At 63.8% G+C, this 230,686-nt stretch carries 195 protein-coding genes, 1 tRNA gene and 8 pseudogenes (2 of these 204 only partly in view); 92 read left to right on the top strand and 112 right to left on the bottom strand.

Annotation, left to right across the window (positions count from 1 at the left end; genetic code table 11):
• Positions 1-393, bottom strand: the 5' portion of a protein-coding gene (locus UC34_RS20005; RefSeq protein ID WP_044458466.1) for a nitrate reductase associated protein. The gene continues 84 nt to the left of window position 1, outside the view; 393 of the gene's 477 nt are visible here — the first part of the coding sequence; it begins with the start codon at positions 391-393; its stop codon lies beyond the left edge, outside the window.
• A gap of 936 nt (positions 394-1,329) precedes the next feature.
• Here UC34_RS20005 and UC34_RS19995 point away from each other — a divergent pair.
• A complete protein-coding gene (locus tag UC34_RS19995) occupies positions 1,330-2,223 on the top strand; it encodes a hypothetical protein (protein ID WP_157123246.1) in 894 nt (297 codons plus the stop codon).
• 197 nt (positions 2,224-2,420) lie between these two features.
• On the top strand, positions 2,421-3,314 hold the full coding sequence (locus tag UC34_RS19990; protein ID WP_044456914.1) for a DMT family transporter: 894 nt from the start codon (positions 2,421-2,423) through the stop codon (positions 3,312-3,314).
• 131 nt (positions 3,315-3,445) lie between these two features.
• Here UC34_RS19990 and UC34_RS19985 read toward each other — a convergent pair whose 3' ends face one another.
• The 6 genes from UC34_RS19985 to UC34_RS19960 form a co-directional block, all read right to left on the bottom strand.
• On the bottom strand, positions 3,446-4,273 hold the full coding sequence (locus UC34_RS19985; RefSeq protein WP_044458465.1) for a DUF4088 family protein: 828 nt from the start codon (positions 4,271-4,273) through the stop codon (positions 3,446-3,448).
• A 486-nt stretch (positions 4,274-4,759) separates the two neighbouring features.
• Entirely contained in the window at positions 4,760-5,749 is a 990-nt protein-coding gene (gene egtD, locus UC34_RS19980) for an L-histidine N(alpha)-methyltransferase (protein WP_044456913.1), read from the bottom strand.
• Positions 5,749-7,227, bottom strand: a complete 1,479-nt coding sequence (gene egtB, locus UC34_RS19975) for an ergothioneine biosynthesis protein EgtB (RefSeq protein ID WP_237165163.1) — start codon at positions 7,225-7,227, stop codon at positions 5,749-5,751. Before egtB ends, egtD begins: the two co-directional genes overlap by 1 nt.
• Positions 7,228-7,402: 175 nt before the next feature.
• A complete protein-coding gene (locus tag UC34_RS19970) occupies positions 7,403-7,927 on the bottom strand; it encodes a chromate transporter (RefSeq protein WP_044456912.1) in 525 nt (174 codons plus the stop codon).
• The gene (locus tag UC34_RS19965) at positions 7,924-8,613 is read right to left on the bottom strand and encodes a chromate transporter (RefSeq protein WP_237165162.1); all 690 of its coding nucleotides are present in this window, start codon (positions 8,611-8,613) and stop codon (positions 7,924-7,926) included. The genes UC34_RS19970 and UC34_RS19965 overlap by 4 nt, the downstream gene beginning before the upstream one ends.
• Entirely contained in the window at positions 8,610-8,819 is a 210-nt protein-coding gene (locus tag UC34_RS19960; RefSeq protein ID WP_044456911.1) for a hypothetical protein, read from the bottom strand. Before UC34_RS19960 ends, UC34_RS19965 begins: the two co-directional genes overlap by 4 nt.
• 92 nt (positions 8,820-8,911) lie before the next feature.
• Here UC34_RS19960 and UC34_RS19955 point away from each other — a divergent pair.
• Positions 8,912-8,996, top strand: a tRNA-Leu gene (locus UC34_RS19955).
• Positions 8,997-9,329: 333 nt separating this feature from the next.
• Here the strand turns inward: UC34_RS19955 and UC34_RS19950 are convergent.
• The 4 genes from UC34_RS19950 to UC34_RS25650 all read right to left on the bottom strand — a co-directional run bounded on the left by UC34_RS19950 (position 9,330) and on the right by UC34_RS25650 (position 11,667).
• Entirely contained in the window at positions 9,330-10,073 is a 744-nt protein-coding gene (locus tag UC34_RS19950; protein WP_044458462.1) for an SDR family oxidoreductase, read from the bottom strand.
• A gap of 31 nt (positions 10,074-10,104) precedes the next feature.
• Positions 10,105-10,773, bottom strand: coding sequence for a carboxymuconolactone decarboxylase family protein (locus UC34_RS19945; RefSeq protein ID WP_044456910.1), 669 nt, complete (start codon positions 10,771-10,773; stop codon positions 10,105-10,107).
• A 196-nt stretch (positions 10,774-10,969) separates the two neighbouring features.
• Positions 10,970-11,380 carry a (R)-mandelonitrile lyase gene (locus UC34_RS19940; protein ID WP_044456909.1) on the bottom strand — a complete coding sequence of 137 codons (411 nt, stop codon included), beginning with the start codon at positions 11,378-11,380 and terminating at the stop codon, positions 10,970-10,972.
• Positions 11,381-11,520: 140 nt separating this feature from the next.
• Positions 11,521-11,667 carry a cyclophilin-like fold protein gene (locus UC34_RS25650; protein WP_167370673.1) on the bottom strand — a complete coding sequence of 49 codons (147 nt, stop codon included), beginning with the start codon at positions 11,665-11,667 and terminating at the stop codon, positions 11,521-11,523.
• A gap of 194 nt (positions 11,668-11,861) precedes the next feature.
• Between UC34_RS25650 and UC34_RS19935 the strand changes: the two genes are divergently transcribed.
• From UC34_RS19935 to UC34_RS25920, 4 genes are all read left to right on the top strand, one after another.
• Positions 11,862-12,770 carry a LysR family transcriptional regulator gene (locus UC34_RS19935; RefSeq protein WP_044456908.1) on the top strand — a complete coding sequence of 303 codons (909 nt, stop codon included), beginning with the start codon at positions 11,862-11,864 and terminating at the stop codon, positions 12,768-12,770.
• Positions 12,771-13,263: 493 nt separating this feature from the next.
• Positions 13,264-14,238 (top strand): class I SAM-dependent methyltransferase, encoded by a 975-nt coding sequence (locus UC34_RS19930; RefSeq protein WP_157123245.1) that lies wholly within the window; start codon positions 13,264-13,266, stop codon positions 14,236-14,238.
• Between the two features lie 101 nt (positions 14,239-14,339).
• A complete protein-coding gene (locus UC34_RS26015; RefSeq protein ID WP_257786672.1) occupies positions 14,340-14,462 on the top strand; it encodes a hypothetical protein in 123 nt (40 codons plus the stop codon).
• Positions 14,459-14,755, top strand: coding sequence for a cation diffusion facilitator family transporter (locus UC34_RS25920; RefSeq protein ID WP_052811141.1), 297 nt, complete (start codon positions 14,459-14,461; stop codon positions 14,753-14,755). The genes UC34_RS26015 and UC34_RS25920 overlap by 4 nt, the downstream gene beginning before the upstream one ends.
• Before the next feature lie 18 nt (positions 14,756-14,773).
• Here the strand turns inward: UC34_RS25920 and UC34_RS19920 are convergent, their stop codons facing one another.
• Positions 14,774-16,177 (bottom strand): DUF1214 domain-containing protein, encoded by a 1,404-nt coding sequence (locus UC34_RS19920; protein ID WP_044458459.1) that lies wholly within the window; start codon positions 16,175-16,177, stop codon positions 14,774-14,776.
• Positions 16,178-16,703: 526 nt separating this feature from the next.
• On the opposite strand from UC34_RS19920, the gene UC34_RS19915 reads away from it, so the two are divergent.
• A complete protein-coding gene (locus UC34_RS19915; RefSeq protein WP_237165349.1) occupies positions 16,704-17,294 on the top strand; it encodes a superoxide dismutase in 591 nt (196 codons plus the stop codon).
• A 190-nt stretch (positions 17,295-17,484) separates the two neighbouring features.
• Complete coding sequence (locus UC34_RS19910; protein ID WP_044456907.1) at positions 17,485-18,312, top strand: HAD-IIB family hydrolase; 828 nt, start codon at positions 17,485-17,487, stop codon at positions 18,310-18,312.
• Here the strand turns inward: UC34_RS19910 and UC34_RS19905 are convergent.
• The 5 genes from UC34_RS19905 to UC34_RS19885 form a co-directional block, all read right to left on the bottom strand.
• On the bottom strand, positions 18,305-18,724 hold the full coding sequence (locus UC34_RS19905; RefSeq protein ID WP_084070841.1) for a c-type cytochrome: 420 nt from the start codon (positions 18,722-18,724) through the stop codon (positions 18,305-18,307). The two genes, UC34_RS19910 and UC34_RS19905, sit on opposite strands and share 8 nt — an antisense overlap.
• A gap of 236 nt (positions 18,725-18,960) precedes the next feature.
• On the bottom strand, positions 18,961-19,755 hold the full coding sequence (locus tag UC34_RS19900; RefSeq protein WP_044456906.1) for a transporter substrate-binding domain-containing protein: 795 nt from the start codon (positions 19,753-19,755) through the stop codon (positions 18,961-18,963).
• Between the two features lie 99 nt (positions 19,756-19,854).
• A complete protein-coding gene (locus tag UC34_RS19895) occupies positions 19,855-20,583 on the bottom strand; it encodes an amino acid ABC transporter ATP-binding protein (protein WP_044456905.1) in 729 nt (242 codons plus the stop codon).
• Positions 20,567-21,220: an amino acid ABC transporter permease gene (locus tag UC34_RS19890; RefSeq protein WP_044456904.1), complete on the bottom strand. Its 654-nt coding sequence runs from the start codon at positions 21,218-21,220 to the stop codon at positions 20,567-20,569. Before UC34_RS19890 ends, UC34_RS19895 begins: the two co-directional genes overlap by 17 nt.
• Complete coding sequence (locus tag UC34_RS19885) at positions 21,217-22,005, bottom strand: amino acid ABC transporter permease (RefSeq protein ID WP_044456903.1); 789 nt, start codon at positions 22,003-22,005, stop codon at positions 21,217-21,219. Before UC34_RS19885 ends, UC34_RS19890 begins: the two co-directional genes overlap by 4 nt.
• Positions 22,006-22,492: 487 nt before the next feature.
• Between UC34_RS19885 and UC34_RS19880 the strand changes: the two genes are divergently transcribed.
• The 6 genes from UC34_RS19880 (at position 22,493) to ubiA (ending at position 27,821) form a co-directional block, all read left to right on the top strand.
• Complete coding sequence (locus UC34_RS19880) at positions 22,493-22,954, top strand: Lrp/AsnC family transcriptional regulator (RefSeq protein ID WP_044456902.1); 462 nt, start codon at positions 22,493-22,495, stop codon at positions 22,952-22,954.
• Between the two features lie 295 nt (positions 22,955-23,249).
• Positions 23,250-23,873: an iron transporter gene (locus UC34_RS19875; protein ID WP_044456901.1), complete on the top strand. Its 624-nt coding sequence runs from the start codon at positions 23,250-23,252 to the stop codon at positions 23,871-23,873.
• A gap of 96 nt (positions 23,874-23,969) precedes the next feature.
• Positions 23,970-24,293 (top strand): cupredoxin domain-containing protein, encoded by a 324-nt coding sequence (locus UC34_RS19870; protein WP_044458456.1) that lies wholly within the window; start codon positions 23,970-23,972, stop codon positions 24,291-24,293.
• Between the two features lie 77 nt (positions 24,294-24,370).
• Positions 24,371-25,207, top strand: a complete 837-nt coding sequence (locus tag UC34_RS19865) for an FTR1 family iron permease (RefSeq protein WP_044456900.1) — start codon at positions 24,371-24,373, stop codon at positions 25,205-25,207.
• A gap of 222 nt (positions 25,208-25,429) precedes the next feature.
• Positions 25,430-26,824, top strand: a complete 1,395-nt coding sequence (locus UC34_RS19860) for a 4Fe-4S binding protein (protein ID WP_174556773.1) — start codon at positions 25,430-25,432, stop codon at positions 26,822-26,824.
• 130 nt (positions 26,825-26,954) lie between these two features.
• Positions 26,955-27,821: a 4-hydroxybenzoate octaprenyltransferase gene (gene ubiA, locus UC34_RS19855; RefSeq protein ID WP_044458454.1), complete on the top strand. Its 867-nt coding sequence runs from the start codon at positions 26,955-26,957 to the stop codon at positions 27,819-27,821.
• A gap of 93 nt (positions 27,822-27,914) precedes the next feature.
• On the opposite strand, the pseudogene UC34_RS19850 reads toward ubiA, so the two are convergent.
• The 7 genes and pseudogenes from UC34_RS19850 to UC34_RS19820 all read right to left on the bottom strand — a co-directional run.
• A pseudogene (locus UC34_RS19850) lies at positions 27,915-28,439 on the bottom strand (N-acetylmuramoyl-L-alanine amidase); the annotation flags it as partial.
• Between the two features lie 56 nt (positions 28,440-28,495).
• Entirely contained in the window at positions 28,496-30,082 is a 1,587-nt protein-coding gene (tnpC, locus tag UC34_RS19845; RefSeq protein ID WP_044453172.1) for an IS66 family transposase, read from the bottom strand.
• A gap of 58 nt (positions 30,083-30,140) precedes the next feature.
• Positions 30,141-30,488, bottom strand: coding sequence for an IS66 family insertion sequence element accessory protein TnpB (tnpB, locus tag UC34_RS19840; RefSeq protein ID WP_044453173.1), 348 nt, complete (start codon positions 30,486-30,488; stop codon positions 30,141-30,143).
• Positions 30,485-30,973 carry an IS66-like element accessory protein TnpA gene (tnpA, locus tag UC34_RS19835; RefSeq protein WP_084070255.1) on the bottom strand — a complete coding sequence of 163 codons (489 nt, stop codon included), beginning with the start codon at positions 30,971-30,973 and terminating at the stop codon, positions 30,485-30,487. The genes tnpB and tnpA overlap by 4 nt, the downstream gene beginning before the upstream one ends.
• The gene (locus UC34_RS19830; RefSeq protein ID WP_052811139.1) at positions 30,945-31,433 is read right to left on the bottom strand and encodes an N-acetylmuramoyl-L-alanine amidase; all 489 of its coding nucleotides are present in this window, start codon (positions 31,431-31,433) and stop codon (positions 30,945-30,947) included. The genes tnpA and UC34_RS19830 overlap by 29 nt, the downstream gene beginning before the upstream one ends.
• A gap of 186 nt (positions 31,434-31,619) precedes the next feature.
• The gene (proC, locus tag UC34_RS19825) at positions 31,620-32,432 is read right to left on the bottom strand and encodes a pyrroline-5-carboxylate reductase (protein WP_044456899.1); all 813 of its coding nucleotides are present in this window, start codon (positions 32,430-32,432) and stop codon (positions 31,620-31,622) included.
• Between the two features lie 134 nt (positions 32,433-32,566).
• The gene (locus UC34_RS19820) at positions 32,567-33,280 is read right to left on the bottom strand and encodes a YggS family pyridoxal phosphate-dependent enzyme (protein WP_044456898.1); all 714 of its coding nucleotides are present in this window, start codon (positions 33,278-33,280) and stop codon (positions 32,567-32,569) included.
• A 197-nt stretch (positions 33,281-33,477) separates the two neighbouring features.
• Here UC34_RS19820 and UC34_RS19815 point away from each other — a divergent pair, with 197 nt between their 5' ends.
• Positions 33,478-33,975 carry a glutathione peroxidase gene (locus UC34_RS19815; protein ID WP_044458452.1) on the top strand — a complete coding sequence of 166 codons (498 nt, stop codon included), beginning with the start codon at positions 33,478-33,480 and terminating at the stop codon, positions 33,973-33,975.
• Between the two features lie 2 nt (positions 33,976-33,977).
• Here the strand turns inward: UC34_RS19815 and UC34_RS19810 are convergent, their stop codons facing one another.
• Positions 33,978-34,355, bottom strand: a complete 378-nt coding sequence (locus UC34_RS19810; protein WP_044456897.1) for a hypothetical protein — start codon at positions 34,353-34,355, stop codon at positions 33,978-33,980.
• A gap of 224 nt (positions 34,356-34,579) precedes the next feature.
• Between UC34_RS19810 and UC34_RS19805 the strand changes: the two genes are divergently transcribed.
• Entirely contained in the window at positions 34,580-36,106 is a 1,527-nt protein-coding gene (locus UC34_RS19805; RefSeq protein ID WP_237165161.1) for an aminotransferase-like domain-containing protein, read from the top strand.
• A gap of 50 nt (positions 36,107-36,156) precedes the next feature.
• Here the strand turns inward: UC34_RS19805 and glcE are convergent, their stop codons facing one another.
• Genes glcE through UC34_RS19785 form a run of 4 tightly spaced genes read right to left on the bottom strand, consistent with a single transcriptional unit; the run spans position 36,157 to position 41,092 of the window.
• Positions 36,157-37,239: a glycolate oxidase subunit GlcE gene (gene glcE, locus UC34_RS19800; RefSeq protein ID WP_044456896.1), complete on the bottom strand. Its 1,083-nt coding sequence runs from the start codon at positions 37,237-37,239 to the stop codon at positions 36,157-36,159.
• Complete coding sequence (locus UC34_RS19795; RefSeq protein ID WP_044456895.1) at positions 37,239-38,108, bottom strand: ion transporter; 870 nt, start codon at positions 38,106-38,108, stop codon at positions 37,239-37,241. The genes glcE and UC34_RS19795 overlap by 1 nt, the downstream gene beginning before the upstream one ends.
• Before the next feature lies 1 nt (position 38,109).
• Positions 38,110-39,663, bottom strand: a complete 1,554-nt coding sequence (locus UC34_RS19790) for an FAD-linked oxidase C-terminal domain-containing protein (protein WP_044456894.1) — start codon at positions 39,661-39,663, stop codon at positions 38,110-38,112.
• A 7-nt stretch (positions 39,664-39,670) separates the two neighbouring features.
• A complete protein-coding gene (locus UC34_RS19785; protein WP_044456893.1) occupies positions 39,671-41,092 on the bottom strand; it encodes an FAD-binding oxidoreductase in 1,422 nt (473 codons plus the stop codon).
• A 307-nt stretch (positions 41,093-41,399) separates the two neighbouring features.
• On the opposite strand from UC34_RS19785, the gene UC34_RS19780 reads away from it, so the two are divergent.
• On the top strand, positions 41,400-41,963 hold the full coding sequence (locus UC34_RS19780) for a cob(I)yrinic acid a,c-diamide adenosyltransferase (RefSeq protein WP_044456892.1): 564 nt from the start codon (positions 41,400-41,402) through the stop codon (positions 41,961-41,963).
• 82 nt (positions 41,964-42,045) lie between these two features.
• Here the strand turns inward: UC34_RS19780 and aroG are convergent, their stop codons facing one another.
• The 4 genes from aroG to UC34_RS19760 all read right to left on the bottom strand — a co-directional run bounded on the left by aroG (position 42,046) and on the right by UC34_RS19760 (position 50,470).
• Entirely contained in the window at positions 42,046-43,119 is a 1,074-nt protein-coding gene (gene aroG, locus UC34_RS19775; protein ID WP_044456891.1) for a 3-deoxy-7-phosphoheptulonate synthase AroG, read from the bottom strand.
• Positions 43,120-43,588: 469 nt separating this feature from the next.
• Complete coding sequence (tldD, locus tag UC34_RS19770; protein WP_044456890.1) at positions 43,589-45,049, bottom strand: metalloprotease TldD; 1,461 nt, start codon at positions 45,047-45,049, stop codon at positions 43,589-43,591.
• A gap of 80 nt (positions 45,050-45,129) precedes the next feature.
• On the bottom strand, positions 45,130-45,987 hold the full coding sequence (locus UC34_RS19765; RefSeq protein WP_044456889.1) for a carbon-nitrogen hydrolase family protein: 858 nt from the start codon (positions 45,985-45,987) through the stop codon (positions 45,130-45,132).
• A gap of 55 nt (positions 45,988-46,042) precedes the next feature.
• The gene (locus UC34_RS19760) at positions 46,043-50,470 is read right to left on the bottom strand and encodes a YhdP family protein (RefSeq protein WP_044456888.1); all 4,428 of its coding nucleotides are present in this window, start codon (positions 50,468-50,470) and stop codon (positions 46,043-46,045) included.
• A gap of 228 nt (positions 50,471-50,698) precedes the next feature.
• Here UC34_RS19760 and glnE point away from each other — a divergent pair, with 228 nt between their 5' ends.
• The 4 genes and pseudogenes from glnE to UC34_RS19735 form a co-directional block, all read left to right on the top strand.
• The gene (glnE, locus tag UC34_RS19755) at positions 50,699-53,512 is read left to right on the top strand and encodes a bifunctional [glutamate--ammonia ligase]-adenylyl-L-tyrosine phosphorylase/[glutamate--ammonia-ligase] adenylyltransferase (protein WP_044458450.1); all 2,814 of its coding nucleotides are present in this window, start codon (positions 50,699-50,701) and stop codon (positions 53,510-53,512) included.
• Positions 53,513-53,622: 110 nt separating this feature from the next.
• Positions 53,623-54,090: pseudogene (locus tag UC34_RS19750) on the top strand (transposase); the annotation flags it as partial.
• Positions 54,091-54,169: 79 nt separating this feature from the next.
• Positions 54,170-55,314, top strand: a pseudogene (locus UC34_RS19740) (IS3 family transposase); the annotation flags it as partial.
• 170 nt (positions 55,315-55,484) lie between these two features.
• Positions 55,485-56,357: pseudogene (locus tag UC34_RS19735) on the top strand (IS3 family transposase); the annotation flags it as partial.
• A gap of 112 nt (positions 56,358-56,469) precedes the next feature.
• Here UC34_RS19735 and recN read toward each other — a convergent pair.
• Both recN and UC34_RS19725 read right to left on the bottom strand, forming a co-directional pair.
• The gene (gene recN / locus UC34_RS19730) at positions 56,470-58,134 is read right to left on the bottom strand and encodes a DNA repair protein RecN (protein ID WP_044456885.1); all 1,665 of its coding nucleotides are present in this window, start codon (positions 58,132-58,134) and stop codon (positions 56,470-56,472) included.
• A gap of 23 nt (positions 58,135-58,157) precedes the next feature.
• Complete coding sequence (locus UC34_RS19725; protein ID WP_084070839.1) at positions 58,158-59,108, bottom strand: NAD kinase; 951 nt, start codon at positions 59,106-59,108, stop codon at positions 58,158-58,160.
• Positions 59,109-59,183: 75 nt separating this feature from the next.
• On the opposite strand from UC34_RS19725, the gene hrcA reads away from it, so the two are divergent.
• The 4 genes and pseudogenes from hrcA (at position 59,184) to UC34_RS19705 (ending at position 64,852) form a co-directional block, all read left to right on the top strand.
• The gene (gene hrcA / locus UC34_RS19720; RefSeq protein ID WP_044456884.1) at positions 59,184-60,212 is read left to right on the top strand and encodes a heat-inducible transcriptional repressor HrcA; all 1,029 of its coding nucleotides are present in this window, start codon (positions 59,184-59,186) and stop codon (positions 60,210-60,212) included.
• A 246-nt stretch (positions 60,213-60,458) separates the two neighbouring features.
• Positions 60,459-63,134, top strand: coding sequence for a collagen-like protein (locus UC34_RS26030; RefSeq protein ID WP_052811138.1), 2,676 nt, complete (start codon positions 60,459-60,461; stop codon positions 63,132-63,134).
• A gap of 120 nt (positions 63,135-63,254) precedes the next feature.
• Positions 63,255-64,304: pseudogene (gene hemH / locus UC34_RS19710) on the top strand (ferrochelatase); the annotation flags it as partial.
• Positions 64,305-64,456: 152 nt separating this feature from the next.
• Positions 64,457-64,852, top strand: a complete 396-nt coding sequence (locus tag UC34_RS19705) for an RNA-binding S4 domain-containing protein (RefSeq protein ID WP_044458443.1) — start codon at positions 64,457-64,459, stop codon at positions 64,850-64,852.
• Between the two features lie 180 nt (positions 64,853-65,032).
• Here the strand turns inward: UC34_RS19705 and UC34_RS19700 are convergent, their stop codons facing one another.
• Positions 65,033-65,227 (bottom strand): hypothetical protein, encoded by a 195-nt coding sequence (locus tag UC34_RS19700; protein WP_335645748.1) that lies wholly within the window; start codon positions 65,225-65,227, stop codon positions 65,033-65,035.
• A 314-nt stretch (positions 65,228-65,541) separates the two neighbouring features.
• Here UC34_RS19700 and grpE point away from each other — a divergent pair, with 314 nt between their 5' ends.
• The 5 genes from grpE (at position 65,542) to UC34_RS19675 (ending at position 71,937) form a co-directional block, all read left to right on the top strand.
• Positions 65,542-66,087, top strand: coding sequence for a nucleotide exchange factor GrpE (grpE, locus tag UC34_RS19695; protein ID WP_044456883.1), 546 nt, complete (start codon positions 65,542-65,544; stop codon positions 66,085-66,087).
• A 172-nt stretch (positions 66,088-66,259) separates the two neighbouring features.
• A complete protein-coding gene (locus tag UC34_RS19690) occupies positions 66,260-66,697 on the top strand; it encodes a thioredoxin family protein (RefSeq protein ID WP_237165160.1) in 438 nt (145 codons plus the stop codon).
• Positions 66,698-66,793: 96 nt separating this feature from the next.
• Positions 66,794-68,728, top strand: a complete 1,935-nt coding sequence (gene dnaK, locus UC34_RS19685; RefSeq protein WP_044456882.1) for a molecular chaperone DnaK — start codon at positions 66,794-66,796, stop codon at positions 68,726-68,728.
• Between the two features lie 127 nt (positions 68,729-68,855).
• On the top strand, positions 68,856-69,998 hold the full coding sequence (dnaJ, locus tag UC34_RS19680) for a molecular chaperone DnaJ (RefSeq protein ID WP_044456881.1): 1,143 nt from the start codon (positions 68,856-68,858) through the stop codon (positions 69,996-69,998).
• Between the two features lie 4 nt (positions 69,999-70,002).
• Positions 70,003-71,937: a chorismate-binding protein gene (locus UC34_RS19675; RefSeq protein WP_044456880.1), complete on the top strand. Its 1,935-nt coding sequence runs from the start codon at positions 70,003-70,005 to the stop codon at positions 71,935-71,937.
• Between the two features lie 28 nt (positions 71,938-71,965).
• Here the strand turns inward: UC34_RS19675 and UC34_RS19670 are convergent, their stop codons facing one another.
• The 3 genes from UC34_RS19670 to UC34_RS19660 all read right to left on the bottom strand — a co-directional run bounded on the left by UC34_RS19670 (position 71,966) and on the right by UC34_RS19660 (position 74,832).
• Complete coding sequence (locus UC34_RS19670) at positions 71,966-72,994, bottom strand: ABC transporter substrate-binding protein (protein WP_044456879.1); 1,029 nt, start codon at positions 72,992-72,994, stop codon at positions 71,966-71,968.
• Between the two features lie 102 nt (positions 72,995-73,096).
• Positions 73,097-74,011, bottom strand: coding sequence for an ABC transporter permease (locus tag UC34_RS19665; RefSeq protein WP_418303950.1), 915 nt, complete (start codon positions 74,009-74,011; stop codon positions 73,097-73,099).
• A gap of 20 nt (positions 74,012-74,031) precedes the next feature.
• Positions 74,032-74,832 carry an ABC transporter ATP-binding protein gene (locus UC34_RS19660; protein WP_044456878.1) on the bottom strand — a complete coding sequence of 267 codons (801 nt, stop codon included), beginning with the start codon at positions 74,830-74,832 and terminating at the stop codon, positions 74,032-74,034.
• A 216-nt stretch (positions 74,833-75,048) separates the two neighbouring features.
• Here UC34_RS19660 and UC34_RS19655 point away from each other — a divergent pair, with 216 nt between their 5' ends.
• Positions 75,049-75,711, top strand: coding sequence for a response regulator transcription factor (locus tag UC34_RS19655; RefSeq protein WP_044456877.1), 663 nt, complete (start codon positions 75,049-75,051; stop codon positions 75,709-75,711).
• On the top strand, positions 75,708-77,072 hold the full coding sequence (locus tag UC34_RS19650; RefSeq protein WP_044456876.1) for a sensor histidine kinase: 1,365 nt from the start codon (positions 75,708-75,710) through the stop codon (positions 77,070-77,072). The genes UC34_RS19655 and UC34_RS19650 overlap by 4 nt, the downstream gene beginning before the upstream one ends.
• Positions 77,073-77,150: 78 nt before the next feature.
• Here UC34_RS19650 and panB read toward each other — a convergent pair whose 3' ends face one another.
• From panB to hda, 6 genes are all read right to left on the bottom strand, one after another.
• The gene (panB, locus tag UC34_RS19645) at positions 77,151-77,969 is read right to left on the bottom strand and encodes a 3-methyl-2-oxobutanoate hydroxymethyltransferase (RefSeq protein WP_044456875.1); all 819 of its coding nucleotides are present in this window, start codon (positions 77,967-77,969) and stop codon (positions 77,151-77,153) included.
• Positions 77,970-78,060: 91 nt separating this feature from the next.
• Positions 78,061-78,717, bottom strand: a complete 657-nt coding sequence (locus tag UC34_RS19640) for a deoxynucleoside kinase (protein ID WP_044456874.1) — start codon at positions 78,715-78,717, stop codon at positions 78,061-78,063.
• The gene (folK, locus tag UC34_RS19635) at positions 78,714-79,226 is read right to left on the bottom strand and encodes a 2-amino-4-hydroxy-6-hydroxymethyldihydropteridine diphosphokinase (RefSeq protein WP_044456873.1); all 513 of its coding nucleotides are present in this window, start codon (positions 79,224-79,226) and stop codon (positions 78,714-78,716) included. Before folK ends, UC34_RS19640 begins: the two co-directional genes overlap by 4 nt.
• Positions 79,226-80,770, bottom strand: coding sequence for a polynucleotide adenylyltransferase PcnB (pcnB, locus tag UC34_RS19630; RefSeq protein WP_044456872.1), 1,545 nt, complete (start codon positions 80,768-80,770; stop codon positions 79,226-79,228). The genes folK and pcnB overlap by 1 nt, the downstream gene beginning before the upstream one ends.
• A complete protein-coding gene (locus tag UC34_RS19625) occupies positions 80,767-81,447 on the bottom strand; it encodes a histidinol-phosphatase (RefSeq protein WP_044456871.1) in 681 nt (226 codons plus the stop codon). The genes pcnB and UC34_RS19625 overlap by 4 nt, the downstream gene beginning before the upstream one ends.
• 71 nt (positions 81,448-81,518) lie before the next feature.
• A complete protein-coding gene (gene hda / locus UC34_RS19620) occupies positions 81,519-82,256 on the bottom strand; it encodes a DnaA regulatory inactivator Hda (protein WP_044456870.1) in 738 nt (245 codons plus the stop codon).
• A 146-nt stretch (positions 82,257-82,402) separates the two neighbouring features.
• Here hda and purM point away from each other — a divergent pair, with 146 nt between their 5' ends.
• Positions 82,403-83,449, top strand: coding sequence for a phosphoribosylformylglycinamidine cyclo-ligase (gene purM, locus UC34_RS19615; protein WP_044456869.1), 1,047 nt, complete (start codon positions 82,403-82,405; stop codon positions 83,447-83,449).
• Between the two features lie 157 nt (positions 83,450-83,606).
• Here purM and UC34_RS19610 read toward each other — a convergent pair whose 3' ends face one another.
• From UC34_RS19610 to mutL, 9 genes are all read right to left on the bottom strand, one after another.
• Positions 83,607-84,521 carry a LysR substrate-binding domain-containing protein gene (locus UC34_RS19610; RefSeq protein ID WP_044456868.1) on the bottom strand — a complete coding sequence of 305 codons (915 nt, stop codon included), beginning with the start codon at positions 84,519-84,521 and terminating at the stop codon, positions 83,607-83,609.
• Positions 84,522-84,744: 223 nt separating this feature from the next.
• Positions 84,745-85,986, bottom strand: a complete 1,242-nt coding sequence (locus UC34_RS19605; protein WP_044456867.1) for a metal-dependent hydrolase family protein — start codon at positions 85,984-85,986, stop codon at positions 84,745-84,747.
• A gap of 23 nt (positions 85,987-86,009) precedes the next feature.
• Positions 86,010-87,209 carry a M24 family metallopeptidase gene (locus UC34_RS19600; RefSeq protein WP_044458439.1) on the bottom strand — a complete coding sequence of 400 codons (1,200 nt, stop codon included), beginning with the start codon at positions 87,207-87,209 and terminating at the stop codon, positions 86,010-86,012.
• Between the two features lie 87 nt (positions 87,210-87,296).
• Positions 87,297-88,220, bottom strand: a complete 924-nt coding sequence (locus UC34_RS19595) for an ABC transporter permease (RefSeq protein ID WP_237165158.1) — start codon at positions 88,218-88,220, stop codon at positions 87,297-87,299.
• A 35-nt stretch (positions 88,221-88,255) separates the two neighbouring features.
• Positions 88,256-89,320 (bottom strand): extracellular solute-binding protein, encoded by a 1,065-nt coding sequence (locus UC34_RS19590; RefSeq protein WP_044456866.1) that lies wholly within the window; start codon positions 89,318-89,320, stop codon positions 88,256-88,258.
• A gap of 116 nt (positions 89,321-89,436) precedes the next feature.
• On the bottom strand, positions 89,437-90,495 hold the full coding sequence (locus tag UC34_RS19585; protein ID WP_044456865.1) for an ABC transporter ATP-binding protein: 1,059 nt from the start codon (positions 90,493-90,495) through the stop codon (positions 89,437-89,439).
• A gap of 1 nt (position 90,496) precedes the next feature.
• The gene (locus tag UC34_RS19580; RefSeq protein WP_418303949.1) at positions 90,497-91,327 is read right to left on the bottom strand and encodes an ABC transporter permease; all 831 of its coding nucleotides are present in this window, start codon (positions 91,325-91,327) and stop codon (positions 90,497-90,499) included.
• Between the two features lie 338 nt (positions 91,328-91,665).
• A complete protein-coding gene (gene miaA / locus UC34_RS19575) occupies positions 91,666-92,613 on the bottom strand; it encodes a tRNA (adenosine(37)-N6)-dimethylallyltransferase MiaA (protein WP_044456864.1) in 948 nt (315 codons plus the stop codon).
• Between the two features lie 7 nt (positions 92,614-92,620).
• Positions 92,621-94,618, bottom strand: coding sequence for a DNA mismatch repair endonuclease MutL (gene mutL / locus UC34_RS19570; RefSeq protein WP_044458436.1), 1,998 nt, complete (start codon positions 94,616-94,618; stop codon positions 92,621-92,623).
• Positions 94,619-95,050: 432 nt separating this feature from the next.
• Here mutL and UC34_RS19565 point away from each other — a divergent pair, with 432 nt between their 5' ends.
• Positions 95,051-95,722, top strand: a complete 672-nt coding sequence (locus tag UC34_RS19565; protein WP_044456863.1) for a VTT domain-containing protein — start codon at positions 95,051-95,053, stop codon at positions 95,720-95,722.
• A 122-nt stretch (positions 95,723-95,844) separates the two neighbouring features.
• Positions 95,845-97,205 (top strand): IS3 family transposase gene (locus tag UC34_RS25480; protein WP_418303908.1). Its coding sequence is split into 2 segments (ribosomal slippage): positions 95,845-96,319 and positions 96,319-97,205, totalling 1,362 coding nucleotides; the frame shifts between segments, so codons are not numbered across the junction.
• A gap of 115 nt (positions 97,206-97,320) precedes the next feature.
• Here UC34_RS25480 and UC34_RS19550 read toward each other — a convergent pair.
• Positions 97,321-98,811 carry an N-acetylmuramoyl-L-alanine amidase gene (locus UC34_RS19550; RefSeq protein ID WP_044456862.1) on the bottom strand — a complete coding sequence of 497 codons (1,491 nt, stop codon included), beginning with the start codon at positions 98,809-98,811 and terminating at the stop codon, positions 97,321-97,323.
• A complete protein-coding gene (gene tsaE / locus UC34_RS19545) occupies positions 98,805-99,338 on the bottom strand; it encodes a tRNA (adenosine(37)-N6)-threonylcarbamoyltransferase complex ATPase subunit type 1 TsaE (protein ID WP_044456861.1) in 534 nt (177 codons plus the stop codon). The genes UC34_RS19550 and tsaE overlap by 7 nt, the downstream gene beginning before the upstream one ends.
• An 8-nt stretch (positions 99,339-99,346) precedes the next feature.
• On the opposite strand from tsaE, the gene queG reads away from it, so the two are divergent.
• Both queG and xerD read left to right on the top strand, forming a co-directional pair.
• Positions 99,347-100,615, top strand: a complete 1,269-nt coding sequence (gene queG, locus UC34_RS19540; RefSeq protein ID WP_084070836.1) for a tRNA epoxyqueuosine(34) reductase QueG — start codon at positions 99,347-99,349, stop codon at positions 100,613-100,615.
• Positions 100,564-101,514, top strand: a complete 951-nt coding sequence (xerD, locus tag UC34_RS19535) for a site-specific tyrosine recombinase XerD (protein ID WP_237165157.1) — start codon at positions 100,564-100,566, stop codon at positions 101,512-101,514. The genes queG and xerD overlap by 52 nt, the downstream gene beginning before the upstream one ends.
• A 24-nt stretch (positions 101,515-101,538) precedes the next feature.
• Here xerD and UC34_RS19530 read toward each other — a convergent pair whose 3' ends face one another.
• Positions 101,539-103,185: a class I adenylate-forming enzyme family protein gene (locus UC34_RS19530; RefSeq protein ID WP_084070834.1), complete on the bottom strand. Its 1,647-nt coding sequence runs from the start codon at positions 103,183-103,185 to the stop codon at positions 101,539-101,541.
• Positions 103,186-103,359: 174 nt separating this feature from the next.
• Between UC34_RS19530 and UC34_RS19525 the strand changes: the two genes are divergently transcribed.
• The 5 genes from UC34_RS19525 (at position 103,360) to UC34_RS19505 (ending at position 109,953) form a co-directional block, all read left to right on the top strand.
• Positions 103,360-103,848, top strand: coding sequence for an aminoacyl-tRNA deacylase (locus UC34_RS19525; RefSeq protein ID WP_044458433.1), 489 nt, complete (start codon positions 103,360-103,362; stop codon positions 103,846-103,848).
• Positions 103,849-104,170: 322 nt separating this feature from the next.
• Positions 104,171-105,064, top strand: a complete 894-nt coding sequence (locus tag UC34_RS19520) for a fimbrial protein TcfA (RefSeq protein ID WP_052811136.1) — start codon at positions 104,171-104,173, stop codon at positions 105,062-105,064.
• Positions 105,065-105,080: 16 nt separating this feature from the next.
• Entirely contained in the window at positions 105,081-105,635 is a 555-nt protein-coding gene (locus UC34_RS19515; protein ID WP_052811135.1) for a CS1 type fimbrial major subunit, read from the top strand.
• Positions 105,636-105,689: 54 nt separating this feature from the next.
• A complete protein-coding gene (locus UC34_RS19510; RefSeq protein WP_157123241.1) occupies positions 105,690-108,734 on the top strand; it encodes a TcfC E-set like domain-containing protein in 3,045 nt (1,014 codons plus the stop codon).
• Between the two features lie 52 nt (positions 108,735-108,786).
• Positions 108,787-109,953 (top strand): CfaE/CblD family pilus tip adhesin, encoded by a 1,167-nt coding sequence (locus UC34_RS19505; RefSeq protein ID WP_167370672.1) that lies wholly within the window; start codon positions 108,787-108,789, stop codon positions 109,951-109,953.
• Positions 109,954-109,996: 43 nt separating this feature from the next.
• On the opposite strand, the gene UC34_RS19500 is transcribed toward UC34_RS19505, so the two are convergent.
• Positions 109,997-110,638, bottom strand: a complete 642-nt coding sequence (locus tag UC34_RS19500; protein ID WP_044456857.1) for a LuxR C-terminal-related transcriptional regulator — start codon at positions 110,636-110,638, stop codon at positions 109,997-109,999.
• Positions 110,639-110,863: 225 nt separating this feature from the next.
• On the opposite strand from UC34_RS19500, the gene plsY reads away from it, so the two are divergent.
• Positions 110,864-111,466, top strand: coding sequence for a glycerol-3-phosphate 1-O-acyltransferase PlsY (gene plsY / locus UC34_RS19495; RefSeq protein ID WP_044456856.1), 603 nt, complete (start codon positions 110,864-110,866; stop codon positions 111,464-111,466).
• A gap of 155 nt (positions 111,467-111,621) precedes the next feature.
• Here the strand turns inward: plsY and UC34_RS19490 are convergent, their stop codons facing one another.
• Complete coding sequence (locus UC34_RS19490) at positions 111,622-112,107, bottom strand: YajQ family cyclic di-GMP-binding protein (protein ID WP_044456855.1); 486 nt, start codon at positions 112,105-112,107, stop codon at positions 111,622-111,624.
• A gap of 270 nt (positions 112,108-112,377) precedes the next feature.
• Between UC34_RS19490 and murB the strand changes: the two genes are divergently transcribed.
• Positions 112,378-113,403: a UDP-N-acetylmuramate dehydrogenase gene (murB, locus tag UC34_RS19485; protein ID WP_044456854.1), complete on the top strand. Its 1,026-nt coding sequence runs from the start codon at positions 112,378-112,380 to the stop codon at positions 113,401-113,403.
• Here the strand turns inward: murB and UC34_RS19480 are convergent.
• From UC34_RS19480 to argF, 3 genes are all read right to left on the bottom strand, one after another.
• Positions 113,393-114,748, bottom strand: a complete 1,356-nt coding sequence (locus UC34_RS19480) for a patatin-like phospholipase family protein (protein ID WP_157123240.1) — start codon at positions 114,746-114,748, stop codon at positions 113,393-113,395. The genes murB and UC34_RS19480 overlap by 11 nt on opposite strands.
• A gap of 87 nt (positions 114,749-114,835) precedes the next feature.
• Positions 114,836-115,159 (bottom strand): pyrimidine/purine nucleoside phosphorylase, encoded by a 324-nt coding sequence (ppnP, locus tag UC34_RS19475; protein ID WP_044456853.1) that lies wholly within the window; start codon positions 115,157-115,159, stop codon positions 114,836-114,838.
• A gap of 457 nt (positions 115,160-115,616) precedes the next feature.
• Positions 115,617-116,543: an ornithine carbamoyltransferase gene (gene argF, locus UC34_RS19470; RefSeq protein WP_044458429.1), complete on the bottom strand. Its 927-nt coding sequence runs from the start codon at positions 116,541-116,543 to the stop codon at positions 115,617-115,619.
• Between the two features lie 362 nt (positions 116,544-116,905).
• On the opposite strand from argF, the gene UC34_RS19465 reads away from it, so the two are divergent.
• Positions 116,906-117,220, top strand: coding sequence for a DUF3579 domain-containing protein (locus tag UC34_RS19465; RefSeq protein ID WP_039400937.1), 315 nt, complete (start codon positions 116,906-116,908; stop codon positions 117,218-117,220).
• Positions 117,221-117,559: 339 nt separating this feature from the next.
• Here the strand turns inward: UC34_RS19465 and rpsT are convergent, their stop codons facing one another.
• Entirely contained in the window at positions 117,560-117,832 is a 273-nt protein-coding gene (gene rpsT, locus UC34_RS19460; protein WP_039405217.1) for a 30S ribosomal protein S20, read from the bottom strand.
• A 175-nt stretch (positions 117,833-118,007) separates the two neighbouring features.
• Between rpsT and murJ the strand changes: the two are divergent.
• Both murJ and UC34_RS19450 read left to right on the top strand, forming a co-directional pair.
• Positions 118,008-119,576: pseudogene (gene murJ, locus UC34_RS19455) on the top strand (murein biosynthesis integral membrane protein MurJ); the annotation flags it as partial.
• 54 nt (positions 119,577-119,630) lie between these two features.
• Positions 119,631-120,497: a SirB1 family protein gene (locus tag UC34_RS19450; protein ID WP_044456851.1), complete on the top strand. Its 867-nt coding sequence runs from the start codon at positions 119,631-119,633 to the stop codon at positions 120,495-120,497.
• A 143-nt stretch (positions 120,498-120,640) separates the two neighbouring features.
• Here UC34_RS19450 and UC34_RS19445 read toward each other — a convergent pair whose 3' ends face one another.
• The 8 genes from UC34_RS19445 to UC34_RS19410 form a co-directional block, all read right to left on the bottom strand.
• Complete coding sequence (locus UC34_RS19445; RefSeq protein ID WP_044456850.1) at positions 120,641-121,135, bottom strand: Mpo1 family 2-hydroxy fatty acid dioxygenase; 495 nt, start codon at positions 121,133-121,135, stop codon at positions 120,641-120,643.
• Between the two features lie 212 nt (positions 121,136-121,347).
• Positions 121,348-122,106: a 3-hydroxyacyl-CoA dehydrogenase gene (locus tag UC34_RS19440; RefSeq protein ID WP_044456849.1), complete on the bottom strand. Its 759-nt coding sequence runs from the start codon at positions 122,104-122,106 to the stop codon at positions 121,348-121,350.
• Positions 122,107-122,287: 181 nt separating this feature from the next.
• A complete protein-coding gene (adk, locus tag UC34_RS19435; protein ID WP_044456848.1) occupies positions 122,288-122,953 on the bottom strand; it encodes an adenylate kinase in 666 nt (221 codons plus the stop codon).
• Positions 122,954-123,269: 316 nt separating this feature from the next.
• A complete protein-coding gene (gene kdsB, locus UC34_RS19430; protein ID WP_044456847.1) occupies positions 123,270-124,061 on the bottom strand; it encodes a 3-deoxy-manno-octulosonate cytidylyltransferase in 792 nt (263 codons plus the stop codon).
• Entirely contained in the window at positions 124,058-124,264 is a 207-nt protein-coding gene (locus UC34_RS19425) for a Trm112 family protein (RefSeq protein WP_044456846.1), read from the bottom strand. The genes kdsB and UC34_RS19425 overlap by 4 nt, the downstream gene beginning before the upstream one ends.
• Positions 124,245-125,315 carry a tetraacyldisaccharide 4'-kinase gene (gene lpxK / locus UC34_RS19420; RefSeq protein ID WP_084070828.1) on the bottom strand — a complete coding sequence of 357 codons (1,071 nt, stop codon included), beginning with the start codon at positions 125,313-125,315 and terminating at the stop codon, positions 124,245-124,247. The genes UC34_RS19425 and lpxK overlap by 20 nt, the downstream gene beginning before the upstream one ends.
• Entirely contained in the window at positions 125,312-125,758 is a 447-nt protein-coding gene (locus UC34_RS19415) for an ExbD/TolR family protein (RefSeq protein WP_044456845.1), read from the bottom strand. The genes lpxK and UC34_RS19415 overlap by 4 nt, the downstream gene beginning before the upstream one ends.
• Before the next feature lie 15 nt (positions 125,759-125,773).
• Positions 125,774-126,388 carry a MotA/TolQ/ExbB proton channel family protein gene (locus tag UC34_RS19410; protein ID WP_044456844.1) on the bottom strand — a complete coding sequence of 205 codons (615 nt, stop codon included), beginning with the start codon at positions 126,386-126,388 and terminating at the stop codon, positions 125,774-125,776.
• Positions 126,389-126,836: 448 nt separating this feature from the next.
• Here UC34_RS19410 and xseA point away from each other — a divergent pair, with 448 nt between their 5' ends.
• The 3 genes from xseA to UC34_RS19395 all read left to right on the top strand — a co-directional run bounded on the left by xseA (position 126,837) and on the right by UC34_RS19395 (position 130,015).
• Positions 126,837-128,210, top strand: coding sequence for an exodeoxyribonuclease VII large subunit (xseA, locus tag UC34_RS19405; protein WP_044456843.1), 1,374 nt, complete (start codon positions 126,837-126,839; stop codon positions 128,208-128,210).
• Between the two features lie 203 nt (positions 128,211-128,413).
• The gene (gene sodB, locus UC34_RS19400; protein ID WP_039367328.1) at positions 128,414-128,992 is read left to right on the top strand and encodes a superoxide dismutase [Fe]; all 579 of its coding nucleotides are present in this window, start codon (positions 128,414-128,416) and stop codon (positions 128,990-128,992) included.
• A gap of 246 nt (positions 128,993-129,238) precedes the next feature.
• Complete coding sequence (locus UC34_RS19395; protein WP_084070827.1) at positions 129,239-130,015, top strand: HD-GYP domain-containing protein; 777 nt, start codon at positions 129,239-129,241, stop codon at positions 130,013-130,015.
• A 99-nt stretch (positions 130,016-130,114) separates the two neighbouring features.
• Here UC34_RS19395 and UC34_RS19390 read toward each other — a convergent pair whose 3' ends face one another.
• The 4 genes from UC34_RS19390 to UC34_RS19375 all read right to left on the bottom strand — a co-directional run bounded on the left by UC34_RS19390 (position 130,115) and on the right by UC34_RS19375 (position 132,003).
• Positions 130,115-130,525, bottom strand: a complete 411-nt coding sequence (locus UC34_RS19390; RefSeq protein WP_044458426.1) for a DUF192 domain-containing protein — start codon at positions 130,523-130,525, stop codon at positions 130,115-130,117.
• Between the two features lie 260 nt (positions 130,526-130,785).
• Positions 130,786-130,989 carry a hypothetical protein gene (locus UC34_RS19385; protein ID WP_044456842.1) on the bottom strand — a complete coding sequence of 68 codons (204 nt, stop codon included), beginning with the start codon at positions 130,987-130,989 and terminating at the stop codon, positions 130,786-130,788.
• A gap of 127 nt (positions 130,990-131,116) precedes the next feature.
• Positions 131,117-131,359, bottom strand: coding sequence for a hypothetical protein (locus tag UC34_RS19380; RefSeq protein ID WP_044456841.1), 243 nt, complete (start codon positions 131,357-131,359; stop codon positions 131,117-131,119).
• Between the two features lie 53 nt (positions 131,360-131,412).
• On the bottom strand, positions 131,413-132,003 hold the full coding sequence (locus tag UC34_RS19375) for a pseudouridine synthase (protein WP_044456840.1): 591 nt from the start codon (positions 132,001-132,003) through the stop codon (positions 131,413-131,415).
• A 259-nt stretch (positions 132,004-132,262) separates the two neighbouring features.
• On the opposite strand from UC34_RS19375, the gene icd reads away from it, so the two are divergent.
• Positions 132,263-133,492, top strand: coding sequence for an NADP-dependent isocitrate dehydrogenase (gene icd / locus UC34_RS19370; protein ID WP_044456839.1), 1,230 nt, complete (start codon positions 132,263-132,265; stop codon positions 133,490-133,492).
• Between the two features lie 20 nt (positions 133,493-133,512).
• Here the strand turns inward: icd and UC34_RS19365 are convergent.
• The 3 genes from UC34_RS19365 to UC34_RS19350 form a co-directional block, all read right to left on the bottom strand.
• Positions 133,513-134,711 (bottom strand): IS3 family transposase gene (locus tag UC34_RS19365; protein ID WP_167370682.1). Its coding sequence is split into 2 segments (ribosomal slippage): positions 133,513-134,396 and positions 134,396-134,711, totalling 1,200 coding nucleotides; the frame shifts between segments, so codons are not numbered across the junction.
• Positions 134,712-135,051: 340 nt separating this feature from the next.
• Positions 135,052-135,480 (bottom strand): hypothetical protein, encoded by a 429-nt coding sequence (locus UC34_RS19355; RefSeq protein WP_044456838.1) that lies wholly within the window; start codon positions 135,478-135,480, stop codon positions 135,052-135,054.
• A 197-nt stretch (positions 135,481-135,677) separates the two neighbouring features.
• Positions 135,678-136,601 carry a LysR family transcriptional regulator gene (locus UC34_RS19350; RefSeq protein WP_044456837.1) on the bottom strand — a complete coding sequence of 308 codons (924 nt, stop codon included), beginning with the start codon at positions 136,599-136,601 and terminating at the stop codon, positions 135,678-135,680.
• 108 nt (positions 136,602-136,709) lie between these two features.
• On the opposite strand from UC34_RS19350, the gene UC34_RS19345 reads away from it, so the two are divergent.
• On the top strand, positions 136,710-137,453 hold the full coding sequence (locus UC34_RS19345) for an SDR family oxidoreductase (RefSeq protein WP_044456836.1): 744 nt from the start codon (positions 136,710-136,712) through the stop codon (positions 137,451-137,453).
• Positions 137,454-137,507: 54 nt separating this feature from the next.
• Here the strand turns inward: UC34_RS19345 and UC34_RS19340 are convergent, their stop codons facing one another.
• Entirely contained in the window at positions 137,508-138,446 is a 939-nt protein-coding gene (locus UC34_RS19340) for a LysR family transcriptional regulator (protein ID WP_044456835.1), read from the bottom strand.
• Positions 138,447-138,634: 188 nt separating this feature from the next.
• Here UC34_RS19340 and UC34_RS19335 point away from each other — a divergent pair, with 188 nt between their 5' ends.
• The 4 genes from UC34_RS19335 to UC34_RS19320 all read left to right on the top strand — a co-directional run bounded on the left by UC34_RS19335 (position 138,635) and on the right by UC34_RS19320 (position 141,917).
• Positions 138,635-139,690 (top strand): 2Fe-2S iron-sulfur cluster-binding protein, encoded by a 1,056-nt coding sequence (locus tag UC34_RS19335; RefSeq protein ID WP_044456834.1) that lies wholly within the window; start codon positions 138,635-138,637, stop codon positions 139,688-139,690.
• A gap of 163 nt (positions 139,691-139,853) precedes the next feature.
• Positions 139,854-141,077, top strand: a complete 1,224-nt coding sequence (locus tag UC34_RS19330) for an aromatic ring-hydroxylating dioxygenase subunit alpha (RefSeq protein WP_044458425.1) — start codon at positions 139,854-139,856, stop codon at positions 141,075-141,077.
• A gap of 21 nt (positions 141,078-141,098) precedes the next feature.
• Positions 141,099-141,572, top strand: a complete 474-nt coding sequence (locus tag UC34_RS19325; protein WP_044456833.1) for an aromatic-ring-hydroxylating dioxygenase subunit beta — start codon at positions 141,099-141,101, stop codon at positions 141,570-141,572.
• Between the two features lie 30 nt (positions 141,573-141,602).
• The gene (locus UC34_RS19320; protein ID WP_044456832.1) at positions 141,603-141,917 is read left to right on the top strand and encodes a non-heme iron oxygenase ferredoxin subunit; all 315 of its coding nucleotides are present in this window, start codon (positions 141,603-141,605) and stop codon (positions 141,915-141,917) included.
• 633 nt (positions 141,918-142,550) lie between these two features.
• Here UC34_RS19320 and cspD read toward each other — a convergent pair.
• On the bottom strand, positions 142,551-142,757 hold the full coding sequence (cspD, locus tag UC34_RS19315; protein WP_010807119.1) for a cold shock domain-containing protein CspD: 207 nt from the start codon (positions 142,755-142,757) through the stop codon (positions 142,551-142,553).
• 442 nt (positions 142,758-143,199) lie between these two features.
• Between cspD and clpS the strand changes: the two genes are divergently transcribed.
• Complete coding sequence (gene clpS, locus UC34_RS19310) at positions 143,200-143,514, top strand: ATP-dependent Clp protease adapter ClpS (protein WP_010807118.1); 315 nt, start codon at positions 143,200-143,202, stop codon at positions 143,512-143,514.
• Entirely contained in the window at positions 143,511-145,808 is a 2,298-nt protein-coding gene (gene clpA, locus UC34_RS19305) for an ATP-dependent Clp protease ATP-binding subunit ClpA (protein WP_044456831.1), read from the top strand. The genes clpS and clpA overlap by 4 nt, the downstream gene beginning before the upstream one ends.
• Positions 145,809-145,927: 119 nt before the next feature.
• On the opposite strand, the gene dut is transcribed toward clpA, so the two are convergent.
• From dut to UC34_RS19270, 7 genes are all read right to left on the bottom strand, one after another.
• Positions 145,928-146,374, bottom strand: a complete 447-nt coding sequence (gene dut, locus UC34_RS19300; protein ID WP_044456830.1) for a dUTP diphosphatase — start codon at positions 146,372-146,374, stop codon at positions 145,928-145,930.
• 73 nt (positions 146,375-146,447) lie between these two features.
• The gene (locus UC34_RS19295) at positions 146,448-147,479 is read right to left on the bottom strand and encodes an LLM class flavin-dependent oxidoreductase (RefSeq protein ID WP_044456829.1); all 1,032 of its coding nucleotides are present in this window, start codon (positions 147,477-147,479) and stop codon (positions 146,448-146,450) included.
• A 74-nt stretch (positions 147,480-147,553) separates the two neighbouring features.
• Entirely contained in the window at positions 147,554-148,774 is a 1,221-nt protein-coding gene (locus tag UC34_RS19290; RefSeq protein WP_072617511.1) for an MFS transporter, read from the bottom strand.
• Between the two features lie 273 nt (positions 148,775-149,047).
• Positions 149,048-150,259, bottom strand: a complete 1,212-nt coding sequence (gene coaBC / locus UC34_RS19285; protein ID WP_044456827.1) for a bifunctional phosphopantothenoylcysteine decarboxylase/phosphopantothenate--cysteine ligase CoaBC — start codon at positions 150,257-150,259, stop codon at positions 149,048-149,050.
• A 156-nt stretch (positions 150,260-150,415) separates the two neighbouring features.
• Positions 150,416-150,958 carry a signal peptidase II gene (gene lspA, locus UC34_RS19280; RefSeq protein WP_044456826.1) on the bottom strand — a complete coding sequence of 181 codons (543 nt, stop codon included), beginning with the start codon at positions 150,956-150,958 and terminating at the stop codon, positions 150,416-150,418.
• Positions 150,958-153,804 carry an isoleucine--tRNA ligase gene (gene ileS, locus UC34_RS19275; protein ID WP_044456825.1) on the bottom strand — a complete coding sequence of 949 codons (2,847 nt, stop codon included), beginning with the start codon at positions 153,802-153,804 and terminating at the stop codon, positions 150,958-150,960. Before ileS ends, lspA begins: the two co-directional genes overlap by 1 nt.
• Positions 153,805-153,982: 178 nt before the next feature.
• On the bottom strand, positions 153,983-154,975 hold the full coding sequence (locus tag UC34_RS19270; RefSeq protein WP_044456824.1) for a bifunctional riboflavin kinase/FAD synthetase: 993 nt from the start codon (positions 154,973-154,975) through the stop codon (positions 153,983-153,985).
• A gap of 213 nt (positions 154,976-155,188) precedes the next feature.
• On the opposite strand from UC34_RS19270, the gene purN reads away from it, so the two are divergent.
• The 6 genes from purN to nadC all read left to right on the top strand — a co-directional run bounded on the left by purN (position 155,189) and on the right by nadC (position 162,446).
• Positions 155,189-155,848, top strand: a complete 660-nt coding sequence (gene purN / locus UC34_RS19265; protein ID WP_044456823.1) for a phosphoribosylglycinamide formyltransferase — start codon at positions 155,189-155,191, stop codon at positions 155,846-155,848.
• 185 nt (positions 155,849-156,033) lie between these two features.
• On the top strand, positions 156,034-157,314 hold the full coding sequence (locus UC34_RS19260; RefSeq protein WP_044458424.1) for an RsmB/NOP family class I SAM-dependent RNA methyltransferase: 1,281 nt from the start codon (positions 156,034-156,036) through the stop codon (positions 157,312-157,314).
• 63 nt (positions 157,315-157,377) lie between these two features.
• Positions 157,378-158,799 (top strand): mechanosensitive ion channel family protein, encoded by a 1,422-nt coding sequence (locus UC34_RS19255; protein ID WP_063389852.1) that lies wholly within the window; start codon positions 157,378-157,380, stop codon positions 158,797-158,799.
• A 319-nt stretch (positions 158,800-159,118) separates the two neighbouring features.
• On the top strand, positions 159,119-160,315 hold the full coding sequence (locus UC34_RS19250) for a DesA family fatty acid desaturase (protein ID WP_044456822.1): 1,197 nt from the start codon (positions 159,119-159,121) through the stop codon (positions 160,313-160,315).
• A 95-nt stretch (positions 160,316-160,410) separates the two neighbouring features.
• Positions 160,411-161,544, top strand: coding sequence for a quinolinate synthase NadA (gene nadA / locus UC34_RS19245; RefSeq protein WP_044456821.1), 1,134 nt, complete (start codon positions 160,411-160,413; stop codon positions 161,542-161,544).
• Positions 161,545-161,558: 14 nt separating this feature from the next.
• The gene (nadC, locus tag UC34_RS19240; protein ID WP_044456820.1) at positions 161,559-162,446 is read left to right on the top strand and encodes a carboxylating nicotinate-nucleotide diphosphorylase; all 888 of its coding nucleotides are present in this window, start codon (positions 161,559-161,561) and stop codon (positions 162,444-162,446) included.
• 212 nt (positions 162,447-162,658) lie between these two features.
• Here the strand turns inward: nadC and nadB are convergent, their stop codons facing one another.
• The 4 genes from nadB to radC all read right to left on the bottom strand — a co-directional run bounded on the left by nadB (position 162,659) and on the right by radC (position 165,874).
• Positions 162,659-164,263: an L-aspartate oxidase gene (gene nadB, locus UC34_RS19235; protein ID WP_044456819.1), complete on the bottom strand. Its 1,605-nt coding sequence runs from the start codon at positions 164,261-164,263 to the stop codon at positions 162,659-162,661.
• 242 nt (positions 164,264-164,505) lie between these two features.
• On the bottom strand, positions 164,506-164,673 hold the full coding sequence (gene rpmG, locus UC34_RS19230; protein WP_010807102.1) for a 50S ribosomal protein L33: 168 nt from the start codon (positions 164,671-164,673) through the stop codon (positions 164,506-164,508).
• Positions 164,674-164,689: 16 nt separating this feature from the next.
• Positions 164,690-164,923: a 50S ribosomal protein L28 gene (rpmB, locus tag UC34_RS19225; protein WP_039400832.1), complete on the bottom strand. Its 234-nt coding sequence runs from the start codon at positions 164,921-164,923 to the stop codon at positions 164,690-164,692.
• A gap of 276 nt (positions 164,924-165,199) precedes the next feature.
• Positions 165,200-165,874: a RadC family protein gene (radC, locus tag UC34_RS19220; RefSeq protein WP_044458422.1), complete on the bottom strand. Its 675-nt coding sequence runs from the start codon at positions 165,872-165,874 to the stop codon at positions 165,200-165,202.
• A gap of 167 nt (positions 165,875-166,041) precedes the next feature.
• On the opposite strand from radC, the gene UC34_RS19215 reads away from it, so the two are divergent.
• The 7 genes from UC34_RS19215 to UC34_RS19185 all read left to right on the top strand — a co-directional run bounded on the left by UC34_RS19215 (position 166,042) and on the right by UC34_RS19185 (position 173,274).
• Positions 166,042-166,497, top strand: coding sequence for an FKBP-type peptidyl-prolyl cis-trans isomerase (locus UC34_RS19215; protein WP_044456818.1), 456 nt, complete (start codon positions 166,042-166,044; stop codon positions 166,495-166,497).
• 8 nt (positions 166,498-166,505) lie between these two features.
• Entirely contained in the window at positions 166,506-167,480 is a 975-nt protein-coding gene (ispH, locus tag UC34_RS19210) for a 4-hydroxy-3-methylbut-2-enyl diphosphate reductase (protein ID WP_044456817.1), read from the top strand.
• 764 nt (positions 167,481-168,244) lie between these two features.
• Positions 168,245-169,453 (top strand): branched-chain amino acid ABC transporter substrate-binding protein, encoded by a 1,209-nt coding sequence (locus UC34_RS19205; protein ID WP_044456816.1) that lies wholly within the window; start codon positions 168,245-168,247, stop codon positions 169,451-169,453.
• A gap of 210 nt (positions 169,454-169,663) precedes the next feature.
• The gene (locus UC34_RS19200) at positions 169,664-170,614 is read left to right on the top strand and encodes a branched-chain amino acid ABC transporter permease (protein ID WP_044456815.1); all 951 of its coding nucleotides are present in this window, start codon (positions 169,664-169,666) and stop codon (positions 170,612-170,614) included.
• 18 nt (positions 170,615-170,632) lie between these two features.
• A complete protein-coding gene (locus UC34_RS19195) occupies positions 170,633-171,766 on the top strand; it encodes an ABC transporter permease subunit (RefSeq protein ID WP_237165156.1) in 1,134 nt (377 codons plus the stop codon).
• Between the two features lie 21 nt (positions 171,767-171,787).
• On the top strand, positions 171,788-172,561 hold the full coding sequence (locus tag UC34_RS19190; RefSeq protein ID WP_044456814.1) for an ABC transporter ATP-binding protein: 774 nt from the start codon (positions 171,788-171,790) through the stop codon (positions 172,559-172,561).
• Positions 172,561-173,274, top strand: coding sequence for an ABC transporter ATP-binding protein (locus UC34_RS19185; RefSeq protein WP_044456813.1), 714 nt, complete (start codon positions 172,561-172,563; stop codon positions 173,272-173,274). The genes UC34_RS19190 and UC34_RS19185 overlap by 1 nt, the downstream gene beginning before the upstream one ends.
• 88 nt (positions 173,275-173,362) lie before the next feature.
• On the opposite strand, the gene UC34_RS19180 is transcribed toward UC34_RS19185, so the two are convergent.
• The 4 genes from UC34_RS19180 to UC34_RS19165 all read right to left on the bottom strand — a co-directional run bounded on the left by UC34_RS19180 (position 173,363) and on the right by UC34_RS19165 (position 177,085).
• Positions 173,363-173,872 carry a GNAT family acetyltransferase gene (locus UC34_RS19180; RefSeq protein WP_044456812.1) on the bottom strand — a complete coding sequence of 170 codons (510 nt, stop codon included), beginning with the start codon at positions 173,870-173,872 and terminating at the stop codon, positions 173,363-173,365.
• Positions 173,869-174,384 carry a GNAT family N-acetyltransferase gene (locus UC34_RS19175; protein WP_044456811.1) on the bottom strand — a complete coding sequence of 172 codons (516 nt, stop codon included), beginning with the start codon at positions 174,382-174,384 and terminating at the stop codon, positions 173,869-173,871. The genes UC34_RS19180 and UC34_RS19175 overlap by 4 nt, the downstream gene beginning before the upstream one ends.
• A gap of 96 nt (positions 174,385-174,480) precedes the next feature.
• Positions 174,481-175,740: an acetylornithine transaminase gene (locus UC34_RS19170; protein WP_072617510.1), complete on the bottom strand. Its 1,260-nt coding sequence runs from the start codon at positions 175,738-175,740 to the stop codon at positions 174,481-174,483.
• Between the two features lie 310 nt (positions 175,741-176,050).
• Positions 176,051-177,085: a CDP-6-deoxy-delta-3,4-glucoseen reductase gene (locus tag UC34_RS19165; protein WP_044458419.1), complete on the bottom strand. Its 1,035-nt coding sequence runs from the start codon at positions 177,083-177,085 to the stop codon at positions 176,051-176,053.
• Between the two features lie 15 nt (positions 177,086-177,100).
• Here UC34_RS19165 and UC34_RS19160 point away from each other — a divergent pair, with 15 nt between their 5' ends.
• The gene (locus UC34_RS19160) at positions 177,101-178,297 is read left to right on the top strand and encodes a Rossmann-fold NAD(P)-binding domain-containing protein (protein ID WP_237165155.1); all 1,197 of its coding nucleotides are present in this window, start codon (positions 177,101-177,103) and stop codon (positions 178,295-178,297) included.
• Between the two features lie 95 nt (positions 178,298-178,392).
• On the opposite strand, the pseudogene UC34_RS19155 reads toward UC34_RS19160, so the two are convergent.
• The 3 genes and pseudogenes from UC34_RS19155 to macA form a co-directional block, all read right to left on the bottom strand.
• A pseudogene (locus tag UC34_RS19155) lies at positions 178,393-179,739 on the bottom strand (efflux transporter outer membrane subunit); the annotation flags it as partial.
• A 220-nt stretch (positions 179,740-179,959) separates the two neighbouring features.
• The gene (locus UC34_RS19150) at positions 179,960-182,029 is read right to left on the bottom strand and encodes a MacB family efflux pump subunit (RefSeq protein WP_044456809.1); all 2,070 of its coding nucleotides are present in this window, start codon (positions 182,027-182,029) and stop codon (positions 179,960-179,962) included.
• On the bottom strand, positions 182,026-183,150 hold the full coding sequence (gene macA / locus UC34_RS19145) for a macrolide transporter subunit MacA (RefSeq protein WP_044456808.1): 1,125 nt from the start codon (positions 183,148-183,150) through the stop codon (positions 182,026-182,028). The genes UC34_RS19150 and macA overlap by 4 nt, the downstream gene beginning before the upstream one ends.
• Before the next feature lie 678 nt (positions 183,151-183,828).
• Here macA and UC34_RS19140 point away from each other — a divergent pair.
• The 3 genes from UC34_RS19140 to UC34_RS19130 are packed head-to-tail and all read left to right on the top strand — an operon-like array spanning position 183,829 to position 186,289.
• Positions 183,829-184,050, top strand: a complete 222-nt coding sequence (locus UC34_RS19140; RefSeq protein ID WP_044456807.1) for a hypothetical protein — start codon at positions 183,829-183,831, stop codon at positions 184,048-184,050.
• Between the two features lie 17 nt (positions 184,051-184,067).
• Positions 184,068-184,928, top strand: coding sequence for a response regulator (locus UC34_RS19135; protein ID WP_084070824.1), 861 nt, complete (start codon positions 184,068-184,070; stop codon positions 184,926-184,928).
• Positions 184,925-186,289, top strand: a complete 1,365-nt coding sequence (locus UC34_RS19130; protein ID WP_084070822.1) for an ATP-binding protein — start codon at positions 184,925-184,927, stop codon at positions 186,287-186,289. Before UC34_RS19135 ends, UC34_RS19130 begins: the two co-directional genes overlap by 4 nt.
• On the opposite strand, the gene ppk2 is transcribed toward UC34_RS19130, so the two are convergent.
• A complete protein-coding gene (ppk2, locus tag UC34_RS19125; protein WP_072617578.1) occupies positions 186,283-187,203 on the bottom strand; it encodes a polyphosphate kinase 2 in 921 nt (306 codons plus the stop codon). The genes UC34_RS19130 and ppk2 overlap by 7 nt on opposite strands.
• Positions 187,204-187,564: 361 nt before the next feature.
• Between ppk2 and UC34_RS19120 the strand changes: the two genes are divergently transcribed.
• Complete coding sequence (locus UC34_RS19120; RefSeq protein WP_044456806.1) at positions 187,565-188,581, top strand: transporter; 1,017 nt, start codon at positions 187,565-187,567, stop codon at positions 188,579-188,581.
• A gap of 10 nt (positions 188,582-188,591) precedes the next feature.
• On the opposite strand, the gene UC34_RS19115 is transcribed toward UC34_RS19120, so the two are convergent.
• Positions 188,592-189,866: an autotransporter strand-loop-strand O-heptosyltransferase gene (locus UC34_RS19115; protein WP_044456805.1), complete on the bottom strand. Its 1,275-nt coding sequence runs from the start codon at positions 189,864-189,866 to the stop codon at positions 188,592-188,594.
• Between the two features lie 138 nt (positions 189,867-190,004).
• Complete coding sequence (locus UC34_RS19110; RefSeq protein WP_044458414.1) at positions 190,005-190,967, bottom strand: LysR family transcriptional regulator; 963 nt, start codon at positions 190,965-190,967, stop codon at positions 190,005-190,007.
• A gap of 217 nt (positions 190,968-191,184) precedes the next feature.
• Between UC34_RS19110 and UC34_RS19105 the strand changes: the two genes are divergently transcribed.
• A complete protein-coding gene (locus tag UC34_RS19105) occupies positions 191,185-193,473 on the top strand; it encodes an NADP-dependent malic enzyme (RefSeq protein ID WP_044456804.1) in 2,289 nt (762 codons plus the stop codon).
• Positions 193,474-193,621: 148 nt separating this feature from the next.
• On the opposite strand, the pseudogene UC34_RS19100 reads toward UC34_RS19105, so the two are convergent.
• From UC34_RS19100 to UC34_RS19080, 5 genes and pseudogenes are all read right to left on the bottom strand, one after another.
• Positions 193,622-194,341, bottom strand: a pseudogene (locus UC34_RS19100) (amino acid ABC transporter permease); the annotation flags it as partial.
• Positions 194,342-194,369: 28 nt separating this feature from the next.
• The gene (locus tag UC34_RS19095) at positions 194,370-195,092 is read right to left on the bottom strand and encodes an amino acid ABC transporter permease (RefSeq protein WP_044458412.1); all 723 of its coding nucleotides are present in this window, start codon (positions 195,090-195,092) and stop codon (positions 194,370-194,372) included.
• Positions 195,093-195,202: 110 nt separating this feature from the next.
• Positions 195,203-195,961, bottom strand: a complete 759-nt coding sequence (locus UC34_RS19090) for an ABC transporter substrate-binding protein (protein ID WP_418303948.1) — start codon at positions 195,959-195,961, stop codon at positions 195,203-195,205.
• Between the two features lie 340 nt (positions 195,962-196,301).
• A complete protein-coding gene (locus UC34_RS19085; protein WP_044456802.1) occupies positions 196,302-196,682 on the bottom strand; it encodes a YXWGXW repeat-containing protein in 381 nt (126 codons plus the stop codon).
• A 228-nt stretch (positions 196,683-196,910) separates the two neighbouring features.
• A complete protein-coding gene (locus UC34_RS19080; protein ID WP_044456801.1) occupies positions 196,911-197,312 on the bottom strand; it encodes a tautomerase family protein in 402 nt (133 codons plus the stop codon).
• 132 nt (positions 197,313-197,444) lie between these two features.
• On the opposite strand from UC34_RS19080, the gene UC34_RS19075 reads away from it, so the two are divergent.
• Positions 197,445-198,350: a LysR family transcriptional regulator gene (locus UC34_RS19075; protein WP_044458411.1), complete on the top strand. Its 906-nt coding sequence runs from the start codon at positions 197,445-197,447 to the stop codon at positions 198,348-198,350.
• On the opposite strand, the gene UC34_RS19070 is transcribed toward UC34_RS19075, so the two are convergent.
• Positions 198,337-199,206: an MBL fold metallo-hydrolase gene (locus tag UC34_RS19070; RefSeq protein WP_044456800.1), complete on the bottom strand. Its 870-nt coding sequence runs from the start codon at positions 199,204-199,206 to the stop codon at positions 198,337-198,339. The genes UC34_RS19075 and UC34_RS19070 overlap by 14 nt on opposite strands.
• Before the next feature lie 133 nt (positions 199,207-199,339).
• Between UC34_RS19070 and UC34_RS19065 the strand changes: the two genes are divergently transcribed.
• The 3 genes from UC34_RS19065 to UC34_RS19055 are packed head-to-tail and all read left to right on the top strand — an operon-like array spanning position 199,340 to position 200,599.
• Positions 199,340-199,702, top strand: a complete 363-nt coding sequence (locus UC34_RS19065; protein WP_044458410.1) for an ArsR/SmtB family transcription factor — start codon at positions 199,340-199,342, stop codon at positions 199,700-199,702.
• 22 nt (positions 199,703-199,724) lie between these two features.
• The gene (locus tag UC34_RS19060) at positions 199,725-200,180 is read left to right on the top strand and encodes a YeeE/YedE family protein (protein WP_044456799.1); all 456 of its coding nucleotides are present in this window, start codon (positions 199,725-199,727) and stop codon (positions 200,178-200,180) included.
• Positions 200,177-200,599, top strand: a complete 423-nt coding sequence (locus UC34_RS19055; protein ID WP_044456798.1) for a YeeE/YedE family protein — start codon at positions 200,177-200,179, stop codon at positions 200,597-200,599. The genes UC34_RS19060 and UC34_RS19055 overlap by 4 nt, the downstream gene beginning before the upstream one ends.
• Positions 200,600-200,634: 35 nt before the next feature.
• Here the strand turns inward: UC34_RS19055 and UC34_RS19050 are convergent, their stop codons facing one another.
• Both UC34_RS19050 and UC34_RS19045 read right to left on the bottom strand, forming a co-directional pair.
• The gene (locus tag UC34_RS19050; protein WP_044458409.1) at positions 200,635-201,969 is read right to left on the bottom strand and encodes an MFS transporter; all 1,335 of its coding nucleotides are present in this window, start codon (positions 201,967-201,969) and stop codon (positions 200,635-200,637) included.
• 120 nt (positions 201,970-202,089) lie between these two features.
• Positions 202,090-202,689, bottom strand: a complete 600-nt coding sequence (locus tag UC34_RS19045; RefSeq protein ID WP_084070819.1) for a GNAT family N-acetyltransferase — start codon at positions 202,687-202,689, stop codon at positions 202,090-202,092.
• 809 nt (positions 202,690-203,498) lie between these two features.
• Between UC34_RS19045 and UC34_RS19035 the strand changes: the two genes are divergently transcribed.
• Positions 203,499-205,066, top strand: a protein-coding gene (locus tag UC34_RS19035; RefSeq protein WP_157123100.1) for an IS3 family transposase whose coding sequence is annotated in 2 segments (ribosomal slippage) — positions 203,499-203,937 and positions 203,937-205,066 — 1,569 coding nt in all. Because the reading frame shifts where the segments join, the coding sequence is not laid out codon by codon here.
• 279 nt (positions 205,067-205,345) lie between these two features.
• A complete protein-coding gene (locus tag UC34_RS19030) occupies positions 205,346-205,636 on the top strand; it encodes an H-NS histone family protein (protein ID WP_044456797.1) in 291 nt (96 codons plus the stop codon).
• A 320-nt stretch (positions 205,637-205,956) separates the two neighbouring features.
• Here UC34_RS19030 and UC34_RS19025 read toward each other — a convergent pair whose 3' ends face one another.
• Positions 205,957-207,231 carry an ATP-binding protein gene (locus UC34_RS19025; RefSeq protein ID WP_044456796.1) on the bottom strand — a complete coding sequence of 425 codons (1,275 nt, stop codon included), beginning with the start codon at positions 207,229-207,231 and terminating at the stop codon, positions 205,957-205,959.
• Positions 207,232-207,433: 202 nt separating this feature from the next.
• Entirely contained in the window at positions 207,434-208,153 is a 720-nt protein-coding gene (locus UC34_RS19020; RefSeq protein WP_084070817.1) for a response regulator, read from the bottom strand.
• A 624-nt stretch (positions 208,154-208,777) separates the two neighbouring features.
• Between UC34_RS19020 and UC34_RS19015 the strand changes: the two genes are divergently transcribed.
• From UC34_RS19015 to UC34_RS18995, 5 genes are all read left to right on the top strand, one after another.
• Positions 208,778-210,139, top strand: a complete 1,362-nt coding sequence (locus UC34_RS19015) for an MdtA/MuxA family multidrug efflux RND transporter periplasmic adaptor subunit (RefSeq protein WP_237165154.1) — start codon at positions 208,778-208,780, stop codon at positions 210,137-210,139.
• Between the two features lie 138 nt (positions 210,140-210,277).
• Positions 210,278-213,502, top strand: coding sequence for an MdtB/MuxB family multidrug efflux RND transporter permease subunit (locus UC34_RS19010; RefSeq protein ID WP_072617508.1), 3,225 nt, complete (start codon positions 210,278-210,280; stop codon positions 213,500-213,502).
• Positions 213,499-216,663: a multidrug efflux RND transporter permease subunit gene (locus tag UC34_RS19005; protein ID WP_044456794.1), complete on the top strand. Its 3,165-nt coding sequence runs from the start codon at positions 213,499-213,501 to the stop codon at positions 216,661-216,663. Before UC34_RS19010 ends, UC34_RS19005 begins: the two co-directional genes overlap by 4 nt.
• Positions 216,664-216,922: 259 nt before the next feature.
• Positions 216,923-218,428, top strand: a complete 1,506-nt coding sequence (locus UC34_RS19000) for an efflux transporter outer membrane subunit (protein WP_044458405.1) — start codon at positions 216,923-216,925, stop codon at positions 218,426-218,428.
• 422 nt (positions 218,429-218,850) lie between these two features.
• Entirely contained in the window at positions 218,851-219,489 is a 639-nt protein-coding gene (locus UC34_RS18995) for a response regulator (RefSeq protein ID WP_044456793.1), read from the top strand.
• Between the two features lie 31 nt (positions 219,490-219,520).
• On the opposite strand, the gene UC34_RS18990 is transcribed toward UC34_RS18995, so the two are convergent.
• Positions 219,521-221,743, bottom strand: a complete 2,223-nt coding sequence (locus UC34_RS18990) for an FUSC family protein (RefSeq protein WP_044456792.1) — start codon at positions 221,741-221,743, stop codon at positions 219,521-219,523.
• Between the two features lie 257 nt (positions 221,744-222,000).
• Here UC34_RS18990 and recC point away from each other — a divergent pair, with 257 nt between their 5' ends.
• The 3 genes in view from recC to recD are tightly spaced (each overlapping or abutting the next) and all read left to right on the top strand, a layout consistent with a single transcriptional unit that may run on beyond the window.
• Positions 222,001-225,444 (top strand): exodeoxyribonuclease V subunit gamma, encoded by a 3,444-nt coding sequence (recC, locus tag UC34_RS18985; protein ID WP_044456791.1) that lies wholly within the window; start codon positions 222,001-222,003, stop codon positions 225,442-225,444.
• Complete coding sequence (gene recB, locus UC34_RS18980) at positions 225,441-229,325, top strand: exodeoxyribonuclease V subunit beta (RefSeq protein WP_063389850.1); 3,885 nt, start codon at positions 225,441-225,443, stop codon at positions 229,323-229,325. The genes recC and recB overlap by 4 nt, the downstream gene beginning before the upstream one ends.
• Positions 229,322-230,686 carry the 5' portion of an exodeoxyribonuclease V subunit alpha gene (gene recD, locus UC34_RS18975; RefSeq protein ID WP_052811132.1) on the top strand. The gene runs 909 nt beyond the window's last position, so only the first 1,365 of its 2,274 coding nucleotides appear in the window; it begins with the start codon at positions 229,322-229,324; the stop codon falls past the right edge of the window. Before recB ends, recD begins: the two co-directional genes overlap by 4 nt.

Genomic DNA, 230,686 nt, shown 5'->3' with positions numbered 1-230,686 from the left:
CTTCGTCAGCACGTAGCGACGAAACGGCGTGAGGGCGCCCCAGTCGAGAACGTCCGGCGGCAGCAGGTCGGCCAGTTCACACTGTCTGAGCAGGCCCGGTGGCAGAGCGTTCACGTTCTGCCACGCGCTGGATGCCGCGTCGACACTGCGCTCGACGTCCTGCCCGAGGTGCGCGCGTGCGATTTCATCGAGACGCGCCGCAAAATCCTCATCTCCCGGCACACACGACGCAAGCGTCTCACGCGCTTCTTGCGGTAGGCGCTGCCAGTCCGCCAGCGACAGATGCAGGCCGTTGCGATCGAGATTGAAGCGGATGGCCATCGTGATGAACTTCAGGTTTTCACAGGCTTCGATCTCGAAAACAAAGATCGGCAGACGCTGATAAAGGTGCATGGCTGTCACTCCTTGTGTGGCGACGTATGGCGGCATGTGCGTGCGATCGATTGTACTCGTGCGACGCCATTTCCCGCGCATGCCGCGCCGCGGCATGGCGACGCAACGCCGTCGTGTCTGCGGGGGCGTGGTTCGCGTTTGCCGAGATGGGACATGTCTTTTCAAAATCGCCATTTGTTCTTGGGAAATTTCTCAAAATTTACGTGACTGTGGCTTGGGAAAACGTCCCATTTACGTGCCGCATGGCGACGCGGGAAGGCTGACGGCGCGTGCCTGAGCGGGAATTTCGGACGGTTCACATTCAATCTCATGTGAAAAGTCCTAGAGTTTCGTCCTCTTCCGCAGGCTGCCGGGATTTCCTAAGGTAGTCGTTCCGCCCCGCCGGTAGCGCTGCCGTCTTCTAGGTCTTTTGCAGTCGTTGCGTTGCTCGTCTTCGCGCGCCGACGGTTGTCTCCCCGGGCGGCATCGCTACCCGAGTCATTGCCCAGTCCATTCACTGCTGACAGGAGCCGACATGCCGTCTCATTCGTCCAACGCCTCGCCCATGCCTTTTCCGTTTCTTCCCGTCGTGATCGAATCTCCCACATCGCCACAGTCCTCCCGAACGTCCAAGGGGGCGCCCGCTTGCGGTTCGGCGTCATCGCCGGCGACGGCGGACATCGGGCAGACGTCGAGCCGGTCCGGGGACGGGCGCGCAAAGGCGCGTGCCGGTCGGCGCGGCACGATGAACGAGGCAGCTCAACCGCCGGGCATGGACGCGCAGGCGGGCATTGCGCTACGTGTCGAGGTGGTGCGCCGTGTATCGCCTGACGGTCTGACCGTGCTGGGCGGCATCGTCCGATGAGCGCCACGCCCAACGCGGCAATGCACGCATCGTCGCCATCGTCCTCGTCATCCTCGTCGTTGCATGAGGCGTCCGGAAACGCGGTGTGGGTGATGGCGTCTCCGCATGCGCAATGGACCTGTGCGGCGGACGCCGTGACCGTGTCGTCGCACGAGGTGTCCTGCACGCTGCACGGTGCGCCCGCCGACACCCGCGTGTGGCTCGAACGCATGCGCCAAGGCATGCTGCTCGCGCAAGCGCCGGTGCCCGGCACATGGCTGGCGACGCTCGTCGACGAGGCGCTGGTGCATGTGCTGCCAGCGACCCGTTGCGACGTCGTGCCCGCGTTCGGCCGGATTTGCGACGACTGGGTGCGGGGCATCTTCGCCGCGCCGTTCTGGACGCGTTTTCTCGCCGGCGAGTCGAGCGACATTCAGGTGCTGGCATTTCTCGCGCAGCTCTACCATCGCGCGGCGGGCGCGGATGTGCACAATCGCATCGCCGTCGAGCGCTGCACCGACGTCGCCCTGCGCCCCCTGTTGCTGCGCCAGTATCGCGAGCAACGCGGGCAATCGACGATGCTCGCTGCGGGGCTGCTGCGATGCGGGCCGGCGGCGCGCACATTTCTCGACAGCGGCGCTTTCGACGCGACGCATGCCCTCATCGACTTCATCATCGGGGCGGCGGGCGACATGCCCGCTTACGTTGGCTGTTGCGCGCTGTGTCAGGCGCCGGCGGCGGTGCGCGCGGCGAGCGAGATCGAGGCGCAGTTCGACGCGCTCGCGCAGCGCTATCCGTCCGCGGCGGACGGCTTCGCTGCCGTATGTGTGCATGCGAGACACGATGCGAGTGTTTGCGGTGGCACGGCGTTGCTGTCGCAGTGGGTGGAAGACGCGGGCGAGCCCGACGTGCCCTCGCGTTTGCGCATGCTGCGCGGGGCCTACGGCGTGGCGGCAGCCTATCGTGTGATGTTCGACGCGTTGTACCGGCTGGACGAGACGCTCTGACGTCGGCGACGACCTGCGCTGAACGGCGCTGAACGGCGCTGAACGGCGCATCGTCGAAACCCCGCTGCGGGGCGAGCGCGCGTGCGAGTGATGCCTTCTTAACGCTGGCCTGATGCCCCCGAATGGGGCATGTCGCTCGTATAATGGCGTCCCAACGGCGGGGGCGGTTGCGGCTTCGCGCCGTCCGCCCCCTGACCATGACAACCCAACTCGCCTACCTCGCCGCGCTCGGTGCCGCCCTTTGCTGGGCCTGCAGCGGCATGATCGCCATCACGCCTGTCCGTCAGGCAGGTTCGTTCCCTTTCAACTACGCCCGGATGTTGCTGGTCTTCGCGATGTTGCTGTTCGCACTCGCGGTGCTGCGCGGCTGGGCGGCGCTATCGCTCGAGCAGTGGCTGCGACTTACGGCATCGGGGTTGATCGGCATCCTCGTGGGCGACACGATTCTCTACACGTCGCTCGGCCGTCTCGGGCCGCGACGCAACTCCATCGTCTTTGCCACCAATGCGCCGATGACAGCCGTGCTCGGTTATGTCTGGCTGGGCGAAGCGCTGGGATGGCGCGCGGTCATCGGCGTTGCGCTGGTCACGGCAGGCGTGGCGCTGGCCATTGCGTTCGGCGGGCGCCGTGAGGACGCCCATCACTGGGAGTCGGTGCGTGGCGACGTGCGGGTCGGCGTTGCCATTGGACTGGCGGCGGCGCTATGTCACTCGGTCGGCACGCTGATCGCCAAGCCGGTCATGGCGGCAGGCGTGGATCCGGTGGGCGCGTCGGCGGTGCGTGTGGGGGTGTCGGCGTTGGGACTGACGATCATTGCGGCGCGGCGAGGGCGTGCCATCTTTTCGGCCTTCACGCCGGGAACGCTCGCGCTGACGGCAGTCTCCGGCTTCGTGGGCGTGGCGCTCGGCATGACGCTGCTGCTCTACGGGATGGGGCATGGCAACACCGGGGTCATCGCGACGCTCTCGGCCACCACGCCCGTGATGGTGTTGCCGCTGCTGTGGATCCGCACCCGGCAGCGACCGGCAGCCGGGGCGTGGCTGGGAGCGTTGGTCGCCAGTGCCGGTGTGGCCTTGATCTTCAACCGGTGATGTCGCGCGCACGGTGCGGACGGTGCAGTCGGTGCAATGCGCGCCGTGGCGTCGTGTTCGGCCAGCTTGTCTGATGTGCCTGGCGTTTTGCGCGTTCAGCCCGACCAGCCCGTTCAGCGCGTTTAGCGCGTTTAGCGCGCGATGGGCGTTTGCAGCGGTTCGGCGCTCTGGTGCGTGGCTTCGGTCGCGAGGGTCGGCACCTGGATTTCGGGGGCGGGCGAGGGGCGTGTCACGCTTGGCGTGAGCAGCCGTCGCAACCATGCGGCGAATCGCTCCAGGAGCCCGGGATCGTCGTTGAACAGCTCGGGGCGCAGCACGCCCAGATATTCCAGAATCTGCTCGGCTTCCTGGGTCCCGACCGAGCCGTAGATCACCGCCAGATCGAGCAGGGCGCGCAATTCACCGAGCTTTTCCCGCGCTTGCAGCGAGCGTGCGCTCTCCACGGCGCGTTTCGCCTCGAATACACGTTCGCGAAGCACCGAAGCGGTGCGCCATGCCGGTGTCTGCAACGTCGCCTCCAGCGTGCGCAGGTCCTGCGCCGACGTCACGATCTGCCCGGCAAGCGACTCCACGATGCGCTCCTCGCCCTTGGCTTCGCGCACGATGCCTTCCGCCCAGCGGCTGGCCTGACGCGACATGTCTTCACGCGACCATTCCGGACGCGAAACGAAATAGAACCCGTGCTGGCGTGCCTGATTCAGGATGATCGAGACGACATCCGGAAACTGCTTGTCGAACGTGCGTTTGGCCCACGCGTAGTGGCCGCCCGCGAGCAACTGGGCGACAGCGGCCTCAGTGAGCGGCACCGTGCTGTCGAGCAGACGGGCGCGAAGGAAGTCGTCGAACGGTGGCGGGGTGAAATGACGGTCGACGGCGGAGGAGATGCGCACGAAGGCATCGAAGTCCTTTTGCAGATCGGCCAGCGCGGAATCGGAAAGGGTGAGGGCGATGCGGCTCATCGGGGCGGTCCCCCGATCAACGACGTGACGAGAGCACGGGCGCGAGCGGGCGACGCGAGCCAGGTCGCGTCGGCCGGCGTGGCGTCCGAACGAGTGCATCGGACCACGGGCGCTGGCGCCCAGGCCCGTGCCACGTGCATCCCCATTGCGCGTGAAGTCATGTGCCGCGATACGTATAAACGGTGCGCTACGGTCATGGCCGGGCGCTGTGAGATGGTTCTGCGCCACACGGAATTCGAGATTCGCATTGCGGGCAGCATGAGTCTGCATGCCTCAACGGCAAAATGTCGTAAAAACTTTAGCGATCGCGACGCATTTTTCTTTCAATGCCCTTTCAGTGCCCTTTCAATGCCTTGCGGCGCCCGTCTCCGGATCGCCGCAAACAGCGCGAGAATGGCACCGGGCATCCGATGGCGCCCTCGCGACGATGTTTGTCAGGCTGGGCGGCGCGGCAGACCGCCCCGGGCGGAAGGTCTGCCGCGCCGATCAGTCGCCGGTGGGGCGCAGGAGATAGACGGCGAAACGCGCGCGGGCGTCCAGCCAGACACGTTCGATGTCCCAGCCAGCCGAGTGCGCCAGCGCACGGAATTCGGTCTTTCCGTACTTGTAGGAGTTCTCGGTATGGATCGATTCGCCGGCGGTGAAGCCAAAGCGCCGGCCCAGCACCGTGGCGGTAAAGGGCCGCTGTGCGACCAGATGCATCTCGATGCGGCTGGCAGCCGCGTTGAAGCGGGCTTCGTGGCGGAAGGCGTCCAGCGGCAGGTCACCGTCGAGCTCACGGTTGATGCGCACGAGCACGTTCAGATCGAACTGTGCCGTCACGCCACGCGCGTCGTCGTAGGCGGGCAGCAGCACGGCCGGGTCCTTGCAGGCATCGACGCCGACCACCATGCGGCGGCGCGGGCCGAGCATCTTGCCCACATGAGCGAGAAACGCAGCGGCCTGCGCGGGCGCAAAGTTGCCGATCGTCGAGCCGGGGAAAAAGCCCAGACGCGGGCCCTGCGTGTTCCGCAACTGCGGCGGCAGATGGAACGGACGAGTGAAATCGGCGCGTACCGGCAGCATGGGAATGCCGGGGCAGCGGCGAGCGAGCGCGGCAACGGCGTCGTCGAGAAAGTCGTCTGCGATGTCGACGGGCACGTAGGCGCGCGGCGTGACCAGCGCATCGAGCAGCAGGGGCGTCTTGCGGCTCGACCCGCTGCCGAATTCGACGACGACGGCATCCGGGCCGATGACGTCGGCGATCGCCGCCGCACATTCACCGAGCAGGGCCGTTTCGGTGCGTGTCTGGTAGTACTCGTCCAGGCCGGTGATGTCTTCGAAGAGTTCGCTGCCGCGCTGGTCGTAGAGCCAGACGCTGGGCAGCGACTTCGGGGTGTGGCTCAGGCCGGCAAGCACGTCGGTGGCAAAAGCGTTTTCCGGCAGCGACGGGCAAACGAAGGCCGTGCTTTGATTGGTTTGGGTAGCTTGCAACATCAGCGATCCTCCGCGAGCCTCAGGCCGCAGAATTGCCAGCGCTGATGGGGGTAGAAGAAGTTACGGTACGTGGTGCGCGCATGCCCCGGCGGCGTGGCGATGGATCCGCCGCGCAGCACGAACTGTCCGCACATGAATTTGCCGTTGTACTCGCCGACGGCCCCCGATGCCGTCCTGAATCCCGGATAGGCCACATAGGGACTTGCCGTCCACTGCCATACCGGACCAAAACGTTGCTCCATCGCGACTTGTCCGGGCGACGATGCGCTGTCCGACGCACGCGCGGCCACTTCCCATTCCTGTTCTGTCGGCAGGCGCTTGCCTGCCCAGCGAGCGAACGCGTCGGCTTCGAAATAGCTGACGTGCTGCACGGGCGCGTCGTCGTCGACCGGCTGCATGCCGGCCAGCGTCATCGCGTGCCATTCGCCGTTGTGCAGTTCCCAGTAAAGCGGATGCCCCCAGCCTTCGCGTTGCACCGTCGCCCAGCCATCCGAGAGCCAGAGCCCGGCCATGCGATATCCCCCATCTTCGATGAAGGCCCGCCACTCGGCGTTGGTCACCACACGCGACGCGATCGCGAAGGGACGCAGCAGCACGTCATGCGAAGGCGTCTCGCAATCGAAAGCGAATTGCCCGCCGGCGCTGCTCGTGTCGCCCGGGTGGCCGATACGGAATTGCCCGCCGTCGTGCTCGATCCATTGCCGTGGCGACGCTGCGTGGGGCATGGCGCGCGGTGAATGAGGTGAATGAGGTAAGCGATGGGCGGGCCGCAACGGGTTCTGGGCAAAGAGATGTAGCAGATCGGTGTGCATCAGTTCCTGATGCTGCTCTTCGTGATGCAGGCCCAGCGTGATGAGCGCGACGATCTCGGGCGCAACGTCGGCGTGCAGCAGATGCTCGTGCATGGCGGCGTCGACATGACGGCGGTAGGCCAGCACTTCGTCGAGCGTGGGGCGGGTGAGCAGGCCGCGTTGCGGGCGTGGGTGACGCGGGCCCGCTGCCTCGTAATACGAATTGAAGAGGTAGGCGAAGCGGGGATCGTAAGGGCGATAGCGTTTGCCGGGAGTCCCGGCCGCTGCGCCGGCTTCGCCGAGCAGAAACGTCTCGAAAAACCAGGTCGTGTGGGCGAGATGCCACTTGATCGGACTCGCGTCGGGCATGGACTGCACGGTGGCGTCGGCGTCCGAGAGGCCCTGGGCGAAGGCGACGGAGGCGGCGCGCACGGCGTCGAACCGGTCGGAGAGTGTGAGTTGCCGGGTAGCCGCCGAGCCGGCCGTCGGGGTAACGATGGGGGCAACAATGGGGACAACGACTGGCGCAAGGGCTGAGGGAACGACAGCCGCATCGGCCTGCCCGTCGACCTGCCCATGGACCGGGGCAGCGCTCGGCGGGCCGTCGCGGGCGATCTGCGAGCGGGTGGCGTTGGGAGAGGCGCCTGAGGGCGCCTCGGCTTGCGACGTACAACAGGGGACGGTCATGGGGACACACCGTGTTGTGAAACGTGCTGCCTATTGTAGACCCGTTGCCGGGGCGTCATGTACCCCCAGTTTGGGACCAGTATGTGACGGTTCGTAACGAAGATTGACGTAGTGGGTCGAGTTCTCCGCCCCGCCGGCCGGCGCGCCCGGGGTGCAGAGGTTTGGTCGGCGGTGGTTACATCAACGCGCCAGTGAGTCCGAGCGCACTGCCCGCGGCGATGAGCCACAGGGGATTCCATCGGGTGCGCAGCGTAACGACGACGGCCACCAGCGTGACGAGCCCGCGTGCGAGATTGATATCCACTTCACGCGCGATCAGGGCGCTGCTGGCGGCAAGCAGACCGACGGTAATGGGGGCGAGGCCGGCGCGTACCGCGCGCACCCATGGCGAGCGTTCGTGCCGGTCGACCCATCCGCCGACGAGATAGGCCAGCAGTGAACTAGGCGCGCACTTGGCGAGGGTGGCGGTGAGGGCGCCGGGCAAGCCTGCGGCCTGCAAGCCGATCAGGGTGACGGCCATGCCGTTCGGGCCGGGGGCGGCCTGCGCCAGCGAGAAGAAGGTGACGAATTGGGCATCGGTAATCCAATGGCGCGTTTCGACGGCGTAGCGATGAATGTCGGCGAGCGTGACATTGGTGCCGCCCACGGCGAGCAACGACCAGAGCGTGCCGTGCGCAAAGAGGTCGACGAGCGTGTTCATGGGGCGGCGCTCACGTCCTGGCTGTCCTGTTCGTTCTGTCGATGCCGCCGGGCGCGCCGGTGCGCCGTCAGAATCGCGCATGGGCCGAGCACGCCGAGCACGAGCAACAAGGGCAAGCCGAGCACGAAACTGCCGACGAATGTCGCGCCGGCCAAGGCGAGCGTCGTCCAATGGCGTTCCAGTCCGGCAAGCAAGCGCAGCGAGGTCGCGATGACGAGTCCGGTGGCGGCGGGCATCAGGCCGGAGAGCACGTGCTGAACGAGCGGGGTCTGTCCCCATCGGGCGTAGGCGAGCCCGATCAGGACGATGACGATGGTCGGGCAACAGTAGAGACCGGCGACGGCGGCGATTGCACCGCGCGGGCCACGGAAGCGGCGTCCGAGCACGGTGGCGATATTGGCGACGTTCGGCCCGGGCAGCAATTGTGCGAGCGGGAGCAATTCGGCAAATTCCCGATCGGTGAGCCATCGGCGCTGGTCGACGAGCATGCGCCGTGCCCAGGGCAAGACGCCGCCAAAGCCGGTGGCGCCGATGGCGCCAAAGGCGAGCGCCAGATCGCGGCAGGTAGGTGGTTCAGTGGATGGTTCGGAGCGGCGGGTAATGTGTGGAACGCGTGAATCCGTGAGCGATGCCTTGGGGGCGTCGACATTCGGGGCGCTCGCGGTATCGGCGGCAGGACGTGTCACGATTGTCCGTTGCCGGAGGGTGAGTGGCCGTGGATTTCGTGTTCCAGGCGCACGACCTCCTGAGCGACGAGTGCGATGGCGTTACGAATTTCCATGAGCGCGGTATAGAGAGCTTGCGCGTTCTGGGGGGAATTCATGGCGACGTCACGAGCGGCAGTTTCGATGGCGTCGAGCGACAGGGCGATGCGGTCGAGATTCTCCAGCATGGATCGATCTCCGTTGACGCGCACAGTGCGTGCATAGCCCCATGATACCGAACTGACGTATCCCGGTGGGGGATGTTAGAATGCGTGCCCTTGCCGGGGTGATGAAATTGGTAAACATAGCGGACTTAAAATCCGCCGCCTTCGGGCTTGCCGGTTCAAGTCCGGTCCCCGGTACCACTAAGGCTTCGCGCCACATCAAGACAGACACAGTCATCCCTGTTGTTTCAGGGGGGGTGTTGGATGTCCCGTTCCAGCATCTGTGCAATCGCGTAGTCGAAAGTCGCCTGAGAAGGCTATTCCTGCTTCTCAGTGCACCGGATTTGCACCGAAATTTGCACCCAAAAATTCGGCCGGCGATGTATGGAAGACATTGAAAGCGCGTAGCGCGTCCGGTTCATTCGGTGAAAGTCACCGGCGATGCAATCAGCGGTTTGAAAAAACCGCCAATGCCGCAATCAACGTGGCGCGCGCGGCACCGCTCTTCCGGTGCCGAGGCATCTCGTATCCCACCTACCAAGGCTGTTTCGCGGGGCCGACCGTGAACTCGTTGATCGTGGTGTCGTCGGGCTGATCGATCGCGAAGGCGACGACGCTGGCGATCCGATCCGGGGAAATGCCGTAGGTGTTGTAGAGGCCCTGCATTTGGTCAAGCGATTGCTCGTCGCTGATGGTCGACAGCAATTCAGTATTGATGGCCGCCGGGTAGATCGTCGCAGTGCGAATGTGGGTGCCTTCCAGGGCAGACTCGATGCGCAGCACTTCCATGAAGTCGCGCACGAACCATTTCGTGCCGCCATAGACGGCGCTGCCTGGATAGGCTTTGAGGCCCGCCACCGAAGAGGTGGCAATCACGTGGCCGGACTTCTGCGCAAGGAACTCGGGCAGCACTGCTGCCACCCCATTGAGCACGCCCTTGACGTTCACATCGACCATCTGGTGCCAATCGTCAGTCTTCAGCGCCGAAAGCGGCGAAGTCGGCATCAGGCCGGCATTGAGAAAAATAGCGTCCACGCGGCCAAACCTATCCTTGGCAAGTTTGACAATGGCGTCGTTGTGGGCCTGCTGCGTGACGTCCAATTCCTGATAGACGGCGTGGCCGCCTTGCTGCTCGATTTCATCGACGATCCGCTTCAGGTTGTCTGCACGACGCGCCCCAAGCACAACCTTGGCGCCTTTGCTGGCGAGCAGCTTGGCCGTCGCCTCACCTATTCCGGACGACGCACCGGTGATGATGATGACTTTGTCTTTGATCATGATGTTCTTTGCCTTGATTTGTTCGAGAGGACTACTGCTTGTCGGCATCGAGCATTCCGAGATGCCGATCCAGCGCATCGATGGCACGGCGGGACATGTCGGCATCCACGCGCGACGACAGCACCTGAGTTAGCTGACGCAACTGGCTGGCCGAGATGCCGACGTTCATGCTGATGCGCATGTGCGCCTGCAATTGCGACTCGGCGCCGGGCAGCGCCGAAAGCATGGCCACGGTTGCCAACTCCCGGCTTTGCCAGTCCAAGTTGTCGCGCTCGAAGATGTCGCCGAACAGGTGCGTGCGCAGGTATTCGTTTGCCGAGGGCGCGAAATCGAACAATGGTCCTTGTACCGTTCCGCCCGAGAGCCTGGTCTGGTTGGCCGTGCCTGCGGCCAGCAGTGCGTCGCCCGTGGGGATGGGACGGCTGGGTTCTCGGCCCGGCGCATCCTTGACGCCACGCTGTTTGCGCGCCTCCAGCACCTTCATCAATTCGCCGAGTGCATTAAGGCTGCGCGGGAAGCCTGCGTAGGCGTAGAGCTGCACCAGGATTTCACGGGCGTCGCTCACCGTCATGCCGGCATCCAACCCCTGGACTAGCGCAGCGTTCAGCTTGTCCATGTCGCCCGCTGCGGCAAAGGCCGCGATGGGCACGATGACTTGCTGGCGCGCATTCAAGGTTTCGGAGGTACTTGGTGTTGTCATTTGAGCTTGAGTCATGGGGTTGATGTCCATTTCGTTCGCTGCGTGCCCCAGTGTGGCGACCAGACTCAGGGCCACGGCCAATGCGCCACCATGACGCCAGATAAAGCGGGTCTTAGCGGGCGTTATCAATGCTGTCGCGCACAAAGCAAGTCGGAGCGCTGAGTGCATGGATTTCCTTTGTCGAAGCCGAAACGGCTCAGCCGCGCGGCGGGCCGGCAAGATATTGTTCGTCGGTGACGTGCTCCATCCAATCGACGTTCCTGCCGTCCAGCGCCTCCTGGATGGCGATGTGGGTCATCGCGGTGGTGGGCGTTGCACCGTGCCAGTGCTTGTGTCCAGGCGGGCACCAGATGACATCACCCGCACGGATTTCGACGATGGCTTCGCCATCGCACTGCGTCCAGCCGCAGCCGGCGGTGACGATCAGCGTCTGTCCCAGTGGATGGGTGTGCCATGCGGTGCGTGCGCCCGGCTCGAAGGTGACGGCCGCACATGACACGCGCGCCGGCGCCGGCGGGGCGTTCAGTGGGTCGATACGGACCGTGCCGGTGAACCATTCGGCGGACCCTTTCATGGAAGGTTGACATCCAGCGCGTTTGATTTCCATGGTGTGTTCCCTTTTCGTGCGTGAGTAAACGACGGCCTCGCGACGGCCTCGCGACGGCCTCGCGACGGCCTCGCGACGGCCTCGCGAAGTCCACGCGAAGGCCGCGCGTCAGCGACTTTCGACGCCTTCGATGCGAGCCTTCAGGGGACCGGCGCGATCTTTCGGTCGCGGCGTAATCCTCCAAGTCCAGCGTCAGCTGGCAGTAGCGCGAGAAAGTCGCGGGCAGCGGCGCTGTCCTCCAGCGTTGCGGAAAGCCTCTGTCCGTTGATCGCCAAACGAATGTTCATGGACGCAGTTCCTTCGTTGAATGTCGCCAAGCTTTGCGTGCACCACGGGTCCGGGCCTGTTTCGCACTCCTTCACGCTACCGATGAACCCGAAACCTCATCGGCGGCGGGTGACGATCCGTATGAACTGTATGGCGCTCTCAATTGGTTGAGAAGACCCCAAAAATGATATACGTTGGTGCAAAGGATTCACCAATGACAAAAGAGAACCTCAACGACCTGCGAGCCTTCGTGGCCGTTGCCCGCGAGCGCAGCTTCACCCGCGCGGCCGCCCAGCTCGGCCTGTCACGCTCGGCGCTGAGCCACGCGATGCTGGCATTGGAAGCCCGGCTGGGAGTGCGCCTGCTCACGCGCACCACCCGCAGCGTCTCCACCACCGAGGCCGGAGCGCGGCTGCTGGACGCTGTGGCGCCGCGGCTCGACGAGATCGAACTGGAATTGGGCTCGTTGACTGCACTGCGCGACAAACCGGCCGGCACGGTGCGCATCACGGCACACGACCACGCCATCACCACCGTGCTTTGGCCACGGCTGCTACCGCTGCTGCAGATGTACCCTGACGTACACGTCGAATTCAGCGTGGACTATGCGTTCACCGATATTGCGGCGCGCCGCTTCGACGCAGGCGTGCGCGTAGGGGATCGCGTGGACAAGGACATGATTGCTGTTCGCCTGGCGCCGGAATTACGCATGGCCGTGGCCGCGTCGCCGCGTTACCTCGCGGGAAAGCCGGTTCCCAAGACGCCCCACGACCTGACCGAGCATCGCTGCGTCAACCTGCGACTGCCTACGCACGGCGGCCTGTATGCCTGGGACTTCGAAAAGGATGGACAGTCCCTCAATGTGCGCGTGCGTGGCCAGACCACGTTCAACAATACCTTCCTGATGCTTCAGGCAGCGCTCGATGGAATGGGATTGGCGTTCGTGCCGCTAGATATCATGCAGCCGCATATCGAGGCAGGCCGGTTGATACCTGTGCTGCAAGACTGGTGGCCAATCTTCCCGGGCTATCACCTGTATTACGCCAATCGCAAGCAAATCGCGCCAGCGCTGGCCTTAGTGATCGAGGCATTGCGTTGGCGTGCCGACAGGCCCGCCAGATAAGACTATGTTTCGAGCAGCGGCCCGCAGGACGAATATGGAAACGTCACGGCGTCCGCTTCCGCTTCCGTTTCCGCTAACCGCGACTGTCCCTTGGGGGCGGAATCCGCCATCCGAGACCTCCAACTACCTTCGGTGAAAACTCTCACATCGGTGCACCAAACGTGCACCAAACGTGCACCAAACGTGCACCGATTGACGATATTTTATTGATGTAATTGGTTATCCGGGGGGAAGCTACTCGTCAATCTTTACACCGACCAACATGTTCGTCTGCCTTGATGGGACAAATCCTAATATCGGGTGGGCGGAGGTCGGTGTACTAAAGAGGGCTGTTACGATGGCCGTCCAAAAATGCAACGAACCGTTAAACATAAAGAACGTCTTCGCAAATCGGCTTTGAATGGATTGGCTATCATGCAATTTTTAAGGAGTACATGTATTTGCAGGCGCTTCAGACGCAATTTCATCACTAACATCGGATCCGGGGGAGATTTTGAGCGCTTATGAACATTACGTATGCCCGAATTGCGGGTGTCAGGCGTTTTCCGAGCATAAGACGCGCGCTGCCGAACACGCTGACGACGCCGATCTCAAATGCAATGCGTGCGAGCAAACGTATGCGGTGCTCAACGGAATTCCCCGTTTCGTGCCAAGGGATAATTACGCGACCTCTTTCGGATACCAGTGGAATATTCATCGCCGTTCACAGCTCGATAGCCACACAGGATTGCCAATCTCGCGGGATCGCGTTTTCGGTGTGACGAAGTGGCCTGAGCGGATGGAGGGACAGCGGGTGCTTGAGGCGGGTTCCGGCGCGGGGAGATTTACCGAGATCCTCGTGGGAACCGGAGCGTCTGTATTTTCCTTCGACTACTCGACAGCAGTCGATGCGAATGCGGCGAACAACGGGCATGCGCCAAATCTGAACTTGTTTCAGGGCGATATATTCAATATCCCGTTGGCAAGGGCGTCTTTCGACAAGGTGATGTGTCTGGGGGTGCTTCAGCACACACCGGATCCCGCAAAAGCTTTCGAGAGTCTTGCCGCCATGGTACGTCCGGGCGGCGAACTTGTTGTCGACGCTTATACGCGCAGCGTCGTTTCGGTGCTGCAATGGAAGTACCTCTTGCGCCCCATCACAATGCGCATGAGCCCGCAAACTCTCTACAAGGTCGTGGCGACGGCCACCCCGCCTTTGATTCCAGTCACCAGGCTGCTGCGAAGACTCGGGGGCCGTGCAGGCGCTCGTATCAGTCCGATCTGCGAGTATTCCCATCTTGGCCTGCCAGACGAGATTAACCGCGACTGGGCCATTCTCGACACGTTCGACATGTATTCACCCGCACACGATCATCCGCAGTCCATTGCCGACGTGTCGGGCTGGTTCTCGCGCGCCGGCTTTGTCGACATCGACGTCGGCTACGGGCCGAATGGTGTGATAGGGCGAGGGCGAAGATTGGAGGCTTGACCCTCGCGGGCGTTCGCCACCCGTCAGGATCAGAATCGTCTCAACTCGACGCGAGGTCCCCCGAATGCCCGACACGTCGCGCAACTCGCACGACGGTCCTTATGACCCCGATCATGATCGCGACGATCATCGGCACGGGCATGAGGGGCACCGACACGCGCGCCACGATCATGCCGGGCATGCCGGCCACAACCATGCAGGCCACAGCCACGCCAGAGGCGTGACCGATCAGCGGCGAATCGGCATCGCCTTCGTCCTGATTGCCGTCTTCATGGTCATCGAAATCGTCGGCGGCGTGCTCTCCGGGTCGCTGGCGCTGCTGGCGGACGCCGGGCATATGGTGAGCGATGCGGCCGCATTGGCTTTTAGCTGGATCGCCATCCACTACGGCAAGCGCCCTGCAACATTGCAACTGACGTACGGTTACAAGCGGCTCGAAGTGCTCGCCGCCTTCGTGAACGGCTGCGCGCAAGGCTGCGAAGCACAGACCTCTCCCACGAAGCCTCCTCACGCGTGATCACCGGCCGTACGCGATTCAATCGATCTTTTCGACGTCTGGCAATCGCCATTGCTTGTCGAAGAATGCCTTCTGGGGTTCGTAGAGCCGGAACAGCAGTTCGAATTTCCCGTGCGGATCGGTGGGGACCCAATTGGCTTGTTTGCCCTCGGGCGCTTTCGGGCCGAAGTAGATGTCGACCGAGCCGTCCGCATTTTTTGCGATACCCGTGGTCGTGGACGCCACGCTCGCTTTGGGCATGTTTCGGATCAGCGCATGCGTCTGCCGATCGTACGCCGTTGCCGACCAGTATTGCGCGACCGGGGCGTTGGGGGGCACGACCAGACGGTAGGTGCTGCGCCCATCGAAATCTTTGCCGTTCTTGTCCTTGGCGACCATCAGATAGAACTGCGCGGTTCCCAGCCGTTTGATGCCCGTAAAGCCCAGTGTGTATGTCACGCCGCGCCCGTCGACGGGATATTCGTCCGGGTTCCCGTAGCCGGTGGATACGGCTCTGGCGATTTCCGGCATCGCGGCGGGAAACCATCGGTATTCCGGCACCATCCGCTCAAAGCCCCGGTCGTAGCGCGCGGCCAGCTCCGCATGCGCTTGCCGCGCCGCCGCGTTGAGGATCTTCTCCGTTTTGGCATCGGGCTGATAAGGCTTCCCTTTGTGGATCCCCAATGTGCCGAGATGATCGATCATGACGCGATCGCGCTGAATCCAGGGCTCCTTCTGAACCACGTCGTTCAGGGTCTTGAAAAAACTCGCGTCGTAGCGGATCGTGGCGTCGAACAGCACGTCGTAGGCATCGGTGAAGCGCGTCGGAGGCGGGGCGCTCGCCTGCGACAGCGGATAGACCTTGATGCGTTTTCCGTACTCGACAGATTTAGCGACGTCGGCATCGTTGTGGCTTGCGAGGTTCGAGCGCATCAGCGTGAAGCCGCCATACGTGTCGGATCGTAATGCGATGTATCCCGGCGGCGGCGTGTCCTGGTAATCCGGCGGCAGAATCAGATATTTGCCGCCTTTGCCCTGATCCGCGCCCTGGGGGCCGGCGTCCTCCAGGGGCATTTGCCACGTGGTGACGATATTCACGGCGAGAGAGCCGCCGTCCGCTGGCGGAATTTCCACCACCAGCGGCCCGGACGCCTTCGTGTTCACGAAGGTCATGAAATAAATCGAATCGGGATTCGGCGTGAGGGTCTGGTTCTTCCAGTTCACCGGCTTCGACCAGTAGACGACCTCGTTCTCCCGGGCCGACGTGCTGCGCTGCATTGCCTGCAACATCAGCTCGGTATTGACTGCGGGCATGCCCCAGATAACGGCTTCCACGGCCCGTCGCTCGATCACCGCGTCGTTATCGACTTTTGGCGCGGCGGCCAACGCCAGGTGAGATGCGAGAAGTGAAAAGACGAACACCGCATTTAGATTTTTTCTCATCATGGGTTCCAATGAAGACCATTATTTACGTGAGGGCAATCCGGGTGATTCGCAGGTGCTTCAAGGTCTTGCGTCGATCCGGCGCAGATCGGGAGATGCCGGACGTCATAGCGCGTCGCGCGGTGAAAAAATGCTCGCTAAATCATTGGTGGTGAACGGGTTTTTGTCAACGGTTCGATTTTTGGTCCGAAGCGTCTCGCCCAACTGCCCGGCGTCGCATGTCGACACGTTGCCCATTGGCGGATTTTTTCGCACACGATGGAATAACTGCGGTCCGTGAATCGTTATGAGAACAAGCGGGGCCTTGAACGGGCCTTCTCTTCCTCCCAACAAAACGGAGATGATCATGCCTCAAACACATCTGTCTCGTCGTCAGATGCTCGCCAGCGGTTCGCTTGGCGCTGCTGCGCTCGTCATGTCGAACCTGAGTCTTGCCGCAACGACCTCGTCGAACAGCGCGACCCACGCCGGCAATCAACGAGACGAAGCAGCGCTTCTCGCATATCTCGGTGCGTCGCCGCAGTCGCTGCCCAAGCTTCCGTACGCGCAGGACGCGCTTGCGCCCGTTATCTCGGCTCGCACCGTCGATATTCACTACGGCAAGCACCATCAGGCTTACTTCACCAATCTGAAAAAGCTGCTGGCCGACACGCCGCTCGCCAACGCTACGCTAGAACAGATCATCCTCAAGTCCCATGGTCGCGAAGACATGGAAGACATCTTCAACAACGCGGCGCAGGCCTGGAATCACAACTTCTACTGGAAGTCGTTAAGCCCCGTGCCAACGAAGCCGGACGCGCGTCTGAGCGATGCGATCATCGCAAAATTCGGCTCGTTCGAGGCCCTGTCGAAGCAATTGGTGTCGGTCTCGGCGTCGCAATTCGGCAGCGGCTGGGGATGGCTCGTCGTCGATGACCGGCGCGACCTTGCCGTCGTGAAGACGGGCAACGCCGAGACGCCGTTCACGCGCAACGGACAATTGCCGCTGCTGACCGTCGACGTGTGGGAGCACGCGTACTACCTCGATTATCAGAATCGCCGTGCGGACTATCTCGCGCAAACGATTGCGAAGACATTGAACTGGACGTTTGCCTCGGAGAACTACGCGCGCATCTGAAGCGGTTGCGCGTGCGATGCCGAATGCCCGATCGCCCGGGACTCGGCATTTCGCGCAAGGCAAGGCTCGGGACGTGACGGCAGTGCCATGAGCGGCGCGTCACGTCACGTCATATACATATGCGTATTCTGACTAAGCGGCGGGCGGGTCGCACCGCATAATCGAACGCTGTCCGTGTATTTCGACCGCCATGCAAGCGCTCTCTCTCGCACCTCCCCATCAGTTCTCCGACGTCCGGTTCGTGTTGACGGACATGGACGAAACGCTCACCTATCGGGGACGTCTGCCCGCGCCGACGTATGACGCATTGGCGCGTCTCGAAGCGGCGGGGATTCGCGTCATTCCGGTGACCGCTGCGCCTGCCGGATGGTGCGACCAGATGGCCCGCATGTGGCCCGTCGACGGGGTGATTGCGGAGAACGGCGGGTTATTCCTGCGCAGAGGGCCGGACGGCCATCACGTCGAGCGGCATTTCTGGCATCCGCACGAGCGCCTCGACCAGACAGGCGCGCAGTTGCGCGCGATCGCACAGACGGTGAAGGAGACCTTGCCGCAGGCGGAGCATGCCGACGACCAGATCTTCCGATTGACGAGTCTGGCCTATCGTCGCAGCGACGAGGAATCGGATCAACGGATCCTCGACGTACTGACGCAGGCCGGGGCGAACGCCACCGTCAATAATCTCTGGGTGCTTGGCTGGATAGGCGGCTACGACAAGCTCTCGATGTCGTTGCGTATTCTCGACGACGTGTATGGCGTGGACGCCGATGCGGCGTCGGAATGGATCGCCTATTCGGGGGATTCGACCAACGATGCACCGATGTTCGGCTATTTCAAACACACCGCGGGTGTCAGCACGGTGGTCGATTATCTGCCGCAATTGCCGGTGCCGCCGCGCTGGGTGACGCGGGGGCCGGGGGGCGCGGGCTTTGTCGAATTCGCTAATGCGATTCTCGCGTCACGCAACCTTCACGGCACGCCGAGACGGCACGCCGCGCAAGCGGATCGACTCACTTGAATGTATGCAGATAGGCGATCAGGTCCGCGACCTTGCGTTCGTTGCCGATCCCCCAGAAGCGCATCTTCGTGCCGGGTACGGTATTGCCGGGATTCGCAATGAACGCAGCGAGCGTCTTGTCGTCCCACACCAGTCCGGACTGTTTCATGGCCGCCGAATACTCGAAGTCCTTCAGGCTGCCGGCACGACGCGTGGACAGGCCATTGAGTTGCGGGCCGAAGCCGGAAGCCGCCATCGGCCCGACGGCATGACACGACGCGCAGCGCGAGGCAAACAACGCCTTGCCGGCGTCGACATCGCCAGCGGCGAACGCCGGCGTGCATGTGCTGCATAGCGCCAGGGCGAGGACGCCGGCGCATGCGCGCGCGGCGGAGGAAAACGCAAAGGCAAAAAACGCGTAAGGAGCCGTCATTTGAGCATGGCGCACCCGTAGGCGCGTGGATCGTGCATAAGTGTCGCGCGGCGATTCGCTGGCAAGTCCATGACAGGACGTGGCAAGCACGCAGGAGGGCCGCGCCGGGGGCGAAAACAAGTCGCTAACTTACCCCTTTCCACGCAGGACTGCCAGTAAAGACGTCGAAAAAAAACCGTCCTTGCACTCAGGCAAGGACGGTCCCTTCGGATGTCGCCATCGGCCCGGCGATCGACTCATGCGCCCTTCGTCACGCTCTCCGGCAGATCGCGGCCATGATATTTCTTGTAGATCTCATTGAGCTTGCCATTCTTCAGGTTCGTCCTGACCCAGTTGTTGACCCAGTCCTTGAGTCCGGGCTGATTCTTGTTCAGCGCGATGCCCAGATCGAACTCCTTTTGCGCAAACTTCAGTTCGAGGTTCTTGCCCGGGGCGCGCTTTTGCATTTCGCCCAGATTCGACGGCGTGCTCGAGAAGATATCGACCTGCCCCGTGACCATCGACGTGATCAGCGTGGCGTCATCTTCATAGCGCACGATCTGTGCGCCTTTGGCGTTCGCGCTCGTGAGCGTGTCGTTCACGGTGGCGCGCGTGAGGCCGACACGCTTGCCGTCCAGATCCGCGTAGCTCTTGATGTTCATGCTCTTCGGCGCGCCCACGATGATCGAGATGACGGCGTAGGGAATCGAAAAGTCGACCACCTGCGCGCGTTCCGGCGTGATCGACAGGTCGGCCACCACGAGATCGGCACGGTTGGCTTGCAGCGTCGGCACGCGTGCGGCGTTCGTCACCGACACGATGTCGAGCTTCACGCCCAGATCCTTCGCGAGCAGCTCGGCCGTCTCGACGTCCGAGCCGACGGGCTTCAGGTTGGCGTCGGCATACGAATACAACGGTGTACCCATGGCAATCGCCACGCGGATCTTGCCCGCCTTCTTGATATCGTCGAGCTGGTCGGCAAGCGCGGCGTGCGCCATCGCGCCAAGCACAACGGCGGTGCAGGCCTGGGTGAGGAACGTCTTGAGTTTCATGCAGTGGTCTCCTTCGGATGTTTGTTGTCCTGCCATGCGATGGACTGGCGCGCCCCGCGCGAACGTCATGCCGCGTCGCGCACCCGCCGTCCTTTCGATTTACAGCCCGTTCGCAAGGAACGCACGCAATTCGGGCGTTTGCGGGTTGTCCAGCATGTCGCCTGGACCGACTTCCCATACCTTGCCCTGATGCATGTAGATGATCTGGTCGGCCACGCGTTTGGCGAACGCCATTTCGTGCGTCACGAGCAGCATCGTCATGCCGTCGGCCGCGAGATCTTCCATCACGCGCAGCACTTCGCCCGTGAGTTGCGGATCGAGTGCAGACGTCACTTCGTCGAACAACATGACCTTCGGCGACATGGCGAGCGAGCGGGCAATCGCTACGCGCTGCTGCTGACCGCCGGAGAGTTGCTCGGGATAGCTGTCCGCCTTGTCTGAGAGGCCCACCTGAGCGAGCACTCGTTTTGCGACGTCTTCGGCTTCGCTGCGCGCCATGCGCTTGACATGGCGCAACGCCAGCATGATGTTCTCGCGCACGCTCAGATGCGGGAACAGGTTGTAGCTCTGAAAGACGATGCCGACTTCACGGCGCAGTTGATGCAGGTCGATGGACGGATCTTCGACGCGCAGGCCGCACACCTCGATCGTGCCTTCGTCGATGGTCTCCAGACGGTCGATGCAACGCAAGGCGGTGCTTTTGCCCGAGCCGCTGGCACCGATGATGGCGACCATCTGACCCCGCTCCACTTCGAATGACACGCCCTTGAGCACGGGGTTGTCGCCGAAGCGCTTGTGAATCTCCCTGACCTTAACGATTGCCGACATTGAGCCTGTCCTCCAGTGATGCGCTCCAGCGCGAGAGCGGGTAGCACAGCACGAAATAAAACACCCCAACCAGCGAGAACACGAGGAAGGGCTGGAAAATCGAGTTGTTGATGATTTGTCCTGCGCGGGTCAGCTCGACGAAGCCGATGACCGACGCGAGCGACGTCATCTTGATGATCTGCACCAGAAAACCGATGGTCGGCGGCAGCGACAGACGCACCGCCTGTGGAATGATCACCAGACGCAGCGTCTGCCAGCGCGAGAATGACAGGCACTCCGCCGCTTCCCACTGCGCACGCGGCATGGCCTCTACGCACCCGCGCCAGATGTCGCCGAGATAGGCGCTGGTGTAGACCATCAGGGCAAGGGCTGCCGCCACGATTGACGGCAGTTCGAAGCCATACACCGACAGACCGAAGTAGACGATGAACAGGAGGATCAGCAGCGGAATGCCCTGGATCGCTTCGATGAAGATCTGGGTGGGCAGACGCAGCCAGCGTCGCGGTGAAATGCGGCCAAGCATCACCAGAAAGCCGCCGGCCATGCCGAGCACGAAGGCCAGAGCGGAGAGCACCAGCGTCCAGCCGATCGACTGGACCATGTAGGCCAGATACGTGAGCGAGAAATTGCCGATCATGAAGCGCTCCGTTGCGTGGCGTTGCCCGACGACGTGCCGGAGACGTCCGGGCGGCCGGCACGCGCCGCGGCGGCACGGCGGCGCGCGGCTTGTGCCGTCTGTGCGGCTGCGCGTCGTACGGTGCGGCGGCGCTTGAAGAAGTACTCTCCGGCAGCCCAGGCCACGAGTTTCACAAGCAACGAGAGCGCCAGATACAGGGCCGCGACGACGATGTAGGTCTCGAGCGAGCGGAAGGTGTCCGACTGTACGGTGTTGGCCACCGCGGTGAGTTCTTCTGCGGAAATTTGCGAAGCGATCGCCGAGGCCTGCATCATCAGAATGAACTGCGTGGTGAGCGACGGGTACACCTTCTCGATGGCGGGTTGCAGCATCACGTGCCAGGCGATGCGCCATTTCGAGAGGCCAAGACATTCTGCTGCCTCGATCTGACCGCGTGGCACCGATTCGAGGCCCGCGCGAATGATCTCGGCGGCGTAGGCGCCGATGTTGATCACCATGGCGAGCACCGACGCGGTAAATGTCGGCAAATGCACGCCTATGCTGGCAAGGCCGAAGTACAGCAGGAAGATCTGAACGAGGAACGGCGTGTTGCGCACCGATTCGATATAGATGCCGCAAAGACGCGACAGCAGGCGATGACGACTGCGCTTGGCAAATGCCACCAGCGTGCCGAGCGCCGTACCGATGACGACCGAGAAGACGGTCATCTTCAGGGTCAGCCATGCGCCTTCAAGGAAAACTGGCCAATAGGGCGCCAGTGGGGCGAAGTTCAACGAGAAATGCATGGCAAACGCCTGTCTCCGGTGACGTTCGGGGCCGACGCCCCAGACAGCAGCCTTCGGGGGCGGGAGACCCGTGGCAACTGCGGTGAGTCTTTCTTGTACGTCGTCATATAAGTGATGTGATTTTGCGCACCGGGCTTCCGCGTTGTCAATAGCGGGTCGTTGGGGGGATACCCTTGGCTATGGCCTTGATAATGCAAGGGTTAAAGCGCGCTTGCGAGCGTGCGTGAGGGGTGCCGCGTCGGGTGAACTGCCCTCAACGTCGGGTTGATGGTGACGCGGCTTCGCCCCTTGTCATCGTATCTCTTGTGCGCTCGGAAGCAGATGCAGTGACGGATACAGTGAGGGGCGGGGGACAATGACGACAACGGTGGCAGCGCCGGCCAAACCCCGTACGAGGCGGTGGAGCGGCCCTATAATTATTTGCGTTTGCCGACGGGGCCGATCACGCCATGATCGTGCCGACCTGCTTCGATACAAGACGACACAAATGACGCTCTCCGCGACCGCGCTCGACGAACTCGACCGTAACCTGCTGGCCCTGTTGCGAGTGAATGCCCGCGAGAGCACTGCAAATCTCGCACGAAGGCTGGGTGTTGCGCGCACCACCGTGGTCGCGCGTATTGGCCGGCTGGAGCAGGCCGGCGTCATCGCCGGATACACGGTCCGTCTCGGGCAGGATGCCGCCGGCGGCGGGCTGCAAGCCTGTGTCGGGATCAGCGTGCAACCGCGCTCGGGGCGCGACGTGCTGCGCCGCCTGAACAAGATGCCGGAAATCCATTTGCTGTGCTCCGTGAGCGGCGAGTTCGACTATGTGGCGTGGCTGCACGCGGCGTCGGCAGATCAACTCGATGCACTGCTGGACACCATCGGCGAAATCGACGGCGTGACGCGTACGACGACGTCAGTCGTGCTCGCTCGCAAGATCGACCGGGGCGGCGTACTTCCCTGATTCCTCCCTAATTCCCGCCTAAGCCCATGTGGTTATGGTGTGAGCCGTGACGTTGGGCCGCAGCGTCCGCAGGCCGGGTACCGGCCCGCGCAGTACGCGGTTTGGCGCCCGGGTAATTTTCCGTAACCGGCGCCTAAGAATGGCCGCACAACCCCGCCGGCATTCGCGCTACCCGTATCACTTCCCAAATTTCCTCGTCATCTCTTGACTCGGCAGGTTTGTCGGCCCTCGGCGTTAGTGCTAAACTTATTGAGAATTGTTTGCATTAACTTCTCGACAAAAATTTGGAGTGTGTATGCGCGTGAAATCCCTCGTGGCAGCGATGTTGCTCGCCGGTGCGGCCACCATGGCTCAGGCCGCCGAGTTTCCGATTGGCAAACCGCTGACCGAATCGGGCATGGAAATCAACACGGTGTACCTCCAGCCGATCACGATGGAACCGGTCGGCATGATGCGCGATGCCGCCAAGTCGGACATGCACCTGGAAGCCGACATTCACGCGGTCAAGAACAACCCGAACGGCTACGCCGAAGGCGACTGGATTCCGGGTCTTGAAATCACCTACAAGCTTCAGAAGATGAAAGACGGCAAGCCGGACGGCGTCCCCGTGCAAGGTCTGATGATGCCGATGGTGGCCAGCGACGGCCCGCACTACGGCGACAACGTGAAACTCAACGGAGTTGGCAAGTATCAACTGACGATGGTCGTCAACGCGCCGGGCACGCTCAAGGAGTTCGGCTGCGTGGTGGACAAGAATGCGAAGCCGATGGCCGGCGGCCACATGGATCACGGCGGTGCCGGTCCGTGGTGCTTCGGTCGACACATCGATAAGGAAACCGGCGTGGGTCCGTGGTTCAAGCCCATTACCAAGGTCGTCGATTTCACGTTCTCGGGTATCGGCAAGAAGGGCGGCTACTGAGCCGGGGTAATCTGATGCAGCGTTGGTCTGTCGACCAGCGCTGTTTTCGTTTGGAGCAGAAGGATGAATCAGCGCATCGCGCGCCTGCTGGCCACGATGACGGCCGTGGTGGTGACCTTGTTCGCACTGGGCGGCGCATCGCTTGCCCGTGCCGATGACTTGCCCACCTTCAGGCTGGAAATGAATAACGGCAAGCTCAACCCGGCGCGTATCGAAGTGCCGGCCGGCAAGCGCATCAAGATCGAGGTGCACAACACCGGAACGAATGCCGTCGAATTCGAAAGCCTGCAACTGCGCAAGGAAAAGGTGCTGGCGCCGGGCGCGCAGTCGTTTGTGGTGATCGCACCGCTGCAACCGGGCGAGTACAAGTTTTTCGATGACTTCCACCAGCAGGCGCAGGGCGTCATCGTCGCCAAGTAAGCCGGTCGAGGTTCGAGTCTTTCCAGTCACACCGCAGCACACGTAACGTAGCAGACGTAATACAAAGGAATCACGCGATGGGTCAGGTCATGTTCATCGTCTGGCGCGAAAGCGTCGAGGCATTGCTGGTCGTCGGCATTCTTCATGCCTGGCTGGCCAATCCGGATCACGGCGCCAAACGCGGTCTGCCCTACCTGTGGGCCGGTGTCGCGCTCGGTATTGCGGCGGCCATCGGGCTTGGCGCAGCGCTCGTCGGCTTCACCGAAGTGCTCTCGGGCGACGCGCAGGATTACTTCCAGACCGCGATGGTGCTCGTTGCCAGCGTGCTGATCGTGCAGATGGTGTTCTGGATGAAGCGCAATGGGCGAACGCTCAAGCGCGACATGGAATCGTCCTTGCAGAAGAACCACGATCAGGGCACCTGGTGGGGCGTGCTGGTGCTGGTGGCACTGGCGATTGCCCGCGAAGGCAGCGAGACGGCGATCTTCCTCTACGGTCTGGGCTTCGGGCAGGGCGGCAGCGTGCCGATGTCGATGTGGCTGGCCGTGGCGATCGGGTTCGTGCTCGCGCTCGTTACCTTCTGGCTGCTGCAACTCGGTGGAAAAATTTTTTCGTGGCGTCTGTTCTTCCGCGTCACCGAAATCATGTTGCTGTTCCTTGCGGCCGGTTTGCTGGAGTCGGGGCTGGATCGCCTGATCTCGCTGGAGCTTGTGCCCACACTGGTCGACCAACTGTGGGATACTTCCGCGATTCTCGATGACGCCAGCCCGTTTGGCAGCCTCGTGGCTACACTGACTGGCTACCGCGCGCATCCGTCCGGCATGAATCTGCTCGTGTACGTCGCCTACTGGCTGTTCATGTGGGCATTGCTCAAGCGGGCAGGCACCCCGGCCAAGCAAGTGAAACCTGCCTGAACGACGCGCGTAAAGGCACGCAACCAATACAGTCCGTGTGGCGCCTGGCGGTCTTCCCGCCTGGCGCCGCCAAGATGGATCGACCGGACACGCAGCATACGAGATCCGGCGGCAAGAGCAGGTCGTCCCCCGACGGCGTACCGCGCAGTAGCACGCCACACCGACGCAATACCGACGCAATACCGACGCCACACCGAAGCAATACCGACGCAAGAGCTGAGCATGAGCATCGCCATCACCGTCCCAAACCGACTGGCCCGACTGGGCCTCTGGATGCAACGCCACGGCAAACTGATCCGCGGCGTGCAGTGGGCCATCGTGCTGGTGTATGCGTTCCTCATCTGCGTGCCGGTGGTCATGCCGTTGCCCGACGAGACGGCGCACATCCTCAATAACCTCACCGTCTTCGCCCAGTTCACCTTCTGGGGGATCTGGTGGCCGTTTGTGCTCATCAGCATGGTGCTCATGGGACGCGTGTGGTGCGGCGTGCTCTGCCCGGAAGGCACGCTTTCCGAGTTTGCGAGCCGCCACGGCAAGGGCCGTGCCATTCCGCGCTGGATGCGCTGGGGCGGCTGGCCGTTCGTGGCCTTCGCCGGCACCACGCTGTACGGTCAGATGGTCAGCGTCTACCAATATCCGAAGGCGGTGCTGCTCGTGCTGGGCGGTTCGACCATCGGTGCGATGGTCATCGGCTACTTCTATGGACGCGACAAGCGCGTGTGGTGCAAGTATCTGTGCCCGGTCAATGGCGTGTTCTCGCTGCTCGCGCGTCTCGCGCCGTTCCATTTCAAGGTCAACGAAGAGGCCTGGCGGCAGTCGTACAACACCAAGGGGCACAAGATCATCCCGATCAATTGCGCGCCGCTCGTGCCGCTGCGCAATATGAAGGGCGGTGCGCAGTGCCACATGTGTGGCCGCTGCGCCGGGCATCGAGACGCCATTTCGCTCACCGGCCGCTCCCCCAGCGAAGAGATCGTGAAGTACGGCGCGACCGAGAACAACAGCCTGTGGGACAGCGTACTGGTCAACTTCGGCCTGCTCGGCGTGGCCATCGGCGCCTTCCACTGGACGGTCAATCCGTGGTTCGTTGCGACCAAGACGGCGCTGGCGACCTGGCTGATCGACCGCGACATCATGTGGCCGTTCGAGACGAACGCGCCGTGGTTCATCTTCACCAATTACCCCGAACAGAGCGACGTTTTCACCTGGCTCGACGGCGCCATGGTCGTGACTTACATCCTCGGCAACGGACTCGTGCTGGGACTGGCCTTCAGCCTCATTTTCGCGCTGGCGAACCGCGCGATGGGCCCGTGGCAGACCTCGCGGTTCAATCATCTCGTGCAGTCGCTCATTCCGATTGCGGGCGCCGGCGTGTTCATCGGCCTGTCGGCCACGACGGTCAGCCTGCTGCGCGCCGAGCATCTGCCCATCTACTGGGCGAACGACGTGCGTGCCGCGATCCTCGCCGTGACCACGCTGTGGAGTCTCTGGCTGGGATGGCGAGTCACAGGACGTCACGCGACGTCGCTGGTACGGCGTTTAGCCGGGATGGCCGGGATCGTGGCGGCGCTCGCGCTCGTGAACTGGCTCTGGTTGCTGATGTTCTGGATCTGGTAACGCCATCCGCGCGGGGCGCGGCGGGTGACATGTCGATTGGTGTGTCGATCGGTGTGTCGATTGGCGGGCACCAGACGCGTGGCCTACAATGTCGCCACGAATTCTCCTGCGCTTCTTCTGCGTGACGCCCATGTTGCTCGCTCAACGTCTTCCGCTGTACTTCCGCCTCGTTCGTCTGGATAAGCCGATCGGCACCGTGCTGCTGCTGTGGCCGACGCTTTCGGCGCTGTGGATTGCGTCGAACGGACACCCCGACCCGCTGCTGGTCGTGATCTTCACGCTCGGCACCTTCCTCATGCGCTCTGCGGGCTGCGCCATCAACGATTACGCCGACCGCGACTTCGACAAGTTCGTCAAGCGCACGAAGGAGCGTCCGATTACCTCGGGACGCATCCGCGCCTGGGAAGCGCTCGCCGTCGCCGCCACGCTCGCCATCGTCAGCTTTCTGTTGATTCTGCCGCTCAATGGCCTGACCAAGGGGTTGTCGATTCCGGCGCTGTTCGTCGCTGGCACGTATCCCTTCACCAAGCGCTTCTTCGCATTGCCACAGGCCTATCTCGGCGTGGCGTTCGGCTTCGGCATTCCGATGGCGTTCGCCGCCGTGCAGGATCAGGTGCCGGCGATCGCGTGGGTGTTACTGCTCTCGAACGTGTTCTGGTCGCTCGCTTACGACACCGAGTACGCCATGGTCGATCGCGACGACGACCTGAAGATCGGCATCAAGACGTCTGCCATCACGTTCGGGCGATTCGACGTGGCGGCGGTCATGCTGTGCTATGCCGGTGCGCTCGGCATTCAGGCGCTGGTCGGCGCCTACCTCGGCTTCGGCTGGCCGTTCTGGCTCGGCATGGCGGTCGCTGTGAGCTTCGCCATCTATCACTATTTCCTGATTCGCGGCCGTGAGCGCATGCCGTGCTTCGCGGCGTTCCGTCACAACAACTGGCTGGGCGCCGCCGTTTTCGCGGGCATCGCCGGACACTATCTGCTGACGGCGTAAGCGCGCCCGACGGGCGCGAAACCACAAAAGGCGGCGCATGATGCGCCGCTTTTTTGTTGCGCATGCGCAAGCGTCCATGGGCTAACAGGCCGGGCGTTGTGCGCCGAAGTATTTCTCCAGCAAGGCGTCGAGTACGGCAACCGTGAGGACATCGGGTACACCGTCGTACCGATGCGTCGGGCAAAAGTGCATTTGGAACGACTGGACGACATGCCGCGTCGCGTCATCCAACTCGCCGGATTGCGGTGTGTCGTAGCCATAAGCGAGCAGTTTCGCCTGCAGTGCCGCGATGTCGCCACGGTACGGCGCGTTCTCGGCAAAGCACGCGACCGTCGCCTCATTCGGCCACGCACCCAGTCCGCGCTCGTAGAGGCGCTTCCACGGAAAATGTGGCCCGGGATCGACCTTGCGTCCCGGGGCGATGTCGGCGTGACCGACCACGCGCGTCGACGCGATGCGATGGCGCTGCACGATGGCGGTGGCCAACTGGCATACGACGTCGATCTGCGCGTACGGGTACGCGTGCCATCGCCGTCCCGCCAAGGGCCGTTCCTTGTCGGTCGGTTCGAACCCGGGATTGACGATCGAGATACCTATCGACGAGGCATTCAACATTCGCGTAAGCGCTCGATGTGTACCGTAGATCGGGTTGTTGACGCGGCGGTAAATGGCGGTTAGCGAATGGGTTCGATCTTGGCGATGTCAGGCAGTTGCTGCGCCACGTTCCATGGCAGCAACTCGTCGATCCGATTGACCGGGTGATCGGCGATGCGCTCGAGCACGTAGGCGAGGTAGGCTTCGGGGTTGATGCCGTTCAAGCGTGCCGTGCCGATCAGGCTGTACATCGCCGCAGCACGCTCACCGCCCGAGTCGGCGCCGGCAAACAGATAATTGCGGCGGCCAATCGCCACGCCGCGCAGCGCACGCTCGGCAATCAGGTTATCGATCTCCGCCTGCCCGTCCTCGCAGTAATAGGCGAGCGCGGGCCAGCGGTTCAGGGAGTACTGAATCGCGCGGGTGGTGTCGGACTTCGCAGAGAGTGTTGGCAGCACTGATTCGTACCACTGCCGTAACGCTTCGAGCCGAGGTACAGCCTGTGCCTGTCGCACTTGCCGTCGCTCGTCCGGTGGTTTGCCCCGGATTTCGGCTTCTATGCGATATAGCTCGCCGATGCGGTGCAGAGCTTCTTCTGTAATGGCGTTGGGGCGTACCGCATGCAGGTCGTAGATCTTGCGTCGCGCGTGCGCCATGCACGCCGCTTCGCGGATGCTGTCGTTTTCATAAAGTGGCGCGTAACCGGCAAACGCATCGGCTTGCAGCACCCCGTTAAAGCTTGCCAGATGTCGCTGTGGGTGCTCGCCCCGTCGATCAGGCGTGTAAGCAAACCAAACGGCAGGTGCCTCATGGGAGCCGCACGGCCGGTCATCACGCACGTACACCCAGAGCCGTCCAGTCTTGGTGCTACCTCGCCCGGGCTCTAACACCGGCAATGGTGTGTCATCGCCGTGGACCTTGGTGCCGCCCAGCGCGTAGGCACGCACAGCATCCACCAGCGGATTTAACAACCAGCTCACGCGCCCCAGCCAATGCCCCATCTGCCCGGCCTCGAGTTCCACACCGTCACGGGCATAGATCGCCTGCTGGCGGTACAGCGGTTGGTGATCGAGGAATTTGCTGGTAATGATGTGCGCGAGCAGATGGGGGCCAGCCACGCCACGCTCAATCGGGCGACTCGGTGCCGGCTGCTGCACAATCGTGTCGCAGCACGCACAAGCGAGCTTGGGGCGGCGGTGGCGAATCACACGGAAGTGCGCTCGCACGTATTCGAGCTGCTCCGAGACGTCTTCTCCCAGCGGCTTGAGTTTGCCGCCACAGGCCGGGCAATCTTCGGCCTCGGGTAGGTAGACGCGCTCTTCACGCGCAAGGTGTTCTGGCAGCGCCTGGCGCTCGGATCGGACTTTTACTTGGGACTTAATCGGCGTGGCAGCCTCGGTGGCACCTTCGGCGGCTTGCAAGTCCTCCAGACGCAGCTCGAGTTGTTCGATCTGGCGTGCGAGCTTCTCGGATTTTCGTCCAAACTGCATGCGCTTGAGCTTGTCGATGAGCAGCTTCAAATGCGCAATCTCTTGCTCGCGCGATGTGAGGCGCGTTTGCAGCGCGGCGAGCTGTATTTCGCGCTCGTGCAAAACCTGCTGGCTAGCCAACACCAACGCCTTGAGGGCATCGATGTCGTCAGGCAGATTGGCGCGGGAGAAGCTCATGACGTAAGCCTATCGTCCAGTGCGCCCGCTGCCTATCGGATATCTCCCAAAAAATACGTTATCTCGCACTGCGTGGGCGAGCCGCGTCGATGGGCTCGCGCCAATCGAACCCTTCAAGCAAGAGTGAGAGCTGCGCAGTGGTGAGTGCCACGACACCACCATCGGCCCGTGGCCACGCGAAGCGACCTTTCTCCAGCCGCTTGGCCAGCAAGCACAATCCGCCATCGCTCCAGCACAGCGCTTTGAGCAAATCACCACGACGACCACGAAACAGGAAGATGTGCCCCGAGAACGGATCCTTATGCAGCACCGACTCGACCTTGGCAGCTAAACCATTGAAGCCGCAGCGCATATCTGTCACGCCAGCGGCGATCCACACACGCGTGTTCGAGGGCAACCCGATCATGTGCGTAGCTCCGAAATCAACTCGCGCAGTAACTCCAAACTCAGCGGACCATCGAAGCGCATTGTGCCGCCACGCATCACCAACTCGATCTTCCCCTCGTGCCTCGATGAACATCGTGAGGTCGGGACTGCTTGGTCTGCCGTCGGCGTGGCGATGCCAACGAGAGCCTTCGTGATCGTCACGGGAACAAACTCGGTCACCGAAGCCGCGGAACTCTGGCGAGTAACAAGCTCAGGTGTGACATCACCGTAAGCGCCAGCCAGATAATGCCGGCGCCATTTGAATAACAAGTTGGCGTTGATGCCTGCCTTGCGCGCTGTCAAAGCAACCGACGCACCTGGCCTTAACGTTGCCTCGACCGTCGCGCGCTTGAACTCCATTGGGAAATTCGCTCGTCGGTAAGGTACCGCTTCCACAGCCACACTCAAAACCTTGTCCACTTTTGTGCCCACCATTTCATTTGGTGGACGCAAAAGTACCCACATACTCTCCTCGCATCAAGACGGTACTCCTCGAGCCTTTACACATTCGCTCACCCTGCCATGCGCTCACGCCGGCGTGGTGCGCCAGTTGCGTTTCGGGCACGAGTTGGTAGACATGGAAGTGTCCGTCGCTGCGGGGCGTATCCGGCACGAGGTAATGCGCGCTGACGCTCCGCGCGACATTCGTCAGGATCTGGAGCGATTCGGCTAGCGAGACTTCGGTGTAATGCAGCACGAGTGTGCGGATGCGGCATTCCTGATTCGGCGAGCGTACCGACGTATCGATATCGAACTCGACGGATCGGGGCCCGGGCGACGCCGAGGCGGCGGGCGATGTCGTCGTGCTTGCCTGCGTGAGCGGGGGAGCCCCCAGCGCGACGCACAGGCCGGTGGCCCTGGCGAGAAAATCCCGGCGTTGGGACGTCGTGGCGTCGCCAACAGGCGTCTGTCGAACGTTACGCATCGGTCTTCTGTCACGTCGTTGGGACTCGGACAGCGTAGTCGTTGGTGAGCGTCGACGACTTGTGAGAATGGCTCACGCCGGACCCGCGCAGGCGGGGCCGGCATGATCGCGGGCATGCCGTTGCCGCGAACGATGGGCAATCGAGCGATTGCCCAGAGGACGATACGAAATGCTGCCCGAGGGCGATCAGGCGTCACCCAGTTCGTCGCCGAGTTCCTTGGCGCGGCTGTTGGCAGCCTTCACGCCGCGTACGATCGCGTCCTTGATCGCATCCTTTTCGAATGACGAGATGGCCGCGAAGGTCGTGCCGCCCTTGGACGTCACCCGGTCACGCAACACGCTGGCGGGTTCGGTCGAGTCTGCCGCGAGTTGCGAAGCGCCGGTAAACGTGGCGATGGCAAGCTGGCGTCCCTGCTCGGGCGTGAAACCCAGTTCCTGCGCCGCTTGTTCCAATGCCTCGATGAAGTAGAAGACGTAGGCGGGCCCGCTGCCCGAAATCGCCGTCACGGCATCGAGCTGGCTTTCCTTCTCGACCCAGACGATCTCGCCGGCGGCGCTCAGCACGTTTTCGGCACGCTTGCGCTGGTCGGAATCCACGCCCGAGAGCGCGATCAGACCGGTGATGCCCTTGCCGATCAAAGCGGGCGTATTCGGCATGCAGCGCACGATCTGGTTGTGGCCACCGAGCCAGCGCGCCAGATCGGAGGCGCGAATTCCTGCGGCGATGCTGATGACCAGTTGGCCGTTCAGATGCGGCTGGAGGGCTTGCGCGACATCCTTGAGGACCTGGGGTTTGACGGCGAGCACGAGCGTGTCGTAATCACGCAGCCGGTCATTGGGGGCGCTGGCGGTCTCGATGTTGTGTTGCCTGACGAGACCTTCGCGCGTCGATTCGTTGACGTCGATGGCGAGAATGTCGCGCGGGGCCGTGCCGCGCTTGACGAGTCCGCCGATCAAGGCGTTGGCCATGTTGCCGCCGCCGATGAATGCAATTCTCATAACCATCCTTTTGCGTTGCGTATGTCGTTACTCGTGACTCTGTTGCTGCTGCATGCAAGTGCTGGCGGCGGCGCGTGCCGACGATGCGCTGCCGATGTGCTGCTGGTGCGCCCGCCGCCTGCGGCACGTTGCGATCAGGCCCGGGAGCCGTAATCGCGTGCGCCGAAAATGGCGGTGCCGATGCGCACCATTGTCGCACCCTCGGCCACGGCCGCCTCCAGATCCCCGGACATGCCCATCGAAAGCGTATCGAGCATCAGGCCCTCGGCGCGCAGCGTGTCGAACAACACGCGAACCGCCCTGAAAGGGGCGCGCTGACGCGCCGGGTCGTCTTCCGGTTCGGGAATCGCCATCAACCCGCGCAGCGCCAGATTCGGCAGCGCCGCGATGGCACGGGCCACAGCAGGGACTTCCTCGGGCGTCACGCCGCTCTTGCTCGCTTCGCCGCTGATGTTGACCTGCAGGCACACCTGCAACGGCGGCATGTCCGTCGGACGCTGGGCGCTCAGCCGCTGCGCGATCTTCAGGCGATCGACAGAGTGCACCCAGTCGAAATGCTCTGCAACGGCCCGCGTCTTGTTACTTTGCAGCGGCCCGATGAAATGCCACTCCAGGGGCTGAGCGCCAGGCGTCTCGCCGGCCAGGGCGGCAATCTTGTCGAGGGCTTCCTGAACGTAATTCTCGCCGAATGCCCGTTGGCCAGCCGCGACGGCGTCGCGAACGGCCTGCACGCCGAACGTTTTCGACACGGCGAGCAGGCGCACGCTACCGGCCGGTCGCCCAGCGTCGGCAGTTGCGCGTGAAATCCGGGAAAGGACGTCGTCGAGGTTTGCTGCAATAGTCGACATAGAACGGGTTCGGCAGATTCAGACTGGGGGGCTGCGGTATTTGGCGCCGGTTCAGGCGCGTTGGGCAACGATTATAGCCGCGCTCGCGCCGGAGGTGCTACCCGGGAAAAAAGGAAGGTGCTACCCGCATGTCGAGCGCGTCGACGAGCATCGGTTGTGGCAGACTTCGCGGTGCCAACACCAACAGGGAGCCGGAGATGAGCGCAGGTTCGCAGCGCGTTTACGATTTTTCAGTCCAGACGCTGGCCGGCGAATCCGTCAGCCTGTCGCAGTACCGTGGCAAGGTACTGCTGATCGTCAACACGGCGAGCGAATGCGGATTCACGCCTCAGTATGCCGGTTTACAGACGCTTTACGAGCAACTGGGCCCACGGGGCTTCGAAGTGCTCGCGTTTCCGTGCAATCAGTTCGGCAAACAGGAGCCGGGAGACGCGCAGGCCATCCGCAGCTTTTGCGACTTGCGTTTTCACGTCACGTTTCCGATGTTTGCCAAGATCGACGTCAAGGGCCCGGACGCCGCGCCGCTCTACGCTTATCTCACGCAGGAGAAGCGCGGCGTGCTCGGTACGAAGGCGATCAAGTGGAACTTCACCAAGTTTCTGGTTGACGCTTCGGGCAACGTGGTGGCGCGGTATGCACCGACCGAGAAGCCCGAGGCGATTCGGGCGGATATCGAGAAACTGCTGCCCCGATAACGTCAAAGGCCGAAACGCCGACGCAGCATGCGCAACGGCCGAACGAAGCCGGCCAGCGTGTGAGCGGACGCCTGTGCGGGCGATCGGACCGGCACGCTCGGCATGCCGGTGTTTTCCCGCCACACGATGCGTGCGCCGGTCTCGCTCGTCAGCGTCATCCAGCCGGATGTCTGCACCACGTGAACCTGTCCTGCCGTGAGCGGCACGGTAGTGCGCCAGACACTCTCCGACAGCCAGTGCGAGGCGGGCGTGAGCACCGCACGGCCCGTCCCCACGTGAAGCACCGTGCCACGGCTCACGTACCCGTGGAACGACTGCCCGCGCATGAGCGTGAGGTCGGTGGACTGGGTAGGGAAAACGGGGGCGAGGGGCGTTGCCATGACGGACTCCGGGGCGTTGAACAGATGACGACAGCGTATCGACGGCCTGGGCGCCCCGGTAGGCACACAGTCACGCGGTTTGGCCCGTAACAGATGAGCGCAGGGCGTTCTGTTACGATGCCAAATCCTCAAATCTGTATCTGTTATGGTTGCGCGCAATGGCCGATCATCTGCGCATGGACGCCGTTAATCCCGAACCCCTGGTCGCTGACCGGACACCCTCCATGCCTTCGACGCACCTGACGTCGCCCACGCCGCCCACGCATCAGTCCGCATCGGCGCGTGCACCGGCGCCTGCCGTGGCCGAGGAGCGCACGCCGCTCTACCGCCAACTGGCGGACCACTACCGCCACGCCATCGAAGCCGGCACGCTCGAACCCGGCGCCCGCATGCCCAGCGTGCGGGCGCTCATGGAGCGGCACCAGGTCAGCTTGTCGACGGCGTTGCAGACGTGCCGTCACCTTGAAGCGCAGGGATTGCTCGAAGCGCGCCCGCGTTCGGGGTACTTCGTGCGTACGCCGGCGCGGGCGAGCCTCGTGCCCGTGGCCGAGCCACGTCCATGGGTGCCCGACCTGATGCAGTACGTGGGCATCAACCAGCGCGTGTCGTCCATTCTTGCCAGAGGCCTTCAGGCGGACGTCAAAGTCAACCTGGCGGTCGCGCATGGTTCGCCGTCGTTCTATCCGGTCAACGAACTGCGTCAGGCCACGATTCGTGCGCTGCGCGACAACCCGTTGCTCTACGGCACACCGCCGCCGGGCGGGGGCGACGCCCGTTTTCGCGCCGCGATCGCGCGGCGCGCGCTCGAAGCGCGCATGAATATCAATCCGGAAGAGATTGTCGTCACGCACGGTTGCATCGAGGCGATCAACCTCGCGCTACGGGCCGTGGCGGGTTCGGGCGACGTGGTCGCCGTCGAATCGCCGACGTATTACGCGCTGCTGCAGACGTTGGAGAGCATGGGGATTCGCGCGCTCGAGATCCCGACGAGTCCGCAAACCGGTATCTCGCTCGACGCGCTGGAACTCGCCAGCCAGACCTACGAAAACATCAAGGCGGTGATCGTGGTGCCGCATTTCCAGAATCCGCTCGGCTCGGTGATGCCGGATGCGCACAAGGCGCAGCTCGTGAAGTGGGCGGAGTCGCGCGGCATCGCGATCATCGAGGACGACACCTACTCCGCGCTGGGCGACGACGGCAACATTCCCGCCGCCATCCGGTCATGGGACACAACGGGCAACGTGATCCACTGTGCGTCGCTGCACAAGACGCTCGCGCCGGGTATGCGGCTGGGCTGGATTGCCGGGGGCAAGTGGCAGTGGCGCGTCGAGATGCTCAAGTACGCGCAAACGCGCCCGAACGAAGCCCTGGCGCAGATTGCGATGGGCGAGTTCATGGACTCGCCTCGCTTCGACCGGCACTTGCGCCACTTGCGCACGCAGTTGCGGGAGCACCGTGCGGCAATGGCCGAGGCGATCGCCACGTACTTCCCGGCAGGCACGCGTCTGACGCAACCGGCCGGCGGATTGAGCCTGTGGGTGGAGATGCCGGGCGGCGTGAGTTCCGAGCGCTTGTTCGACGCGGCGCTGGCCAAAGGTATCCGCGTCGCGCCGGGTAGCCTGTTTTCCAACTCGGCGCGCTACGACAATTTCCTGCGCATCAACGGCGGGCAACCGTTCACGCGCGAGGTCGACAAGGCGGTGCGCACGCTTGCGACCGAAGTCATCCGCCTGCTGGAGGCCCACGGTTGAGGGCAGGTCGCGCGCCGGCTACGTGAGGCTTGATTCGAAGACGGGCGCGCTCAGAACTCCGGATACATCCGTCCCGGATTGAAAATGCCGGCGGGATCGAACACCGACTTCAGATTCCGATGGATGCGCATGACCGGCGCGGGCAGCGGCGTGAAGACGCTCACGCCCGGCTCGCCGTAGCGGAACAACGTGGCGTGGCCACCGTCCTGGCGCGCTGCGGAGCGCACGATCTGCGCATCCGCATCGGTAATCCACCAGCGCTGTGCGCCGCCCCATTCGATGAGTTGCTTGCCCGGCAGTCGATGCGGTTCGGCCGTGGACGGCACCGCCAGACGCCACAACGCCTGCCCCGGTCCCGCGTCGGCAAAGAAGTTGTCGGTCTGCTCGCGGATCGCATGCCAGAACTTGGCCGCGTGAATGGCATCGACCAGTTCGCCGCCCATCTTCACGCGGGCCGCCTTGATCGCTGCCGACGCGCCCGCCAGACGAATCACCAGCAAGTCGCTGCGCCACGCACTGCCCGTAATCGGCAATGGCTGCCCACCCCATTCGTTGAGCTTGCGCACCGCATCGATGGCGTTCATCTCGAATTGCAGGGTGAGCTCGGCGAAGGGCTGCGGCAGCACTTTGAGCGACACCTCCAGAATGAGACCCAGCGTGCCGAGCGAGCCGGCGAGCATACGGGAGACATCGTAACCGGCGACGTTCTTCATCACCTGACCGCCGAAGTTCAGCACGTGCCCGCGACCGTCCATGAGTTTCGCGCCCAGCACGAAGTCGCGCACCGAGCCGACCGCGCTGCGACGCGGCCCGGCCAGGCCCGCCGCCACGGCGCCGCCAAGGGTGGCCCCGGGTCCGAAATAGGGCGGCTCGAACGGCAGTAATTGGTTGCGCTCGGCAAGGGCGGTTTCGATGTCGGCCAGCGGGGTGCCGCAACGCGCGGTAATGACGAGTTCGGCCGGATCGTAGGCGACGATGCCGCGGTAAGCGCGCGTATCGAGCACGTCGCCCACGCGTTGCTGTCCATACCATGCCTTGGTGCCGCCCCCGCGAAGCTGGAGCGGCGCACGACGCGCGGTGGCCTGTTCGATGACGGCGCGGAAATTCTCGAGGGTATCGTTCGTGTCGGTCATCAGCTCGGTTCGGGCGGCGGTGTCGTATCGGATTGGTAGGGCCCCAGTTCGCTGCCGCAGTGTTTGCAGAAGCGCGCGTCGGGGTCGTGTCCTTCAGTCTGGCATTGGCCGCAGGTGCGCGTGGTGATCGGCTTCTTGCGCATGGCCGAGTGAATCTCGGCGCCCATGATGCCCGTGGGTATGGCAATCACGCTATAGCCGAGCAGCATGACGAAGCCGGTAATTGCCTTGCCCAGTCCGGTCACGGGAACCACGTCGCCGTAGCCCGTCGTGGTGAGCGTGACGATCGCCCAGTAAATCCCGACCGGGATGCTGGTGAAGCCATGCTCCGGACCTTCGATGATGTGCATGAGCGTGCCGAAGATCACCACGATGATCGAGATGAACCCGAGAAACACAAGGATCTTGCGACGCGCGTTGTAAAGCGCAATGCTGAGAATTCCGGCTTCGTTCACATAGGCCGTGAGCTTGAGAATTCGGAACGCGCGCATCAGCCGCAACAGACGCACGTCGATCAGCCCGTGCAACTCGGGTACGAGGATCGCGAGATACGTCGGCAGAATGGCGAGCAGGTCGATCAGACCATAGAACGACAGCGCATAGCGCATCGGCCGATGGGCGCTGAGCAATCGCGCGATGTACTCGGCCGTGAACAGGAGCGTGAAGAACCACTCCAGAATGGCCATCGGGATGGGCATCGTCGCCTGCACCGCCGGTACGCTCGACACCACGACCGTGAGCACGGACAGCACGATGGCGATGAGCAGCGCGATATCGAATAGCCGACCCTCACGGGTATCGGCTTCGAAGATGATGATGTAAAGCCGCTGCCGCCAGTCATGCGGCAGCCATTCCGACAGCGGGCGCATGTCAGAACCTCGGTAGGTCGGGGTGCGGCAGCAGTCCGCCGCGCACGTGCAGCTTGCCGTACTCCGCGCAGCGCGCGCGTGTCGGAATGCCCTTGTCCGGATTGAGCAGCCCGACCGGATCGAACGCACGCTTCACCCCGAAGAACGCGTCGCGCTCTTCGGCGGAAAACTGGACGCACATCGAATTGATCTTCTCGATGCCCACACCGTGTTCGCCCGTGATCGTGCCGCCAAGTTCGACGCACGCTTCCAGAATGTCGCAACCGAATGCCTCGGCGCGATGCCATTCGTCCTGGTCGTTGCCGTTGAAAAGAATGAGCGGATGCATGTTCCCGTCTCCCGCATGAAAGACGTTAATACAGCGCAATCCGTATTGTTGTTCCAGGCCCTCGATGCGTTTGAGTAATGTCCCAATCGCACGGCGTGGAATGGTGCCGTCCATGCAGTAGTAGTCCGGCGAGATGCGCCCGGCGGCGGGAAACGCATTCTTGCGCCCGGACCAGAAGCGCAGGCGCTCCTCCTCGGTGCGGGAGATCTGCAAGCGTGTCGCGCCCGACGTGCGCAGCACATGCGAAATGCGCAGGACTTCCTCAGTGACTTCTTCGGGGGTGCCGTCGGACTCGCAGAGCAGGATCGCCGCCGCGTTCAGATCGTAGCCGGCGTGCACGAATTCCTCGACGGCCTGCGTGGCGGGTTTGTCCATCATCTCCAGCCCGGCCGGAATGATGCCTGCGGCGATGATCGCGGCGACGGCGTTGCCGCCCGTCTCGACGTCATCGAAACTGGCCATGATGACTTGCGCCGTCTGTGCCCGGGGCACCAGCTTGACGGTGATTTCGGTCACGACGCCGAACATACCCTCGCTGCCGATGAAAACGGAGAGCAAATCGAGGCCGGGCGCGTCCGGCCCGAGCGAGCCGAATTCGATGGCTTCGCCCGACATGGTGATGGCGCGCACGCGCAGCACGTTGTGCACCGTCAGCCCGTACTTCAGGCAATGCACGCCGCCGGAATTTTCCGCCACGTTGCCGCCGATGGTGCAGGCGATCTGGGACGAGGGGTCCGGCGCGTAATACAGCCCGTAAGGCGCTGCCGCCTCGGAGATCGCGAGATTGCGAACGCCCGGCTGCACGGTGGCCGTGCGGGCGTACGGATCCACTTCGATGATCTTCTTGAACTTGGCGAGCGAGAGCACCAGCCCGTCGGAGATCGGCATCGCACCGCCGGACAGGCTCGTACCTGCGCCTCGGGGCACGACCGGAATCCCAAGCTGATGACAGGCCTGCAAAATGCGCTGCACCTGCGATTCCGATTCCGGCAACACGACGGCGAGCGGCACGCGTCGATAGGCGGCAAGCCCGTCGCACTCATAGGGCGTGGTGTCTTCGCGGCGATGCAGAATGCAATGCGGCGGCAGAATGCGGCCGAGCGCTTCGAGCAACTGGCGCTGACGGGCGGCGAGCGCCCCGGCGTCGGTGCTGTCGTCGAGCGCGACGCCCGCCGGGACCGAGCCGGGCGGGTTGGACTGGCCTTGCGGCGTGAGCGGCGCGTTCATGCGGCGCTCAGCCCGCAGCACGCAACCGGAAAATCTTGCCCGGATTGAGCAGATTGTGGGGATCGAGCGATGTCTTGATCGCGCGCATGACATCGATGGCGTCCTCGCCATGTTCGGTCACGAGGAAGCCCATCTTGTGCAGGCCCACGCCATGTTCGCCCGTGCACGTGCCGCCCATGCGGATCGCGCGCTCCACGATGCGCTGATTCAGACGCTCGGCCTCTTCGACATCTTCCGGCTTGTCCGGATCGATCAGAATCGCGACGTGGAAGTTGCCGTCGCCGACGTGGCCCACGATTGGGCACGTGAGATAGGAGCCTTTCAGGTCCTCTTCCGTTTCGCCGACGCATTCGGCCAGACGCGAGATCGGCACGCATACGTCCGTCGTGACGGCGCGGCTGCCCGGCTGGAGTTGGAGCATGGCGAAGTAAGCGCTGTGACGCGCGCTCCACAGACGATTACGGTCTTCGGTGCGCGTGGCCCATTCGAAGCCCGTGCCGCCGTTTTCCTTCGCGAGTTCTTCGGTCGTTTGCGCCTGCTCCTTCACGCCGGCCTCGCTGCCGTGGAATTCGAAAAAGAGCGTTTGCGTCTCGGGCAGTTCCATCTTCGAATGCTTGTTGATGGCACGCACGGCGAGCGCGTCGACGAATTCGACCCGTGCCACCGGCACGCCCAGTTGAATCGTCTGAATGGTGCAGTTGACGGCGTCCGTCATGCTCGGGAACGAGCAGATCGCGGCTGATACGGCTTCCGGTTGCGGATACAGACGCACCGTCGCTTCGGTGATGATGCCAAGCGTGCCTTCGCTGCCGACGAACAGGCGCGTGAGGTCGTAGCCGGCAGACGACTTGCGCGCGCGCGTACCGGTATGGATCACCCGGCCATCGGCGAGCACCACCGTCAGGGCCAGCACGTTCTCGCGCATCGTGCCGTAGCGCACGGCGTTGGTGCCCGAGGCGCGCGTGGCGCACATGCCGCCAATGCTGGCGTCCGCACCCGGATCGATCGGGAAGAACAACCCGGTATCGCGCAGGGCTTCGTTCAGGGCCTTGCGGGAGATCCCCGGTTGCGTGGTGACGGTCAGGTCTTCGGCGTTGATCGAGACGATCTGGTTCATCTCGGACAGGTCGAGCGACAAGCCGCCCTCGACTGCCAGCAGATGGCCTTCGAGCGACGAACCGGCGCCGTAAGGAATGATGGGGACGTCGTACTTCGCACAGCGTTTGACGATCTCGGAGACCTCTTGCGTGCTGTGCGCGAATGCCACCGCGTCGGGCAGCATCGGATCGAAGGGAGACTCGTCACGGCCGTGGTGTTCGCGCAGTGCTTCCTTCGTGCTCACGCGCTCGCCCAGCAGGGCTTGCAACTCGGTGAGCAGGGCGTCGGGAAACGGACGCTTTGCGGCGAACGGCAGATGGGGGTGATTCACGGCTTTCTCCTTCGGGTCTCCGGGCCGCCGTTAGCCGGTAGGCGAGGGCGGACACCATATCGGGCGGGGTCTTGGGCGCGCGACGCGCTTCCTGACACCTCATGAGCGGGGATTTTACGCCGTGGCGGCGTTTTTCCCCACACTTTGCGTCATATCATACGGACTTGCCGTGTATCGACGCCATCGGAATTGCCTGAAAAATAAGCAATCGGTCGCTGTACGGTCCATTTCAATCAAAAAGGCAGACCGTGCGGCAGTCGACAGGCGTCGCCGGGTGAAATATGCCGCAAGGGGTAGGTGTCAGAAGATGGGTAATCGTTTGAGCAAGATCGTCACGCGTACCGGCGACGGCGGCAAAACCGGCTTGGGAGATGGCGCTCGCGTCGACAAGTTCAGCCTGCGCATCGTCGCCATCGGCGAGGTCGACGAGACCAATTCGCATATCGGCGTGCTGCTGTGCGAAGACTTGCCGCACGACGTGCGCAGCATGCTGATCGATATTCAGCATGACCTGTTCGATCTGGGCGGGGAGTTGAGCATGCCGCGTCACACGCTGCTGGGAGACGCCCACGTGGCGAAACTCGACGAGTGGCTGGCGCATTACAACGCCGACCTGCCGCGTCTGAAGGAATTCATTTTGCCGGGCGGCACCCGTGCGGCGGCGCAGGCGCATATCGTGCGAACCGTGGCGCGTCGCGCCGAGCGGGCGATGGTGGCCCTCGGCGCCGAGGAGACGGTGGCGCCGGCGCCGCGTCAGTACGTCAACCGTCTGTCCGATCTGATGTTCGTCCTGGCCCGCGTACTCAATCGCGCGGGCGGCGGGACCGACGTGCTGTGGCAACGCGACCGGGCCGACGGCGGGAATCCGTAATCTTTGGCAAGTCCGGCAAGCGCCGCAGGCGCACTTGCGATGGACTTCGGGCGGCCCCGCCATCGGGCCGCCCTGACGCCGATCAGTTGCCCGCGCCGCGAGCCACGCGACGTGCACGCACGGCTTCGGCCAGCGTGTCGAGTACCTTCAGACTGTCTTCCCAGTTGATGCAGGCATCGGTAATGCTCTGGCCGTAGGTCAGTTCCTTGCCCGGCACGTGATCCTGACGGCCCGCCACCAGATGCGATTCGACCATCACGCCGATGATACGGTCGTCGCCGCCGGCGATCTGACGGGCGATGTCCTCGCACACCGGGATCTGGTTCTCATGCTTCTTCTGGCTATTGGCATGGGAGGCGTCGATCATCACGCGCGCGGCCAGGCCGGACTTGGCGATGTCGTCGCAGGCGGTTTGCACGCTGGCGGCGTCGTAGTTGGGGGCCTTGCCGCCGCGCAGAATCAGGTGGCAGTCCTCGTTGCCCGCGGTCGACACGATCGCCGAGTGCCCGCCTTTGGTCACCGACAGGAAATGGTGCGGCTGCGAGGCGGCCTTGATGGCGTCCACGGCGATCTTCACATTGCCGTCGGTGCCGTTCTTGAAGCCGACCGGGCACGACAGGCCCGACGCCAGTTCCCGGTGCACCTGCGACTCGGTGGTGCGTGCGCCGATGGCGCCCCACGATACGAGATCGGCGATGTACTGCGGGCTGATCATGTCGAGGTATTCGGTGCCGGCGGGCAGGCCCATTTCGTTGATCTGCGCGAGCAGTTCGCGCGCCAGACGCAGGCCGTCGTTGATCTTGAAGCTGTTGTCCATGTGCGGGTCGTTGATCAGACCCTTCCAGCCCACGGTCGTGCGCGGCTTTTCGAAGTACACGCGCATGACGATTTCGAGTTCGCCCTTCAGGCGCTCGCGCTGTTCGACCAGCCGTGCGGCGTACTCCAGTGCGGCCTTCGGATCGTGGATCGAGCACGGCCCGATAATCACGACCAGACGGTCTTCCATGCCGTGCAGCACGCGGTGGATGGCGCCGCGCGAGCGATGGATGAGGTCGGCGCTCGCTTCCGAGCACGGGTATTCGCGGATCAGGTGCGCCGGGGGCGTCAGTTCTTTCAGTTCGCGAATACGGACATCATCGGTGTTGTGGGGAGGCATGGTTTTTCTCCTGGGCAGTTCGCACTGCGGTTCGTTTCTCGGGATTCGGGTCAAAAAAAAACCGCCAGACTCGCTGGCGGTTTTTCAGGATTCGTTCGGTGCTTACTGCTGCAACTGTCCCTCTCCATCCGCCAGCGGTGTGAGATACGCAAAAAAGTAAAAGTAAAACTGGCTGGCGATCATGAAGGATGTCTGGGACATGGCTTTGCCGGCGGATTGCCGTGCACAGAAACAACTTTATACGCCTAATCGAATGACGCTGCAACCGAGGTGACCGCTACAGGACGGAAAAACGCGCGGAATCTCCGCATTTCGATGCGCTGTTTTGCGTTGAAAAATCGCCTTTTCGAATTAACATGCGAAAACGCCCGGTTTGACCCGGGCGCCTTGCTATGCTTCGCGCATTTTTTGCGGTGCGCAATTTCGTCGCCGGCGACGCGCTTCCGTCCTCCGGAGCGACGGATTCCGCTCAGGCCGTGCCGCCGACCGTCATGTTTTCCATGCGCAGCGTCGGCTGACCGACGCCCACCGGTACGCTCTGGCCTTCCTTGCCGCACACGCCCACGCCCGAGTCGAGCGACATGTCGTTGCCGATCATCGTCACGTCCTTGAGCGATTCCGGGCCATTGCCGATCAGCGTGGCGCCCTTGACCGGATATGTGATCTTGCCGTCTTCGATCATGTAAGCCTCGGACATCGAGAACACGAACTTGCCGTTGGTGATGTCGACCTGACCGCCGCCGAAGTTCACCGCATACAGGCCGCGCTTGACCGACTTGATGATCTCCTCGGGATCCTTGTCGCCCCCGAGCATGTACGTGTTCGTCATGCGCGGCATGGGCAGGGCGGCGTACGATTCGCGTCGGCCGTTGCCGGTCACCGGCATCTTCATCAGGCGCGCGTTCAGGCTGTCCTGCATATAGCCCTTCAGAATGCCGTCTTCGATGAGGGTGGTGCACTGCGTCGCATTGCCCTCGTCGTCGATGTTCAGCGAACCGCGGCGGTTCGACAGCGTGCCGTCGTCCACCACGGTGACGCCCTTGGCTGCCACGCGCTCGCCCAGACGACCCGAGAAGGCCGACGAGCCCTTGCGGTTGAAGTCGCCTTCGAGCCCGTGGCCGACGGCCTCGTGCAGCAGCACGCCGGGCCAGCCCGGTCCGAGCACGACGGTCATCGCGCCGGCGGGGGCCGGGCGGGCGTCGAGCTTGACGATCGCGCCATCGACCGCTTCCTTGACGTATTTTTCGAGCAGATCGTCGGTGAAGTAACCGTAATCCAGGCGGGCGCCGCCGCCGCTGTTGCCGATTTCGCGGCGTCCGTTGGACTCGACGATGACGGTGACCGACACCCGCACGAGCGGACGCACGTCGGCGGCAATCACGCCATCGCTGCGCGCCACGAGCACGACGTCGTACTCGCCGGCCAGCCCGGCCATCACCTGCGACACGCGCGGATCGCGCGCGCGGGCGAGCTTTTCGATGCGCTCGAGCAGCGCAACCTTGCCGTTGGCATCGAGCGACGCGAGCGGGTCCGAGGGCAGGTACAGTCCGTGACCGCCGGCGCTCGCCAGCTTGGTGCCGACCTTCACGCGTCCGCGGCCGGCCGACGCAATGCTGCGCGTGGCGGCTGCGGCGTCCTTGAGCGCGATGTCGGAGATGTCGTCGGAGTAGGCGAATGCCGTGCGATCGCCCACGATGGCGCGCACACCCACGCCCTGATCGATCGAGAACGAGCCCGATTTGACGATGCCTTCCTCCAGACTCCACGCTTCGCTGCGCGTGTACTGGAAGTACAGGTCGGCGTAATCCACACGATGCGTGAAGATGTCGCCGAGGGCGCGTTGGAGATGGCTTTCGTCGAGGCCGTACGGCGTGAGCAGCAGCTCGCGGGCCGTGGCCAGGTTCTGGATGCCGGTGTCGATGATTTTCATGCGGTGTCAGGCCAAGGAAATGTATTCGGTAGATGAGGGCGAATCCGGCGAAATCAACTTCGCGCGATCGACATGAGGTATCAACCTTGCAGCACGCGATGCCGCCATGCGGGCAGACTCTGGCGCACGCCGGCGAGCCGGACCGGATCGATGTCGCCGAAGACCACGCCGGCGCCTTCCGCTTCACGCCGGGCGACGATGTCGCCCCATGGATCGATCAGCATGGAGTGCCCCCAGGTGCGCCGCCCGTTTTCGTGGTGTCCGCCTTGCGCAGATGCAAGCACGTAACACTGATTCTCGACGGCCCGCGCGCGCAGCAGCAATTCCCAGTGCGCGCGGCCCGTGGTGTAAGTAAAGGCGGCGGGTACGACCATGAGCGTACAGTCGCCCATGGCACGGTACAACTCGGGAAAACGCAGGTCGTAGCAGACCGACAGACCAACGCGTCCGAAGGGCGCTTCGAAGGTCCGCACCGCCTCGCCCGGGCAAATGGTGCGCGCCTCGTCGTAGGCCTCTTCGCCTTTGACGAAATTGAACAGATGAATCTTGTCGTAACGGGCAGCGGGCGCGCCGTCAGGCCCGAAGACCAGCGTCGTGTTGAGCACGCGCTCGGGCTCGGGGGCCGCCAGCGGCAGTGTCCCGCCGATCAGCCAGACACCGTGCCGGCGGGCCGTCTCGCTCAGGAAATCCTGAATCGGGCCATTGCCCGGCGTCTCCCGAAGGGCGAGCTTGTCGGTATCGCGTTGTCCCATGTAGCAGAAGTACTCGGGCAACAGCACCAGTTGCGCACCGGCCTGCGCCGCTTCGGCCACCAGACGGGCCGCTTCGCGCAGATTCCGCTCGACGTCCGGTGCGCTGACCATCTGGACAGCAGCCACGCGTACGGGCGTTTGCGCGGGAACGGGCGGTGCGGCTGGCTTCGTTTCGGAACTCGTCATGAAATAGCGGTTTTCGGGGCGATGATCGTTGCGGTAGCGATTTCCCGGTGTGCGCTCAGTGGCCGCGCATGCCGGTCGGCTGGACGTTGTTTTGCGCCTCCGGCCGGGCGTCCGGGGATGCGTTGATCTTACTCTTATTGCCGCTTCCCTGTCCGATGACCGGATTGTCCCAGGAGCCGGTGACGTGATAAGTCGTCGAGAGCGTGCGGGAGAGCTGGTCGCCCAGCGCCAACTGCGCGAAGAACGACCCGATACCCAGCGCCGGATTGATGATCGCCCAGGCGAGCGAGGCCGACGCCGCGTTGATCTTCGGCAGCACCAGCACATTGAGGTCCTGCGTCTCGCGCGCGAGGTCGGTGTGGCCGTCGATCTTGATGGTCGCGGCGTTGGCGTTGATCGTCAGGTCGCTGGTATTCGCCACACCACCCTGCATTGTCACGTTGCCGTCGATGCTGTCGAACGGCAGACCGCTGCCGAGCACGCTATTGAAGTCGAACGTCAGGATCTTGGCCAGGGTCTGCACCGACAGAATGCCCAGCAATTTGGCGAGGCCGGGGTCGGCCTTCAGGATCTGGCCGCGCTTGAGATCGATCGCGACGCGACCGCCCAGCGTCGGATAGTCGATGGCGTCGGGGCCTCCGCGCCATCCGAAACGGCCGGAGACCGTACCCGAGCCGTCCTTGAGCGTTTTGGGCAGACCGAGCCGGTCGAGCAGACCGCCCGCGTCCTTTACGTCGAGGTTGAAGTCCAGAACGGTGCGACGCGGGATGTCTTCGCCGCCTGCCGCCGCGGCCGCTGCCCTGCGGCGCGACGTGCGCCAGTTGCCCTTCACGTCCAATGTGGCGGCGCTGTTGCTCAGTTCCAGCTTGGTGAGCTGCCAGACCGGCACGCCGTCTTCCGTGTCGTTGTGGGCATTGAGTTGCAGGCGTCCCAATGGCTTGTCGCGCAGCACGAAGTCGTTGGCGACCAGATCGATGGCGGGGAATTCGTCGCTCGGCTCGTCGAGCACCTGCGTGAGCACATCGCTGCCGTGGTCTTCACGCGGAATCACCAGTTTGGCCAGGCGAGCGCGGATCGCCCCGGAAGGACTCTTGTCGTTCGGCGCCTGCCATTCGGCGAAACCGGAGACCAGTTCGGAGGCCAGGCTCACCTGCCAGTCGCGCTCGTTGCGCTGCGCGCCGACCACCAGTTCCGGCCACTGACGCGACAACAGACGCACTTGCTTCGCATGCAAGGCGAGGCGCGTGGGCAGATACGGGGTGATGGCGCCGAACTCGTCGCGGGCGGCGGCCGCCGTTGCGGCTGGCGCGGGCGGCGTGCCTTGCGTGCCGGGCGTCACGGCGTCGCTGCCGAGCGAGGCGATCACGTTTCGCCAGGCGTCCACGTCGAGGGTGTCGAACTGGGCGCTGGCCTGCACGCCCTCACGCGGCGCGGGCACGGGCTGGTTGATACCGATGCCGCCCCGCAGCACCTCCACGCGTGCGCCATTGCGTTGCTGGACGTAATTCGCCTGCACGCTGCCGATGGCGAAGTCGAGCGTATCGATGCGGCGCCCGCCCGTGGCTGGCGAGCCCGCCTGCGGACGCATCGTGAAGCGCGCCGGCAGCGACGTCTCCGCGCTCTTGCCGAGCGGGGCCGGCAAGTTCACGGCCAGTCCCGCCAGCGTCGACTGCACCGCCACATCCGTCATGCCCTGACGCACGGTCACCGTCGCGGTATACGGCGTGCTGCCGGTCATGCGCTTGGCCAGTTGCGCCAGCGTGGCGTTCTCCCGGTTCTCGCGCAATCCTTGCGCACTCATCTGTCCGTTGACGTTCAGCACGATCGTGCCGTCGTCGCGACTACCGCCCGAAGCGCGTACCTCGCCGCCGAGAAACGTGCCGCGCAGGTTCTCGAGCGAGATGCCGCGCTCGTTGAAGGCCAGTTCGCCATCGACCGCGCCGAAGGTCGGCAGCCCGTTGAGCAGGGTAATGTCGTTGCGCAGGAAGCGCGCGCGGCCGGTCACCTTCGAGCGCTCGGTATGCTCGAGCGGCATGGACAACTGCATGGCGAGTTGCGCCGTGCCATTCGCCTTCGTCTCGTCGGTGAAGTCGCCGATCCAGTGGCCTACCGGGCTGGCATTCAGATATTTGACGAAGTCCATCGCGGGACCGCGCGCGTCGCCCTTGAGCGTGAGTGTGGAGTCGTCCTGCCCGATGTCGTTGATGTCGCCCTGCACCTGCGTGAGCGTCACACCGTAGACCGAGCCGCTGTCGATGGCGATGTGCAGCTTGTCGGCGTCGAAACGCAGATTGCCCCGTACTTTCTCGAACGGCGGCCACACTTCCGTATGACCCGGACGCAACGGCGAAGGATTGAACGTCACGTCCGCCAGCGGAATATCGATACGGAATTTGCCGCCGCCCTTGCCGTAGGGAAAGTCTTCGAGATCGCCCTGCACGGCGAACGGCGCATTCTGCACGGTGCCCGCCATCAGCGCCCGCTGCAAATAATCGCGCACGCTCGCGCCGATATCCGTGGGCAGATAGCGCGGCACGGCATTGGCGTTGGCGCGAACGATCGTGCCCTTCAGATCGACGATACCGTTGCCCTTGCCGCCGTTTTGCCATGTGCCGCTGATGTCGCCCGTGAGTTCGGGATTTTGCAGGTGGACGGCGTCGAGGCGAACCTGCACGTTGGCAGGCGCGTCGCGTTGGGTCGCCGAATGAGAGACGCGCCACGACGTACGCGCCGTGAGCGTGTCGAGATCGATGCGCGGCTGGTCGAAGCGCCCGGGAAAGTCGAGTGTGGCGTTCTTCGCATTGAGCGAGAGGCTGCCGCGTGTCTGGTCCGCGTCGACATGGCCGCTCAGATTCACGAAGCCGGGGCGTCCCGCGTTGGGGGAATTCGGGCGCGCCTGCGCCGCCGGCGCCGGCTGGCTGTCGATGCCGAGATTCTCGAAATCGGCGACGACGCGATAGCGCTCGCGCTCGGGGGGCAGTTGCTTGATGCCCGGCAGGTCGCGCCAGTTGGTCGGGCCGTGGGGCCGGGGCGCCTGATAGGTGACGTTGAAGTTCGACACGCGCCCGCGCGGGCGGAAGCTGGCGAGCATGTCGCGCGTCTGCGGATCGATCGGCAGCGACGGCACGAGCGCCATGGCCGCACCGATGTCGAAGCGCTGACCGGCAACGGCCGCGTGCAGGCCGTGCCCGGCGCTGCCGGGCGTGAAGCTGCCGCTCAGCTCGGGCACATCGAGCGTGGGGCGGCCGGCGGCTTGCAAGCTCAGCTCGCGCGCCCGCAGTTTCCAGCCCGAACCGGCTGAGTCGGCGGAGTCGGCCGGTGCGCCGACACGGCTCAAGTCGATACGACCCTGCGTGGCGTCGAAAGTGAGGGGCGGCAAATCGTCGGCCAGTTGTACTGACGTGTCGGCCCCGGCCGCCCGCAGCGTGGCGCCTGTCACGATGCCGTTATCGAAGTCGACCCAGGCGCGTGCGGCGATGCGCCCGCGCGAATCCTTGCCCGGGAGCGCCACGTACCGCGCCAGTTCGGCCACGTCGAGGGTGCCGACGTCGCCGTAAATCTGCCCGCGCCAGCGCTTGACCTCACCCGGGCGTGCGAACAACGGATTGGTGAAGCGTGCCCGGATGTCCAGCGGCGCGACAATGCCGGGCGGCGGATTTGCCTGCATACCGAAGCGATGCTCGAAGCCACGATTGCGCAGCATGGCGTTGACTTCCGTGAGGACGACCTCCGGCACGTCGCGCGTGGCGTCGCGCCAGCGCACGGTGCCGTGGCGCACGACGATGCGCGCCTGACGCATGAGCCAGTCGGCGGCCTGCGTGTCGTCCGTCTTCGCGTTGCCCGACACCGGTATGCCCGCGACGAGGATCGAGCCGTCGGCGCGGCGCTCGACCGTCACGTCCGGTTCATGCAGCGTGAGATTCGACAGGCGCACGTCGAAGTGAATCAGGCTGGTCCACGAGAGCACGGCGTCGAGCCGGTGGAGCGTGAGGCTAGGCTCCACGGGCGGCGGCGCCCCCGGCGGGGCATAGCTCACTGGCGGATTGCCGGAACCGGCGGCGGCCGACGCGGAGGCAGGCTCGGGGGCGGCTGCGGCGCCGGAAGCCGTGGCCGCGTGGCGACGCAGGGGCGCCACCACGCGGGCAATCGTCGACGCCTTGGGAGGCGTGCCCTGCGCCGGTGGCGTAATGCGAACGTCTTCCAGCGTCAGATAGGGATGCCAGCCGCGCCAGTCGGCGTCGACTTTGCCGATCGTGACGGGCAACCCGATGGCGCGGGTGGCCGCCGCCTCGATTTGCGGGCGGTAGTCCGACACACGGGGAAGGATGACGTACCGGGTCGCGAGGATGACGGCGCCGAGTCCGAAGTAGACGATGACGACGAGCGCCAGCAGCCATTCCAGACCCAGGCGCAAGCCACGCGGCAGTGACGAGAACCAGGACCGGGTCGCAGTGGGCGAGGCGGGCGGCTTACGGTCGGTCATGCTGCGCGTCTACGAGGTAATGTGGTAGTTTCTGTGGCAAAGACTGTAACACAAGCCCAAGGCCGCCCGATGGCCCGGCCGTCGCAGAAACAGACATGTGATCCGGCGTCTCATCGCGCCCAGGTAAGCATGCGAAAGTCTCTTCATCCTTTGCTGACCGGAACCCCGCCAGTGAGTTCACCCGAAACCCCGATCGATATTCAGTCCTACTCGCGATATGCCGCGCGCATGCTCGCGAGCCGTCCGGCGCTGGCCGAGGCGCTGCCGACGCTCGCGGAGCACCCCGTCGACGCCCGCTGGCTCGCGCGTCGTTTCGAAGCCATTACCGGCACGCAGCTCTCGCCGCCCGAGCAGCCCTCCGGCGCCTGCGGTCTCGACGAGGCGGCGCTCACGCGGGCCTTGCGCGTGCTGCGCGTCGAGGCGTTGTGCACCGTCATGCAGCGCGATCTGGACGGGCGCGCCGAATTGTCCGAAGTGACCGAAGCCATGACGGCGCTTGCCGAATTCGCCGTTCAGGCGGGCATCGCGGTGCTTTCGCGCGAACTCGAAGCCATTCACGGTGTGCCGCGCAACGCGGAAGGGCAGCGCCAGACGCTGGGCGTAGTCGGGATGGGCAAGCTCGGCGGGCGCGAACTGAACGTGTCTTCCGACATCGATCTGATCTTCCTGTATGAGGACGATGGCGACACCACGGCGCCGGACGACGCCGATCCAGCCGCCGCCGGGCGGCTGCGCCTGCTCTCCAACCACGAATTCTTCACGAAGCTCGGCCGCAAGCTGATCGGCCTGATCTCCGAGCTCACACCGGACGGCTACGTGTTCCGGGTAGACATGCGCTTGCGCCCCAATGGCGATTCGGGGCCGCTCGTCTGCAGCCTGCCGATGCTCGAAGAGTATTTCTACGTGCAGGGCCGCGAGTGGGAGCGCTACGCGTGGATCAAGGGACGGCTGGTGTCCGAGCTCGCCAGTGAGCCGGGCAGACGCATCGAGCGGCTGCTGAGCTCGCTGGTTCAGCCGTTCGTGTTCCGCCGGTATCTGGACTATGGCGTGATTGGCGCGATTCGCGCGCTGCATGAGCAAATCCGGCATGAAGCCGAGCGCCGTGCGCGGGCCAAACCCGCGCGCATCAACGACATCAAGCTCGGGCGCGGCGGCATTCGCGAGGTGGAGTTCTCGGCGCAGGTCTTCCAGCTGATTCGCGGCGGGCAGGAGCCGGAATTACGCGTACGGCCGACGCTTGCCGTGCTGGGCGTGGCCGCCCGGCGAGGGTGGCTGGCGCAAAGCGTGGCCGAGGCGCTGGCGAACGCGTATGTCTTCCTGCGCAGGCTCGAACACCGGATTCAGTATCTGGAAGACGCGCAAACGCACATCCTGCCGGGCCCGGGCGACGACCGTCTCGCAGTGGCGCGCGCCATGGGCTTTCCGGATGAAGCGACGTTCATGACCGTGCTCGACGAGCACCGCGAGTTCGTCGCCGGTCAGTTCGATGAAATCTTCGCGGACAAGGCCAATGGCAGTGCAAACAAAGGCGGCGCAAACAAAGGCGGCAGCGGTGACTGCGAATGCCCGCCGGAGCTCTGGAGCGAATGTCTGGCCGACGAGGCGCAGACGGGCGATCTGGGCAATCAGCTCGCGCGCCTGGGCTTCTCCGACGCCGAAGGAGCGCTCGATCGCCTGCGTGCGGTCTGGACGTCGTCGCGCTACAAGGCGCTCGGCGAGATGAGTCGTCGGCGCTTCGACCAACTCGTGCAACGCGCGGTCGAAGGCGCGGCGGGCACGGGCGAGGCCGATGCCGTGCTCGCGCGCATGCTCGACCTGCTCTCGACCATCAGTCGTCGCAGTTCGTATCTGGCGTTGCTCACCGAGTACCCGCGTGCGCTGGAACGCGTGGTCAAGGTGCTGGCGGGCTCGCGCTGGGCGGCAGGCTATCTGATCAGCCATCCGCAATTGCTCGACGAACTGCTCGACGACGAGGCGCTGGCAGCACCCTTCGACTGGCCGTCGTTCAAGACGCAGTTGCTGCTGAGTCTCAATGCGGCGGGCGCGGCGGGCAACGTCGAAGTGCAGATGGACATTTTGCGGCGCGCGCATCACGCCGAAGTCTTCCGCATCCTGCTGCTCGACCTGCAAGGCACGTTGTCGGTGGAAGCCATCGGCGACCGGCTCTCCGAGCTGGCGGACATCATCGTCGATGTGACGATCTCCACGGTCTGGCCGCATGTGGCCACGCGGCATCGCGAAGTGCCCCGCTTCTCCGTCATTGCCTACGGCAAGCTCGGCGGCAAGGAGCTGGGCTATGCGTCCGACCTCGATCTCATCTTTCTTTACGACGATGACGACGACCGTGCGCCGGACGCCTACGCCGCGCTCGCCCGGCGTTTCGTCACGTGGCTGACCACGCACACGGGAGCCGGCATGTTGTTCGATGTCGATTTGCGCCTGCGACCCAACGGCTTGTCGGGTTTGCTGGTAACCAACATCGAGAGCTTCCGTCAGTACCAGTTCCGCGAGGGCAATGCGAATACGGCGTGGGTCTGGGAGCATCAGGCGCTCACGCGGGCGCGGTTTTGCGCGGGCGACGAAACCATCGGTGCGGCGTTCGAGAACATCCGTGCGCAGGTCCTGGCGACGCCGCGCGAGGCATTGCCGCTCGCGCAGGAAATCGTGGCCATGCGCCGCAAGGTGCTCGAAGGGCATCCGAACCCGTCGAAGCTCTTCGACCTCAAGCACGACCGCGGAGGCATGGTGGATATCGAGTTCACCGTGCAATATCTGGTGCTGTTGCACTCGGGGGCGCACCCGGCGCTGCTGCGCAATGCGGGCAACATCGCGTTGCTGCGCGAAGCGGCGCAGCTTGGGCTGATCGACGCGACGCTGGCCGACGCGGCAGCGGCGGCGTATCGGACCTATCGCAAGCGCCAGCACAAGTTGCGGCTCGACGGCGTGGAAGCGGCGCGCGTGCCCGCGGCCGACATCGAGGCCGAACGCGATGCGGTGATGGCGCTGTGGGATTCGGTGTTCGCCGAGGCTGGGCCGGTCTGAGGCACACCGATGCGCGGTGACGGCTTGTGTCGCCGAAAAACAAACGGGCGGTCGAAGTTTGAACTGACCCCCAAGAGTTGGACATAAATCCAACCCTTGGGGGTTTTTGCATGACGAAGTACGACGAGGCGTTCAAGCGCCGCGCAGTTCGTGAATATCTAGACGGTGGGCGTGGCAGCCGGCATGTAAGCCAGAAGTACGGTGTTGGTTGTACGGTGCTACGGCGTTGGGTGAATGCTTATCGGGAGCATGGCGACGCAGGGCTTCGCAAGAAGCACGAAACCTATAGTGCCGAGTTCAAGATGTCGGTGCTCCAGCACATGTGGCATCACGAGCTGTCGTACCAGCGCACATGCGCGGTGTTCGATTTACGCGAAGGCAATAGTGTCAGCCGTTGGGAGCGCCAGTATCATGAGGGTGGTTTCGAAGCTCTCAAGCCTCGCCGTAAAGGCCGGCCACCCAAGATGTCCCAACCCAAACAGCCACCCCAGCCGACGACGCCCGGCGACGAGCGTGCGCGTGAAGACCTGCTCAAAGAAATCGAATACCTGCGCGCGGAGGTGGCGTACCTAAAAAAGTTGGACGAACTGCTCCGGGCCAAGGTGAAGTTGACCCGTGAAAACGGACACCTATTCTTTTTGAAGAGGAGGTGTCGTCATGAGGAAGCATCGAACACCGTACCCGGCGGAGTTCCGGGCACAGATGGTGGCATTGGTGAAGGCAGGACGTACGCCTGAGGAGTTGGCGCGCGAGTTCGAACCGACAGCGCAAAGCATCATCAATTGGGTTGCGCAGGCTGATCGTGATTCCGGTGTGCGTCAGGACGGGCTTACCACGGCCGAGCGGCAGGAATTGACACGGCTGCGCCGTAAGGTGCGCCAACTCGAGGTGGAGCGCGACATACTCTCTCGAGCGGCTGCCTGGTTCGCTCGGGAGACGGATGCCGTACCGTCCAAAGGTACGGATTCATGAGGGCGAACCAGGCCCGCTGGCCCATTGCCACGATGGCGCGGTTGCTGCGAGTCTCCACCAGCGGCTACTACGCGTGGCTCATGCGAGAACCGTCCAGACGGACGTGCCGCGACGCGCAGTTGCTCGCGCGTATTCGCACGCTGCACGCCAGTTCGCGCGGCACTTATGGCGCGCCGCGTATCCATGCCCAGCTTAAACGTGAAGGCGAGCATGTCGGGCGCAAGCGGGTCGCGCGGCTCATGCGTCTGGCGGGCCTGTGCGGGGCCAGTCGCAGGCAATGGAAATGCACGACGCGTGCGCGCGCGGGAGCCCGGCGAGCTCCTGATCTGGTGCGTCGCCACTTCAGTGCCGCAGCGCCGAACGTGCTGTGGGTGGCAGACGCCACCTACATTCCAAGCGGCGAGGGATTTTTGTATCTGGCCGTCGTGCTTGATGTGTTCAGCCGGCGTATCGTAGGCTGGGCGATGTCCACTCACCTGTACACGGAATTGATGCTACGAGCGCTCGATATGGCGCTCGCACAACGTCGCGCTCGCGGGGTCATTCTGCATTCCGATCAGGGATGTCAATATACGTCGATTGCCTTCGGACGGCGCTGCAGTGAAGCGGGTGTACGCCCTTCGATGGGTACCGCCGGCGACTGTTATGACAACGCGATGTGTGAATCCTTCTTCGGCACACTCGAATCGGAACTGCTCATGCGTGAGCACTTCGATACTCACGAACAAGCCAGAGGTCGTCTATTTTGGTTCCTCGAAGGTTGGTACAACCCTCGCCGCCTACACAGCAGCCTCGGCTACCGTTCGCCGCTCGAGTTCGAAGCCGAGTACACGAAAAGCGAAATCATGTTCCCGTGTGGGTTCTATACGCACGCGCGGCGGCCCGTCTATCACGACCATGACGCCGCTCGGCATTGGACAGCCCGCGACTTACCGCTCAACGGAGGCTAAATCGCATATCGATTGCTACTGCAGATCCGTCCGTCAGAGCGGGGCAACTTCAAGGAGCAGACAGCGCCAAAGAAAAAGCGCAAGCGGTGAGCACATTGCGTGAGCGTCACCCGCTCGGGGCACTGTTAAAGATTGCTGGCTTAGCGCGTAGCACGTTCTATTACCAGATGACGGTGGCCAAGGCCGGAGATCGTCATAGCGTGCTCAAGGCGAAGATCGCGCAGGTCTTTGCGTACCACAAGGGTCGCTACGGCTACCGCCGCGTGACGGCCACGCTGCGCCAGAACGGTACTCTCGTGAATCACAAGACGGTGCAACGCTTGATGGCACTGCTGCGGCTCAAGTCGCTTGTGCGCCCTAAGAAGTACCGCTCCTATCGGGGAGAGGTCGGGCGTATCGCGCCTAATCTACTGGCTCGTCAGTTCGAGGCCAAACGACCCAACGAGAAATGGGTGACGGATGTCACGGAATTCAACGTTGACGGTAAGAAGCTATATTTGTCGCCGGTTTTAGATCTCTACAACGGCGAGATCGTAGCTTGGCAGACCAGTGAGCGGCCTGACTTTGCACTCATCCAAGGCATGCTGGACAAGGCCTTTGTGCGTTTGGCCGAGGGCCAAGCGCCAATGCTTCATTCCGATCAGGGCTGGGCTTATCAAATGCGGGCATATCGCGAACGGCTTGCCGCACGGGGCATGTCACAGAGCATGTCTCGCAAAGGCAATTGTCTGGATAATGCCGCCATGGAGAGCTTTTTCGGCACGCTCAAATCCGAGTGCTTTCGCCTGGCGCACTTTGACAGCGTTGATCAACTACGCCGAGCGATTGCCGAGTACATCCGTTATTACAACCACGATCGCATCAAGCTCAAGCTAAAAGGGCTGAGTCCTGTGCAGTACAGAACCCAGCCCTTAACCACATAACTTTCCCGTCCAACTTTACGGGGTCAGTTCAGTTTCGCCGCCCGTTTGTCGTTCGATGCCGACCGATTTTGCCGTCGCGTTTGCGGTGTCCGAGCGTTGTCTGGCCGAGCACTCAGAGCGCAAGCATTTCTCTCGCATGTTTGCGCGTCGTGGCGGTAATTTCCACGCCGCCAAGCATCCGCGCAATCTCTTCGACGCGCTCGGTGCGCCCAAGCGGTTCGATTTCACTCATGGTCGTATCGCCGTCGCTGCGCTTGCTCACGCGCAGATGCTGGTGGCCGAGGGCTGCGACCTGCGGCAAATGGGTCACGCACAGCACTTGACGGCCCTGACCCAGTTCACGCAGCAGACGACCGACGACTTCCGCCACGGCGCCACCGATGCCGGAATCGACTTCGTCGAAAATGAGCGTCGGCGTGAGGCTCGCGCTGCTGGCGATCACCTGCAGCGCGAGGCTGATGCGCGCGAGTTCGCCGCCCGAGGCGACCTTGGCGAGCGGGCGCGTCGGCACGCCCGGATGACCCGCAACAAGGAACTCCACCGTCTCCAGCCCGAACGACTGCGGCTCGGACGTCGGCGCGAGCGCGACTTCGAAGCGCCCGCCGGGCATCGAGAGATCCTGCATGGCGCGGGTGACTTCGCGCGAGAGCGACGCCGCCGCCCGGGCGCGCGCTTTCGACAACTCCTTGGCAAGCTTCAGATAGGTCGCGTGGGCAGCATCGGCGGCCGCCTGCATGGCGGCGCTGTCGGCCGAGGCCGTCAATTCCTCCAATTGCGCGCGACGCTGCGCCAGTTCCGCCGGCAATTGCTCCGGTGTGACCCGGAACTTGCGCGCCGCCGAATGCAGGGCGTCCAGACGCTGCTCGACCACGGCCAGACGCTCCGGATCGAGATCGATGCGTTGCGCGTAATGCGTGAGCGAGTGGACCGCCTCGCGAAGCTGGATCTCGGCCGGTTCCAGCGCGGCGAGCGTATCCGCCAGAGCGGCGTCGATCTCGGCAAGTTCGCGAATCTGGTGCACGACATGGCCCAGCGAGGGGACAACGGCGCCATCGGCCTCTGCCAGCACATCGAGCGCGCCCTGCACGCCGTTGATGAGGCTGGCGGCGTGCGAGAGCCGGCGGTGCTCGGCGCTCACTTCGTCCCATTCCCCTTCGTGCGGATTGAGCTTGTCGAGTTCGGACGTCTGCCATTCGAGACGCTCGCGCTCCAGCTGCAGTTCGCGATCACGCCCATGCGCTTCTTCGCAGCGCTTGACGAGACGTCGCCATTCCTTGTGAGCCGCGGCGGCGTCTGCCGCGAGCGCCGTTGCGCCCGCATGGGAATCGAGCAGGCGACGCTGCGCGTCGGGGCGCAACAGTTGCTGATGCGCATGCTGGCCGTGTATGTCGACGAGCATTTCGCCGAGTTCGCGCAACTGCGCGAGCGTGGCGGGCGTGCCGTTGATGAAGGCGCGCGAGCGTCCGCCGGCGTCGAGCACGCGACGCAGCAGGACGCCGCCGTGTTCTTCCAGGGTGAGGGCCTGCGCTTGCAGCCAGGCTTCGAGATCGGGACGCGCCTGGGCGTCCGCAGCGAACTCAGCCGTAATGTCGGCGCGCGTCTGCCCGTTGCGCACCATGCTGGTGTCGCCGCGCTCGCCCATCGCGAGCGCCAGCGCATCGATCAGAATCGATTTGCCCGCGCCGGTCTCCCCCGAGAACACGGTGAAGCCGGCGGAGAATTCCAGATCGAGACGATCGACGATCACGAAATCGCGAATCGAGAGACTGCGTAGCATGGGATGTCGGGTAAGGCGTGGAGTCAGTTCTGCGGCGTATCTTCGTCGGAGATATGCTCGTTCCAGTGCAACTTGCGGCGCAGCGTGGCGTAGTAGTTGTAGCCGACCGGATGCAGGAACGTCACCTGATGCGCCGAGCGGCTCACCAGAATCTTGTCGCCCTGACGCAGTTCGGCAAACGACTGCATGTCGAAGTTCGCGCCGACTTCGCGCCCGCCCGTGATGGTGATGACGATGTCGCTCGAATCCGGCAGTACGATCGGACGGTTCGACAATGCGTGCGGTGCGATCGGCACGAGCACCACGCCGCCCAGGCGCGGATGCAGAATCGGACCGCTGGCCGAGAGCGCGTATGCCGTCGAGCCCGTGGGCGTGGCGACGATCAGGCCATCCGAGCGCTGCTTGTACATGAAGCGACCGTCCACGTCGACGCGCAGCTCGACCATCCCCGAAATCCCGGAGCGGTTCACGACCACGTCGTTGAACGCGAGCGTATCGAAGAGCGTCTGGCCGTCGCGCTCGATGCGTGCGGACAGGAGCGTGCGCTGCTCGGCTTCGAAGTGACCTTCGAGCATGGCGGGCACGACCTGACGCATCTCGTCGAGCGGGATGTCGGTGATGAAGCCGACGCGGCCGTGGTTCACCCCGATGAGCGGCACGTTCGAGGCGGCGAGCTGACGTCCGACGCCGAGCATCGTGCCGTCGCCGCCCACCACGACGGCCACGTCCGCCTGAGTGGCGATCTCCTGAATGTCGAGCGTGCCGTACGGATCGGCGCCTGCGCCGATGTTGTGCGCAGTGTCACGCTCGAAGACGACGTGATGCCCGCGCTGCGCAATGCATGCCGCCAGCGTGAGCAACGGTTCGGCGACGCCGTCGGCATGGTACTTCCCGACGAGCGCCACGGTCTTGAAGGGGCTCCCAGTTTTCATGCCGCCATTACACCATAAGTCGATGACAGCAACCATCGGCATGCACGGCCTGCGGCGGTTCTCGCGTCGGGGTTTGACGCACGCCGCGTACCTACATTTCGCGTTACAATTTTTGCCATGCTAGATCAACGTGCGCAAACACTTCTCAAAACCCTGATCGAACGGTACATCGCCGATGGCCAGCCGGTCGGCTCGCGCACGCTTTCGCGTTATTCGGGACTCGACCTGTCCCCGGCCACAATCCGCAACGTCATGGCGGACCTCGAAGCGCTCGGTTTCGTAGCGAGCCCGCACACGTCGGCCGGACGCGTGCCGACGCCGCGCGCTTACCGCCTGTTCGTCGACACCATGCTCTCGGTGCGACCGCTCGACGAGGCCGCGCACCATCTGGCGTCCCAGGTGCAAACGAGTCTTCAGCCGGGCGGCCCGCAGCAACTGGTGGCGTCTGCCGCACAGGTGCTCTCGCATCTGTCGCAGTTTGCCGGGGTGGTACTTACGCCGCGTCGCAGTCAGACCTTCCGTCACATCGAATTCCTGCGGTTGTCCGATAAGCGCGTGCTGCTCATCATCGTCACGCCCGATGGCGACGTGCAGAACCGTATCATCCTGACGGAAAAGGATTATTCTCCGGCGCAGCTGGTCGAGGCCGCGAACTATCTGAACGCCAATTTCGGCGGCCACAGCTTCGACGACGTGCGCACTTACTTGCGCGGTGAGCTCGACGCCCTGCGCTCGGACATGAGTGCGCTGATGCAAGCGGCCGTACAGGCCGGCAGCGATGCGATGGCCGACACCACACGCGAGAGCGTTTTGATTTCGGGAGAGCGCAACCTGCTGGGCGTGGAGGATCTGTCGTCGAACATGGAGCGGCTGCGCAAGTTGTTCGACGTGTTTGAGTCCAAGACAGGTCTGCTGCAATTGCTCGACGTGTCGAGCCGGGCCTCCGGCGTGCAGATCTTCATCGGCGGCGAATCCAGCCTCGTTCCTATCGAGGAGATGACGGTAGTCACCGCGCCCTACGAAGTCGACGGCCAGATCGTGGGCACGCTCGGCGTGATCGGGCCGACGCGCATGGCCTACGAGCGCGTGATCCCCATCGTCGACATCACCGCCAAGTTGCTCTCCAACGCGCTCAGTCATCACTGAGTTACAAACTCGTAGCATTCCTTTACACGCCTTTACACGGCTTTACACGCGGTCACACACGACGGGCTTACGCTCGAAGTGTCACCCTGGCGTTCCTCGATGCGTTCATGGCTAGGGGTGGCAGGCGTGCTGGGGGCGTTGTGCAATGTTGCGTCGGACGCTCGCAGCGAGGATTCGGACAGAACCCCACAAGGTGGCGGATGCAAGCCACGCGCAGTGTGCCCGTTGAACGGGCCCGGAGTGTTTATGAGATCCCTGACTTCCTGGCGGACGATCGTTCGCTCTCTCGGCACCGGGCTGGCGCTGGGCGCACTCGGCATGCTCGGTGTTGTGGGGCTGCCCGCACTGGCGCAAGCGCAAAGCGCTGATCCGCCGGGACGCGTTGCGCGGCTTAGCGAGTTCGACGGCACGGTGACGTATGCCCCGGCGGGCACCAGCGACTGGCGCTATGCCAACCGCAACCGGCCGCTCACTACAGGCGACGCCGTCTGGGTCGACCGTAACAGTCGCGCAGAGATGCACGTGGGCGGCACCGCAGTGCGCATGGGGGCTTCGACCAGCCTCGCGCTGTCCGCTGTGACCGACCAGAATGTGCAACTGAACGTAACGCAGGGCACCGTGGGCGTGCGGCTGCGCAGCTTCGATCCGAATCAACCGTACGAGATCGACACGCCGAATCTGGCGTTCGTGCCCGCACAGGCCGGTGAATATCGCGTGGACGTGGATCCGAACGGCGTGACGACCGTGAGTGTCTGGCGCGGCGCGGGCACGGTCTATGGGCAAGGCGCGTCGGTGCCGCTGCAACAGGGGCAGCGCGTGGCGTTCGTCGGTCAGAACCTGACGCAGCAGCAGACCGGCCCGCTTGCGACCGATGTCTTCGATCAATGGACTCGCGAGCGTGACGCGCGGGAAGACGCTTCCGTTTCGGCGCGCTACGTGCCGCGCGACATGACGGGTTTCGAGAGTCTGGACGACTACGGCGCGTGGCAGGAGACGCCAACCTACGGCGCCGTATGGGTGCCGTCGAACGTGCCGTCCGGCTGGGCGCCTTACCGCACGGGGCACTGGGTCTGGGTCGATCCGTGGGGCTGGACCTGGGTGGACGACGCGCCGTGGGGCTTTGCGCCGTATCACTACGGTCGATGGGCCTATGTGGACGCGCGCTGGTGCTGGGTGCCGGGGCCGGTTGCGGTACGCCCGGTGTATGCCCCGGCGCTGGTCGGCTGGGTTGGCGGCAACAGCGGCGGGAATCAGTGGGGTGTGACGTTTGCCGCAGGCGGCGTCGGCCTCGCCTGGTTTGCGCTGGGGCCGCATGATCCCTACCGTCCCGCGTACCACGCGAGTTCGTCGTACGTCACGAATATCAACCGGTCGACGATCGTGCGCACGACCAACATCACTAATAACGTCAATAACGTCAACGTCAATAACGTCTATAGCAATCAGCACGTGCGCGGTGCGGTGTCGACGATGCCCGCGCAGGCGTTCGTGCAGGGACGTGCCGTAGGGGCGCCGGTTGCCTTGGCAGCACCGCGAGCCGGGCAGGGCTGGCGCGTGGGCAATACGCCGGGCGTGGCGCCCGTGCAGCAGAGCGTGATCGGCAACAGCCGTCCGGCGCCCTCCGTGCCACCGGTGGGCGTGTTCAACCGGCAAGTGCTGGCGACTCGGGCGCCGGTCCCCCGCAGCGTGGCGTCGCGTGAGTTGACGAGCAATCTACATGCGGTCCCGAACGCGGGGGGCGCGCCGCTGGCGCTTGGTCAGAATGGTCAGCAAGTCCGCAATCTGGGGCCGGGCGGTCAAGGGCAGGGCCGCATTGCGCCCATTGCACCGCGTGTCACCGTCGTCGGCACGCATGGGCCGGTGGGGGCACCGATCGGCGCGAACGGGGCGAGCCCTGCCCAACCGGCGCTCGGGCCGACGGGCGCGTTGGGCGCGACGCCCGCCCATGGCGGCCTGCCCGCAACGGGCGCCACCTCGCCGATGCATGGCGCACCGGGCGTGCCGGGCCAACCCGGGCTGCCGGGAACCCCGGGCCACACGGGCGTGCCGGGGCAGCCGGGGGTTCCGGGAGTGCCTGGCTCGCCGGGATATCCGGGCTACGCGACCTATCCTGGGCAGGGTTCGGGGCAGGGAAATTATCAGAATCGTCCGGGGCAACCGGCGGTGCCGTCCCAGCCCGTCCAGTCAGGTGTCCCGCATCCGCCGCAGCCGAATGGCGTGAATGGCACGTATGACCGCGGCATGCAAGGCGGCCCCGGTGGCCGTGGTGGTCAGGCCCAGCAAGGGGGGGCGGCGCAAGCCGTTCCTCAGCCTGGGCACGAGGCCGCACAGCGTGAGATGGAGAGCCGTCGCCAGTCGTCACAGCCGCAGCCGGTGCCCCAGCGGGCGCAGCCGAACGCCACCGAGCCGGAACGTCGGCCGCAGCAGTGGCAGTCGCAATCCCGTCAGGCGTCACAGCCACCCCAGCCGCCGCAGCAACCGATCCAGACGCAACCCATGCAACAACATCAGCAGCCACAGGCGGAGCGGGCACAACCGCGCGCAGAGTCGCAGCCCCAGCCGCAGCCTCAGCCGCAACGTCCGCAGCCACAGGCCGAGCGGCCACAGCCGCGTCCGGAACCGCCGCCTGCGCCGAGGCCGCAGGTCCAGCCGGAGCGTCCGCAGGCGCAGCCGCGTGCAGAGTCGCAACCTCAGCCGCAGCTGCAACGTCCGCAGCCACAGGCCGAGCGGCCACAGCCGCGTCCGGAGCCGCCGCCTGCGCCGAGGCCGCAGCCCCAGCCGGAGCGTCCGCAGGCGCAACCGCACCCGCAGTCGCCTCATCCGCAGGATCGCCCGCAACCGGCGCAACGCGAGAGCAAGCCGGAGGGCCGCGCCAGCGCCGAACATCGGTCGCCTCGCCCGGACGAACACCCGCACGGTTGAATGACCCGTTGAGCCTCCCCCGTGTCAGCGACGGACTCGCCGACGCGGGCCGCCCGGCGGCGGCGAGCATGGGTATGATGTCAGCCTGATTTGGCCCCTGTTTGCGGTAAAGTACGCTCCATGCGCTTCGATCCCGAACCTATTTCGCATGGCCAGTCCGGCAAGACCGCCGTACTGCTGATCAACCTCGGCACACCCGACGAGCCGCGTCCCGCGGCCGTGCGCCGATACTTGCGCGAGTTCCTGTCGGATCCGCGCGTCGTGGAGATCCCCTCGCTGGTGTGGCAACCGTTGTTGCGGTTGGTGATTCTGCCCTTCCGCTCGCGGGCCTCCGCCCAGAAGTACGCAACGATCTGGACGCGCGACGGCTCGCCGCTCAAGGTGAACACCGAACACCAGACCAATGCCCTGCGGGCGTTGTTGCACGCGAACGACTACGACGTCGTCGTCGACTACGCGATGCGCTACGGCAATCCCTCGATTCCGGAACGTATTCGTGCGTTGCGTCAGAGTGGCGTCGAGCGGATTCTCGTCCTGCCGCTTTATCCCCAGTATTCGAGCAGTACGACGGCCACGGCGAGCGACGCCGTGTTTCGTGTGCTCGGGCGCCTGCGCAACCAGCCGGACGTGCGCACGGTGCGCGACTATCACGATCATCCCGCGTATATCGACGCGCTGCGCCAGCAGGTCGAAGGCTATTGGCAGCAACATGGCCGCCCCGACTTTTCCGCCGGCGAGCGGTTGCTGTTGAGCTTTCACGGGGTGCCGCGCCGCACGCTCGATCTGGGCGATCCCTATCACGACCAGTGCGTGCGGACCGCACGGCTTCTCGCGGCGGCGCTCGGTCTTGACGAGACGACCTGCCGCCTCACGTTTCAGTCGCGTTTCGGCAAGGCCGAATGGCTGCAGCCGTACACGGCGCCGACGCTCGAAGAGTTGGGGCGAGGCGGCACGCCGCGCGTCGACGTCTTCTGCCCGGGCTTCACGTCGGACTGTCTCGAGACGCTCGAAGAAATCAATATGGAAGGCCGTCACGCGTATCTCTCGGCAGGCGGCAAGTCGTTCCACTTCATTCCGTGCCTGAACGGTGCGAGCGCCTGGATTACGGCGCTTGGCGAGATCGCGGCGCGGCATCTGCAAGGCTGGCCGGTGCTCTCGCCTCAGGGCGAGGCCGACGCCTCGGCAGCGGCGGTGGCGTCGACGCGTCAGCGTCAGGTCGCGGCCGTGGCGGCGTTCGAGGAAGCGAGCGCGGCAGCTGCCGCAGCCGCAGCCGCGCAGGCGCCTTTGCAAAATGAAGGTCAGCAGGGAGCCGGGGCGTGACGATCAAGGTCGACGATTCTCCGCACGCCGCCACGCGGATCGACAAATGGTTGTGGGCGGCGCGCTTTTTCAAGACGCGCTCGCTCGCCACGCAGGCGGTCGACCGGGGCCGTGTGCTTTGCAACGACGCCCGCGTCAAACCGGCGCGCGACGTGCGTCCTGGCGATCTGGTGTCCGTGGACAACGGCAGCACGCGCTGGGAAGTGCGAGTGAAGGCCATCGCCGAGGTACGCGGCTCCGCACCGGTGGCGCAGTCGCTCTACGAGGAGACGCCCGCGAGCATTCAGGCGCGGGCCGACGAGAGCGAGCGCCGGCGCCTGTTCCAGGAGCCGGCCGCCCAGATGCACGGACGGCCGACGAAGCGCGATCGCCGCCGCCTCGGCGGCGTTGGCGAGTAAGCGAGTGCCGGGTCACGGTCGGTGTTCATGGCTGGCTCATCCCGTTAGCCACCCCTTTCGTGCGCCCGAATGAACGCCGCCGCTGGCGAAACGCGCAGCGGCGGGCGAGGGGAGGGAGCGGAAATCAGCTCGGGGAACGGCACCGCGCACGACCCCTGGGGATCATGCACCCCGGGGCAATCAGCGCGTCGGGATGTCGGTGTTCGAACGCTTCGAATGCCCTGGCATGCCGGGCATTTCCACATAGTGATGCAGAACGGCCCGTACGCCACCGTACTCGGTGTCGCGCCGGGTCACTGCGCCGGACAAGCAGATTGTGATCGTTACCGTCGTCACCAACGCAAGGATGAAGACAACAGCCAGTGGCAGCTTCATGATGCGCTCCTTAAGAACACTACACCGGACGAGGGGTGTCCGGTGAGCGGCCGGGTCCGGGAACGAGGACATCGGATCGGGCACTGCCATCGACCGGACCGTAATTCATGTTAGGTCGCAGCAACGGCCGATACAATAGAGGACTCGTAACGCGTGTAACCGGATATTTTCCGGCACGCAGCACGCACCGATATGGCGCACGAAATGCCCGCCAGCTCTTGAAATCGGTGTGGACGCCCCTACTATCCAAAGGGATTTGAACCGGCGGCGCATCGTCGTGGTGCGCTGCAAGAACCTTTTGACGACTCAAGCTCATGACTGAACAGCAAAACACCCCCGATCAGCCGATTCCGTCCCAGGCCGAAACGGCCCCGACCGACGCTGCGGGCGCGAACGACGCGCTGCCCTCGGTCGAGGCGCAGCTTCAGGCCGCGCAGGCAGAAGCCGCCACCTTGCGCGACGAAGCACTGCGTGCCCGCGCCGAGATGGAAAACGTGCGTCGCCGTGCGGAAGACGAAGTGGCCAAGGCCCGTAAATTCGCCGTGGAGAGCTTCGCCGAGAACCTCCTGCCGGTCATCGACAGCCTGGAGGCTGCCGCGGCCGACAAGAGCGGCGACGTGGCCAAGCTGCAGGAAGGCGTTGCCCTGACCCTGCGTCAATTGGTCGCGGCGCTCGAGCGCAGCAAGGTGTCGGTCATCGACCCGGCCGGCGCGAAGTTCGACCCGCATCAACATCAGGCCATCTCGATGGTGCCGGCCGATCAGGAGCCGAATACCGTCGTCGCCGTGCTCCAAAAGGGTTATCTGATTGCCGATCGCGTGCTGCGCCCGGCACTCGTGACCGTGGCTGCGGCTAAGTAAGCGAGCCCGCAAACGCGATCTCGCGCCATGCGGCCACGCCGGGGTTCAGCACCATGACATCATGGGAAGCTTTGGGCTCCGAATGCGCGGGCGGCATGGCGGGCAAGGGCAGTCGGCGCCAAAGGCGGAATGACTGCCGGGCGAAGCCGGAGAACATCAGGGACTGACGATCATGGCAGGCGATCTTCCGGGCGTGACGGGCATGAAGGGCGTGGACGGGACCGCATTCGAAGCGTTTTCGATGCGTGAACTGAGCGCCGGGACGTTCGACGACGGATTGCGCGACGCGGGGGATGATCTCGCCGTCGTGTTTTTCTGGGGCGTCGACTGCTTCAACTGTGAAGTCGCCAAGAAAACCATGCTCGCGCACCGCGAGGCTATCGAGGCGCTGGGGCTGCGCTGGTTTCACGCCAACGTGTACGCCGATATGGCGCTCGCGCGCCGCTTTGCGCTGCATGGGGTGCCGACGTTTTTCTTCTTCCACGCAGGTAGGAAGCTGGGCCGGGCGACCGGCTGGCATGGCCTGCCCCAGTTCCGGCTGGCGGTGGCTGCCGCGCGCGACAAGATCGCGGCGGCGGGAGGCAAAACCGGACCGCAAGAAGGGTCTTGAAATGTTCCTGGCTGCACCCATATCTCGTGCAGATCAACGAATTGAACGGGCGACACGCCCTACGGAAAGACGCAAAGGACGCTAGGAGAAATTAATATGGGCAAAATCATCGGTATCGACTTGGGCACCACGAACTCGTGCGTGGCCGTCATGGAAGGCAATCAGGTCAAGATCATCGAAAACGCGGAAGGTGCTCGCACCACCCCGTCGATCATCGCCTACATGGACGATGGCGAGATTCTGGTCGGTGCGCCGGCCAAGCGCCAGGCCGTGACCAATCCGAAAAACACGCTGTATGCCGTCAAACGCCTGATCGGTCGTCGCTTCGAAGAGAAAGAAGTGCAGAAGGACATCTCGCTGATGCCCTACAAGATCGTCAAGGCCGATAACGGCGACGCCTGGGTGGAAGCGCGCGACCAGAAGCTGGCCCCGCCGCAAATTTCCGCCGAAGTGCTGCGCAAGATGAAGAAGACCGCCGAGGACTACCTGGGCGAGCCGGTCACGGAAGCCGTGATCACGGTGCCGGCCTACTTCAACGACAGCCAGCGCCAGGCCACCAAGGACGCAGGCCGCATCGCCGGTCTGGAAGTCAAGCGCATCATCAACGAGCCGACCGCAGCCGCACTGGCCTTCGGTCTGGACAAGAAGGAAGGCGGCGACCGCAAGATCGCGGTGTATGACCTGGGTGGCGGCACGTTCGACATCTCGATCATCGAAATCGCGGATGTGGACGGCGAACACCAGTTCGAAGTGCTCTCGACCAACGGCGACACGTTCCTGGGCGGCGAAGACTTCGACCAGCGCATCATCGACTACATCATTGCCGAGTTCAAGAAGGAACAAGGCGTCGATCTGTCGAAGGACGTGCTCGCGCTGCAACGCCTGAAGGAAGCTGCGGAAAAGGCCAAGATCGAACTGTCGTCGAGCCAGCAGACCGAAATCAACCTGCCGTACATCACGGCAGACGCCTCGGGGCCGAAGCACTTGAACCTGAAGATCACGCGCGCCAAGCTCGAAGCGCTGGTCGAAGACCTGATCGCGCGCACGATCGAACCGTGCCGCACCGCCATCAAGGATGCCGGCGTGAAGGTGAGCGACATCGACGACGTGATTCTGGTCGGCGGTATGACGCGTATGCCGAAGGTGCAGGAGAAGGTGAAGGAATTCTTCGGCAAGGAACCGCGCAAGGACGTGAACCCGGACGAAGCCGTGGCCGCTGGCGCCTCGATTCAGGGCTCGGTTCTCTCGGGCGACCGCAAGGACGTGCTGCTGCTCGACGTGACCCCGCTCTCGCTCGGTATCGAGACGCTGGGTGGCGTGATGACGAAGATGATCGCCAAGAACACCACGATCCCGACGAAGCACTCGCAAGTGTTCTCGACGGCGGACGACAACCAGCCGGCCGTGACGATCAAGGTGTTCCAGGGTGAGCGCGAGATGGCCGCCGGCAACAAGTCGCTGGGCGAGTTCAACCTCGAGGGCATTCCGCCCGCCGCCCGTGGCACGCCGCAGATCGAAGTGACCTTCGACATCGACGCGAACGGCATTCTGCACGTTGGCGCGAAGGACAAGGCAACCGGCAAGGAAAACAAGATCGTCATCAAGGCGAACTCGGGCCTGTCGGACGCCGAAATCGAGCAGATGGTGAAGGACGCCGAGCTCAACGCCGAAGAAGACAAGAAGGCGCGCGAGCTGGCCGACTCCCGTAACCAGGGCGACGCACTGGTGCACAGCACCCGCAAGGCGCTGACCGAGTATGGCGACAAGATCGAAGCTTCGGAGAAGGAAGCCATCGAATCGGCCATCACGGCACTGGAAGAGGCGCTGCGCGGTTCGGACAAGGCGGAAATCGATGCCAAGGTCGAAGCGCTGGGCACCGCCAGCCAGAAGCTCGGCGAGAAGATGTATGCCGATATGCAGGCGCAGGCAGGTGCTGCGGGTGCCGCTGGTGCTGCAGGCGCCGAGCAGGGCAAGCCGCATGACGACAACGTCGTCGACGCCGAAGTGAAGGAAGTCAACGACAAGAAGTAAAGCGTGCATGGCGCGCGGGGCACCGACCGGTGCTTCGCGTGTGGGCCGGGTATCGAGGTTCTCTGCGAGGGGAATATCGACCCGGCTTTTTGCCTGATGGCGACATGCGCCAACATTGGAAAGAGTTATGGCCAAACGTGATTACTACGAAGTCCTTGGCGTTGCCAAGAACGCGTCGGACGACGAGATCAAGAAGGCGTATCGCAAGCTGGCGATGAAGTACCACCCGGACCGCAATCCGGACAGCAAAGACGCCGAAGAGAAGTTCAAAGAGGTCAAGGAAGCCTACGAGATGCTCTCCGAGCCGGAGAAGCGCGCTGCGTACGACCAGTACGGTCACGCGGGCGTCGACCCGAGCATGGGCGGATTCGGCGGCGCAGGCGGTCAGGGCTTCGGCGGCTTCGCAGACGCGTTCGGCGACATCTTCGGCGACATCTTCGGTCAGGGCGGCCCGGGCGGTCGTGCCGGTCGTGGTGGCCCGCAGGTGTATCGCGGCGCGGACCTGCGCTACAACATGGAGATCACGCTCGAGCAAGCTGCGAACGGTTTCGACACGCAGATTCGCGTGCCGAGCTGGGAAGAGTGCGAGGTCTGTCACGGCAACGGCGCGAAGCCGGGCACCAAGCCCGAGACCTGCCCGACCTGTAACGGCGCGGGTTCGGTGCGCATGTCGCAGGGTTTCTTCAGCGTTCAGCAGACTTGCCCGAAGTGCCACGGCACCGGTTCGTACATTCCTGAGCCGTGCACCAACTGCCATGGTTCGGGCAAGCTCAAGAAGACCAAGACGCTGGAGATCAAGATTCCGGCGGGTATCGAAGACGGCATGCGCATTCGCTCGTCCGGCAACGGTGAGCCGGGTGTCAACGGCGGTCCGGCGGGCGACCTGTATGTGGAAATCCACATCAAGGCGCACAATGTGTTCGAGCGCGACGGCGACGATCTGCATTGCCAGATGCCGATTTCGTTTGCGACGGCGGCCCTCGGCGGCGACATCGACGCGCCGACGCTGCACGGCAAGGCAACCTTCGAAGTGCCGGAAGGCACGCAAACGGGCAAGACGTTCCGTCTGCGCGGCAAGGGCATCAAGGGCCTGCGGGCCAGCTATCCGGGCGATCTGTACGTTCACGTGCAGGTAGAAACGCCGGTCAAGCTGAGCGACGCCCAAAAGCAGATGCTGCGTGACTTCGATGCATCCCTGAAGGAGGGGGGTGCACGTCACAGCCCGCAATCGAAGGGCTGGTTCGACCGCGTGAAGCAGTTCTTCGAGTAATTCCATGCAAAGTGAAGCGCCGATGGCCGCCTTCGCGCTGTTGGACGACAGCGCGGATCCGGCCGGCGGGGCGCGTCTGTATACCGGGCTCGTGCGCGAGGTGACTTGCGACGAGCCCGGTGTGCTTTCCGACGCGCTTCGTGATGTAGAGGACGCCATCCGTGGCGGCCTGCATGCCGTATTGTTGGCCGACTATGAATTCGGTGTGCGCCTGAACGGCGTGCACACGGTGGCGACGCGTCGCGCGCCGGGTCAGTTCCGTGCGTTGCTGTTCGCCGACTTGCAGCGACTCGACGCCGTGCAAACCCAGGACTGGCTCGAACGTCAGACCGATCACGCTGAGCAGGCCGCGACCACTGAGCGCGCCGATCACGCCACCTCATCCGGTGTGGCGAGCGTGGCAGGGATCGGCGCGTTGCAAAGCGACGTGAGCGACGCCGCATTCGACGACGCCATCTGCCGTATCCACGAATGGCTCTCGCAAGGCGAATGCTATCAGATCAACTACACGTACCGGCTGCACTTCGACGCGTTCGGCTCGCCCATCGCGCTGTATCGACGCCTGCGCGCCCGTCAGCCCGTGCCTTATGGCGCGCTGGTAATGCTGCCGGGCGCCGCAGGTCTGCCAGGCCGCGCGATTCTCTCGCTCTCTCCCGAGTTGTTTCTGCGTCATTCGCGCGGGCAGGTCGAGGCGCGTCCGATGAAGGGCACCGCACCCGCGAGCGGCAACGCCTCCCTCGACGCGCAGCGTAGCGCCGATCTTGCGGCCGACGAGAAGAATCGCGCCGAGAATCTCATGATCGTCGATCTGCTTCGCAACGATCTCGGACGCCTCGCTACGCCCGGCTCCGTGAAAGTGCCGAAACTCTTCGAGGTCACACGTTTCGCGAGTGTGTTGCAGATGACGTCAACGGTCACGGCGACGTTGCCGGACGCCGTCACGTTCGTCGACGTGCTGCGCGCGTTGTTTCCTTGCGGCTCGATTACCGGTGCGCCGAAACATCGGACGATGCAGTTGATCGGCGAGCTGGAAACCTCACCGCGCGGCCTGTACACCGGCGCCATCGGCTGGCTCGATGCACGCAGCGATGCCCCGCACGCCCTGGGCGACTTCTGCCTGTCCGTCGCCATTCGTACACTCGAACTCGACTCGCCCGGCGTGAGTGGCATGAGTGCCCTGCGTCGCGGGCGGCTGGGTGTAGGTGCGGGCATCGTGCTGGACAGCAAAGCCGATGAAGAGCGAGACGAGTGTCGGCTCAAGGCGCGGTTCCTGAGCGCGCTCGATCCCGGCTTCGAACTCTTTGAGACGATGCAAGCGACCCGTGAGTCGGGCATTGCGCATCTCGACAGGCATCTCGCGCGTCTGCAAGCCTCGGCCCGTTACTTCGGCTTCACGTTCGACGAAGCGGCATTGCGCGCGCAACTCGCTGCCGTTGTTGCGACATTGGGCGGGGATGACATTCACCGTGTGCGGCTTGCACTGTCGCACAACGGAACGGTGGCATTGACGCATGCGGTGCTCACACCGCTGCCGGGCGGCAGCGTCACCGTACTGCTCGCCGACGCTGCAAGCCCGACCCGCGCCGACGATCTTTTCCTGCGACACAAAACCACGGTCCGCAGCCGTTACGACGCGGCGTGGAAAGCGGCGGAAGCGCAGGGGGCGTTCGACGTGCTGTTCTTCAATGAGCGCGGCGAGTTGACCGAGGGCGGGCGTAGCAGCGTCTTCGTCAAACGCTATGGCATCTGGACGACGCCGCCCTTGTCATGCGGCGTACTGCCCGGTGTGATGCGCAGCGTCATGCTCGACGATCCCGCCTGGGCTGCCGTGGAGGCCGTCGTGACGCGCGACGACTTGCTCTCGGCGCAAGCCATCGTCGTGGCGAACGCCCTGCGCGGTGCGTTGCCCGCAAAGATCGCAGGCACCGTCGTCGTCTGAGCGCGATGCCTTCGCTGCGCTAACTTCCTTAGCTGCCCTGACGCGTCGCCATCTGCGGCACGAACAGATCGCTCCACTTTGCCGGACGCGTCTTGATCGTGCCCGCACGTCCCATGAATTCGACGTACTGCATCAACCCGTTCGGCGTGGTGGTGAATTGCAGACCGGGGTCGGCGAGCATCTGCTCGATCTCGGCTTGCGGCAGGTTCATCTTCGACACGCGCAGGAAGGTCTGCGCCGCGCCCACATGGTCCTTGGCGATGTAGGTGGCCGCCTCTTCCTGTGCGGCCAGAATCGCCTGCACCAGCTTCGGGTTCTGAACGGTGAACTGCTTCGGTGCGAATACCACGTCGATGGTGATGTTGCCGAGCACGTCCGTCGAATTCAGCACGCGCTTGATGCGCGGGTCCTTCACCTCCTGATACGAGAACGGCGGCGAGGTGAAGTGCGCCGTGATTTCGGTCTTGCCCGAGAGCAGCGCGCTCACGGCTTCCGGATGACTCAGGCTGACCGTTTGCGGATCGAGCTTGGCGTAGTTCTCGATGCCGAACGTTTTGGCCACCGCCATTTGGAGCAGCACGGCAGATAGCGAGGTCTTGATGCCCGGGATGGCGATCTTGTCCTTCGGCGTGAAGTCCTTGAGCGACTTGATGTTCGGGTTGTTCGTGTTGAGCCAGAGCGGTCCGGTCGACAGCGCGGACAGTCCGATCACTTCCGAGCGCGGAATGCCGTGCGCCTTCGACCACAGCGTGACGAAGCCCGGTGCGCCGGTGCCGGCGACATCGAGATTGCCGGCGAGCATGGCGTCGTTGATGACGTTGCCGCCGTCGAGAATCGTCCACGTCGTCTTCACGTCACCGAGCCCCAGCGCCTTCGCGTGCTTCTCGATGAGGTGCTGATCGCGCATGACCATCAGCGGCAGATAGAGAATGCCGTAGCCGTGCGACAGGCGCACAGTGCTCGCCTGCGCATGCGCTACGTTACCCAAGGGGGAAAGCACCGTGGTGGCGGCGAGCGTCAGCGCACTGACCCAGCGGGCGAAATGGCGTCGATTCATGATGGGTTTGTCTCCGGTATCGTTGGAATTATTCATCAAGGCCCTAAGTAGCCTAAGGGGCCGTCAATCGGAACAGGCCGAAAATTCGGCCCGATTCAGGTATCAGTGCTGCATTCCCCAGCGATGCAACGTGCGCTTCTCGATGCGGGCAAACAGCAGGTTCTCGACCGCGAGCCCGATCAGAATCACGAAGAACAGCCCGGCGAAGACATTCGCCGTCTCGAGCGAGTTGCGGTTCTCGAAGATGTACCAGCCCAGACCGCCCGAGCCGGAGGACACGCCGAATACAAGCTCGGCGGCGATCAGCGTGCGCCACGCGAAGGCCCAGCCCACTTTCAGGCCGGTCAGAATGCTCGGAAACGCTGCCGGAATGAGCACGTGCTGCACGAGCGCGAAGCGCTTGAGCCCGTAGTTCTGCCCGACCATGCGCAGGGTTTTCGACACGCCGCGAAAGCCGCTGTGCGTGTTGAGCGCCACGGCCCACAGCACCGAGTGCACGAGCACGAAAATCACGCTGCCGTTGCCCAGGCCGAACCAGATGAGCGCGAGCGGCAGCAGCGCAATGGCCGGCAGCGGGTTGAACATGGCCGTCAGCGTTTCCAGCAGGTCGTTGCCGATCTTCGAACTGATGGCCACGGTCGTGAGCACCGCAGCCAGGACAATGCCGATGCCGTAGCCGATCAGCAACGTCTTGAGCGAGACTGCCGCGCGCAGCAGCAGCACGCCGCTCGACAAACCACCCGCAAAGGCGGCCACCGTATCGGTAAAGCTCGGGAACAGCAGGGCATTGTCGAGCCAGCGTCCGTAGATTTCCCAGACGATGGCGAGCACGGCGAGGATCACGGTCTTGCGCAGCCAGCTCAGGCGGTAGAGCGTTTCGAACGTGGAGAGCGGACGCTGGATCGACGATAGCTCGGCCTGCACCGGTTCGAGCACGAACTCGGGACGATAGACCGGCTCGATCGGGTGACTGGCGGCCTGACCGGTGGCGGACGGCGGCGTGGGTTGCGAAGGCATTGCGTTCATGGTCCTCATCCTCAATGCGCGGCGAACAGCAGTTGATCGATGCGCGTTTCGAGCTCGCTCTGATGCGCGGTGCCGAGTTGGTCGGGGGCGATGCTGTTGAGCTCGGCCTTGACCTGTCCGGGGTGGGGCGAGAGCAGCAGAATGCGCGTGCCGATCCGAATCGCCTCATCGATGCCGTGGGTGACGAACAACACGGTGAAGCGCGTGTCGTCCCACAGACGCAGCAGTTCGTCCTGCATCTTGCGGCGGGTAAGGGCGTCGAGCGCGGCGAACGGCTCGTCCATGAGCAGCACGTCCGGCTCCATGGCCATGCCGCGCGCTATCGACACGCGCTGCTTCATACCGCCGGAGAGCGTGTGTGGATAGCTGTCGATGAATTTGGCGAGGCCCACTTTCTCGATGTAGTGCGCGGCGCGCTCGGCGGCGTCGCGTCCCTTCAGACGGCCGCTCGCGATGAGCGCGAACTCCACGTTCTGACGCACCGTTTTCCACGGCAGTAACTGATCGAATTCCTGAAAGACCATCATGCGATCGGGGCCGGGCTCGGTGATTGTGCGGCCTTTCAGGCGAATCTCCCCATTGACGGGGGGCAGATAGCCGCCAATCGCCTTGAGCAACGTGGACTTGCCGCAACCCGACGGGCCGAGCAACACGAAACGGTCGCCCGGGTAGACGTTGAAGCTCACTTGCTGGGCGGCGGTGACGAGGTAGTCGTCGGTCTTGTATTGCAGCGTGACGCGGTCGATTTCGAGCAATGGCGGCACTGCGGGCGCGATGGCGCCGACAGCGCCCGCATGGGGGGCGTTGTGCATTGCATGTCTCCTGAAGGGTGCTTTTATAATCGGCTCGATACTAAGTAGCGAAGCTGTAGCGAACCTGACATACCGGGTGGCCAGAGCGCGGATTCAGGGGAAACACCGAGGCCGCCCACCGTGATTTCCGAGACAATCGCGGCGAGAAGCGGTCCCGCGCGCCGATCGGCCCAACGCTCAGGCGGCGGCCAGAAGAACGAAGGAGACGAAATACCCATGCGCATCATGTTGGTGGAAGACACCGCCGATGTCGCCGAAGCGATTGCCACCCAGTTGCGCAGGCTGGGTCATGCGCTCGATTGCGAGACCGACGGCGCAGTCGCGGCCACGCGTATCGGCGACGACTACGACCTGCTGATCCTCGACGTGATGCTGCCCCACGTCGACGGTTTCGAGTTGCTTCGCCGCGTGCGTGAGCGCGGGCTGTCCACACGCGTGCTGATGCTCACCGCGTGTGCGGAGATCGAAGAGCGCGTGCGTGCGCTCGATCTCGGGGCGGACGATTACCTCACCAAACCTTTCGATTTCCGCGAACTGGAGGCGCGCGTGAGAGCGCTCATGCGTCGTACCGGACAGGACGCCACGAACCGGCTCACTTGCGCCAATCTCACGCTCGATCGCAAGAGTCGCGGTGTCGAAGTGGACGGGCTGCCGATAGAGCTGACGCGTCGCGAGGTCACGTTGCTGGAGATCCTTGCGGCCCGGCCCGGGCGCATCTTCGGCAAGGACGAACTGATGGATCGCCTGTATGGCGACGAACCCGCGCCGAACGCCAACGCCATCGAGCAATACGTCGCACGTTTGCGCAAGAAGCTCGCCATGGCGCAATTCCAGATACGCACGTTGCGCGGTCTGGGCTATCAACTCGTGCTCTCATGATCGTTCCCGGCCGGTCGCTCTATCTACGCCTCGTCATTCGCATGGGCGTTGTCCTGGCGTTTGCGGTCGCGGCGGTGCTGCTCGGGATCTGGTTCTCGACGCGCGCAGCCGTCGATCGGGCCTACGACCGATGGCTGCTGGGCAGCGCGTTGCAGGTGGCGGAGAACACGTGGTACCAGAACGGCGAAGTGAACGTCGATGTGCCGCTCGCCGCGTTCTCGGCATTGGCGCCCGGCGATCAGATCTTCTACACCGTGCTCGACCCGAACGGGCGTTCCGTGGCGGGCGACTCGGAGTTTCGTCCGTCCATTCCCTGGGACAAGCTGGCCGACGGCCCCATCGTCGTCGACGGCGCCTACCAGGAGATGCCGATCCGCATCGCCATCGTCGGCCGACGCATGCCGGTGACGGCGGCTCACCCGTGGGCGGTCGTCGCGCTCGCGCACACGCAGAACGCCCGCGTACGCTTTACGCGGGGGCTCGCCGACAACACGTTGCTCATTACGATTGCCACTGCGGTGCTGACGTTGCTCGCGGCCCTGTGGACGCTGCGTCAGGCGCTCGCACCGCTCAAGCAAATCGAAGCGGCGATACGCGAGCGCGACTCGAACGACCTCGTTCCCCTGACGGTGACGGTGCCGGCCGAAACACTGGCGCTCGTCGGCGCCATCAACGATTTCATGCGACGGCTGGCGACCTCGCGCGCGTTGATGCGTCGGGTGATCGGCGACGCTGCGCATCAACTGCGAACCCCGGTGACCGCGCTCACGGCGCAAGTCGAGATGCTGAGCCAGACGCAGGACGAGCTTGCCCGTCAGACGCACATCGCGCGCATTCAGAAGCAGGCACGAGGATTGGGCGGACTGATTCATCAGTTGATCAACCACGCGATGGTGCAGCACCGGGCGGAGAGTGTTGCGCCGGCGCCGGTCGATCTGAACGCGTTGTTGCAGACGGCGATGCGCGAGACGCTGTCGTACGCCACGCGCGATATCGATGTCGCGCTGCACATGCCCGATGTGCCCTGCATGGTCCTTGGCGACGCGTTGAGTTTGCGCGAAGCCATCAAGAACGTGCTGGTGAATGCGCTGGCCTACGGCGCGCCGCACCGACTGCATGTCGACGTGACGCGCGTGGATGCGCAGTGGCGGCTTCGCTTCTTCGACGACGGCCCCGGCATTCCGGAAGCGGAATGGCAACGTGTGCGAACGCCGTTTTCCGCGCGTGCCGACGGACGCGAAGGGGCAAGTCTGGGCCTGGCGATGGTCGCCGATGTCATTCACGCGCACGGCGGACAGATGACGTTCGAGCGCGTGCAAGGCGAGGGGTTTGCGGTGGTGCTGACGCTTCCTGTCGCGTGAAAACAAAAAAAGCGGCGCATCGCTGCGCCGCCGTTCGTGTTGCCTTGCCGCACAGTGGCGTGCGGCCGGCGCCGAACCTCAGAAGCTATGCTCCAGCGTCGGGAACGTGCCATGCTTCACGGCTTGCACGTAGGCTTCGATGGCCGCCGCGATGCTCGGCTGACCGTCCATGAAGTTCTTGGAGAATTTGGGCGACTTGCCGGGAAATACGCCGAGCATGTCCTGCAACACCAGCACCTGACCGTCGCAGTCGACACCTGCGCCAATGCCGATGGTCGGCATCGTCGCCATTTCCGGCGTCACGCGCGCCGCCAGCGCAGCGGGAATCGCTTCGAACACGACGAGCTGTGCGCCCGCTGCTTGCAGCGCGCGGCAGTCTTCGAGCAACTTCGCCTGCCCGGCATCTTCGCGCGCCTGTACCTTGAAGCCGCCAAAGGCGTGCACCGACTGCGGTGTGAGGCCCACGTGGGCGCACACCGGAATGCTGCGCTCCACGAGAAACCGCACCGTCTCCGCGAGCCAGGCGCCGCCTTCGATCTTCACCATCTGCGCCCCCGCCTGCATGACGGCCACGGCGCTTTGATAAGCCTGCTCCTTCGTGCCATACGTGCCAAACGGCAGATCGGCCAGCACCAGCGCCTTTTCCACACTGCGTGCGACACATTCGGTGTGATAGCAGATGTCGCGCAAGGTCACGGGCAGGGTGGTGCGCTGACCCTGAATCACGTTGCCGAGCGAGTCGCCGATCAGAATGGCATCGACGCCCACGCGATCGAGCAGCGCGGCAAAACTCGCGTCATAGGCGGTGAGCATGGCGATCTTCTCGCCGCGCTCGCGCATCTGGGCAAGACCGGGAACGGTCACGGCCTTGCGGTTGGATTCTTGCAGGTAACTCATGTCAGCCTCGGTTCAGGAGGGTTCGGCAGGACAGATGCGGTGAGCGCGTCACGAGGAGCCATGAGGCGCCATCGCGCAGGACCGTCGGACGTCAGAGGCGAGCGCCCTTGACGAAGACTTCCTTGCGCCCGCGCATCTGGTCGATGCGTTCGACCAACAGGGCGAAGTCGCTGTCGTTGTGCGCCGGATCGAATTGTTCTGTATCGACTGTCAACACCGGCGCAGCGGCGTAATGATAGAAGAATTCACCGTAGATGTCGCACAGCGCGCGCAGATAGGTGTCCGGGATCTGCTGCTCCATCGGAATGGCGCGTTTCTGAATGCGGGAGAACAGCGTCTCGGGACTGGCTTGCAGGTGAATCACGAGATCCGGCGCGCGGTGGGGGCGCTCGATATGCGCGACAAGCTTGTGGTAAAGCGCCAGCTCGTCGTCAGCCAGCGTGAGTCGCGCGAACAACCCGTCCTTCTCTGGCAGGAAGTCGGTGAAGATCGGCTTGCCGTCGATTTCGCGTCGCGCAATTTCCGTCGCTTCATCGACACGTTGCAGACAGAACGACAACTGCGCCGGTAAGGCGTACCGCGCGCTGTCGCGATAGAAACGTTCGAGAAAGGGATTGAGCGCGGGTTGCTCGAGCATCAGATCGGCGCTGGCGGCGTCAGCCAGACGCTGTGCAAGCGATGTCTTGCCAACACCGATGGGACCTTCGATGGCGAGGTAGCGAAAACGCCCCAGCACGGGCGATCTCATGACGTGCAAACCCGCTTCGTGGGGCAGCAGCCGTATGCGACACGCTCGACGCGCTGATCGGCGACCTCGGGCAGCAGGGCGCTCACGCGTCCCACGCCGGGAATGTCGAGATCGGGCGCGATATCCGCGAGCGGGTACAGCACGAAGGCGCGCAAGGCCATGCGCGGATGCGGCACGATCAGATCGGGTTCGGCGATGCGCTCGTCGCCATACAGCAGCAGATCGAGGTCGAGCGTGCGTGGCGCATTCTTGTAGGGCCGTTCACGTCCGAAATGCAACTCGATCTTCAGGCACAGCGTGAGCAACTGACGGGCAGTCAGACTCGTCTCGACGGCGACAGCGCAGTTGAGATAGTCGTCGCCGCTCGACTCGATGGGCGCGGTGCGATACAGGTCGGACTTGGCCGTGATGGTGACGCCGATTTGCTGCGCCAGACAGACGATGGCGTCCTTAATCGCTTGGCGGGCGTCGCCGAGATTCGCGCCGAGCCCGATATAGGCAACAGTCATTAAGCACCTTCGGAACCATGCTGTCGCGATGATACCCGCTTGCCATGATTCTCGCTGGTAGCGTTCTCACGCGCGCCGCCACCCTCGCCAGCGGTGCTTCCGCCGTTTCCACTGCTTTCGTTGCCTTCGCCGCCACGCCCGCCGGACGGCTTGCGACGACGTCGACGGCGCTTCGCCGCCGGGGTCGAACCCGACGATCCGCTGCCCTGCGAGAGCAATTCGTCACGCTTGACCGAGTCGCCTTCGAGGAAGTCGGTCCACCACTGGCCGGCTTCGGCCGGGACTTCTCCCGACTCGCAGCGCAGCAGCAGGAAGTCGTACCCGGCGCGCAGACGCGGATGCTCCAGCAAGCGCAGCGGCGTGCGGCCGACGCGTTTGTCCAGACGGACCTGCAAGCCCCAGATTTCCTTCATGTCGGCGACGAAACGGCGCTGAATCGCCAGCTTGCCGGTTTGCGCGTCGAGCACGTCGTCCATTGCAAGATGCAAGGCGGGAATCGGATACTCACCGGCGCTCTGGTAGGCCTGCCACTTCTCGAGCACGAGATGCCACAGCAGTGCGGCGAACAGGAAGCCTGGCGAGACCGGCTTGCCCGCACGAATGCGCGCATCGGTGTTGGCCAGCGCGAGCGTGACGAATTTCTCGCCCAGCGGTTGCTCCAGCACCACATCGAGCAACGGCAGCAGACCGTGATGCAGGCCCTGCGAGCGCAGTTGCTGCACGCAGGCCCATGCGTGCCCCGAGAGCAACAGCTTGAGCATCTCGTCGAACAAACGCGCCGCAGGCACGTTGTCGATGAGCGGTGCGAGTTGCGGAATCGGTGCGGCGGTCGCGTCGTCGATCTTGAAGCCGAGCTTCGCGGCGAAGCGCACCACGCGCAGCATGCGTACCGGGTCTTCGCGATAGCGTGTGGCCGGGTCGCCAATCATGCGCAGCACGCGCTTCTGAATGTCTTCCCACCCGTGGTGGTAGTCGTGCACCGTCTGCGTGGCCGGGTCGTAATACATGGCGTTGACGGTGAAGTCTCGACGCGCGGCATCTTCGATCTGTTCGCCCCAGACGTTGTCGCGCAGCACGCGGCCCGATTCGTCGGTGACGTGCGTCTTGCGGTCGAGTTCTCCCTTTTTCGGACGACGCGCACCGATCTGCTCGCTGTCGACCGCATCGACTAGCGCTCGGAACGTAGAGGTCTCGATGATCTCCTGCCCGAACTGCACGTGAACGATCTGGAAGCGACGGCCGATGATGCGTGCGCGGCGGAACAGGCGCTGGACCTGCTCGGGCGTGGCGCTCGTCGCGACATCGAAGTCCTTGGGGGCAATGCCGAGCAACAGATCGCGCACGGCGCCGCCGACGATGAAGGCCTTGAACCCGGCCTGCTGCAACGTGTCGGTCACGCGCACGGCGTTCTTCGAGAGCAGGCTCGGATCGATGCCGTGCGTGGAGACGGGAATGACGACCGGTACGCCGGACGGCGGACTGCCTGCGCCGCCTTCGGCCTGAGTGTCTTTGCCGAGCAGCTTCTTGATGAGTTTGCGGATCACTGGAACAACTCGAGAATGGGCCAGCGACGCGCCAGCGCGATCTCGCGCAGCGCCTCATCAGGGTTCGTTGCCACCGGATGGTTCACCTTCTCCATCAGGGGGACGTCGTTGGCGGAATCGCTATAAAAGAAAGCGTGGTTGAAGTCGCCCCAGGTCTTGCCCAGGCTGGCGAGCCACGCTTCGGTGCGGGTGATCTTGCCTTCGCGGAAGCTCGGCGTGCCGACATACTCGCCGGTGTAGCGCGCGTTCGGGTCGCCGCCTGCGGTGGCCGGTTCGGTGCCGATCAGATGGTCGATGCCGAACGCCCTGGCGATCGGCCGGGTGACGAACGTGTTGGTCGCGGTCACGATGGCGCACAGGTCGCCGGCCTTGCGGTGCATGTCGAGCAGTTCGAGCGCTTCGGGGCGTACGTGCGGAAGAATCGACTCCTCCATGTACTGCGCGTGCCAGGCGTCGAGCTGGTCGCGCGGATAGCGCGCGAGCGGGGCGAGGCAAAAGCGCAGATAGGCCGGCATGTCGAGCCGGCCGGCACGGTAGTCCTGGTAGAAGGCCTCGTTGGCCTGCGCGTACGAGTCGCGCTCCACCGCGCCCTGGCGCACGAGGAAACGGCCCCACTCCTTGTCGCTGTCGGTCGGCAGCAGGGTGTGGTCGAGATCGAAGAGAGCTAAATTGGTCATTGCGCGAATTTTACCTGAAGCGAGGGGCCGTCTAATGTCGTTCGGTGATTGGGGTGTCGATGAGGCAAGTGTCAGTGGCCAGCCGATCGGTCACCGCTCGGTGATTTCCCATCCGGCGCGGCCGGATCGGTGTGCGTGAGCATCTGGCGTAGTAACGGCAGCGTTACCGCGCGCTTCTGTTCCATCGAGAAGCGGTCGAGCCGGTCGAGCAGCGCCATCAGGCTCGACATATCGCGCTCGAAGTGCGTGAGCAGATACGCCGGCACGTCCGCGGCCAGTTGCAGGCCACGCTCACGGGCGGCGTTTTGCAGGGCCTGCTTCTTACCATCGTCGTCCAATCCCACAATGTGAAAAACGAGGCCCCAGCCGAGGCGGGTGCGCAGGTCTTCGCGCAGCGGCATGTCGACCGGCGGCTGGGCGCCGGCGGCGACGAAGGCGCAGTGCGGACGGGCGCGGGTCTCGTTGAACAGGTTGAACGCGGCGATTTGCTGGGTGGGCGAGAGATTGTCGCTGTCGTCCACGCAATAGACGGTGCTGGCGTCGTCGAACGTGAAAGCGGCCAGCGGGCTATTCGGGCGCAAATACCGTGCGCTCGGCCCGATGGCGTGGCACAGCGCCTCCATCAGGTGGGTGCGGCCGGACCCGACAGCGCCCCAGAGGTAGATGCCGCGGTCGCGCGCCGTACCTGCCGACAATTCGGCGGGAAGGCCGGCAAGCGTCTGCGCCGCCTCGCGGTTGGGCCCGACAATGAAATTGTCGAACGTGGCGGGCGGCGGTGTGCCGAGGTCGAGATACAGTTGCTGAATCACGAACGAAGAAAGCCGGCCGAAGGCCGGCAGAGTACGGTTTACAGGGCACGCAGGCCATTGCCGGCGTCCGATATCCGGTTTGCGTGCCGAAAGGTCACGCGCATCGGGTAAAATCGCATTTTACCGAACCTTGATGCATTCCCGTCATGTCACACCCTAACGAAACTTCCGGCCTTTCCTATCGCGACGCTGGCGTCGACATCGAAGCAGGCGACGCATTGGTCGAAGCGATCAAGCCGTTTGCCAAGAAAACCCTGCGCGACGGCGTGCTGGGCGGCATTGGCGGCTTTGGCGCACTGTTCGAAGTGCCCAAGCGCTACAAGGAACCGGTGCTCGTTTCGGGGACCGACGGCGTGGGCACCAAGCTCAAGCTGGCCTTCACGCTGAATAAGCACGACACGGTTGGCCAGGATCTGGTCGCCATGAGCGTCAACGACATTCTGGTGCAGGGCGCCGAGCCGCTGTTCTTCCTCGACTACTTCGCCTGCGGCAAGCTGGACGTGGCGACGGCCGCGACCGTGGTCAAGGGCATTGCACAGGGTTGCGAGCTGGCCGGTTGCGCGCTGATCGGCGGTGAGACGGCGGAAATGCCGAGCATGTACCCGGACGGCGAGTACGATCTGGCCGGCTTCGCGGTCGGCGCCGTCGAAAAGCGCAAGATCATCGACGGCAAGTCGATTGTCCCCGGCGACGTGGTGCTGGGGCTGGCCTCGTCGGGGGCGCACTCGAACGGTTACTCGCTGGTGCGCAAGATCATCGAAGTCGCCAAGCCGGATCTGGACGCCGACTTCCATGGCCAGCCGCTGCGCGACGTGCTGATGGCCCCCACGCGTATCTACGTCAAGCCGTTGCTCGCGCTGATGGAAACGCTGACGGTCAAGGGTATGGCGCACATTACGGGCGGTGGCATCGTGGAGAACATTCCGCGCGTGCTGCAGGACCATCTGACGGCAGACATCAAGCAGAACGCCTGGACGCTGCCGCCGCTGTTCCAGTGGTTGCAGGAACACGGCAAGGTGGCCGACGCCGAAATGCACCGCGTGTTCAACTGCGGCATCGGCATGGCCGTGATCGTGTCGGCCGCTGACGCCGACGCGGCCGTGAAGCATCTCGAAGCATCGGGCGAGACGGTCTACCGTCTGGGCACGATCCGCGAGCGCGAGGAAGGCGAAGCACAGACGATCGTGTCGTAAGACACGCGCAGGCGAGGGCGCACGGCGTCCTCACGCTTCGCAGCAAGGGAATGCAAAAATGAGCCCGCCGGGAATTTCCGGCGGGCTTTTTTTCTGGCGACGAACGTGGGCGTTTGCGCGTGTCGCGAGGCGGGCGCGTGCCGATGTCGCGGCGCGATTACCGCTTCATTCGCGCCTCGACGGCGCTCAGTACCTCGCCGAGGGTCGTTTCCATGACGCGCACGAGATCGTCCTGCTGGGCGCTCGGCGCCGCCGCACGCGGCGTGATGCGCAGCGTATGGAACGGCATGGACGGTTCAAAGCGCCGCAACACGAGATCGGAGTCGAGAAAGTCGTAGGCAGACACCGGGTGCAGCAACCCGATGCCCACGTTCTCCTTGACCATCGTGCCGATGTTGATCGAGTAGCGCGCGGTGGCGACCACCTGCTGATGCAGATTGCCTTCGGCGAACAGTCGGTCCATCCCCCAGCGAATCATGTCGGTCGGCTCGTACGACAGAATCGGCTGATCCTTCAGGTCGGCCAGGCGCACGACCTTCTTGCGCGCCAGCGGGTGCCCGGCCGGTAGTGCGCAGATCGCGTCGAGCTTGGCGAACGAGACGGCGTCGGTCGCCGCCACGTCGATGGTGTCGGTGACGAGACCGAGCGTGAGCTGATGCGTGACCACCTGATCGCGAATCAGATCCGACGCGCCCGTGGTCAGCGCGAGTTGCACGTTCGGGTACAGCGCGCGATAGCTGGCCATCACGCGGGCGAAGAAGCCCAGACCGAACGAGACGACCGATCCCACACGAACGACCGCCTTGTCGGGGTTGCGCAGATTGAGGGCGAACTCCCGGATGTTATCGAGCCCGGCATAGCGGCGCTCGACTTCCTCGAACAGCGCAAATGCCTCGGCGGTGGGTTCGAGACGCCCGCGCGCGCGGTCGAACAGCGTGAGACGTGTCGAGCGTTCGAGATCGGCGACGAGACGGCTCACCGCGGATTGCGACGTGCCTAGCACCTGTGCCGCTTTGGTGGTCGTGCGCGTGAGCATCAGCGCCCGAAAGGCGTCGATGTGCCGGAAATCCATCGATTCTCCACGGAAGAGTTGGCGTGTGCGGCAAGCCTGTCATGCAGGGGGCGGACGCACGCACGGGAGCATCGATGTCCTGAACGCGCCGATACTGCCATGCACCGACGCCCCCCTCATCTCGATCCACCGATCCGCCGATGCCCCCGGTCCCCTCGCGCATCAACGCGCATCAACGCGCACCAACGCGCACCAACGCGCCGGGGCCCCTGCTGCGCCTGCCTTACAGCGCGAAAGCGTGGATTTTACCGCCCTTCATCACCATCGGAATCCGCTCGCCTTGTCCGAGCAGGCAGTCGAGCGAGGCAAGCGGATTGCCGTCGACGATCAGCACGTCGGCATGCGCGCCGGGCACGATTTCGCCCAGTTGCCCGGATTGTCCCAACACTTCGGCGCCGACGACCGTGGCGCTGCGCAGGATTTCCGCTGGCGAGAGCACTTCGGCGCGCAGGCGGAATTCGTCGCTCTGCAGGCGTTGTGACTCGCCGAGAAGGTCCGAGCCGTAACCCATCTTCACGCCCGCCTCCCGGAAGATTTCCAGCGAGCGCAGACCGGCGGCATGCACGTCGGCGATCTTGGCGACGCTGTCGTCCGGCAGGCCGAGCGACTTGCCTTCGTTGGCAAGCGCATCGTAGGTCACGAGCGTGGGTACTGCGTACGCCCCTTGTTCGGCCATGTAGCGCGCAGTCGGCGCATCGACGAGATTGCCGTGCTCGATGGTGCGAACGCCGCAACGCACGGCCCGCTCGATGGCGGCTGCCGTGTACGCATGCGCGAGCACATAGGTGCCGCGCGCGCGGGCTTCGGCAACGATGGCGCGGATCTCGTCTTCCGAGTAACCCCACGCCCCGACCGGATCGGTCGGCGATGCCACGCCGCCCGAGGCCATGATCTTGATCTGGTCCGCGCCCATTTGCAGTTCTTCGCGCACGGCGCGACGCACTTCGTCCACGCCATCCGCCACACGCGAGAGCGCCCCGACGCGCACGCAGCACGGACATGGCCCGTCGGTGCCGATGTAGTCCGTGCGGGCACGGCCGTCGCCGTGGCCGCCCGTCTGACTGATGGCGCGCCCCGAAACGAACAGCCGCGGCCCTTCCGCCAGTCCGCTGTCTACGGCGTGTTTGATCGCATGACCGGCGCCGCCCGCGTCGCGCACGGTCGTGAATCCGCGACGCAGCATGCCTTGCAGAATCGGCACCGACTTGAGCGTGACGAGCACGTTCGGCAAATGCGCCTGCGCCGAGAGGTTGAGTTGCGTCGCATGCACGTGCACGTGCAGATCGATGAGTCCGGGCATGACGGTGCGCCCGTGGGCGTCGATGTGTCGCGCGGACGGCGCATGAATCGGTTTATCGGAAACTTCCTTGATGCGGCCGCCTTCGATGAGCACGGCGTGGTCTTCGCGCAGTTCTCCCTTCACCGGGTCGAGCAATGCGCAGTTCGATAGCAGAATCGACTCCATGACTTCTCCTCCGAAATGTTGTTCTATTCGTCGATGGTGGCGTGCGCCAGCGTGCGCGGCGTATTCGTGAGCATCACCGGCGTATCGCCCGTGACGACCGAATCGTCGAGCCGGAAGCCGCCCAGGCCGTAGACGTAGATGCCCGGCTCGGCCGAATACACTTCGTTGGCGAGCAACGGGCGATGGTTGAACGCCATGTCGTCGGGATATTCGTGGCCGATGATCCCCATGCCATGGCCGGTGCGATGGCGGATGTACTCGCCGCATCCCGCTCTTTCGATCACGGCCTGTGCGGCTGCGTCGATGCCCGACACGGGTTTGCCGGTGACGGCGGCATTGACCGCCGCCTCGTTGGCTGCGCGGGCCACTTCGTAAAAGCGCGCCTGTTCGCTCGACGGCTTGCCGCAGAACCACGTGCGTTCATTTTCGATGACGAGGCCGTTCAGGCGCGGGATCACGATGTTGACCAGACCGTCGCCCTTGCCGATGCGCGCCCCGCACGATGCGCCATCGCCGTGCGGCGACGCCGACGCCGGGCCGGAGAGTGTCCAGCAGCGCATGACTTCGAGGTTCTCCCCGGGAAATCGCCTGGCCCCTTCGGTGACCATGAGCGCGGCCATGGCGTAGTCGAGTTCCTGAACCAGACGCCCGGGCCGGATGTTCTCGCGATAGCGATCCTGAACCCAGTCCGCCAGTTCCGCACCCGCGCGCATGATCGCGATTTCTTCCTCGTGCTTGACCCAGCGCAGGCTACGCATTTCAGGGAGCATCGGCACAAGTTTGGCGTCGGGCAGGAGTGCGCTCGCACGGGCGAGCGGGCCGCCGGCCGCATCGACGCCAATGCGTGACGCCGCAAGGCCTGCCGCCCGCAAGGTGTCTGCGATGAGCGCCGGTACTTCCGCGAGTAGCGGCTGGCGTTGCGTCACGCGCGGATGCTCGGCATACAGCGTCACCCGATCGAGATCGAGCCAGAGGTGGCGACGCTCGCGCGCCATCATGAGGTGATGCGTGGACAACTCGTTCATCACCGCGAACGGCTCGCCGTTGCGTGGCACGCAAACGGCAATGGGGCGCTCCCATGTCTGCACGTCGACGTGAAAGTTGGTGGTCCACTGGAAGAAGTCGGCGGCGGTGAAGACGAGCGCGTCGACGCGCGTTCGGTCCATCAGATCGTTCATCAGCGCGCGGCGGTACTGACGTGTGGCATCGGAGAGAGTCGGCATGCTGGCATCCTTGTCGGCAAACGCATTGCGGAATGTCGGAGCGCGCGCCGCCCGTGAGCGGCGCATCGGGGCGAATCGAGGCGGGCATCAGGTCATCATGGTCTTCGCGTAGCGACGTTGGATGACCCAGTGCGAGGCGATGGCGAGGGCGAACGTCACGACCATCGACACGATGGAGAGCACGGCGCCGAACGGCCAGTTGTTGGCCTTGGCGATCTGGTCGTAGATCGAGGGCGTCATCATCGTGATACCGGTGCCGCCCAGTAGCACGGGCGTGGCATAGGCGTTCATGCAGAGAATGAACACGAGCATGGTGCCTGCGGCAATGCCGGGGGCGGCCATCGGCAGAATTACGCGTGTGAGCGTTTGCCGGAAGGTTGCGCCGAGATTGCGCGCGGCCTCTTCGACCGAGAAGTCCATGCCTTCGAGCACGCTTTGCAGCGTGAGAATCATGTACGGCAACACGACCGCCGTGGTGCCGATCACGACGGCGAACGGCGTGTAGAGCAAACGCACCGGCTGGGGCACGATGCCCAGCGACACGAGCATCGCATTGACGAAGCCGGCGTTACCGAGCATCACCATCCAGCCGGCGGCGCGCACGACATTGCCCACGAGCAGCGGGAAGACGAGCAGCATCACGAGCAGGCTCTTGAAGCGGCTTTGCGTGCGCGCGAGCACATACGCGACCGGGAAGCCGAACACGAGCGCGAGCGCGGTGCACAACGAGGCGACCTTGATCGTCGTCCACAGCACGGAAAGATAGTAGGGGTCGGTGAAGAACTTGACGTAGTTCGCGCCGGTGAGCGCGGCCTGCATCATGTCGACGGGATCGAACCGGTTGAAGCTGTAACGCACCAGTTGCAATCCCGGCAACACGATCACCAGCAGCACGACGAGCGTGGCGGGCGCCGCGAGCGAGCCGCCGGTGAATGCACTGCGCACCGCGCGGGCGGTGGCGGCGCGGTGCGCCGACCCGGACGACGTGGCTTCGGTCAGCTGCGATGACATCGCGGGCTCCGGTGAGGGCGAAGTGTCTGCGACGCTCACAATCCCACCTTGAATTCCTTGTTCCAGAAGTCGAGCAGGGCGGGCTTGTCCGCCGTAAAGCGCGCGTAATCGAGCTTGACCATGCGCTCGAGTTCCGCACTCGTGAACCCCACGCTCTGTTGCAACGACGGCGGCAGATTGGCGTTCTTCACCGTCGGCGCATAGCCCATCGTCTCGGCAAAGCCGATCTGCGCACGTGGGTCGAGCATGGCGTTCAGGTAGTTGAAGCCGCACGGCTTGGACTGCGAATTCTTCGGCACGGCGGCTTCGAACGTGACCGGCACGGCGCCTTCCTTCGGCACCACGTAGTCGATGGGCACACCCGCCTTCTTCCATTGCAAGGCGCGCGCCTTCCACATGCACGTGAACCAGATGTCGCCGCTCTTGAGGGCGGAGGCCACCGCCTCGTTGGACGGATACACCTTGGGCTGTTGCGTTTTGCGAAGCTCGCGCAGGAATTGCACGCCACCCGCCATGTCGCCGTCCTTGTGACCTGCCGCGAGCGAGCTGCTCACCACGTTGAAGTTGTAGAGGATGTCGGAGAAGCCGACCTTGCCTTTGAGCTTCGGATCGAGCGCGGCGGTAAACGAATCGGGTTTCGTGCCGACCTTCTCGGGGTTGTAGACGATCACCATCGCGCTGAAGATGTGCGGAATCGAGTACGGACGGCGCAACGCGTCGAGCGTGTTCGCGAGATTCGGCACCAGCTTGGCGTCGACCGCCTCCAGAATGCCGGAGCGGTTGATGTCGTACATGTCGAGGTCGGCAAGGCAGGCCACGTCGAGCGAGCCGCGGCGCGAGGCTTTCTCCGCGCGCAGCTTCGTCATGCGCCCCACCTGATCGGCCGAGTCGTAAGTGACCTTGCCGCCAGCGGCCTCGATGATCGGTTTGCCGATGTTCTGTTCCAGCAGGTTCAGATAGTCGCCGCCCCAGGTGCCGACGACCACGTTCGGGCATGCCGCCGCCGCGTGGGCCGAGAGAGCGTCCAGCCCGAGCGTGGGGGCAATCACCAGACCGGAAGCGGTCTTCAGGAACGTGCGGCGGTTCAGAGCGTGCGTCATGTCGTCATCCTTCTAAACGTTGGCCCGGCAAGGCCAAGGCATGGGTCGAAGCGTGAATGAAGCGTGAATGAAGCGGGAGTGAAACGAATGCGTTTGCAGGGGCGGCGCGCGCGTGCTCACGCGTTGAAGAACAGGCAGTCGCGACTCGCGAAGCAGGCCTTGAGCGCGCTGCCCGGCGAGAAGCGACGCGCGTCGTCGCGCGCCGTGTTCGGCACGTGGGCGACCAGCATTTCGCCTTGGGCGCTCTTGAGGCGAAGCTCCAGCGTCGAGCCGAGATAGATCGTCTGGTCGACCGTGACGGGCACCGCCGTCTCGCCGGGTGTCGCGGCATCGGTCAGGCGCAGACGTTCCGGACGAATGCCCAGCGTCTTCGCGTCGGCCATCGCGGCGGCGCCCGCGAGCGCGAGACGCTCGCCTCTGGCGGTGACGAAATGCCCGTCCTGCATCTGTCCGGCAAGAAAATTCATCTTGCCGAGGAAGTTGGCCACGAACGGATTGGCCGGGCGCTCGTACAGGGCGTCGGCGGTGCCGATCTGCTGGACACATCCGTCGTGCATCACGGCGAGTCGGTCGGCGATCGCCAGGGCCTCTTCCTGATCGTGTGTGACGAAGATCGTCGTGAGTCCCAGGCGGCGCTGCAACGCGCGAATTTCTTCGCGGACTTCCGTGCGCAGCTTGGCGTCGAGATTCGAGAGCGGCTCGTCGAGCAGGAAGACGTCGGGACGAATCGCGAGCGCGCGTGCAATGGCCACACGCTGCTGCTGTCCGCCGGAAAGCTGGCGCGGGTAGCGATCGGCAAGCGCGGTGAGGCGCACCATGTCGAGCGCTTCACGAATGCGCGTGTCGCGCTCGGCGCTGGAGACGCGTCGCATCTCCAGCCCGAACGCCACGTTCTGCGCGACGGTCATGTGCGGGAAGAGGGCATAACGCTGGAACACCATGCCGGTGTTGCGGCGATGCGCGGGCAGGCGCGAGACTTCCTTGCCACCGATCCAGATCTCGCCGGCGCTCGGCTCGACGAAGCCCGCGACCATGCGCAGCGTGGTGGTCTTGCCGCAGCCGCTCGGCCCGAGAAAAGCGACGAGTTCGCCTTCGGCAATGTCCAGCGAGAAATCCGCGACGGCAGCGGCGTTGCCGTATTGCTTGCGCAGGTTACGCAGCGAGACGTTGGCCATGTCAGATCACCTGGCTAAGTTTGACGAAGCGATCGGTGATCAGCATGACGATGCCGAGCAATACGATCTGCGCGGCGGAGACCGCGGCAATCGTCGGATCGAGATTGAATTCGAGGTACTGCATGATGGCGATGGGCAGGGTCGTCTTGCCCGGTCCCACCAGCGGCAGCGTGAGTTCCAGATTCTCGAACGACACGATGAAGCTGAACAGCACGGCGGCGACGATGGCGGGACGCAGCATCGGCAGCGTTACGCGCCAGAGCGTGCGCCACGGGCCCGCACCGAGATTGCGTGCGGCCTCTTCGATGGCGCCGTCGATCTGCGCGAGGCTCGCGCCCACGAGCCGCATGGTCCACGGAATGGTCAGGCACACATGCGCGATCACCAGACCGCCGAACGTGCCGACGATATCGATGTCGAGCGCGTTCTCCGCACGCAGATAGAACAGGTAGGTGGCAATGCCGGCGACGATGCCCGGCACGACGAGCGGCAACAGCAGCACGTTGCCGAGCGTGCGCCGGCCCGGAAAGCGGTAACGGGCGAGGGCGAGCGACGCCGCGACACCGAGCACCACGCCGCCGATCGCAGCGCAGGCCGCGAGCTGGAGCGAGAGCAGGAATCCGTCGGCGAATGCCGCGTTACGCCAGGCGTTGACGTACCACGACAGCGTGTAGCCGCTCGGCGGGAACGTGATGATCGCGTCTTTGAAGAAACTCAGCCACACCACGAAGATCAGCGGGCTGAGCATGAACAGATAAATCAGCGCGATACCGGCGCGCACGAGCCATTTGCCAATCGGCACGCGCCGCGGGCCGCCCGTTGGCAACCGCATCGCGTTACCCGGCATCCCGCCTGCCACCCCACTCGGCTCCATCGAAGTCTGCGTCATTGGCACCCTTCCCGGTATCGTGGATTCGATGCAATTTTGCATTGATCGAAACGTTGATATGCAAATTAGCATATCAAAATCGACATGCAAACCGGAAAGCTGTCAGGGTTTGAACGGATGCGACGGGTGTTGAAGGGGGGCGGAATGACGCAGGCCGGACCACGAAAGCCCGGGCGCAGCGGCGCGAGACACGCTTCGCCGCGCGGGCGGCGGGATGGGGCGATGCGTGGGGCGATGCGTGGGGCAGGCGTGGTCCCGTGGCTCAGTCGGGTCTCGTTGGCTCAGGATTGCCAGAGCGCGCGCACGGTTGCCAGCACGCGCTGTGGGGCGTCCCGGGCCGTGCAGTCGACGACATGGCGCTCGGGCATCGAGCGCAACCAGGTGAGTTGTCGTTTGCACAGTTGGCGCGTGGCGAAGATGCCCTTTTCGCGCATGGTGTCGTAGTCCGTCTCGCCATCGAGGTATTCCCACACCTGACGGTATCCAACGCAGCGCATCGACGGCAGGCCAGGATCGAGATCGCCGCGCGCTCGCAGACGTTCGACTTCCTCGACGAAGCCTGCGGCGAGCATCTGATGGAATCGCTGCGCGATACGGGCGTGCAGGACCGAGCGGTCGCCCGGTTCCAGCGCAACGGGCACGAACGTATGTGGCGATGGCGTATCGGGCGTCTGCGCCTGCTCGGCCAGCCACTGCGACATCGGTTTGCCAGAGAGTTCGAACACTTCCAGTGCCCGTTGAATGCGCTGCGAGTCGTTCGGCGCGAGGCGCGCGGCCGTCACCGGATCGACGCTGGCGAGTCGCGCGTGCATGGCCGGCCAGCCGTCGCGCGCGGCGTCTTCGTCGAGTCTGGCGCGCACGTGCGCATCGGCAGACGGTAGCGGAGAGAGGCCTTGCGTGAGCGCCTTGTAGTACAGCATGGTGCCGCCAACGAGCAGCGGACGGTGTCCGCGTGCGGCGATCTCGTCGATGAGGCGCAGCGTGTCCTGGCGAAATTGCGCGGCGGAATAGGCGTCGCGCGGATCGATGATGTCGATCAGGTGGTGCGGCACGGCGGCGAGTTCTTCGGCGCTCGGTTTTGCCGTGCCGATATCCATTTCGCGATACACCAGCGCGGAATCGACGCTGATGATCTCCAGCGGGGTGTCGTGCGCGAGCGCCAGAGCGGCGGCAGTCTTGCCGGAGGCTGTCGGGCCCAGCAGACAAACGATCGGGGGAATTGCCTTCATGAACCGCTCAACGTCCGCGCATGAATAATTTATCGAGGTCGCCAAGCGTGAGTTGGTACCAGGTGGGACGTCCGTGATTGCACTGGTCGGCTCGCTCGGTGGCTTCCATCTGGCGCAGCAGGGCGTTCATTTCCTCGTGCGTCAGACGCCGGTTCGCGCGCACTGCAGTATGGCAGGCGAGCGTGCCGAGCAATTCGTGCTGACGCTCCGTGAGCACGCGCGAGCCGCCGTATTGGCGCAGATCGGCCAGCACGGCGCGCGCCAGCGCTTGCGCATCGGCCCCGTCGAGCAAGGCGGGAATCGCGCGCACGGCGAGCGTGGTGGGGGATATCGCGGCCAGATCGAAGCCCAGCGCCGTCAACGTTTCCTGATGTTCTTCCGCCGTGCCTATCTCGACCGGGTCGGCGAAGAACGTGACCGGAATGAGTAGCGGCTGGACGGGCACGCTGCGCTCGACCAGCGCTTGCTTGAAGCGCTCGTAGAGAATGCGCTCGTGCGCCGCGTGCATGTCGACGAGCACCAGACCGTAGGCGTTCTGGGCAAGGATGTAAATGCCGTGCAACTGGCCGAGGGCAAAGCCCAGCGGTTGTTCGAGCGACATGGCGTCGGCCGCGCCGGTGGCGTGGTTGGCATTGACATTGGCTGCGAAAGCGTCCGCCAGACCGCTGCCCGGCGTCTCACCGTTGGTGTCATGGTTACCGTAAGCCGGAGACGGCACATCGGTGACGCCGGGCTGTCCGTACGGCCGTGCCGCCGGCGGCGCCGCGCGCCCGAACAGATTGTCGTAGACCGACAGCGGTTGCGCCATGGGCAACGCGCCTTGCTGCGCACGCGAATTCCAGCTGCTGCCGCCCGGCGTGCCGAAGCCGCCGGAGGGACGTACGCCGCCGAAGCCGCCCGCTGCTCCGATCGTCCCCATCGTCCCTGCCATTCCCATCCCCCCCGGACCGGCGGCGAGTCCGCCACTTTCGGTCAGGTGCGCGGCGTGCGTTGCGCCGCCGCTGCCGGCCGCCCGCGCGAGCGCGCGCTGCACGGCGTGGAACACGAACTGGTGGACGCTGCGGGCGTCGCGAAAGCGCACTTCGATCTTCGACGGGTGAACGTTCACGTCCACCAACTGTGGCGGCAATTCGAAATACAGCACGTACGCCGGATAGCGGTCGCCGTGCAGCACGTCTTCATACGCCGCGCGCACGGCGTGTGTGAGCAGCTTGTCGCGCACGAAACGACCGTTCACGAAGAAATATTGCTGGTCGGCGCGGCCACGGCTCGCGGTCGGCAGGCCGACGAAGCCCGAAAGACGCAACTCGGCCGCGCCTTCGTCCAGCGCCAGATGGGCGTCGGCGAAATCGCTGCCCAGCACGCGTGCGACACGGGTGGCGGCGTCCGAGGCGTTCCAGTGCTCCACGGCACGGTTGTTGTGCAGGATCGAGAAACCGACATCCGGGCGCGCCAGTGCGCTGCGGCGAATGACGTCCATGCAATGACCGAACTCGGTTTGCTCGGTCTTCAGGAATTTGCGTCGCGCGGGAGTATTGAAATACAGGTCGCGCACGTCGACGGTCGTGCCCACCGGACCGGCGGCCGGGGTCAGTGCACCGGTGTTGCCGTCGATGGCGGTGGCATGTGGGGCGTCGATCTGACGGCTGGAAAGGGTGAGCTGTGCAACGGAGGCGATGGAGGCCAGCGCTTCACCCCGGAATCCGAGCGTGAGGACCGACTCCAGCTCGTCGAGCGTGCGGATCTTGCTCGTGGCGTGGCGCGTGAGCGCCAGCGGCAGTTGATCGGCGGACATGCCGCCGCCGTCGTCGGTAATGGCGATACGGCGCACGCCACCCTCTTCGAGCTTGATCTGAAGCGCGCGGGCACCGGCGTCCAGCGCATTTTCCAACAGTTCCTTGACCACGGAGGCGGGGCGTTCGACCACCTCGCCGGCGGCGATCTGACTGATCAGCTGGTCGGGCAGGACACGGATGGCGCGCGCGGGCGCGAGGCCCGCAGGCATTGGGCCGGGGCGGCGCTCGGCAGCTTCGGAGGGCGCGTTGCCGGGCACATCGACGGAGGCGATGGCCGGGTCTTGCGCGTCGGGGGCGGAGGTCGGGGTGGCGGACATGGGAACCATTATAAAGGGTGCCCTCAAAGACATAGGTTGAGCGCCGTTTCCGCTCGCCATGCCTGTTAAATAGCCATTTAACCCCCGCCCATTGCTTGCCCATTGCCCACCGATGGGCCTTTAATTGGCAACTAATTCCGGTGTGGGAAGCTCACGGCGAGTCCAGACCGGAAAAAAGTGACGATTTGGGACGCGCCCGGCCATTCCCGGCCACGGGTGTTACCGTCACGCAGACTTAACGACGCACGACAGTCGCGCTGGTATGATGCGACTCGTCGCGCGCCCGCAGGGACGGGCCAGCGTCCTTTATCTTGAGGAATCGACTTGGATACTTTGGTGCAATTGCTGGAGATGGTGCTCCACATCGATAAACATCTGGGGGTGTTCATCGATCAGTACGGAAACTGGGTGTATCTGTTCCTGTTCATGATCGTTTTCGTGGAAACAGGGCTGGTGCTTTTCCCGTTCCTTCCGGGCGATTCCCTGCTGTTCATCGGCGGCGCGTTTGCCGCCACCGGCGCCATGGATCCGTGGCTGCTCGGCGTGCTGCTCTTTATCGCGGCGGTGACGGGCAACACGCTCAATTACTGGATCGGCTCGAAGATCGGGCCGCGCGTGTACGAGAAGAACTGGCGTTTCCTCGATCGCGACGCCCTGCGCAAGACCCACGACTTCTACGAGCATCACGGTGGCAAGACCATCGTCATGGCGCGTTTCGTGCCGGTCGTGCGCACGTTCGCACCGTTCGTCGCCGGCGTCTCGGCCATGTCGTGGACGCGCTTCCAGCTCTACAACGTGCTGGGCGCGCTGATCTGGGTCGTATTGCTCGTGGGCGGCGGCTACCTGTTCGGCAACCTGCCGCTGGTCAAGCAGTATCTGAACATCATCGTGCTGGTCGGTATTTCGGCCGCCGTGGTGCCCATCGCCCTGGGCGCATTGTGGAAGCTGTTCACGCGCGGTCGTCGCCGTGGCGAACCGCAAGGGCAGGGCAAGTAAATCCGTTCGACTGGCTTCGACGGATCACTGCCGCCGAGGCCATGAAAAAATGGCGCGTCCCGATTCGATTCTGAACTGACCCCCAAGAGTTGGACATAAATCCAACCCTTGGGGGTTTTTGCATGACGAAGTACGACGAGGCGTTCAAGCGCCGTGCAGTTCGCGAATATCTAGACGGTGGGCGTGGCAGCCGGCATGTAAGCCAGAAGTACGGTGTTGGTTGTACGGTGCTACGGCGTTGGGTGAATGCTTATCGTGAGCATGGCGACGCAGGGCTTCGCAAGAAGCACGAAACCTATAGTGCCGAGTTCAAGATGTCGGTGCTCCAGCACATGTGGCATCACGAGCTGTCGTACCAGCGCACATGCGCGGTGTTCGATTTACGCGAAGGCAATAGTGTCAGCCGTTGGGAGCGCCAGTATCATGAGGGTGGTTTCGAAGCTCTCAAGCCTCGCCGTAAAGGCCGGCCACCCAAGATGTCCCAACCCAAACAGCCACCCCAGCCGACGACGCCCGGCGACGAGCGTGCGCGTGAAGACCTGCTCAAAGAAATCGAATACCTGCGCGCGGAGGTGGCGTACCTAAAAAAGTTGGACGAACTGCTCCGGGCCAAGGAGCAGACAGCGCCAAAGAAAAAGCGCAAGCGGTGAGCACATTGCGTGAGCGTCACCCGCTCGGGGCACTGTTAAAGATTGCTGGCTTAGCGCGTAGCACGTTCTATTACCAGATGACGGTGGCTAAGGCCGGAGATCGTCATAGCGAGCTCAAGGCGAAGATCGCGCAGGTCTTTGCGTACCACAAGGGTCGCTACGGCTACCGCCGCGTGACGGCCGCGCTGCGCCAGAACGGTACTCCCGTGAATCACAAGACGGTGCAACGCTTGATGGCACTACTGCGGCTCAAGTCGCTTGTGCGCCCTAAGAAGTACCGCTCCTATCGGGGAGAGATCGGGCGTATCGCGCCGAATCTACTGGCTCGTCAGTTCGAGGCCAAACGACCCAACGAGAAATGGGTGACGGATGTCACGGAATTCAACGTTGACGGTAAGAAGCTATATTTGTCCCCGGTTTTAGATCTCTACAACGGCGAGATCGTGGCTTGGCAGACCAGTGAGCGGCCTGATTTTGCACTCATCCAAGGCATGCTGGACAAGGCCTTTGTGCGTTTGGCCGAGGGCCAAGCGCCAATGCTTCATTCCGACCAGGGCTGGGCTTATCAAATGCGGGCATATCGCGAACGGCTTGCCGCACGGGGCATCTCACAGAGCATGTCTCGCAAAGGCAATTGTCTGGATAATGCCGCCATGGAGAGCTTTTTCGGCACGCTCAAATCCGAGTGCTTTCGCCTGGCGCACTTTGACAGCGTTGATCAACTACGCCGAGCGATTGCCGAGTACATCCGTTATTACAACCACGATCGCATCAAGCTCAAGCTAAAAGGGCTGAGTCCTGTGCAGTACAGAACCCAGCCCTTAACCACATAACTTTCCCGTCCAACTTTACGGGGTCAGTTCATTCGGGCGCGCCATTTTTCATTTGCGACTTGCTTGCAACGATATTACCGGCATGTAGCGCGCAAAGACGACGCAACGCGCCACGTCAGGCCGTACGGTTCTTCGCGATGGGCGGGTTCTTGGCGAAGTAGGCCTTGATGCCCTTGAGCAGCGCGTCGGCCAAGCGGTCCTGATACGCCGGATCGATCAGGTTGCGCTCTTCGTCCGGGTTACTGATGAAGGCGGTCTCGACCAGCACCGACGGGATGTCCGGCGCCTTGAGCACGGCGAACGACGCCTGTTCGACGTTCTTGCTGTGAAGGCGCGGCGCCACCGTGCCGATCTGTGAGAGCAGTGCGGTGCCGAACACCTTGCTATCGCGAATCTGGGCGGTCGTCGACATGTCGAGCAGCGCGTGGGCGACGGTCCGGTCGTTGGTCTTGATGTTGACGCCGCCGATCAGGTCGGAGGCGTTCTGCGTCTTCTCGAGAAGCCGCGCCGTGGCGCTCGTTGCCCCGCGCTCGGACAGGGCGAACACGGACGCCCCGTTGGCCGAAGGGGAGGTGAAGGCGTCGGCATGGATCGACATGAACAGGTCGGCGTCGACGCGGCGCGCCTTCTGCACACGCACGCCGAGCGGTACGAAGAAGTCCGCGTCGCGAGTCATCATGGCGCGCATGTTCGGCTCGGCGTCGATCTTCTGACGCAGGCGCTTGGCGATCTGCAACACCACGACCTTCTCGTATGTGCCGCGCCCGCCGATGGCGCCGGGGTCTTCCCCGCCATGGCCCGGGTCGAGCGCGATGGTGAGCAGGCGGGCGGTCTTCTGCGCGCGTGCAGGCGGCACGTAGTCGTCGGTGTCGTCCTTGTTCTCCTTGTCATTACGCTGGGCCAGCGGCGGCGTTTTGTCCGGTGCGGGCGTCGACGGCGTGGGGCCGGGGCGCGGCGGACGTCCGGCCTGGTCGCGCTGTGCGTACTTCTGGAAGAAGGCTTCGCTCTCCTCCGTGCTCGGCGTGCTGGCGCCGGCCGACGGTTGGGACGGATGCAGCGACTGCGACGACTGAGAGCTTTGCGCGAGCGCCTGAGCCTTGTTCGCGGTCTGCGCGAGCAGCTCCATGAGCGGATCGGGCTCGACGGCCGGGTACAGATCGAACACCGTGCGGTACTTGTAACCCGCCACCGGCGGCAGCGTGAACGACTGTGGCTTCACCCCGGCCTTGAGGTCGAAAACCATGCGCACGACGCCGGGTTTGAACTGCCCCACGCGCACTTGTGCGATCTGCGGGTCGTTCGGTTGAATTTTCGCGACGAGATCGCGCAGCGCGGGATTCAGATCCACTTCGTCGAGATCGATGACGAAGCGGTTCGGACTTTCCATCAACTGCTGCTGGAACTTGACCGGGTTGTCGGTCTCGAGCGTGACACGTGTGTAGTCCCTTGCCGGCCAGACACGCACGGCAACGATGGCGTTGGCGAAAGCGAGACGGGGGCCGGTGAGGGCCAGAATCAACGTCGATGCGCCGACGCGCAAGGCGCGGCGGCGGCCGGCATTGGGCGATGAGGCGTCGTCGGTACGGGCGAAGCGTTTGATCAGCATGAGTTCAGGCAAGCAAGACCGGCCGGCGTGTAGGCGCTCGTCGTGAGACGGCGACTATCGCCGACAGGTTCCAGCCAAAGGCGCAAATCGGGGGTGCCGAGGAGCCCTTCGGCTTTTTCCGGCCACTCGACCAGGCACAGGGCATCGCCCGCAAAATGCTCGCGAAAGCCCGTGTCATGCCATTCGGCCGGATCGGCAAAGCGGTACAGATCGAAATGATAGACCGGCAACGCGCCCTGTGGTGTGTCGATGTTGTAGGGTTCGCACAGCGCGTAGGTCGGGCTTTTGACGCGGCCCGTATGGCCCAGCGCGCGCAACAGCGCTCGCACGAAGGTCGTTTTGCCGGCCCCGAGGTCGCCCGAGAGTTGCACATGCAGCCCCGCGTGCGCGGCATCGGTGTGCGCCATGCGCGCCACGATGACACGCGCGAACGCCGCGGCGAAGGCCTCAGTGGCGGCTTCGTCCGGCAGCGCGAAGATGCGCTCGCCCAGCAAGGGCGGCGCCGAAGAGTCGGGCATGGCGGGCATTGCGTAAAATGGAGTCGATGAAAGCTTCCGTGATTTTCCCCGCTACCGCCGCACAAGTCGAGCCATCGACACCCCCGGAGACCCCGGAAGTGTCGTCCTCGCGCGACAAAGCGACGCCATCTGCCCTCGATTCCGGGGCACTGGCGACGCTTGCCGTGCAGATTCGTGGATGGGCGACCGAACTCGGCTTCGGCCATGTGGGCATCACGGACACCGATCTCTCGCACGCCGAAGCGGGCTTGCAGCAGTGGCTCGACGACGGATGTCACGGCGACATGGACTACATGGCGGCCCATGGCATGAAGCGCGCGCGTCCCGCCGAACTGGTGCCGGGCACGGTGCGCGTCATCAGCGCACGCATGAACTATCTCCCCAGCGATGTCGATCTCTCGCAATGGCGCGCGCATGAAGCCGCACGCGCCGCGCAACCGGCCGAGGCCGTCGTGTCGATCTATGCCCGGGGACGCGATTATCACAAGGTCATGCGCAACCGCTTGCAGCAGTTGGCCGATCGTATTGCGAAGGCCATCGGTCCCTTCGGTTATCGCGTATTCACCGACTCGGCGCCGGTGCTCGAAGTGGAACTCGCGCAGAAGGCGGGGCTGGGCTGGCGCGGCAAACATACCCTGCTGCTCTCGCGAGAGGCGGGGTCGCTGTTCTTCCTGGGCGAGATTTTCGTCGACGTGCCGCTGCCGCTCGATCGCGACGATCATGCCGATCATGAGAAAGCGGCCATGGCGCGCGGCGAGCACTGCGGACAATGCCGGCGTTGCCTGGACGTGTGCCCGACCGGTGCGATCACCGAACCGTTCCGCGTCGATGCGCGCCTGTGCGTGTCGTATCTGACGATCGAGCACAAGGGCGCGATCCCCGAACCGCTGCGCGCGAAGATGGGCAACCGGATTTACGGCTGCGACGACTGCCAGCTCCACTGTCCGTGGAACAAGTTTGCGCAAGCGTCGCCGCTGGCCGATTTCGCGCCCCGAAACAAGCTCGACGACGCGTCGCTGGTCGAACTGTTCGCCTGGAGCGAAACGGAATTCATGTCTCGGCTCGAGGGCAGCCCGATTCGCCGCATCGGCCATGAACGATGGCTGCGCAATCTGGCAGTCGGACTCGGCAACGCGTTGCGCGACACAGCCGATGCCCAGGCGCGCAAGCCGATGCGAGACGCGTTGCTCGCGCGCCGCGACCATGCGTCGGCGCTGGTGCGCGAACACGTGGCATGGGCGCTTGCACAGGAAGGCGCGCCCGAACAGAAAGGATCCCAGGTTTGACTCAATCCAGCGAACGCAGCGCCACCCTCATCGATCAGTTCTGCGACACCCTCTGGCTCGAAGACGGCCTGTCGCGAAACACGCTCGACGCCTATCGCCGCGACTTGCGTCTGCTCGCCGATTGGCTTGCCGAGTCGCAGGACATCGCGCTCGATGCCGTCGACGAGGCGGCGCTCACGGCGTATCTCGCATGGCGCCGGGAAAGTCTGGCGAGCAGTGTGAACCGGCGTCTGTCCGTCTTCAAACGTTTCTACCAATGGGCGCTGCGCGAGCACATCGTGCAGCGGGACCCTTGCCTGCGCATTGCGTCGGCCAAGCGCGCGCAGCGTCTGCCCTCGACCTTGTCGGAAGCGCAGGTCGAAGCGTTGCTCGCGGCGCCCGACGTCGCGCAACCGCTGGGGCTGCGCGACCGCGCCATGCTCGAATTGATGTACGCGAGCGGGCTGCGCGTGTCGGAGCTGGTCGCGCTCAAGACCATCGAAGTGGGCTTGAACGAAGGCGTGCTGCGCATCTTCGGCAAGGGGGCGAAGGAGCGTCTCGTGCCCTTCGGCGAGGAGGCCAACGGCTGGCTTGCCCGCTATCTCGACGAGAGTCGTCGCGTGCTGCTGAGCGGCCGGGCGTGCGACACGCTCTTCGTCACGCAGCGCGGCGAAGGCATGACCCGGCAGGCGTTCTGGTATCTGATCAAGCGCTACGCCTTGCAGGCCGATATTCGCGCGCCGCTCTCTCCGCATACGTTGCGGCACGCGTTCGCCACGCATCTGATCAACCATGGCGCGGACCTGCGCGTGGTGCAGTTGCTGCTCGGTCATGCCGACATCTCCACCACGCAGATCTACACGCACGTTGCGCGGGAACGTCTCAAGTCGCTGCACGCGCAGCATCACCCGCGCGGCTAAGACGCCCTTGGCAAGCGTCACGCGTCAGAGCAACGCTTTGAGTTTGTGCTTGAGCACCTTGCCGGTCGAGGCGGCGGGCAGGGCGTCGAGCACCTGGATCCGCGCCGGGCGCTTGTACGGCGCGAGCCGTTTTGCCGCCCATTGTGCGAGCGCCTCGACATCGATGCGATGCCCGGGGCGGGCTTCCACGAACGCGATCACCTGCTCGTTGCCCTCGCACGGACGGCCGAGCACGGCGGCCTGGAGCACATCGGGGTGGCTCGCCAGTGCCTGTTCCACTTCGATCGGGTAGACGTTGAAGCCGGAGTGGATGATGAGTTCGCGAGCGCGTCCCGCGAGAAATAGCGTGCCATCCTCCGCGCGGTGTGCGAGATCGCCGGTGCGCAGCCAGCCGTCCTCGGTGACGGTCGCGGCCGTGAGGTCCGGCGCGCGGTAATAGCCGAGCATGACGTTCGGGCCACGCACCCAGAGTTCGCCGACATCGCCGTCGGGCAGGTCGCGGCCGTCCGGCCCCACGATACGCACGGCGACGCCCGGTATGGCGGGACCGACCGCACAGTCGTCGCGCGGCGCATCGAGCAATGTCTGGGAGACGGTCGGGCTGCTCTCGGTCAGCCCGTAGCCGTTGTGGACCGGCAGCCCGTAGAACGCTTCCACGCGGGCCTTGAGCGCCGCGTCCAGCGGCGAGCCGCCCGAGTAGACGAAGCGCAGGCGAGGCGCGACAAGCGACCGGCCCTGCGTGGCGACATGCGCCATCAGACGGGCATGCATGGCAGGCACGCCCTGCAGGATCGTCAATCCGTCATGGGCGAGCGAGTCGAGCACGGCCTCCGGTGCGAAACGTGCCGCAAGCCGTAATGTCGCGCCCGCGTACAGCGTGCCAAGGCAGACCGACGTCAGCCCGTAGACATGCGAGATGGGCAGCACGCCATATGCGATGTCCTCAGGGCCAACACGTCGCAACGTGCTCGATACGGCGGCGACGAACATCAGATTGCGATGCGAAAGCCGCACCCCCTTGGGCGTGCCGGTGGTGCCCGTCGTATAGATCAGCGCCGCGCATTGGGCCGCCGGGTCCGTTTCCACCGGTTCGGCAACACGTTCGACGTCGATGTCGGACACCGCGATCGCCCCCAGCGCGAGGTCCGGCCACATGACCTTGGCAGCGTCGCCACGCGCGTGGGCGGCGGCATCGGGCGAGGCGTCGATGGTGTAGATCGCGCAGCGCGGCCCGGCGTGCTCGCGAATCATGCCGAGTTCCGAGGGCGAGAGCCGTGCGTTGCACAAGAGCGGCCATGCGTCGAGCGAGGCCACCGCGAGCAGCAGCACGACGTAGGCAATCCCGTTCTCGCCCACGATCATCACCCGGTCGCCTGCGCGCACGCCGTGCGCCCGCAAGCGCTCGGCGCCGGCCGCAATGGCCTGCGTCAACTCGCCGTAGGTCAGACGGCCGAAGTCGTCGATGAGCGCAACGCGATTGGGGGCTTGCGCCGCGATGCGCGCCGGCAATGTGTCGATGCGCGACGGCAGACCGGCGAGCCAGTGCCCGATGTCGCCGTGAAGACGATCGGCGGCGTCGGTCGCGTGGTTGCCGTTGACCGTGTCGGCAGTGTCCGCGGTGGCGGTCGCGAAGGGCGCAGGTGGAGCAGGTGGAGCGAGTGGGGCAGACATGGCGGCATTGTAATGCGCGATGAAGCGATTGCTTACAATCCGTATATTACGGAATTCGACGGCCTCCCGATCTGCCGTCGGCCACGCTTCGTTTTCACCTCGCCTGATGTGTCGCTGTACGGCTTCCCTACGGGTTCCGCACCGCTGCTGATGGCTTTTTGCGTCTTCTACGATATGAAATCCAAGGCGACTGCCGAGACCCCTGCCACCAAACAGCTTCGCGAAGCCAAGGTCGCGTTTCGGAATCATTTTTACGAGTATCAGGAGCACGGCGGTACGCGTGTCTCGTCGCAGGCGCTCCAGGTGCCGGAACATGCGGTCATCAAGACGCTGGTCATGGAGGACGAAGACGCGAATCCGCTGATCGTGCTGATGCACGGCGACCGTCAGGTGTCGACCAAAGCGCTGGCGCGTCAGGCCGGGCGCAAGCGCATCGAGCCATGCAAGCCGGAAGTCGCCAACCGGCACTCGGGCTTTCTGGTCGGGGGCACCAGTCCGTTCGGGACACGCAAGCGCATGCCGATCTACATGGAAGCGTCGATTCTCGAATTGCCCGAGATCTTCATCAACGGCGGGCGTCGCGGCTATCTGGTCTCGATGGCGCCGGCTGACATCGTGCGCGTGCTCGCGCCCGTGCTCGTGAACGTCGCGCTCGCCGACTGACGACGTCGCCGCCTCGGCGGCACTCCTGTGCCTCACCGCCACTCGTCTTTGCGCTGCCCGGCAGCATTGCGGCGCCGCTGGGATCGTCCTGCCATCGCGCTTGCGTAGCCTGCCATAGCCGTGCCTTAGCCCGCTATCGATAGCGTGGCTTCAAGGAAGCACTCATTTCCACACTATTGAGCGAAATCTGACTTGTCAGATTTCGCTCGTCTGTCTGCGTTTCTACGATGTCGCCATTGACTCAGGCGATGGCGATTCGTGCAGACGGGTTCGCTGCGCCACGGCGGGATCACGACCCGCGACAACGAACCGAGGAACGCAAATGAGCGACGTGAACCCGCGCGTCACCCGAGACCGGAAGATCATCCCCGCGTGGCGTCATGCCATCGTGGCAGGCGCGTTGGCGTGGGCGCCCGCACTGGCGAGCGCGAACGTCAGCATCTCGCCCATCGCGAGCGTGATCGCAGGCGACCAGCCGCCGGTGAGCGTCATCCGGATCACTTCGCAATCGCCCCATGCGCAGTACGTGGATGTGAGCGTGAGACGTATCGTCGATCCGGCAACGGACGCCGAGCACGAGGTGTCGGTCGAGTTCGCGCCCCACGGGCAGCCGCAGGCATCGGGCGGCCTTGGCAACGCGCTGGTGGCTTCGCCCGCGAAGTTCGTACTTGCGGCAGGCGCGACCCGGCTCGTGCGCGTGGTGGCGCTCGGACGCCCGCAGACCGAAGTTGCCTATCGGGTCTATTTCCGGCCGGTCATCGCGCCGGTGCAAGGTCAACCGAAAGACGCGCAGGACGCCATCTCCCCTGACGTGAACGTCAATTTCGTCTGGGGGGCACTCGTGCGTGTCGAGCCGCAGCGGGCGCTGCCCGGCCTCGCGCGTACGCCCATCGGCGACGCCGATCGTCTGAAGAACACCGGCAATGTCCGTGCGCATGTGACGTCCATGGGGCGTTGCGACGGTGACGCCGAACATGCGTGCGAGTGGCACGAGATCGGCCGTAGCGTCTATCCGGGGCTGACATATCCCATTCCCGAAGCACTGCGCAACCTGCCGGTGCGAGTTCGTTATCGGGTCGACGGCGCGGTAGACGAGCAGGTCGTCGACCTGACGCCCACGCCTGCCGCGTCGTCGGCCGATATCCAGGGGCCGCAGAGCCCTCCCCAGTCCGAAAGCGCCGGAGACCATGCTTTCCTCAACCCTCACATCCAATGAATCGAGGAGTTTCAAGATGCAGCCGAAGATGAAGATGAAGACGCTTGTGAAGCGGCCCGTGATGACGCTGAGGCGACTCGCCGCTGTCGCGGCCATCGCCTTGCCGACGGCCGCCGCCAATGCCGCTGAAGTCGTGATCGATCTGAGCGCCAATGTCGACCCGACGCTCTCGATACTGCAGGCAAACGGCGCGCCCATGCCGCAAAGCCTTGAGCTGGGTTACAACGCGTCGACAGGGGACATGGCCTCGCCAACCGTCCATACGCGTCTCTACACGAACGACATCACGCGTAGCGTGCAGGTCCGGCTGGGCGCGGTGCCCTCGCTTGTGCACGCGACCAACAACGCCGCGCCCGCCATTCCGCTGACGGTGAGGCTCGACGGCAAGACCCTCACGACGGCAGCGACCACGCTCACGGCCGCCGACGTCTGGACGGGCGCAGCGCAGGGCGAGTCGAAAACCATGCCGCTCTCGGTGACGGGCCGTGCGGCAGGCGCGAATCCGCCCGCTGCGGGGCGTTACGTTGGCCGGCTCGAAATGGTGATCGTGGCCGCCACCACGGCGTTGTAACGACGTAACACGCTCGGTGACGCCTTTGGAGGCGTCACCCGTTACGCGAAGCCATTGTCCCTGAGAGACGGCGGGCGCACCGGTGGGGTGCCTGCCGCAGTCACGCGTTCCATCATGCTGACGTTGCGCCATGTCTGTCTGATCTGCCTGCCCTGGTTCGTTGCCGGGCAGAGCGCCGTATGGGCCCGCACGATGCTGCCGGTGGCCGGTGTTCCTCCCGGCTTTGAAGACATCGCGCTCGGGCAGGTCGAGCACCTCGATATCCGATGGTTGGGCCGCTCGCTGGGCATATTCCCCGTGTTCGTCCGACCGGACGAGGTGCGTCTCGAAACGCCCGAAGCGGTAGTGCGCGCGATCAGCGCACGCATGGCGCTACGCGAGCGGCGGGCGTCATCACCGGTACCGGCATCGGCGTCCGCGCCGCAAGGAACGACGCACATGATGACCGAGGCGATGACCGAGGTGACGGCGGCGCGTGCGTCGGAAGCGGCAACGGTGACGACCCAACAGTTGATCGAAGCGCTTGCCAGACCGATGGCGCGAAATGGACACCTTGCGTGCCATGACGTCGGTGCCGGATGCCGGTACCTCGACACCGAGTCGGCGGAGGTCATCTTCGACGAAAGCAGCGGCGTGCTCGAACTCTTTCTCTCCAAGGCGTGGCTGCCATCGCAAGACATCGCCGGCCCGGCCTTCCACACGAATTCGCCCGGCAGCGAGAATGCCCTGATTCACACGCAGATCGTGAACGCCGCGACGTCCGATCGGTATCGCAATCTCACGGTGCTGGGCAACGGCGCGCTCGGCATCTCGCCCGCCAGCTATGCGGGCTTCACATGGTCGCTCGTGCATTCGCGTGACACCCATGCCAGCCCGCGCTTGACAGGCACACAGGGACGCATCGACAGCCTCTACTACCGGCACGATCTCGGCGCTGCGCATTACGTGCAGTCCGGCCGTATGGACCAGCGAAATCTGTCCAGCGCGCAAGGCGGCAGCTTCGGATTCACGCTGTTGCCGATGCATCGATTCGATGGCGCTCGCGTAGGCACCTCGCAGGCGTATCGCAACGAGGCAAATGCGACGCGGGGCTCGCCGCTCACGGTGCTGCTCGCGCGTGAAGCACGTGTCGACGTTTATCGCGGCAACGAACTTCTTGGCAGCGCCTATTTCTCCGCCGGGGTGCAGCCATTCGATACGCGCTATTTTCCTGAGGGCAGTTATCTCGTCTCACTGCGAATCTTCGAAGGCGACACGCTGGTTCGCACCGAGTCGGCGCCATTCACCAAGGTGGGAGGCGACGGGGCGGGGCAGGAGACGCAGTGGTTCGTGCAGGCCGGGCGCGCGGTGGACCGGCAGCATGACGTCGGCGTTCCCGACAACGTGCGCTCACCCGGGCTGACGATGCACTCGGGCGTGCGCACCAGCGTTGGTGCGGGGCTGACGATCACCAGCGGCATGGCGTGGTCGTCGTCGGCGCTCTACAACGAAACCCAGGCGGGCTGGCAGCACGCGTTCGCGCTAGGGCGCCTGGTCGCAAGCGCGGCGCTCCTGCTGGGCTCGGACGGCGCACGCGGCAACACGCAGTCCATATCGCTTGCCAACGGCGTCGGCCTCACCCTGTACCGCTATCAGATGCGTGACGCGAGTTGTCGTCGTTCGCCTGGTGCGAGTGAGATGGCGGCAAGTTTCGGATGTCATGAGCTCGTCAACGCCAGTTTGTCGGTGCCGCTCGGTCCATGGCAGGCCGTGGCCGGATATGGCGAGAGCCGGTCCTACGGTCGCAGGCGAGCCGCGCTCGACCATGGATACGACGATCCGTGGCTGAGCGGACGCGATGCGCAAGAGGGGGTGTCTCGCACGCTTCAGACGACGCTGAGCCGATCGTTCCGGTGGCGCCGGCTCGTGATTCACGCGCGGGGTGGCGCCTATCACCGACGGCACGCAGGCGTGGCGCTGCGCGACACCGGGGGATTCGTGAGTGTCGCGTTCAGCGTGCATCGCCCGGCCACGGGCGGACGCGGTATGTCGACGCATTCGAGCGCAAGTACGGAAGTTCGCATGGACGACATTGGCCGCGGCAGTGGAGGTGGCGGAGGAGGGAAAAACGGGGCGAGCGGCGCACGCACGGATTACGGCGTGTCGCATGCCATGACGTGGGACGACACCTCGCGCCGGGAGTTGTCGCTGAATCTGAACGCCAACGAGCGCGGCATGGGCACCGCGAACGTGCGGGGCGCCGTCGATGGCCGTCATGGCGATGTGCACGTTGCGCTCTCGCGCAGCCTGCTTCGCGCGGGCGAGGGCGGCGAGACGCGTGGCTCGTTCGTTGGCGCATACGCGTCCAGTCTTGTCGTCGCGCGCCAAGGCGTTCGCGTCGGACCGGCCATGCTTTCCGGAGAACCGCCTGCGGGGATTGCACTGGCCGTTGATTCACCCGTCGATGCTGCGCCGGGGGCGGGCGTTGAGGAGGCAGGCGACTCGGCACGTGCCGAGAGCGATGGTGGCGCGCACGGTGAGATCGCCGCCATGTTGCACGTCGACGGCCGCTCGCTGCCCGTTGCGTTCGGCTCGTGGGCGCTGACGCCGGTCGGCGGCTATCGGGCGCTCAAGGGCGAGATCTCGGAAGCGCGGCATGGCGCCGTCGATCACACCGTCGGGCTGATCCGCGGCGCGGGACAGTACGACGACTTCCTCACGCCGGGGCGTCTGAAAATCCATCGCGTGGCCGCAGGCCGCACGTACACCTATGTGGGACGCGCCGTCGGACCCGATGGACTTTCGATGGACAACGCGCGGGTGCTCAGTGCCGTCGCGCCCCCGCTCGATGCACAGGGCACGTTCATGATCGAGTCCCCCCATCGTCTCACGCATCTGTATCTGCTCTTCGACGCGCAGCCGATGCGATGCGATATCCGCGTGGCGCAGCGCCAGGACGTGGTTCATCTGACGGAGATCTCGCGTTGCGCTCACGTTGCACAGCATGCCTTGCCGGCGTCCCTGCTATCTCAAACACGTGTGCAGCGCCTGCTCGGCGAAGCGCACTCGCGCACGGGGCGACAGGTCACATTGCGGCAGTCCGATGCACGCACCTACTGACCGTGGAGATGCGGGAAGGGAAAGGGAAAAGGGGAGAAGGGACATGCCGGACATGACGGCCGTAGATGAGCGCCAGCGAGCCAGTGCGATGCGGCGCTTCGTTTTTGCGGGATGGGCGCTGGGTCTGGCGGCGTGGGGCGGCTCGCCCGCGCTCGCGCAGTCGGTGCCCAGGGATCACCACGAACGCGTGTCGCTGCGCTTCGACAGATCGGCGATTCCCGAACAATGGCAATTTCGTCCACAACTCGCCGCGCATTACACGCGAGGGCAGAGCCGGGGTTCACGAACGTCGTTCGTCTGCCGCTCGCCAGTCGATACGGCGCTGGGGGCGTGTGCGAGCGCGCCGGCCAACGTCACGGGACCGGCGCCCACGCCCGTGCTGCTTCGCTTCACCGAGTCCAGGTCCGGGCTTCAGGTAGACCTGAACGTGAGCGCCACAAAGGTCGTGACGGTCGCGGGCAGCACGTGTGCGCATGTGCGCACGGCCTTCCACTCCAACCGGAACTACGGCGTGTGTGGACGAGCGCCCTACGATGTCTCGCGCTACGTTCTCTCGATCGAGCGCTCGCAACTGCAGAAAATTCCGGTCGGTGGCGTATGGCGAGGGCATCTGACGTTCGATGTCAGGGAACTGGGGAGTGCGCTCGGCAGCGCGGTCCATCGTTACGACATCGAACTCAATGTGACGGACAGGCACAACGCACAAATCTATTTCCCGACGCTATCGAATACGTCGCCGCGCGTTGCACTCGATCTGCGAAAGCGTCCCGGGCCGGGCCACATGACGACCGTGTACGGCGGCCGGTCGGTGGACATGTGCTTTTATGACGGATTCGGCTCGAACTCCACCGGCGCCTTGCGCGTGCGTGTGCGCGATGGGCGCGACAATTTTCCTATCCGCCCGCCGGGCAACGGATTGCTCGTTCGGCGCGGGACGCTGGGGACGCTGCCCGAGGAGCGTATCGAATACCGCGTCGGCCTGGCGTACGCCGGTGCGCATCAGTGGCTGCGCGTGGGCGACACCGTCGGGAACGTGTTCGCACCGGTATCGGCGGCACCGATACGGATCGTGCGCTTGCCAGGCATTCCTGCGCCGGTGGCCTGCTCCCCGGGCACGCTCGTCTTCGAGGTCGTACCGTTCATCGAGAGTCACAAGGACGCGGGTGGCTACGAGGGGCCGCTACGCGTGGAGATGTTCGTCGATGCCGCGCTGATGTGAACCGGGGGAAATGCGCCGCCGGGTTCGCAACGGCGCGCTGCGCTCAGGCGCCTTCCACCAGCGCATTCTCGAGGGCGAACCGATACAACTGCGCGTCGCACTCCATGCCGAGTTTGCGCATGGCGTTGCGCTTTTGCGCGCTGACCGTCTGCTTCGTGCGATGAAGCTTCGCCGCGATGGCGCTCACCGACATCCCCGACACGTAGAGCCGCAATACCTGGGCTTCGCGTTGGCTCAGCAGCGTGACGCGCGACGCCGGCGAAACGTTCGTCGCGCGGGCAGCGGGTAGGCGACGCAACCCTTCGTATGCGGCGTGGATGGCACCGATGAGGTCCTCGATGTCGCGCGATTTGCACAGGGTGGTGGCGACGCCGAGGTCCACCAACTGGCGGGTCAGCAACGCGCTCGCGACGTCTTCCATCGCGGTGAGCACCAGAATGCGCAGGCCGGGGAACATGCGGCGCAACGAGGTGAGCATCAAGAGCCCGTCACCGTACGGCCCGCCGGGAATGGTGTGATCGGTCACGAGCACGTCGCACGGCGAGCGGCGCAACAGCTCGACCAAGCCCGGCGCATCGCGCGCTGTGCCGAGGACTTCCAGTGAGGGCCGCCTGCCAAGCTCGCATGCGAGTCCGGCAACGACGACGGGGTGATAGTCTGCGATGGCTACGCGGATCTTTGTCATTGTTCTGATCTGTCTCCTGACGCGAAATGCACAATGCATAACGCGCGTGCGAAAAAGACCTGCATCCGTCGACGAGGGTTCCTCGATCTGCGTTGTGTCGTGACACTTGGCGCAATTTCCCAAAAGCAGTGGACCCTATGCGCAACCCCGTGTTTGCCAGAATGGGGGCGAGCGTCGTCTCAAGTAAAATGGCGGCCATTACAAATTCCTCACTGCTGGAAGTTCATGGCCACACTGGTTTTTATCGTTCTCGCGTACCTGATCGGCTCAGTGCCGTTTGCGGTGATCGTCAGCCGCACGATGGGACTCGCAGACCCTCGCAGCTACGGCTCGGGAAATCCGGGGGCCACGAACGTGCTGCGCTCCGGCAACAAGAAAGCCGCCGTGCTCACGTTGATCGGCGACGCGCTCAAGGGCTGGCTCGCGGTCTATCTTGCGGAACGTTTCGCGCCCGCGTGGGGGGTGGGTGATCTGGGGCTGGCGGCCGTGGCGCTTGCCGTCTTCCTCGGACATCTGTATCCGGTATTCCTGCGCTTTGCCGGCGGCAAGGGGGTGGCCACCGCGGCCGGTGTGCTCTTCGCGATCAGCCCTGTGCTCGGTCTGGCGGTCATGGCCACCTGGCTCATCATCGCGATTTTCTTCCGGTATTCGTCGCTGGCCGCTTTGGTGGCGGCGGTATTCGCGCCGCTGTATTACGTCTTCATGTTCGGCTTCGGGCCGTATTCGCCGGCCGTGATCGTGATGGCGATGCTGCTGATCTACCGTCACCGCGCAAACATCGGCAAGCTCATGGCAGGCAAGGAGAGTCGCATTGGTCAGAAGAAGTGAGCGGAGCTGCGCCCGAGACAGCGGCCGTCGATAAAAAAACCCGCAGCAAGTCTGCGGGTTTTTTGTGCCCGTCTTCCAGTGAAGACGAACGACAGCGAAATGACAGCGAAACGACAGAGAAACGCGCGAATCGCCAGGATCGCGCGTCGTAACGTTCAGTCGCGGAAGTTGTTGAAGTCCAGCGGCGTGTCGGTGACGTCCTTGCGCAGCAGCGCCATCGCGCTTTGCAGGTCGTCGCGCTTGGCGCCGGACACCCGCACGCTATCGCCCTGAATGCTCGCCTGCACCTTCATCTTGCTGTCCTTGATGATGCGAACGATCTTCTTGGCGAGATCGCCCTCGACACCCTTCTTGACCTTGACGACCTGTTTGACCTTGTCGCCGCTGATCTTCTCGATCTTGCCGTAGTCGAGGAAACGCACGTCGACGTTGCGCTTGGCCATCTTGGAGATGAGCACCTGCGTGACCTGATCGAGCTTGAAGTTGTCGTCGGCGAAGAGCGTGATTTCCTGCTCCTTGTGCTCCACGCGCGAGTCCGATCCCTTGAAGTCGAAGCGCGTCGAGATTTCCTTGTTGGCCTGCTCGACGGCGTTCTTGACCTCAATCATGTTGGCTTCGCTAACCACGTCAAACGATGGCATCTGGCTCTCCTGAATTCCTGGGGGTTCGTGAAAGGCACGCGGGGCGTGCCGTGCGAGTTTGCCTGCAGTCGCCTGCCCGGTGCGGCCAGAACGCGCGTCTGGCGATCCGGCTGGCCGGTATAATGGCGCGCATCAATCTTTCGCCCGACATTGTAATTCAGCCGTCGGTCTTGCGTCCCCGTGTTCCGGTGTCCCTGCGCGCTTTCGGGACGTGCTGTGGAATGCTGCGCAAGCCCGGCACGACGGCACCCACCGGCCTGCACACACTTCATGCTTCAGTTGCAACGCGACGTCAGCCTGCGCGAATTCAATACCTTCGGTCTGCCTGCTACCGCCCGCTATGTCGTGACCATCGACAGCGAAGCGGCGCTCTCGGCGGCGCTCGCCATGCCCGAACTGGCCGGCCTGCCGCGCCTCGTGCTCGGCGGCGGCAGCAATATCGTGCTCACGCGCAACTTCGACGGCGTGGTGCTTCGCATGGCGATTCGCGGCCGCGAGCGGCTTGCCGACGTTCCTGCCGATCCGCAAGCGCGCTACGTGCGTGGCGGCGCCGGCGAGGTCTGGCACGACTTCGTCGACTGGACCCTGTCGCAGGACTGCCCCGGTCTGGAAAACCTTGCGTTGATCCCGGGCACGCTCGGGGCCGCGCCAATCCAGAACATCGGGGCGTACGGGCTCGAGCTCGCCGAGCGCTTCTTTGATGTGAGGGCGCTGGACACGACGTCCGGCGAGTTCGTCACCCTCTCGCGCGACGTTTGCGCTTTCGGCTATCGCGATTCGCTGTTCAAGCGCGAACCGGGACGCTACATCATCGTGTCCGTCACGCTTCGGCTGCCACAACCGTGGCAAGCGGTGACCGGATACGCGGACGTGTCGCGCACCCTGGCCGATGCGGGTATCTCGCAACCCGACGCACGGCAAATCTTCGACGCGGTTGTCGCTATCCGACGTCGCAAGTTGCCCGACCCGGCCGTGCTGGGCAATGCCGGGAGCTTCTTCAAGAACCCCGTCGTGGACGGCGCAACGTTCGCCGCATTGCGCGAGCGTTTCCCCGAAGCGGTCGGTTACGCGCAGCCGGACGGCACATGGAAGGTCGCGGCCGGCTGGTTGATCGATCAGTGCGGCTGGCGGGGCAAGTCGCTGGGGCGTGCCGGTGTGCATGAACGCCAGGCGCTGGTGCTCGTCAATCGAGGCGGTGCGAGCGGCGACGACATCGTGGCGCTCGCACGCGCCGTGCAGGCCAGTGTTCGGGACCGGTTCGGCATTTCACTCGAACCGGAACCGCTCATGATCTGATGGCGGTGGCGTCGGGCAAACGCTGAAGGTAATCGCGTTTCAGATCCACCGTTGAGCGCACGCCGACGTCGTCGAAATGGGCGGCGAGCCAGCGTGCTGCGGCGTCGCGCCCGCGGTCGCGCAAGGTTGTGAGGAAGTGCCAGTCCGTCACGAATTTCGTCGACGAGGACAAGTCGTACAGTTCCTTGTCGGCGCGAATCGAATGAATCAGCGGATACTTCAGGCGATCCCGGAACTCAGGCTTGAGCCATCCCTCGTCGATCAGCTTGTGAACGAACGAGATCGCACGGAATTCGCGCTGCAGCGAGGCGTTGAAGGTGATCTCGTTCACACGGTTCATGATCTGTCCCGGCAAGACCGGCTTCTCTGCACGCTCGATCGGGTTGATGTGCACGATCAGGATGTCGCTCGTCAGCGTCTCGTAATAGAACGGATAGAGGGCAGGGTTGCCGAGATAGCCGCCGTCCCAGTAAAAGTCCTCGTCGATCTTCACCGGTTTGAACAGCCAGGGCAGACAGGCGGACGCCATGGCCACATCGAGTGTGATTTCGTGCGTCCGGAAAATGCGGATGTTGCCGGTGCGGATATTGGTCGCGGAGACGAACAGATGTGTGGCGGTGCTCTCGCGCAGACGCTCGAAGTCGACCTGCGCTTCGAGCACGGTGCGCAGCGGATTGATTTCGGTCGGCGGCTGCGAGAACGGCATCATCCATTGCTGCATGCTCTGCATCCAGTCGTGCCAGATCGGGTATTCGGTCGGCCGTCCGTTCAGCCAGCTAAAGACCGTTTGCGCCCATGCGGTCGCCGAAGAGCCCGCCTGCGACACGCCCAGCCAAAAGCTGTGTAGCGCCTCGCGCGCCTTCTCGCGCGGGTCGACGCCCGGGCGGTCGAGCAGACCGTGGGCAAGCACCACGGCATTCATTGTGCCCGCCGAAGCGCCGCTGATGCCTTCGAACGTCAGGCGTCCGTCTTCGAGCAGTTTATCGAGGACACCCCACGCGTACGCGCCATGCGCGCCACCCCCTTGCAAGCCCAGGTCGATACCTTTGCGCTTTGCGTTGCCGCGTCTGGCGCCGGTGGATTTCGTGCGGTGGCGGGCGCGGGGGCTGTCTGGTGGGAGCAGGGGGACGTCAGTCGGGTCCAGATCGGTGCTGGTGTCCGTCGGGTCGGTGGCATCCGGGGCGTCCGGGGGCGGTGGCGCGCGAAGCGACGTGCCGGTCAGTTCGACGTCGGTCGTGGAGGCAGGCTTGGCGGAGGTTGCAAGTCCGTGGGAGGACTGGCTCTCGGCGGTGTCGGCAGCATTGTCGACGCCAGGATCGGCAGAATCGGAAGGCAGTCGCGACATAGTAGGAAGCGGCGCCAGGCCGCGCTGAACCGGCCGAGAGGGCGGCGGCGCGTCACCTTGCGCGCCGTCGCGATGCAGGCCGGACGATTAGCCGTAGTGGCAAACGTAATCGAGGGTTTCGACGACCTCGATATCGAACTTGCTGTTGCCCGGCACGGAGAACGTCTGACCGGCGGCATACTCCTGCCATTCGGTCTGTCCTGCCAGACGGATGCGGCAGCGGCCGCCGGTAACTTCCATGACTTCAGGCGCATCGGTACCGAACTGCAGCGTGGCCGGGAAAATCACACCCAGCGTCTTGCGCGTGCCGTCCGGGAACAGAACGGTGTGCGAGACGCACTTGCCGTCGAAATAGGTGTTGGCGCGCTTGATTACGGAAACGTTGTCGAACTGCGTTGCGTTTTGCGTCATGACCGAATGCTGTGTCGAATGCGAGCGAGAGTCGCGATGGTGAGTCGATATGCCTGCCCCCTTTCAAGGGGGAAGCGTGAATTCATGCTAGCACGTTTCGAACGTCTACCCGTCTGCAATTTGTGCAATGCACAACGAAATTGCCCCGTAATGGTGCAAATTGCGAATTGTTCTGATGGGTACGGCGAACTATGTCGTGCGGCAATGAAGCACCGCAAATCGCGTGGGCGACGGCGGCGCGTCAGGGATGATAGCGGAACGTTGATCGCGGCGGGGCGATGGGGGCGTTGCGCTCGTCAGGCGCATGAAGGGCGGGGGAGGCGGTTCCGGCGCGTGAGGCGCAGGGGGCAGGATGTTTAGCGGGAAAGGCACCCGGACGCGCCCCGACGCGCCCGGACGGCACGATGCGTCCGGGCGTAGGGAGCGTAAGGCTGTTTTCCCTGAGGACTAGCCTGGATCAAACCCGGCCGAGCATCAGGTACTCCATGAGTGCCTTCTGCACGTGCAAACGGTTCTCGGCTTCATCCCACACAACGCTCTGCGCGCCGTCGATCACCTCTGCCGAAACTTCCTCGCCACGATGGGCGGGCAGGCAGTGCATGAACAGGGCCTCCGGCTTGGCGCGCTGCATCAGGTCGGCGTTCACGCACCATTGGGCGAAAGCCGCCTTGCGTGCTTCGTTTTCCGCTTCGAAACCCATGCTCGTCCAGACGTCGGTCGACACGAGGTCGGCGCCTTCGCAGGCTTCGCGCGGGTCGTCGAACTCGCGCACGAACGGGCGGCTCGACTCGGAGACCATCGCCTGATCGAGGCGGTAACCTGGCGGCGTGGAGATGTTGAACTGGAACCCGAAGATCTCGGCGGCCTGAATCCACGTGTACGACATGTTGTTCGCGTCGCCGATCCACGTCACGGTCTTGCCCTTGATCGGACCACGATGCTCGTAGTACGTGAAGATGTCCGCCAGCACCTGGCACGGATGGTACTCGTTGGTCAGGCCGTTGATGACCGGTACGCGCGAATGCTGCGCGAAGCGCTCGATGATCTCCTGCCCAAAGGTGCGGATCATGATGATGTCGGTCATGCGCGAGATCACCTGCGCGGCGTCTTCGATCGGCTCGCCGCGACCGAGCTGCGTGTCGCGCGTGTTCAGGAACACGGCATGGCCGCCCAACTGGTGGATGCCCGCTTCGAACGACAGACGCGTACGGGTCGAGCTCTTCTCGAAGATCATCGCCAGCGTGCGGTCGTGCAGCGGGTGGTAAGTCTCGTAGTTCTTGAATTTCTTCTTGAGGATACGGGTGCGCTCGAGCACATAGTCATACTCGTCGAGCGTCAGATCCGAAAACTGAAGGTAATGCTTGATGGGTTTGGCGGTGGTCATTTGGATGTTCTGCTGGAGGCCGATACCGCGTGAATTCACCGCAGATTCGCTGGGAACTCGGACGCGTTCGGCACGACGAACAAGCCTTGAGGCCTGTCCCCCGGTCAGGCTCGTGAAGGTGTTCTGCCGGTTGCTGGCTTCAGGGGAACGGCCCCTAGTCTACCAAATCGTTTTGTCGTCACACGAAAAGCGTATTATCGAGCCCGCTGCTGCACAGCCGGAAACGACTGGCAAGACCGAAAAAAACACCCGCAGCAACGGTGGGGGACAGGTTCCAGTCTTATATAAGATATAATACTGGCTCTGTCGGCAACGCTACCCGCGTACGGCTGGCCAGATGTTTTTTGAGGTGATTGAGCGATATGACCGACCAGGTTTCCGCGCGCGAGTATTTCATTCAGGGGCTGACTCTGGATGGCAAGAAGTTTCGTCCGAGTGACTGGGCGGAGCGTCTGTGCGGCGCCGTGTCGTTCTGTGGCCGCAGCAATTCCGGCCCGAACGCATACATGCAGTACTCCCCCTACGTGCGTCCAACGATGGTGGGTGACGTCAAGTGTGTCGTCGTCGACGAGCGACTGCGCGATATCGAGCCGCGAATGTTCGATTTCGTGATGAGTTTCGCCCGGGATAACGGCTTGCAGATGACGGAAGCCTGCTTCGTTCCCGACGTCAAGTAATTCCCCCACGGCCGTTTTCGGCCAGACGTGAGTGCCGGGCCTTTGGCCCTGACTCACCGTCGATGCGTCACATCTGCGCCATTCGGCGCGCCGAGTTTCTTCCCCGTCTTCCCCGTCTTCCCCGTGTAACGTCTTCCTTGTCCTGGTGCCGGGCGATGCCGCGTGCTGCCGCTGTCAATGGCGTTTTGCGCTGTGTAACGTGCCTGCGGTGCCGAGGGCGGCGTTACGGGGCGATGTCGGACGCACAAAAGAAAAAAGCCCGCATAGAGCGGGCTTTTTAGTGTTCCGACCGTAGTCGGAACCGGCAAGCAACGGGTTTGCCTTGCAGCGTCAGCTGTCTTAGGCAGCAGCCGACATCGCCTTGATGGCGGCCGACAGGCGGCTCTTTTGGCGAGCAGCGGTGTTCTTGTGGACGATCTTCTTGTCAGCGATGATGTCGATCGTCTTTGCCGAAGCGCGCAGCACTTCCTTGGCAGCGGCTTGATCGCCAGCGGCGATGGCCTTGCGAACAGCCTTCACAGCCGTGCGCAGACGCGAACGCAGCGCCGAGTTGTGGGCGTTGATCTTAACGGTTTGACGCGCGCGCTTGCGTGCTTGTGCGGTATTTGCCATGTTCTGTGAATTCCTTGAATTGCTCCGCCTGATGCGGCTTCTATGCAGTTTGGCTCGGCTCCCTGGGAGACACGGTGGCCAGGAAGCAATCCATTGACTTCGAAACCGTCGATTATAGCCGAAGCGAAACGGAAATTGCAACTTCTTTGCTGCATGGGGGTGCGACGGGTGTGCGTATAATACGCGCAACATGAATTTGCTCAAAGCTCTCGCTACGGTCAGCGGTTTCACGATGCTCTCGCGCGTCACCGGCCTGATTCGTGAAATTCTTATCGCACGCATGTTCGGCGCCGGTCCCATGACCGACGCTTACAACGTGGCGTTCCGCATTCCCAATCTGCTGCGCCGGCTGTCCGCCGAAGGGGCGTTTTCGCAGGCATTCGTCCCAATTCTGGCCGAATTCAAGTCGCAGCGCAGTGCGGAAGAGACGAAAACGCTCGTCGATTCCGTCACTACCGTGTTGTTCTGGGCGTTGCTCTCCATCACGATTGCCGGCGTTCTGGGGGCGTCCGGGGTGGTCTATGCCGTGGCGACCGGGTTGTCGCGGGAAAACGGCACGTTCGATGCCGCCGTTTTCATGACGCGCGTCATGTTTCCCTACATCACGCTGATTTCGATCACGACCCTGGCGGCGGGTGTGCTCAATACGTGGCGTCAGTTCTCGATGCCTGCGTTTGCCCCGGTACTGCTCAACGTGAGCTCGATCGTGGCCTCGCTTTGGGTCGCGCCGCATCTGGAGACGCCGGTCTACGCATTGGCCTACGCTGTGATCGTCGGCGGGGTGCTGCAACTGGTGATCCAGCTCCCGGCGCTCGCGCGCATCGGCATGCTGCCGCGCATTTCCGTCAATATGGCGGCGGCGCTGCGCAATGCGGGAGTCAAGCGGGTGCTGGCAAAGATGGTGCCGGCCACGCTCGCGGTCTCCGTTGCGCAGATAAGCCTCATCATCAATACGAACATCGCCTCGCGACTGGCTCAGGGCAGCGTCTCGTGGCTCGCCTATGCCGATCGGCTGATGGAATTCCCGACGGCCTTGCTGGGCGTGGCGCTGGGCACGATCCTGCTGCCGAGCCTGTCACGGGCCAATGCTGACGGCGACACCGCCGAGTATTCTGCGCTGCTCGACTGGGGCCTGCGTCTGACGTTCCTGCTGGCCATGCCCAGCGCCGTGGGGCTGTTCGTCTATGCCGAGCCGCTCACGGCGACGCTGTATCAGTACGGTCGTTTCGATGCGACCGACGTCGCCATGACGGCGCACGCCCTCACGGCTTATGGCGTCGGCCTGGTCGGCCTGATTCTCATCAAGATTCTCGCGCCTGGCTTCTACGCGAAGCAGGACATCAAGACGCCGGTAAAGATTGCCATCGTGGTACTTGTGGCCACGCAACTCTCCAACATCCTCTTCGTGCGTTGGTTCGCTCATGCCGGATTGTCGTTGTCGATCGGCGTGGGGGCATGTATGAACGCGGCGCTGCTGTTCGCGGGCCTCTACAAGCGCGGCATCTACCGACCGGCTGCTGGCTGGCGACTCTTTTTCGTGCAATTGCTCGCGGCTTGCCTGATTCTGGCCGGCGTGCTGCTGTGGTTCACGCAAAGCTTCGACTGGGTGGCGCTGGGCGCGCGTCCGCTCGCGCGCATTGCCCTGCTTGGCGCGAGTCTGGTGCTATGCGCCGTGGTGTATTTCGGGGCATTATTCCTCATGGGTTTCAACTTCTCGTTCTTCCGCCGACGGACTCACTCGTGACCCCCCCGGGATCGCGAAGCGCTCAGGTGACGCGGCGGAATTCACGGATACCGCATGGCGAATCGAATTCTCGAGTATTTTGCTGCGCTGGTTGCCTCCGACGACGGTCTGCCGTTGACCGAAGCGGCTATTGCCATCGCACAGGACGTTTATCCCGATCTCGACGTGCAGGACACGCTGACCCAGATCGATGCGCTCGCCGCACGTCTGGCCAAGCGGCTGCCGCCGGATGCCGGGCCGTTGCAGAAGTTGCAACTGCTCGATCACTTCTTCTTCCGCGAACTCGGGTTCACGGTCAATCAGAACGATTACTACGATCCGGACAACAGCCATCTGCATGTCGTGCTGGATCGGCGCCGGGGCATTCCGATTTCGCTGGCCGTCCTGTGCATGGAGATCGGGCATCAGATCGGATTGCCGTTGCGCGGCTTGTCGTTCCCCGGACATTTCCTGCTCAGGCTCGCCGTGCCGGCGGGTGACGTCGTCATCGATCCGATTTCCGGCAATTCGCTCTCGCCCCAGCGCTTGCTCGAAATGGTCGAGCCGTATTTGAAGCACTATCGCGACGAGAGCGCCGAGCCGATTCAGGAACTGGCGCTGTGGGCCTTGCTGCATCCGTTTCTGGAGCCCGCGACGCCGCGCGAAATCCTGGCGCGGATGCTTCGCAACCTGCGTGCCATCTACACCCAAAACGAACGATGGGAGCGCTTGCTGGCGGTGCAGGAGCGCATGGTGCTCGTGCTGCCCGACCAGCCCGTGGAAAAGCGCGATCGCGGACTGGCGTATGCCCGTTTGGGGTTGGTGCGCCCCGCGCAGGACGATCTCGAGCTCTATCTGAGCAAGCGTCCCGAGGCGGAGGATGCCGATGCAATACGGCAGGTGCTCGACGACTTGAGCCGACGGCCCGGAGGCCACGGGTAAGCAGAACGCATACGCCATGCTTCACGGTTGTGACGCTGTTCCCCACGATGCGACAGCGCCATGAGAAACGCCAGCCTTTCTAACGGGCTGGCGTTTTTTTTCGAGCGTCGACCATGGACGGTCGATGCGCGCGTGCGAACCGGCTACGCCGACTGCATCGACAACTCCTGCACTTCTCGCTGAAGCCCGGGTTTGTAGCCGAAGTGGAAAAAGACCTCGGCCATCAGGAACATCGGGGCAATGAAGATCTGAAAGAGGTTGTCGAGCAGTGCCGGCTTGCGGCCCTCGAAATGATGGCCGACGAGTTGCACGATCCAGCCGCCGACGAACAACACCCCGAACGCGGCCAGCGCCCACGGCAGCGGCAGTTTCGCCAGCTGCTGCGTGACGGCGAGCATCACGGCGAAGAACGCGGTCATCGCCAGGGCGAGCGGAACGTCGAGCAGGAAGTAGTACATCAGCAGGACCAGCATGATGACATGCGTCGCGTTCAGTCCGCTGGGGCCAAGCGGCACCCACGAAAACGCTTGCATCACCGCCAGGATGATCATGGGAACGCCGAAGAAATGGGTCAGACGATTCTTGGGACTGCGGTGATAGCGCTGGTAGAACGACATCTGTTGCGCCAGTGATTTCATGCCAGCCTCCTGCCTCGGGGGACGACGGGGGGAACGCCTGGTTACCGGATCGAGATCATGAAAACCGGTGTCGTTGCCGGCCGCAAGGCGCGGTCGGCATTCCATTGTAGTCACACTCGGCGCGACGTTTTGCTGCGGTGCGGCAAACTGTCCGGGCGCTGCGTTGTCACCGCGTAGGCGCGCGCGTGAGCGCGTGTGAGTGGGTCCGAAGGCTATTTCGGCTGCATCCGGATCGCCCCGTCGAGACGAATGACTTCGCCGTTGAGCATCGGATTGCGCACGATCTGCTCCACGAGCATCGCGTATTCCGCGGGCCGACCCAATCGGGGCGGGAAGGGGACCATCTGGCCAAGCGAGGCCTGCACTTCGGCGGGCATGCCGAGCATCATGGGTGTCTCGAAAATGCCCGGCGCGATGGTCATGACGCGGATGCCGCTGCGCGACAAATCGCGAGCGACCGGCAGCGTCAGACTGGCGACGCCACCTTTCGATGCCGCATAAGCGGCCTGTCCCATCTGGCCGTCGAACGCGGCGACGGATGCCGTATTGACGATTACGCCGCGCTCGCCTTCGCCATTGGGCTCCGTCTGGCTCATGGCGCTGGCTGCGAGACGGATCATGTTGAAGGTGCCGATCAGATTGATCTGAATCACGCGGGAGAACGCGTCGAGCGGATGCGGGCCGTCGCGCCCCACGGTTTTGCTGCCAATGGCGATGCCCGCGCAATTCACCAGACCACGCGGCGTGCCGAGCGACTGCGCTGCGGCCACGGCGGCCTTGCCGTCGGTCTCTTGCGTCACGTCGCATTTGACGAACTTGCCGCCCAGCTTCTCGGCAAGTGTCCTGCCTTCATCGACGTTCACATCGGCGAGCACCACTTTCGCGCCGAGCCCGGCCAGCCAGCGCGCAGCCGCAGCGCCGAGCCCTGAGGCGCCACCGGTGATCAGAAACACATTGCCCTGAATTTCCATGCGTCATCCTCCTTCGGCAAAAAAGGCGGCCCAGTGTGAACTGGCCGCCTTTTCTTTGGCTTCATGACCGCGCGCCGTCACGCCTGCATCTGCATCGGCGCTCAACCACGTTTGGCGGCCCGGAATCGATGCATGCATCGTCTCAGTGACCGACAGCGCCGTGGGACGGCGAAAGACCGTCTTACTTCAACGCGTCGAACGCGCGTGCGCGAATGTCCTCGACGCTGCCCTGACCCGAGATCTTGCGATATTGGGGGGCGGGGACGATCGCGCCCGGGCTGCCATGCTTGGCCCAATCCGAATAATAGGCTACCAGCGGCTTGGTTTGCGATTCGTACACGGCGAGGCGCTTCTTGACGGTTTCTTCCTTGTCGTCGTCGCGCTGAACCAGCGGTTCGCCCGTGACGTCGTCAACGCCTTCGACCTTCGGCGGGTTGAACTTGACGTGATACGTACGACCCGACGCCGGGTGGGTGCGACGACCGCTCATGCGGGTGATGATTTCATCGAACGGCACATCGATTTCGAGCACGAAGTCGATGGCGACGCCGGCTTCCTTCATCGCTTCCGCTTGCGCAATGGTGCGCGGGAAACCGTCGAAGAGATAGCCGTTCTTGCAATCGTCTGCCGTGAGGCGCTCCTTGACCATGCCAATGATCACGGCGTCCGGCACCAGATCGCCCGCGTCCATGAAACGCTTGGCTTCGAGGCCGAGTTGGGTGCCTTCCTTGATCGCGGCGCGCAGCATATCGCCGGTCGAGATTTGCGGGATGCCGAATTTTTCTTTGATGAAAGTTGCTTGGGTGCCCTTGCCGGCCCCGGGTGCCCCCAACAAAATCAGACGCATCGATGACTCCTGAAAGTTTGTGATTTGTGAATGCTGTGCGTGCGGCAGGAGTTTGCGTCCCCGGTACTTCGCGGCGGTTGCGGGGCCGGTGACCGGGCAACTGCGCGGCGCGCAGACGACGCGCTCGGCAGGGCGCGACGCGCGCGACCGGGGGTCTGCTCGCGAGAATCAGAGCGATTATGCCACGACGTGCCCGCCCGGCGGCGTTTTGCAGACTTGTCGGTGTCGCGTCGTTGCGAATTCCGGGACGCGTTCGCCGTGCGGTTTGGACAGACCGAACCAGCCCCACGCGGCGAATCGCGTACGGTATTGACCCTCAGTTTTTCAGTAGGGCGCGCACACGTTCGAGATCCGCTGCCGTGTCGACACCGGGCAGTGGCGCATCGTCGGTCACGAGGACGGCGATTCGCTCTCCGTGCCAAAGCGCCCGCAACTGCTCCAGCGATTCGGCCGTCTCAATGGGCGCCTGCGGCAGATCCGGATAGCTGCGCAAAAACTTGGCGCGGTATGCGTACAAGCCGATGTGGCGGAAAATCGGTGTCGTGGCCGGGGGCAGTGTCGCGGCGTTCGCGATGCCGGCCGACCACGCGTCGCGCGCCCACGGAATGGGGGCGCGAGAGAAATAGAGGGCGCGGCTGTGGGCGTCGAGAACCACTTTGACGACATTGGGAGAGAAAATCTCCGCGTTGTCGGTAATCGGATGTGCTGCCGTCGACAACGCGCATTCGGGATGCTCGGCCAGATGTGCCGCAACCGCATGCACCAGGCGCGGATCGATCAGCGGCTCGTCGCCCTGCACATTCACGACGATGGTGTCGTCCGACCAGCCTTGCTGCACGGCGACTTCGGCCAGACGGTCGGTGCCGGTGGGGTGGTCGGCTCGCGTAAGGACGACATCGAAACCGTGCGCCGCGACGGCATCGACCACACTTTGGGCGTCCGTGGCAACGACAACCTGCCTGGCGCCAGACTCACGGGCGCGCTCGGCGACCCGCACGACCATCGGCTTGCCGCCGATGTCGGCGAGCGGCTTGTTGGGCAGACGTGTCGACGCCAGGCGCGCAGGCACCACGGCGACAAAATCGATGACGGCTTTCGATTGGCTCACGATGCGGGCTTGTCGTCGTTCAGCGGGACCGGGGTGCCTTCGACAGACTGACGCGCCTCATCGGCCAGCATGACCGGAATGCCGTCGCGGATCGGGTACGCGAGCTTGTCTGCATGGCAAATCAGCTCCTGCGCTTTCTTATCCAGCGCCAGCGGGCCCTTGCACAACGGGCAGACGAGAATCTCAAACAGTCGGTTGTCCACGCAATTTCTCCACTACCAGTGATACGAGGCGCGCATCGAGCGCCGCCTCGGCGGGTACGGCCCACACACGCGGGTCGGACCAGGAGACGCATTTTACTGCATCCTTTTCCGTGATCAGGATCGCGTCTGCTGCCACGCCGTCGAACGGATTCGTTGCAAAGTCGTAATGATCGGGCAATGCCAGCGTCTCGATTTGCAGCCCCGCCGCGCGTAACGCGGCGAAGAATCGTTCCGGTGCACCGATGCCCGCGGCGGCGAGCACGCGTCTGCCCGCGAAATGCGCCAACGGCCGGGTGAGCGAGGGCTGGCTAACGCACCACGCGTCGCCCAACGTGAGCGTGAGTCGCCACGTGTGGGGCCACTCCGGTAGGGTTCTGCCATAGGGATCGTTGATGAGATTGGCGTCTCTCGCGCGCGACAGCGGTTCGCGCAACGGACCGGCAGGCAGTAGAAAGCCGTTACCGCCCAGCCGGTGATCGAACACGGCAATCTCGACGTCCCGGGCCAGAGCGTAATGCTGAAGGCCGTCGTCGCACACGATGACGTCGCACGCCGGGTGCGCGGCAAGCAATGCCCGGCCACCTTCGACCCGCGACGGCCACACCCATACCGGCGCGCCAGTGCGTTTGGCGATCAGCAGCGGTTCGTCACCCGTGTCCTGCGGACGCGACGACACATCGACCTGTGTCGGTTGCGACAATTTCGCGCCGTAGCCGCGCGAGAGCACGCCGGGCGTGTAGCCGTGTTGACGCAGCGCGCCGACCAGCGCAATGACGGTTGGCGTCTTGCCAGTGCCGCCCACGGTGAGATTGCCCACGATGACGACGGGCACCGGCAGGCGAGTCGACCGCTTCCAGCCTCGGCGAAAACACCCGCGACGCCACGCAGCCATCGCAGCGAATGCCCACGAGAGCGGCCAAAGCGCCCAGGCGACCATGCCTCGACGTTGCCACTGCGCCGTGACCCAGTGGACCAGCGATCCGGACAGTCGCGGCACCAGCGCACGCGCGCGGGCGCCGCTCGCCTTGTCGGGGCGCGGGGAGACGCTCATCGGGTCGGTTGCGCCGACGTGGAGCGTGCCGCGAACGTCAGTCGCGACAAGCCCGCTTCACGCGCCGCTTCCATCACGTTGATGACCGACTGATGCGCGCTTTTGGCGTCCGCGTTGATGATGATGACCGGCGGCTCGGCGCCGTTGTTCGCGGGCCCGGCCGCCTGACGCAGTGCAGCCGTCAGGCTCGCGACGTCGCGTTGCGCAAGCGAATGGCGATCGATCGCGTAACCACCGTCGGCGCCCACGGAGACCACGATCTGGCGCGGCGGCACCACGGCTTTCTCGGCATCGGCCGTCGGCAGGTTGACCTTCAGCGCCGTGTATCGCGTGTAGGTCGTCGTGACCATCAGGAAGATCAGGATGACGAGCAGCACGTCGATCAGCGGAATCAGGTTGATCTCCGGCTCGTCGCGTGTGGAGAGACCTCGACGGAAATTCATCGTGTGTCTCTCGGGTCAGTGCCGCGGCAACGTGGCATCGAGAAAATGGACCGCTTGCGTTTCCAGTTCGACCAGGAACGCATCGACCCGCGTGCGGTAGTAGCGATAGAAGATCATCGCGGGAATCGCGATCATCAGACCGAAGCCCGTGTTGTAGAGCGCGACCGAAATGCCGTGGGCAAGTTGCGCCGGATCGGTGCCGGTAGCGTCTTGTGCCCCGAAGATCTCGATCATGCCGACGACCGTACCGAACAATCCCATTAGCGGCGCCACGGACGCAATGGTGCCCAGGGCCGGCAGGAACCGTTCCAGTTCATGGGCGACGGCGCGCCCCGTTTCTTCCAGCGCCTCCTTCGCCCCTTCGCGCGGGCCCTGTGGATTGTGGGCGACATAACGGACACCGGTTGCGAGCACCCGGCCGAGCATGGAGCCGCGCGAAAGCGCTTCCGTGGCGTCCTGCTTGGCGGTGCCGCGACGCGCGAGCGTGATCGCGTTTTCGAGCACGCCGCCCGGCAGCACGCGCGCACGGCGCAGCGACAGGGCGCGCTCGACGATCAGGGCGAGGGCGATGATGGAAGCGATGAGAAGTGGCCAGATGGGCCAGCCGGCGGCCTGGATGACGGCGAACAAAGACGACCTCTTGCTTGTTGCGGGGGATGGGCAAACGAGTCCGCACTGTAGCGTGCAGGGGGGGGATGGGCAAGCACCGTTTTCCACATCCACCGAGCACAAGGATGTGGACAACCTTTGGATACGTCGAGCAACTCTTTGACACAACGGAACTTTTTGGTTCGCGATTAAAAAATGGGCAATGAGCGGTTTCAGAAATGAACACCACCGCAAGCTCACAAATCCCAGGACTTTTCCATCAGCCTGTGGATAACTATGTGCACATGTCCCCAGCGGACGATATATCTCGGCGTCTGCCTCGAAATCACGGCTTCCGCCACGCGGGATGTCCTCTGCAAAGCCTGATAAATCAAGGGTTTGTCACTGTGGTGCAGGAAATACAAGGCGTCCGGGCGCGAAAACCCTTAAATTAGCGGTCCTGTGGACAGTTTTTCGTCAGCGCACACGCATGAACCTATCTTTCGACGACGCCCGGCCCACTGGTGGCGCGGATCGCGTACTCAGTGTTTCGGATTTGAACAAAGCCGTTGCGGGCGTATTGGAGCGCAGCTTTCCGCTGGCATGGGTCAGCGGCGAGATCTCCAACTTCACGCGTGCGGCCAGCGGTCACTGGTATTTCTCGATCAAGGACGCGCAGGCGCAGATGCGTTGCGTGATGTTCCGCGGCCGTGCGCAACATGCCGATTTCTCGCCCAAAGAAGGGGATCGGGTCGAAGTCCGTGCACTGCTCTCGATGTATGTCCCTCGCGGCGAAGTGCAGCTCAACGTCGAAGCGATCCGCCGCGCCGGTCAGGGCAATCTGTATGAAGCTTTCCTGCGTCTGAAAGAGACGCTGGCCGCGGCGGGCCTTTTCGACGCCGAGCGCAAGCGCCCCTTACCGCGATATGCGCGTCGGGTGGGGGTTGTCACCTCGTTGCAGGCTGCGGCGCTGCGAGACGTACTCACCACGCTGGCTCGCCGGGCGCCGCACATCTCGATCGTCGTCTATCCCGCACCGGTGCAGGGCGCCGACGCGGCAACCCGACTGGCGGCCGCGCTCGACACCGCCAACGCCCGCCGCGAAGTGGAAACGATCCTGCTTTGTCGCGGCGGCGGTTCCATCGAAGATCTCTGGGCGTTCAACGAGGAAGTGCTGGCCCGGGCGATTGCCCGCAGCGAACTGCCGGTGGTGTCCGGCGTCGGTCACGAAACCGATTTCACGATTGCCGACTTCGTGGCAGACGTGCGCGCGCCCACGCCCACGGCGGCTGCCGAACTGATCACGGCGGCGCGCGACGAGTGTCTGCGCGAAGTGGACCGGGAGCATCAGCGACTGACCCGCGCCATGCGCCGTGCGCTGGAGCTGCGCGCGCAGCAACTCGACAGCCTGTCGCGCGCTCTGGTTTCGCCTCGCGAGCGGCTGGCGCGTCAGCGCACGGCGCTCGCGCATCTTGCCGATCGTATGCGGCACGCCCTGGAGCGGCCGCTCGCGCAGCGTCGCAGCCGCTTCGAGATGCTGCGACTGCGACTCGCGCGAGCTGTGCCGGATGTCGCGTCGCAACATGAGCGTGTTGCCTTGCTCTCGCAGCGTCTGCAGACGGCAATGTCCCGCCGCGCGGAGCGCTCGACACAACGTCTGGCCGATGCCACCGCGCAACTGGAGCTGCTCAATCCCCGACGTACGCTACAACGCGGCTACGCCGCAGTGCTCGATGCGAAAGGGCAGCCGCTGCGCGACCCGCGAAAATTGCAGCGCGGTCAGCAGGTCACGATGCATCTGGCCGACGGCGCGGCGGATGTGGGCATTGGTGACGTTCAGGTCAGGCTTGACGATACTTTTTAGGCGCCCCCGGTTTGCCAAACCTGACGAATCGCAGGCATCGTGCGTCGATTAGCCGGGATCGGCAAACAATCGTCACATTTCTCGGGCAGATTGCGGGAAACCAAGTACCCATTGGGTTTGCGGGGTTTTCGCATCTGCCCTAGAATCGATGGCTCCGGATAACGCAAAATCGGGTTCCCCTCAGAGCACAAAGGACAATTGCCATGGAACACAAGCTCCCTGAACTGCCGTACGCCATCGATGCACTGGCGCCGACCATCTCCAAGGAAACGATGGAGTATCACTACGGCAAGCACCACCAAGCCTATGTGACCAACTTGAACAACCTGATCAAGGGCACCGAATTCGAAAACGCCAGCCTCGAAGACATCATCAAGAAGTCGTCGGGCGGCGTGTTCAACAACGCAGCGCAGGTGTGGAACCACACCTTCTTCTGGAACACGCTGTCGCCCAAGGGCGGCGGTGCGCCGACCGGCGATCTGGCCAAGGCCATCGACGCCAAGTTCGGTTCGTTCGACGCATTCAAGGAAACGTTCTCGAAGTCGGCCGTGGGTAACTTCGGTTCGGGCTGGACGTGGCTCGTGAAGAAGGCCGACGGTTCGGTCGACATCGTGAACACCAGCAACGCTGCCACGCCGCTGACCGGCGCCGACAAGCCGCTGATCACGATCGACGTGTGGGAACACGCGTACTACATCGACTACCGCAATGCCCGTCCGAAGTTCGTCGAGGCATTCTGGAATCTGGTCAACTGGGAATTCGCCGCGAAGAACTTCGCGTAATCGAAACGCCCGGAATTTGCCGGCCGATAGCGGTCGACTTCGGCAACCCGCCGCCGAAGGGTAACGTCAGGCGCCCGACCCGAGCGTCTGACGACACCGGCAAGACGAAAGCCCACTGCGTGCAGTGGGCTTTTCGTTTTTCAGCGGTCGCCGGATTGCGGGCATCTACGGCCGGCTTGATCCGTATCAACGTTCGCGCACGTGGGTCTCGTTAGAGTAAGCGCTTCAAACTCATCGGACACCGAAATGCCAGACCCTGCGCCACCGTGCTTTGCCGCCTCCGCGCGCTGCCTCGCGACCCATATCCCGAATACGGCGGATATGGCGAATCCGGCCAGTCTGGCGCATCTGGCGCAAACGTCGGCCACCTCTTGTGTCGAGCGCTCGCACAACGCCCCGCGTCGTGACTGGCTGGCGGACGCCCGCCTCATGCGCAGCCTGCCGCCCGCCGCTTGGACGCTCTTCCGTCTGGCCGAGACCAAGCGCGGCGGCACCGCGACGCATATGTGGCGAGTCGGCGCGCTCGCGTGGCGTTTCGCGCAGGCGCTGGGCATGTCGGGCATCGAGTCGCAGGCGCTCGGACTCGCCGCCGCCTTGCATGACACCGGCAAGCTCTGTATTCCGAATGCGATATTGGACAAGCCGGGCAAATTGTCGCCCGATGAAATGCAGATGATGCGCATGCATCCGCAACTGGGAGGCGACATGCTCGATGCGATCGGCGGTGCGGCGTGCGAGCTGGCCGCCACGGTGGCGCGTACCCATCACGAACGGTTCGATGGTCGTGGCTACCCGTACGGGCTGTCGGGCAATCGCATTCCGTTGGCGGGTCGCATTGTCGCGTTGGTCGACGTCTTCGACGCGCTCGCCAGTCATCGCCCCTATCGTGCGGCGCTGAGTCCCGCACAAATTGTGGCGGCGATGCTGGCCGAGCGCGGGCGTCACTTCGATCCATGGTTGCTCGACAGCTTTCTCGAGCACTCGCTGCTCGCTGCGCTCGAGATATCGAGCGGCGCGCACTAGGTTCGATCCGGTTTCGTCAGGTCAAATCGAGCACGGCCTGGGGCACCCCGACAGCGCGGCGCATACCTGCAATACCGGTTCGCGATACCCGGTGTCGAATCAGCGCGGCAGTCCCGAGATCTTCGCACCGGCCTTGATGTTCTTGCTCTTGAACCAGCCCTGATTCATTTCGAGTGCGTATCGAACCGCGGCACGCGGGCAGTGATTGTCTTCGGTCTGCGGCGCCATGTCTTCGATGTTGACGATCGTGCCGTCGTCCGCAAGAAATGCGATGGACAGCGGCAAATCGGTATTTTTCATCCAGAAGCAATGTCCGGCGCTTTGCTCGAACACGAACAGCATGCCGGCGTTGGCGGGCATGCTCTTGCGATACATCAGACCCTGTTCGCGGTCCTTCTCGTTTGCGGCGACTTCGGCCTTGATGAGATACATGCCGGCTGAGAGCTGAACCGTCGGGAATTCCCCGGGCTGCTTGATTTGCGCCCCCGCGCTGGCCGGGACAAAGGCCATGAAGGCGGCGATGCTGGTGAACGTGGCGCTGGCGGCGAGCGCGGCCAGCTGACGTGAAATCCGGATCACGAATGACTCCTGGGAAGGTCGGAGGAGCGACAGGGAGAGACGTCGGGGGGAGCGGCCGAAAGCCAATCGAAGCGTGCTGAACCCCCACGAAATCGCGGGTCATTGTAGCTGCCGGACGAAAAAAAAGCAGGTTGCGCGAGCAACCTGCTTTGTTACCGTCCGTTGCGCAGGCGGGCTGCGCGACGCGGTACTTACTTGCTGGCAGCGGCCGGAGCTTCAGCAGCAGAGGCCTTCTTTGCCGACTTCTTGGTCGACTTCTTGTGCGACTTCGACTTCTTGGCAGCCGGCTTGCTTGCAGCGGCCGGAGCAGCGGCGTCAGCGGCCGGAGCCGAAGCTTGGGCGAACACGCCAGTTGCGAACAGGCCAGCGACCAGGGCAGCGATCAGTTTTTTCATGAGATTCCTCTTTGGAGCTCGATGTTTGGGTGGTGTACTCGTTGACCCGCGAAGTGAGTCATCTCCTTTAACGTCCATTCAGGACATCGGTTGACACCTCACTCGCGGATTTTTGCGACAGCAAGTATTACGGCTTGTTACCGACCGGCGGCTGGCTAGCCTTCTTGCCGGATTTCTTGTGGTGATGCTTCTTTTGCTTGGTGGACTTCTTCGCCGGTGCGGCGTGATCGGCCGCCGGTGCCGCCGTAGCAGGCGCTGCCGCTGCAGGCGCCGCCGGAGCGACAGGCGCCGTTGCGGGCGCCGAAGATTGGGCCATCGCGGCACCGGACACGATCAGGCCGGCGGTCAGTGCGAGCAGCAGTTTGTTCATGACTTGGTTTCCTCGTTTCAGTTTGGTGGTGCGTATGTTGCGCACCTGTTCCCTCAACGAGGCGAGCGGCGACTGCGTTGACCGGAAAGTGTAAGTATTTGTTGCGGTAGTTCGCACCACTGCCCGGGGGCGAGGTTCAGCGAAAAGACGTCGACCGGACCGATGGCCACGCGCACGAGCCGAAGGGTCGGTGTGCCGATCGCAGCCGTCATGCGCCGCACCTGTCGGTTCTTGCCTTCGACGAGCCTGATCTCCAGCCAATGCGTTGGAATGCTGGCGCGATAGCGGATCGGCGGATGACGGTCCCAGAGCTGCGTCGGCTGCGCGATGACGCGCGCGTCGCAAGGCAGTGTGACGAAGTCGCCGAGGTCGAGCCCGGCGCGAAGCCGCGCGAGCGCCGCTTCGTCGTGTTCGCCCTCGACCTGCGCCCAATACGTTTTGGGCAGCTTTCGCTCCGGCTCCGCGATGCGCGCCTGAAGCCGTCCGTCGTCGGTGAGCAACAAGAGGCCCTCGCTGTCGGCATCGAGACGTCCCGCCGGATAGACGTCTGGCAGGTCGATGCATTCGGCAAGCGTGGGGCGTGTCGGATGTGGCGAAAACTGGCAGATGGTGCCGAAGGGCTTGTTGAGTGCGAGAAGTGTCATACCGGGCAGAGATTCTAGTCAGCGCCGACATGTTAATGCATAATCGAAAATGCTAGTCTTATGTCTTATATAAGACTTGTGTTGTGTCACACCATCTTCAGGCGCCTGTGACTACAATAGGGCTGCGCCATGCACAGCGGTAACGCCCCGGAGGCTCACGCTGCCTTGAGATCACTGACGCACGCACGCGATACCATCCACGCCACTCAGGTCACGTTATCCGGTGCCACCATCGGAGCCACACAATTGGAGCCCCACCATGTCGTATCAGCACATCAAGATCCCGGCCGGCGAGAAGATCACCGTCAATAAGGACTCCTCGCTGAACGTGCCGGACCATCCGATCATTCCGTACATTGAAGGCGACGGCACGGGCGTCGACATTACCCCGGTGATGCTCCGGGTCGTCGATGCCGCAGTGGAGAAAGCGTACGGCGGCAAGCGTAAGATCAGCTGGATGGAAATCTATGCCGGCGAGAAGTCGACGCGCGTCTACGGACCGGATGTCTGGTTGCCGGACGAAACGCTTCAGGTCTTGAAGGACTATGTGGTCTCGATCAAGGGGCCGCTCACGACACCGGTGGGCGGCGGTATCCGGTCGCTCAATGTGGCGCTGCGTCAGCAACTCGATCTGTATGTCTGTCTGCGCCCGGTGCAGTACTTCAAGGGCGTGCCCTCGCCGGTGCGTCAACCGGAGAAGATCAACATGGTGATCTTCCGGGAAAACTCGGAGGACATCTATGCCGGGATCGAATGGGAAGCCGAATCCGCTGGCGCGAAAAAGCTCATCGCATTCCTGCAAAACGAAATGGGGGTGAGCAAGATCCGTTTCCCGCAGACGTCGGGCATCGGTGTGAAGCCGGTCTCTCGCGAAGGCACGGAGCGTCTCGTGCGCAAGGCGATTCAGTATGCGATCGACAACAATCGCGATACGGTCACGCTCGTGCACAAGGGCAACATCATGAAGTTCACCGAAGGCGCGTTCCGCGACTGGGGGTACGAACTCGCGAAGAAGGAATTCGCGGCGACGGAGATCGACGGCGGACCCTGGTGCAAGGTGAAGCATCCGAAGACGGGTAAAGAGATCACCATCAAGGATTCGATCGCAGACGCCTTCCTTCAGCAAATTCTGTTGCGGCCGGCGGAGTACGACGTCATCGCCACGCTGAACCTGAATGGCGACTACATCTCGGACGCGCTTGCCGCGCAGGTCGGCGGCATCGGCATTGCGCCGGGCGCCAACCTTTCAGACTCGGTGGCCATGTTCGAAGCGACGCACGGCACTGCGCCGAAATACGCGGGCAAGGACTATGTGAATCCGGGCTCCGAGATTCTGTCGGCGGAGATGATGCTGCGTCACATGGGATGGACCGAAGCAGCGGATCTGATCATCGCGTCGATGGAAAAATCGATCCTCTCGAAGAAGGTGACATACGACTTCGCTCGCCTGATGGAAGGCGCCACGCAAGTGTTGGAGTTGCCCCTGTAACTCAGGACAGGCGGACACTGTTAGGTTGATGACACCGCATTACGCCTGAACTCGCGAGGCGAGCGGTATTTCAAGGCTTTGTGCGGGTGGCGCTCATTGTAGTGTTCAAACGCGATTGCCAGACGCGAGAGCGCTGTTGGTGCGTCAGGCTTGTCCATATAGGCGACGTAATCGTGCTTCATGGTCTTCACGAACGATTCGGCCATGCCATTGCTCTGCGGCGAACGGACCGGCGTGGTCAGCGGCTCAAGACCCAGTTCGCGAGCGAAGCTGCGCGTGCGGTAGTCGATGTAGGCCGAGCCGTTGTCCGTCAGCCATTCGATGGGGTGCGCGGCCTGCGTGGTGCCGAAGCGCTGTTCGACGGCGGCCAGCATCACGTCTCGCACCACATCACCGCTATGCCCGCCGGTCGTTGCGGCCCAGCTAATCGCCTCGCGGTCGCAGCAGTCCAACGCAAACGTCACGCGCAGCGGCGTACCATCGTCGCACCGGAACTCGAAGCCATCGGAGCACCAGCGGGTGTTGCTGCGCTCCACGGCAACGCGACCGTCATGCCGCCGCTTGTCTTGCCGCACGCCGGGGCGGCGCAGCAGCAACTGATGCTCCCGCATGACCCGATACACGCGCTTGACGTTGATGCACGGCGCACCGCTCTGCTCCCGACTGCGGCGCAGCAGCGCCCAGACACGCCGGTAGCCATAGGTAGGAAGGTGCGCCACATGGGCCTGAATCTCCTCGACCAGCCCGGCATCGTTGGTCACGCGGGCACGGCGACCATCGCGCCAGTCGGACGAGCGAGCTCGCTTGACCGCCACGGCAGAGCGCGCCACGCCGAGAACTTCGCAGACCGTCTTCATCGGTCGTCCCCCGGCAGCAAGGGCGAGCGCGCAATCAGGTTTTTTGACCGGCCCCATTCCACGGCTTCTTTCAGGATTTCGACCTCCAACGTCTTCTTCCCGAGTAGCCGTTGCAACTCCTTGATTTCCTTGATGGCGGCGGCTAGCTCAGATGCCGGTACAACGGTTTCACCCGCCTTCACCGCCGCCAGACTGCCTTCCTGGTATTGCTTGCGCCAGCCGAACACCTGGTTGGCATTGACGCCGTGCCGACGTGCAACGGCCGACACCGACGCTCCCGGCTCCAATGTTTCCTGCACGATGGCGATTTTTTCCTGCGCCGTGCGCCGACGACGGCGCTCCGGCTCGGTCAGAATTTCGATGCTTTCCACGTAATGACTAGGCTTACTGATAGGCACAAGACTATCCCTTATTTTAAGAGAGTCCTCGTGTCCTCAGATACGTGGGGCCGCTCCAAGTGTCATGCTCCGGATTCGGCGAGGTGATGATCGCAAATATGTGACGAAAGACGGGTATTGCCCAGCGCGCCGATGTCCTGGCGTCCCCCTGATCGTGCCTGGAACGACCCCGATATGGCGATGCTTGCCGGGGTTTTTCGCGGGCAACGCGCGTCAGGGGCGCGGCGTCACGTCGAACACCGCCGACTCGATTCGCCGCCCTGGATGAACGAACATCGGAACCTTGCGCAATCGCTGCGCCGCGCTAGCGTATGACAATCTTCGTCGTCACGCGATGCTCGCCGGTGGTGGGGGTGCGACTGCCGAACTCGCGGGGGAACCCGACGGTCCAGATGACTTCGTCCGTGCCCGGCACCGGACCGGCCTGGTACCAGACGATCATTCCCGAGAACTTCATTTGCTCGCAGCGCTGACCGATGGGCACCGTGTAAGTGATCCACTCCGGCGTGACTTCGCCCAGCCTCGGCTTCGAATCCAGTTCGAAGGTCGGTGTGCCGAGATCTCGGCACAATCCGTTGTAGTTGCTCTGCTCCCAGATCGATATCTTCTGACCGACGGCGGCTTCGAGCTCGAGGGTGTCCGGCGGGAATGGCGGACGCGCGCCTGCGGCGGCGGCGCCAATCACGCAAACGGCGAACACTGCGGCCCGCACAGTGGCTGCGGCGGTATCCATGGCGGATCTCCCACCCCCCTGTTCAACCGGCACAACGGCGTTCTCGCTCCCTGTTCCGCGCCGGTTACACGCTTTCATTACAGTGCACGGACGGGAACAACGCAAGGAGCGGAGTTCGCGTGGCCCGTGATTCCGCCAACTTCACTGGCGTCGGCAAGCCGCGGCGCTTTCCGGCTTCGACGCGTCGGCACGCCATCTCATCGCCAGTCGAAGCGAGCCGCGAGCCGCTGCTGCTCGAACGCTTGCGCCACATGGTCGACGAACACCCGGGTGCGTAGCGGCAACTGCTTCTTGTTCGGGTAGTAGATGAACACGCCGCCATATTCGTCGAACCAGTCCGGCAGTATGCGCACAATGTGTCCGTTAGCGAGCAACGGCGCCGCATGCGGCATGGGCAACAGCGCGACGCCATAGCCCAGCGCGACGGCGTGCGCCATCGCCTCCGGGTCGTCGAAGATCATGCGCGTGCGTGCCTCGACGTTGACCCGTTCACCGGTGGCATGGCACAGGTTCCAGGCGCGCAGGCGACCGGATACCCCGGAGCGCCGCATGATCGCATCGAGGCTCGCCAGATCGGAGGGGTGTTGGGGCATTTCCCGCCCCGCCATATAGGTGGCCGACGCGCACATCACGGCGTACGTCGGTGCGAGTCGGCGTGCAATCACGCCTTGCGTGAGTTCGATGCCGCCGCCGATCGCGGCGTCGAACCCTTCGCCCACGACATCCACGCTGCGGTTATCGAACCGCCAGTCCGGCACGATGTCCGGATATCGCGCCTGAAAGTCGCCGAGCATCGGCAGCAGATACTGCCGCCCGAACGAATGGGCCATGCTCACTTTCAACGTGCCGGACGGTGCGCCTTCGCGCTCTGCGGCCCGTGAGAAGGCGTCCGTCAAGGCGGCAAACGGCCCGTCCACGTCGAGCAGGAAACGCTCGCCGCCCGCCGTCAGCGTCAGGCTGCGCGTGCTGCGGTGAAACAGTCGCAACCCGAGCTGCGCTTCGAGACGCGCCACGTTCTTGCTGACCGCCGCCGGCGTGATCCCCAACCGGCGCGCGGCTGCCGAGAAGCTTCCGGCGCGCGCACTCAGCACGAACGACTCGATCAGATGTAGCGCATCCATGTGTTTCCTATTCCAATGGGTTGAAAGTGATGATCGACATTATGAGCTAGTTGCGATGCAATTCGCCGCCGATACTGTCTTCACTTCCTAACCCAGTGGAGCAAGATCATGGCAACGAACTTTCAAGGCAAGGTGGCATTCGTGACGGGCGGCTCGCGCGGTATCGGCGCTGCCATCGTGCAACGGTTTGCCGACGACGGCGCAGCGGTCGCCTTCACCTACAACGGATCGAAGGCGGCGGCGCAAACCCTCGTGGCGCGCATCCGAAACGCAGGGGGGCGTGCGCTCGCGCTGCAAGCCGACGTCGCCGACGCCCAGGCGCTCACGCGCGCGGTGGACGACGCGGCACGTGAATTCGGCAAGGTCGACATTCTGGTGAACAACGCAGGGGTGTTCTCGATGGGCAACATCGCCGAGCTTGAACTGCAAGAGTTCGAGCGCGTGCTCAACGTCAACGTGCGCGCCGTGTTCGTCGCGGCGAAGGCGGCGCTCGCGCACATGGGCGAGGGTGGCCGCATCATCAACATCGGTTCGTGCAATGCCGAGCGCGTGCCGTTCCCCGATTTCGCCACGTACGCCATGACCAAGTCGGCGCTGGTCGGTCTGGTCAAAGGCATGGCGCGTGACCTCGGGCCTCGCGGGATTACCGTCAACAATGTGCAGCCGGGACCGACGAACACCGACATGAACCCTGCCGCTGGCGAGTTCGCGCCCGCAATGCACGACCTCATGGCGATCAAGCGTCACGGCCGTCCGGAAGAAGTGGCAGGGATGGTGGCGTATCTCGCCAGCGAGGCGGCCGGTTTCGTCACGGGCGCCAGTCTGACGATCGACGGCGGCTTTAACGCATAACGTCGGCCGTCTGCGACCGAGGGGGACGTGCGCGCTACCTGCTCGCGCTACTCCCTACTCCGAAAACAAGTCGAACAGCAGCGCTCGCATCCATTGACTCCCCGGTTCGCGGTGATATCGCGCGTGCCAGAACAGATTGATCTGGACGTCGGGGAGATCGATCGGATGATCCACGTAACGCAGTCCAAAGTGGCGGGCGCTGCGTTGCGCGAACTTCTCCGTCACGGTCGCGATGAGATCGGTCGCATGAAGAATGTCGGCGAGCGCGACGAAATGCGGCACGCGTAGCCGTATGTTGCGTTGCACATGCGCGCGCGCCATGAAGTCGTCCACCTGCCCGTGCCCCGTGCCTGCGGCCACCACCATCACCTGCTCGGAACGCTCGAAGTCTTCGCGCGTCATTGGCGTTGCCGTCGGCTTGCGCGAGCCGGCGGACCGTGCCGTGCGATCGAGCGGATGCCCGGGACGAAACATGCACACGTACTTCTGGCGGAACAGCCGCCGCTGAAAAAACTCCGTCGTCAGGTCCGGCAGGTGGCCGATCGCCAGATCGACCTGTCCGGCCGCCATCTCTTCACGAAGGTTCACCGCCGTATTGCGTACGGTGCTGACCGTAATGCCCGGCGCGCGCTCGCCCAGCGCGTGCATCAGTTTCGGCAAGAAGTGCACTTCGCCGATATCCGTCATCGCGATCTGAAACGCGCGCTGGCTCGTCGCCGGATCGAACGCCAGTTCGCGATTGAACACGCCGTGCAATGCGTCGAGCGCAGCCGCCACCGGTTCGGCCAGTTCGATGGCCATCGGTGTGGGCAACATGCCCCGTGAGGTACGGATGAACAACTCGTCGTTGAACAGCGTGCGCAGGCGAGCAAGCGAGTTGCTGACCGCTGGTTGCGTAACGCCCAGCGTCTGCGCGACACGAGATACGCGTCTTGCGTTGTACAGATGCTGGAAGACCACCAGCAGATTCAAATCAACGGCGTGCAAGTCCATGACAAGTCCAGAGACGTGGGGGGGCATCGGTGCCCCGGGGCCCGACTTCGCAAAATCACTAGTTTTTATAGGTCATATAACCGAGATTCTATTGGTTTATATCGAGCGTTGCGCGATGCTTCTGGCAAACGGCGTCCTAACGCCACGCGCGACGCCCGGAGGGCGTCGCCAGAACGGAGACAATCCCCATGCAAGTTCACGTGCAGCCGCTCGGCGAGCGCTTCGACGTTGTGCCCGGCGACAACCTGCTCAAGGTCCTCACCGACCGTCGGATTCCCATCTCGTATAGCTGCCTGTCCGGGCGTTGCGGTACTTGCCGCTGCCGTGTCGTGTCGGGCGACGTGCGCGAAGCCGAAGGCGTCGAATACCGTCATCACGACGATGACGCGGCACAATCGACGTCGTGCGCCTTGGGCGGGGCGCAGCGTCAACGCTACGTGCTCGCCTGCCAGTCGAGCGTCCATGGCGACTGTGAAATTGCGTTGCCGGACGTGGACGAAGTCGTCGTGCATCCCGCCAAAATCCTCAAGGCGACGGTCATGGCCATCGAACCGCTGACGCACGACATCAAGCGCCTGGTACTCAAACCGGCCAAGCCGCTCAGCTTCTCCCCCGGCCAATACGCGACATTGCAATTCACCCCGGCGCATGTCCGTCCGTACTCGATGGCCGGACTCGACGCCGACGACACCCTCGAATTCCACATCCGCCGCGCGCCCGGCGGCGCTGTGACCGGTTACGTCGACGAGCAACTCAAAGTCGGCGACGCGGTGCGGGTGTCCGGGCCGTTGGGGACGTCGTATCTGCGCACGCGTCATGACGGGCCAATGCTGTGCGTTGCCGGCGGCACCGGACTGGCGCCGGTGCTTTCCATCGTGCGCGGCGCACTGGCGCGCGGCATGACGAATCCCATCGAGATTTACGTCGGCGCACGGTCCCCGGCAGACGTCTACGGCCTCGCGTGGCTGCGGGAACTGGCCTCACGCCACGACGGTATTCGCCTGCATGTCGTGACGACGCTCGACACACCGGGGCAGCCCACCGCGTCCGAACCGGCCTTTCGCAGCGGCCATGTCACCGAAGCGCTCGACGCGGACTTTGCTGCCGCGGATGCCCTTGCTGGCTGGCGTGCCTACCTGTGCGGCGCGCCGCCGATGGTCGAGGCCGCCACGCGCCTGCTGCGTGCGCGTGGCATCGACGGCGCGCACATCTACGCCGATGCGTTCTACGCCACGGCGGCTTGATCTGGCAGATCAGGCCGGGCGGCCGGATCAGACCGATCGGGCAATTTCGAAACGCCACCGCCTTGCCAGTCGGCCCCCACTTTTTCATCAGGAGACGATCGTGACCACAACACCGCAGACCGGCGTCGATCCGGCGCCATGCGCCGCCTTCGCGCCATCGGACATCTGGCCCACGGACGGTTCGAGCCGAATCCCGTTTCGGGTCTACACCGACGAGCAACTGCACCGGCGCGAACTGGAGCAGTGCTTCTATCGCAACCACTGGAATTACGTCGGTCTGGAGGCCGAGGTACCGAACCCGGGCGACTTCAAGCGTACGGTGATCGGGGAGCGCTCCGTCATCGTGACGCGCGACGCCACGGGCGAGATCAACGTGGTCGAAAACGTGTGCGCCCATCGCGGCATGAAATTCTGCCGCGAGAAACGCGGCAACCGTACGGATTTTCACTGTCCCTACCACCAGTGGAACTACGACCTCAAAGGCAACCTGCAAGGCGTGCCGTTTCGGCGCGGCGTGAAGCAGGACGGCAAGGTCAACGGCGGCATGCCGAAGGATTTCAAGCCGCAGGAGCATGGCCTGACCCGGCTCAAGGTGGCCACGCGCGGGGGCGTGATCTTCGCGTCGTTCGACCATGACGTCGAGTCGCTCGAGGACTTTCTCGGGCCGGACATCTGCGCCTATTTCGACCGGCTCTTCGACGGCCGCAAGCTCAAGCTGCTCGGTTACAACAAGCAGCGAATTCCGGGCAACTGGAAGCTGATGCAGGAAAACATCAAGGACCCGTACCACCCGGGATTGCTGCACACGTGGTTCGTCACTTTCGGCCTCTGGCGCGCGGACAACAAATCGCGGCTCGTGATGGACGCCCATGGTCGCCACGCGGCCATGGTGTCCACGCGAGGGCAGGGCGGTGGCGGCGAGGTGACCTCGGGCGTGTCGAGCTTCAAGGAGTCGATGTCGCTCAACGACATGCGGTTTCTCGACATCGTGCAGGAAGACTGGTGGAAGGGGCCCACAGCGGTCCTCATGACGCTCTTTCCCAGCGTCATCCTGCAACAGCAGGTCAACTCCGTGTCGACGCGTCATATCCAGCCACGCGGACACAATGCGTTCGACTTCGTCTGGACACATTTCGGCTTCGAGGACGACACCGAGGAAATGACGCAGCGGCGTCTGCGTCAGGCCAACCTGTTCGGCCCGGCAGGCTTTGTCTCGGCAGACGACGGGGAGGCCATCGAGTGCTCGCAGGAGGGCTTCGCGCAGAAGCCGTGGCATCGGGTGTTGGCCGAGCTGGGGGGCACCGGGGTGGAGAACACCGAACACATGGTGACGGAAACGCTGATTCGCGGCATGTACGCCTACTGGCGACGTGTGATGGGCGTCTGAGATCGCGAGGGAGACGATTCGATGGTGGATTTTGCAACGTTTCAGGCAGTGGTCGAACTCAATGCCGCCTACGCGGCGGCGCTCGACACGCAGGCGTGGGACGCCTGGCCCGAGTTTTTTCTGGACGAGTGCGTCTATCGCATTCAGCCGCGAGAGAATTTCGAGATGGGCTTACCTCTCGCCACACTCTCGTTCGAGAGCAAAGGCATGCTGCGTGACCGCATCTACGGCATTCGCGACACGCTTTTCCATGATCCGTACTACCAGCGGCACGTGATCGGTTTGCCGTCCATTCGGGCGGCCGATGACGACACGCTGCACGTTGAGGCGAATTACGCGGTGTTCCGAACAAAGCCGGACCAGTTGACGGACATTCTGTCGGTCGGCCGCTATGTGGACATCGTCAAGCGCACCGGCGACGGCTGGAAGTTTGCGTCGCGCCAATGCATTTTCGATAGCGAGATGATTCCCAACTCGCTTATCTACCCGATCTGACAGCATGGTAACGATCGACACGAGGACATCATGAGCGGCAACTGGATTGAGGCGGCGTCGCGCGACGCCATTCCCGAGGACGACGTCATCGGCGTGATCGTCGGCGGACGCGACATCGCGCTGTACGGCGTCGATGGCGAAGTGTTCGCCACGGACAACGTCTGCACCCATGGAAATGCGCGGCTGTGCGACGGGTTTCTGGACGGGCACGAGATCGAGTGTCCGCTGCATCAGGGCAAATTCGATGTCCGGACCGGCGCGGCCATGTGCGCGCCACTGACCGAAGCCGTCAGAACCTATCCCATCCGTATCGAAGCGCAAAAGGTGTTCGTGGATCTGGGATGAAGCCGACGCCGGGGCGTCGGCATCCGGCGCTTTAGGGGAATTTGTCCAAACGGGCCGCCCAATGGGTTTCCATTCGGCGGCCCGTGGCGTTTGTACGACAGCGTGGGCGTCAGGTGCACGACATGCGGTTCCGGCCGCCGTGGACGCCGCTGCGCGCCGACGCGCCCTTGGCGGACCCGACAAGCCACATGAATTGTTCGATGCAAAAAATTCAACGATGAAACGCACAAATTGCCGCAGGCAGGATGCGCGATGCGAATGACACGTGCCACGCTTTGGAAGACGTTAAAAGCTTATTCGTTTCGGGTACTTATCTCGCGGTATTTCCGGGATTGGCCGACCGGTCCGCTGCGTAGGATTACTTAGTCTATTAAGCTAATTGCGTAATTGATTTCCGCATCCATTTGCAGGCTGGGAGTATTTTAATAACTGAGTGGATTGTTGCGATGAATATAGTTTTATACGGTAATGGTCGCAGCTAAATACTGAAAACCTTCGTCGCCGGAGTGGAAAATTGCGCACCTTTTGCATGCAAAAGCGGATCCAAAACGGTGCGTCTTTTCACAAGCGTTGTTGCGTTGCAATAAAAAACCCGGCCGGAGCCGGGTTTTCAATGCGTCGAACGGCGCTACCTCAGGCGGCTGCCTGGATGTTCGAAGCCTGCTTGCCCTTCGGGCCTTGTACGACCTCGAACTGAACCTTCTGACCTTCCTTCAGGGTCTTGAAACCGTTCATCTGGATCGCCGAGAAGTGAGCGAACAGATCTTCGCCACCCTCATCCGGCGTGATGAAACCAAAACCCTTGGCGTCGTTAAACCATTTGACCGTACCGGTTGCCATACAAACTTCCCCTAAACAATTACGACTACTACATATCACCGCAACAACGAGCACATCTGAAAAACCCGCCGGCTGGCGGCGGCTTCTTAGGCTCACCCAGGCATCTTTTCTTTTAAATCACTTATAGAGGAAAAGCGCCACGTCGATTGTTTTCGCTAACTACCAACAGTGTCAAGCCCTTTTTTGAACGATAGAACTTACGCTCGATCAGGTTTTACCCTTATATCTGGGAGGGTATAAGTCGTGCGGAGACACGGGCTTGAAATTTGGGTTAAGCTGACTCATATGGGTGTGGCACCCCCGGTGGTCGGGGCTGCAGCGCCTTGCTGGACAACGCACGCGCTGAACGACGAGTGTTGGCATTCCGGTGGAGAACCGGACGGCAGGCGGCAATAGGAGCTCCGATTGCTTCCTGCACCCGGGAGTTGTTTAGAATCCACGTATGGCAACCTTACCGACAACGCATGACGACACCGTACAGGAGCGGCAAGAGCAACAGCTCAAGCCGCCGTCCATGTACAAGGTGGTACTGTTGAACGACGATTTCACCCCGATGGAATTCGTGGTGATGGTCATTCAGGAATATTTCAATAAGGACCGGGAATCTGCCACGCAGATCATGCTCAAGGTTCATCGCGAGGGCAGGGGAGTTTGTGGGGTCTTTACGCGCGACGTCGCGGCGACCAAAGTTGAGCAAGTTGTTAGCCATGCAAGGCAGTCCGGGCACCCGCTGCAGTGCGTGATGGAGGAAGCATGATTGCCCAGGAATTGGAAGTCAGCCTGCACATGGCGTTTATGGAAGCGCGCCAGGCGCGACACGAATTCATCACGGTAGAGCACCTGTTGCTCGCCTTGTTGGATAACCCGACCGCAGCCGAGGTATTGCGCGCCTGTGCGGCAAATCTCGACGATTTGCGCCAGAATCTGCGCAATTTCATCGCTGACAATACACCGACGGTGCCAGGCAGCGACGAGGTCGACACTCAGCCCACGCTCGGTTTTCAGCGCGTGATCCAGCGCGCCATCATGCACGTGCAGTCCACTTCCAACGGCAAGAAGGAAGTCACGGGCGCGAACGTGCTGGTCGCCATTTTCGGCGAGAAGGACTCCCACGCGGTCTACTACCTGCAGCAGCAGGGCGTGACGCGTCTGGACGTCGTCAATTTCATCTCCCACGGCATCACCAAGACCGGAGCGTCCGGCGAGTCGGCCAAGGCCGGCGAGGGCAGTGCCGAAGGGGAAGAGGGGGCGAACACCAAGGAAAGCCCGCTCGCGCAGTACACCCAGAACCTCAATCAGATGGCGCGCGACGGCAAGATCGATCCGCTCATCGGGCGCGAACCGGAAGTCGAGCGCGTGGTGCAGGTGCTGTGCCGCCGCCGCAAGAACAATCCGTTGCTCGTCGGCGAAGCCGGTGTGGGCAAGACGGCGATCGCCGAAGGCCTCGCCTGGCGCGTCACGCGTGGCGAAGTCCCCGAAATCCTGCAGGACGCGACGGTCTATTCGCTGGACATGGGGGCGCTACTGGCCGGTACCAAGTATCGCGGTGACTTCGAGCAGCGCCTGAAGGCGGTGCTCAAGGAACTCAAGGAGCGCAACAACGCGATCCTGTTCATCGACGAAATTCATACCCTGATCGGCGCGGGCGCCGCATCGGGCGGCACGCTCGACGCCTCGAACCTGCTCAAGCCGGCATTGTCGTCGGGGCAGCTCAAGTGCATCGGCGCGACGACGTTTACCGAATATCGCGGCATCTTCGAGAAGGACGCAGCGCTGTCGCGCCGTTTCCAGAAGATCGACGTGAACGAGCCCACCGTCGAGCAGACGGTGCAGATTCTGCGCGGTCTGAAGTCGCGTTTCGAAGAGCACCACGGCGTGAAGTATTCGTCGAGCGCGCTCTCGGCTGCGGCGGAACTGTCGGCGAAGTTCATCACCGATCGTCACCTGCCGGACAAGGCCATCGACGTGATCGATGAGGCTGGCGCCGCGCAGCGAATTCTGCCGAAGTCCAAGCAGAAGAAGACGATCGGCAAGGGTGAAATCGAGGAAATCGTCTCGAAGATCGCCCGGATTCCGGCACAAAGCGTGTCGGCGGACGATCGCGGCAAGTTGCAGACGCTCGATCGCGACCTCAAGAGCGTGGTGTTCGGGCAGGACCCGGCCATCGACGCCCTGTCGGCGGCGATCAAGATGTCGCGTGCCGGATTGGGCAAAACGGACAAGCCGATTGGCGCGTTCCTGTTCTCCGGCCCGACCGGTGTGGGCAAGACCGAAGTGGCCAAGCAACTCGCGTTCACGCTCGGCATCGAGCTGATTCGGTTCGACATGTCGGAGTACATGGAGCGCCATGCCGTGAGCCGCCTGATCGGGGCGCCGCCGGGCTACGTGGGTTTCGATCAGGGTGGTTTGCTCACCGAAGCTGTGACGAAGAAGCCGCATTGCGTGCTGTTGCTTGACGAAATCGAGAAGGCGCATCCGGACATCTTCAACGTGCTGCTCCAGGTGATGGATCACGGCACGCTGACGGACAACAACGGTCGCAAGGCAGACTTCCGTAACGTCATCATCATCATGACGACGAACGCGGGTGCCGAGACGATCAACCGCGCGAGCATCGGCTTTACGAACGAGCGTCAGGCCGGCGACGAGATGGCCGATATCAAGCGCATGTTCACGCCGGAATTCCGCAACCGTCTGGACGCGATCATCAGCTTCAAGCCGCTCGACGAGCAGATCATCCTGCGCGTGGTCGACAAGTTCCTCATCCAGCTCGAAGACCAGCTGCACGAGAAGAAGGTCGAAGTCGTCTTCACCGACAAGCTGCGCACGTATCTGTCGAAGAAGGGTTTCGATCCGCTCATGGGCGCGCGTCCGATGCAGCGTTTGATTCAGGACACGATCCGTCGTGCGCTGGCGGACGAACTGCTGTTCGGCCGTCTGACCAGCGGTGGCCGCGTGACCGTCGATCTGGACGAGCATGATCAGGTGCAACTGTCCTTCCCCGAGGACGGCAACACCAAGGCACAGCCGGAAGCCGCCGAAGTCGAGTAATCGTGACGGTATTGCCGGTATTGCCCTAAAGAGAAAGCGCCGCATTTGCGGCGCTTTTTCATTGCATCCCTGTGGGTCGTCGATAACGGGGCGGTGCCCCGCATTACCGCATTAACGTGTTACTGCTTGCCCGTGCTGCCGAAGCCGCCGGCGCCGCGATCGCTTTCCGGGAATTCGTCGACGATGTTGAACTCGGCCTGCACGACCGGCACGATCACCAACTGCGCCAGACGCTCGAACGGATTCAGAACGAACGGCTCATTGCCGCGATTCCACGTCGAGACCATCAATTGGCCCTGATAATCCGAGTCGATCAGGCCGACCAGATTGCCGAGCACGATGCCGTGCTTGTGGCCGAGACCCGAGCGCGGCAGGATCAGCGCGGCGTAGCCCGCATCCGCCAGATGGATGGCCAGACCCGTCGGCACAAGCACCGTCTGGCCCGGGGCGATGGTCATCGGGGCGTCCAGACAGGCGCGCAGGTCGAGGCCGGCGCTACCCGGGGTCGCATAGGCGGGCAACTGCGTACGAAGGCGTTCGTCGAGAATCTTGACGTCGAGTTTCATGGCGTGATGGCGTTGAATTAGGGCAAAAAAGTCGGTCGAGCCGGTCGCGGTGTTCGAGCAAGCCGAGGGGGACTCAATCCTCGGCGCGCAGCGAAAATGCCTGAGCGAGCAATTCGTGGGAGCGCAACCGGGCGCGGTAGCTGCCCGCCACTGTCAGCACGGTGATTTCGTCGGCCTCGAACTGCGCCTGCAATTCGAGCACGCGTTCGGTTACGCGCTCCGGGGTGCCGATGATACTACGCGGCTTTTCCCTCGCAATCACGGACAACTCCTTGTCGCGGTACTGAAGCTTGGCCTGCGCGCCTTGTTCGAGGCTCGGAATCGGTTCGTTCATGCCGTATGCCATCTGCACCCGCCGCAGGTCCACACCCGCTTCCAGGGCTTCGGCTTGCGCCTGCGTATCCGCGCAGATGACGAACAACGCGACCGAGCAATAGGGCTTGTCGAGCTGGCCCGGCGTGAAACGCTCACGATAGGCCTGCGTCACACGATGTCCGTAATGGGCATTGATGAAGTGTGCGAAGCAGTAGCGCAGACCCAGTTGCGCGGCGAGCAGCCCGCCGAATTCGCTCGATCCCAATACCCAAAGCTCGGGGCGCGTCTCGACGGCCGGTTGCAGCAACACGCCGCGATACGGATGATCGTCGGCCAACGTGCCGCCAAAAAGACCTGCCAGTTCAGCGACCTGCTGGGGAAAGTGTTCGCCCGCGTCGTACGGGCCTTTCGCGACAGCGCGTGCGGTGCGCATGTCGCCGCCCGGCGCGCGGCCGACACCCAGATCGATCCGGTTCGGAAACAGCGCTTCGAGCATCAGAAATTGCTCGGCGAGTTTGAAAGGGCTGTAGTACGGCAGCATGACACCGCCCGAGCCCACCCGCAGGCGCTTCGTCACGCTCGCAAGCCGCGCGATCATGACTTCGGGCGCCGGGTTGGCCACGCCGCGCAGCCCGTGGTGCTCTGCGCACCAGTAGCGTGTGTAGCCGAGGTCGTCGGCGGCTTGCGCCAGTTCCACGGTCGCGGCGATGGCGTCCGCCACGCTATGCCCGTGAATCACCGGCGTCTGATCGAGAATCGAGAGTTTGATTCGCTGCGTTGGTTGCACCATGCGTTTCCCGCTCCTTGTCGATCCCCTACGCTCGCCGCGCGGCTCGGGGGCATCGACGCATCGTCATGTATCGTTCAGTGGCCGCTGCCGGCGGAGGCGTCCACCGGCGCGGTACCCGAGCCTGCTTGCGGCAGGCGCGCAATCATCAGAATGGCCACAATGCCGCCGAGGGCGCCGCACAGAAAAATCGAGGCGTAGCCGAAGAAGTTGGCCACCAGCCCGGCCATTGGCCCGATCAGGCCCAAAGCGAGGTCGAAGAACGCGGAGTAGGCGGCCAGTGCCGCGCCACGGTTTTGCGCAGGGACCTGACGCAGCGCTTCCACACCAAGCGCCGGAAACACCAGCGAGAACCCCACGCCCGTCAGGCCGGCGCCGACCAGCGCCATGTGCGGATTGACCGCCCCCCACAAAAAAAATTGACCGATGGCGCTGAAAACCAGCGAGCACATGGCGACGCGGCGTCCGCCGAAACGATCGACCGCGTGCGAGAACAGTATGCGCATCGCGATGAACGTGCCGCTGTAGAGCGTGAGCGCAAACGCCGCGCCTGACCAGCCGTGGCTTGCGTAAAACAGCGTGATGAACGCAGCGATCACCGCATAGCCGATGCTGCCGAGTGTCATGGCAAGACCGGGTCGCCACACCAGACCGACCACCTTGAAGAACGACAGACGCGTGCCGCCCACGGGCGCCGCCGCAGGTAAGCGCAGCGCGATGGCGAATGCGATGGCCGGCAAGCCGACGTTGACGAGCGAAACGATGGTGAAGCCCGCCGCTTGCAGCAAGAACGCACCGAACGGCGCGCCAACCGCGAGCGCGGTGTACATCGACACGCCTTGCCACGAGATGGCCTTGCTGGCGTGCGTTGCGCCGAGCAGGCCGATGCCCCACGACATGCCGCCCGTGAGCAGCAGGCTTTCCCCGAAGCCCAGCACGACGCGTCCGGCGAGCAGCACGCCCAGCGCGAGCGCGGGCGTGGGGATGACCGATGCGACGAGATACAGCACGCCCGCAGCGGCACAGCCGAACAGGCCCGTGAGTACAGCGTGACGCGGGCCGCGCGTGTCTACAGTGCGCCCGGCGTATGAGCGCAGCAGCAGCGTGACGACCGACTGAATGCCGATGGTCACCCCGACGACGAACGAGCCGAAGCCGAGCGTTTCATGGACGTACACCGGCAGCACGGGCAGCGGCATGCCGATCGTCATGAAGCCAAAGAACATGATCCCGGCGAGCATGCTCAGGGTCCCGTAGACACTGACGGTCGGCCGCGCGGGGGAAGGAGGTTGCGTCATTTTGATGGTTTTCGAAGGCTCTGGCCCGAGGGCCGGTGGACCGACGGACGACAAGCCGAACGAGGTGAAAGCGTGCAAAGCGCGGAGCACGTGAAACGTATGGAACGTCCGGAGCGTTCGGAACATTCAGACCGTTCGGCTGCCCCGCCGCGCATCCCCCCAGTCTGTCAGCGTCGCCGGACAACGACAATGACAGACGGACTGCCTGTAGGGGTATTGCGGGTGTGTTCGGCGCAATTCGCGCAATCCGCGCAATCCGCGCAATCGGTGCGATCAAGCCGGCTTGCGCGACGGCAGGCGCGCGGCGATCTCGACAATCAGACTGCGCGCAAGCGACTGCTTGTCGGCGCGCGGCAGACGCTTCTGGCCCGCCGCATCGAACAGAATGACTTCGTTCTCGTCCTGACCGAACGTGGCGGGTCCGAGATTGCCCACGAGCAGCGGCACCTGTTTGCGCTGACGTTTTTGCGCACCATGCTTTTCCAGATCGCCCGACTCGGCCGCAAAGCCCACGCAGTACGGCGGGCTTGGCAGTTGCGCCACCGCGGCGAGAATGTCCGGGTTCTGGACGAATTCGAGCGTCGGTACATCCGCATCGCCCGTCTTCTTGATCTTGTCGTGCGCCACGTCCTTCACCCGCCAGTCGGCGACCGCCGCCACGGCGATGAAAATGTCGTTGCGCGCAACATCGGCCATGACGGCGTCGTACATCTGCTGCGCCGTCTGGACATTGCTGCGCGTCACTCCGTAGGGCGTCGCTAGCGAGGTCGGACCGGCAATGAGATGGACGTCCGCACCGGCCTGCGCCGCCGCGCGCGCGAGCGCGAAACCCATCTTGCCGCTCGACAGATTGGTCAGTCCGCGCACGGGGTCGATGGGCTCGAACGTGGGGCCGGCGGTAATGAGGACACGGCGTCCGGCCAGGCGCTTCGTCTGAAAGAACCCCGCGAGCGCTTCGTAGAGATCTTCCGGTTCGAGCATGCGACCATCGCCGATTTCACCGCATGCCTGATCGCCGCTGCCGGGCCCGAGTATCGTAACGCCGTCGCCGCGCAGCGTCGCGGCGTTGCGCTGCGTCGCCGGATTTGCCCACATCTGGCGGTTCATCGCGGGCGCGACGAGCAACGGACAGTCGCGCGCTACGCACAGCGTGGAGAGCAGATCGTCGGCCATGCCGTGCGCGAGCTTGGCGAGAAAATCGGTGGAGGTGGGCGCGACAAGGATGGCGTCGGCTTCGCGCGAGAGGTCGATGTGCGCCATGTTGTTGTCGATGCGGTTGTCCCACTGACTCGTGAAGACCGGGCGTCCCGAGAGTGCCTGCATCGTGAGCGGCGTGATGAATTGCGTGGCGGCTTCGGTCATGACGACCTGCACCGTCGCCCCGGCCTTGATGAGCAGCCGCGTGAGCTCGGCCGACTTGTAGCAGGCGATGCCGCCCGTCAGGCCGAGGACGATGGTCTTGCCAGCCAGTTCACCGCGTTCCATAGGAAAAAGCCTCCTCCAAAGTGCCGCGCGGCGCCTCCAGGGCGCCGCGACGGTGTTTGCTGCTCTCGTCGATTCGCCCGCGCGCCAGGCGTGAGCGAATCGTGCCGCTGAGCGTGTTGCCGATCTTTGCGCAGATCGTGATGCGGCAAGTCAGGGCTACTTGCCGCGCCGAACGCGTCGCAACTCGTCGATCACCAGCAGCACCGCGCCCACGCAAATGGCCGAGTCGGCCACGTTGAACGCCGGCCAGTGCCAGCCGCCGACGTGAAAGTCCAGAAAGTCGATCACGTGACCGTAGATCACCCGGTCGATCACATTCCCCAGGGCGCCGCCCAGAATCAGCGACAGCGACAGGCAGAACATCTTCTGGCCGTTGTGGCGCTTGAGCAGCCAGACGATGACCGTGGCCGCTACCACGCCGAGCAACGTGAAGAACCAGCGCTGCCAACCGCCGGCGGCCGCCAGAAAGCTGAACGCCGCGCCCTTGTTGTACACCAGCACGAGATTGAAGAACGACGTCAGCGGGCGGAATTCGCCGTACTGGAACGTCTTCAGAATCGTGAGCTTGGTGACCTGATCGAGCAGGATCGCAATGACCGCGATCCCCAGCCACGGCGCCAGTCCGAAAGTGCTGCCACTGCGGGCTGCCCCTGCCGAGGTACGCTTTGCGCCCGCGCGGGCGCCTGCCTTGCTTGCCATTATGCCGCGCTCCGGTGTTCGCCGCTGCCGAACAGATTCGACACACAACGGCCGCAAAGGGTCGGGTGAGCCGTGTCTGCGCCAACGTCCTCACGATAGTGCCAGCAGCGCTCGCACTTCTGATGCGTCGACGGGGTGACGACCACGCCTTCTTCGGCGTCCGAGGCGACCTGCGTGACCTTGGCGGCCGACGTGATCAGCACGAAGCGCAGATCGTCGCCAAGGCTGGCGAGCACATCGTACTTGCGGCCTGAGACACGCACATCGACTTCCGCTTGCAGCGACGAGCCGATCTGCTCGGCGGCGCGCGCTTCTTCGAGCGCCTTGGTGACGTCGCCGCGCACGGTGCGCAGCAGATGCCATTTCTCGAGCAGGCGCGTGCCTTGCGCCACTTCCGGATACGCGTAGTACGTTTCCGTGAAGATCGTGTCGTTGCCCGGTTGGAACACCTGCCAGGCTTCTTCCGCCGTGAACGAGAGGAACGGGGCCATCACCTTGAGCAGGCCGTGCGTGATGTGATAGAGCGCGTTCTGGGCCGCGCGGCGTGCCGGCGCATCGGGCGCGCTCGTGTACAGACGGTCCTTCAGAATGTCGAGGTAGAAACCGCCGAGGTCCTCCGAGCAGAACGTCTGGAGCTTGGACACGACCGGGTGGAACTCGTAGCGGTCGTAATGGCCGAGCACTTCGGTTTGCAGCGATTGCGCCAGCGCCACGGCGTAGCGGTCGATCTCGAGCCACTGGTCCGCCGCCATGGCGTGCTTCGCGTGATCGTAGTCGGCGAGGTTGGCGAGCAGGAAGCGCAGCGTATTGCGGATACGGCGGTAGCTCTCGACCACGCGCTTGAGGATTTCGTCCGAGATCGACAACTCGCCCGAATAGTCGGTCGACGCCACCCACAGGCGAATGATTTCGGCGCCCAGCTTGCCCGCGACTTCCTGCGGCACGATGGTGTTGCCGATCGACTTCGACATCTTGCGGCCCTGACCGTCAACCGTGAAGCCGTGCGTGAGCAGCGCCTTGTAGGGCGGGCGGCCATCAAGCATCGATGCGGTCAGCAGCGACGAGTGGAACCAGCCGCGGTGCTGGTCAGAGCCCTCCAGATACAGGTCCGCCGGGAAGCCGAGTTCGTGCGCGTGCGAGCCGCGCAGCACGTGCCAATGGGTGGTGCCCGAGTCGAACCACACGTCGAGCGTGTCGCGGTTCTTCACGTAATCCTTGGCTTCGTCGCCGAGCAGTTCGACCGGGTCGAGCGTCTGCCAGGCTTCGATGCCTTCGAGCTCCACGCGCTTGGCCACGGCTTCGAGCAGTTCCGGCGTGCGCGGGTGCAGGGCGCCGGTTTCCTTGTGGACGAAGAACGCCATCGGCACGCCCCATTGGCGCTGGCGCGAGAGCGTCCAGTCCGGGCGATGCGCGATCATGTTGTGCAGGCGTTGCTTGCCCCAGGACGGGAAGAACTCCGTGGCTTCGATACCGGCGAGCGCGATCTCGCGCAGCGTCTGGCCGTTGCCCGGCGCACCGTCGACCGGCTTCACGTCCATGCCGGCGAACCACTGGTTCGTCGCGCGATAGATGATCGGCGACTTGTGGCGCCAGCAGTGCATGTAGCTGTGCGTGTACTTGAACGAATGGAACAGCGAGCCTGCCTCGCGCAGCGCTTCGACGATCTGCGGGTTGGCGTCCCAGATCGACTGCCCGCCGAACAGCGGCAGGCTGTCCTGATAACGGCCGTCGCCCAGCACCGGCATGCGGATTTCCGAATCCGGCATGTCGTGCGCCTTGCACGACACGAAGTCCTCCACGCCGTAGGCCGGGGCCGAGTGGACAATACCGGTACCGGTATCGGTCGTCACGTAGTCGCCGAGGTAGACAGGGGACGTGCGGTCATATCCCCCGTTGGCGGCGGCCACCGCCGCGAGCGGGTGACGGAAGCGGAGCAGCGAGAGCGCTTCGCCCTGGGTGCGCGCGATGATCTCGCCGTGCAGGCCGTACGTCTTCAGGCACTCGTCGACGCGGTCTGTCGCGAGGATGAGCAGGCCGCGCTCGGTCGACACGAGGGCGTACTCCACTTCCGGATGCACGTTGAGCGCCTGGTTCGACGGGATCGTCCACGGGGTGGTCGTCCAGATGACGATGTAGCCGTCGTCGCGCGGCAGTTTCGACAGGCCAAAGGCCTTGGCGACCTTTTCCGGCTCGGCGAACGCGAAACCCACGTCGATGGCCAGATCGGTCTTGTCCTTGTACTCGACTTCCGCTTCGGCCAGTGCCGAGCCGCAGTCGAAACACCAGTTCACGGGCTTCAGCCCGCGATACACATAGCCGTTCTCCAGAATCTTCGCCAGCGCACGAAGCTCGTCGGCTTCGTTCGAGAAGTTCATGGTCTTGTACGGATTGTCCCAATCGCCGAGCACGCCGAGTCGCTCGAAGTCCGCCTTCTGGCGCTCGATCTGGACAGCGGCGTAGGCGCGCGCCTTTTCCTGCACTTCGCGCACCGGCAGGTGCTTGCCGAACTGCTTTTCGATCTGGATTTCGATGGGCATGCCGTGGCAGTCCCAGCCCGGCACGTAAGCGGCGTCGAAGCCCGCGAGGCTGCGTGCCTTGACGATCATGTCCTTGAGGATCTTGTTGACCGCGTGACCGATATGGATGTCGCCGTTCGCATACGGCGGGCCGTCATGCAGGATGAATTTCGGGCGACCCTTGCTGGCTTTGCGGATCTTGTCGTAGATCTTCTTTTCCTGCCATTGCCTGACCCACAGCGGCTCGCGCTTGGGCAGGTCGCCGCGCATCGGGAACGGCGTGTCCAGCAGGTTGACGGGATATTTGCTTGGGGCTTTCTTTTCGCTCATGGTGCAACGCTTCGAATTTGGAATGTCGGTGTGGGGCGCTCGCGCCGGTGACGTCGACTTGGGCCTCGGTGCCTGACGCACCTGACGTGTTCTGAGGCCGGCAATGCGACGCCCGGGCAGGTGCCAGAGGCGGCTGGCCGCGCGCGAGGCGCTTGGCGCCGACGCTCGCGGGCGAAGATCAACTAATTCGGTCGGTAGCCGAGGTGGCGAAGTCGCGTCGTGCGCTCGGGCTGTTGGCATCGAGCGCGTGGGCGAAATACGCGCGAGCCTCGCGCGTGTCCTGCGCGATGGCGGCTTCGAGCTCGGCCAGCCCGTCGAATTTCGCTTCGTCACGCAGCTTCTGCAAAAATTCCACGCGCACCAGCTTGCCGTAGCAATCGCCAACGAAGTCGAGCAGATGCACTTCCAGGAGCACGCGGCCGGAATCGTCCACGGTCGGGCGCAGGCCGAGGCTTGCCACGGCCGGCAGCGGTTTGTCCGCCAGGCCGTGCACCTGCACCACGAAAATGCCCGTCAGGGCAGGGTGCTTGTGGGCAATGCGCAGGTTGAGCGTCGGGAAGCCGAGTTTGCGGCCGAGCTTCATGCCATGCACGACGTGGCCGGTAATGGCGTACGGACGACCGAGCAGCGCATGGGCGCGCTCGAAGTTGCCCTCGGCAAGCGCGCTGCGCACTTCCGAGCTGGAAATGCGCACGCCGTCGTGCGCGATCGTCGGCATCTGTTCGACCACGAAGTCGAAGCGACGGCCGGCGTCACGCAGGTATTCGATGTCGCCCGCGCGCTTGGCGCCGAAGCGGAAGTCGTCGCCCACGAGCAGCCAGCGCGTGTGCAGGCCGTCGACGATGATGTGGCGCACAAAATCCTCGGGCGACTGGCCGGCGAAGTGGGCGTTAAAGTGCTCCACCACCAGGCGGTCGACGCCGTGCGCACGCAGCGCCTCGAACTTGTCGCGCAGGTTGGAGATGCGCGCGGGGGCCTTGTCGGGCGTGAAATATTCGCGGGGATGCGGCTCGAACGTCATCACGCATACCGGCAAGCCGCGCGCAGCCGCCGCCGCACGCACGCGCGCGAGCAGTGCCTGGTGGCCCAGATGCACGCCGTCGAAATTGCCGATCGTCAGCACACAGGGCGCTTTGCTTTGCGCGTTGGGTAGACCCCGGAAGACTCGCACGATAAGGAAGCGTCAGAACAGGACGTTGATATTGAGGAAACCGCGCGGCGTGGCGGGCAGGGCCCGGCGGCCTGTGCGGCGGGCGGGGCCGGCCGGCGCAGGACGGCCGATCCGACATTGCGGCGCCGCAGAACGTTGAATTATAAACGCTTCGGGGCCATCGCGGCGCGCATCGCGCTGTCTGGTGCGCCGCGCCAATGATAAAATCCGGCGATGAAGAACATTGTCATCCTGATTTCCGGGCGAGGCAGCAACATGCAAGCCATCGTCCGGGCCTGTACCGCAGAAGGCTGGCCGGCCCGCGTGGCCGCCGTTGTCGCCAATCGTCCCGAGGCCGAAGGCCTGGCGTTCGCCCAGGAAAACGGCATCACCACGGCTGTCGTTCCCAGCCGGGGCAAGACCCGTGAAGTTTTCGACGCAGAGCTCGCCGCCGAGATCGATCGCCATGCGCCGGATCTCGTCGTGCTCGCCGGATTCATGCGCATTCTTACGCCGGCGTTCACGGAACGCTACGCCGGTCGGCTCATCAATATTCATCCGTCGCTCCTGCCCGCGTTCCCGGGCTTGCAAACGCATGCCCGTGCGCTGGAAGCCGGCTGCAAGATCGTGGGTGCGACGGTGCATTTCGTGACCGCCGAGCTCGATCACGGCCCCTATGTCGTGCAAACGGCCATTCCCGTGCTGGCGGGCGACACGCCGGAGACACTGGCTGAGCGTATCCTGCCGCTCGAACACATCATCTATCCGCGCGCCGTGCGCTGGTTCGTGGAAGACCGACTGGCCGTGGCCGATGGCCGCGTGACGGTGACGCCACGTGCCGACGGCACTTCCGATTCGCAAGATTCGCAATGGCTTTTTGGTGAGGACGCATGAGCACCCGCCCGACCCAGCGCCGCGATGGCGCACATCAATCCGGTAACCGCTCCGGCGGCCGTTCTTCCGACACCCGTCACGGCGCCAAGGGCGGTAACGACCGTCATTACGTTCGCCCCGATCGCTACGACCGTTCGCGCAACGATCGCCGTCAGGACGCGCCGCCCGTCGTGGGGGGCGTCGGCATGCGCGGTGAGCGTCTGCCGCCCGCGCTGTTCGAACATACGCAGCGGCTGCTCGGCAGCGTGCTGACATTTACCGGTCCGGCCGACACGCTTGTGAGCACGTACTTCCGTGCCAACGACAAATTGGGGCACCGCGAGCGCGGTGTGCTTGCCGAGACGGTATTTGCCATCCTGCGTCGCAAACTCGAATTCGGCCAGCATGCCGTGAGCGGCACGGGGTCGCAGGAGCGTCGTCTGGCATTGCTCGGCCTCGCGTTCACGCGCGGTATCGCCTCGGTCGAACTGGTGGCGACGCCCGACGAGGCCGCCTGGCTCGAACACGTCGGTCAGATCGATCCGGCAAGCCTTTCGCCGCGAGTGCGCACTAACTTGCCGGAGTGGTTGTACGACCGTCTGGCTAAGCGTTTCGACGCGACCGAACTAGAATCTCTCGCCGCGGCGCTGAACCAGCCCGCGCCGCTGGACTGTCGCGTCAACCTGATCAAGGCCACCCGCGACGACGTGCTCGCCAAACTGCGCGAAGACGGTTTTTCGGCAGAGCCGACGCCGCTCGCCCCCAACGGCATTCGTTTGTCGGGCAAGCCGGCGCTGCAAAAGCACCCGTTGTTCATGTCCGGCGCCATCGAGGTGCAGGACGAAGGCAGCCAGTTGCTGTGCCAACTGGTCGCGCCGCGCCGAGGCGAGATGATCGTCGATTTCTGCGCGGGCGCCGGTGGCAAGACGCTCGCCATCGGTGCGCAGATGCGCTCGACCGGCCGGCTCTATGCTTTCGACGTGTCGGAAAAGCGGCTCGCGAAGCTCAAGCCGCGTCTGGCGCGCAGCGGCCTGTCCAACGTCTATCCGGTGATGATCGATAGCGAGAATGACAGCAAGATCAAGCGTCTCGCGGGCAAGATCGACCGTGTGCTGGTCGACGCGCCGTGCAGCGGCCTCGGCACATTGCGTCGCAACCCGGACCTGAAGTGGCGCCAGTCGCCGCAGTCTGTCGAGGAACTGACGCAGAAGCAGGCGTCGATTCTCGCGAGCGCGGCGCGTCTGGTGAAGCCGGGTGGCCGACTCGTGTACGCGACGTGCAGCTTGTTGACCGAAGAAAACAGCGCGATTGCCGAAGCGTTCGCTGCGGCGCATCCCGACTTCGTGCTGCTCCCGGCGAACGAACTGCTGGCGTCGCAGAAAATCGGTCTCGACACGGGTAAGTATCTCGAATTGCTGCCGCATCGCAACGCAACGGATGGGTTCTTTGCGGCCGTGTTCGAGCGTCGTCCGGTGGCCAAGGCCTGAGTGCCGGTGACTTGCCGCGTCAGCTAATATCGGCGAACGACAAGAACAGAGAGAAGAAGGGATATGGCGATGCAGGAAAGTCCGACTTTTGCGAGGCTGGTGCGGGACGTCGTTCGCGACTTCGGCGACCCGCAAATCGTCTGGCAGGTCGGCGCGCTCGTGGGCGCGCTTGCGCTCGCCTGGGTACTGCGTCGCTGGATGATCGCCCGGCTCGATCGCCATTTCGAGCGCGTTGCGCCGGCGCGCCGGGCCGGGTCGTCCAGCCTGCGTCGCTCGTTCTTTCCGATGTTCGGCTGGATGTGCGTCGCGCTCACGCGCGTGGCGTTGCAACAGTACACGCACGTCTCGCTGCTGATGCTCGCGGAAGTGCCGCTGTTCGGCACGGCGCTCATTTATCTGGCGTTCTACTTCGCACGTCGGCTGTTCGCCTCGTCGCCGCACGCCTCGGGGCTGCTCAAGGTCTTCGAGCGGGTTTTCACGACGCTGGCGTGGTTCTCGATGCTGGCCTACGTGCTCGGCATTCACGACGACATCCTCAAGTGGCTCGCCAGCGTGAAATTCGCCGTCGGCACGAGTCATCTGACGCTGCTCTCGATTCTGTCGGGCCTGCTCTGGGTCGGTGTGACGCTGGTGCTCGCGATGTGGGTCGGCTCGCTGATCGAAGACCGGATCATGCGAACGACCACGCTCGACGGCAACCTGAAAGTCGTGCTCTCGCGTCTGGTCAAGGGCCTGCTGACGCTGATCGCCGTGCTGGCCACGCTGTCGTTCGTCGGCATCGACATCACGGTGCTCGGTGTGTTCGGCGGGGCGCTCGGCGTCGGGTTGGGGTTCGGCCTGCAAAAGATCGCGTCCAACCTCGTGTCGGGCTTCATCATCCTGCTCGATCGCTCCGTGCGGATCGGCGACCTGATTACGGTGTCGACTTATCACGGCACCGTCTCGCAAATCAACACCCGGTATTCGGTCGTGCGCGGCCTGGACGGGGTCGAGGCGCTGGTGCCCAACGAGCAACTGGTCACGAATGTCGTCCAGAACCACTCCTTCACGGAGACGCGCGGGCGCGCCAAAGTCAACGTGCAGGTGGCATACAGCGCAGACGTCGAATTGGCGATGTCGTTGATGCTCAAGGCGGCGGAAGGCATTCCCCGCGTGCTTGCGGACCCGCCCCCGTCGGCGCTGCTGCTGAATTTCGGCGCAGATGGGATGGATCTGGAAATGGGCTTCTGGGTCCAGGACCCTGCTCAGGGGAGTGGGGCGATCCGTTCGACCATCAATTTGCGGATTTGGCGCACATTTCGCGAGCACGGTATTGAAATTCCGTATGCGCAGCGCGAAATACGTATCCTGAACGACTGGGCGGATGGCATTCCTGCACAAGCGCCCCAGTCGATCCAACATCCTGATTTATTGGAAGAATCTCCTGATTTGACGCCAAAAACGGCGTCTGCGCAGGCGAATGACGCCGAAAAGAAGGCCGGATAGACGTTTTTACCTAAGCGACGGGTTGACCTGCGACAAAATGCGTGGCTGCAAGGCTACACACGGGCACCGGCGGGTCGGGTAAAATGCGCCCCAAACCAAAAAAACCAGACGTTCACTGGCACGTTTTCCGCCCATATCGCCCCGGCATCAGCAACTTGCCGACCTCCAGCGAATCCAAGCGTCAAGCGAGCGCAAGAACGAGACTTGAACGAGACCTGACGCGACGGCCAACGAAGGCCGCTTCGGCCCGACAAGACAAGACACGGCGCTTGATGCTTTGCCGTGATGGCTACCGTATTGATTAGTTTGGAGTGATATTTTGCTGGACAGTCTCCTTGGATTTCTCTCGACCGGCCTGCTCGACTGGAGCGGCTGGAAGATCTTTTTCTTCACGCTGGCCGTCACCCATGTGACGATCGCCGCCGTGACGATTTATTTGCACCGTTGCCAGGCGCACCGAGCGCTCGACGTGCATCCGATCGTTGCCCATTTCTTCCGTCTCTGGCTGTGGATGACCACGGGCATGATCACGAGCGAATGGGCTGCCATCCACCGCAAGCACCACGCCAAGTGCGAAACGCCGGAAGACCCGCATAGTCCGCAAACGCGCGGCCTGTGGAAGGTGTTGGCCGAGGGCGCCGAACTCTATCGCGCCGAAGCCAAAAACGAAGAAACGCTGCGCAAGTTCAGCCATGGCACGCCGAACGACTGGATCGAGAACAACGTCTACAAGCGTTTCCCGATTCTCGGCATCAGCATGATGATGATCATCGACATCGCGCTGTTCGGCGCGATCGGTCTGACCGTGTGGGCCGTGCAGATGGTGTGGATTCCGTTCTGGGCCGCCGGCGTGGTCAACGGTCTGGGCCACTACTGGGGCTACCGTAACTTCAACTGTGCCGACGCGTCGACGAACCTGCTGCCGTGGGGCATCATCATCGGCGGCGAAGAACTGCACAACAACCATCACACGTACGCCACGTCGGCCAAGCTGTCGAACAAGTGGTACGAGTTCGACATCGGCTGGCTGTATATCCGTACGCTGTCGTTCGTGGGCCTGGCCAAGGTGAAGAAGATCGCGCCGACGCCGAAGCTAGCCAAGGTGAAGGCTGCGTGCGATGACGATACGTTGCAGGCCGTGCTCTCGAATCGTTACGAAGTGATGGCGCGTTACGCGAAGACCTTCAAGCGTGCTTACGGCGAAGAGCTGGCTCGCTTCAAGGAAAAGCGCCAACACGGTGAATATCAGCTGTTCCGCGGCGCGCGCAAGTGGCTGCATCATGACGAAGCCTCGCTGCAAGAGCCGCAGAAGCAGCAATTGGGCGAGATTTTCGCGCACAGCAGCGCCATGAAAACGTATTACGAACTGCGCAGCGAACTGGCAGGCATCTGGGAGCGCTCGAACGCTTCGCGCGAGCAATTGCTCAGCCAGTTGCAGAACTGGTGCCATCGCGCCGAACAGAGCGGCATTCACGCACTGCAGGAATTTGCGACGCGTCTGCGCCGCTATGCGTGAACGGGGTCAGCCAGAAATCTGTTTTTGACGCATAATCGAAACCCCGCCACGGCGGGGTTTTGTCATTCCCGGCCTATCCCACGGGCCACGCGAAAATGAATGCCTCACTCAAATCCGTAGAATTCGAGCGCCCCGCACCGAGCGGCGCCACGTGTGTTGCCCAAGCCTGGGCACGCGTCCCGGATGCGCCGTCGCAGGAGCAGCGAGCGGCGCTCAAGGCGAAGATCAAGCGTTTGCTCGTCGAGCAAAACGCCGTGCTCGTCGCCCACTACTATGTCGATTCCGATTTGCAGGACCTCGCCGAGGAGACCGGCGGCTGCGTGGCCGACTCGCTGGAAATGGCGCGATTCGGCCGGAATCACGCCGCGAAGACGCTGGTCGTTGCCGGCGTGCGCTTCATGGGCGAGACATCGAAGATTCTTAGTCCGGAAAAGCGCATCCTGATGCCCGATCTCGACGCGACCTGCTCGCTCGATCTGGGCTGTCCTGCCGATGAGTTTGCCGCGTTCTGCGACGCGCATCCGGATCGCACGGTCGTCGTCTATGCGAACACGAGTGCCGCCGTGAAGGCCCGTGCGGACTGGATGGTCACGTCGTCCATCGGACTCGAGATCGTGGCGCACCTGCACGCGCAGGGCAAAAAGATTCTGTGGGCGCCGGACCGTCATCTGGGCAGCTACGTTCAGAAGCAGACCGGGGCTGACATGTTGCTGTGGCAGGGCGCCTGCCTCGTGCACGACGAGTTCAAGGGTACCGAGCTCGAACTGCTGCGCCGGGAATATCCGAACGCCAAGGTTCTGGTGCACCCGGAGTCGCCGGCAGCGGTGGTCGAACTGGCCGACGTCGTGGGATCTACGTCGCAGATGATTGCGGCGGCGCAGAGCATGGACGCGACCGAATTCATCGTGGCGACCGACAACGGCATTCTGCACAAGATGCGCGCTGCGGCACCGGGCAAGCGCTTCATCGAAGCCCCGACGGCCGGCAACAGCGCCACGTGCAAGAGCTGCGCGCATTGCCCGTGGATGGCGATGAACAGCTTGCAGAATCTGGCCGACGTGCTGGAGTCCGGCGCCAATGAGATCCATGTCGATCCGGAGATTGGCCGCCGCGCCCATACCTGTATCGACCGTATGTTGACGTTCGCTGAAGCGCGCAAGCAAAACGTGCGCGCCAGCGGTGACTTTGCGCGCGACGGCGCGCTGTTTGCCGGTGTGGGTCCCGCATGATGACGCAATCGACAATGTTGAGTACCGACGAAGCGCTCTCCGCGGAGTTTGCGACGTTCGGCGAGCCGCTCGAGGCGGCGCTCACGCGTAACGTGCGTGATGCACTGGCGGAAGACATCGGGAGCGGCGACCTCACGGGGCTGCTTGTGCCGTCGGATGAAATGGCCCACGCCCGCATCATTGTGCGAGAGTCGGCGGTGCTGTGCGGCGTGCGCTGGTTCGAGCGTTGCATGCAAGGCGTGGATGCCTCAGTGCGTGTGCAGTGGCACTATCGCGAGGGCGATCGCATGACGCCCGGCGCTGCCGTCTGCGATATTCACGGCCCCGCGCGAGCGTTGCTCACGGGCGAGCGCACGTCGATGAACTTCCTTCAGTTGCTCTCGGGCGTCGCCACGGCGGTGCGCCGCTACGCGGATATCGTGGAAGGGACGAAGGCGCGCGTGCTCGATACGCGCAAGACTCTGCCGGGACTGCGTTTGGCACAAAAGTTTGCGGTGCGCGTGGGCGGTGGCGCGAATCAACGTCTTGCGCTCTACGACGGCATTCTCATCAAGGAAAACCACATCGCGGCGGCGGGCGGTATTCGCCAGGTGCTGGCCAACGCGGATCGTCTCGCCGATGGGGCGCCCGTGCAGATCGAAGTGGAGTCGCTCGAAGAGCTCGACACTGCGCTCGAATGCGGTGCGACGTCGATCCTGCTCGATAACTTCTCGCTGGAAATGATGCGCGAAGCGGCGCGCGTGGCGGATGGCCGTGCTGTGCTGGAGGCATCCGGCGGCATCAATCTTGAAACGCTGCGCGCGATTGCAGAGACGGGCGTCGACCGGATTTCCGTGGGCGGGTTGACCAAGGATGTGCGCGCCACGGACTTCTCGATGCGCATTCTGGGAACGGTGGGATAAACGTTGCTGCCTGCGCTGCTGCGCGCGAGGTGGACGTGAAAAGGCCGCAGGGGTCAACCTGCGGCCTTTTGCTTTCTGCGCTTCTATGGCTTCTGCGCCTTCCGCACCTTCTGCACCTCCCCCCGCCCTTGGTGATCGGGCGAGGCGTGACACGCCATGTGAGCAACGGATTCTTGGTTTCGCAGCGTGCTACCGGCCATCGCGGCGGTTTCTCAGCGCCGGCGTTGCGCCAATCGGGGCGAAAGCACCGTCGGCAGCGCCTTGGGCAGTGTGTCCGGAAAGTCGCGCGAAAAATGCAGGCCACGGCTCTCGCGTCGCGATAGCGCGCTATCGACGATCAGCGATGCAACGTCCACCAGATTGCGCAGTTCCAGCAGATCGCGGCTCACACGGAAATTCGCGTAGTACTCGGCGATCTCTTCGCGCAGCAGGGCAATGCGATGCTGCGCCCGTTCGAGTCGTTTGGTCGTGCGCACGATCCCGACGTAGTTCCACATCATGCGTCGCAATTCGTCCCAGTTGTGGGCGACGACAACTTCTTCGTCGGCATCGGAGACGCGACTCTCGTCCCAGGCGGGTACATCGGTAACGTCTGGACGTGTCGACTCGCCGCGCTGAATGTCTTGCGCTGTGGCTTTTCCGAGCACGATGCATTCCAGCAGCGAGTTGCTCGCCAGACGATTCGCGCCGTGCAATCCGGTATAGGTGGCTTCGCCGACGGCATACAGTCCTGGCAGATCCGTGCGGCCGTGCATGTCCGTGACGATCCCGCCGCACGTATAGTGCGCTGCGGGAACAACCGGGATCGGTTGCTTCGTAATGTCGATGCCGAGTTCAGCACAGCGCGCGAGAATCGTCGGGAAGTGCTCGCGCAGAAACTCTGGGCTTTGATGGCTGATATCGAGGTAGACGCAGTCGAGGCCGTGTTTCTTCATCTCGAAATCGATCGCGCGCGCGACGATATCGCGAGGCGCCAACTCGGCCCGGGGATCGTGTTGCAGCATGAAGCGGGTGCCGTCCGGCAATACGAGTCGTCCGCCTTCGCCGCGCACCGCCTCCGAAATCAGGAACGACTTGGCGTACGGATGGTAAAGGCACGTCGGATGGAACTGGATGAATTCCATATTCGCGATCCGGCAGCCGGCGCGCCAGGCCATGGCAATGCCGTCGCCTGTCGCGGTGTCGGGGTTCGTCGTATAGAGATAGACCTTGCCTGCGCCGCCGGTGGCAAGCACCGTGTGGCGCGCGGTCACTGCGTGCACTTCGCCCGTCCTCAGATCCTGTACGTAGAGTCCCTGGCAGTGACGGCCCGCCGTCGGCGCGGCGTCGGCACGGTCCGACGTGATCAGATCGACGGCAAAGTGATTTTCCAAAAGGGTGATGTTCGGATGCCGACGTACACGCTCGGTGAGCGTGGTGATCACGGCATGGCCGGTCGCGTCGGCTGCGTGAATGATGCGGCGATGGCTGTGACCGCCTTCGCGCGTCAGATGGAAGCCAAGCTCGGCTTCTGCATCGCGCGTGAAGGGAACGCCCTGGTCGATGAGCCATTCGATGGCTTCGCGGCTATGTTCGACGATGAATCGCGTGGCGGCCTCGTCGCACAGGCCGGCGCCGGCGATGAGCGTATCGGCGACGTGTTCGTCGACACTGTCGGTGGAATCCAGTACTGCGGCAATGCCGCCTTGCGCCCAGTCGCTCGCGCCTTCCGGCATGGGGCGTTTGGCGACCAGCGCCACGCGGCAGGTATTGGCCAGATGCAGGGCGACGGATTGACCGGCAAGCCCGCTGCCGACGATGACGACATCGAAATTCATGATACGCGTGGTGTCTGGGATCGACGCGATGACAAGGCGTGACCCGCGTTATGGGAGATGAGCCAGTATAGCGAGTCAATACGCGCCTGACACATGACCCTATGCGCACATCGGGGAAATTGTGCGTCACATGACTACGCATAGCGTAGCGCGACGATTTTCGGGACGCCCAAACGAAAATACCCCGCCAGAGGCGGGGTATCGAACGCAGTAGCAAGCTACCGCGATGAAACCTGTTGATCTTATTTGATCTTGGTTTCTTTGTACGGCACGTGCTTACGAGCCACCGGATCGAACTTGCTGATTTCCATCTTTTCCGGATGGGTACGCTTGTTCTTGGTGGTCGTGTAGAAATGACCCGTGCCTGCGGTCGATTCCAGCTTGATCTTGTCGCGAGCGCCTTTTGCCATGATGAGCTCCTAAAACTTAGATGGCGTTACGCGAACGCAGGTCCGCGAGAACGGCATCGATACCGACCTTATCGATCAGGCGCAGGCCAGCGTTCGAAAGGCGCAGGCGCACAAAACGGTTTTCGCTCTCAACCCAGAACCGGCGATTTTGCAAGTTCGGGAGGAAACGGCGCTTGGTTTTGTTATTGGCGTGGGAAACGTTGTTGCCGACCATCGGCGCTTTCCCGGTCACTTGACATACGCGTGCCATGAAGCACTCCTAACCCAGAATTCTGTGTAAAAAAAGGTGAGTCGAAAAGACAGACCGCGATAATACCACAAAAATCCCAGACAAATCAATCGCTTTCGTCGATGTAGGACGTAAGTCCCTGGCGGAACACGTCTGTCGGAGATTCGGGGAAGGGACGGATCATAGCGTAAACGGCGCTCGAATGCGAACCGCTTGCCAAATTTGTGGGCAAGGTGTTGTTCGGCGTCACATTTCGCGTCGTCGACGTTGCCCGCAAGCCCTTGCTACGTCCCAAAGTTACATGTGGCCACCCTCCGCCAGGGAGTACACGGTATCGCCGGCAACGATGAAATGATCGAGCAGCCGGACTTCCATCAGGGCCAGCCCGTCGCCCAACTGGCGCGTGAGCGCCAGGTCCGCCGCGCTGGGTGCCGGGATGCCGGACGGGTGATTGTGCGCGACGATCACTGCGGCCGCATGCACGTCGAGCGCGGCACGGACGATTTCGCGCGGGTAAGCGCAGGTCTGTGTCAGCGTTCCCTCGAACATGATGCGAGTGCCGATGAGGCGGTGCGCGGCGTCCAGAAACAGGCAGACGAAACGCTCGCGCGACATGTCCTGCAACGTGAGGCGCAAATAGTCGCGAACCCGGGCGGGGGAGTCGAGCATGCAGCCCGACTGCAGCCCTTCGCGCAGCATGCGGCGCGCGACTTCCAGCGACGCCTGAAACTGGAGGGCCTTGACCTGCCCCAGCCCGGGGAGCTGACGCAACGTCTCGAACGGCGTAGCCAGCAGGCGGGTCAGCGAGCCGCTGCGAGTGAGTAACTCGCGGCCTAGATCGACGGCGTTGCGCCCGTGCGAGCCGGTGCGTAACAAAATGGCGAGTAACTCGGCATCCGACAGGGCGCCCGGCCCATGGGCGAGCATCTTTTCGCGGGGGCGCTCGGCGGGCGGCCAGTGAGCGATGGACATGACGACTCCGGCGGCGGACACGGTCGCGCGCATGATCGCGGGTGTCGCCAATAACTCATACAGGGGAACAGCCGTCGACGGAAAAATTCGGGGCTGCGATGATGGGGAGCCGGACGCGCAACGCGTCGTCGCTTACAATAATAGCTTGACCTTGCTGTGAGACCCCCATGAGTTCTGTTGCAACCCCCGTGGTTCAAGACAATTCCTATCTGACGCTCCACTACCGGATCGGCGCGCCCGACGGCGCGGACATTGTCAACACTTTCGAAGGCACACCCGCGACGCTGCAACTGGGCGGCGGCCAGATGGCGCCGACGCTGGAGCAGGCGATGCTGGGCATGGCCGTGGGGGAGCGTCGCCGGATCGAGCTGGCGCCGGAGCAGGCGTTCGGCCCGCGCAATCCGGAGCTGCTGCAACGCGTCTCGATGAAGACGTTGCAGGAGAACAGCAACTTTGGCGAAGAATATAGCGTTGGCGATCTGGTTGAGTTCAACGCGCCGAGCGGTGGCCGTTATGCGGGCATCCTGCGCGAACTGGGCGACGGCTGGGCATTGTTCGACTTCAACCATCCGTTGGCGGGCCAGCCGATCGTGTTCGAAGTCCAGATTATCGGCATTCTGTAGGAATCGAAATGAGCGCCACCCAAGACGTAGCACCGATGCTGTCGGATGCAGAAATCCTGTTGGCACAGCCGCGCGGCTTTTGCGCGGGTGTCGACCGCGCGATCGAGATCGTCGAGCGCGCCCTGGCAATGTACGGTGCACCGATTTACGTGCGTCACGAAATCGTGCACAACGTGTATGTCGTCGAAAATCTGCGCAAGAAGGGCGCGATTTTCATCGAGGAGTTGTCGGACGTTCCGTCGGGCAACACGCTGATCTTCAGCGCCCACGGCGTGTCGCAAGCCGTGCGTGCCGAGGCCGAATCGCGCGGTCTGCGCATTTTCGACGCCACCTGTCCGCTCGTGACGAAGGTTCACGTCGAGGTCGCCAAGATGCGTGGACAGGGGCTCGAGATCATCATGATCGGCCACAAGGGTCACCCGGAAGTCGAAGGCACGATGGGCCAGTCGGGCGAGGGCATGTTCCTCGTGGAGACGATCGAAGACGTGCTCGCGTTGCAAGTAGCCGATGAAAGCAAGCTCGCCTACGTGACGCAAACGACGCTGTCTGTCGATGACGCCGCCGAAGTCATCAACGCGCTCAAGAAGCGTTTCCCGGAAATCACCGAGCCGAAGAAGCAGGACATCTGCTACGCCACGCAGAATCGCCAGGACGCCGTGAAATTCATGGCGCCGCAGTGCGACGTGGTGGTGGTGGTCGGTAGCCCCAACAGCTCCAACTCGAACCGTCTGCGCGAAGTCGCCGAAAAGATGGGCGTGCCCGCCTATATGGTGGACTCCCCCGATCAGCTCAAACCGGAGTGGTTCGACGGCAAGCGCCGCATCGGCGTGACCGCCGGAGCGTCGGCGCCCGAAGTGCTGGCGCAGTCGATCGTGTCGCGCTTGCGTGAGCTGGGCGTCAATCAGGTCAAGGTGCTCGATGGCGTGGAAGAGAACATCGCGTTCCCGCTGCCGAAGGGTCTCGCGCAGGTCGCGGCAGGCTGAGCGCCGCCGCGCTCGTCATTCAATAGTCGTACCACGGCCGGCGGGAACCCCGCATGGCCGACAAACCGGGTGCCGTCACGGACGCGCCCGGTTTTTTTTCGTCCGCTGTTTTGTCCCCCGCCGCGCGCGCGGCGCGCCGCCCCGTTGCATCGAAGTCGACGACGCATCATCACAGCCTGGGCGCTCCCACCCGGCGAGCTTCGCAGCCCGACTGCCGCAGGACCCTGCTGCCGTGGTCTCGTGAAACGGGGTGCGGTGTTTGCGCATTCGCGGCATCAGTTTTGCAAAACTTCCGCGCAGCCGACTTTCGTAGTTTAAACGTCTTGTCAGCCAAAACCGAATTACGGTATTCCAAATTCAACAGATATGGAATTGGCAAAAGTAAACGACGTCTGGTTTTCCGGAATCTAATTATTTATATACCTGTTTAATTAGAAAGAACCCTCCAAATTCAATGGGCATGCTAATTGCTTATTAGTTTGATACAGCATCCGGGCCCTCAAATGGTGCACCGGTTGCACCACGAAGCCGCCCGTTGAGCAGCGTGCGGGTGCGTAAAACCATTCACAATTTCGGGGTTGCGCTTTTGAAAAAATAGGGTTGCACAAGTCGGTATAAAACCTTAGTCCTCCATTATGGAAAACCCTGTGGCTGCGGGCGTCGCAGCCGCAAAGAATGGAGTTACAATGCGCGCGTTTCGCATACGAAACATCGATTTGGCGTTATTGGCGTTATTTAATCGCCGACAATCAGGAGATAATCACATGCAACTCAAGTTCGCGAAGGTACTGCCCGTAGTTGCCGCAGTGACGCTGTTGGCAGCATGCGGCCAGAAAGAAGAAAAGCAGGCCGCTTCGGGTGCGGCTTCTGCACCTGCCGCGACGACTGCCGCCAGCGGGGGCGGCGATGCGGTTGTCATTAAGATTGGTCACGTTGCACCGTTGACGGGCCAAATTGCTCACTTGGGCAAAGATAACGAAAATGGTGCACGCCTCGCCATCGAAGAAGCCAACAAGGCCGGTCTGACCATCGACGGCAAGCCGGTCAAACTGGAACTGGTCGCAGAAGACGATGCTGCCGACCCGAAGACCGCAACGCAGGTTGCCCAGAAGCTTGTCGACGAGAAGGTCGTCGCCGTGGTGGGCCACTTGAACTCGGGTACGACCATTCCGGCATCGAAGATTTATAGCGATGCGGGCATCGTGCAGATCTCGCCGTCGGCAACCAACCCGGCTTACACGCAGCAGGGCTTCAAGACGACTTATCGTGTGGTGGCAACGGACGCCCAGCAGGGTCCGGCACTCGCCAACTATGCGACCAAGTCGCTCAATGCCAAATCGGTCGCCATCGTCGATGACGCCACCGCCTACGGCAAGGGCCTGGCCGACGAGTTCGAGAAGACCGCCAAGGCCAACGGCCTGAAGGTGCTCTCGCACGACGCGACCAACGACAAGGCCACGGACTTCCGCGCCATTCTGACCAAGATCAAGGGTGAGAAGCCGGACATCATCATGTACGGCGGTATGGATGCCACCGGCGGCCCGTTCGCCAAGCAGTCGAAGGAACTGGGCATCGGCGCCAAGGTGCTGGCCGGCGACGGCGTGTGTACCGACAAGGTGGCCGAACTCGCTGGCGACGCCATCGACAACATCGTCTGCTCGGAAGCGGGTATGGCGCTGTCGAAGATGGAAGGCGGCGGCGATTTCTCGAAGCGTTACGAAGCCCGTTACAACCAGCCGATCCAGATCTACGCCCCGTTCACGTATGACGCCGTCAACGTGATCGTCGACGCCATGAAGCGCGCCAACTCGGCCGACCCGGCCAAGATCCTGGCCGCCATGCCGGCGACGGACTACAAGGGTGTGATTGGTCACATCGCCTTCGACAGCAAGGGCGACATGAAGGAGCCGGTGATTACGCTCTACAACTACAAGGACAAGAAGAAGAGCGTGCTCGACGTGGTGAAGATGTAACTCCCGGGCGCTCGCGCCATGAAACGGCACCGCAGCCTACCCGTTCGGTGCCGTATCGATATCTGCGGAAAGACGCCGTGCCTGCATGACGGGCACGGCCCTCCTCCTGACACAGGATTACGCCTCATAACCCGCAGTTCTCTCGACCCCCTCGCGCGCCTATCTGGCTAGCGTGTCGAGAGCCCGTTTCCGGGACAAGGAGTTTGCTTCATGGATATTTTTATCCAACAAATCTTGAACGGCCTCGTGCTTGGCAGCGTCTACGCGATCATTGCACTGGGCTATACGATGGTCTACGGCATTCTGGGCATCATCAACTTTGCCCACGCCGACGTGATGATGATTGGCGCGATGGTCGCGCTGTCCACCATCAACCTGCTCTTGAAGATCGCGCCGGACATGAACCCGGCGCTCATGCTGGCCATTGCCACGCTCGTGTGTATGCCCGTGTGTGCCATCGCCAACTTCGTGATCGAGCGCGTGGCTTACCGGCCTCTGCGCAACGCGCCGCGACTCGCGCCGCTGATCACCGCCATCGGCGTGTCGCTGCTCTTGCAGACGATCGCCATGCTGATCTGGTCGCGCAACCCCCTCTCGTTCCCGCAACTGCTGCCCACCGACGCGATGAACATCATCCCGCCGCGCGGCGATCATCCGGGCGCGGTCACCAACGGCACGGGCATCGTGATCGTGGTCGTGGCGTTCCTCGTGATGTTCGGCCTCACGCAGCTCGTGAACCGCACCAAGCTGGGGCGCGCGATGCGCGCCACGGCGGAAAACCGCAACGTCGCCGGTCTCATGGGCGTGAACCCGAACTTCGTGATCTCCGCGACGTTCGCTCTCGGCGGCGGCCTGGCCGCACTGGCCGGCGTCATGATGGCGTCGAACTACGGTAACGCGCACTTCTACATGGGCTTCATCCCCGGCATGAAGGCGTTCACCGCCGCCGTGCTCGGCGGGATCGGCAACCTGCAAGGGGCCATGGTCGGCGGCGTGCTGCTGGGCCTGATCGAAGCGCTGGGCGCGGGTTACATCGGCGATCTGACCGGTGGCGTGTTCGGCAGTAACTACCAGGACGTGTTCGCGTTCGTCGTACTGATCGTGGTGCTGGTGTTCCGTCCGAGCGGTCTGCTCGGCGAGCGCGTGGCAGATCGTGCTTAAGACGGGAGGATCGATATCATGAATCAACCCGTGCCAACCGCCAACGGCGCCACGCAAATTTCCGCGGCGGCCGCGACCCGCAAGGCCTATCGCGGCCTCGCATTCTTCCTGATCGCAGCGATCATCGCGCCGGTGCTCGTGGGCTACGCCGGCGGCAACTACTGGGTGCGCGTGCTCGACTTCGCGCTGCTCTACATCATGCTCGCGCTGGGCCTGAACATCGTGGTGGGCTTCGCCGGCCTGCTCGATCTGGGGTACATCGCGTTCTATGCCGTGGGCGCTTACGTCACCGCGTTCCTTAGCTCGCCTCACCTCACGTCGCAATTCGAGTGGATCGCCCATCTGTTCCCCGCCGGGCTGCATGTGCCCGTGTGGTTCACGATTCCGATCGGCGCCGCTGTGGCGGCCGTCTTCGGTATCTTGCTGGGGGCGCCGACGTTGCGTCTGCGCGGCGACTATCTGGCCATCGTGACGCTGGGCTTCGGCGAGATCATCCGCATCTTCATGAACAACCTGGACCGGCCGGTCAACATCACGAACGGCCCGAAGGGGATCACCGGCATTCAGCCCGCCTCGTTGTTCGGCTTCGATTTCTCGAAGGCGCACGAGTTCTTCGGGTTCAAGGTCAGCTCGGTGTACATGTACTACTACCTGTTCGTGTTCCTCGCCTTGCTCATTGCGTTCATCTGCGTACGCTTACAGCACTCGCGTATCGGACGCGCCTGGGTCGCCATCCGTGAAGACGAAATCGCCGCCAAGGCGATGGGCATCAACACGCGCAACATCAAGCTGCTCGCGTTCGCCATGGGCGCGTCGTTCGGCGGTGTGGCAGGCGGCATGTTCTCGGCGTTCCAGGGCTTCGTCTCGCCCGAGTCGTTCACCTTCTGGGAGTCGATCGTCGTGCTCTCGATGGTGGTGCTCGGCGGCATGGGCCATATTCCGGGTGTGATTCTGGGCGGTGTGCTGCTCTCGGCGTTCCCCGAGATCCTGCGCTCGACCATGGGCCCGTTGCAGATGAAGTTGTTCGGTAGCGTCATCGTCGATCCCGAAGTGATCCGGCAGTTGCTGTACGGTCTGGCCATGATTCTGATCATGCTGTACCGTCCGGCCGGCCTGTGGCCGTCGCCGCGTCCGGAAGAGCGGACTCTGTAAGCCGAGGGAGATGACCTGAATATGAGCGAACAAATTCTTCTGTCCGTCAAGGGCGTGAACAAGCGCTTCGGCGGTCTGCAGGCCCTCACCGATGTGGGCCTGGAGATCAAGCCGGGGCAGATTTACGGGCTGATCGGCCCGAACGGCGCCGGCAAGACCACGTTCTTCAACGTGATCACCGGTCTCTACACCCCGGACTCGGGCGAGTTCAAGCTCGACGGCGCGGCCTACAAGCCGACCGCCGTGCATGAAGTGGCGAAAGCCGGCATCGCACGCACGTTCCAGAACATTCGTCTGTTCGGCGGCATGACCGTCGTCGAGAACGTGATGGTGGGCCGTCACGTGCGCACGAAGATGGGCGTGATCGGCGCGATCGTCCGCTACCCGGGCGCAAAGGCCGAGGAGCGTGCCATTCGCGATCGTGCGATGGAACTGCTCGAATACGTGGGCGTGGCGAAGTACGCCAACTACACGGCCGCGAACCTCTCGTACGGCCACCAGCGCCGTCTGGAGATCGCGCGAGCGCTCGCGACCGACCCGAAGCTGCTGGCGCTGGACGAACCGGCCGCCGGCATGAACGCCACGGAGAAGGTCGAGCTGCGCGGTCTGCTCGACAAGATCCGCAGCGACGGCAAGACGATCCTGCTCATCGAGCACGACGTGAAGTTGGTGATGGGGTTGTGCAACCGCATGACGGTGCTCGATTACGGCAAGGTGATTGCCGAAGGTTTGCCGCAGGATGTGCAGAAAAATCCGGCGGTGATTGAAGCGTATCTGGGTTCGGGAGGCCATTGATGAGCGCAATGTTGACGATCAAGGGCCTGAAAGTCGCTTACGGCGGGATCAAGGCGGTCAAGGGCATCGACCTGAACATTCAGCCGGGCGAGCTGGTCACGCTCATCGGCGCGAACGGGGCGGGCAAGACGACCACGATGAAGGCGATCACGGGGCTGTTGCCGTGGGCCGATGGCGACATCGAGTATCTGGGCAAGTCGATTCGCGGAGTGAAGGCGTTCGATCTGCTCAAACAAGGACTGGCGATGGTGCCGGAAGGTCGCGGCATCTTCACGCGCATGACCATCCTCGAGAACATGCAGATGGGGGCGTATCTGCGCAGCGACAACGCGGGGATCAAGCAGGACGTCGACAAGATGTTCGGCATTTTCCCGCGCTTGAAGGAGCGCAAGGACCAGCTCGCCGGCACGCTCTCGGGCGGTGAGCAGCAGATGCTCGCCATGGCACGGGCGCTGATGAGCCAGCCCAAGCTGTTGCTGCTCGACGAGCCGTCGATGGGCCTCTCGCCGATCATGGTCGAGAAGATCTTCGAGGTGGTGCGTACGGTGTCGGCCGAAGGCGTGACGGTGCTGCTCGTGGAGCAGAACGCGCGTCTGGCGCTGCAAGCCGCGCATCGTGGCTACGTGATGGACAGTGGCCTCGTCACCATGACCGGCGACGCGAAGGACATGCTCGACGATCCGAAGGTGCGCGCAGCGTATCTCGGAGAGTGAGTTCGAACGCACGCCAGTGCGTCGATAGACGAGCAAGCCAGTCGTAAGCAAAGGGCGCCGGAAGTCAATTCCGGCGCCCTTTGTGCATTCAGGAGGGAGTGTCGAAGCGCCGACGCGCTCCGGCGTCATCCCCCCGCAACGCCACCGCTGCGAACGGCAACCGCTTGCCGAGGCTCACGACGTCGTCGGCGGCATAGCCGTGGGCGTTGTAGAACGCGAGCGCTTCGCGCGACTGCCTGAGCACCTGCAGATTGAGCTTGAGGCAACCGCGTTCGGACAGTGCGGCCTCCGCATGGCGCAGCAGCGCACTGGCCACGCCGCGACGGCGCAATGCCGACGTGACCGCGAGCGAGTAGACCCAGCCGCGATGCCCGTCGTATCCGGCCATCACCGTGCCCACGATCTTGCGTTCGCGCACCGCGACAAAGAACAGTCCGTCGTGCATGGCGACTTTGTTGGCAATCGAGCGACGCGGTTCGCGATGCGGCTTGTCTGCGCGGTTGTACTCCGGAAACGTTTCGCGCCAGAGCGCGATCACGGCTTCGGTATCCGATTCGTCGAAGGTGCGAATATGAATGTCGGCGGGCAGGCGAATCATGGTGCTTCCTGTGGGTTCGTGCGGCTCGTGGGGCTCGTGTAGATGTCGGGCCGATGGATTTGCATCATCTTGTTGACGGGGCCCAGCGGCTCGAACCCGTAGCGGGCGTAAAGACCGGCGGCATCGGTGGTCGCGAGCAGGAAACGGCGCAGCCCTTGCAGCGAAGGGTGTGCGAGCACGTTCTCGCACAGGCGCTTGCCGATGCCGAGTCCGCGCATCGACGGGTCGACGAAGACGTCCGCCAGATAGGCAAACGTGGCGCGGTCGGTGATCACGCGTGCGAAGCCGACCTGATGCGCCGCGCCGCCCTCGACCTGCATCGCATAGGCGCCGAAGCACAGCGAATGGCTGATGGCGCGCATGAGCGTGTTGCGCGGAATGTCCTGCGCCCAGTGCGTTTGCGTCGAGAGCGCGTGATGGATGAAACCGATATCGAGCCGCGCCGGATCGGATGAAATTTCGACGATGGCATCGGCGGGGGCGACCGGTTGCCCCGGATTCAGGTCGTTCATCGATGGGTTCTCCTTTGCTATGTCCGACGTGCTCGCCCCTGTGAAATCCGGGCGAGCATCGTCGTACGCTACGTGTTTGTCTGGGGACCTTGCGGACTAGGCGTATCTGGCGAGCAGCGTGTCGAGCATCGCGAGCATCTGATCGATTTCTTCCCGGCTCACGTTCAGGGCGGGCATGAAGCGCAACAGGTTCGGGCGCGCCGAATTGAGCAGCAATCCGTCCGGCGTCATGTCGCGGGCCGCTTCGACCAACTGCGGTCCGATGTCGCGACCGAGCAGCAATGCACGCAGCAGGCCCGCGCCGCGCTCGCCCTGGCCGCCGTAGCGCGACGACAGATGTTGCAAACCGGCACTCAGATAGTCGGCCTGCGCCCGTACGAATTCAAGGAAGCCCGGCGAGCTGACCGTGCGCATTACGGCAAGGCCGACCGCACACATCAACGGATTGCCGTTGTAGGTGCCGCCCTGATCGCCCGGCTGGAAGACGGCGAACTCGTCGCCGCAGAGCATGGCGGCGAGCGGCACACCTCCGCCAATGCCTTTGCCGAGCGTCATGATGTCGGGAACGATGCCGTTTTGCTGATGCGAGAACATCGTGCCCGTGCGTCCACAGCCCGTTTGCACTTCATCCACGATCATCAGGAGTCCATGCTTCTTGGTCAGCTCACGAAGCGCTTTCATGAACGCGTCCGTAGCGGGCACCACGCCGGCTTCGCCCTGAATCGGTTCGAGCATCACGGCAACGGTGTCCGGGCCGATGAGCGCTTCGACCGACGCGATATCGTTCATTTCGGCCTTCGGGAAACCCGGCACTTGCGGCGCGAAGATCGTGTCCCAGCCCGGCTTGCCGCTCGCGGACATCGTGGCGAGCGTACGACCATGGAAGGCGTTGTTGAAGGTGATGATCTCGTAACGTGCGCCCCCGGCCGGATTCGGGTGCAATTGCCCCCACTTGCGCGCGAGCTTGATGGCGCTTTCGTTGGCCTCGGCGCCGCTGTTGGCAAAGAAGACCTTGCCCAGACCCGAGAGTTTCGCGAGCAGGTCGGCCAGCTCGATCATCGGCACGTTGTAGTACGCCGGGCTTGGGTTGAGCAGCAAGGACCCTTGCGTGGCGAGGGCGTCGCGCATCACCGGATGACAGTGACCGAGGCTGTTGACGGCCCAGCCCTGAATGAAGTCGAGATATCGCTTGCCTTCGTGGTCGTACAGCCAGCCGCCCTTGCCGTGCGTGAACACGAGTTCGGGGCGCGTAGTGATGGGCAGCAAGGCTTGCGTGGGGTACTCGGCAAACTTGGCGTTGCGAGCGACCTTGGGCGCGTTGGACGGCTGTACGGCGGACGATGGGGCAAGCGACATGACGGTCTCCGAAGGGCGGTGTGAGAAGAGACGAGGAAATAAAAAAAGCCACGGGGGTTGCCCGTGGCTTCGCTGTGCTTGAGAACTTGCGTTGTTATCGCAGTCGATAGCGTGCCGCGCGGCATCCCGGTTGGGGCAGCGTACGGCGACGTCGGATCGAGGCGATGGCAATCAGGTTCATGTCGGCAAGCATAAGACGGTGACGCGGCCCTTGTCAAAGGGAATGCAGGGACTGTGGTTTGCATGCATCTTTTGCGCAGCGCCTGAACGTTCCCCCGGATAGCGCTCGCGTCACGGTGTCATGGCGGTGTTACGCCCCGCCGCCGGGGTTATCGGCTTCCGTCGTGAAGGCGTCTGCGAAGAACGCGTCTTCCGGCAACCGGTGATGGGCGACGAAATCGCGGCGAGCCGACTCGACCATGACCGGCGCACCACACGCGTAGACCTCGTAGCCCGACAGGTCCGGCAGATCCTCGGCCACGGCGCGGTGCACGAAGCCCGTGCGACCTTGCCACTGATCTTCGGGCGCCGCCTCCGAGAGCACCGGCACGAACTTGAAGCCGGGAATTTCGCGTGCCCATTGTTCGGCCAGATCGCGCAGGTAGATGTCCTTGAGCGCACGCGCGCCCCAGTAGAGCGTCATCGGTCGGTTCAGACCCTTATGCACCGCGTGCTCGACGATGGCCTTGATCGGGGCGAAACCGGTGCCCGAGGCCAGCAGCACGATCGGCTTGTCGGAATCTTCACGCAGGAAGAACGTGCCGAGCGGCCCTTCGAAGCGCAGGATTTCACGCGCCTTCATGTGGTTGAACACGTGGTCCGTGAACACGCCGCCGGGCATGTGACGCAGATGCAGTTCCAGGAAACCTTCCTCGTGCGGCGCGGTGGCCATGGAATAGCTGCGGCGGCGACCGTCCTTGAGGATGAACTCGATGTATTGCCCGGCGAGGTACTGGAAGCGTTCGTTGGCGGGCAGTTGCAGGCGCATCACGATGACGTCGTCGGCGCGGCGCTCCAGTGCGTTCACGCGGCACGGCAGACGCTTGACGGGAATGTCGCCGATGCCCTTGACCTCGCGCGACTCGATGACGAGATCGCCCTTGGTGTGCGCGCAGCAAAGCAGCGCGAAGCCGCGGGTTTCCTCGTCCTTTGAGAGGGCCGAGCTGGAGTGCGCCCCGTGTTCGACGGTGCCTTCGACCAGTTTGGCCTTGCATGACCCGCAACCGCCGTTCTTGCACCCGTAGGGCAGACCGATGCCCTGACGCAGCGCGGCGGAGAGCACGGCCTCGCCGTCTTCGACCTGGAACTCGCGCCCGCTCGGCACGAGGGTAACGTTGTAAGCCATACTACAATCCGAAAAATGAAAAAACCGTCCAAATCCTTCGGTCGTCCGCGCCTGTTGATCGTGGGCTGCGGCGACGTCGGCATGCGTGCCCTGCCGGCCCTCGTCGAACGCTTTCGCGTTTTCGCCGTGACCGCCAGCGACGCGCGTCATGCTGCCTTGCGTGCCGCAGGCGCGGTGCCCGTCGTTGCCAACCTCGACGACGCGAAGCGCCTGCATCGTATTGGCCGTCTGGCCCCGCGGGTGCTGCATCTGGCGCCGCCTGCGGCGGTCGATGGCAGTGGTAGCGAGGACTGGAGAACCCGCCGTTTGCGCGCGGCGCTCACCCGGCCATCCAAGCCCGGTATTGTACCCGAGGGGGGGCGGGCCGCCCTGTCACGGCTACCCGTCGCGCCCCGCCGGATTCTCGTTTATGCGAGCACCAGCGGGGTCTACGGCGACTGTGGCGGCGCGTATGTGGAGGAGACCCGCACGCCGTTGCCCCGTTCGCCGCGCGGCCAGCGCCGCGTCGATGCCGAACGCACGGTGCGCTCGCTCGGACGTGCGTCGTTCCACGCGCGCAGCGCGCGCCGATTACTGCACGCCGGCGCGTCGCGTGCGCGTACGCCGGGTGCGCTGGGGGCCTCTGGCACGCGCGCCTCGTGGCGCAGTCCTGAACATGCCCGCGCGCCATGGCGGGCCTCCATCGTGCGGATTCCGGGCATTTATGCCGCGCAGCGCCTGCCGTTGGCGCGTTTGCGCAAGGGCACGCCCGCGTTGCAGGCGTCGGACGACGTCTATACCAACCATATCCATGCCGACGACCTCGCAGCGATCCTGATTCGTGCGATGTGGCGCGGCAAGGCGCAGCGCATCGTGCATGCGAGCGACGACACCGACTGGCGCATGGGGGAGTACTTCGACCATGTCGCGGACGCCTTCGGGTTGCCGCGACCCCCGCGCATTTCGCGCGAGGAGGCGGCGCGTGTGCTGGAGCCGACACTGCTTTCCTTCATGTCCGAGTCGCGACGTCTGGCCAACACCCGGCTCAAGCACGAACTCCGCTATCGGCTGAAGTATCCTGATGTGGCTGCGTTGCTCGCCTCGCTGACCTCATTGACCTCATTGAATTCGCGTACACCGGGCGATCGGTCAGACATGGCCGACCCAGCGGGAGCGAGCGCTGCGCCCGCTGCAACGCCCGTGCCGAGCGTGTCATCGAACGGCACGGCGTGAGCCGTCGGGTTGCCAGCACCGTGGTTTCCCAATGTGCCGCCCAGCGCCTTGACGAGCGAGAGCGTCGCGTCGATCTGATCGAGCCGGGATTGCGCGGCGTTGCGACGTGCCTGACGTGCGAGCCGTTGCGTGTCGAGCCAGCTTTGCAAATCGATGTCGCCCGCGCGATATCGCGCACCTGAGAGCGTGGCGGCGTGTTGCGCGAGCGAGGCGGCGCTGGTGAGCGACGCGTATTGCGCGGTCGTACGCTCGCGCGTGGACAGCGCGTCCTCGACCTCCATCAGCGCGGTGAGCAGCGTGCTGCGAAAGGTGACGACGGACTGTTCGTAATCGTTGCGTGCCAGGGCCGTGGTAAAGCGCGCCGTCTGGATCTGGAGAAACGGCATGGCGATCGTGGCGGCCAGTGTGCCGACCGGATTGGCGAGCAGGCGCGTGAGCGAATCGCTGCTGGTCGCGGCAGTACCGGTCAGCGTGAGCGACGGGTAGAACGACAGACGCGCCGCATCGACATCGGCCAGACGGGCGCGCACGCGCGTCTCGGCGGCCGCCAGATCGGGACGCTGCGCGAGCAGCGATGCCGGCAGCCCGGGCGCCACTTCGGGTAATGGCACAGAGGCGAGCGACTCGCTTTCCACGAAGCGCGTCTGGGCGGGACGCCCCAACGCGTTCGCCAGCGCGTGCCGCGCGATATCGCGAAGCCGCTCCCACTGCGCGAGCGTCCCGGCCAGCGTGTCCCGGTCCTGCTGTGCCTGCACCGGATCGAGCGCCGAGACGGATCCTGCGCGCCGACGCGCTTCCACCAGCGCCACGACGCGGTCCGCCGCAGCGAGATCTTCCGTCGCGCTGCGAACGTTCTCGTTCAGAAACGCCACCCGCCAGTAGAGCGACGCCACCTGACTCGACAGCGTCAGTGCGGCAGCGCGCCGGTCCCATGCACTGGCGGCGGCCTGCCAGCTGGCGGCGTCGCGCTGCGCTCCCAGCTTGTTCCACAGGTCGACTTCGTAGCTGATGCCCAGGCTCGCCCCGGATGTCGTACGTGTTTGCCCATCGTAGGCGAGCGCGGCTTTTCCGCCGTCGAGCGCGCGCGACTTCGCCCCGGTGACGTTGCCTGCGAACTGCGGCCAGCGATTGGCGAGCGTCAGACCGGCCTGAAGCGCGTCGCGATCGGCCTGCAGTGCCTTGAGTGCGAGCGCAGGATTGCCTGCGAGGGCCTGCGAGATGAGCGTGTCGAGCTGCGGTTCGCGAAAGGCGCGCCACCAGGGTTGAAGCGTCGCCTCCTGTTCGGCGGCGACCGGCGCCTGCTGTGCGCCATCGATGGGCGTACGGAACTGCGCCGGAACGGGCAACGGCGCACGCGCATAGTCCGTGCGGGTCAGCGCACATCCCGAGAGCGCTAGGGCGGCGGCCACCGCGCTCAGTGACGGCGCATATCCGCGCAGCATGGCGCCGGCGAATTTCGCCAAATGGGGAATCCGCGGTACGAGAGGAATCGACGCAACGGGCGCAAGTCGAGGGCGGCGCGGGTCCTGGCCGTATCGTGAGAACGGTAGCAAACGGGTCATCGAATCTGTCAAAAAGACCCCCGCGCGCGACACCGAATCGCGCGCGGGGTGTAAATGCCATCCCGAGCCTGAGGGGGGCGCTGCGGGACGGCGGGGGCAATCATTCACGCGCCAATGCATCCACCGGATCGAGCCGTGCGGCGCTGCGCGCGGGCAGCCAGCCGCTGAGCATGCCGATCGCGCAGGCGCAGGCCACGGCAGCGGCGAACGTGTTGACTGAGAACACCACGGCCACTTGCGGTATGAGCGTCGACACCAGCCAGCCAATGGCGTACGACAGGGCGACACCGATCGCGCCGCCCATCAGACAAACGAGCACCGCTTCGATGAGGAACTGCCGGAGGATGTCCTGACGCCGTGCGCCGATGGCGCGTCGAATCCCGATTTCGCGAGTGCGTTCCGTGACCGACACCAGCATGATGTTCATCACGCCGATGCCACCGACCACGAGCGAGATCAGGGCGACGAACGAAAGCAGCAACGTGAGCATCTGGCTGGTGCGTGAGATGGACTTCACGATCGTGTCCATGTTGAACGTGAAGAAATCCTTCTGACCATGGGCGCGCGTGAGCACACGAACGATCCCTGCTTCGGCGGCTGCGGGGGGATGTCCGTCCAGAATGCGCACGGTGATCGATTCCAGATGCTGCTGGCCGGCGAGTCGGCTTGCGACGGTGGTCCATGGCACGTACACATTGAGTGTCCGGCTCACGAACATCGACGAACGGTCGCGCACCACGCCGATCACCCGCAGCGGCAGTGAACCGGCGAGCACGATCTTGCCGATCGGGTCGCCGCCGTTGGGCATCAGTTTTCGGAGCGTGTTCTCGCCGAGCAGCGCGACCTGCGCCTGACGCGCGACCTCGCTCGCATCGAAGCTTCGACCGCGCGCCAGTTTCAGACCGTTGGCGCGCATGAAATCGGCGCCTTCGCCGTGCACCTGCGCGTCGGTGTCGATGCGTCCGAAGCGCATGCGCGCCGTGCGCGGGCCGATTTGCGGCGTTACGCTGTCCGTGTAGGGTTGGGCGGCGAGCAGCGCGGCGTCGCGCGGCAAGAGCGTGCGGATTTCCGTCGCTTTGTCGTCGTTGAAATCCTTGCCGCGCAGTACCGTGATCGTGTTGGGTGCGATGTTGCCGATGTCGTCGAGCACGCGTCGCTTCGTGCCTTCGCCGATGGCCGAGAGCGACACCACCGACGTGATGCCGATGATGATGCCCAGCATCGTCAGACCCGTGCGAAGTCGATGCGAAGCCAGCGCGTGCCATGCCATCGCGAGACTCTCGGAGAACGTCGGCCAGCCCGTGATCCAGCGCGTGAGCCACGGGCGTTGTGAGGACGGTGACGGTTCACTCGCTCTCGATGACGAGTCGGACGAAGACGGCGAATCGCCCTCGATCCCATCGTCCCCTCCATCGCCTCCATTGTCCCCGTCACGCCGTCCGTCATCGGCAGGCGCTTCGACGGCACGTGGCGTTTCGTTGATGCGATCGCCCTTCACGCGCCCGTCGGCGATTTCGATGACCCGTTGCGCCCATGCGGCAACGCCCGGATCGTGCGTCACGAGAATGATCGTGTGTCCGCGCGTATGCAGCTCGCGCAGGATGTGCATCACCTCCCGCCCACTGCGGCTGTCGAGCGCGCCGGTCGGCTCGTCGGCGAGGATGATGTCCCCGCCGTTCATCAGCGCGCGGGCGATGCTCACGCGCTGTTGCTGCCCGCCGGACATCTGCGAAGGCCGATGCAGGCGATGCTTGCCGAGCCCCAGGCGTTCGAGCAATGCGGCCGAGCGCGACGCGCGATTCGACCGGGTGACACCGGCGTAGACCGCCGGGACTTCCACGTTTGCCTGTGCGGTGAGATGCCCCATCAGGTGATAGCGCTGGAAGATGAAGCCGAAGTACTCGCGACGCAGTTTTGCCAGTGCATCGTCGGACAGCGAGGCGACGTCCCGCCCGTCGATCTCGTAGCGTCCCTCGGTGGCACGGTCGAGACAGCCGAGCACGTTCATCAGGGTCGACTTGCCGGAGCCGGACGGTCCCATGATCGCGACCATCTCGCCGCGCCGGATTTCCAGATCGACGTTGCGAAGCACGGTCACTGCACCGACACCTTCGCCGAACGTTCGGGAGATGCCGCACAGGCGCAGGAGCGGCGCGGATGCGGACGTCACAGCAGCGTTCCTGTGTCGTTGGCGCCGTGCGGCGGCGCATCGGTCGGGTCGGCGGTCACGACACGATCGCCTTCGGACAGCCCGTCGAGCGCTTGCGCCGTGAGGCGGTTATCGAGCCCGACCTTGACCCAGCGCGCGTGCGCATGACCGCGCGCGTCGAGCACGCGAACGCGATAGCGGCCGTCGGCGCGCTTCTCGCCGAGGGCGACCGACGGAAAGGTGAGGGCGTTCGAAATCCGGGCGCTCACGATGGACACCTGCGCCGTCATGTCCGGGCGCAAGACACCATCTGGATTGGGCACATCGAAAAGTGCGTTGAAAAAGATCGCGTTGTTGATCTTTTCCGGCGACGGCTGAATCACGCGCAGCTTCGCGTCGTAGCGCTTCTCGGGGGCACCCAGAATCGTGAAATACACCGGCTGACCGGCACGAATGCGAACCACGTCGGCTTCCGAGACCTGCGCGCGGATCGTCATCATAGAGAGGTCGGCGACTTTCAGGATGGTCGGGATTTGATAGATCGCCGTCACCGTCTGCCCTTCCTGTGTGGTGATCGCGGTGACCGTGCCGTTGATCGGGGAAGTGATACGCGTGTAGGACAGATTCGTTCGTGCCTTGTCGACCTTCACCTTTTGCTGGCTGATCTGCGAGTCGAGCGAGGCGAGTTCGGCGGTGAGGGCTTCGGCTTCGGTGCGGGCCTTTTCGAGGTCGCGGGGCGAGGTCGCGTCATCGCGGGCCAACTGGCGTTGGCGTGCGAGTTCGCGCTCGGCCTGCGCCTGCCGAACGGACTTGGCGCGACGGTCGGCGGCGAGCGTGGTGAGCCCGGCGCTGGCTTCACGCAGGTCGTTTTCGCTGGACGTCGGATCGATCTCGGCGAGCAATTGGCCTTTCGACACGGTGTCCCCAAGCACCACCTTCAGGGAGCGAAGTTGCCCGTTTGCCTGAGAGCCGACTTCGACTTGCTTGATGGGTTGCAGCACGCCGGTCGCGAGCACGGCGTCTTCCAGATCGTTGCGCGAGACCTTGGCGAAGAGATAGGCGGGCGGCTTGGGATGGGCCCATTGCCACGCGGTGAGTCCGGTGAGCAAGACGACGGCGAGGACAACGGCAAGCGCGCCCATTTTTCGACGACGGGTGCAAAACAGCGGTCGAAGCAGGGGGCGAAGCAGAGGTCGAAGCAGGGAGGAGAAAAGCGTCATGGATCGGAAAGCGTGCCAAAGGCGGCGACATACGGGATTTGAAGCGATGCTAAACAAAGGGTCCGAGACAAACTGTTTTCAGTTGTTGGGACTTTGTGAACAGAGATGACGAGCGAGCGCGGCTTTGCGTCAGCGGGTGCGGGGCCGGCAAGGGCGCGCACAAATGTGGAGAGACCGACAGGTGCGGGGCGAGCGTGGCGTTCGGGCGTCCGGTATCTCGCAAGGCCTTGCGGCGTAAGGGCAAGCGGGGCAAGCGCGCGCCAGGCAGCGTGGGCGGGGAGCTAATGCCGGCGCTGCACAGTGTGAAGATTGCAGGGCGCGCGGGCGTTCACCGAGGCGAGCGAAGTGTCGGAGGTGAGACGCTCGCATCCGGTCGGTTGCGAGAAATTGGCTATAATTTCGCCCAATATCTCTCAACATCGAGGAAATCTCGATTCTCGAGCGCTTACGGCTGCCGCGATGTCGGTCGCGTATCCCGGCGAGCCTTACCAATCCTTTCTGAAATAAGGATTGGACGCCATTCTGTTGGATGCTTCGCTCAACGGTGCACTGGACGGGCGCGCAAACTGCGACGTATCTCGTCACAGAGGAGCACAAAGCATGGCCATCACTATTGGTTCGCCGCAGGCGGCGGCACATCGGGCCTGGCGCTTGCCGGGCCAGGGGGCGGCTTCCACGGTCGGCACGCACCGGGCGCAAACCGCAGCGGATCGATATTCCAACGCGCTGCGCTCGCTCTCGAGCACACCACAGGCACCCTCTGTGACGCAGGACGATGCCGTGAAACTGTCGCAAGGCGCGAGCGCACCGCGCGAAACGTAAATTACCGAGAAATCTTCATGAGTCTGCATGTTCTTCTGGTCGACGACGATCCTGTCGTTCGCGACCTGTTGCGCGAATTGCTGCACGCCAATGGCATGCAGGTCTCGGTGCTGCACAACGGCGCCTCGCTGATGCGTCGGCTCGAACTCGAACGTCCGTCCGTCATTTTGCTCGACATCATGATGCCCGAGCGCGATGGCCTGCGCGCGTTGCAGGATCTGCGCGGCGCGGGTGACGATATCCCCGTCATCATGTTGTCCGCGCGCGGCGGCCCGCTCGATCGTGCGCTGGGTCTGGAACTGGGGGCCGACGACTACCTTGCGAAGCCGTTCGATCCGCGAGAATTGCTCGCCCGCATCCACGCCGTGCTGCGTCGTCGCGGGCCTGTTGCCGCGAGTGCACCGGACGCACGCGCACCCTATCGCTTCGGTCCGTTCGAGCTCGACTATTCGTTGCGCACCCTCCAGCGCGACGGCGAGCGTCTGCCGCTTCGCGATACCGAATTCGCCATGCTCAAGGCGTTCACTCAGCATCCCATGCAGGTGCTGCCGCGTGTGAAGCTTCACGCCATGCTTTATGGCGACGGCATTACGTTTCGCGACCGCAGTCTGGACGTCCCGGTGTGGCGCCTGCGTCGCCTCATCGAGACCGATCCGTCCGAGCCGCGCTACATCCAGACGATCCGTGGCAAGGGGTACGTGTTCGTGCCGGGCGGCGAAGTCGCCGAGGGCGCGACGTCCGACGCGCGCGAGCGCACCGGCAGTCTGGGGGGCGGCGAGGGCAGCGAAGCGGGAGCGCACGACGATGACCTGTCGCTCGCGACGACCGTCTCGGCAGGCAAACGCCCTGCGCGCGGCTGGCGGGAGACGGCTGCGTGAATGTCCGTTGGCTGCTGCGCGACACGCTGTTCGCGCGCCTGGCATGGCTGGGTATTGCCGTCTTGCTGGTGATGCACCTCGTGTGGAGCGCGCTGGTGTTCTATCAGCGACCCCGTCAGCAAGTCGACGGCTTCGCGCGGGGGCTGCTCGTTGCCATCCAGAGCGTGGATCAACGCGCCGTCGACCCCGGCAGTCTCGCGCCGCCTCACGGCCTGCGGCGAGTACCCATCTCGAAGACCCCGACGTTCGCCGGAGAAGCCGACGACGAGCGGGCGACGCGTCTGCGCCAGGAACTGCTCTCGCGTCTGCCTGAAGGCACGCAACTGCATATCGTCAACGAACGCAAGCGCGGCAACATCTGGGTGCTGCTGCCACGGCGCGACGAGTGGATCGTTATCGGGCTGGACTTGCCGCCCGTGCCGCCGTTCGTGCGCGAGACGCTGGGCATTCTCATCGGCGCCGTGCTGCTTGCGCTGCTCGTTGCGTGGCAGATGCAGCGACCCATCGCAAGGCTGGCGCACGCCGCACGCGTCATCGCGCGAGGACGCCGCCCGGCCCTGCTGCCCGAGCAGGGACCGCATGAACTGCGAGACCTCACGCAAGCCTTCAACGACATGGCCAAGCGTCTGGCCGAGGCGCAGGACAATCAGGCGATCATGCTCGCGGGCATCGCTCACGACCTCAAGTCGCCGCTCACGCGGCTGCGCCTGCGTGCCGACCTGATCGACAGCGACGACTCGCGCGATGGCTTCGTGCGCGATATTGCGTCCATCGATCACATCGTCCAGCAGTTCCTCGCTTACGCCCGCGATGAAGCCGATACCAGTCCGCTGGTCAACGTCGACGAATTCCTCCGGGAGCAATTCCCGGCGGACGAAGTCGAGGAAGAGACCGCGGTGGTTGGGGCGCCCGCGCGCGCTACGGCACGCACCGACGTGCAAGACGTGCAAGATGACGCGTCACTCTTCGTCAGTCATCTGCGTGCGGGGCCTGCCTTCATGCTGCCGCGCACGTTGCTCGACCGGGTCATGTCCAACCTCGTGGACAACGCCCTCGAACATGGCGAGCCGACCGTGCGACTGGCGACGTGGCGCGACGGCGACACGGGTTGCATCGAAGTGAGCGACTGCGGCAAAGGCATTCCGGACGATCAGGTGGCGCTGGCGATGCGGCCTTTCGTGCGGCTCGACGCGTCGCGCGGCGGCGAGGGTCATTGCGGGCTGGGCCTGTCGCTGGTGGTGCGGCTGGTCGAGGGCCAGGGCGGGGCGGTGCGGCTGGACAAATCGTCAGGCGGCGGGTTGCGTGTCACGCTGACGTTGCCGATATCCCCGGCGAACGAGTTCGCCGGGGCGGCTCAGTAAATCTCCGGCACGATGATCTCCGGCGGCACGGGGTGACGCATGTAGTCCTCGCTGCGCGCGCGCTCGGGCAGCACGACCTGTGAGCGCTCCACGTCGTGATACGGCACTTGCTGGAGCAGGTGATGAATGCAGTTCAGTCGCGCGCGCTTTTTGTCGTCGGCCTGCACCACCCACCACGGCGCTTCCGGAATGTGCGTGCGTTCGAGCATGACTTCCTTGGCAACGGTGTACTTCTCCCAGCGGGTACGGCTCTCAAGATCCATCGGGCTCAGCTTCCACTGCTTGAGCGGATCCTGGATCCGGGCAAGAAAGCGCGCTTCCTGTTCTTCGTCCGAAATCGAGAACCAGTACTTCACGATCTGGATGCCGCTGCGCACGAGCATCTTCTCGAATTCCGGCACGGAGCGGAAGAACTCCTCGTATTCGTCCTGCGTGCAAAAGCCCATCACGTGCTCGACACCGGCACGGTTGTACCAACTGCGGTCGAACAGCACGATCTCGCCGGCGGCGGGCAGATGCTGGACATAGCGCTGGAAATACCATTGCGTGCGCTCGCGATCGTTCGGGGCGGGCAGCGCCGCGACGCGGCACACGCGAGGATTCAGACGTTGCGTGATGCGCTTGATCGCGCCGCCCTTGCCGGCGGCGTCGCGGCCTTCGAAGATCACCACCAGACGGTGACGACTGCGAATGACCCAGTCCTGCAACTTGACGAGTTCGCCCTGCAGGCGGAACAACTCCCGGAAATAGTGCAGACGGTCGTCGCGCGCCTGTGCGCTCAGATCGTTGAGCCCCGGCAGGCGAAGATCGTCGATCTCCATCTCGATCTCTTCGTCGTAGCTGTCGATCAGGTCATCCTGGAGGCGACGCGTGAGCATCGCGTCGTGGTCGGCGTCGGAATCGAATTTGGTCATGGCGACGATCTCTCTTACGGCCAGAAAACACGAGTAGGCCCAAAGGCACAAGAGGCACGCCATAGGCCCAACGCCTGGGCCGACACGGCGACCCGGCAACTGGACGAATGGCGCCCCGAAGGTGTGAGCTCCAGTATGCGACGATTTTATGACACCAGCATGGCGTTGACGAACGCCGCGTATCGGAGTTCCCGGCAGCGCCCCGCTGCACGGCGCGTCGCCAGCCATGCCGGCCGCTCCGGCCGGGCGCGATTGCGCCCACCCTGTCACAAAAACGACATGTGACATTGTCATGATGGCAAGTCCCACCGAGCCACGGTGCGAATCTCGTCATCGTCTCCCGTTCGCCCGGATTGCGCGCATGTTCGCCGACCTAGTTCACAACGCTTATGGCTGCGATCAGGCTGGCCTGATCTACGGCTACCGCTTTACCGACGGCGAAGCGCCGCAACCGGTCGATTCGGGCGAAGCGCTCGCGTGGCTCATGAAAGGCGAGCGGGCCGAGGGCTTTCTCTGGCTGCATTTCAACTTCGCGCACGCCGCGTGCGAGAAGTGGCTCAAGGCGCAGATGCGTCTGCCCGACGAGTTCTACGAAAGCCTGGGCGAGGGCTCGCGCTCCACGCGCATCGAGCATTCCGACGACTGGCTCCTGGCCGTTATCAACGACGTCATCTTCGCGTTCGACATCGCGCAATCCGAGATTTCGACGCTGCGCGTTGCTGCCAACGCGCGTCTGCTCGTCACAGGCCGCGTGAAACCGCTTCGCTCGATCGACAAATTACGCGCGTCCGTCAAACGGGGCGACGCCTTTCGCACGCCGCTTGCACTGCTCGTTCATCTGCTGCGCGATCAGGCCGATGTCCTCGAACGTATCGTGCGCGAGACCAGCCTCCGTGTGGATATCGTCGAAGACCGCCTGTTGCAACAACGCATCGAAAGCAATCGCGCCGATCTGGGGTCGTTGCGTCGCGTGCTGGTGCGCCTGCAACGGCTGCTCGCCCCCGAACCGGCGGCGCTCTTTCGACTGCTGAGTCGCCCGCCGGTGTGGGGGCACGCGGAGGATGTGCAGGAATTCCGTCAGGCGACGGAAGAATTCGCGGTGGTGCTCAACGACCTTTCGGCGTTGCTCGAACGGATCAAGCTGCTTCAGGAAGAAATCGCGGCGATGGTCAGCGAACGCACGGAGCGCACGATTTACACGCTCACCGTCGTGACCGTGCTCGCCTTGCCGATCAACATCGTGGCCGGGTTCTTCGGGATGAACGTGGGCGGCATTCCGCTTGCCGATCACCCGCATGGCTTCTGGGTACTCGTGGCCATCGTCGCCACGGGCACGGCGGCCGCCGGTTGGTGGGCATTCCGGCGGCGACCCGATTGAACGCCGCACCTCACGCGCACGGCATCGCCTCATTCACCCCCGGAATCCGATCCACGGCCGCCAGCACCGCTTCCGGTGTGATTTCGCGCGTGCATTCGAAGGCGCGTTGTGTGCCTTTGTGTCTCGGACAGAAGTGGAAGTCGTCGTGGTTGTAGCGAATCGCCGGATCGTGCCAGCAGCCCGTGCACACGTCGGTGTTGATGACGCGGTAGGGTGTCGCAAATTCGTTGTGCGGCAGCGTGAAGCCGGAGATGAGGACCGTTGGCGTGCCCATGGTCCAGGCGAGCCATGACAGACCGCTCGACAAGCCGATGAAGGCGCTGGCGTGCATCAGCCAGCGGGCACGTTCGGTCAGCGGCAGATCGCCCGTCGCGTCGATGGCGCCTTCCGGGATCGATTGCCAGAAGTCGTGCTTGCCGTTGCGTGGCTTCTGGTCGATGCACACTACCTGCAAGCCCCGCTCGCGCAAGCCTGTCACAACGGCATCCCAGCCGCCCGGCCGGTTCCAGTACTTGCACTGCGCCGTGCTCTGTACCGCGATACAGACGTAGGGATCTGGCATCGGGCGAGATACGTCCGGCAGCGCCGTCTTCGCTGTCGACTCGGCATCGTCGACACCGAGTATGTGGGCTGCCGTGCGATGCAGACCCGTCTCGCGAAAGTCACGGGGCTGTTGTGTCAGGTCCTTGTCGTCGAAGAACAGGCCGACGTTGTACGTCGCGTAGTACTTGCGCCGCTCCACCTTGTCCTGTGAGAGGAATTCGACGTGCGGATAGGCGTCGCGGAACAATGCCGCCACCGCCGGGGTGACCACGCATGCCAGCCGGCACCCGTGCACGTCGGCAAAACGCAGCGCATACGGCAGCCAGCCCAGTACGTCCCCCAGTGCGGCCAGCGGGAACTGAACGAGCACGTCCTGATCGCGCAGATCGAAACGGTGCTCGAAGACCACCACGTCGTTGAGCCAGATCGTGATACCGCAAGGCGTGTAGTACTTGGTCGGGCTGCGCACCACGCCGGAGGACAGGGCGACGTCGGCGAGGGGGCGGTCGTCGCGCAGATCGCTGATGCGCACGCGCCACGGCAACGGCTGACCGAAGTCGGGAATGACCACGCGCGCACCGTCGTTGAAATCGAAGCGCAACCCCGCCGGACCGACTTGTGTCGGCAGCAGCGCGGGCGCCAGAAAGATCTGATGAGGGGACGGCGCAAATGGCGCCACCGGCGGTAAGGTGCCAGCAGACGGCGTGTGCGTTTCGGAAGGGGGCGAGACAGCGTCGTTCATGGACGACACCTTACGACGGACGTGCCTCGGCCAATTGCATGGGAAGCGAGCCGAAAAGGCCGTATTTCGCGAAATTCACCGGTTTTGACGCCAAATGACCTTTCCGCACCTTTCCGAACGTGTTCGTGCGCTGGTGAGTCAGGATGTCCCCGTCATCGTGCGGTACTGGGTGCGCAACGCTTCCGTGAAGAGCCGGTGTGTCTCGCGCGGGTTTTCACGACGTGTGAACATCGCAACGGGCGGCAGCGTCCAGGTGAGCGACCACGGCACGATGGCGACGCCTGCGATCCGAACCAGTTCTTCGGCAATGTCGGCGGGTAGCAACGACACCGCGCGCTCGCTGCTGGCCAGTAACTCCCCGGTCAGGCGCGACGAAAAGCTCTCTACCACGGGCACCGGCGGGACCACCCCGGCATGCAGGAACAGATCGGAGAGCTGGTCGCGCATTGGCGTGTTCGGTGCGCCCATCACCCAGTCGAGTTCCGCCAGTTGTGCCCACACTGGCGCGCTTCGCCCGAGTCGCGCCGCCAGACGACGGCTCGCGACCACGCGCGGCATCTGGTGGTGCAGCACTTCGAACTGCACCTGCGTGAGATCGACGTTTGCCGCCGCGCGGGCGATCACCACGTCGAGCGTGTGATCCCGAAGCTGGGCCATCAGCGATTCGCTGGTGCCTTCGTGCAGGGTGACGGTCAGGCGTTGAGGAATCCGGGCGAGCGTCTGCTGGATGGCCGCGGCCAGCGTCGTGCCGGAAACGTACGGAATCACGCCGACCTGCAAGCGCGCCGCATGGCCTGCCATCACGGCTTCGATATCGCGGGTCAGGTGGTCCAGATCGTGCACCATAGCCTGGGCCCGAGCCAGCACCACGTCGCCCAGCGGCGTGGGCGTCATGCCGCGCGGCGTGCGGTCGAACAGGGGGCCGCCGAGCATGCTTTCCAGCTCGGCCAGCGCGCTCGTGACGGCCGGCTGGCTTGTCGCCATGTGCTCCGCCACCCGCGTGAGCGAGCCGTGCTGCTGAATCTGCAGCAACAGCACAAGATGCTTCATCTTGAGCCGCGTCGTCAGCCGCCGGATCACTTCTCCCGTATCGAAAGGCACCGCCGCCATCTGTCCCCAATCCTCTGAAACCCCCGATGCTCGGGGCTTATAACGAAAACATGATGCCCCCATAGTAATTCAGAATCGCCCCCCGCTGGCGGCTCCCTAGAATGGCCTCACCTCTGATCGCCACAGGCGGTAGCCGTCGCCAGAACGGTTCGCGGCGCTTGCCAGAGTCGAGATATCAGCCGAGACATCCAACGAGGACGACATTGCCATGAGCAACAGCAACGATCACCAGGCCGCCCTGGAATATCACCAGTTCCCGACTCCGGGCAAGATCTCCGTGACGGCCAGCAAGCCGCTGGTGACGCAACGCGATCTCGCGCTGGCCTACACCCCGGGTGTCGCCATCCCGTGCCAGGAAATCGCCGCCGACCCGTCGGCGTCGTTCAAGTACACCGGTCGTGGCAATCTCGTCGGCGTGATCACCAACGGCTCGGCCGTGCTGGGGCTGGGCAACATCGGCGCGCTCGCCTCCAAGCCGGTCATGGAAGGCAAGGCCGTCCTGTTCAAGAAATTCGCCGGGATCGACGTCTTCGACATCGAAATTACCGAGAGCGACCCGGACAAGCTGGTCGACATCATCGCCAGCCTGGAAGCGACCTTCGGCGGCATCAACCTCGAAGACATCAAGGCGCCGGAGTGCTTCACCGTCGAGCGCAAGTTGCGCGAGCGCATGAAGATCCCCGTCTTCCATGACGATCAGCATGGCACCGCCATCACGGTCAGCGCCGCGTTCATCAACGGTCTGAAGGTGGTCGGCAAGGACATTCGCGAAGTGAAGGTCGTGACCTCGGGCGCCGGTGCGGCGGCCCTCGCGTGCCTCGATCTGATGATCGACCTCGGCCTGCCCATCGAGAACATCTGGGCGACGGACATCGACGGTGTCGTGTACGAAGGCCGTGCGGCCAGCATGGATCCGGACAAGGCCCGTTTCGCGCAGAAGACCGACAAGCGCACGCTCGCCGAAGTGATCGACGGTGCGGACGTGTTCATTGGCCTGTCGGCGGGCGGTGTACTCAAGCCCGAGATGCTCAAGACGATGGCCGCGCGCCCGCTGATTCTGGCGCTTGCCAACCCGACGCCGGAAATCTTTCCGGACGACGCGCGCGCCGTGCGTGAAGACGCCGTGCTCGCCACTGGCCGCTCGGACTTCCCGAATCAGGTCAACAACGTCCTGTGCTTCCCTTACATCTTCCGCGGTGCGCTCGACGTGGGCGCCACCACGATCACGCGCAACATGGAAATCGCCGCCGTGCACGCGATTGCCGGTCTGGCGCAGGAGGAAGTGAACGATTCCGTGGCGAACGCCTATGGCGCGTACGACCTGTCGTTCGGGCCGGAATACCTGATTCCGAAGCCGTTCGACTCGCGCCTGATCGTGCGCATTGCGCCGGCCGTGGCGCGTGCCGCCATGGAAGACGGTGTGGCCACGCGCCCGATCGCCGACTTCGACGCCTATGCCGACCAGTTGCAGCAGTTCGTGTATCACTCGGGCGCATTCATGAAGCCGATCTTCTCCGCGGCGAAGCAGTTCGTTCGCGATGGCGGCAAGTCGCGCATCGTGTTTGCCGAAGGCGAGGAAGAGCGTGTGTTGCGCGCGGTGCAGGTCATCGTCGACGAGAAGCTGGCGCGTCCGATTCTCGTGGGCCGCCCGGAAGTGCTGCTCGCCCGCATCGAAAAGTTCGGCCTGCGCCTGCGTCTGGGCGAAGACGTGGAAGTCACCAACCCGTACTACGACGAACGTTTCCATCAGTACTGGACCAGCTACTGGGAACTGCGCTGCCGCGACGGCATCACGAAGGAAATGGCGCGAGTGGAAATGCGTCGCCGTCTCACGCTGATCGGCGCGATGATGGTCCGTCTGGGCGACGCCGACGGCATGATCTGCGGCACCGTGGGCGCGTACCACGATCACCTGCGATTCGTCGATGAAGTCATCGGCAAGCAGCCGGGCGCGAACACTTACGCTGCGATGAACATCCTGCTGCTCGACAAGCGCACCGTGGCGCTCGTCGACACGCACGTCAACGACGATCCGAGCGCCGAGCAGATCACCGAGTTCACACTGGCGGCTGCCAGGCAGATGTCGCGTCTGAACCTCAACCCGAAGGTTGCGTTGCTCTCGCGCTCGAACTTCGGCTCGGGCAGTGCGGCGTCGGGCACGAAGATGCGTCGTGTGCTGGACATGGTGACGGCGCAGGCGCCGGACCTCGAGATCGACGGTGAAATGCACGGCGACTGCGCGCTCGACGAAGCGCTGCGCAGCCGCATCCTGCCGCATTCGAAACTCAAGGGCGCGGCCAACCTGCTGGTGTGCCCGAACGTCGACGCCGGCAACATCGCCTACAACCTGCTCAAGACGGGCGCCGGCAGTAACGTGGCGGTCGGTCCGTTCCTGCTGGGCGTGGGCGCACCGGTCAACGTGCTGACATCGAGCTCGACGGTGCGACGCATCATCAACATGACGGCGCTCACCGTCATCCAGGCCAATCGCGACTGAAGTCCACCCGGCGCTGGTGCTCCGGGAGGTTTTCCGGGGTGCGACGCCGGTCGCGATGCGCCAGACGACGCACGCGCCGCAGGTAACCGGCGGCGCTCGTAAGCCTCGGCGAGTCAGGCGGCAGCATCGACGCGATGCGCTGCCAGGCCCGCCGGGGCTTCGTCGTTTTGTCTTCCGGATCTTTTGCCTCCGGGCGTAGCGGCTTGCCCAGCAGGGGCGTGCAAAGCCATTCGAGCGCGCCGCACATCACGAAATAGATCAGCGCCACGAACGCGAACACTTCGGCGGGATAGACCATCAGCCGGCTATTGACCTGCGTGGCGAGAAACGACAGCTCGGCCACGCCGACGATGTAGGCGAGCGAGGTGTCTTTCACCAGCGAAATCCACTGATTGATGAACGACGGCGTCATGATGCGCAGCGCCTGCGGCAATACGACGTGGCGCAGCGCCTGGCCCCGCGTGAGCCCAAGCGACATTCCCGCTTGCCACTGCGCCGTGCCCACGCCGCGAATCCCGGCGTAGACCGTATGCGAGAGATACGCGCCGCCGATTAGCGCGAGGGCGCAGGCGACGGTAGCCAGTCCGGGGACGTCGACACCGAACAGAATCGGCAGCAGGAAGTACGTCCAGAAGATCAGCATCAGAACAGGTATCGCCCGAAAGAAGCCGATCACGAAGGTCAGCCCCCATCGCAGCGGACCGCCCAGCATGGCCAGCGCAATGCCGCCTGCGAGCCCCAGCACGCCGGACACGATCGCACTCACCGTGGCGAGCACGAGGGTGAGCGCGGCGCCCGAGAGCGGTCCGTCGGGAAAGTTGCCCCACAGCAGGTAAGGCAGGTTGTCGAGTACGGCGGAAAAGTTCATGGGCAACGAGAGGGGTCGGCGCGCGAGATCAGCGCGAAGGCGCGGCGGCGTGGCGATGCGTCGTGGCCATGCTCACGGCTTCGATCAGGGCGATGGCGCCAATGTAGAGCAGCGTGGCGACGCCAAACGCCTGAAACGTCTTGAACGTCTCCGTCTCCACTTGCCGCGAGGCATAGGAGAGTTCCGCCAGCCCGATGGCCATGGTCAGAGACGAATTCTTCACCACGTTCATGTACTGACCGAAGAGGGGCGGCATGGCGATACGCACGGCTTGCGGCAACACCACATGGCGGAAGATGGCAAAGCGGCTCAGGCCGAGCGCGGCCGCCGCGTGTGTTTGCCCCGCAGGCACGCCACGCAGACCGGCGCGAATTTCTTCGCCGATGAACGCGGTCGTGTAGATCGTCAAACCGACGAAACCGGCAAGGGTTTCCAGCGTCGGCCAGCGGATGTCGAACAGCACCACGTGCCAGACGTGCGTTTGCGACAACCATTGCACGGCACTCGCCGGCAACAGGGCAGCCACGCCGAAATACCAGAAGAAGAGTTGCACGAGCAGCGGGGTGTTGCGCATGAGCGCGACGAAGGTGGCGGCCAGGCGCGCGAACAGGGGGCGGTCCGAATTGCGTGCGACGGCGAGCACGAAGCCGAGCAATGTCGCAGCGGCGCTCGCTGCAACCGCGAGCGCGAGCGTGACGCCGAAGCCGCTCAGCAGCCAGCCGAGATACTTCGGGGCGAGCCAGTCGATCATGACGAAAATTCCCATGCAGAACGTCAAACGCCGGGCACGCATGGGGCTCTCATCCCATGCGCCCCGGCCATGGCCGACGGGCAAGCGTCAGGCGTTGGACGAAAGCCCGCTCAGGCCTTGTCGCCGATCTTGAACAGGCGCGGCAACGGCTGCGGCGACTTCGGGCCGAACCAGCGGTCGTAGATGTTGGCGGCGGTGCCGTCCTTTTCCAGATCGCGCAGCGTGTCGTTGACGAAAGCCGTCAGACGCGGCTCGCCCTTGGGCACGCCGACCCCCATGTAGTCGTTCGAGATCGTGAAGGCGGGGATTTCGTAGTTCTGCTTGTCCGGCACGTTGGCGAGCAGACCGACGAGCTTCGGACCGTCTTGCGTGATCGCCTGCACGGTGCCCGTGCGCAATGCCGCGAATGCGAAGGGCGTGTCGTCGAATGCCACGATGGTGGCCTTCGGGAATTTCTCGCGCAGCGTGATTTCGTTGGTCGTGCCCTTGTCGGCGCCGATACGCAGCGTGTTGATCTGGTCGGGCGAGGACAGCGTGCCCTTCTTCGCCAGGAACTGCTGGCCCGACGAGAAGTAAGGAATGCTGAAGTCGACTTGCTTGGCGCGCTCGTCCGTAATGGTGAAGTTGGCCAGTACGAGATCGACCTTCTTCGACGTGAGGAACGGGATGCGATTGGCCGGATTCGTCGGTTGCAGCTCAAGCTTCACGCCGAGCTTGTCGGCAAGGGCCTTGGCGTAGTCGACATCGAGACCGACGATCTTGTGCGACTTCGCGTCCACATAGCCGAAAGGCGGATTGCTGTCGAATGTCGCGACGCGCAGCACACCGGCTTTTTTGATGTCGTCGAGCTTGTCGGCGTGGGCGGCCATCGGCGCGAGGGCGGCGATGGAGAGCAGGGCGGCGGCGAGGGAAGAAACAGCGAAGCGAGCGCGTGGTGAGTGAGTCTTGTTATGCATGGCCTGTTGGGCTCCGTTTTCGTTGATCCGTATGTGTCCCGAAGTCGTCGACACTTGAGCGGACAGACGTCGACGGGGACACTGGCTGCGGGTAGCAGCGAGCGGATAACAACGATAACGGTGCGAACGCGTATGCCCAACCAACCGATTTTTCTTAGCAAAACGCCGGTGCAGATAAGCACCGGCGTTTCGGGAGGGTATGACGGGTTCGCGCTCGCACGCCGCCTAAGGCGCGCGTCAGGTGGCGAGACGTTTACCCGTGATAGCGGTCATGGTCATGGTCATGGTCGTGATCGTGGCCGCGATTGTCATGATGATCCGGGCCGCCGCGATCCCATCCGCCGCGGTTCAGTTCCCAGCCGTGCGGGCCCTGATGCCAGGCCGGTGCGCGATAGGCGTAGCCCGGACGTGCGCGCTCCCAGTGGCCGTCGCGCCACGCATGGCGATGACCGTCCCAATCCCAGTAGCCCGGGGCCCAGACATAGCCCGCACGCGGCGGCGGGACCGGCTCGTAACGCGGCGCAGGCGGCGCGCCAATGCTGATCGATACGCCCACCTGGGCATGGGCGGGCGCCACGGCAACGCCGCCGAGCGTGGCAGCGACAAGTGCGATGGTCAGTGTCAGTTTTTTCATGTTCGCCCCCTTGGAAAGCAAAGTGTTGGTACGCCTTCATCGTACGAGGGGACGCGTCGGTGACGAAGCTAATAGTCGTAAGAAAGTGTTGAAAGTGTTTCGATGCATGCCGCCAGAGTTCGCAGGAATAAAGGATCTGGCGACACTGGCAGGCGAACTCGGGATTGCCAGTGTCGCCGTCACGGCATGCGCGGCGCGATCCACGCTGGTCAGGATTTTTACGAACGATCAAAGCGCCGGTGCGCGCTGGTGCCGATACTCCTGCGTGCGTCCACCGTAGCCATAGGCGGCGGCACGCGCGTCGATCACGTGGATGTACGAGCACTCGTGAACGTTGCCGAGAATCCCGGAGAGCGTCTCGAATACCTGCGCGATGAAACGCGCCTTTTCGGCTTTCGTGTTGGTCTCGTCCGTCACGCTGATGTCCAGATGGAAAGCGTTCTTGCCCTGTTCGGAGAGCGGTGCGCCACCGATGAACCAGCGCTCGTGAGGAATGTAGTCCACGGTCACGGCGATCACCTCCGGGGCCTTGTGCAGGGTGTCGACCGTCAATTGCGATACGGCGCGAACGGCCTGACGGGAGAGCGTGTCATCGGGCGTGCCCGAGAGTTGCAGAACGATGTGCGGCATGGTGGAAACTCCAGAGAAAAGACCGTCGTTGGGGTGTCGAGGAAGACAACGACTCCAGTCTAGGGAGTGATTTGACATCGGAAAAGCGGGAATATACGATTTCATCCATCGGTTTTGTTAATGGATATCGTCATGGCTCCCGGATTCGACTTCGATCAGTTGCGAACCTTCGTTGCGGTGGCGGAGGCGGGAAGTCTCTCGGCCGCCGCCCCGCGTGTGTTCTTGTCGCAGTCCTCGGTGAGCGAGCAGATGAGGAAGCTCGAAGAGCGCGTTGGCGTGACCTTGTTCACGCGCGGCAAGCAGGGCGTGTCGACAACACCGGCCGGCGAGCGCCTGCTCGGACACGCGCGGCAATTGATCGCCCAGTCGGAACATGCCTGGCACGACGTGCGTGGGTTTTCGCTGGCGGGAGAACTACGACTTGCGATCACCGACTACTTTCGCCCGGGAGACGTGGCCCGCATGTTGCGTCACCTGGGGGTGGCGTATCCGTCATTGCGTATCCACGTGACGATTCTCAAGAGCGGCGTGATCGAGAGCGGCTACGAGACGGGCGATTTCGACATCGGGTTGTCGATGCGGGTGCTCGGCAAATCGCTTGGGCGCGACGCCGTGGCCGGTACGCGCACGCTGGGGCGCGAGTCGCTCGACTGGGTTGCGGCGCCGGACTTCGTGCTTGAAGCGAACGCGTCGCTGCCGTTGCTGGTGCTGCCGGACACCTGTGCGCTGCATCGCTTCACCACGCAATGGCTCGACGAGCAGCACGTGCCTTACACGATTGCGCATGTGGCGTCGGGCGTGGCCGGATTGCAGCTCGCGCTGAATGCCGGGCTCGGGGTGGCGTGTCTGAACGCATCGGCGGCGGGGCCGTCGCTGGCGCGCATCGAATCGCTGATGCCTGGCCGCCGCTTGCCGCCGCTGCCGCAGGCCGAATTCCATCTACTGCCTGCGCGTCGCGGCGAGCCGGCGTGGGTCACGCAGGCGCGCGACGCGCTGGCGGAACAACTGAGCGCGCCCGCAGGCGTTACAGCGCGTTGAGCGGAATCTTCAGATAGCGCGTGCCGTTCGCTTCCGGCGGGGGCATGTCGCCTGCCCGGATGTTGACTTGCACGGCGGGCAGGATCAGCGTCGGCATGTCGAGCGTACGGTCGCGCGCTTCGCGCATGGCGACGAAGGCGTCTTCGTCGATGCCGTCATGCACGTGGATGTTCGCACGGCGTTGCTCGCCCACGGTGGTCTGCCAGGTGGCGGCGCGCCCGGCGGGCGGGTAATCGTGACACATGAAAAGGCGTGTCGACGCCGGCAGCGACAGCAAACGACGAATCGAACGGAACAGGGTGTGTGCGTTGCCGCCGGGGAAGTCGCAGCGCGCGGTGCCCACATCCGGCATGAAGAGCGTGTCGCCGACGAAGACCGCGTCGCCCACGCGATACGCCATGTCGGCGGGCGTGTGGCCGGGCACGAAGAGCGCCTCGGCCTGCAACGCGCCAATGGCGAAAGTCTCCCCGTCCTCGAACAGATGGTCGAACTGCGACCCGTCGGGCGGCACGTCGGCGCCAAGATGAAACAGCTTCTTGAAGACGTGCTGCACGTCGCGGATATGGGCGCCGATGGCGATGCGCCCGCCGACGCGTTCCTTGAGCCAGCGCGCCGACGACAAGTGGTCGGCGTGTGCGTGCGTCTCGAGAATCCAGTCGACGGTGAGCTTTTGTGCGGCGACGAAGGCGAGGACTCGCTCGGCGGAGCCGGTGTGCGTGCGCCCGGCCTTCGGGTCGTAATCAAGTACCGGATCGATGATGGCCGCGCGTCCGCCCGGCGCATCGAAAACGACATACGTCACCGTGGAAGTCGCGGTGTCGAAGAAGGCTTCGATGTGTGCTGGCGTGGCTGACATGACCGGCTCCTGCAAAAGTTTATCGATTCATATATTATAAATCAGTAAAGTGTCAGCGATATGCGTGACATTTCGCAAAGGGGCGCGGCATCTCGTCACGTCTCGCAGCTTTCTGATTCGCATCGATCCTGCCATGCCACGAGCCACTGCGCTATCCCCTGTGCGCGCCGCTGCGCCGCACGACACTGTCGCGCCGCTGGACATTGCACGTCTGCGCAGCGCCGCGCGGGACGCAAGCGCATTGCTGCGCGCCCTCGCCAACGAAGACCGTTTGCTGATTCTGTGTCAGCTCACGCAGGGCGAACTGTCCGTCGGCGAACTGGAGGCGCAACTCGATATCCGTCAACCGACGCTTTCTCAGCAGCTCGCCGTGCTGCGCAGCGAGGCCCTGGTCACGACGCGACGCGACGGCAAACGTATTTATTACGCCGTGGCCGATGGCGCGGTGCTCGCCGTTCTGGCCTGTCTCTACGAACAATTCTGTCCGAAATCCTGATGGCGTCACGGAGGCCGCTGCGATGACACTCGATACCCTGAATTTCACGCCCTGGGCGTCGCTCGCGGGCGGCGTACTGATCGGCCTGGCGGCCGTCTGGCTGATGTTGTCCTCGGGGCGCATCGCCGGTATTTCCGGTATCGCCGGCGGGTTGTTGCGCCCGCGAGCGGGCGACGTGGGCTGGCGCGTGGCGTTCATCGTGGGGCTGATGGTTGCGCCGTGGGTGTACCGCGCCGTGACCGTCGTGCCCGAAGCGCAGGTCGACGCCAGCACGACGATGCTCATCGTGGCGGGCGGACTCGTCGGCTTCGGCACGCGCCTCGGATCGGGATGCACGAGCGGCCACGGCGTATGCGGCCTGTCGCGATTGTCGTGGCGCTCGCTCGTCGCCACGCTCTGCTTCATGGCGACGGGCTTTCTGACGGTCTATGTCGTGCGCCACGTGCTGGGCATCGCCGGCGTCGGAGGTGCGGTATGAGGAAGCTCGTTTTCGCTTGGGTCGGCGGGCTCGTCTTCGGCGTGGGACTGATTCTCGCGGGGATGGCGAATCCGGCCAAAGTGCTCGGGTTTCTCGATGTGACGGGCAAATGGGACCCGTCACTCGCGTTCGTCATGGGCGGGGCGATCGCCGTCGGCCTCATCGGGTTTCGATTGGCACGCTCGCAAGCGCTGGCGTGGACGGGCGAGCCGCGCGTCTGGCCAGCGGCGCGCACCGTGGACAAGCGGCTGGTGATCGGGGCGTTGCTGTTCGGCGTGGGCTGGGGGATCGCCGGTATTTGCCCCGGCCCGGCGCTGGTATTGCTCGGCGCTGGCTCGGGCAAGGCGCTGTGGTTCGTGGTGGCCATGGTCGTCGGCATGGCCATTCATGCCGTCGCCACCCGGTCGGACGCCAGGTAGCAAACCCGACATGCGCTTGCCGGACGAACGCCTGCTCAGTGTCGGCGCGCCAGTTCCGTGCCCGCGTCGGCGGGCAATTGTCGCGTCACGGGAATCGAGAGCAGCGAGAACAGGCCGATGACCAGAAAGGCCGGAAGGAAGTCGCTCGCGACCAACTGGTTGTGGCCGGCCAGCCGGCTGCTTGCCTGCAAGACCATTCCCGAAATTGTCACGCCCAGTCCCAACGACAATTGCTGCACGACGCTCGCGAGACTGGTCGCGCGACTCGCGTCTTCGCTGGCAATGTCCGCATACACGATCGAGTTCAGGCAGGTGAATTGCAGCGACGGGAAGAATCCGCCGAAGGCCACGACGGCGAGCATCACGATCACGGGCGTGTCGTGCGTGAAGAGACCGTAAGAAGCGAGCGCCAGCCCCGCCAGCGCGGCATTGACGATCAGCACGCGTCGGAAACCGAATCGCGTCAGCACGCGCTGCGCAATCGCCCTCATGAAAATCGCGCCGAACGCCGACGCACAGGTAATCATGCCGGACGCGAAAGGGTCCATATGCAGGCCTTCCTGCAACGCCAGCGGCAGCAGGAAGGGCACGGCGCCCAGACCGATACGAAAGAGCGAGCCGCCGACGACGCTCGCATGGAACGTCGGAATGCGCATGAGCCGGAAGTCGAGCAACGGCGCCTCCACCCGGTTGGCATGCCGCCAGTAGGCGTAGAGAAACACCCCGCCCAGCACGCACATGGCGATCACAACAGTGTCGCTGACCTGATGCTCGCCGACCATCGCCAGGCCGAGCATGAGCAGACCGCTGCCGAGCGCGGAGAGCACGAAGCCGCGCGTGTCGAGACGTCCCGCGTCGCCACCGCGTTCGTTGTCGATGTATTTGCCTGCGAGGTAGATGCCGAGCAGGCTCACCGGAATGTTGATGAAAAAGATCCAGCGCCAGTGAAGGTAGGCGGTGATGGCGCCGCCCAGCGGCGGACCGATGACCGGCCCGAGCAGTGCCGGCATCGTCAGGTACCCGATCGCCTTGACCAGTTCGTGTTTGGGCACGGCACGAAAGATGACGAGGCGTCCCACGGGAACCATCATGGCGCCGCCTACGCCTTGCAGAAAGCGCGCGAAGACGAACGTCGGCAACGAAAACGACACGGCGCACAGAATCGAGCCGACCATGAAAATGGCGATGGCCGTTCGAAAGACGTTGCGTGCCCCGAACCGGTCGGAGACCCATCCGCAGATGGGAATGAAGATGCCGAGGCCCACCACATAGGCGGTCAGCGCCATTTTCAGTGAAATCGGATCCTGATGCAGGTCGCGTGCCATGGCGGGCAGCGATGTGGTGATCACCGTAGCGTCAATGTTCTCCATGAACAAGGCGCAGGCGATGATGAGGGGGATGATGACGGCGCGCGACACGATTGGGGGGGACGGCTGGCGCAAAGATCCGGATTCTCCCACGTTTTAAGCGGGCGCTTCAATCGCTGCGGTTCAGCGCACCAGATCAGCGGCATCGAGCCGGTAGAGCACGTGCCGCCGCAAGCGATGGCCGGGCGGAACCAGCGGGTGGAGGAAGTCTTCGTCCGGGCAGTGGCGCATGCCGATGCGCTGCATCACCGCACGGGAGCGAACGTTGCCCGGGACCGTAAAGGACACGAGATCGTCCAGGTTCAGCGTATCGAAGGCATACCGCGCAGCGGCCGCGGCGGCTTCCGTCGCGTATCCCCTGGACCACCACGCCCGCGCCAGTCGCCAGCCGATCTCGACCGCGGGCGCAAACGGCGCATCAAATCCCACGCGCATCAGGCCGACAAAGCCGGCGAACGGCGTGACCCCCGGGATTTCGAGGGCCCACGGACCATAACCGTGGGTCTCGATGTGCTGCGCCAGACGTCGCGCCACGGCGTCGCTTTGCGTCCGGTCGAGCGTCGTAGGGAAATGCCGCATGACCTCGCGATCGGCATTGAGGGCGGCGAACAGCGGCAAATCGTCCGTTCGCCACTGGCGCAGAATCGTGCGCTCGGTGGCAATCGACGGGGCCTCGGTATCGAAAGGCGAGGGCGAGACGGACGTTGTTGTCGATGTCGTCATGCGTTCAAATCCATAGGGAATCAACTCTAATTCCGATCGATAATCGGGTTTTTCGGCAAATCAGCGAAAGCTTAATTAGGCCGAAAAACTCTGATGTATCACGCCAAAAGCCTTGCCGCACGGCGTCTTGGCACGAATTGACATGCCAGCGCATTCGCTCATCTTACGAAAACTTCCTGAATTCGTGAAAACAGATTGGCGTACGAGTTTGACGTATACGTCAACGTATTTCGGAAGCGTCCCCATGTGCGGATTTATTTCTGACACGACTTCCGCTCGTCCCCGAAAAAATGGCCTGCCGAAGATATCTTTGTGCCGCGCTCACCCGGAACGCAATAGTGCACGATAGCGTTCAGTGGGACGAACGCGCAGGGCATGACATCGGCATCCTCGTGTCAATTGACGAAATCCGAGGAATCTTCCAACTAAAACTGCCACTTACCTTATCCGTAAATTGCGGCGTCCTCGCAAGCATTGTCCGAATGATTACAGTGGTTCGGATAACAGAATGATCGGAATGCAATTAAATATTTGTGATCGTATATTCTGACGCCTCGAATCCTGCGTGAAGTCGGCCTGTCTGAATGTCCGTCTGTGAGGCGAGGAAAGCTTTCCGCGTCTTGCACCATGAAGCGTGAACTAATAACGCCGCGTGGACTCCCCCCCGAGGCAGAATAGTTGTCGCCCCGATAGAACTTGGATCTTCGACCGATTCAAGTTTCGTAGATGTAGGAGGAAGGCCGGCGCCGTAGGCGGCGGCCTTCCTCCTGCGGTTTCCCACAGCAAGGGGGTGATGATGAGAGAACAAGTTGGCTCGATACGGACAAGAATTTAAGGACAGAGCGGTAGCTCGGTTGCTGCCGCCGGAGAGCGCCCCGCTGGAGGTGGTGGCGCGTGAGACCGGGGTGAGCACAAGTACGCTGGAGCGCTGGCGCAGTGAGGAGTTGGCCGGGCCCGCACGCGAGCGCAACTGGACGGCCGCGGCGCGCCTGGAAGCGGTGATTGCCACGGCAGCCATGGACGAGGCTGCCCGCGGTGGCTGGTGTCGCGAACACGGCGTGTACCCGCAGGAACTACAGCAATGGCGCGACAGCGCAACGCAAGCACTTGCCGGGCCTGCGCAGAAGCGCGCCAGTCCCCAGCAGACCAAGGACGACCGTCGTCGCATCAAAGAGCTCGAGCGAGAACTGCGCCGCAAGGAAAAAGCTCTGGCTGAGGCAGCAGCTCTGCTGGTGCTATCAAAAAAAGTCGAGGCGATCTTCAACAAAAACAGAAGCGAGGACGAATGATCGGGCTCGAAGATCGCCAGACCCTGGCCCACGACATCGAAGCCGCTCAACAGGCCGGCGCGCGGCTGGAGCAGGCCTGCGAGATCGCTGGCATCGACGAGCGCAGCCTGCAGCGCTGGAAGGCCAGCCAAGGGCTCGTATCGGGTGATGGAAGGTCCAACGCGGTGCGGCTGACACCGGCCCATGCGCTGACGCCAGCAGAGCGCGAGCAGATCCTGCAAGTGGCCAACGAGCCGCGCTTTGCCGACATGCCGCCGGCGCGCATCGTCCCGATGCTGGCCGACGAAGGTGTGTATCTGGCCAGCGAATCGAGCTTCCAGCGTGTGCTGCGCGAGCATGGGCAGAACCAGCACCGAGGCCGCGCCAAGTCCCCGCGCAAGAGTCGCCCGCCGACCACGCACATAGCCACTGCGCCGCGCCAGCTGTGGTGTTGGGACATGACGTACTTGCCGGCCGAAATCGTCGGGCGCTGGTTCTACCTGTACCTGATTCTCGACGTGTACAGCCGCAAGATCGTGGGCTTCGAGGTTCACGACACCGACGACTCCGATCACGCCGCACATCTGGTCAAGCGCACGGCGCTGGCCGAAAGCATCCATGCCATGACAGCCAAGCCGGTACTGCACGGCGACAACGGTTCGACCCTCAAGGCCACGACCGTGCTGGCAATGTTGAATTGGCTGGGCGTCAAGCCATCGTACTCGCGCCCGCGAGTGAGCGACGATAACGCCTTCGTCGAAAGCCTGTTTCGCACGGCAAAGTACCGCCCGGAGTTCCCGGACAAGGGGTTCGCCAGCCTCGACGAGGCTCGCGCCTGGGCTTCGAGCTTCGTGCACTGGTATAACCACGATCACCGGCACAGCGGCATCCAATACGTCAGCCCTGCGCAGCGTCATGCGGGGCAAGACGTCGCGATCCTCGCCGCTCGCCACGAGGTATATCTCCAGGCCCGTGAACGCAATCCCCGGCGCTGGTCGGGCAGCACACGGAACTGGGAACCGATCGGTGCGGTGACCCTGAACCCCGAACGCGACTCCGTCGTAAAAACGCATTCGGAATCCCTCCAAATGCAGTCATTGGCCGCATGATCGAGGCGACAACTACCTTGACTCGCGCCGACTCCTGATCAAGTAGCGGCGGAAATCGGCTTCTCGGGCGGACGATATTCGCTGGATTATCGCCGTAGCGCATGTGGCGGTAATCCGTATTGATGCCCTGTTTGTGTGCATTGTCTGAAGTGTCTCTCGGACAATTCAATGCGATTTGTGCGTCCTCAGACTCATTTGCCGGAAATGCGGTTTTCAAATTATTAAAACTCGTGCTATTTTAAGTGGCGATCCATTTTTAACAATGTAAGGACACGCCAGATGGCAAGCTATAAGGAACTGGTCGCGCAACGCGACAAAATCGAAAAGCAGATCGAAGAGGCCCGTGCCCGTGAAGTGGCCGAGGTCATTGCCGCCGTCAAGCAGAAGATCCAGGAATATGATCTCACTGCGAAGGATCTGGGTCTTGCCACGTCGGACGGCCGCCGCCGCGCCGTTCGTGCGCAAATCGCTCCGAAATACATGAACCCGGCTACCGGCGAAACGTGGTCGGGCCGTGGCCGCGCGCCGAAGTGGGTCGGGAAGAACAAAGAGAAATTCCTGATCAAGTAATCCGCCGGCGTAAGCCGGACTGGCATTGCCGGTCACATGCCAGGGTGGCTGGGGAGCAAAGGTCGCTGTGTCTCACTCGCACAGCACCTTGCCGTCTCCATCGTGTCCCTGAGAGCAGTAAAGCGCAGCCCAGTAGTCGCATTGCCCCCCAACCCGGATCGCCTGGCTGTGGCTTGATGTGATGCAGTGCCGTAAAAGATAAAACCCGCCGTTCGTTCATCGACGGCGGGTTTTTTCATTGGGTGGGAATTGCGCCGGACGTACGCATTTACCGTTGTGAGAACGGCGTCTGGCTTCTGGCGTCTGACCGGGGCGAGGCGTTATTCCGCCCCGGGATCGTCCGGCGGGAACATCAGCGTGACTTGCAAACCGCCCGAGGGACGGTTCGCAAACGACACTCGGCCGCCGAGTTGCTGGGTGAGCTTGTCGACGATGGCGAGTCCCAGGCCGCAATGCGCGTTACCGCCACGCGCCGGATCCAGGCGTACGAAGGGGCGCACCACACGGTTGATGTCCTCATTGGGAATGCCGGGACCACTGTCTTCAATCACGAGGCGCCAGCCCCCCGCGTCTTGCGAAGTACGGATCGCGAGCGGTGCGCGTCCGTAAGTCACTGCGTTATCGAGCAGATTGTTCACGATGCGTTCGAGATAAGTCTGACGCAGCTTGAAACCCGGTCCCGCCTGGAGATCGAGCTCGACCGCGTAGCCCTGATCGAGGAACGGCGCGGCAAGCGCCGGGAGCCGGGCCTCAACGGGCGACGCAGCGCTATCGAGTTCCACGCCGCGCGCGAAGAGCAGGAACTGATCGACGATACGGGTCATCGATTCGGCATCGCGGGTGATGCCTTCGCTCATCTGCACGTCGTCGAGCATCTCCGCGCGCAGTCGCAGGCGCGCGAGCGGTGTCTTCAGGTCATGTGCAATGCCGGCGAGCATCGTATTGCGTTCGCGGTCGGTCTGCACGATGTCCTGGCTCATGCGATTGAAACGCTCGGTCAGCTGGCGCAGCTCCAGTGGTCCGCGCTCCTTGACCTGCGTTCGAACGCGATGGGTCGCCAATTGCTCTGCGGCGGCGGCCATGTCGCGTACCGGGCGTTGCAACTGCCACGCGGCGAAGAGCGCGAAGATGACGGTGATACCGAGCACGGCCGCCAGTCCGGGCAGGATCGTGGCGGTTCCCGGCGGGTTGCGCACGGACAGGATTGGCGTGGCGATCCAGTAGTCGCGGTCCGGCAGCCGGGCCCAGATACGCGGTGGCGGCGTGTGCTCCACACGCAATTGCGTGCCGGCAGGCAGGCGGCGGGCGAGTTCCGTCGTCAGGCGTGCGCTCTTGTTGGCGGGCTCGAACACGTCGCCATGCGCGAGCGAGACGGGCACCACCTGCACGAGATCGGGCAGTGTGAGGTTCGAATTGCCCTCATGGACCTCCGATGCAGCCTTGATGATGAAGGCCATCTGCTCGGCGGCGTTCTGCACGCGCGTGTCGTCGTGATCGCTGCGAAGGATCGTGAGATAGGAGAAGTGGCTGATGACCAGCGCGGCGATGATCAGCAGGGCGAGCCGGCCGAACAGCGTATCGAAACGGCCTTTCATAGAGGGCTCCGCGACCGGGCCGCCGGTGCCGTCGCTACCGTAGGCAACGCATGCGCCGGCGGGGCGAATGAAAACGATATCGGCTGCATGCCGGAGTCCTCGCCAGACCGGGAAGTGGCGTCGCCGAGCGAAACGATGGCAACGCCGTACCTAGTGTCGGTGCGGCACGTCGGGCACGTGTCGAATGCGGATGGCCGACGCATCAACCGGCAGCCATGTCGGCGCGTTGGCCGTCCGGAACGAAGATGTAACCGCGTCCACGCACGGTCTGGATGAAGCGCGGGCTCTGCGCGTCTTCGTCGAGCAGACGGCGCAGGCGCCAGATCTGCACGTCGATGCCGCGGTCGTTGACGTCGCTGTCCGCGCCGTACAGCAATTCGATGATGCGTTCGCGCGAAAGTACCTGCATGGCATGGTTCACGAGCAGACGCAGCAATCCGTACTCACCGTCCGAGAGCGTGAGCAACTGCGCGTCGCGCGTGAGCGTGCGGCTGCGGAAGTCGAGCATGAACGGCCCGAACGCGTAGTTTTCGCGCTGTTCCGGCACGGCCGCGTCCGGGGTCTTGCGACGACGCAGCACGGCGTTGATACGGGCGAGCAGCTCACGCGGGCTGAAGGGCTTGCCAAGGTAATCGTCGGCGCCGATTTCCAGCCCCACGATACGATCGATCTCGTCACTGCGCGCGGTCAGCAGAATGACCGGCACGTCGTCATTTCGCGCGCGCAGGTCGCGCAGCGCGGTCAGCCCGTCGATCTTGGGCATCATGAGATCGAGCACGATCAGGGCGGGGCGCTCCCGCTCGAGGCGCGCAGCCAGCCCTTCGCCATCGTGCATCACCGCCACGGAGAAGCCGTGGCGGCTCAAATACTCGCGCAGCAGGTCACGCAGATCGGGATCGTCGTCGACAACAAGAATCTTCATATTCGTTCGGACAGGTTGTGTCGTCATGATAGTGGCCTCCCTGCACAGCTTTGCACGTGTTTTGTTTCCGGAAATTACAGTCTTGGTCGCCTGTAACGATGCGTAATAATAGAGCGAGCTTCGATGACGCATGAATTTCGCGGGCGTCGCGTAAAGTTCGTTCTCTTAATCAGACTTCCCGATTCACCGTTTTCCGGAAGTCGATTCCTACCCAGCTGCACGTCTCATGTCACGAGAACGCTGCGGCGAGGCAAATCACGGCAAGGCGTGCTCGTGCATGGTAAGGCGCGGTAAGGCTCGGTAAGGATCGGTAAGGCTCGGTCGGGCGATGCGAAGCCCGCCACAGCGGCCAATCGCACCTGAATCGAGAACCTTTCGCCGATGCGGCGGGTCTTTCTGCTGCATCGGATCTTTCCGAGCGCCGGCACAGAGAAAGCACTTGTAACAAGCCATCGCATCAACCTGTTGCAAGCGTCTGCTATGCTGATCAGCCAATGAAGTGTGCGTCGTCGTCCGGGCGTTTCCGACGTTTCGGGCGATTTGCCGCGACGCAGCAATCCGATAAAAAAGAACGTCGTCCGGATTGGACGAATCCGCCAACTACTCCGCTGTTACGAGGAAGTCATGACCGAGCACGGTCCCCACGGTTCCGATAAACCGAACGGTTCTGAGCGTTCGCCTGCCCCGCAGGCGCCGCCAACACCCGCGGTTTCGTCATCCCCCGCGCCGTCGCGCACGCGCCGCTGGCTCGTGCCGGGGGTGATCGGACTGATCGTCGTGCTCATCGCCGGGGGTGTCTACTACCGCCTGCATTCGCAAAATGCCAGCGGCCAGGCGCAGACCGGCGGTCGTCGCGGTGGACCGCCCGGCGGCATGGCCGGCGCGGGGGCGCCGGCGACCCCGGTGACTGCCGTCGTTGCGAAAACGGGCGATCTGCCGGTGTTCCTCAACGGGCTAGGTACCGTCACGCCGACACGAAGCGTCACCGTGCATTCGCGGGTGGACGGCCAACTGATGAAGGTGCATTTCAAGGAAGGCGACCTCGTCAAAGCCGGGCAGTTGCTCGCCGAGATCGATCCGCGACCGTTCCAGGTGCAGGTCACCCAGATGGAAGGCCAGCTGGCGCGCGATCAGGCGCTGCTCAAGAACGCGCAGCTCGACCTCGCCCGATACGAAACGCTGCTCAAGCAGGATTCGATCGCGACACAAACGGTCGACACCCAGCGGGCCCTCGTCAAGCAGTACGAAGGGACCGTCAAGTCGGATCAGGGGCAACTCGATAACGCCCGACTGCAATTGACATATGCGAGTGTGAGTGCGCCAGTCTCGGGCCTTGCGGGCCTGCGTCAGGTGGATCCGGGCAACATCATCCATGCGTCGGACACCAACGGCATCGTCATCATCAACGAAGTCACGCCGATCACGGTCGTCTACACGATTCCGGAAGACAATCTGCCGAAGGTCGTCACACGCACGCGCGCTGGTGAAGCGCTGCCCGTCGAGGCCTTCGACCGCGCCGGCAAGATCCGGCTGGCGCAAGGCAAGCTTGCATCCATCGATAACCAGATCGATACCACGACGGGCACGGTAAAGCTCAAGGCCGAGTTCGCCAACGCGGACGGCATGCTTTTCCCGAATCAGTTCGTCAACGTGAAGATGCTGGTGGACACGCTCAAGGGCGCGACACTCATTCCAAGCGCGGCCGTGCAGCGCGGCACGCAAGGCAGCTTCGTCTACACCGTGCAGGCAGACCAGACGGTCAAGCTCAAGACGGTGAAGCTCGGTCCGACCGACGGCACCCATACGGCGGTGGAGTCGGGCATCGAGCCGGGCGAGAAGCTGGTGATCGACGGCATGGACAAGTTGCGCGACGGCGCAAAGGTCGAAGTGATTACGCCCGAGAGCCGCGCGGCGGCCGTAGCGCCGCGTGAACCGGGCGAGAAGCGTAGCGGCAATGGCGGCGCACATCGCCGTCAGGGTCAGTAAGGGACAAAAGGGGGTAGGGAGGCAACGGGGCGCACGCGCAGACCGTCGCTTCCTGGCCTCGCTCCCCCATGGTTCCGCTCAGATTCCGCTCGAGCTTCGCTCATGCCACCAAAAAAGAGACGCCCTTCAACGTAGCCAATGAATCCGTCCCGCCAGTTTATTCTCCGACCGGTCGCCACATCGCTGCTGATGCTGGCGATCCTGCTTGCCGGTTTCGTCGCCTACCGGCTGTTGCCACTCTCGGCGCTGCCGGAAGTCGACTATCCGACCATTCAGGTGGTCACGCTCTATCCGGGCGCCAGTCCGGATGTGATGACCTCGTCGGTCACCGCACCGCTGGAGCGTCAGTTCGGTCAGATGCCGGGGCTCAACCAGATGTCGTCGACGAGTTCGGGCGGCGCGTCGGTCATTACGTTGCAGTTCTCGCTCGACCTCGGGCTCGATGTCGCCGAACAGGAAGTGCAGGCAGCTATCAATAGCGCCAGCAATCTGCTGCCGAGCGATTTGCCCATGCCGCCGATCTATAACAAGGTCAACCCGGCGGACACACCGATTCTCACGCTGGCGATCATGTCCAAAACCATGCCCCTGCCGAAGTTGCAGGATCTGGTGGACACGCGTGTGGCGCAGAAGATCTCGCAATTGCCGGGCATCGGTCTGGTGAGCATTTCCGGCGGGCAGCGTCCGGCCGTGCGCATCCAGGTCAATCCCCGTGCGATCACGTCATACGGATTGAATATCGAAGATGTGCGCACGTCGATCGCGGCGGCGAACGTCAATCAGGCGAAGGGGAGTTTCGACGGGCCGCTGCGCGCCTCGACCATCGACGCCAACGATCAATTGGCGTCGGCCGACGAATACCGCAATCTGGTCATCGCTTACAAGAATGGTGGCCCGATCCGGCTGTCGGACATTGCGGATGTCATCGATGGCGCCGAAAACACCAAGCTCGCCGCGTGGGCCGATACCACGCCGGCGATCGTGGTGAATGTGCAGCGTCAGCCCGGTGCGAACGTGATCGAGACCGTCAACAAGGTCAAGGCGCTGTTGCCGCAGTTGCAGGCGGCGCTGCCGGGCAGCATCGACATGCAGTTGCTCACCGATCGCACCACGACGATTCGCGCGTCGGTCTCCGACGTGCAGTTCGAGCTGATTCTTGCCGTCGCGCTCGTGGTGATGGTCATCTTCCTGTTCCTGCGTAACGTTTCGGCGACCATCATTCCCAGTGTCGCGGTGCCGCTCTCGCTGATCGGCACCTTCGGCGTGATGTATCTCGCCGGATTCTCGATCAATAACCTCACGCTCATGGCGCTGACCATTGCGACCGGCTTCGTGGTCGATGACGCCATTGTGATGATCGAGAACATCGCCCGCTACATGGAGCAGGGAGAGAAACCGTTGCAGGCCGCGCTCAAGGGCGCGGAACAGATCGGCTTCACCATCATTTCCCTGACCTTCTCGCTGATCGCGGTGCTGATTCCGCTGCTGTTCATGGGCGATGTCGTGGGGCGCCTGTTCCGCGAATTCGCGATCACGCTCGCGGTGTCGATCCTCATCTCCGCCGTCGTCTCCCTCACGCTTACCCCGATGATGTGCGCGAAACTGTTGCGCCACGTGCCGGAAGAGAAGCAGGGCAAGTTCTATCGCAAGACCGGCGCGATGTTCGACCGCATCATTGCGAAGTATGGCGAGTGGCTCACGTGGGTGCTCGACCGGCAGCGGGCGACGTTGCTCGTCGCGCTCGGCACCCTGGTGCTCACGGTGCTGCTCTACCTGTGGGTGCCGAAGGGCTTCTTTCCGGTGCAGGACACCGGCGTGATTCAGGGGATTTCCGAGGCGCCCCAGTCGATCTCGTTCGCGGCCATGGGCGAGCGGCAGCAGGCGCTCGTGGCGGCCGTCCTCAAGGACCCGGCGGTCCAGTCGGTGTCGTCGTTCATCGGGGTGGACGGCGTGAACGCTACGCTCAATAGCGGGCGGTTGCTCATCAACCTCAAGGACAAGGCCACGCGCGGCGTCGACGCCTCCGAGGTCATTCGCAGAATTCAGCCCGAGGTGGCGAAGGTGCCGGGGATCGCACTCTATATGCAGCCGGTGCAGGATCTGACGATCGAGGACCGGATCAGTCGCACGCAGTATCAGTTCACGTTGCAGGACCCCAGTCTGGATACGCTGGGCGTCTGGGTGCCGAAGCTCGTCGAGAAGTTGCAGCACGTGCCGCAACTGGCTGACGTCACGAGCGATCTGCAGGTCAACGGACTGCAGGCGTACGTTGACATCGACCGCGATACGGCGAGCCGTCTGGGGGTGACGCCGGCGTCGGTCGACCAGACGCTGTACAGCGCTTTCGGTCAGCGCCTGATCTCGACGATCTACACGCAAGCGTCGCAGTACCGGGTGGTGCTGGAGGTGGCCAACGATTACCAGCGCGGGCCGGACGCGCTCAAGGGGATTTACGTCGCCTCCTCGTCAGGGGTGCAGGTGCCGCTCACGTCGTTTGCCAGGATCGTGGAAAAACCCACGCCGCTCGCGATCAACCATCAGGCGCAATTCCCTGCGGCCACGATCTCGTTCAATCTGGCCAAGGGGGCGTCGCTTGGCGAGGCGGTCAAGGCGATCACCGAGGCCGAGCAATCCATCGGGTTGCCGATAAGCACGCAGACGACGTTCCAGGGCGCGGCGCAGGCGTTCCAGGCATCGCTTTCGAACACGTTGTGGCTGATTCTCGCCGCGGTCGTGACGATGTACATCGTGCTGGGCGTGCTCTACGAGAGCTACATTCATCCGATTACGATTCTGTCGACATTGCCGTCGGCCGGGGTGGGGGCCTTGCTCGCGCTCATGGTCTCGGGCAACGACATCAGCGTCATTGCGATCATCGGCATCATCTTGCTGATCGGCATCGTGAAGAAGAACGCCATCATGATGATCGACTTCGCGCTCGAAGCGGAGCGCGAGCACGGTATGGCGCCGCGTGAGGCGATCTATCAGGCGTGCCTGCTGCGCTTTCGTCCGATTCTCATGACGACGATGGCCGCGGTGCTGGGGGCGCTGCCGCTCATGCTCGGCTCGGGCGTCGGCTCCGAGTTGCGTCAGCCGCTCGGTATTACGATGGTCGGCGGTCTGATGGTCAGTCAGGTGTTGACGCTCTTTACTACGCCAGTCATTTACCTCTGGTTCGACCGCTGGGCGTTGCGCGCGCGCGCATGGCGCGAGCGTCGCTTCGGGCCGTCGGAGGATACGTCGCAGGGCGGTCACGACGATCGTGGGGGGCCCGGTGGTCCCGCGGGTCCTGGAAATGCTGGCGGTCCCGGCGGCGGTAGCGGTCCTGCGGGCGCCATCACTACGGACGGTCCGGCGCGATGAACCTGTCGGCTGTCTTCATCAGGCGCTCGGTCGCGACCGTCCTGCTCACCATCGGGGTGACGCTGGCGGGCATCGTCGCCTTCGGGCTGCTGCCCGTCTCGCCGCTGCCTCAGGTCGACTTCCCGACGATCTCCGTTTCGGCGTCGCTGCCCGGCGCAAGCCCGGAGACCATGGCTGCCAGTGTGGCGACGCCGCTGGAGCGCTCGCTCGGGCGCATTGCGGGCGTCACGGAAATGACGTCGAACAGCTCGCTGGGCTCGACCCGCATCACGCTGCAATTCGATCTCTCTCGCGACATCAACGGTGCGGCGCGCGACGTGCAGGCGGCGATCAATGCCGCGCGCAGCCTGTTGCCCACGGGACTGCCGAGCAATCCGACCTATCGCAAAGTGAACCCGGCCAGCGCGCCGGTGATGATCATCGCGCTCACGTCCGAGAGCATGACCCGCGGGCAGATGTACGACGCAGCGTCCACGATCCTCGCGCAAAAAATTTCGCAACTCGAAGGCGTGGGCGATGTGACGGTTGGCGGCAGCTCGTTGCCGGCGGTGCGCGTCGAGCTCAACCCGACGGCGCTCAACAAGTACCAGATTCCGCTCGAGACCGTTCGCACGGCAATTCAGGCCGTCAACGCGAACCGACCGAAGGGCGCGCTCGAAGACGGGGATCGCCGCTGGCAGATTCTTGCCAACGATCAGGCCAAGACGGCCAAGGAGTACCTGCCCGTCATCGTGAGCTATCAGGACGGTCGCCCGGTGCGACTCTCGGATATCGCGGATGTTGTCGACTCGGTGCAGGATCTGCGCAATGCCGGATCGGCGAACGGCAAGCCGTCGGTGCTGCTGATCATCACGACGCAGCCGGGGGCGAACATCATTCAGACGGTCGACGGTATCAACAGGATTTTGCCGAACCTGCGTGCCTCGATTCCGGCGGCGATCAACCTCGATGTCGTCATGGATCGCACGCCGACGATCCGGGCCTCGCTCAAGGAAGTCGAACGCACGTTGCTGATCTCGATCGGACTCGTGATCATGGTCGTCTTCATCTTCCTGCGTAACTGGCGGGCGACATTGATCCCGACCGTGGCGGTGCCGGTCTCGCTGATCGGCACGTTCGGCATCATGTATCTCTGCGGCTTCAGTCTCGATAACCTGTCGCTCATGGCGCTGACCATCGCGACCGGCTTCGTGGTGGACGATGCCATCGTCGTGCTCGAGAACATCTCGCGGCACGTCGAAGAAGGTCTCAGTCCGTTCGCGGCGGCGCTCAAGGGCACGCGCGAAGTCGGTTTCACCGTGTTGTCGATGAGCATTTCGCTGGTGGCGGTGTTTATTCCGCTGCTGCTCATGGGCGGGATCGTCGGGCGGCTGTTTCGCGAGTTCGCCGTCACGCTGTCAGCGGCGATCATGGTGTCGCTGGTCGTCTCCCTCACGACGACACCGATGATGTGCGCGCGCCTGCTCAAGGGCAAGGCGGCGCCGGGCGTGCCTGTGGAGGCCGCACCGCTCGCCCCGGAACCCCCGAAGCGAGCGTCGGTGTGGACACGCATGGGAGACTGGATCGAGCGCATGTTCGCGGCAATGCTGCGCGAGTACGAGCGCTCGCTTGCGTGGGCGCTGCGGCATGGGCCGCTCATGCTGCTGATTCTGCTTGCCACGATCTGCCTGAACGTATGGCTCTATATGGTGGTGCCGAAAGGCTTCTTCCCGCAGCAGGACACGGGGCGGATGATCGGTTTCATTCAGGCCGACCAGGCGATCTCGTTCCAGGCGATGGAGAAGAAGCTCGCGGACTTCATCAAGATCGTGCAGGCCGACCCCGATGTCGCGACGGTCACGGGCTTCACCGGCGGTTCGAACCGCAACGGCGGCTCGATGTTCGTCACGCTCAAGCCATTGGGACAGCGCAAGCTCTCCGCGGATCAGGTCATTGCACGGTTGCGCGGCAAGCTGGCCAAGGAGCCTGGCGCGATGCTCTATCTGCAATCGGTGCAGGATATTCGCGTGGGGGGGCGCTCGAGCAATGCGCAGTATCAATACACGTTGCAGGCGGATGACCTCCAGCAGTTGCGCGAGTGGGAGCCGAAGATGCGCAATGCGATTTCGCGTCTGCCGAATCTCGCCGACGTGAACACGGATCAACAGGACAAGGGGTTGCAGACGACGCTGGATATCGACCGCGATCAGGCGTCGCGTCTCGGATTGACGATGAGCCAGATCGATAATGTGCTTAACGATGCGTTCGGTCAGCGTCAGGTCTCGACCATCTACAACCCGCTCAACCAGTACAAGGTCGTGATGGAGGTCGCACCGCGGTGGTGGCAAAGTCCCGAGTCGCTCAAGGACATTTATGTGGTGACGTCGGCGGGGGCGCAGGTGCCGCTCTCGGCGTTCGCGCGATATCGGCCCACCAATACGGCGCTCGGGGTCTCGCATCAGGGACAGTTTGCCGCGAGCACGATCTCGTTCAATCTGCCGGCGGGCGTGTCGCTTTCGCAGGCACAGGCGTCGATCCGGGACGCGGTGGATCGTCTGGGCATGCCGACGTCGGTGCAGGGCAGTTTTCAGGGCACGGCGCAGGCGTTCCAGTCGGCGCTCTCATCTCAGCCGATGCTTATCCTGACGGCGCTGCTGACGGTGTACATCGTGCTGGGGGTGCTCTACGAAAGCTACATTCATCCGCTGACGATTTTGTCGACGCTGCCATCGGCGGGCGTGGGGGCATTGCTAGCGCTGCTGCTTTTCAATACGGAGTTCAGCATCATTGCGCTCATCGGCGTGATTTTGCTGATCGGTATCGTGAAGAAGAACGCGATCATGATGATCGACTTCGCGCTGGATGCGGAGCGGCGTCAGAACCTGCCGCCGCGTGAAGCGATATTTCAGGCGTGCGTGTTGCGTTTTCGCCCGATCATGATGACGACGATGGCTGCCATGCTCGGCGCGATTCCGCTCGCACTCGGTACTGGCGATGGCGCGGAACTGCGTCAGCCATTGGGCATTTCGATTGTGGGCGGACTGCTCGTGAGTCAGGTGCTCACGCTCTATACGACCCCAGTGGTGTATCTGTATCTCGATCGTTTGCGTCTGCGTTGGGCGCGTTGGCGTGCGCGCGGCCGTCGCGGCCACAGCGACGTCGGGGAGGTCGGCCATGGTTGATCTGCTTCGTCATGCGACGCGAGATCGTGGTGGCGACGCGCGTTTATCGTCGCTATCGTTCGATGTGACCGATGTGACCGATGGGTCCGCTGTGAACGATTTGGCCGTTGCGTCGGTCTCGTCCGCGCGCTCTGCGTCTTCCGAAATCTCTGTCGCGGCCGATGGGCCGATGTGTGCCATGTCTCGTAATCTCGTTCGTCAAGTCCCCCGTCCTCGTTCACAAGCGGCAACGGCGCAGCGGAAGGCGAGGGGCATCGCGATGTCGTCGCGTATGCGCCGCTCGGCGACGTATTTCGCGGCGAGCGCGGTACTCTGGCTCGCCGGGTGTGCGCTGGGTCCCGACTATGTACGGCCTGACATCGACACACCCGCAGCGTTCAAGGAGACCGGCGACTGGAAGCTCGCCGAGCCGAGCGATGCACTTGCCAAGGGCGACTGGTGGGCGATTTATCAGGACCCGGTGCTCTCGGCGCTGATGCATCAGGTCGACATCAACAACCAGAATGTCAAAGTCGCCGAGGCCAACTACCGGCAGGCGCTGGCTGTCGCCTCGCAGGCCCGTGCGGCTTTTTTCCCGACCATCGGCGCCGATGCCGGCGTGACGCGCAGCAGCTCGCGCGTGAGCAATACGGCGATCAGCGGTTCGGGGGTCGGCGGTATCTCGAACAGCTATAGTCTGTCGGGTACCGCGAGTTGGGAACTGGACATTTGGGGAAGCGTTCGCCGTTCCGTCGAGGCAGGCAATGCGAGCGCCGAAGCCAGTGCCGCAGATCTCGCCAACGCGCGCCTGTCGGCGCAGGCATTGCTTGCACAGAACTACTTCGATCTGAGGGTGACGGACGAGCAAAAGGCGTTGCTCGATCGCACCGTTGCGGCGTACGAGCAGACGCTCAGGCTGACGCAAAATCAATATGCCGTGGGCGTGGCGCAACGCTCCGACGTGATTCAGGCGCAAACGCAGTTGCAGCAAGCTCAGGCGGCGGCGCTCGACATTGAAGTCACGCGTGCGCAGCTGGAACATGCGATAGCGTTGCTTGTGGGCAAGGCGCCCGCCGCCTTTTCCCTCACGCCGTCACCGTTGCGTGCCGCGTTGCCGCCGGTGCCGGTGAGCCTGCCGTCGCAACTGCTTGAGCGTCGTCCGGACATTGCATCGGCCGAGCGTTCGGTGGTGGCGGCAAACGCGAAGATTGGCGTGGCGAAAGCGGCGTTCTTCCCCACGCTTTCGCTCTCGGCGACCGGCGGGTTCCAGAGCAACAGCTTTGCCGACTGGCTGACGCTGCCGAGCCGCTTCTGGTCGGTGGGTCCGGCGTTGGCGGCCACGCTCTTCGACGGTGGCTTGCGACGTGCGCAGACGGACGCGGCCATCGCAGCGTACGACGCACAGGTCGCGACTTACCGCCAGACGGTGCTCGCCGCGTTCCAGGCGGTCGAAGACAATCTGGCCGCGCTCAACTACCTTGGGCGTGAGGCCGCTGTGCAGAATCAGGCCGTGCAATCGTCGCGCGAGGCCGCGCAACTGATCCTGAATCAGTACAAGGCAGGGACTGTCGGTTTCCAAAACGTGCTGACGGCGCAAGCGACCGCGTACACCACGGAACGTACGGCTTTAACCATCCTCGGTCGCCAGTTCACGGCGAATGTGCTGCTCGTGACCGCACTCGGCGGTGGCTGGCACGGCTTGCCGCCCGAGGGCGCCGCGGCGAGCGGCGGCGCGAGCGCTACGCCGGATGCGGTAAAGGCATCCACTGCCGCAGCGCAGGAGTAGCTACGCATTTTTCGAGGCTCATGGCGAGCCGCTCACCAAATCCAGCATCGGTGTTTAAGGGAATTCCGACTTTCGTGATCGGAACGCCCGAAACCGGTGCTGCGAATCTTTCGAACGCCAGTAACGCGAGTAGCACAAACCTTGCCGATGCGCGTCTGTGCAATTTCACCTCTGCGCGAGTCCCGTCAAGTCGTTGGAGGCAGTACCCGCTCTATCGGGCAGCATGCGGGCTTCGCGCCGGTTGACCACAACGCGTTGCAAGCCGGACCTCGCACTCCGACTATGTGACGTTTCCCACTCGGTCGTCGTGATCCCTTTTTGCCAGAATGGACCCACTTCGCAGTGACGGCCGGCGTGAAGCGGCGCGCGTGTGGCGCGGCGCGGCGGCGGCCTGCCAACGACCCATAGAAAAGGGGACAAGGATGACGATCAATGTCGTGGTCGCAGATGACCATCCGATTGTGCGCTTTGGCATACGGCGTCTGCTCGAAGAGCGGGAAATGATCCATCTGGTCGGGGAGGCCGGCAACTCGTCGGAACTGGTGAACCTGCTGGCCAAGGCGCCTTGCGATATTCTCGTGACCGACTTTTCCATGCCCGGAGGCAACTTCAAGGACGGGCTTTTTCTCATCGGCTACGTTCGCCGGTATTTCCCTCACATCAAGATCATCGTGGTGACGATGCTGGAGAACCTTGCGATTCTGCGCGGCATGCTCAAGCTCGGCGTCCACTCGATTCTCTCCAAGCTCGACGAGCAAAGCTCGATTGCCGACATCGTGTGTGTCGTTGCGGACGGTAGCCGCTACATTCCCGCCGGGCTGGCAACGCGGTTGCACGACGCCGTGGTCGACGACACGGACATCGACGCGTCGAAGCTCTCGGGGCGTGAGGTGGAAGTGGTGCGGTTGTTCGTCTCGGGCCTGACCATCAGCGAAATCGCGTTCCAACTGAGCCGCAGCGTCAAAACCGTCAGTTCGCAAAAGACGAACGCCATGCGCAAGCTCGGCCTGGATCGCGATGTCGATCTCTACCACTACGCCACGCGCTCGGGTATCACCTGATCGGCGAGCGAGCGCGCCTGCCGCAGGCGAGTCAGGCGGGCAAACGGATGGCCCGCATGTCGCGCAGAATCAATTCACCCGCGCGCAGCATCTGCTTGAGTTGATGTACGACCTGCTTGATTTCCTGGATGTGGGCGTCGGCGACATCGGGCTGCTGCTCCTGCGCCACTACCAGCGCATCCAGCCGACGCGTGTAGTCGCGCATGGCCTCGGTGGCGGCCTGCGCGTCCGTCGGCACGGACGCCGCCGGGGCCGCAACCGCCTGCGACAGCAGATCGCTGATGGCCGCCACGACCTGCCCCAATTCTCCACTCCTGTCCGCCGCGATCTGACGCGGCAGCACATCGGACATCCCGGTGATGTACGACGCCATCACATGGTTCTGTACCAGCAAGTCGTTGAGTTCCGCCACCGCGACCTGCTTCGACTTCGGTTCGAGCATCATCCGCTTGAAGGCGGCGCCGAAATTCCCGAATGCAATGTGCATGTCCTTGCGCGCCATGCGATAGGCAAGGTTATCGCGCTTGCCATCGAGGCCGGCGCATGCCTCCAGGTACGTGCGGGTCGACTGGACGGCATTGCGGATCAGCGGTCCCATCAGCCGGTATTCCCAATACGGGAACAGATACGAACACGCCAGCGCGATGGCCGAACCGATCAGCGTATCGATGGCGCGCTCGCCGATCACCGAAAGCGAGCCGGGAAGAAGGAAGTGGAAGAGCAGCAGCACGTAAGACGACATGAAGACGACCGACAGCCCGTAATTGAACAGCGACAGGCTGTTGCCCATGATCATGCAAAAGAACATGAGCGCGAGCAGGATCCAGGCTTTGTGGACGAACGAGAGGATCACCAGCACGCTCACGCAGCCAATGAGCGTGCCGGTCAGTCGCTGCGCGTTCTTCTGTTTGGTCAGACTGAACCCGGGCTTCAGAATCACGATGATCGTGAGCAGTACCCAGTAGCTGTGGTCCTGCCCGGCCAGCAGCGACCAGTTCTCGCAAACGAGCAGGCCGGCCGTGATCGCGATCGTCACCCGCAATGCGTGACGGAAGCTGGGCGACGAGAAAGTCAGATTTTTCCAGAGCAATTTCGGAGAGAAGCTCTGCCGCGAGGTGAATCGAATCAGCGCCTGATCGATCTGCATCTCGGTGGCGTTGCCGGCCGTGCTCACGTCCGTGTTGCGATGCATGCGCTCGACGATGCGCGTCGTACTCCACACACGACGGAAGGTGCTCGCGAGTGCCTGATAGGCTTCCGGCGAGCGTTGCTGGAGCGACTGCTTGCGCATGAGTTCGATTTCGTACTCGATGGCCCGGAACTCGGCACGCCAGCTACGCTGAGCCCGCGACGGTTCATTCGTGGCGATGGCATAACCGATCGCATCCACCTCGATCGCGATCTTGCGGATCATGTCGCGGAAAAACACCAGGACGTCGTTATTGGCAAACTCGCGACGCAACATCGGGTAATCGGTATGCACGGAGACCACCGTCTCGTGCAGGTCGACGATGTTGATGAACAGATTGAACAGCATCGTGCGACGCGGTTCGAGCGCGCCGATACGCAGGCGAGGCAGGTTGCGCAGAATGATCTCGCGCGCTGCCTGCTGCTTCTCCACGACATTGACCTGCGCGGCGATCAGACGCCGGTAGCAGTCGTCGATATCCGTTGACGTATCGTAGAAGGCCGCCTTGGCTTCCAGATATTCCGAGGTCACGAAAAAGCACTCGGCCAGGGTCTGCTGTTCGATGCGAAACCACCAGATTCGGCACACGAACAGACTGAAGTAGGTGTACCAGAGACCGCCAGCGAGCACGGCGCCTGCATCGAGTACGGCCTGATGGCGCGTGAGGTCGGCCTCGACGTTGAGCACCATCATCATCAGACAGGCAAAGCTCACGAGCGACGCGCGAAAGCCATAGACCACGAGCATGGACAGGCCGAACGTCAGAATCAGCGTGGTGATCCACAGTTGCCACGGCTGTGCGGCCGTCGCCATGCCGGTAATGAGCACGGTCAGGGCGCCCAGCAGCGTGCAACTGAGCAACTCGGTGTGCTTGTGGCGCAGCGGCCCGTTGATGTCGACCACGCTGGCGCAAAGCGCGCCGGAGGCGACCTCGATGCCGAGCAGGTGCTGGTCCATCCCCCAGAACAGGACGAGTGCGGGCAGGATGACGCCGACTGCCTGCCGGGTGCCGCTGAAAAAGTAATGGCTATATAGGAACTTCTTGATATCGGTTTGATAGTCCATGCGTCGGGTGCGAGGGTTCCGCAGCAAAGCTGGCCGCGCGATGGGGTGGTGCGCGGCGCAGTGAGAGTCTAGCCGAAGCCCCGCGTGCCGCGAAGTGGGGATACCGCCGGTGACAGGCGGGCTACCCGGGCGAGAGGGTGTTGGAAGCGCCACTGGCCGTGACCGATAGCGGGGCAGGCTTTCGGATCTGTCCGATGGGCTTTGGGAAGGGGCATTTGTTATGCTTGCGAACAGACTCGCTAAGCCGCCACGCCCGCATGCTCCAACTATTCTTCTCCAACCGGTTCACCACGCTCGAAGCTGCCCTGCTCCGTGATATCGCGCAGGCGCCCGGGGCGTCGTCGGGACCGGTCGACCCCTTCGAGATAGAAACCATTGTCGTGCCAAGTGTGGCCGTGCGTCGTCGACTGGAACTGGACTATGCGGATGTCTTCGGCGTGTGCGCAAACGTCCGTCTGACCTATCTCGCCCAGTGGCTATGGGACATGGCGGGGAAACTGGTGACGGTGCCGGAAAGCTCGCCGTTTGCGCCGGACCGGCTGGTCTGGCCGCTGTACCAGTGTCTGGCGAAACCGTGGGTGGAGGCCTCACCGCGTCTGGCCGGCTACCTCGCGGGCGCGGACGACGTCATGCGCTTCGAGTTGGCCGACCGTCTCGCCCATATCTACGATCAATATCTGACGTACCGGCCGGACTGGCTGGAGCGCTGGCAGTCCGGCGAGACCATTGCGCCCGGGGCGGCGACAAGCTGGGGCGACGTCCAGCGTGCCGATGAGGCGTGGCAAAGCGCGTTGTGGCGGCAGGTCCTCGCGCATCTGGAGATTCGTGAGCGCCACCCGACGTTGCGTGCCATCGACAGGATCGAGCAACTGACCCCCGACACGATACCCGTGGGCTGGCCGTCTCGCGTCTCGGTGTTTGCGCTGTCGTCGATGCCGCCGCTTTCGATGGCGCTGCTCAAGGCCATGTCTCGCCTGATCGACGTGCACCTTTATGTCCTCAATCCCTGCGAAAGTTATTGGTTCGATATCGTGCCGCCGTCGAGGTTGTCGTATCTGACCCGGCGAGACGGCGCGGCCCATCGCGAAGTGGGCCATCCGCTACTGGCGGAGTGGGGCCGTCAGACCCAGTCGCACATCGACGCGCTATATGCAGACCTTGCACCGCAGGCGGTCGAGGACCGTGCGATATTTCAGCCGAATCCCGCACCGACGCTGCTCGCCGCGTTGCAGAACGGCATTCTGACGTTGGACGATGGCCGTCACGGTGTACCGGAGGGCGTGGACGCCGACGGCTCGGTGCAAGTGCACGTATGTCACAGTCTCGCGCGTCAGATCGAAGTGCTGCACGACCGGTTGCTGGCCTGCTTCGACGAGATTCCCGATCTGCGTCCCGACGACGTGCTGATTACCGTACCGGATCTCGGGCGTGCGGCGCCGCTCATCGACGCCGTCTTTGGCACTTCCACCCCGCGCATTCCCTATCTGGTCACCGGCCTGCCGCCCACGCGGACCAATCCCGTTGCGCGTGCGTTTGCGTCGATTCTGGCCCTGCCGCAGCAACGTGTCGCGGCATCGAGTCTGGTGGAGCTTGCGCGTACGGAAGCCGTTGCGCAACGCTACGACCTCGGCGGCAACGTACTCGACGCCATTCAGAACTGGTTGCATGCCGCGGGGGCGCGGCGCGGCTGGCGAGGGGACGCCCTGCTTCGACTCGGTGGTCCGGAGGCGAGAGGAGACACCGCGAACGCCGCGGACGCGGGGTACGACGTTGTGCCGGCGCTTGAGCGCCACACGCTGGGCGACGCCATGATGCGCCTGTTCCTCGGCTATGCGCTGCCCGACGACGCCATGCCTGTGGACGATTGGCTGCCTGTCGGCGGCATCGAAGGCGGGCGCGCCGAATTGCTCGGGCAGTTGGCCCGATTGATCGACGATCTCGACGCGACGACCGTGGCGCTGCGAACAGAGCGCACCGGTCTCGCATGGCGTGATCAGTTGTTGGCGATGTTGGAGCAGTTTTTTTCGGACGAACCGCGATTTGCCGATGACGTCGCGGAGGTGCGCATGGCCATCGAGCAGATCGGGGCGGCCATCGCGGACGGCGCCCCCGAGGTGCAGGTGCCGGTGGAAGTGGTGGCTCGGGTGCTGGCCGACGCGCTCGACGATCCGACGCGCGGCGGCGTGCCGTCCGGGCGTGTGACGTTTGCAGCGATTCCGAGCTTGCGGCTGTTGCCGTATCGCGTCGTCTGCATGATCGGCATGGACGACGGCGTTTTGCCGGGCCGCGTACGGGCCGACGAATTCGATTTGATGCGCGCGCTGCCGCAGCGCGGCGACCGCCAGCGTCGTGACGATGAGCGCAATCTTTTTCTGGATCTCATGCTCAGTGCCCAGGATCGCTTCCTCATCACCTATACAGGCAGAAGCGTGCGCGATAACGCGCCGTTACCGCCGTCGACTGCCGTGGACGAACTGCTCGATTTCACCGGACAGTTGCTCGCACCGGTCTCGCGAGGTTTCAGTCTCGACGAGCAACGCGAGGCAAGAGAGCGTCTCGTGGTGCTGCATCCCCTCCAACCCTTCTCCCCGAAGTACTTCGACGGCAAGGCGCCATCGCTGTATAGCTACGACGCTTCTAACGGTGAGGCTGCCCAGCAGCTGGCGGACCAACTGGCATCACCGACGCCAAACAGATCGGCCCAGCCCTTCGTGCGCGATCCGCTGCCGGGCGTCGCACAAACCCGTCTGACGCTCGACGATTTGTTGCGCTTCTGGCGACATCCGGGCCGGGCGTGGACGCGAGATCGGCTCGGCCTCACGCTCAATGACATGCTCACCGAGGTCGAGGATGAGGAGCCATTCGTGCTCGATTGGGCAGGACGCGACGCGCTGGCCGCACGCCTGCTGCCTCGCCTGTTGCGCGATGACGAGCGCGACGCCCGAAGCGCCCGCGCCAACGCGCAGGCTGTCGAGCGTATCGCCAGTGTGAGCCACGAGTTACCCGGTGGGGCGACGGGGGCGGTGTGGCGGCGTCGTGAACTGGGGGGCCTGCGCGCCCTCGCCACGCAGGTGAGGCAGGCGCAGGCGGAGGGTGCGCAGGAATTTCTTGTCACGGTGCCGTTGGTGCCGTCGCTGCCGCCTTCCTGGAAGGCCTCCACGGATTCGATGTGGCATGGCGATGCCACGCTCTCGGCCGAGTGTCTGTTGCAAGGCCGGCTTGCACCGGTGTCGCGCCATGGTCTCGTGATGTACCGCTACGGCAGCATGCGCCCGAGCGATTTGCTGGCTGCATGGCTCGCGCATCTGGCGTTGTGTGCCCATCTCCAACAGCCCGAGCATGCCGGATTGGACGTTGCCGCCAGAACCCTCTGGTATGGCGAACACGAGACCTTCGCGCTGCGCCCGGTGGAGGACGCGGCGGGGTTGCTCGCGCAGTGGGTGGCGCTCTATCGGCTTGGGCAAACGCGCCCGTTGCCGTTCTTCGTGCGGAGCGCCTGGAAGCTCGCCAGTAGCGGCAAACTCGCCGATGCGCACAGCGCATGGCAAGGCTCGGCTTTCGCGCGCGGGGACGCGGACGATCCCTATACCAAGTTGATCTGGCGCGGTGTGGAAGACCCGCTGGCCGAGCCGTTCGAACTGCTCGCGAACACCATGTTCGGGCCAATGGTGCAGCACCTCGTACTGGCGGAGGGCGCATGACGCAGCTCATCGATCTCGACGTTTTCGGCTGCGACCTCGACGGCGTGTGCCTGATCGAAGCTTCCGCCGGCACCGGCAAGACGTGGAACATTTGCGCGCTGTATGTGCGACTGCTGCTCGAGAAGCAACTGAGCGTCGAACAAATTCTCGTCGTGACGTTCACGAATGCCGCAACGGCGGAGCTGCGGGAACGCATTCGCGGGCGTCTCGCAGGGCTGGTCGCGGCCATGGCGCCCGTCTTCGGTGACGAGGACGTGAGCGAAGGTGGGGAGGGCAGAGAGGATGACGACCTCTTCGACTCCGACCCCGGCTTCGGTCCCGACTTCGATCCCCATGCCAGCGACGATCCGCTGTTCAACGTCATGATTGCGGGCTTGATCGAGCGCGGCGACATGTCGCCGAAGGACATTCGCGAATGCCTGCAAAGGGCGTTGCGCAGCTTCGACCAAGCGTCGATTCATACGATCCACGGTTTCTGCCAGCGCGCATTGGCCGAGGTGCCCTTCGCGGCCGGCCTGCCGTTTGCCTACGAGCTGGTCCCGGATGACAACGGTGTGCGACACGATCTCGCGGTGGAGTTCTGGCGCCGGGTCGTGGAGCCGATGGCCGCGCAGGACGATCGGTTTGCCGCATGGCTGGTGGACAGCAAGCGCTCGCCGGCGACGCTGACGGACCAATTGGCGCGTCGTCTGAAAAAGCCGATGTCGGAAATGCGCTGGCCGGAAGCGGTGCAGAGCGACACGGTGGCGCCTGCCGATTCGACGTGGCTTGCGACATATGCCGATGCCTGCGAGTGCTGGGAAGCCGAGGCGTCCGTCATCGCCGATCTGATGCGCCGCGCGCTGCCGTCGTTCAAGAAGAACATCTATAACGAGACGTCGCTGCCCCAAGCCGTGTCGGCGTGGCAGCGGTATCTCGGCGCGCGCGATGCCGGCGCACTTCTCGCGCCCAAGGCGGAGTTGCTGACGACGACACGCCTGGCCAAGGACATCAAGAAGGGGGAGACGCCACCCGAACACCGCTTCTTCGCGATGGCCGACGTCCTCGTTCAGGCCCGCGCCGACGCCGACGCGCGTTACGCAATGCAGTGGCTGAGGATTCTGCGGGAATGGTTGACGCAGGCGCCGGAGCAGTTGGCGCTGCGCAAACGTGAGCTGCGCGTAGTGTCCTTCGACGATCTGCTCGGCAATATTGCGCGTGCGCTGACTCAGCACCCGGATCTCGCGCAGGCGTTGCGTGAACGCTATCCCTGTGCGCTGATCGACGAATTCCAGGATACCGATCCCCTGCAATTCGCCATTTTCAACGCGGTGTACGGGGCGCCGTTGCAGGCTGGCGCCGTTTCGGGGCGTGATGGCCGGGGGCCGATGTTCATGGTTGGCGACCCGAAGCAGGCCATCTACAGCTTCCGGGCTGCGGATCTGCATACGTATCTTGCCGCGCGGGAGAACGCGGATGCGGCCTACACGCTGGCCGTCAATCAGCGCTCGACGCCGCCGATCATCGACGCGGGCAACCGGCTATTTGGTGCGAACGACCGCGCGTTCGTGCTCGATGGGCTCGATTACCCGCCTGTCCGCCCAGGGGCACGTCGTCGTCCACCGTTGACCGATGTGCGCGACATCGCCGACTTCACAGTGTGGTGGCTGCCCGACGAAGACGAGCCGTTGTCGAAAGACGAGGCGCAACAGGCGTGCGCGCGCGCGACGGCGGCCGAGGTCGCCCGGCTGCTCGCAGGCGCCTCGCGTGGCGAAGTGCTGATCGGCGAGCGTCCGCTCGCGCCGGGGGACATCGCGGTGATCGTACAGGCGCACCGGCAAGGTGCGCTCATGAAAGCCATGCTCGCCGAACATGCCGTGGGCAGCGTTGAGCTGACGCAGGATTCGGTGTTTGCCAGTGAAGAAGCCGACACATTGCTGCGTGTGTTGCGAGCCGTGGAAGCGCCCGGCGACGTGCGTGCGCTTCGCGCGGCGCTCGCGACGGCGCTTTTCGGACTCGATGCCTCCGCGCTTTACCGGATGCAGACGAGCGAAGCATCGGACGCGGACGCGATTGCCTGGATCGAGCGTCTGCAACGCTATCGTCAGTTGTGGACCGACCGCGGATTCTCCGCCATGTGGCGCACGCTCATGCGCGAATTGGGACTGGCCGCGAGACTGATCGCACAACCGGGCGGCGAGCGGAGTCTGACCAACTTCATGCATCTGGCCGAACTTGCCCAGGCGCGTTGGGCGGAGCAGCCGGGCATGCCCGCCTTGCTCCGATGGCTGGCGTCGCAGCGAAGCGCCAGCGGTGCGGAGGAGGCGCAACTACGTCTTGAGTCGGATCAGAATCTGGTGCAGATCGTGACCGTACACAAGTCCAAGGGGCTTGAGTATGGCGTGGTGTTTTGTCCTTTCCTCTGGGATGGCGCCGTGCGTGACGGCGGGAGTCTCGAGGGCCTCGAATACCACGACGGCGCCACGGCGGTCATCGACTTTACCGATGCGGCCGGTAAAGGGTCGCCGGCGGCTGCCGCGTTGCGTCAGGAGCAATCGGCCGAGCAGGCGCGGCTGTTGTACGTCGCGCTCACGCGAGCGGTGTACCGATGCTATATGGCCGCAGGAATTTACTCGTCTCGTCGCAGCGTGAAGGAAGCGTGCGCGAGCATGCTCAACTGGCTCGCCGCTGGCCAGGGAATCGCGTTCGACACGTGGGTCTCCTCGACGATCGACGCCGATGAACGGGTGGAGACGATTCGTCATGCGTGGAAGGCGCTCGTTGGTGGGCCGCTCGACGTGGTACCGCTGCCGACCGGCGACGCGCTCGCGAGCGATACCCGTGTAATCCACGACGCGCCGCCGGCGCTCACGACCCGTGTGAGCACTCGTGCGTTGCGGGAAGTGTGGCGCATTGGCAGTTTCTCGGGCCTGCTGGCAGGCATGCATACCGGCCCCCAATTGGGCGGGGGGCAACTGAGCGCGCCGGAGCGTACGCGTCCCGATTACGACGCCCAGGCCAACGCCGGGCCGACATTCGCCTTGCCGCCGGAGGGCGATGACACATGGCCTCCGGGTGACGACATTCTGCGATTTCCGCGCGGGCCGGCCGCCGGCGAGAGTTTGCACCGTGTTTTCGAACTCGCAGACTTCCAGTCGCGGGCGCAATGGCCGCATGCGGTGTCCCGGGCGCTGCGCGAGCGTCCGCCCGGACGTGGCGCCGAGCAAAACGATACGTGGCGCGCCATGATGATGAACATGCTTGCCGACACGCTGTCGACGCCGTTGCGTCCCGGCATGTATCTGAGCGATGTCTCGCTGGCGGAACGGCTGACCGAAATGGAGTTCACTTATCCGGCCGACGCCGTGTCGCTCGACGCATTGCGTGCGGTGCTGCGCCAGTTCGGCTATCCGGACCTGCCCCTGGACGCCACCGTGCTGCGCGGTTATCTGAAAGGCTTCATCGATCTGGTGTTCCGGCACAGCGCTCAGTGGTGGATTCTCGACTGGAAGTCGAACTATCTCGGCACGGCCCCCGAAAACTACGCTGCAGACGGGCTGCGAGAAGCGATGGCCGAGCACGGTTACCACTTGCAGTATCTGCTCTATACCCTGGCGCTGCATCGCTATCTGCGGCGCCGTCTACCCAATTACGATTACGACCGCGACATGGGGGGCAGTCTCTACCTTTTCGTTCGGGGCGTGCGCCCTGACTGGGCCAGCGCGCATCTTGCCGGTGAGGACGTGCCCGGTGTCTTTTTCGACAAGCCGTCGCGAGACATGGTCGATGCGCTCGACGAACTGTTCGCCGCAGGCGAGAACGCGGCGCTCGCCGAAGCGCTTTCGCTCGACGGTCGCGGCGGTGTGGCTGACGTGGCAAGTGCGGGCGAGGAGGGCGCATGACCGATCGTCGTCACATGGGGGATGCCTCCGGCGCGCCGTTGGCCGACAGCGGCGTTGTGCGGCTCGCGCAGGGTTTCGCGCGGCGCATGGAACTGCTTGCGCGAGGCAAGGGGGCGGACGACGTTATCTGTCGCTACGTGCGACGCGCCGCGTTCGAAGTCAGTCTCGCAACGTCGGAGGGGCATGTTTGTGTGCCGCTCGACAATCTGCTCGATACGCAGGCCAGCGGCGAGCTGTTTCCGGGGGATGCCCCGGCGTTGTCGGTCTGGCGCGATGCGCTCTTCGCCAGTGGCCTGTGCGCGCCCGCCAGCGTCTTGCGCGCGCTATCCGGCGACACGCAGGCCGACGCTTTCCCCCTGCTGCTGGATGATCGCGACCGTCTCTATCTGGCGCGTTACTACGGCTACGAGGCGCGTCTGGCGGCGGCGCTCGCGCGCAAGCTGTCGACGACGAAGCGCCCTGTGAGCGCATCCGCCGTGCCAGCCGCGCGCGCGAAATCGCCTGAGGCGGCCGGGGCGACGGCCTCGTCCGTGTCGGTCACGATGGCGGATCGCGAACGATTGCATCGCTACTTCGGCAGCGGCGTGCTGCTGTCCCCTGATGACCGGCGCGAGCCCAACTGGCAAATGGCGGCAGCGGCTTTGGCGCTCGAGCGCTCGCTGGTCGTCCTCAGCGGTGGTCCCGGCACCGGCAAGACGACGACCGTCGTGGGCCTGCTCGCCTGCCTGCTCGAACGCGATGGCGACCTTCGGGTCGCCCTGGCCGCGCCCACGGGCAAGGCGGCGCAGCGCATGCAGGAGGCGCTCACCGTGCGTCAGGACCTGCCGGAAACCGTGCGCATGGCATTGCCCGAGGCGGCAGTGACGTTGCACCGCTTGCTGGGCGTACTGCCCGAATCCGCCGAGCAGGTCGGGCGGCGCTTTCGGCATCATGCGGGCAATCCGTTGCCCTACGACCTGATCGTCGTGGATGAAGCATCGATGATCGACTTGTCGATGGCGACCGCGTTGCTCGAAGCGGTACCCGACAATGCGCGTCTGATTCTGCTGGGCGACAAGGACCAGTTGGCGGCCGTCGAAGCCGGGGCGGTGTTCGGGGAATTGAGCGCGCGGCGAGCCTTCTCGCCGGAGATGCGTACACAGTTGTTGGCCGCGCTGGAATGGCCCGCAGATGATTTGCCTCGATCCGGTCCGCTCGCCGTTGGTGGTGGTGGCGCCGCGAAAGCCTCGCCCGCTGAACCGACCGACGCGCGCGCTGCGAAAGGGCTCGAGGACACCGTCGTCTGGCTGGAGCGCACGTACCGGTTCGGCGCGCATTCGGCGATTGGTCGCCTCGCGACGGCAATCAAGACGGGAAAGGTC

The organism is Pandoraea vervacti, from assembly GCF_000934605.2.
GTDB classification, from domain to species: Bacteria; Pseudomonadota; Gammaproteobacteria; order Burkholderiales; family Burkholderiaceae; genus Pandoraea; species Pandoraea vervacti.
Note: the sequence above shows the minus strand (reverse complement) of the source record. Positions and strands in the feature narration are given on the sequence as shown.

Excerpts from the sequence above, each read along its gene's own strand:
- UC34_RS19995 (WP_157123246.1), top strand. The coding sequence starts at position 1,330 with ATGGCGTCTCCGCATGCGCAATGGACCTGTGCGGCGGACGCCGTGACC.
- UC34_RS19990 (WP_044456914.1), top strand. The coding sequence starts at position 2,421 with ATGACAACCCAACTCGCCTACCTCGCCGCGCTCGGTGCCGCCCTTTGC.
- UC34_RS19985 (WP_044458465.1), bottom strand. The coding sequence starts at position 4,273 with ATGAGCCGCATCGCCCTCACCCTTTCCGATTCCGCGCTGGCCGATCTG.
- egtD (WP_044456913.1), bottom strand. The coding sequence starts at position 5,749 with ATGTTGCAAGCTACCCAAACCAATCAAAGCACGGCCTTCGTTTGCCCG.
- egtB (WP_237165163.1), bottom strand. The coding sequence starts at position 7,227 with ATGACCGTCCCCTGTTGTACGTCGCAAGCCGAGGCGCCCTCAGGCGCC.
- UC34_RS19970 (WP_044456912.1), bottom strand. The coding sequence starts at position 7,927 with ATGAACACGCTCGTCGACCTCTTTGCGCACGGCACGCTCTGGTCGTTG.
- UC34_RS19960 (WP_044456911.1), bottom strand. The coding sequence starts at position 8,819 with ATGCTGGAGAATCTCGACCGCATCGCCCTGTCGCTCGACGCCATCGAA.
- UC34_RS19950 (WP_044458462.1), bottom strand. The coding sequence starts at position 10,073 with ATGATCAAAGACAAAGTCATCATCATCACCGGTGCGTCGTCCGGAATA.
- UC34_RS19945 (WP_044456910.1), bottom strand. The coding sequence starts at position 10,773 with ATGACAACACCAAGTACCTCCGAAACCTTGAATGCGCGCCAGCAAGTC.
- UC34_RS19940 (WP_044456909.1), bottom strand. The coding sequence starts at position 11,380 with ATGGAAATCAAACGCGCTGGATGTCAACCTTCCATGAAAGGGTCCGCC.
- UC34_RS25650 (WP_167370673.1), bottom strand. The coding sequence starts at position 11,667 with ATGAACATTCGTTTGGCGATCAACGGACAGAGGCTTTCCGCAACGCTG.
- UC34_RS19935 (WP_044456908.1), top strand. The coding sequence starts at position 11,862 with ATGACAAAAGAGAACCTCAACGACCTGCGAGCCTTCGTGGCCGTTGCC.
- UC34_RS26015 (WP_257786672.1), top strand. The coding sequence starts at position 14,340 with ATGACCCCGATCATGATCGCGACGATCATCGGCACGGGCATGAGGGGC.
- UC34_RS19920 (WP_044458459.1), bottom strand. The coding sequence starts at position 16,177 with ATGAGAAAAAATCTAAATGCGGTGTTCGTCTTTTCACTTCTCGCATCT.
- UC34_RS19910 (WP_044456907.1), top strand. The coding sequence starts at position 17,485 with ATGCAAGCGCTCTCTCTCGCACCTCCCCATCAGTTCTCCGACGTCCGG.
- UC34_RS19905 (WP_084070841.1), bottom strand. The coding sequence starts at position 18,724 with ATGACGGCTCCTTACGCGTTTTTTGCCTTTGCGTTTTCCTCCGCCGCG.
- UC34_RS19900 (WP_044456906.1), bottom strand. The coding sequence starts at position 19,755 with ATGAAACTCAAGACGTTCCTCACCCAGGCCTGCACCGCCGTTGTGCTT.
- UC34_RS19895 (WP_044456905.1), bottom strand. The coding sequence starts at position 20,583 with ATGTCGGCAATCGTTAAGGTCAGGGAGATTCACAAGCGCTTCGGCGAC.
- UC34_RS19890 (WP_044456904.1), bottom strand. The coding sequence starts at position 21,220 with ATGATCGGCAATTTCTCGCTCACGTATCTGGCCTACATGGTCCAGTCG.
- UC34_RS19885 (WP_044456903.1), bottom strand. The coding sequence starts at position 22,005 with ATGCATTTCTCGTTGAACTTCGCCCCACTGGCGCCCTATTGGCCAGTT.
- UC34_RS19880 (WP_044456902.1), top strand. The coding sequence starts at position 22,493 with ATGACGCTCTCCGCGACCGCGCTCGACGAACTCGACCGTAACCTGCTG.
- UC34_RS19875 (WP_044456901.1), top strand. The coding sequence starts at position 23,250 with ATGCGCGTGAAATCCCTCGTGGCAGCGATGTTGCTCGCCGGTGCGGCC.
- UC34_RS19870 (WP_044458456.1), top strand. The coding sequence starts at position 23,970 with ATGACGGCCGTGGTGGTGACCTTGTTCGCACTGGGCGGCGCATCGCTT.
- UC34_RS19865 (WP_044456900.1), top strand. The coding sequence starts at position 24,371 with ATGGGTCAGGTCATGTTCATCGTCTGGCGCGAAAGCGTCGAGGCATTG.
- UC34_RS19860 (WP_174556773.1), top strand. The coding sequence starts at position 25,430 with ATGAGCATCGCCATCACCGTCCCAAACCGACTGGCCCGACTGGGCCTC.
- ubiA (WP_044458454.1), top strand. The coding sequence starts at position 26,955 with ATGTTGCTCGCTCAACGTCTTCCGCTGTACTTCCGCCTCGTTCGTCTG.
- tnpC (WP_044453172.1), bottom strand. The coding sequence starts at position 30,082 with ATGAGCTTCTCCCGCGCCAATCTGCCTGACGACATCGATGCCCTCAAG.
- tnpB (WP_044453173.1), bottom strand. The coding sequence starts at position 30,488 with ATGATCGGGTTGCCCTCGAACACGCGTGTGTGGATCGCCGCTGGCGTG.
- tnpA (WP_084070255.1), bottom strand. The coding sequence starts at position 30,973 with ATGTGGGTACTTTTGCGTCCACCAAATGAAATGGTGGGCACAAAAGTG.
- UC34_RS19830 (WP_052811139.1), bottom strand. The coding sequence starts at position 31,433 with ATGCGTAACGTTCGACAGACGCCTGTTGGCGACGCCACGACGTCCCAA.
- proC (WP_044456899.1), bottom strand. The coding sequence starts at position 32,432 with ATGAGAATTGCATTCATCGGCGGCGGCAACATGGCCAACGCCTTGATC.
- UC34_RS19820 (WP_044456898.1), bottom strand. The coding sequence starts at position 33,280 with ATGTCGACTATTGCAGCAAACCTCGACGACGTCCTTTCCCGGATTTCA.
- UC34_RS19815 (WP_044458452.1), top strand. The coding sequence starts at position 33,478 with ATGAGCGCAGGTTCGCAGCGCGTTTACGATTTTTCAGTCCAGACGCTG.
- UC34_RS19810 (WP_044456897.1), bottom strand. The coding sequence starts at position 34,355 with ATGGCAACGCCCCTCGCCCCCGTTTTCCCTACCCAGTCCACCGACCTC.
- UC34_RS19805 (WP_237165161.1), top strand. The coding sequence starts at position 34,580 with ATGCCTTCGACGCACCTGACGTCGCCCACGCCGCCCACGCATCAGTCC.
- glcE (WP_044456896.1), bottom strand. The coding sequence starts at position 37,239 with ATGACCGACACGAACGATACCCTCGAGAATTTCCGCGCCGTCATCGAA.
- UC34_RS19795 (WP_044456895.1), bottom strand. The coding sequence starts at position 38,108 with ATGCGCCCGCTGTCGGAATGGCTGCCGCATGACTGGCGGCAGCGGCTT.
- UC34_RS19790 (WP_044456894.1), bottom strand. The coding sequence starts at position 39,663 with ATGAACGCGCCGCTCACGCCGCAAGGCCAGTCCAACCCGCCCGGCTCG.
- UC34_RS19780 (WP_044456892.1), top strand. The coding sequence starts at position 41,400 with ATGGGTAATCGTTTGAGCAAGATCGTCACGCGTACCGGCGACGGCGGC.
- aroG (WP_044456891.1), bottom strand. The coding sequence starts at position 43,119 with ATGCCTCCCCACAACACCGATGATGTCCGTATTCGCGAACTGAAAGAA.
- tldD (WP_044456890.1), bottom strand. The coding sequence starts at position 45,049 with ATGAAAATCATCGACACCGGCATCCAGAACCTGGCCACGGCCCGCGAG.
- UC34_RS19765 (WP_044456889.1), bottom strand. The coding sequence starts at position 45,987 with ATGACGAGTTCCGAAACGAAGCCAGCCGCACCGCCCGTTCCCGCGCAA.
- UC34_RS19760 (WP_044456888.1), bottom strand. The coding sequence starts at position 50,470 with ATGACCGACCGTAAGCCGCCCGCCTCGCCCACTGCGACCCGGTCCTGG.
- glnE (WP_044458450.1), top strand. The coding sequence starts at position 50,699 with ATGCTCGCGAGCCGTCCGGCGCTGGCCGAGGCGCTGCCGACGCTCGCG.
- recN (WP_044456885.1), bottom strand. The coding sequence starts at position 58,134 with ATGCTACGCAGTCTCTCGATTCGCGATTTCGTGATCGTCGATCGTCTC.
- UC34_RS19725 (WP_084070839.1), bottom strand. The coding sequence starts at position 59,108 with ATGCCGATGGTTGCTGTCATCGACTTATGGTGTAATGGCGGCATGAAA.
- hrcA (WP_044456884.1), top strand. The coding sequence starts at position 59,184 with ATGCTAGATCAACGTGCGCAAACACTTCTCAAAACCCTGATCGAACGG.
- UC34_RS26030 (WP_052811138.1), top strand. The coding sequence starts at position 60,459 with ATGAGATCCCTGACTTCCTGGCGGACGATCGTTCGCTCTCTCGGCACC.
- UC34_RS19700 (WP_335645748.1), bottom strand. The coding sequence starts at position 65,227 with ATGAAGCTGCCACTGGCTGTTGTCTTCATCCTTGCGTTGGTGACGACG.
- grpE (WP_044456883.1), top strand. The coding sequence starts at position 65,542 with ATGACTGAACAGCAAAACACCCCCGATCAGCCGATTCCGTCCCAGGCC.
- UC34_RS19690 (WP_237165160.1), top strand. The coding sequence starts at position 66,260 with ATGGCAGGCGATCTTCCGGGCGTGACGGGCATGAAGGGCGTGGACGGG.
- dnaK (WP_044456882.1), top strand. The coding sequence starts at position 66,794 with ATGGGCAAAATCATCGGTATCGACTTGGGCACCACGAACTCGTGCGTG.
- dnaJ (WP_044456881.1), top strand. The coding sequence starts at position 68,856 with ATGGCCAAACGTGATTACTACGAAGTCCTTGGCGTTGCCAAGAACGCG.
- UC34_RS19675 (WP_044456880.1), top strand. The coding sequence starts at position 70,003 with ATGCAAAGTGAAGCGCCGATGGCCGCCTTCGCGCTGTTGGACGACAGC.
- UC34_RS19670 (WP_044456879.1), bottom strand. The coding sequence starts at position 72,994 with ATGAATCGACGCCATTTCGCCCGCTGGGTCAGTGCGCTGACGCTCGCC.
- UC34_RS19665 (WP_418303950.1), bottom strand. The coding sequence starts at position 74,011 with ATGCCTTCGCAACCCACGCCGCCGTCCGCCACCGGTCAGGCCGCCAGT.
- UC34_RS19660 (WP_044456878.1), bottom strand. The coding sequence starts at position 74,832 with ATGCACAACGCCCCCCATGCGGGCGCTGTCGGCGCCATCGCGCCCGCA.
- UC34_RS19655 (WP_044456877.1), top strand. The coding sequence starts at position 75,049 with ATGCGCATCATGTTGGTGGAAGACACCGCCGATGTCGCCGAAGCGATT.
- UC34_RS19650 (WP_044456876.1), top strand. The coding sequence starts at position 75,708 with ATGATCGTTCCCGGCCGGTCGCTCTATCTACGCCTCGTCATTCGCATG.
- panB (WP_044456875.1), bottom strand. The coding sequence starts at position 77,969 with ATGAGTTACCTGCAAGAATCCAACCGCAAGGCCGTGACCGTTCCCGGT.
- UC34_RS19640 (WP_044456874.1), bottom strand. The coding sequence starts at position 78,717 with ATGAGATCGCCCGTGCTGGGGCGTTTTCGCTACCTCGCCATCGAAGGT.
- folK (WP_044456873.1), bottom strand. The coding sequence starts at position 79,226 with ATGACTGTTGCCTATATCGGGCTCGGCGCGAATCTCGGCGACGCCCGC.
- UC34_RS19625 (WP_044456871.1), bottom strand. The coding sequence starts at position 81,447 with ATGACCAATTTAGCTCTCTTCGATCTCGACCACACCCTGCTGCCGACC.
- purM (WP_044456869.1), top strand. The coding sequence starts at position 82,403 with ATGTCACACCCTAACGAAACTTCCGGCCTTTCCTATCGCGACGCTGGC.
- UC34_RS19610 (WP_044456868.1), bottom strand. The coding sequence starts at position 84,521 with ATGGATTTCCGGCACATCGACGCCTTTCGGGCGCTGATGCTCACGCGC.
- UC34_RS19605 (WP_044456867.1), bottom strand. The coding sequence starts at position 85,986 with ATGGAGTCGATTCTGCTATCGAACTGCGCATTGCTCGACCCGGTGAAG.
- UC34_RS19600 (WP_044458439.1), bottom strand. The coding sequence starts at position 87,209 with ATGCCGACTCTCTCCGATGCCACACGTCAGTACCGCCGCGCGCTGATG.
- UC34_RS19595 (WP_237165158.1), bottom strand. The coding sequence starts at position 88,220 with ATGTCATCGCAGCTGACCGAAGCCACGTCGTCCGGGTCGGCGCACCGC.
- UC34_RS19590 (WP_044456866.1), bottom strand. The coding sequence starts at position 89,320 with ATGACGCACGCTCTGAACCGCCGCACGTTCCTGAAGACCGCTTCCGGT.
- UC34_RS19585 (WP_044456865.1), bottom strand. The coding sequence starts at position 90,495 with ATGGCCAACGTCTCGCTGCGTAACCTGCGCAAGCAATACGGCAACGCC.
- UC34_RS19580 (WP_418303949.1), bottom strand. The coding sequence starts at position 91,327 with ATGCGGTTGCCAACGGGCGGCCCGCGGCGCGTGCCGATTGGCAAATGG.
- miaA (WP_044456864.1), bottom strand. The coding sequence starts at position 92,613 with ATGAAGGCAATTCCCCCGATCGTTTGTCTGCTGGGCCCGACAGCCTCC.
- mutL (WP_044458436.1), bottom strand. The coding sequence starts at position 94,618 with ATGCCTGCGGGCCTCGCGCCCGCGCGCGCCATCCGTGTCCTGCCCGAC.
- UC34_RS19550 (WP_044456862.1), bottom strand. The coding sequence starts at position 98,811 with ATGCTGATCAAACGCTTCGCCCGTACCGACGACGCCTCATCGCCCAAT.
- tsaE (WP_044456861.1), bottom strand. The coding sequence starts at position 99,338 with ATGCCCGCCATGCCCGACTCTTCGGCGCCGCCCTTGCTGGGCGAGCGC.
- queG (WP_084070836.1), top strand. The coding sequence starts at position 99,347 with ATGGAGTCGATGAAAGCTTCCGTGATTTTCCCCGCTACCGCCGCACAA.
- xerD (WP_237165157.1), top strand. The coding sequence starts at position 100,564 with ATGGGCGCTTGCACAGGAAGGCGCGCCCGAACAGAAAGGATCCCAGGT.
- UC34_RS19530 (WP_084070834.1), bottom strand. The coding sequence starts at position 103,185 with ATGTCTGCCCCACTCGCTCCACCTGCTCCACCTGCGCCCTTCGCGACC.
- UC34_RS19525 (WP_044458433.1), top strand. The coding sequence starts at position 103,360 with ATGAAATCCAAGGCGACTGCCGAGACCCCTGCCACCAAACAGCTTCGC.
- UC34_RS19520 (WP_052811136.1), top strand. The coding sequence starts at position 104,171 with ATGAGCGACGTGAACCCGCGCGTCACCCGAGACCGGAAGATCATCCCC.
- UC34_RS19515 (WP_052811135.1), top strand. The coding sequence starts at position 105,081 with ATGCAGCCGAAGATGAAGATGAAGACGCTTGTGAAGCGGCCCGTGATG.
- UC34_RS19505 (WP_167370672.1), top strand. The coding sequence starts at position 108,787 with ATGACGGCCGTAGATGAGCGCCAGCGAGCCAGTGCGATGCGGCGCTTC.
- UC34_RS19500 (WP_044456857.1), bottom strand. The coding sequence starts at position 110,638 with ATGACAAAGATCCGCGTAGCCATCGCAGACTATCACCCCGTCGTCGTT.
- plsY (WP_044456856.1), top strand. The coding sequence starts at position 110,864 with ATGGCCACACTGGTTTTTATCGTTCTCGCGTACCTGATCGGCTCAGTG.
- UC34_RS19490 (WP_044456855.1), bottom strand. The coding sequence starts at position 112,107 with ATGCCATCGTTTGACGTGGTTAGCGAAGCCAACATGATTGAGGTCAAG.
- murB (WP_044456854.1), top strand. The coding sequence starts at position 112,378 with ATGCTTCAGTTGCAACGCGACGTCAGCCTGCGCGAATTCAATACCTTC.
- UC34_RS19480 (WP_157123240.1), bottom strand. The coding sequence starts at position 114,748 with ATGTCGCGACTGCCTTCCGATTCTGCCGATCCTGGCGTCGACAATGCT.
- ppnP (WP_044456853.1), bottom strand. The coding sequence starts at position 115,159 with ATGACGCAAAACGCAACGCAGTTCGACAACGTTTCCGTAATCAAGCGC.
- argF (WP_044458429.1), bottom strand. The coding sequence starts at position 116,543 with ATGACCACCGCCAAACCCATCAAGCATTACCTTCAGTTTTCGGATCTG.
- UC34_RS19465 (WP_039400937.1), top strand. The coding sequence starts at position 116,906 with ATGACCGACCAGGTTTCCGCGCGCGAGTATTTCATTCAGGGGCTGACT.
- rpsT (WP_039405217.1), bottom strand. The coding sequence starts at position 117,832 with ATGGCAAATACCGCACAAGCACGCAAGCGCGCGCGTCAAACCGTTAAG.
- UC34_RS19450 (WP_044456851.1), top strand. The coding sequence starts at position 119,631 with ATGGCGAATCGAATTCTCGAGTATTTTGCTGCGCTGGTTGCCTCCGAC.
- UC34_RS19445 (WP_044456850.1), bottom strand. The coding sequence starts at position 121,135 with ATGAAATCACTGGCGCAACAGATGTCGTTCTACCAGCGCTATCACCGC.
- UC34_RS19440 (WP_044456849.1), bottom strand. The coding sequence starts at position 122,106 with ATGGAAATTCAGGGCAATGTGTTTCTGATCACCGGTGGCGCCTCAGGG.
- adk (WP_044456848.1), bottom strand. The coding sequence starts at position 122,953 with ATGCGTCTGATTTTGTTGGGGGCACCCGGGGCCGGCAAGGGCACCCAA.
- lpxK (WP_084070828.1), bottom strand. The coding sequence starts at position 125,315 with ATGAGCGTCTCCCCGCGCCCCGACAAGGCGAGCGGCGCCCGCGCGCGT.
- UC34_RS19415 (WP_044456845.1), bottom strand. The coding sequence starts at position 125,758 with ATGAATTTCCGTCGAGGTCTCTCCACACGCGACGAGCCGGAGATCAAC.
- xseA (WP_044456843.1), top strand. The coding sequence starts at position 126,837 with ATGAACCTATCTTTCGACGACGCCCGGCCCACTGGTGGCGCGGATCGC.
- sodB (WP_039367328.1), top strand. The coding sequence starts at position 128,414 with ATGGAACACAAGCTCCCTGAACTGCCGTACGCCATCGATGCACTGGCG.
- UC34_RS19395 (WP_084070827.1), top strand. The coding sequence starts at position 129,239 with ATGCCAGACCCTGCGCCACCGTGCTTTGCCGCCTCCGCGCGCTGCCTC.
- UC34_RS19390 (WP_044458426.1), bottom strand. The coding sequence starts at position 130,525 with ATGGCCTTTGTCCCGGCCAGCGCGGGGGCGCAAATCAAGCAGCCCGGG.
- UC34_RS19385 (WP_044456842.1), bottom strand. The coding sequence starts at position 130,989 with ATGAAAAAACTGATCGCTGCCCTGGTCGCTGGCCTGTTCGCAACTGGC.
- UC34_RS19380 (WP_044456841.1), bottom strand. The coding sequence starts at position 131,359 with ATGAACAAACTGCTGCTCGCACTGACCGCCGGCCTGATCGTGTCCGGT.
- UC34_RS19375 (WP_044456840.1), bottom strand. The coding sequence starts at position 132,003 with ATGACACTTCTCGCACTCAACAAGCCCTTCGGCACCATCTGCCAGTTT.
- icd (WP_044456839.1), top strand. The coding sequence starts at position 132,263 with ATGTCGTATCAGCACATCAAGATCCCGGCCGGCGAGAAGATCACCGTC.
- UC34_RS19355 (WP_044456838.1), bottom strand. The coding sequence starts at position 135,480 with ATGGATACCGCCGCAGCCACTGTGCGGGCCGCAGTGTTCGCCGTTTGC.
- UC34_RS19350 (WP_044456837.1), bottom strand. The coding sequence starts at position 136,601 with ATGGATGCGCTACATCTGATCGAGTCGTTCGTGCTGAGTGCGCGCGCC.
- UC34_RS19345 (WP_044456836.1), top strand. The coding sequence starts at position 136,710 with ATGGCAACGAACTTTCAAGGCAAGGTGGCATTCGTGACGGGCGGCTCG.
- UC34_RS19340 (WP_044456835.1), bottom strand. The coding sequence starts at position 138,446 with ATGGACTTGCACGCCGTTGATTTGAATCTGCTGGTGGTCTTCCAGCAT.
- UC34_RS19335 (WP_044456834.1), top strand. The coding sequence starts at position 138,635 with ATGCAAGTTCACGTGCAGCCGCTCGGCGAGCGCTTCGACGTTGTGCCC.
- UC34_RS19325 (WP_044456833.1), top strand. The coding sequence starts at position 141,099 with ATGGTGGATTTTGCAACGTTTCAGGCAGTGGTCGAACTCAATGCCGCC.
- UC34_RS19320 (WP_044456832.1), top strand. The coding sequence starts at position 141,603 with ATGAGCGGCAACTGGATTGAGGCGGCGTCGCGCGACGCCATTCCCGAG.
- cspD (WP_010807119.1), bottom strand. The coding sequence starts at position 142,757 with ATGGCAACCGGTACGGTCAAATGGTTTAACGACGCCAAGGGTTTTGGT.
- clpS (WP_010807118.1), top strand. The coding sequence starts at position 143,200 with ATGGCAACCTTACCGACAACGCATGACGACACCGTACAGGAGCGGCAA.
- clpA (WP_044456831.1), top strand. The coding sequence starts at position 143,511 with ATGATTGCCCAGGAATTGGAAGTCAGCCTGCACATGGCGTTTATGGAA.
- dut (WP_044456830.1), bottom strand. The coding sequence starts at position 146,374 with ATGAAACTCGACGTCAAGATTCTCGACGAACGCCTTCGTACGCAGTTG.
- UC34_RS19295 (WP_044456829.1), bottom strand. The coding sequence starts at position 147,479 with ATGGTGCAACCAACGCAGCGAATCAAACTCTCGATTCTCGATCAGACG.
- UC34_RS19290 (WP_072617511.1), bottom strand. The coding sequence starts at position 148,774 with ATGACGCAACCTCCTTCCCCCGCGCGGCCGACCGTCAGTGTCTACGGG.
- coaBC (WP_044456827.1), bottom strand. The coding sequence starts at position 150,259 with ATGGAACGCGGTGAACTGGCTGGCAAGACCATCGTCCTCGGCCTGACG.
- lspA (WP_044456826.1), bottom strand. The coding sequence starts at position 150,958 with ATGGCAAGCAAGGCAGGCGCCCGCGCGGGCGCAAAGCGTACCTCGGCA.
- ileS (WP_044456825.1), bottom strand. The coding sequence starts at position 153,804 with ATGAGCGAAAAGAAAGCCCCAAGCAAATATCCCGTCAACCTGCTGGAC.
- purN (WP_044456823.1), top strand. The coding sequence starts at position 155,189 with ATGAAGAACATTGTCATCCTGATTTCCGGGCGAGGCAGCAACATGCAA.
- UC34_RS19260 (WP_044458424.1), top strand. The coding sequence starts at position 156,034 with ATGCGCGGTGAGCGTCTGCCGCCCGCGCTGTTCGAACATACGCAGCGG.
- UC34_RS19255 (WP_063389852.1), top strand. The coding sequence starts at position 157,378 with ATGGCGATGCAGGAAAGTCCGACTTTTGCGAGGCTGGTGCGGGACGTC.
- nadA (WP_044456821.1), top strand. The coding sequence starts at position 160,411 with ATGAATGCCTCACTCAAATCCGTAGAATTCGAGCGCCCCGCACCGAGC.
- nadC (WP_044456820.1), top strand. The coding sequence starts at position 161,559 with ATGTTGAGTACCGACGAAGCGCTCTCCGCGGAGTTTGCGACGTTCGGC.
- nadB (WP_044456819.1), bottom strand. The coding sequence starts at position 164,263 with ATGAATTTCGATGTCGTCATCGTCGGCAGCGGGCTTGCCGGTCAATCC.
- rpmG (WP_010807102.1), bottom strand. The coding sequence starts at position 164,673 with ATGGCAAAAGGCGCTCGCGACAAGATCAAGCTGGAATCGACCGCAGGC.
- rpmB (WP_039400832.1), bottom strand. The coding sequence starts at position 164,923 with ATGGCACGCGTATGTCAAGTGACCGGGAAAGCGCCGATGGTCGGCAAC.
- radC (WP_044458422.1), bottom strand. The coding sequence starts at position 165,874 with ATGTCCATCGCTCACTGGCCGCCCGCCGAGCGCCCCCGCGAAAAGATG.
- UC34_RS19215 (WP_044456818.1), top strand. The coding sequence starts at position 166,042 with ATGAGTTCTGTTGCAACCCCCGTGGTTCAAGACAATTCCTATCTGACG.
- ispH (WP_044456817.1), top strand. The coding sequence starts at position 166,506 with ATGAGCGCCACCCAAGACGTAGCACCGATGCTGTCGGATGCAGAAATC.
- UC34_RS19205 (WP_044456816.1), top strand. The coding sequence starts at position 168,245 with ATGCAACTCAAGTTCGCGAAGGTACTGCCCGTAGTTGCCGCAGTGACG.
- UC34_RS19200 (WP_044456815.1), top strand. The coding sequence starts at position 169,664 with ATGGATATTTTTATCCAACAAATCTTGAACGGCCTCGTGCTTGGCAGC.
- UC34_RS19195 (WP_237165156.1), top strand. The coding sequence starts at position 170,633 with ATGAATCAACCCGTGCCAACCGCCAACGGCGCCACGCAAATTTCCGCG.
- UC34_RS19190 (WP_044456814.1), top strand. The coding sequence starts at position 171,788 with ATGAGCGAACAAATTCTTCTGTCCGTCAAGGGCGTGAACAAGCGCTTC.
- UC34_RS19185 (WP_044456813.1), top strand. The coding sequence starts at position 172,561 with ATGAGCGCAATGTTGACGATCAAGGGCCTGAAAGTCGCTTACGGCGGG.
- UC34_RS19180 (WP_044456812.1), bottom strand. The coding sequence starts at position 173,872 with ATGATTCGCCTGCCCGCCGACATTCATATTCGCACCTTCGACGAATCG.
- UC34_RS19175 (WP_044456811.1), bottom strand. The coding sequence starts at position 174,384 with ATGAACGACCTGAATCCGGGGCAACCGGTCGCCCCCGCCGATGCCATC.
- UC34_RS19170 (WP_072617510.1), bottom strand. The coding sequence starts at position 175,740 with ATGTCGCTTGCCCCATCGTCCGCCGTACAGCCGTCCAACGCGCCCAAG.
- UC34_RS19165 (WP_044458419.1), bottom strand. The coding sequence starts at position 177,085 with ATGGCTTACAACGTTACCCTCGTGCCGAGCGGGCGCGAGTTCCAGGTC.
- UC34_RS19160 (WP_237165155.1), top strand. The coding sequence starts at position 177,101 with ATGAAAAAACCGTCCAAATCCTTCGGTCGTCCGCGCCTGTTGATCGTG.
- macA (WP_044456808.1), bottom strand. The coding sequence starts at position 183,150 with ATGGGCGCGCTTGCCGTTGTCCTCGCCGTCGTCTTGCTCACCGGACTC.
- UC34_RS19140 (WP_044456807.1), top strand. The coding sequence starts at position 183,829 with ATGGCCATCACTATTGGTTCGCCGCAGGCGGCGGCACATCGGGCCTGG.
- UC34_RS19135 (WP_084070824.1), top strand. The coding sequence starts at position 184,068 with ATGAGTCTGCATGTTCTTCTGGTCGACGACGATCCTGTCGTTCGCGAC.
- ppk2 (WP_072617578.1), bottom strand. The coding sequence starts at position 187,203 with ATGACCAAATTCGATTCCGACGCCGACCACGACGCGATGCTCACGCGT.
- UC34_RS19120 (WP_044456806.1), top strand. The coding sequence starts at position 187,565 with ATGTTCGCCGACCTAGTTCACAACGCTTATGGCTGCGATCAGGCTGGC.
- UC34_RS19115 (WP_044456805.1), bottom strand. The coding sequence starts at position 189,866 with ATGAACGACGCTGTCTCGCCCCCTTCCGAAACGCACACGCCGTCTGCT.
- UC34_RS19105 (WP_044456804.1), top strand. The coding sequence starts at position 191,185 with ATGAGCAACAGCAACGATCACCAGGCCGCCCTGGAATATCACCAGTTC.
- UC34_RS19095 (WP_044458412.1), bottom strand. The coding sequence starts at position 195,092 with ATGATCGACTGGCTCGCCCCGAAGTATCTCGGCTGGCTGCTGAGCGGC.
- UC34_RS19090 (WP_418303948.1), bottom strand. The coding sequence starts at position 195,961 with ATGGCCGCCCACGCCGACAAGCTCGACGACATCAAAAAAGCCGGTGTG.
- UC34_RS19085 (WP_044456802.1), bottom strand. The coding sequence starts at position 196,682 with ATGAAAAAACTGACACTGACCATCGCACTTGTCGCTGCCACGCTCGGC.
- UC34_RS19080 (WP_044456801.1), bottom strand. The coding sequence starts at position 197,312 with ATGCCGCACATCGTTCTGCAACTCTCGGGCACGCCCGATGACACGCTC.
- UC34_RS19075 (WP_044458411.1), top strand. The coding sequence starts at position 197,445 with ATGGCTCCCGGATTCGACTTCGATCAGTTGCGAACCTTCGTTGCGGTG.
- UC34_RS19070 (WP_044456800.1), bottom strand. The coding sequence starts at position 199,206 with ATGTCAGCCACGCCAGCACACATCGAAGCCTTCTTCGACACCGCGACT.
- UC34_RS19065 (WP_044458410.1), top strand. The coding sequence starts at position 199,340 with ATGCCACGAGCCACTGCGCTATCCCCTGTGCGCGCCGCTGCGCCGCAC.
- UC34_RS19060 (WP_044456799.1), top strand. The coding sequence starts at position 199,725 with ATGACACTCGATACCCTGAATTTCACGCCCTGGGCGTCGCTCGCGGGC.
- UC34_RS19055 (WP_044456798.1), top strand. The coding sequence starts at position 200,177 with ATGAGGAAGCTCGTTTTCGCTTGGGTCGGCGGGCTCGTCTTCGGCGTG.
- UC34_RS19050 (WP_044458409.1), bottom strand. The coding sequence starts at position 201,969 with ATGGAGAACATTGACGCTACGGTGATCACCACATCGCTGCCCGCCATG.
- UC34_RS19045 (WP_084070819.1), bottom strand. The coding sequence starts at position 202,689 with ATGACGACATCGACAACAACGTCCGTCTCGCCCTCGCCTTTCGATACC.
- UC34_RS19030 (WP_044456797.1), top strand. The coding sequence starts at position 205,346 with ATGGCAAGCTATAAGGAACTGGTCGCGCAACGCGACAAAATCGAAAAG.
- UC34_RS19025 (WP_044456796.1), bottom strand. The coding sequence starts at position 207,231 with ATGAAAGGCCGTTTCGATACGCTGTTCGGCCGGCTCGCCCTGCTGATC.
- UC34_RS19020 (WP_084070817.1), bottom strand. The coding sequence starts at position 208,153 with ATGAAGATTCTTGTTGTCGACGACGATCCCGATCTGCGTGACCTGCTG.
- UC34_RS19015 (WP_237165154.1), top strand. The coding sequence starts at position 208,778 with ATGACCGAGCACGGTCCCCACGGTTCCGATAAACCGAACGGTTCTGAG.
- UC34_RS19010 (WP_072617508.1), top strand. The coding sequence starts at position 210,278 with ATGAATCCGTCCCGCCAGTTTATTCTCCGACCGGTCGCCACATCGCTG.
- UC34_RS19005 (WP_044456794.1), top strand. The coding sequence starts at position 213,499 with ATGAACCTGTCGGCTGTCTTCATCAGGCGCTCGGTCGCGACCGTCCTG.
- UC34_RS19000 (WP_044458405.1), top strand. The coding sequence starts at position 216,923 with ATGTCGTCGCGTATGCGCCGCTCGGCGACGTATTTCGCGGCGAGCGCG.
- UC34_RS18995 (WP_044456793.1), top strand. The coding sequence starts at position 218,851 with ATGACGATCAATGTCGTGGTCGCAGATGACCATCCGATTGTGCGCTTT.
- UC34_RS18990 (WP_044456792.1), bottom strand. The coding sequence starts at position 221,743 with ATGGACTATCAAACCGATATCAAGAAGTTCCTATATAGCCATTACTTT.
- recC (WP_044456791.1), top strand. The coding sequence starts at position 222,001 with ATGCTCCAACTATTCTTCTCCAACCGGTTCACCACGCTCGAAGCTGCC.
- recB (WP_063389850.1), top strand. The coding sequence starts at position 225,441 with ATGACGCAGCTCATCGATCTCGACGTTTTCGGCTGCGACCTCGACGGC.